Below are 224,931 nucleotides of genomic sequence, written 5' to 3'. Positions count from 1 at the left end.
GGCCTTCCAACCCGTCGGCGGAGCGGGTACCAGGCGCGCCCATCGGCGGTGTCCCTCCGCGCGTCAGCTCGGCCCAGGCCGGGCGGCCACGTCGCGCCGTGAGCCCATCGGCGCCCTCGGAATCTTCGTCTGCGGGCCGAGCCGCGGGGCCCGCTGGGGCATTCCGTGACCGCTCGTACGAGGAATACGCAGAGCGGCGTCGATCGAAGCGCGGCGGCGACGACGAACTGTGGTCGGTTGAAGAAGGCGTGCCGCCCGTGTTGGATGCCGCGCCGCAACAGCGTCACGAACCTGGACCGGGCGTGCTCGGGATCGACCGTTGATCACTGTGGTGCGTCGCCTGTGCGCCGGGGTGCTGGCGGCGGTCGTGGTGCTGTTGCTGACCGCCCGCCCCGCTGCCGCCGACAAGGTCCGGGATCAAGAGTGGCATCTCGCGGCGCTCGGGATCCGGCAGGCGCAGGGGATCAGCCAGGGTGACGGCGTTGTGGTCGCCGTGCTCGACACGGGGGTAGACGCCCAGCACGCAGAGCTGTCGGGCGCGGTCCTGCCGGGCAGAGGTTTCGGCGAGGGCAATACCACCGACGGCCGGACCGATTCCGTCGGTCACGGTACGGCGATGGCCGGTCTGATCGCCGGACGTGGACTGCCCAACGGCGGCGGTGTTCTCGGCGTGGCGCCGAAGGCCATGATCCTGCCCGGGCAGGTGCTGCGCGGCGAGTCGAAGTCTGCCGGAACAGGGATTTCTGACGGGATCGACTGGGCGGTCGAACACGGCGCGAAGGTCATCAACCTGTCCCTGGACGTCGGAGAGGATCCGCAGATTCGTCAGGCGGTCGAGCGGGCGCTGCAGGCCGACGTCGTGGTGGTGGCCGGGGTCGGCAACACCACGGATCGGAGCGGGGTTGCGTTCCCGGCCAGCGTTCCCGGCGTTGTGGCTGTCGGCGGTACGGACCGCAACGGTGACCACGCGTCGGTGTCGGTGACCGGCCCTGAGATGGTGATCGCCGCGCCTGCCGTGGATGTCGTGTCGACGCGACCACAAGGGAAGTACGGCGTCGGTTACGGCACGAGCGACGCGACGGCCATCGTGGCCGGGGTGGTGGCGCTGGTCCGGGCCAAGTATCCGAACCTGTCCGGGCCGGAGGTGGTACATCGGGTCACGGCCACGGCCACGGACAAGGGCAAGCCGGGGCGCGACGACGAGTACGGGTTCGGGATCGTGAATCCCGTGGCTGCGCTCACCGCCGATGTACCGCCAGCAACAGAGTCCTCGGCGGCACCGGCGGTAACTGCGGCGCCGTCCGGCGCGGCGGGCGGTGGAGGGTCCAGCGGAACGCCGGTGAAGGTGGGGGCGATCGCCGCGGGTGGTGCCGCGTTGGTGTTGGTTGTCGGGCTCGTGCTCTGGCGGACGGCGCGGGGGCGCCGGTGACGTCAACGCCGAATCGCGTTGACGATCGATCGATGCTTGGCCTGCGGTGGTTGCCGCCGATGGTGCACCGTTCCCGTCCAGCGTCGAGCCCTGGTTCGCTGAGGGCGCGGGCGGCGCAAACAGGGGCTTGCGGCCCTCGTGAGTGGGAGGCGTGGCGCTGGTGTTGCCTGCCGGGCTGGTGTTGTGGAGGGTGGCGCGGCGGCGGCGCGTACCGCTGGACTGATCACCTCCTCGCGGAGTGTGGCGATCACCCCATGCGGGTAACGCGCGCAGAATGCAGGAGACGGTCGTTGACACGCTGGCGCCGCTTGGGATTGCGCTCGGGGCGGCGCTGCTGGCGTTGCTGGTGGTGCAGCTCGTGCACGTCGTGCTGCTGCGGGCGGGGCGGCAGTCGCGGTTTCTCACCGATCTGGCCAACAGGGCGCATCGGCCCGTGCAGTGGGTGATCGTGCTCTGTGCGGTGTACTTCTCCGTGCGCGCGGCGGCCGACGGGGCCTCGTGGCGGCACACGTTCCTGCACGCCGATCAGCTGATCATCATTGCGGCGGCGGCGTGGCTGCTGGCGGCGCTGCTGGTGGTGGGCGAGGAGGCGGCGCTGTCGCGGTTTCGGACCGACGTGCCCGACAACCGTACGGCGCGGCGGGTGCACACGCAGGTCGTGATGGTCCGGCGGGTGACCGTGGCCGTGATGGCGGTGCTCGCGGCGGCCGTGATGCTCATGACGTTTCCCGAGGCGCGGCTCGTGGGGACCAGTGTGCTCGCCAGCGCCGGGTTCGCGGGGATCATCGCCGGTCTCGCGGCGCAGAGCGTGCTGCGCAACCTGTTCGCGGGACTGCAGCTGGCGTTCTCCGACGCGGTACGCCTCGGCGACGTGGTCATCGTCGAGAACGAGTGGGGGCGGGTGCAGGAGATCACCCTGTCGTACGTCGTCGTGCACGTCTGGGACGACCGGCGGCTCATCCTGCCCACGTCGCGGTTCACGGAGCGGCCGTTCGAGAACTGGACGCGGAGCGAGTCGGCGCTGCTCGGCGCGGTCTTGTTCGACGTCGACTGGTGGCTGCCGGTGCCGGAGATGCGCGAGGAGCTGCGCCGGGCGCTCGAGTCGACGGACCTGTGGGACGGGCGGGTGTCGGTGCTGCAGGTCATCGAGGCCACCGGGAGCGCGATGCGGCTGCGGGCGCTCGTCAGCGCCCTGGACGCGCCGCGGCTGTGGGATCTGCGCTGCTTCGTGCGCGAGCACATGGTGACGTGGCTGCGCGACTCGCACCCGGCGGCGCTGCCGCGCCTGCGGGGCGAGATGAGCTCGGCGACGCCGCTGCACGCGACGCTCACCGGGCAGACGCACACCACGGACGGCGACGCGCGGGTGTTCAGCCACAGCGTCGACGGGCGGGCCCGGGCGGAGGCGTTCACCGGGCGCGAATCATGATCCTCGCCGCCACCGCCGCGACGAGCAGGCCGGCCACGAGCGGCAGCGCCGGCCCGGCGAAGGCCGCGCAGATCACGAGCGCGGCGGCCAGGTACACCACGAACGCGGCGGCCGCCGGGCGGGACGGCAGGTGCAGCAGCTGCAGCGACACCAGCAGCACGGCGACCGGGATGCACACCGCCAGGTTGCCGCGCAGCGTCGGGCCGTCCGACGTCAGCGCCACCGCCAGGCCCGCGCCGAGCGCGGCCGCCGAGCCGAAGACGAAGAAGTGCCCGTACCCCCACACGAACGCGTGCCGGTTGTCCACCAGGCGGTCATGGACGGGCTGCTCGAAGTACAACCACCAGAATGCGAACACGATCAGCAGCCCGCTGCCGGCCACCCACCACAGGCGGCCCGTGCCGAAGCCGCCCTGCACGGCGAGGGTGGTCGACAGGACGATCTCGCCGAGCACGATGATGAACAGCAGGCCGTAGCGCTCGGCGATGTGGTGCGGGTGCCACGGCGTCGACCAGCCCCGCTCCGCCCACACCGGCACCGACAGCTCGGCCGCGGCCATCACCACGAACAGCGCCGTGTGCATCGTGCCGTGGGCGAACAGGATCAGGGCCCAGCCCACCATGCACGCCGAGACGCCGGCCGCCATCTTCAGCGCGGTGCGGCGGGCGTCGTCGCGCAGGCCGTGCGCGGCCCGCAGCCACTGCGCGGTGAGCCCGATCCGCATGATGACGTAACCGAGGGTGACGACGCCGAGCCGGCCGTCGAACGCGGCCGGCACCCCGGCGGCGAGCACCAGCACGCCGGCGATCTGCAGCAGCGCCGTCAGCCGGTAGGGGACGTCGTCGGCGTCGAACGCCGAGGCGAACCACGTGAAGTTCATCCACGCCCACCAGATGGCGAAGAACACCATGACGTACCCGGCCACGCCGTGCGCCACGTGGTGCTCCGCCACGGAGTGGTGCAGCAGCTGGCCGAGCTGTGCGATCGCGACCACGAAGCACAGGTCGAACAGCAGCTCGAGCGGCGTGGCGACCCGATGGGCCTCGCGGGTGTCGCGGGCGCGCATCGGCCGCCGCCACTGGGGCAGAGTGGACATCGGACCAGTATCGAGCAAAGCCAGGGTTTCCAACGTCTCAACTGATGGCGTGGGGCCGGGGCAGCGCATACGCGCGGTGGCCGAGGGGCTAGCCTCAGGGTGTGACTCGACGCGCCAAAATCGTCTGTACGCTCGGCCCCGCCACTTCGTCGGCCGAGCGGCTCCGTGGCCTCGTCGACGCCGGTATGGACGTCGCGCGGCTCAATTTCAGCCACGGAAGCCACGAGGACCACGCCTCGGTGTACAACCTCGTCCGGGAGGCCGCCATCGGCGCCGGTCGCCCCGTGGGCATCCTCGCGGACCTGCAGGGTCCCAAGATCCGACTCGGTCGTTTCGCCGACGGGCCGCACGAGTGGCGGACCGGCGACACCGCGGTCATCACCAGTGACGAGATCTCCGGCACCAAGGACCGGGTCTCGTGCACCTACAAGAAGCTCCCGCAGGAGGTCAAGCCCGGCGACCGGCTGCTCATCGACGACGGCAAGGTCGCCGTCGAGGTGACGAGCGTCACGGGCAACGACATCGCGGTCCTCGTCACCGAGGGCGGCATGGTCTCCAACAACAAGGGCGTCTCCCTGCCCAACGTGGCGGTCAGCGTGCCCGCGCTGTCGGAGAAGGACGCCGAGGACCTGCGCTTCGCGCTGCGCCTGGGCGCCGACTGGATCGCGCTGTCGTTCGTGCGCTCGCCCGACGACATCAAGCTCGTCCACGAGATCATGGCCGAGGAGGGCATTCACCGCCCGGTCCTGGCCAAGGTCGAGAAGCCGGAGGCGGTCGCCGCGCTCGAGGCGATCGTCAACGCGTTCGACGGCGTCATGGTCGCCCGCGGCGACCTCGGCGTCGAGATGCCGCTGGAGCAGGTGCCGCTGGTGCAGAAGCGCGCCGTGCAGCTGTGCCGCGAGCAGGCCAAGCCGGTCATCGTCGCCACGCAGATGCTCGACTCGATGATCGAGAACGCGCGCCCGACCCGGGCCGAGGCCTCCGACGTGGCCAACGCGGTGCTCGACGGCGCCGACGCGGTCATGCTGTCGGGGGAGACGAGCGTCGGGAAGTACCCCATCCTGACGGTCTCCACGATGGCCCGCATCGTCGCGACCACCGAGGGCGGCGCGCTGACCGTGCCCCGCCTGCAGCACGACCCCCGCACCAAGGGCGGCGCGCTGACCTCGGCGGCGTCCAACATCGCGCGCAACATCGGCGCGAAGGCCCTCGTCGCGTTCTCGCAGACCGGCGACACGGTGCGCCGCCTGGCCCGCCTGCACTGCGAGCTGCCGCTGCTGGCGTTCACCCCGGAGCCCACGGTCCGCAACCAGCTCACCCTCAGCTGGGGCGTGCAGACCTTCGACGTGCCGTTCGTGGAGCACACGGACGAGATGTTCAAGCAGGTCGACCTGGCCCTCGTCGGACTGCCGTGGCTCGCGCCCGGCGACGACGTGGTCATCGTCGCCGGCTCCCCGCCCGGCACCCCGGGCTCCACGAACACGCTGCGCGTCCACCAGCTGGGAGCACTGTCACAGGACTGAGCGGCCTGCACGGGCAGGTTCCTGCGTAGATTGTCCGTGTGACCGAACTGGCAAGCGGGCAGGCCGCGGTGGACGAGCTCGTGCGCCTGCTGGATCTCGAGCCGCTGGGGGACGACCGGTTCCGGGGCATCAGCCCACCGGTCGGCCCTCAGCGCGTCTTCGGCGGGCAGGTGGCCGGCCAGGCCCTCGTCGCCGCCGGCCGCACCGTCGAGCCGGCCCGGCACGTGCACTCGCTGCACGGCTACTTCGTGCGCCCCGGCGACCCGAGCGTCCCCATCACGTACACCGTGGAGAACATCCGCGACGGCGGCTCCTTCTCGGTGCGCCGCTCCGTCGCCGAGCAGCACGGCGAGGTCATCTTCTTCATGTCGGCGTCGTTCCACCGCTCCGAGGAGGGGCTGGACCACCATGAGCCGGCCCCGCCGGACGTGCCGCCGCCGGACGAGGTGCCGACGATGGCGGAGCGCCTGGCGAAGTACCCGGAGCGGGCCGGCATCTGGAGCACCGTCCCGCGCCCGATCGACGTGCGCTACGTCGGCGAGCCCGGCTGGGTCCGGCCCGGCAACCGCCCGGCCGAGGACCACCAGCGGGTGTGGATGCGGCTGGACGGCAAGCTCCCCGACGACCCGTTGCTGCACACGTGCGTGCTCACCTTCGCCTCCGACCTGACGCTGCTCGACTCGGTGCTGTCGGCCCACGGCGCGGTCTGGGGCCCCGGCGGCTTCGCCGGCGCCAGCCTCGACCACGCGATGTGGTTCCACCGCCCGTTCCGCGCCGACGAGTGGTTCCTCTACGACTGCGTGAGCCCGTCGGCCTCCGGGGCCCGCGGCCTGGCCACCGGCCGCATGTTCACCGCGGACGGCCGTCACATCGCCACGGCCGTGCAGGAGGGCCTGTTGCGACGCGTGGGAGGATGAGGACATGCGCCTTTCGGCCCGAGTTGACTACGCACTGCGCGCGGTGGCGGAGCTGGCGGCCAGCTCCGGCGACGCCAAGCTGGTGACCGCGGACCGCCTCGCCGCGGCCCAGCAGATCCCGCCGAAGTTCCTCGAGAGCATCCTGCTGCAGCTGCGCCGCGGCGGCATCGTCGTCGCCCAGCGCGGCCCCGAGGGCGGCTACCGCCTGGCCCGCCCGGCCGCCGACATCTCCCTGGCCGAGATCATCCGCGTCATCGACGGCCCCCTGGCCAACGTCCGCGGCCAGCGCCCCGAGGAGCTCGGCTACCACGGCGCCGCGTCCGCGCTGCAGGACGTGTGGATCGCGCTGCGCGCCAACGAGCGCCTCATCCTGGAGACCGTGACGATCGAGGACGTGGTGACGGGCGAGCTGCCGGAGCGCGTGCGCGACCTGGTGGCCGACCCTCGCGCCTGGGTGTGACGTTTTTTCTGGCCCTGGCTCGGGTCCGTGCAAGTTACGACCGTTCTTCCCACGAGACACCGGTCGACGCTGAAGCGTCTCCCTGCCAGCTCCGCGGTGCCAAGGGCGAAAAACCCGCTATTCCCCATCGGTTTGATAGGGGATAGGATCGGCGGGTGATCGTGGTCCTCTCCGGTAACCCGCGCCCCCACTCGCGCACGCTGCACCTGGCCGAGGAGGTCGGCGCCGCCCTCGCGGCCCGCCTGGCCCAGCCGGTGCCGCACACCATCGACGTCGCGGCGCTCGGCCCCCGCCTGCTGCAGCCGGCCGACCCCCAGGTCCAGGACGCGCTGGACCGCCTGCGCCGCGCCACCGTCCTGGTGGTGGCGACCCCCACCTACAAGGCGACGTACACGGGCGCCCTCAAGGTCCTGCTGGACCAGCTCCCGCCCCAGGCCCTGCGCGCCGCGGCGGCCGTGACGGCGGTCACGGCGGCGGCCCCGGCCCAGGCCGAGGCGACCCAGCGCCACCTGCGCGAGCTGCTCACCGAGCTGGCCGCGACCCCGGTGGACCCGCCGCTGTCGGTGCTCGAGCAGGACCTGGCCAACGCCGGGCGCACCGCCGCCGAGTACGTGACCACGATCGGCGACGCCTTCACCGCCGCCGGCGTGGCCTGACGCCGGTCAGCCGCGCAGCGAGGCGGCGGCGAGCAGCGCCGGCGCCTCGTCCCCCGCCGGGTGCTCGATAAGCTCGTTGAGCGACCGCGCGATGCTCACGAGCGCATAGGTCTGCGTCACCCGCAACGTACGATCCATCTCGAGATCGTCGGCCATGTCCAGCTCGGCGCGGATGCTGTGCAGGAACCCCTCGGCCGCCTGCAGGTACGGGTCGTGCGCTTTCGACATACCCCGAGCGTAGGGCCGCTCCCGCCCGCCGAAGGCGGTTCGCCGAGATCGGCGGGCCCTGTGCGCTCGCCGGCCTCCCGACAAGTCGGGCGCTCCGCGCCACGACTTGTCGGATTTATGCCCCGGCAGGCGATAAATCCGGCACAATGCCGCGGATCGGCTCGCGCCCGGTGCACGCCAAGCGCGGACGCGGCTGGGTCGGTCCGTGGGCACCGGGGCGGTCGCGTGCGCCCGGCACGCGGGGGAGCGTGGGAAGCGCGGACGCCGACGCGGGCCGGTGGTCCGCGGGCGCTGGGGGACGGTCATGAAGGGCGCCGGCGACGTCCGGGCTGTGCCAAGCCCGGACGCGTGCGGTCGCGGGCCGGCGGTGCGCCACGCGGGTTGCCGTCAGCTGCCCGCTCGCGTCGTCGATGAGCAGCGCCGACCCGCACCGGCCGGCGAATATTCGGGTGCCGGGCCCGACGCGAACAACGCACCAGCTCGTCGCTGGAGTGACGCCGTTGCGGGACAATGGGCCAGCACAGCTATCTGGGCTGCCAGGCCGCCGGGGGAGTTGTGAGGCGGCGGACGTGGGCGGGCATGCGGCCGCGTACGACGTCGGCGAGGCTCACCTCGTCCAGCACGTTGCGCACCGCCGCGCGCACCGCGACCCACAGCTGCTGCAGGTGCTCCGCCGTGCCCGAGTACATGGCCTCCTCCGGGCGCACGCCGCGGACCTCCGCCAGGGGGCCGTCGACGGCGCGCAGGATGTCGCCGACCATGATCTCCGACGGCTGGCGGGTCAGGACGTAGCCGCCGTCGACGCCGCGCTGGCCGCGCACCAGGCCGGCGCGGCGCAGGTCGCCGAGGACGGCCTCGAGAAACTTTCGCGGCATGTCCTGCTCGTCGGCCAGGCCGGCGGCCGACACCACGGCCGGATAGGCGGCGGCGAGCCCGAGCGAGGCCCGAACCGCATAATCCCCGCGCGCCGAGATGTGCATCGAAAGACTGCCTTTCCGGCCGGGCTGGTGGCGTACCTTGTCCGATACCAATGTAGGGTGCCCGCCCGCGGGTGATCGCCGGGGTAGCGTTGTCGGATTATGCGATCAGATGAGCCACGCCGCGGCGCCGACCACAACGTGATGCGGGAAGTGAACCGCTCGCTGGTGCTGGCCCTGGTCAAGGAGGGCGGGCCGGTGTCGCGCGCGAGCATCGCCCGGTCCACCACCCTGGCCAAACCTACGGTGTCCGCGATCGTCGACGAGCTCATCGCCGACGGGCTCGTGCGCGAGATCGGGCCCGGCTCGACCGCGGTCAGCGGGGGGCGGCCGCCGATCCTGCTCGAGTTCAACGCCCGCTCCCAGCTCGTCGTGGGCGTGCACATCGGCGCCCGGCGCACCACGATCGCGATCGGCGACGCGGCGGGGGAGGAGATCGCCCGGCGCGAGTTCCCGACGCCGCGGCCGCCGGGCGGGGCGGCGCCCGGCGGCGGGGCGCGGCCGGTGGCCGAGCCGGGGGCCGAGCCGGAGGTCGTGCTCGGCAAGGTCGCCGCCGAGGTGCGCGACGCGATCGCCGGGGCGGGGCTGCCGGGCGCGAAGATCGCCGCCGTCGGGGCGGTGCTGCCGGGGCTCACCGACTTCCACACCGGCGTGTGCCTGCTGGCGCCCAACCTCGGCTGGCGCGACGTGCCGGTGCGCGACATCCTCGCCGCCGAGCTCGGCGCGCCCGTCTACGTGCACAACGCCGGGCAGGCGGCGGCCGTCGCCGAGAACCTCGAAGGGGCGGGGGAGCGGGTCGGCGACCTGGCCCTGCTCTACGCCGGCACCGGGCTGTCCGCCGGCGTGCTCTCCGACGGGCGCGTCTTCCACGGCGTCGGCGGGACCGCCGGGGAGATCGGGCACAACGCCGTACCGGGCATCGAGGAGCCCTGCAACTGCGGCAACGTCGGCTGCCTGGAGACGGTGGCGTCGGGGCCGGCGATCGTCCGCGCCGCGCGCCGCGCGCTCGCCGCCGGGGAGCCGTCGGCCCTCGCCGGGCTCGACGGGTTCGACGCCCGGGACGTGGCCGCGGCCGCGCAGGCCGGCGACGCCCTCGCCGGGGCGGTCATCGCGGCCGCCGGCGAGCACCTGGGGCTGGCCGCCTCGTGGCTCATCAACGCGTACAACCCGGCGCTCGTCGTCGTCGGCGGCGGCCTGGCGGCGATCGGCGACCTGCTGCTCGACCCGCTGCGCGCGGCCGTCGAACGCCACGCGCTCGCCCCGGCGCTGCGCGGGGTGGAGATCCGGGCGTCGATGCTCGGCCCCGACGCCGAGGTCCGGGGCGCGGTACTGCTGGCGCTGCAGCACTCGGAGACGTACTACCGCGTGGTCTTCCGGGCCTAGAAAACCTTCGCCGCGAGGGCCGGGGGCTCAGTGCGAACGGGGTTAGTTCTTATCTTGAACTAACCCCGGCCCGCGGCGTAACCTGAGGCCCACATCCGCCAACCCCCCGCCCGCGAAGAGGTACCTCATGAACGATTACCAGCCCAGCCGCGAAGACAAGTTCTCCTTCGGGCTGTGGACCGTCGGCTGGCAGGCCCAGGACGTGTTCGGCGGGCCGACGCGCGCGCCGCTGGACTCCGTCGAGGCCGTCCACCGGCTGTCGGACCTCGGCGCCGCCGCGGTGACGTTCCACGACGACGACCTGTTCCCGTTCGGCAGCGACGACGCGACCCGGGACAAGCTCATCGGCCGCTTCAAGGACGCGCTCGGCGAGACCGGCGTGCGGGTGGAGATGGTCACCACCAACCTGTTCAGCCACCCGATCTTCAAGGACGGCGGGTTCACCTCCAACGACCGCGCGGTGCGCCGGTTCGCGATCAAGAAGGTGCTGCGCAACATCGACCTCGCCGCGGAGCTCGGGGCGGAGACCTACGTGCTGTGGGGCGGGCGCGAGGGGGCCGAGTCCGGCGGGGCGAAGGACGTCGCCGCCGCGCTCGACCGCTACCGCGAGGGCCTCAACCTGCTGTGCGCCTACGTGCGCGAGCAGGGGTACGACATCCGCTTCGCCCTTGAGCCGAAGCCCAACGAGCCGCGCGGCGACATCCTGCTGCCCACCATCGGCCACGCCCTCGCGCTCATCGCCACCCTCGAGGAACCCGACCGCGTCGGGCTCAACCCCGAGGTCGGCCACGAGGAGATGGCGGGGCTGAACTTCGCCCACGGCATCGCCCAGGCGCTGTGGCACGGCAAGCTGTTCCACATCGACCTCAACGGCCAGCACGGCCCGCGCTTCGACCAGGACCTGCGCTTCGGCGCCGGCAACCTGCGCGGCGCGTTCTGGACCGTCGACGTGCTCGAGAACGGCGGATACACCGGCTACCGCCACTTCGACTACAAGCCGCCGCGCACCGAGGACTACGACGGCGTGTGGGAGACCGCCCGCGCCTGCATGCGCAACTACCTCATCCTGCGCGAGCGGGTCCACTCCTTCCGCGCCGACCCGGACGTCGCCGCCGCCCTGGCCGCCGCCCGCGTCGAGGAGCTGCACGAGCCGACCCTCGGCGAGGGCGAGACGATCGAGTCGCTGCGCGCCGAGGAGTTCGACGTCGACAAGCTCGCCGCCCGCGGCGGGGCGTTCGAGGTCCTCGACCAGCTGGCGATGGAGCACCTGCTCGGGGTGCGCTCATGACCCTCGTCGCCGGGGTGGACACCTCCACCCAGTCGACGAAGGTGCTCGTGTGCGACGCGGACACGGGCGCGGTCGTGCGGGAGGGCCGCGCCGCCCACCCCGACGGCTCCGAGGTCGCGCCCGCCCGCTGGTGGGACGCGTGGCTGGAGGCGACCGCCGGCGGCCTGCTCGACGGGGTCGCGGCGATCGGCGTCGGCGGGCAGCAGCACGGCATGGTGCTGCTCGACGAGGCCGGCGAGGTGGTCCGCGACGCGCTGCTGTGGAACGACACCCGCTCCGCCGGCGCCGCCGAGGACCTCATCGCCGAGCTGCCCGGCGGCGCGGCCGGCTGGGCCGAGGCGGCCGGCTCCGTGCCGGTGGCCAGCTTCACCGTCACCAAGCTGCGCTGGGTGGCCCGGCACGAGCCGCAGGTCGCGGCCCGCGCCGCGGCCGTCGTCCTGCCGCACGACTGGATCACCCACCGGCTGCGCGCCGACCGGTCCGCGGCGCCGACGACGGACCGCGGCGACGCCTCGGGCACCGGCTACTGGTCGCCGGCCACCGGGGAGTACCGCACGGATCTGCTGCGGCTCGCGTTCGGCCGCGACCTCGCGCTGCCCCGGGTCGCCGGGCCGGCCGAGGTCGTCGGCGAGACCGCCGCCGGCGCGCTGCTGGCCGCCGGCACCGGGGACAACATGGCGGCGGCGCTCGGCCTCGGCCTGGGCCCCGGCGACGTCGTGGTGTCGCTGGGCACGTCCGGCACCGTGTTCGGGGTGAGCACGGCGCCGGTGGCCGACCCGAGCGGCACCGTGGCCGGCTTCGCCGACGCCACCGGCCGGCACCTGCCGCTGGTCTGCACCCTCAACGCGGCCCGGGTGCTCACCGCCGCCGCGGACCTGCTCGGCGTGTCACTGTCCACACTGGACGAGCTGGCGCGCTCGGCCGAGCCGGGCGCGGGCGGGCTGACGCTGCTGCCGTACCTCGACGGCGAGCGCACGCCCAACCTGCCGGCGGCCCGGGGCCTGCTCAACGGGCTCACCCGCGCCAACGCCGGCCCGGGCAACCTCGCCCGCGCCGCGTACGAGGGCATGCTGTGCGGCCTCGCCGACGGCCTCGACGCGGTCCGCGCGGCCGGGGTGCCGGTGCAGCGGGTGCTGCTCATCGGCGGCGCGGCGGCGTCGCAGGCGGTGCGGGCGATCGCGCCGGCGCTGCTCGGGATGCCGGTCAGCGTGCCGGAGCCGGGGGAGTACGTGGCGCTCGGCGCGGCCCGCCAGGCGGCCTGGGCGCTGCGCGGCACGGCCGAGGCCCCCGCGTGGCCGGTGTCCGCGGCCGAGGTCGCCGCCGTTCCCACCGAGGGGATCCGCAAGGTGTACGCCGACGTGCGCGACCGCGCGCAGGCCCTGCTGCGGTGACGGATGCCGGCGCCGGGCCGTCCGACGGCCCGGCGCCGGACCACCTCGCACCGGGGCCGCTCCCTCGCGCGGCCCGGTGCCGGATCACGTTCGCAGCACAGACTCTGGGCTCGCCCGGTTGCCGGGTCCGGTTGCGGCACGGAGCGACCCGGTTGCACCGCAACGAACAAGGGGCCTCCCGCGGCAAACGGGAAAGCCCCTTACGCATGCACCGGCCTGGCTCAGCCCGGCCAGTCGCCGGTCAGGCGGCGCACACCGGCCGCGCCGCCGCGGTCGATGGCCGCCCTCACCACGGCGAAGATGGCGCCCTGCAGCGCGGCGGCGGCCAGGACCTCGCCCCAGCCGTACTCCTGCGACGTCGCCTCGGGCGCCTCGTCCTGCCCGGCGAGGCGCCGCCACACCTGCTTGAACACGAAGCTCGCGGCGACGCCGCCGGCGATGCCGAACGCGATGCTGAACGGCTTGTACAGCAGCTTGTTCACCAGCGCTCCCGGTGATTGTTGCGGTACCCGATCAGCGCGGCCAGGACCAGCAGCGCCGAGCCGACGACCCACGGGGCCGGGCGCTCGCGCGCCGAGTCCAGCATGCGCCGCAGGCCCCGCTCGATGCTCTGCCGCGGGTTGGTGCGCAGCTCCCGGCCCGCGTACGCGGCGTTGACCGCGACCTGCTCCACGCCCTCGCGCATGCGCAGCTTCGCGGCGTTGACGGAGGAGTGCACGGCCTCCTGGGCGCGGGCCTTCACGTCGGCCTTGGCGGCGAGCGCCTCGACGGTCTGGCCGAGGTCGGCGCGGGTGCGGGCGATCTCCTCGCGCAGCAGGGCCGGGTCGGCGGACGGTTTGTGCCCGTCGCCGGCGTGGCGGTGGTGGCCGTTGGTGTGGTGCTCGTGGCCGTACATGTCGGCGGGCCCCCGGCTCGACTCGGTCGCGGTCATCGGTGGCCCCCGTGCTTCGCCGAGGTGGTGACGGTGTCGATGTCGGCCCGCACACTGGCGACCGACTCCTCCGGCAGCGGCGAACCGGCCTTGCGGACCTGCCCGCGGCCGAGCAGCGCCAGCACGCCGGCGATGGCGAACAGGACCACGCCGACGATGAGCGCCGCCAGCCACACGGGCATGACGACGGCCAGGGCGGCGATGACGGCGGCCATCAGCGCCCCGCCGCCGTAGAGGGCCACGACGCCGGCACCGCCGAACATGCCCATCCCGACGCCGGCCCGCTTGCCCTTCTGGGCCAGCTCGAGCTGGGCCAGCTTCAGCTCGTCGCGCACCAGCGTCGAGACCTGCTCGGCGGCGAGCCGGACGAGTTCGGCGGTGGATCGCTCGCCCACCGGCGCCGCCGCCTCCCTGACGGGGCCCGGCGCGATCGGGTGCTGCACGCGCGGCGCGGTCGCCGGGCGGTTGTTCAGGGTGTACGTCATGGCTTCTCCCCTCGCCGTACCCTCCTGATTCCCCGCCGCGGCCCCTGCTAACCGGCAACTGTGGCCGCGGGCGCCCCGTGCGCCTCATCCGTCGCACCGCCGGCCGCCGGTTCCTCCCGGGCGCGGGCCGGCAGCAGGAAGCTCAGGCCGCCGGCGAGGGCGAGCAGGCCGATCTCCAGCCACAGGACCCGCTCCAGCGAGACGGTGAAGCCCCCGGCGGTGCCCGTTGCATGCAGCCACGAGAAGAACGCCGTGCCGAGCACCGCCACGCCGATCGCGCCGCCGATCTGCTGGGCCGCGGTCAGGGTGCCGGACGCGGAGCCGACCTCGTGCTCGTCGACGGCGGCGAGGACGATGTCGAAGTACGGGGCCATCGACGCGCCCATCCCGATGCCGAGCACCAGCAGGGCCGGCGCCAGGGGCCACGGCGAGGCCGGGCCGCCGGTCGCGGCGAGCGTGCCGAGCAGCCCGGCGGCGCCGAGGCCGACGACGGCGGTGCCGGCGACGAGCAGCCGCCGCCCGCCGAAGCGGCCGCCGAGGGCCTGCGCGGCGACCGCGCCCAGGGCGGTGCCGAACGCCCACGGCGACTGGGCGAGGCCGGCGCGCAGCGGGGACCAGCCGAGGCCCGACTGGAGGTACACGCTGATGATGAGGGTCAGGCCCATGAGCCCGGCGAAGAAGATCAGCCCGACCAGCAGGCCCGCGTTGAAGCGCCGCTTCGCCAGCAGGGACGGCTCGACCAGGGGGCTGCGCCCGGCGCGCACCCGGCCGCGCTCGTAGCGGCCGAACGCCCACAGCGCGGGCACCGACGCCGCCATCGCGGCCCAGCACCACCACGGCCAGCCGAGCTCGCGGCCCTGCACGAGCGGGAAGACGAGCAGCAGCAGCGCCGCGCCGAGCAGGGCGGTACCGGGCAGGTCGAGGCGCAGGGAGCGGTCGCGCTCGGCGTTGCGGGGCAGCACGAGGACGGCGCCGGCCAGCGCGGCCAGCCCGACCGGCAGGTTGACCAGGAAGATCATCCGCCAGCCGGTGCCGAACAGGTCGGCGTCGACGAGCGCGCCGGCGAGGATCGGGCCGCAGACCGCGGACAGGCCCATGACCGGCCCGAACGCGCCGAAGGCGGCCCCGAGCTGCTCGGGCGGGAACGCGGCCTTGATGAGGCCGAGGCCCTGCGGGATGAGCACGGCGCCGAAGAGGCCCTGCAGGACCCGGCAGGCGACCAGCCAGGCGGGGCCGGGGGCCACCGCGCACAGCAGGGACATGAGGGTGAAGCCGGCGGCGCCGGCGAGGAACATGGCGCGGCGGCCGAAGACGTCGCCGAGCCGGCCGCCGGTGACGAGGCCGACGGCGAAGGCGAGGGTGTACCCGGCGGCGAGCCACTGCAGGAACGCGGTGCCGCCGCCGAGGTCGGCGCGCACGGAGGGGCCGGCGATGGCGATGATCGTGGCGTCGAGCAGGTCCATGACCTCGGCGGCGAGGACGACGGCGAGGACGGCCCAGCGCCAGCGGTACGGCGGCGGGGCCTGAAGCTCCCGCGGTTTCGAACGGTGTTCGTTGTTCACGAACAACGTTCTACTTTCGAACGGCGTTCGTGTCAAGTAACGCTGTTCGTCTCAAGTAGCATGTGTCGGGTGCCAGCAGCCGCCATCCCCGCCCCACCATGGCGGGCGCCGAAGAAGACCCCGGCCGCCCGCCAGCCCCTGAGCACGGAGGCGGTGCTGAGCACAGCCCTGCGCCTCGTCGACCGCGACGGCCTCGACGCGCTGAGCATGCGCCGCGTCGCCCAGGAACTCGGCACCGGCGCGGCGTCGCTGTACGCGTACTTCGCCAACAAGGACGAACTGCTCGAACAGCTCCTCGACCGGGTCATCGGCGACATCCCGCTGCCCTCGGCCGGCGCCCCCGACTGGGTCGCCGAGGTCAAACGCAGCTGCTACGCCAGCCGCGCCGTCTTCTGTGCCCACCGCGACCTCGTCAAGGTCGCCCGGGCCAGCATCCCGATCGGGCCCAACTCGCTGCGCTACACCGAGGCCCTCCTCGCCGTCCTGCGCGGCGCCGGCGTCCCCGACCGCATCGCCGCCTGGGGCATGGACCACCTGTCCCTCGTCATCGTCGCCGACGCCGTCGAGGCCGCCGTCCACGCCGAACGCGGCCGCGGCAGCGAGGCCGACGCCGCCCCCTACCTCGCCCAGGTCCGCGACTACATGTCCAGCCTGCCCGCCGACCAGTTCCCCAACCTCGTCGCCATGGCCCCCGCGATGATCGAAGGCAGCGGCGACGAGCGGTTCTCGTTCGTCATCGACCTGCTCGTCGACGGCCTCGCCCGGCACGCCGACCCGGCCCGCACGGCGAAGGACGGCACCGCATGACCGCCATCGTCGGCCTCGTCCACCGCGGCACCGTCTACATCGGCGGCGACAGCGCCGGCGCCTCCGGCTGGAGCCTCACCGTCCGCGCCGACACGAAGGTGTTCCACAACAACGGATACCTCTTCGGCTTCACCACCTCCTTCCGGATGGGCCAGCTCATCCGGTACTCCCTCAAACCCCCGAAGCCCGTCGGCGACATCGACCGGTTCATGGCCACCAAGTTCATCGACGCCGTCCGCGACTGCCTCAAGACCGGCGGCTGGGCCCGCCGCGACAGCGAACGCGAGGAAGGCGGCACCTTCCTCGTCGGCGTCAAGGGCCGCCTCTTCACCGTCCACGACGACTACCAGGTCGCCGAGGCCGCCGACGGGTACGCCGCCGTCGGCGTCGGCGACGAGATCGCCCTCGGCGCCCTCTTCGCCACCGCCCAGTCCCGCATGGCCCCCGAACGGCGCGTCGAGATCGCCCTGCGCGCCGCCGAACGCTTCAGCGCCGGCGTCCGCGGCCCCTTCGTCTGCTTGTCCCAGCCACCGGGAGTCCTTCCACAGTGAAGTAATGCCCTACGGTGAGGGCCATGACGTTCTCGATCGTCGGCCGCTCCGCCGACGGGCAGTCCCTCGGCGTCGCCGTGGCCAGCAAGTTCCTCGCCGTCGGGGCCGCCGTCCCGGCCGCCGAGGCCGGCGTCGGGGCCCTCGCCACGCAGGCGTTCGCCAACCTGGCGTACCGCGGCCAGGGCCTCGCCCTGCTGCGCACCGGCACCGCCGCCGCCGACACCGTCGCCGGCCTCGTCGCCGCCGACCCCGGCCGCGTCCAACGGCAGCTCGGCGTCGTCGGCCCGACCGGCGACGGCGCCACCTACACCGGCACCGGCTGCTTCGACTGGGCCGGCGGCACCGCCGGCGACGGCTACGCCATCCAGGGCAACATCCTCGCCGGCCCCGCCGTCGTGACCGAGATGGAACGCGCCTGGCTCGCCGCCCCCGACCTGCCCCTCGCCCGCCGCCTGCACGCCGCCCTCGCCGCCGGGGACGCCGCCGGCGGCGACCGCCGCGGCCGCCAGAGCGCCGCCCTGCTCGTCGTGCGCCCCGGCGCCGGCTACGGCGGCCTGAGCGACGTCGAGGTCGACCTGCGCGTCGACGACCACCCGGACCCCGTCACGCGGATGGGGGAGCTCATAAGCCTTTGGGAGCTGTACTTCGGCAAGCCCGACCCGGCGACCCTGCTCCCCCTGGAGGGTGAGCTGGCCGGCGAGGTCCGCGACCGGCTCGCCGCCCTCGGCCACGACGACCTCGCCGCGTGGGCCGGCATCGAGAACCTGGAGGAGCGGCTCGTCGACGGCGCCATCGACCCGCTCGTCCTGGCCCAGCTGCGCGCCGCCGGGCCGGCCTAGGCCGGGTCGGCACATGTCGGGGGAGCTCCGCTCCACCCCGAACCCCCTCATGACCCGCCGCGGTGGTGCAACCTCGGTTTCGTCAGGCGTTGTGGCCACGGGCGGCCGGGGCTCAGGGCTTCCCGGCGTCGGTCTTCCCGGTGGCGGTCTTCCTGGTGGCGGTTGTGGCGTTGGTCGCGGCGGCGGTCTCGGCCAGGGCGGCGAGCACCGCGGCGACCGACGGGCGGGCGGCCGCCGTCGAGCGCACCGCCGCGGTGATACGGCGCCGCAGGGGGTCGCGCAGAGGGCGGCCGATGACGCGGTACCGCGGGTCGACCGCCAGCTCCGGCAGCAGCGTCACGGACAGGCCCGCCTCGACGTGGGCCAGCAGCGGGCCGTAGGAGGCGAAGACGGCGGCCACGTCCGGTTCGAAGCCGGCGCGGCGGCAGGCGCGGGTGATGAGGTCGTGCGTCCAGCCGCCGGGCCGCTCCGCCGACCACCGGTGCCCCGCGTAGCCGGCCAGGTCCACCGGCGCCCGCGAGTCCGGCGCCGCCGGTTCCGTCGCCGGCAGGTCGGGCGCCCCCGGTTCCATTGCGTGCGGGTCGCGCGCCGTCGGCTCCGTCGCGTGCTGGCCCGGAGCCGCCGTTTCGCTCGCCGGCGGGTCGGGCGCCGCCGGTTCCGTTGCTCGCCGTTCCGGCGTCGTCGGTTGCGTTGCGTGCGGGGCCGGTGCGGCGGTCACCAGGACGATGCGGTCCGTGGCCAGCGGGGTGTGGACCACGTCCGGGTCGACCGGCGACGAGCCGTCGAACCGGTCGGCGGTCACCGCCACGTCGCAGTCGCCGCGGCGGAGGGCCTCGACGCTCTCGGCCGGGTCGAGCTCGCGGACGTCGACGCGCAGCCGCGGGTGGCGCCGCTGCAGCAGCACGACGGCCGACAGCACGAACGTGTTCACGGCGCTCGTGAACGCCCCGACCGTCACCCGGCCCGCCGGGCCAGGCGGGGTGCCGTCGGCCGGGCCGCGGGCGTCGTCCAGCGCGGCCGCCTCGGCCCGGGCCGCGTCCATCTGGTCCAGGATCGCCCGCGCGCGGCGGGCCAGGGCCGCGCCGGCCGGGGTCAGGCGCAGGCGGCGGCCGGCCCGCTCGAACAGGCGGGCGCCGGCCTCCCGCTCGAGGACCGCCAGCTGCTGCGACACCGTTGACGGGCTCAGGTGGGCGGCCTGCGCCACGGCACGGACCGTGCCGAGCGACGCCAGGTCGCCGAGCAGCTTCAGGCGCCACGGGTCGAGCACGGCTTCCATCCTGCCGCGAACGTTCGGTTCCGGCATACAACATGTGCGGAAACGTGCGCTGGAGGCGGACAGTGCCCGGTCGTACCGTCGGGGCATGACGGACTTCTGGAACGACGTCGACCGCCACGTGGTGCGCTACGGCGGCGCCTTCACGCCGGAGATCATCGTGCGGGCCGAGGGCAGCCACGTGTACACCGAGGACGGCCGGGCGATCCTCGACTTCACCTCGGGGCAGATGAGCGGCATCCTCGGGCACTCACATCCGGAGATCGTCGCCACCGTGCGGCGCTCGATCGGGGAGCTCGACCACCTGTTCAGCGGCATGCTGTCGCGGCCCGTCGTCGAGCTGTCCCGCCGCCTGGCCGAGTCGCTCAGCGCCGCCCAGGACACTGTTGCCCGGGACACTGTTGCCCGGGACCCACTCGCCCGTGACGTCGGCCCCAGTGTCACCGGCCCCAGTGTCACCGTCGCCCAGGGCACCGTCGCCTCCGGTGCGGTCCCGGCGGGGCGGCTCGAGAAGGTGCTGCTGCTCACCACCGGCGCCGAGTCCAACGAGGCGGCGCTGCGCATGGCGAAGCTCGTCACCGGTGGGCACGAGGTCATCTCCTTCGCCCGGTCGTGGCACGGCATGACGCTCGCCGCGGCCGGGGCCACCTACAGCGCGGGGCGGCGCGGATACGGGCCCGTCGCGCCCGGGAACTTCGCCATCGCGGTGCCGAACGCGTACCGGCCGGACGTCACCGACGCCGACGGCAACCTCGACTGGCGGCGCCAGCTCGACCTCGGCTTCGACCTGTTCGACGCGCAGAGCGTCGGCGCGCCGGCCGCCTGCCTCGTCGAGCCGATCCTCAGCTCCGGCGGGGTCATCGAGCCGCCGCCCGGGTACCTCGCCGCGCTGCACCAGAAATGCCGGGAGCGCGGCATGCTGCTCATCCTCGACGAGGCCCAGACCGGCCTGTGCCGGACCGGCACCTGGTACGCCTTCCAGCGCGACGGGGTCGTGCCGGACATCATCACGCTGTCGAAGACGCTCGGGGCCGGGCTGCCGCTCGCCGCCGTCGTCACCACCGCCGAGATCGAACAGGCCGCCCACGAGCGCGGGTTCCTGTTCTACACCACCCACGTGTCCGACCCGCTGCCCTGCGCCGTCGGCAACACCGTCCTGGACATCCTCGAGCGCGACGCCCTCGACCAGCGCGCCGCGAAGCTCGGCGAGCAGCTGCGCCGCGGGCTGCTCGAGCTGCGGGACCGGCACGCCGCCGTCGGCGACGTGCGCGGGCGCGGGCTGCTGCAGGGGCTGGAGCTGACCACCGGCGCCGACACCCCGTACGGCGCGGACCGGCTCGGCGCGGAGGTGACCCGGCGCTGCCTCGCCCTCGGGCTGCACATGAACGTCGTGCAGCTGCCGGGCATGGGCGGGACGTTCCGGATCGCGCCGCCGCTGACCAGCAGCGAGGAGGAGATCGCCCGCGGGGTGGCGATCCTGGACGAGGCCATTGCGGGGGCCACGGCCGGAAGCTGACCGCGGGGGTACTCCTCGCCGGGAGCGGTACCGACCGACGCTGTGCCGATCGCGTGCTGTCCCGATTGAGCGCTGTCCCGATCGCGTGCTGTCTGGATTGAGCGCTGTCCCGATTGAGTGCTGTCCCGATTGAGTGCTGTCGCGATCGCGTGCTGTCTCGATTGAGTGCGGGGTTGATTGCGTGCCGGTCGGTCAGGGGCTGGCGTCGAGGCCGGAGCGGACCGCGTACAGGGCGGCCTGCGTGCGGTCCTGGACGCCCAGCTTCGTCAGGATCGCGCTCACGTGGGTCTTGACCGTCTTCTCGGCCAGGCCGAGCGTGCGGGCGATCTCCCGGTTGGAGCGGCCGCGCGCGACCTCGGCGAGGACCTCCCGCTCGCGGGCCGTCAGGTGCGCCGCCTCCGCCGGGGGCGGGCCGTCGGCGAGCAGGCGGGCCACGTCGGGGTGCAGCAGGACGTGGCCGGCGTGCACGGCGCGGATCGCGGCCGCGAGGGCCGGCGGGTCGACGTCCTTGTAGACGTAGCCGGCCGCGCCGGCGCGGACCGCCGGGAGGACCGCGGACGGGTCGGTGAAGCTCGTGATGACCAGCACCCGTGGGGTTGCCAGCGGTGGCTCCGCGCGGTCGTTGCCGGGCCCGGGCCCGTGCAGGGCGTGCAGGGCCTCGACGCCGTCGCCGCCCGGCATGCGCAGGTCCAGCAGGATGACGTCGGGGGCGGTGCGGCGGGCCTCGGCCACGCACGAGGCGCTGTCGCTCGCCTCGCCGACCACCGCGATGTCGTCCTGCAGGTCGAGGAAGGTGCGCAGGCCCTGGCGTACCACCGGATGGTCGTCGACGACGAGGACGCGGATCGGGTCAGGCACCGGGCACCTCCAGCGTCACCGTCGTGCCCTCGCCGGGGCCGGAGCGGATCGAGAGGCGGGCGCCGGCGGCGCGGGCCCGCTCGCGCATCGACGCCAGGCCCAGGCGCGGGCGCGGCCCGGCGTCGGCGCCGTCAGTGCCGTCGGGGACGCGAGGTTCGGACATCCGGCCGTCGAAGCCCCCGCCGTCGTCGGACACGGTCAGGACCACGCCCGAGCCGGCGCGGCGCAGCCGCACCGCCACGTGGCCGGCCGAGGCGTGGCGCAGGGCGTTGTGCAGGGCCTCCTGGGCGATGCGGTACGCTGCCTCCTCCCGCGCGGCGGGCAGGCGCGGCACCGCGTCCGCGGCGAACGTCACCCGCGGGGCGTGCACCCGGTCCAGCAGCTCCGCCTGCCGCCCCAGCGCCGCCGCCAGGCCGTCGCCGGCTAGGTCCACCGGGTGCAGGCCGACCACGATCGACTTCAGCTCCGCCGTCGCCTCCGCGGCCAGGCGGCGCACCGTGTCCAGCTCCGCCTGCGCGCGGGCCGGATCCCGCGGTACCAGTGCGGCCGCCGCCTCCGCCGTGAGCCGCAGGCTGAAGAGCTTCTGCGTCACCGCGTCGTGCAGCTCGCGGGCGATGCGCTGCCGCTCCTCCACGATGGACAGCTCGCGGCTGCGCTCGTACAGGCGGGCGTTGACGATCGCGATCGCGGCGTGGGCGGCCAGGAGCTTCAGCAGCTCCTCGTCGTCGGCGTCGAAGCCGCTGCCCGTTCCGGCGTCCGGCTGCCGGCCCGCTTCTGGCTCCTGGCCGGCGGCGGGCTGCTCTCCGGCGGCGTGGTTGCCCGCGTCGGGCTTGTTGCCCGCGTCCGGCTTATTGTTTGCGTCGGGCTGGTTGCTTGCGTGGGGCCGGTTGCTTGCGGCGGGCGGGCTGCTTGCGGCGGGCGGGCTGCCTGCGGCGGGCGGGCTGCCTGCGGCGGGCCGGGTGCCGGTGGCGGGCAGCTTGTTGGCGAGGAAGAGCTCGCCGAGGATCTCCGCACCGTCCACAATGGGCATGCCGAGGAAGCCGACCATCTCCGGGTGGGCGGCCGGCCAGCCCTCGAAGCGCGGATGGCGGCGGATGTCCGGGGAGCGGACCGGGGACGGGTCGCGCAGCATCGCGCCCAGCAGGCCGTGCTGGCGCGGGATCGGGCCGATCGACCGCCACTGCTGCGCCGTCAGGCCGTCCGCCACGAACTCGCGGAACGAGCCGTTGCCGTCCGGGATGCCCAGCGCCGCGTACTGGGCGCCGACCAGCCGGCGCGCCGCCGAGACGATCGTCTGCAGGACCTCGCGCACCGAGAGGTGAGCGGTGACGGCCAGCACCGCCGCGCTCACCTCGCGCAGCTCCTCCCGATCGCAACCGGCCACGCACCAACCGTACCGATGCCGGCTCCTGCTCTTGAAGGACCTAGGACCAAGGACCTAGGCGCGGGCCGGTCCCGGGCCCGATGGCACGCGGCCGGGCGCTCCATAGCGTCGGGAGCATGAACGAACGCACCGCAACCGACCATGCCGGCCATGCCGGCCATGCCGGCCATCCCGGCCGCGCCGACGGGGACCGCGCGCGGACCGCCATCGTCACCGGCGGCTCCCGCGGCCTCGGACGGGCCCTCGCCGAGGCGCTCGCCGGCGACGGCTGGATCGTCGTCGTCGACGGCCGCACCCTGCACACCGGCACCGCCGCCGAGATCCCCGGCGTCATACCCGTGCCCGGCGACGTCACCGACTCGTGGCACCGCGGGCTGCTGCTCGAGACCGCGCTGGAGACCGGGCGGCTCGACCTGCTCGTCAACAACGCCGGCATCCTCGGGCCCAGCCCGCAGCCGGCCGTCGGCGACTACCCGCTCGACGCGCTGCGCGGCGTGCTCGAGGTCAACGTCGTCGCCCCGCTCGCCCTCACCCAGCTGGCGCTGCCCGCGCTGCGCGACCACGGCGGCGCCGTCGTCAACATCACCTCCGACGCCGCCGCCGGCGCCTACCCCGGATGGGGCGGCTACGGGGCCGCGAAGGCCGCCGTCGAACAGCTCAGCAACGTGCTCGCCGCCGAGGAGCCGAAGCTGCGGGTCTGGTGGGTGGACCCCGGCGACCTGCGCACCCAGATGCACGCCGAGGCGTTCCCCGGCGCGGACATCAGCGACCGGCCGCTGCCCTCGACGGTGACGCCGGCGTTCCTGGCGCTGCTGCGCCGGCGGCCCGAGTCGGGGCGGGTGCGGCTGTGAGCACCGCCGTCGACGACGGGGTCTCGGCGGCCGTGTTCGGCTCCGCCGGATTCGAGCTGCCGGCCGCGCTCGAGGCCCACGAGCCGCCCGAGGCGCGCGGGCTGGCGCGCGACGGGGTGCGGCTGCTCGCCGGCGGGCCGGACGGGGTGTCGCACCGGCGCTTCACCGACCTGCCGGAGCTGCTGCGGGCCGGGGACGTGCTCGTCGTCAACACCTCCGGGACGCTGGCGGCGTCGGTGGCGGTCGTGGGGGTACCGATGCGGCTGCACTTCTCGACGCGGCTGCCCGACGGGCGGTGGGCGGTCGAGGTGCGCGGCCGGGACCGGCGGCCGATGCCCGGGCGGGCCGGTCCGCTGCGGCTGCCCGGCGGCGCCACCGTCACGCTCGAGGAGCCCTACACCCGCGGGCGGCTGTGGGCGGCGACCGTCCGGGCCCCGCTGCCGGTGCCGGAGCTCCTGCAGCGGCACGGGGAGCCGATCCGGTACCCGTACGTGCGGCGGGCGTGGCCGCTGTCGTACTACCAGACGGTGTTCGCGACCGTGCCCGGCAGCGCCGAGATGCCCAGCGCGGCGCGGCCGTTCAGCGAGCGGGTCGTCACCCGGCTCGTCGCCGCCGGGGTGCAGTTCGCGCCGCTCGTCCTGCACACCGGGGTCGCGTCGCCGGAGGCGCACGAGCGGCCGTACGCGGAATGGTTCTCGGTGCCGGCCACGACGGCGCGGGTCGTCAACGACGCCCGGGCGGCCGGCGGGCGGATCATCGCGGTCGGCACGACGGCGGTGCGGGCCCTCGAGAGCGCCGCCGAGCCGGGCGGGCGGGTCGTCGCGCGGGAGGGATATACCGAATTGGTGGTGACGCGGTCACGGGGAGTACGGGTGGTGGACGGTCTGCTGACCGGATTCCACGAGCCGCGGGCGTCGCACCTGGATCTTCTGGCGGCCGTGGCGGACCCCGGCACGCTGCGGGAATGCTATGCGGAGGCGGTGCGGGGCGGGTACCTGTGGCACGAGTTCGGGGACGTGAACCTCCTGCTGCCCTGAGAACGTGTCGGTGGGGGTGGGTATGTTTCGAACGTGAGTTCGAATGAGGATCTGGGGCGGCTCGGCGACGCACTCGCCGGGCTCCTCGACGGTGACCCGGCCACGCTCGACGACGATGCACTCCGCGCCGCCATGCTCGCGCTGCTCCGCCACGCCAACCAGCTCGACGCCGTCATCGCCCGCTACGTCGGCGCGTTCGACGACCGCAAACTCGGCCGCGGCGACGGCTGGGGCACCACCAAACAATGGCTCCAGGCCTACGGGCGGCTCTCCGGGCCCGCCGCGGCCAGCCGGATGCGCGCCGCCGCCACCACCCGGCTCCTGCCCAGCCTCGAAGCCGCATTCGAGGCCGGCGAAGTCACCCGCGAACACGTCGACCGGATCGGCTCACCGCCCGCGAAGTCGGCGACGAAGTCGTCGAAGGCGCCGAAGAGCCCCTCGTCACCATCGCCCGCGAACACGAGCCCGAAGCCGTCCGCGAAATCTGCGAACGGCTCATCGACGAGGTCATCCGCGACCGGCGTGTCCCCGCCGAAGACCAGTACCGGCGGCGCGGCGTCACCGTCACCCGGGCCGGCGACATGTGGAAGCTGCGCGGCATCCTCGACGCCGAAACCGGGCTGCTGCTCACCACCGCGCTCGACGCCTTCACCAAAGCGCCCGGGCCCGACGACGAGCGCAGCCCCGACCAGCGGCGCCACGACGCACTCGCCGACCTGATCAACACCACGCTGCGCGAGGGGCGGGCACCCGTCGTCGCCGGCATCAGGCCCCACCTCGCCCTGCTCATGCCCGTGCGGCGGTACGCCGAACTCCACGACCACGGCGGCGACAACGGCAGCGACGGCGGCAACCCGCCGGCGCCGGTGGCCGCGACTGTCGACGACGGCGGGCCGGCGGTGCTCACCGGATACGGCGTCATACCCGACGCGTTCGCGGCGCGGCTCAGCTGCGACGCCCACCTGCAGCAGATCTGGCAGCATCCCGACAACGGGCTGCCGCTCAAGCTCGGGCGGGCCTACCGCAACACGCCGCCGGCGCTGCGGCGGGCGCTCGCCGCCCGCGACCCGCACTGCCGATGGCCGGGCTGCCGGATACCGGCGAACTGGTGCGACAGCCACCACCTGCGGACATGGATCCGCGACCACGGCAACACCGACGTCGACAATCTCGTCATCCTGTGCCGGTACCACCACGTCAGCGTCCACGAGCGGGGCTGGGGGCTGCGGTACGAGCCGGCGGACGGCTCGGTGACGATCATGCGGCCGGACGGGACGCCGTACGAGCTCGGGCCGAGCCTCCCGCGGACCGGACGGTCGGTGCGGTTCGCGCCGCCGGGAAGGGCGGCCTGAGCGGCTGGTGTACCGGTGCTGCGACGGGCTGAACGTGGTGCGAGGCCACGACTTCATGTGTGCGCTGTGCGATGCCGCGCTGGAATGCCGGCGGGCGGGCTGGCGGCTCCGGGCGGGCGCGATGCCGGAGCCGCGGGCGGCTGAGCCGGTAGGGTCCGGGGATGGCGTTGTCACCGCAGGAAGAGGTTGTCTCGGCGCTGCGGCAGTTCGCCGAGCGCATCGACGTGTTCGATCCAGCGCCCGGGCCGGCCGTCGTCGAGATCACGGTGGGGGACCGCACGGTGCCGATGCGCGCGCCGGTCGTGCGGGCGCTCGCCGAGGCGCTGCGGGCGTACCAGGATCCGCGCGACCGCGGCACCTGCGACCAGTGCGGCGGGCCGCGGCTCGACGACAACTTCGTGTGCGCGGACTGCGGCCAGCCCAGCGGCGTATTCGGGCAACTGCTGCGGGAGCGGGCGGCACGCTACGAAGGCCCGCCGCCGGAGCTGCCGGGCTGATGGGAAGGCGGCGCCGAATGCGCTTGGGCTGCATGCGGGCCGGGTTGCATGCGCCCGGAGTGAACGCCGCCAGGGGCGGTCCGCGGGCCGTCGCGACAGTACGGTGGCCGCATGGAGACCATCCCGCGCAACCCGACGGACGGCATCTACGCGGCGACCGACGACTACGTGCACGCGATGGAGGTGCGCGGGGCGGCCCGGCTGCTGTTCGTCGCCGGCACGATGGGGCTCGACGCGCAGGGCCGGCCCGGCGCGACGCTCGCCGAGCAGCTCGAGCTGATCTGGGACAACATCCGCGCGATCCTCGCCTCGGCCGGCATGACGGTCGGCAACATCGTGCGGCTGACCAGCTACCTGCGCGACGCCGCGTACGCGGAAGCCAACGCCGCCGCCCGGGTCGCGGCGCTGGGCGACCGGCGCGTGCCGACGACGGCGATCGTCGCGCAGACCCTCGACAGCGACTGGCTGGTCGAGATCGAGGTCATCGCCGCCGCCTGACCCCGGGAAGGCGGTCGGAACTGCCCGGCGGGCCGCGCCGTCAGGCGTGCCCGGTCGCCGCTCGCAGCCGGGCGAACTCCGCGGCGAGGTCGGCGAGCTGGTAGTGGGCGTTGAGCCCCGACGGGTTCGGCAGGATCCACAGCCGCGTCGCTCCGGCGTCCGGCCCGAGCGGCGTACCGTCCTGCGGCCCGACCTTCGCATCCTGGACGCCGAACGCGGTGCGAAACGCCGTGACGCCGAGGACGGCAAGCCACCGCGGCGCGTACCGGGCGACCTTGGCGCGCAGGATGTCGCCGCCGGCGGTGAGCTCGGCCCGGGTGAGCTCGTCGGCCCGGGCGGTGGCGCGGGCGGCGAGGTTGGTGATGCCGAGCCCGTACCCGGGCAGGAGCCCCTGCTCGTCGGGGCGCAGCTGCCGGGGCGTGAGCCCGCCGAGGTGCAGGGCCGGCCAGAACCGGTTGCCGGGCCGGGCGAAGTGGTGCCCGGTGGCCGCGGACCACAGCCCGGGGTTGATGCCGCACAGCAGCACGTCGAGGCCGGGCGCGATGACGTCGGGCAGGAGCCGGTCGGCGGCGGCGAGCAGCTCGTCGCGGCTGAGCCGCACGCGCGGCGGCCCGCCGCGGTTCAGTGTCGACGCCATGCGGACAAGCATGCCAGGGCGGCCGGGCCGGCCCGGCACAGTGGAGGGCATGGATTCCGTGTACCCGCCTGCCTCCTCGTTCGCCCCGGTCGATCTGGATGCCGTGCTCGCGCTGTGGGACCGCCCGCTGGCCGAGCGCGCCGACCCGGCCGCCGACTTCCGCCGGCACTACGCCGATCCGGTGCCGGTCAACGGCGTCCCGGTGGGGGCGGAGGGCCTGGTGGCGCGGGCCGCGGCGCTGCAGGCGGCGTTCGCGGAGCGCCGCACGGAGCTGGTGCACCGGGTCGAGACCGCCGATCGCCTGGTGATCGGCTTCTACATGCACGTGCGGCATGTGGGCCCGTACGACACGGCGCTCGGCCGGGTGGAGGCGACGGGTCGGCGGCTGCGGATCCGGGTGAACGACATCCTGACGATCCGCGACGGCCTGATCACCGACATCTGGGTGATGTCCGACGAGGTGGACCTGCTGCGCCAGCTTGGCCGTCTGCCGTCTAGCGTCTGATCCCATGGGCGATCGGCGGTTGATTTCGAGTGGTTCGACGTTCGAGCAGGAGATCGGGTACTCGCGGGCCGTCGTCGACGGCGACTGGGTGCACGTGTCGGGGACGACCGGGTTCGACTACGCCGCGATGACGATCTCCGATGACGTGGTCGAGCAGGCGGAGCAGTGCTGGCGCAACATCGACGCGGCGCTGCGGGAGGCGGGCGCGTCGGCCGCCGACGTGGTGCGGGTCCGGTACCTGTTGCCGCAGGCGGCGGACTTCGAGCCGTGTTTCCCGGTGCTGCGCCGCTGGATGGGCGACGTGCGCCCGGCGGCGACGATGCAGGTGTGCGGCCTGTCGGATCCGCGGATGCGTATCGAGATCGAGGTGACGGCCCGCCGGCGTGGCAGCCGGGTGGCGCCGGGCCTGGGCTGGCCGCGCTGATCGGTGCGGTTACCGCTGTTCGACGGTGAGCCCGAGGGCGGCGGCGAGGGCGCGGGCGACGGTGCCGGGGTCGTCGGTGGCGATGGTGGCGCCGGCGAGCCCGGCGATGCCGTCGACGCGGTCGAGGGTGCAGCCGTCGAGCCGGGCCCCGGCGGCGATGGCGCCGTCGAAGCGGGCGCCGGTGAGGTCGCAGCGGACGAACGCGGCCCCGGTGAGGTCGGCGTCGCCGAAGTCGGCGCCGCTGAGGTCGGTGCCGGTGAAGAGGACGGCCTGCAGCTGGGCGCCCCGGAAGACGGCGTCGGCGGCGTGGCAGTCGCGGACGGTGACGTGGTGCAGGGTGCCGTCGAGCCAGTGCAGGCCGGTGAGCCAGGTGTCGCGGATGGCGACGCGGTGCAGCACGGACTGCTCGGCGTGGACGTCGATGAGGCTGCTGCGTTCGATGAGGCAGTCGGTGAGGATCGCCCCGGCCAGTGCGGTGCCGCTGAGGTCGGCGCGGTTGAAGCGGCATTGGACGAACTCGGCGCCCTTGGCGATGCGGCCGGTGAGGGCGAGGTCGTAGAAGCCGAGGGCCCGGTAGGTGGCGTCGTCGCGCAGGTCGTTCTCGTCGAGGGTGGCGTATTCGAGGGTCCGGGGCGGCCGGGGCCGGGCGGGCGCGGGTCCGGAGGCGGGCGGGGCCGGGAGCGGGTCGGCGGCCGCCGTGGACTCCGACTGGGTGGGCATGGGGTGTGACGTTAGTGGCAGGTGTGACGGTGCGGGGAACCGGCCGCCGCCGGGCCGGGCAAAATCACCGGGCAATCGCGGCGACGCGTGCCTATCCTTGCGAGCGTTATGTCTGACGTGTCCCAGCCGACCAGCCTGGGCGAGCTGCGTGCTCGTCTCGCCGGGCTGATGCCGCAGGATCAGCATCGGCTGCGCCGGCGGATCGACGGGGCGAAGCGGTCCCGTAATGCGCAGGGGATCGCGGAGGCGATCCGGGCGGACGTGGAGCGCGCCGAGCAGCGTGTCGCCGCCCGCCGGGCGGCGGTGCCGCAGGTCACGTATCCGGAGCAGCTGCCGGTCAGTCAGCGCAAGGACGAGATCCTGGCGACGATCCGCGACCACCAGGTGGTGATCGTGGCGGGGGAGACGGGTTCGGGCAAGACGACGCAGCTGCCGAAGATCTGCCTGGAGCTGGGCCGGGGGGTGACGGGCCAGATCGGGCATACGCAGCCGCGGCGGATCGCGGCGCGGACGGTCGCGGAGCGGGTGGCGGAGGAGCTGGGTTCGGAGCTGGGTTCGACGGTCGGGTTCAAGGTCCGGTTCTCGGACCAGTCCGGCGAGCAGACGATGATCAAGGTGATGACGGACGGCATCCTGCTGGCCGAGATCCAGCAGGATCGGCTGCTGCGCCGCTACGACACCCTGATCATCGACGAGGCGCACGAGCGCAGCCTCAACATCGATTTCATTCTGGGGTACCTCAAACAGCTGCTGCCCCGCCGCCCCGACCTGAAGCTCATCATCACGTCGGCGACGATCGACCCGGAGCGGTTCTCACGGCATTTCGGCGACGCCCCGATCGTGGAGGTGTCGGGCCGCACCTATCCGGTGGAGGTCCGCTACCGCCCGATCGAGGCGGCGGACGAGGGCGCGGAGGAGGTCGACCAGTTCGACGCGATCTGCAACGCGGTCATCGAGCTGCAGGCCGAGGGGCCGGGCGATGTGCTGGTGTTTCTCAGCGGCGAGCGGGAGATCCGCGACGCCGCCGACGCGCTGACCCGGCTGGAGCTGAGGAACACGGAGATCCTGCCGCTGTATGCGCGGCTGTCGTTCGCCGAGCAGCATCGGGTGTTCCAGGCGCATTCGGGCCGGCGGGTGGTGCTGGCAACGAACGTGGCGGAGACATCGCTGACGGTGCCCGGCATCAAGTACGTGGTGGATCCGGGCACGGCGCGCATCTCGCGGTACAGCCACCGCCTGAAGGTGCAGCGCCTGCCGATCGAGCCGGTGTCGCAGGCGTCGGCGAACCAGCGTAAGGGCCGCTGCGGGCGTACGTCCGACGGCGTGTGTATCCGCCTGTACAGCGAGGACGACTTCAACGCCCGGCCGGAGTTCACGGATCCGGAGATTCTGCGCACGAACCTGGCGTCGGTCATCCTGCAGATGATCTCGCTGGGCCTGGGTGACCTGGGCGCGTTCCCGTTCATCGACCCGCCGGACCGGCGCAACGTGACGGCGGGTGTGCAGCTGCTGGAGGAGCTCGGCGCGCTCGAGCCGGGTCCGCGCCTGACGGATCTGGGCCGCCGCCTGGCGCAGCTGCCGGTGGATCCGCGGCTGGCCCGGATGGTGCTGGAGGCGGAGCGCAACGGCTGTGTCCGCGAGGTGATGGTGATCGCGGCGGCGCTGTCGATCCAGGACCCGCGGGAGCGCCCGGCGGACAAGCAGGCGCAGGCGCAGCAGCTGCATGCGCGCTTCGCCGACAAGGACTCCGACTTCACCGGTTTCCTGAATCTGTGGAACTACCTGCAGGAGAAGCAGAAGGAGCTGTCGAGCAACCAGTTCCGCAAGCTGTGCCGGGCGGAGTTCCTCAACTATCTGCGGGTGCGGGAGTGGCAGGACATTTTCAGCCAGCTGCGCCAGGTGCTGAAGTCGATGGATGTGACGCCGAACGAGGAGCCGGCGGCGCCGCTGCCGATCCACGTGTCGCTGCTGTCGGGTCTGCTGTCGCACATCGGGTTGAAGGATCCGGAGAAGAACGAGTATCTGGGGGCGCGCAACGCCCGGTTTGCGGTGTTCCCGGGTTCGGCACTGTTCCGCCGGACGCCGCGCTGGGTAATGGCGGCGGAGCTGGTGGAGACGTCGCGGCTGTGGGCGCGGGTGGCGGCGCGGATCGAGCCGGAGTGGGTGGAGCCGCTCGCCCAGCATCTGGTGAAGCGGCAGTACAGCGAGCCGCACTGGGAGCGTAAGCCGGCGGCGGTGATGGCGTCGGAGAAGGTGACGCTGTACGGGGTGCCGATCGTCGCCGCCCGGAAGGTCAACTACGGCCGGATCGATCCGGTGCTGGCGCGGGAGCTGTTCATCCGGCATGCGCTGGTCGAGGGCGACTGGGACACGACGCACGCGTTCTTCGAGGAGAACCGCCGCCTGCTGGGCGAGGTGGAGGAGCTGGAGAACCGGGCCCGCCGCCGGGATCTGCTTGTCGACGACGAGACGCTGTTCGAGTTTTATGACGGGCGCATCGGCGACGAGGTGGTGTCGGGCCGGCACTTCGACACGTGGTGGAAGCGGACCCGCCGGGAGCAGCCGGATCTGCTGACGTTCGACCCGGCGATGCTTGTCAACGCGGCCGCGGATGCGGTTCGCCAGGAGCAGTACCCGGACCTGTGGGAGCAGGACGGCCGGCGTTTCCCGTTGACGTACCAGTTCGAGCCGGGCGCGGACGCGGACGGCGTGACGGTCCACATCGGCCTGCCGCTGCTGGCCACGGTCCGCGACGCCGACTTCGTGTGGCAGGTTCCGGGCCTGCGCGAAGATCTGGTGACGGCGCTGATCAAGTCGCTGCCGAAGGCGTTGCGCCGCAACTTCGTGCCGGCCCCGGACACGGCCCGCGACGCGCTGGCGGAGCTGCCGGTCCGCGACGGCGACCTGCTCGACGCCCTGGAGCGGCAGCTGCGCCGGATGACGGGCGTGTCGGTGCCGCGCGAGGAGTGGGACCTGGCGAAGGTGCCGGAGCATCTGAAGATGACGTTCCGGGTCGTCGACGACGCCGGCAAGGTGCTGGGGGAGGGCAAGAGCCTGCCGGCGCTGCGGGCGGCGCTGGCGCCGAAGGTGCAGGCGACGGTCGCGGAGGCGGCCGTGGATGTGACCCGCAAGGGTGCGACGAGCTGGGTGTTCGGCACCCTGCCCCGCACCCTGTCACGGACGGTTGCCGGTCACACGCTGACCGTGTACCCGGCGCTGGTCGACGAGGGCGCGTCGGTGGCGGTGCAGGCGTTCGACCTGCCGGCCCGCCAGCAGCTGGAGATGTGGGCCGGCACGCGGCGCCTGCTGCTGCTGACGCTGCCGCAACCGGCCCGGTTCGTGCAGGGCCGGTTGTCGAACGAGGCGAAGCTGGCACTGAGCCGCAACCCGCACCGCAACGCCGTCGACCTGCTCGACGACTGCGCGGCGTGCGCGGTCGACCAGCTGATGGCGGATGCGGGCGGCCCGGCGTGGGACGAGGCCGGGTTCGCGGCGCTGCGGGACAAGGTCCGCGCCGACGTGGTGGATCTGACGCTGGATGTGGTCGGCAGCGTCCGGAAGATCCTGGCCGCCGCCTACGACGTGGAGCAGCGCCTGGCGCGTACGAAGAACCCGCTGCTGCTGCCGGCGTTGACGGACATGCGGGGGCAGTTGAGCCGCCTGGTGTACCGCGGGTTCGTCACCGACACGGGCTGGCAGCGCCTGCCGGATCTGGAGCGGTATCTGCGCGGCATCGAGCGGCGCCTGGAGAAGGTGCCGACGGATCCGGGCCGTGACCGGGACCGGATGCTGACGGTGCAGGAGGTTCAGCGCGAGTACGACCAGCTGGTGTCGACGATGACGATGTCGCCGCCGCTGCGCGAGATCCGCTGGATGATCGAGGAGCTGCGGGTGGGCCTGTTCGCGCAGGCGCTCGGCACCGCCTATCCGGTGTCGGACGTGCGCATCTACCGGGCGATGGACGCGCTGCCGTCCTGATCGGCGGCGCTCGCCGCGGCCGGCGGGGGGCGCAGCGCGGGGGCGAGCAGGGTCACGGCGGCGGCGAGGACGATGAGCCCGAGCAGTGCCCGCCCGAGCCCGGCGGCGTCGGCGACGGCGCCGATGAGCGGCGGCCCGACGAGGATGGACCCGTATCCGATGCTGGTGACGAGGGCGATCGCCTCGGCCGGCCGTGCGGTGTCGCCGGCGGCGCTGACCGCGGCCGGGAACACGAGGCAGATGCCGAGCCCCCACAGCAGCGCGCCCGCGTACGCGAGGGGCGTCCACGGGGCGAGGACGGTGGCGGCGACGCCGCCGATGCCGAGGAGCCCGGCGAAGCGGACGGCGCCGGCCCGCCCGAGCCGCGCGACGGCGGCGGTGCCGAGGAACCGCCCGCCGGTCATGGCGGCGGCGAACACGGTGTACCCGAGCGCCGCCGACGCCTGCGACAGTCCCCGCCCGGTGTTGAGGTAGAGGGCAAGCCAGTCCCCGGCGGCGCCTTCGGCGACGGTGGCGCAGAAGGTGAGCAGCCCGATGAGCAGCAGCCCGCGCGCCGGCCGCATCCGCCCGGATCGCTCGGCGCCGGGCGCGTCGGTGGTGTCGGCGCGCTCGTCGACGTACCAGCGAAGGCCGGTCCAGGTGACGGCGAGCGACGCGGCGGCGGCGAGGGCGAGGTGCGGCCCGGCCCCCGCCCCGGCGCGGGCGGCGAGGGAGCCGGCGGCGGCCCCGGCGATCGACCCGAGGCTCCAGCAGGCGTGGTAGCGCGGCATCCATTCGCGTCCGGCCCGCCGGTCGACGGCGCTGCCCTGCACGTTCATGGCGACGTCCCACGACCCGTAGGCGAGCCCGAGCACGAACAGTGCCCCGCCGAGGGTGGCGAGCCCCGGCGCGTATCCGGCGGCGCCGAGCGCGGCGGCGGACACGAGGGAGGTGCCGGCGACCCAGGCGCGGCTGCCGAACCGCCGGCACAGCCGCCCGGTCAGCGGCATGGACAGCAGCGAGCCGATCCCGAGCGCGAGCAGCGCCCGCCCGAGTTCGCCGGCGCTGATGTCGAGGTGCCGGACGACGGCGGGGATGCGCGACACCCAGCCGCCGACGAGGGCGCCGCTGGCGGTGAAGACGAGGCCGGTGCCGAACGCGGCGCGCCGGATGCCCATCCCGCGCGCCCGCTACGTTCAGTACTGCTCGGGCCGGCGGAACGTGACCGTCTGGTCGCCGGCGGCCGGCGGCTGCCCCGGCCCGCCCGGGTTGATGATCTGCGTCGGCCCGGACGGCGGCGCCGCGCCGAACCCGCCGGGCTGGACGATCTGGGTCGCCCCCGCCTGGTAGGGGTCCTGCGGCGGCGGGAACGACTGGTACGGCGGCGGCGCGGCCGGCGTCCCGTAGGTGCTCGGCTGGCCGGCCCCGAAGCCGCCGGCCGGTGCGGGCACCACGGGGTGCATGCCGGTGTCGGGCTCGTTGCGGTCCTTGCGCCGGAAGTAGAAGAGGCTGCCGACGAGCCCGAGCGCGCCGACGATGGCGACGATGCCGATCCAGAACCCCGCGGACATGCCCCCGCTGTCGGAGGTGGTGCGGGCGGGGGCGGCGTCGTTGCTCTGCGGGATCGCGCCGTTGCCGGCGACCGGCGGGGCGAGGGTCTCGTCGGGGAGGCTGGGCTCGTCGCTGACGGAGCCGCTGGGGCCCTTCGACGGCTTCTTCGTCGCGCTGGCGCTCGCGTTGGGCCCGGCGGCGCGGACGGCGAAGCCGGCGGTGTCCAGGGGCCGCACGCCGTCGCTGACGGTGAGCCGGCCGGAGCCGTTGCCGGGCGACTTGATCGTGAGTGAGACGGCGCCGTTGAGGGTCTTGCCGGGGCCGAGGTCACCCAGCGCGCAGCGCAGCCGGCCGCCCTGGACGACGTCGCAGCCGTTGCTGGCCTCGGCGACGGCGTTGGCGGGGGCCTGGACGGCGAGCAGGAGGTTGGACACCGCCGTCTTGTCGGAGACGTTGCGGATGCCGAACGAGACGGTGACGGTGTCGCCGACCTTGCCCGGCGGCGGCTGCTTCACGTCGACGATCTTGACGCCCTCGGCGGCCCAGGCGGGCCCGGCGAGCAGCGCCGCCCCGCCGAACGTGCCGACGCCGACGGCCGCGGCGGTCGCGATGATCGCCGCGCCGAAGCGCCGTCCACTCCGTTGCTCACCCATGCTTCGGCGGACACTAGCAGCATTCGTCAACGATCGCCCTCCGCGCCCTGCTGGGACGAACCGCGCACAGGGGTCTGAAACAGGCGGAACAACCACCAGAGCGAGGGTGTCAGAATGGCGGCACCGGCGAGGACGGCCCACAGCGTGGCGCGCGTCACGGCCGGGGTGGCGGCGACGCCGGACACGGTCGTCGCCGGCGGCAGCAGGTACGGGTACTGCGCGGCCGCCCATCCCCACAGCACCGCGGCGACGGCGAGCCCGCCGCTGACCCGCACGGCGGCGTAGCGGCCGGCGGCGAGCAGCCCGATCGAGGCCAGCCCGGCGAGCGCGGACACGGCGACGAGCGCGGCCGGGACGGGCCGCCACAGCCGCTCGGCGAGCCAGCCGGCGTCGGCGTGCACGGCGACGAGCCCGGCGGCGGCGAGGACCCCGGTGGCGGCGCCGGCCCACAGCGCCAGGCGGCGCAGCTGCGGTACCAGATCGGGGTCCTCGCGGCGGGCGTCGAGGGTGAGGAAGACCGCGGCCAGGTAGGCGCACACGGCCACGGCGAGCGCGCCGGTGACCACCGACGTCGGGTTCCACCAGGAGGTGAGCAGGTCGCCGCGGCCCGCCGTCCACGGGGGCACCCGGCCCGAGGCGATGCCGCCGGCGGCCGCGCCGAAGAAGAACGGCGTGACCACGGACGAGAACGCGAACAGCGCCCCGAAGACGCGCTGCCGGCCGACGGTGTCGCTGGTCTTGCGGAACGCGAACCCGGCGCCGCGCCCGATGATGCCCAGCGCCGCGCAGGTGAGCGGGATGTACAGCGTGGCGGCCACGCCGGCGAACACGGCCGGGAACCCGGTCCACAGCAGCACCACGGCGAAGATGAGCCACACGTGGTTGGCCTCCTACACCGGCCCGATGGCGTGCTCGATGAGCCTGCGCCGGCGCATGCCGGTGCGGGCGCCGCCGGCGAAGAGGTCCCAGAACCCGGCGCCGAAGTCGGCGCCGCCGAAGAGCGCGTAGGCGGTGACGGCGGCGAACAGCACCCCGAGCAGGGCGTCCGCGGAGGTGAGGGCGCCCATCACGGCACCGGGAACGTCTCGACGTCGGACTCCTGGGGCGCGACGGGGACGGGCTTGTCGCGGGCGAGCCGGCGCAGCACGTACACGGTGGCGACCGTCAGCAGCGTGTACACGGCCAGCAGCACGAACAGGCCGGTGCGCAGCCCGGGGGCGGTGTTGACGGCGTCGTGGGTGCGCAGGATCCCGTAGACGACCCACGGCTGGCGCCCGGTCTCGGTGGTGGTCCAGCCGGCCTCGAGGGCGAGCACGGCGGCCGGCCCGCACAGCGCCGCGGCCCGCAGGAACCAGCGGTTGGTGAGCCATCGGCGCCGGAACTTCCAGATGAACGCGAACGCGGCGGCCACGCCGAGCATCGCGAACCCGGCGCCGACCATGAGCTGGAACGAGGCGTGCACGACGTTGACCGGCGGGCGCTCGTCGGCGGGGACCGCGTCGAGGCCGGTGATCTCGGCGTCGGGGTCCCAGTGGGCCAGCAGCGACAGCGCGTTGGGGATCTCGATGGCGTAGCGCAGTTCCCCGTCGACGGCGACGCCGCCGAGGTGCAGCGGCGCGCCCCGCTCGGTCGGGTACAGGCCCTCCATCGCGGCGAGCTTCACCGGCTGGTTGTCGGCGACGTAGTGCGCGGCCCAGTCGCCGACGCCGACCTGCACCGGGGCCATGACGGCGGCGACGGTGAACGGCACGAGGAACCCGAGGCGGTGGTAGCGGTCCGTGCGCCCGCGCAGCATGCCGACCGCGTACACCGACGCCATGCAGAACCCGGTGACCATGAACGCGGCGACCAGCATGTGCACCGACTGCGGCCCGGTGGCCCGGTTGAACATGGCGCCGAGCGGGTCGACGCCGGTGATCCGGCCGTCGACGAGGTCGAAGCCCTTCGGCTGGTTCATCCACGCGTTGGCGCTCACCACGCAGAACGTGCCGACGATCCCGGCGAGCAGGATCGGCACCGCCGACCACAGGTGCACGCGGGCGGGCAGCCGGTCCCAGCCGTAGAGGTAGATGCCGAGGAACACGGCCTCGACGAAGAACGCGAAGCCCTCGAGGGTGAACGGCAGCCCGATCACCTGCCCGTAGGTGCCCATGAGGCCGGGCCACAGCAGCCCCATCTCGAAGCTGAGGATGGTGCCGGAGACGGCGCCGACGGCGAAGAGCACGCCCATGGCGCGGGCCCAGCGGCGGGCCAGGAGCCGGTAGGCGACGTCGCCGGTGCGGTGCCCGCGCCACTCCATGAACAGCGTGATGGCCGGCATGGCGACGCCGAAGCTGGCGATGATGATGTGCCAGCCGAGCGACAGTGCCATCTGGGTCCGGGCGGCGGCGAAGTCGCCCGGGGTGGCGGCCTCGGCAAGGATCGACAGGGATTCCACGACGCGTGCCCCCTATAAGCCTGCGTGGTGTTGCCTGCCCCCAGTTCTATCCCCGCCGTAGCGGCGCCGGCCCGGCGGTGCGCGCGAAAGCAATGTTGAACACGTTCGGGAACTTTTCCGGCAATCCACGAGTAGCATGGCTACACGTACCGTGCCTACATTCAGAAGTCCTGCGGGGGCGCCGCGAACTGGGCCAGGGCCAGCAGCAGCGCGATGACCACGAACCCGGCGTAGACGAGCCGCCGCCGCCGGATGTTCTCGTAGGCGTGCCACCACGCGATCGCCGCCTCCGACACCGGCCCGGCCACGAATGCGCTGCGCGCCCGCCGCGGCACCACCATCGGCGCCAGGCGCACCGCCGTGCTCACGTACACGCGCCGCTGCGGCGGCTCGGCCACCCGCTCCGGCGTCACCGTGATCTGCAGCCCGTCGTCGCCGGCCCCGTCCTCAAACGGCCGCTCGTCGAGCCAGAAGCGCTCCGAGCGGCGCCGGAACACCCGCCCCAGGAAGTCGTCGGCCGCCCCGGCCTGCCCCAGGCGCGTGCGCCGCAGCTCCAGCCACGGCCAGCGGGTCGCCACGTCGGTGAGCACGTCCACGTAGAGGTGGTCGGCGTCCTCCTCGCCGCCGACGACCCGGACCGAGTCGCGGCGCAGCGGCTCCAGGTGCTCGGTGACGAACGCGACGTAGCCGGCCGGCGGCTCCGACGTCATCCGCATCACACCAACGCGCATGACACCATCGTCGCCGCCGCCGCCGGCGAACGCCACCACCGGGATGTACAAGAACACAGAACAGGATCCGGGCTGCCGCGACGCCCGCCGTGGGCGCGGTCCGTGACTCCCGGGCCCGCGGCGTCCGCGCCCGGTCACCGGCACCGCGCACCCGGCCGCGCCCGATACCCTCCACCGGGGCCGTTTCGCGGGCCACCGGAGGGTTGCGCGCGGATGGCATGATCGGCCCCGTGGGCTCCGCGTTACCCGTCGGCCGGGAGATCCTCATCCCCGGCGAGCTGACGGTCGCCATCGACGAGGGTGGCATCCGCACGGCCGGCGGCATGCTGCCCGCGCTGATCTACACCACCGACGGCCTCGAGCGGCACGGCCAGCGCGAGATGGTCTTCGCCGTCGCCCGCACCGGGGCCCCCGCCCCCGGCTACCCGCTCACCATGGCCCGCACCGTGCACCGCTTCGCCGCCGAGGGCCGCATCGTCGACGCCGGCGACGTCAGCGTCTTCGGCCGCCCCGGCGTCGACGTCGACGAGCGCGTCACCGGCTTCGTCTACGCCGACCCGCCGGCCGCCCTGCCGTCCACAGTGGACCTGCCCCGGCCGCCGCTGGTCGCCCTGCCGCTGCTGGGCGGCGAGACCGCCGTCGTGCAGCGCTTCGGCCACGCCAGGGTCCTGGCGCTGCTCGGCGCCCAGGAGCGGTACTACCCGCACCCGTGGTGGTTCCGCCCCGGCCGCCCGCCCGTGCTCGACGACACCGAGTTCCGCGCGGCGACGATGCTGTCGCGCGCCCCGGCGTACAACCTGCCGTTCCTGCGCGTCGTGCACGACGGCGACCGGCTCGAGCTGTCGGTGAGCCCCGGCGACCTGCCCTCGCTGCGGGAGGCGATGCGCGAGGCGCCCGACGTGTGCGCGTACCTGCCCGGCCTCGCCGGCACCCCGAAGACCTACGTGTGGGCGCCCGGCCAGACCGGCCCCGCGGCGATCGTCGCCCCCGGCGGGGAGCGCGCCACCCGCCTGGCGTGCAACTTCGTGCTCATCGTCCGCGGCGCCGGGGCCGGCGGCCCGGACGCGCAGGCCCCGACGGCGCGGCAGGTCGAGGACGGCTTCGCGGTCCTGCTGACCGGCGCCATGCACGCCCGCCTGCTGCAGGCGGTGGAGGCGGGCCGCCCCGTGGAGATCGGCCTGCCCGGCGGCGCCGTGCGCGCGGTCGCGTTCCGGGTCGCCGACGGCGCCGCCCCGGCCGCCGCGGCGCCGGGCCCCGACGCGGTGAACGCGCTCCCGCCGGACCTGGTCAACGGCGTCCCGGCGGCCACGACGATGGCCGCCGGGGACCTGGTGGGCTCGGCCCGCCCCGCGGGCGGCGCCGGCGCACGGTCGCGGGACCCGGCCCGCGGCCGCATCGTGCTGCTCACCAGCGAGGAGCAGCTGCGCCAGGCGACCACCCCGGCCGAGCTCGGCGACTTCCTCGACCGCACCCGCCGCGTCGTCTACCAGCTCTTCGCCGGCGTGCGCCACCACACCGAGGAGCTCATGATCGAGTTCCGGCTGGCCCCGAACCGCCCGGTCGCCGTGCGCATCATGGCCCGCCCGATCGCCCCGCCCCGCGAGCTGCTCGTCGTCCTGGAGCGGCAGCTGCAGGCGCTGCCGCCCCCGGCGATCCACTACACGGAGGTCGCGTTCCAGCTGCACCTGCCGGTGCGCTGAGCAGCCGGCGCACCCTGGAGAAAAATGCCGCGACGGCCGGCGGATCAGCGCACGTCGGTCAGGCGCACGATCATCTTGCCGAGGTTGGCGCCGCGCAGCAGGCCCTGGAACGCCTCCACCGCGTGGTCGATGCCGTCGACGAACGTCTCCGCCACCGTCACCCGGTTCTCGCGCAGCCAGCCGGTCATCTCCTCCTGGAACGCCTCCCGCCGCGACCAGTGGTCCAGGACCAGGAACCCCTGCATCGTCAGCCGCTTGCTGATGAGCAGCGGCAGGTTGCGGATGCCCTGGGCGTCCGGGGTGTTGTACTGCGAGATCATCCCGCACACCGCGATCCGCCCGTGCACGTTCATCCGGAACAGCGCCGCCTCCAGCTGCTCCCCGCCGACGTTGTCGAAGTACACGTCGATGCCGTCCGGGGCGAGGCGCTTGAGCTGGCCGCGGATGTCGCCGTCGCGATAGTTGAAGGCGGCGTCGAAGCCGAGCTCGTCGATGAGGTACCGGACCTTCTCCGGCGAGCCGGCCGACCCGATCACGAGCCGGGCCCCGCGCAGCCGGGCGATCTGCCCGGCCAGGCTGCCGACCGCGCCGGCCGCGCCGGAGACGAACACCGTCTCGTCGGGCCGCATCCGGGCCACGTCGAGCAGCCCCGCGTAGGCGGTCAGGCCCGGCATGCCGAGCACGCCCAGGTACGCCGACGACGGCGCCGCCGCGGTGTCCACGACCCGCACCCGGGCGGCGTCGAGCACCGCGTACTCCCGCCAGCCGAGCCCGTGCAGCACGCTCTCGCCGACCTTGACGTCCGGGCTCTGCGAGGCCACGACCGTGCCGACCGCGCCGCCGTCGAGCGGGGCGCCGAGCTGGAACGGCGGCACGTACGACGGCACGTCGTTCATGCGCCCCCGCATCGCCGGGTCGACGGACATCACGTCGTTGCGGACCAGCACCTCGCCCGGCCCGGGCGACGGCACCGGCTCCTCGCGCAGCTCGAAGTCGGTGTCGGCCGGGAACCCGGTCGGGCGCGCGGCGAGATACCAGACCCGGTTGACGGCGCTCACTTGGCGACCTCGATGTGCACGTCGATGTTGCCGCGGGTGGCGTTGGAGTAGGGGCAGACCTGGTGGGCGGCGTCGGCGAGGCGCTGCGCGGCGTCCGGGTCGAGGGCCGGCAGCGTCACCGTCAGCCAGACCTCCAGGCCGTAGCCGCCGGCGCCGTTGGGCCCGATGCCGACCTTCGCGTGCACCTCGGAGCCGTCGACCGCGCCGGCCGCGCCGGCGCCGAGGGTGCGGCGGGCGACCGAGCGCAGCGCGCTGTGGTAGCACGCCGCGTAGCCGGCCGCGAACAGCTGCTCGGGGTTGGTCGCCCCGCCGGCGCCGCCCATCTCCTTCGGCGTGCGCACGTCGAAGTCGAGGATCCCGTCGGAGCTGGCGACGTGGCCGTTGCGCCCGTCGCCGCTGGCCGTCACCTCAGCCGTGTACAGCACCTGCATCGATCTCTCCCTGTCGCTGGAGTGCGGCGGTCAGCCGCACGAGGGTGTCGCGGAGCTCCGCGAGCTCGCCGGTGCCGAGCCCGCCGTCGCACACGAGCCGCGCCGGGATCGGCGCCGCCCGCTCCCGCAGCGCGGCGCCGGCCCCGGTCAGCCGGACCACCACGGACCGCTCGTCGTCGCTGCGCCGCTCCCGGGACACGAGCCCGGCCGCCTCGAGCCGCTTGAGCAGCGGCGACAACGTGCTGGAGTCGAGCCGCAGCGCCGTGCCGAGGTCCTTGACGGTCCGCTCGTCGCGCTCCCAGAGCGCGAGTAGCACGAGGTACTGCGGGTAGGTGACCCCCAGCTCGTCGAGCAGCGGCCGGTAACGCGCCGTGACCGCCCGGGTGGCGGTGTAGAGCGCGAAGCAGACCTGCCGGTCGAGCGGGAGGACATCCACGGGACAACCATAGCGCACGATTTAGTCGTGCGCGATTGAATGTGACCGGGGATGCCCGGCCGGCACCCGGCGGGCATACTCATCGGATGCGCCGCGACGCCGTCGCCCGGTACGCGTTCGTCTCCTCCGCCGCCGCCCCCGTGCTGCTCATCGGCGGCTGGACCCTGGCCGCGGCGGTCCAGCCCGGCCCCTCGCTGCAGCGCGACGGCTACGACTCGCTGCGCGACACCATCAGCGCCCTCGCCGGCTACGGCGCCGCCCACCGCTGGATCATGACCGCCGCCCTGCTCGGGGTCGGGATCTGCCACCTCGTCACTGCCCGCGGGCTGCGCCCCCTGGCGCTGCCGTCCCGGGTGATGCTCGGCGTCGGCGGCGCCGCGACCGTCGCCGTCGCCGCCCTGCCGCTGCCCGCCGCCGGGACGTCCGGCGCCCACCAGACGGCCGCCACCCTCGCGTTCGCCTGCCTCGCGCTGTGGCCGGCGCTGTGGCGCCACCCCGGCGGGGCGGTGCCGCGCCCGCCGGTCGCCGTCATGATCCCGGCGACGCTCGTCATGGTCGCGCTCGTGCTGCTGTTCACCGCGGCGCTGGGCAGCGGCGTCCTGGTCGGGCTGGCCGAGCGCCTCGCCGCCGGCGCGCAGGCCCTGTGGCCCCTGGCGACCGTGCTCCTGCTGCGCCGCCCGGCCGCCGTGACGGCCATCCTCGGCTGACCGGCCGCGGTCGTCGGGTGACGTCGTCCGCGGTCATTGGCCGCCCGGCCGCGGTCGTCGGGTGACGTCGTCCGCGGTCATTGGCCGCCCGGCCGCGGTCGTCGGGTGACCAGCCGCAATCGTCGGGTGGCGTCCGCGGTCAGCGGCTGACCGGCCGCGATCGTCGGGTGACCAGCCGCGGTCATCGGGTGGCGTCCGCGGTCATCCGGGGATCACGCCGGCGGCCCGCTCCGCTCAGCAGGCATAGCGGCGGCCCCTGGGCCCGGCCAATATGCCTGCCGTCAGCGCCCGTCGATGGCCGAAAGCTTGTCCGGGTTGGCGACCATGTAGAAGCCGGCGATGCGGCCACCGGACACGGCGACGGTGAGCGCGTAGCGGGCCCGGGGGCCGTCGACGAGCCGCCCCGGGCCGCCGTTGAGCTGCCGGGGCGCGGCGTGAAAGGGCCGGCCCAGGACGGCCGCGAAGAACCGCACCACCTTCGCGCGGCCCTCGATCGGGTTGCGGGCCGCCCGGGCCCGGCCGCCGCCGTCGCTCCACACGACCACGTCGTCGTGCAGCATCCGCTCCAGGCGCCCGGTGTCGCCGAGGCGGGCCGCCGCCACGAACCCATCGATGAGCCGCTCCAGCTCCGCCGGGTCGGTGCTGAACCGGGCCCGCCCGGACAGCGCCGCCTCGGCCCGGTGCCCCAGCTGGCGGCAGTCCTCGGGGGAGCGCTCCAGGATCGTGGCGATCTCGGTGTACGGCAGCCCGAACGCCGTGTGCAGCACGTACACGGCCCGCTGCGGCGGGGTGAGCCGCTCCATGAGGTGCAGCACCGCCATCGACAGGTCGGAGGTGTCGACCGCCCCGAACGGCGACGGCTCCGTCGACACCGGCTCCGGCAGCCACGTGCCGACGTACTCCTCGCGCCGCGCCTGCCGCCCCCGCAGCGCATCCACGGCGAGCCGCGCCACCACCCGGGTCAGGTAGGCGGCGCGGCTCGGCCACGCCCGAGCGGTCGGCGCCGGTCCACCGCAGGTACGCCTCCTGCAGCACGTCGTCGGCGTCGTGGACGCTGCCCAGCATCCGGTACGCCAGCCCGTACAGCATCGGCCGGTGCTCCTGATAGGCGGCGTCGGCCCGGTCCTTCAAGGCCGGTTCCGTCGCCGCCGGAGCCGTCCTGGCCGTCTCCGTCCCGGCCGTCTCCGTCCCGGCCGTCTCCGTCCCGGCCGTCTCCGTCCCGGCCGTCTCCGTCCTGGCCGGCTCTGTTCTGGCCGCGTCCGTGCTGGCCGGCTCTGTTCTGGCCGCGTCCGTGCTGGCCGGCTCTGTTCTGGCCGCGTCCGTGCTGGCCGGCTCTGTTCTGGCCGCGTCCGTGCCGGCCCGAGCTGTTCCGGCCGGATCTGCCGTCGCCGGGTCCGCCGTGGCGGGGACGGTCATTCCGTCGGCGGCTGGTTCCGGGTCGCGACCGAGAGGCGGTTCCACACGTTGATCGTCGCAATCGCCATGAGCAGGTTCGCCACCCCTTCCTCGCCGAACACTCGCACGGCCCGCTCCCACGCCTCGTCGGTCACCCCGTGCTCGTCCAGCCGGGTCACCTGGTCGGTGAGCTCGAGCGCCACCCGCTCCCGCTCGTCGAAGAACGGCGCCTCCCGCCACACCGACACCGCGAACAGCTTCCGGGTGTCCATCCCGTCGCCGATGCCCTCCTTGCTGTGCATGTCGACGCAGAACGCGCACCCGTTGAGCATCGACGCGCGCAGCTTGACGAGGTGGCGCAGGTCGGGGTCGACGTTGGCCCGGATGTACTTCTCCATCCCCAGCACCGCCTGGTACGCGCCCGGGCTCACCTGCTGGACGGTCATCCGCTGCACTGGCTTCACACTGGAATCGGTCATGCGATCACGACGGCCCAGCCCACCCCGAACGTGACAACCACGGCTGTGGCGCCCGCCACGCTGTGCTGCAGCTCGCTTCGCTGCTGTATTGCAGCTCGCTCCGCTCGCGCCGGGGGAGCTCCGCTCCACCCGGACCCCCTCAACCCCGCACCGTGCGGCCCGGCCGCGAACGAGCGCCCAGTCCCGTGGGGCCGGCGGTCGTTCCTGCGGTCGGGAGCGCCGATCGCCGCGGGGCTGGGCGTGCCACGGCGGAAATCTGCGGCCGCGAACGCCGCGGGCCGGGCGTGGCGCGGCGGAATCTGCGGGGCTGCGAGCGCGGCGGGCTGGGCGTGCCGCGGCGGAATCTGCGGGCTGCCGGCGCAGCGGGCGTTCCGGGACCGCCTAGGGTTCTGGGGGTGACCTCGACCTCCTGGCGCCACCTCCCGCCGGCCGCCCGCGCGATCGCCGTCGCCGCGACCGACGCCGTGGAGGCCGCCCGCGCCCAAGCCGCCGAACCGTACGCGGAGGCCGCCGAACGCCTGGCCGCCCTCGACGCCGAGCCCACCGGCCGCGTCCTCGGCGCGGTCGTGCGGATGCTGCTGGAGGAGCGCCACCCGGACGGCCTGGACGGCGACGACGTGCGCGCCGCCCTCGAGCACGCGGTCCGCTGGGCGGCTGCCTGGCGCGACGTGGACCCGCAGGTGATGGTGGTACTGCTGGTCGGCGCGCTGGGCATCCACGAGACCGGCGAGGAGGCTCCGCTGCCGCCGCGCGCCCTGGCCGAGCACGCGCCGCTGCTCATCTCCGACCTGCTGCAGGCCAGGACGTTCGCCACGTACCTGGAGGCCGCCTTCACCGAGATCCAGCGTGCCGAGATCCACGACGCCTGACGCTGCATCGCCCGCCCCGCACGGTCTCCGGCCGTCCCCGCGCTATCGGTGCTGCGTTGCCCGGCCTCACTCGCTCCGCGAACCGCGAGACTCCGGCGGATCTTGCCGAATCCAAATATGCGCATAACCGAAATATCGGATATGTCCGTCGCGGAGCGGCGGACATATCCGCGGCAAAGCCTCGCCTCCGATGAGTGCCGGGCGGTGCTTCAGTGAGCCGGGGGCGTCGCCAGGCGGAAGTCGGCGAAGTCGAAGCCGGGGGCCACGACGCAGCTCACCAGGACCGGCTCGCCCGACGCGGGGGCCGCCGCCTGCCAGACGCCGCCGGGGATCAGGACCTGCGGGCGCTGGCCGGCGGCCACGTCGGCGCCGAGCAGGACCTCCGGGCCCTCGCCGGGGCGCTCGCCGGAGCCGCCGAGGCGCAGCGCCAGCGGGCCGCCCGAGTGCCAGAACCACAGCTCGTCGGAGCGGACCACGTGCCAGGCCGACTCCTCGCCCGGGTTGAGCAGGAAGTAGATCGCGGTGGCGGCGCTGCGCGGGCCCTCGTAGCCCTCGGGGGTGAAGGTGGCCGCCGAGCGCCAGGTCTCGCGGTACCAGCCGCCCTCCGGGTGCGGCTGCATGTCGAGCTGCTCGGCCAGATGCGGTCTCATGGGGGTACCGTAACCGCCCTAACGCCCAATCCCGCGTACCCGGCCGGTTTGCGATGCTGGGCCGGTGAGACTGCATTCGCGCAACGGGGCCTTCGTCGAGCTGCGGGCCGCACCGACCAGGGAAGAGGTGACCAGGGAAGAGGTGACCGGGGGAGCGGGGGCCGGGGGAGCGGGGGCCGGGGGAGTGACGGTCACGAGGGAGACGGCCGGGGGAGAAGCGGCCGGGCAGGAAGCACCCGGGGACGCGACGGCGCTGCTCGTCGTCGAGGGCATCGTGGACGCGCTCGACGGGCGCGCGTGGACGTTTCGCTCGGCCTGCCTGACCCGCGACGAGGCGCGGCTGCTCGGCGACTGGCTGCTGCGGGCCGCCAAGGGGCGCGTGGATCTGCTGGAGCGGCTCACGTTCCCGGTGCTGTCGTTCACGCTCGACGAGCACGAGTACGGGCAGCCCCGGCTCGTCGTCGGGTTCTCCCGCGAGACCGCGCCCGCGTGGCTCGGCGACGAGCGCGAGCGCACGTTCGACTATCCGGTGACGCTCGACCTCACCCCGGAGTCACTCGAAGCCGCCGCGGTGGACTGGGAGAGAGAGGTCCGCGCGGGCTGAAGCGGCGTTACCATCGCCCGATGCGACGACGGCTCGGGTTCGTGTTGGTCACGGCGGTACTGGCGCTGGCCGGCTGCGGCGAGCCCGAACCGGTACCGATGGATCCGAACTACCACGTGCCCGACGCGAGCGTCTCCGCCGCCGACGCGGCCGGGGGCACCGACGGCACCGGCGGCAGCGGCGGGCTCGGCGCGGCGCCGTCGGGCGGGGCGCCCGCGGTGACCAACGGTAACCCGTCCGGGCACGCGGCCGTGCCGGACGAGGCCCGCGCCGTCGACACGTCCAAGCCCACCTGGGTCGTCGGCGACGGCACCGCCGCCAGCTGCACGTCGGAGAAGTTCGTCGCGGCGGTCGCGGCCGGCGGGCTCATCCGGTTCAGCTGCGGGCCCGACCCGGTGACGATCGTGGTGAAGGAGACGGCGAAGGTCCACAACCGCTCCTCCCGGGTCGTCATCGACGGCGGCGGCAAGGTCACGCTGAGCGGCGAGGGCAAGCGCCGCATCCTGTACCAGAACACGTGCGACGAGTCGCTGGAGTGGACGACGGAGCACTGCCAGGACCAGGAGACGCCGGCGCTGACGGTGCAGAACATCACCTTCGCCGACGGCAACTCCACCGGCGAGAAGGCCGAGGGCGGTGGCGGCGGGGCGATCTTCGTGCGGGGTGGGCGGTTCAAGGCGGTCAACGCGCGGTTCGTGCGCAACCGCTGCGACGAGACGGGACCCGACCTCGGCGGCGCCGCCGTGCGGGCGCTCAGCCAGTACCACAACCAGCCCGTCTACATCGTCTCCAGCACCTTCGGCGGGGCGTCCGGGCAGGGCGGGGTGTGCGCCAACGGCGGCGCGCTGAGCAGCATCGGCGTGTCGTGGGTCGTGCTCAACAGCGTGTTCTCGTACAACTCGGCGGTCGGGCACGGCGCCAACCCGGCCAAGTCCGGCAGCCCGGGCGGCGGCAGCGGCGGCGCGATCTACTGCGACGGCGACGCGTTCACGGTGCGCCTCGCCGGCACGCTCATCGAGCAGAACCGGGCCAACGAGGGCGGCGGTGCGGTGTTCTTCGTCAGCAACAACCGCACCGGCACCATGTCGATCGAGGGCTCGACGCTGCGCCGGAACCCGAGCGCGGGCTTCGAGACGAACGGCTTCCCCGGCATCTTCTTCCTCGGCGCGAAGCCGCCGTCCGTCTCGGACTCAACCCTCACGAAGTGACGCGTGACGCGTGACGCGTGACGCGTGACGCAGGACGCGTGACGCGTGACGCAGGACGCGTGACGCGTGAACGCAGGGCGCGTGACGCAGTGAGCTGCGTGCCTGCCTACGAGCGCAGGCAGGCGCAGAACGGGTGGCCGGCCGGGTCGAGCAGGACCGTGTAGCGCTCGCCGCCCGGCTGGAAGTCCGGCCGTGTGGCGCCGAGCTTGACGGCGCGCTCCTCGGCCTCGGCCAGGTCGTCGACGTAGAAGTCGAGGTGGAACTGCTTCGGCGTCGGGCCCTCCGGCCACGTCGGCGCCGCGTAGTGCTCGAGCTGCCCGAAGCCGATGGACGTCGTGCCGTCGCTGATCATCGCGTACTCGGCCTGGCTGTGCGTCACCTCCCAGCCCATGACCTCGGCGTAGAAGCTCGCGAGGACGGGCGGCTCGGCGCAGTCGATGTTCACCATGATGAGGCTTGCGAATCCGGTCATGCGCCCATCCTCGCCGCCATTCCTGCCATCTCATGTCAGGAATTTTTTGGCGGTACCGCATCAGCTTGCTCTTGGTTGTTCCGGCTCCCGGTCAGGAGGCGTGGGGGCGGACCAGTTGCGGCGGATGGCCACCATGCGCAGCACGAACGTGAGGGTGGCGGCGAGCGCGATGCCGAGCGGCCGGTGGGCGTGCAGCGCGTCGAGGGCGGCCACGGAGGCGCACCCGAGCAGCCCGGCGACGGCGTAGATCTCGCGGCGCAGCACCGACGGGATCTCGCCGGTCAGCAGGTCGCGGGCCAGCCCGCCGCCGATGCCGGTGATCATGCCGATGATGCAGGCCCCGATCGGCGGTACGCCGGCGTCGAGCGCCTTCAGCGTGCCCGTGACCACGAACAGCCCGAGCCCCGCGGCGTCGAGCACGAGCACCGTCCAGCGCAGCCGGCTCACCGCGGGATGCAGCCAGAACGTCGCCGCCGCGCACAGGACGGCCACGCCCGAGTAGCGCCAGTCGACGAACGCGAACGGCTGCACGTTGATGAACACGTCGCGCATGATCCCGCCGCCGAGCGCCGCGGTGAACCCGACGAAGATCACGCCGAACAGGTCGAGCTTCTTCGCCACCCCGGCGGTGGCCCCGGAGGCGGCGAACACGGCGATGCCGACGAGGTCGGCGACGAGCAGGGGGCTGAGCGGTGCCATCGGGATCATGTATACCGGCCGCCGGGCGGCGCGATCGCGACGCGCCCGGCGGCCGGTGATGCTGCTCCTACGATGCTCCTGCTACGACGATGCTGCTACGACGATGCTGGCTACGGCCCGTCAGATGTTGTTGATTACGGCCATCGAGGTCTCGTGCTGCATCGCCATCATGTCGGAGATCGCGCCGGCGTCCCAGTACCCGCCGTCGGGCGCCGCGGCCGCGGTGTCGCCGCTGTCGCCCGTGTCGGCGGTGGCGGAGATGTCGCCGTCGAGGTTGCCGCCCGAGCCGTCGTACTCGGCGCCGTAGTCCGGCTCGTCGGTCAGGTCGGTGGTGATGCCGGTCGCCGGGTCGTACGCCTGCTCGTAGACGCCGTCGCCGTCGCTGTCGATGGCGGCGATGTCGACGGTGCCGTCGTGGTCGAGGTCGCCGACGAGGATGTTGCTGCCGTCGTCGGTGGTGTAGATGGCGGCCGGGTCCTCCGTGCCGTTGCCGTCGAGGTCGGTGCTGAAGGGCGTGTAGTCGCTCATATCGGGTTGTGCTCCAGTTCGCTGATCGGTTCTGTCTCGCCGCGGGTTGCCTGCGGCCCGGCAATGAACGTATGGCCGCGCGGCGCTTCCGCACTCCCCCTTTGCTGCCAAGCCGACACCGGAAGCGACGTGCGTCACCCCGCCGCGTTTGCCGCGAGCCCGCCCGCGGGTATCAATCCGTCGATTCGGGAGAAGGAGGCACACCGTGGGCAGAGGGTCCTCGATCGGCGGGGTCATCATCGCCATCTGGCTGATCATCGGCGTCATCGCCGCCGGTCAGCGCGGCTACTTCAACAGCGATGAGGCGAACTGCGCCAAGGCCGGCACGATCGCCGTCACGATCATCGCCGGCCCGCTGAACTACATGGGCGTCAACCCGAAGATCAACTGCGCCCTCCCCGAGCCGTCGAAGTAACCGTTCAGCCGGCTCACAGCCGGCGGCGCTAACGTTCCGGGATGGACGAGTTCGAGGCGCGCAGGGTCGTCGACGCGCTGCGCGGGCGCGGCGTGCCGGCCCACCTGGAGATGGCGAAGGCCGGGCTGTCCCAGTTCGGCGTACGGGTCACCCTGTTCGACGGCCGCGTCGCCGTCTGGGACACGGACGGCACCGCGGGCCTCGAGGCCCAGGTGATGCGCGACGGCATCCTGGTCGGGTTCGTGCCGATGATCGAGGGCTCGGAGCACTTCACCGAGCCCGAGATCGTCGACGCGATCGCCAACACGGACTACGACCGCCCGATCGCCCGCCGCCGCACGACCCCGGCGCCCCCGGCCCCCGCACTCCCGCAGGAGGGCGGCTTCTTCCGCCGCTTCCGCGGCGGCTTCCGGTGAGCTGAGTTCCCGGCTCGCTCCGCTCGCGCCGGGGGAGCTCCGCTCCACCCGGACCCCCTCAAAACCTGCGGCGTGGCACTTGGGCGGGCGGCAGGTTCTCGGCACGCTCGCACGTCTCGCGCGGCGTCAGGGCGCCGTGCCCGCTCGGAGCTCCCGGTGCCCGCAGTCGCGCCTGTCCTTCCGGCTCCCGCGCGCCTGTCCTGTCCTTCCGGCTCCCGCGCGCCTGTACTTCCCGCTCCCGCGCGCCTGTACTTCCCGCTCCCGCGCGCCTGTCCTTCCGGCTCCAGTGGCCGCGCGCGTGTCGCTCCCGCTCCTGCGGCCGCGCGGCTGTCCTGTGCCGGCCTTTCCTCAACCTCGCAATACCGGCAAAGTGCAGCCACCTCACTGTGCGCACATATACGAAATGTCGGATATATCCGGACGCGTCAGCGTCTGGATATATCCGCTTTCGTGCCACTGTCAGCCGGTGATGCGGCGGGCGAACTGGAAGGCGTACACCGGTGAGAGCTTCACGCCGCCGCGCTCCGTCGAGGCGTGGACCATCCGGCCGTTGCCGACGTAGATGCCCACGTGGCCCGTGGACGGGAACACCAGGTCGCCCGGCTGCAGCTCCGATCGTTGCACCGGGCGGCCCCACCGGGCCAGGCCGTAGGTCGAGCGTGGCAGGTACAGGCCGATCATGCGGTACGCGGCGAACACCAGGCCCGAGCAGTCGAACGCGTCCGGGCCGACGTGGCCGAACGAGTATCGCTTGCCGACCTGGGCCAGGGCGAAGCCGACCACGCCCTGATCCGACGGCGACCATGCGCCGCCGGGCGGAGACGCGGTGCGCTGGCGGGTGGTGGGCGGGCGGCGCGCCGAGCGTGGGGCGCCGGGTGGCCGGGCGTCCCGGGCGGCGCCGGGGCCGGCCGGGGAGCGGGTTGCGTCCCGGCGGTCCGCCGCGCGCGACGAACGGGCCGAGCGGGGCGCCCGAGCGTCGAGGGCGTCCTCGGCGGGTGCGCTCTCCGGCTGGGCCGTAGCGGCCGCGGTGGCCGGCTCCGGCGGCACGTGGGCGGTGTGGGCGCCGCGCAGCTCCGCCAGGCGGTCGGCGAACTGGTCGGCGGATCGGTCGGATCGGCCGGCGAATCGGCCGGGCGGGCCGGAGCGCGGGTCGGGCGGCGGGACCGATGCGATCCCGCGGGCCCCGGGCGCCCCCGGGGCGGACCCGGCGGCGAAGGCGGGGACGGGCGCGGCGTGTGTGGTGTTGCCGCTGATGAGCGCGCCGCCGAGGACGGTGCAGACGATGGTGCAGGCGGTCGTGGCCGCCGCGAGGTTGCGGCGTAACGGACGTGTGGTGGTCAGGTGGGGCTCCCCGTTCGGCCCGGGGCACTCGTGCGCTCCCCGGCCGGTGGGCGCGCCGGGGAAGCTACGCCCGGCGCGCCCGGGCCCGGCCGGCGGGGGGAGCGGGAACTGCCCGCTCACCGCCGGCCCCGGGGACCCGGGCAATGATCGCTGTCGAGAGCCAAAGTAGACCGACGTACCCGACCATCCGGGCAAATCACATAAAATTCCTCAGATCGACGGAGGCGTCTACGCGGGGTCGGCGAAGGCCGGGTCGGGGTCGGACACGTCGGCCACCGTGGCGTCCAGGGCGGCCAGCGCGGCGTCGGCGGGGACGGCCACGGCCACGCCGTGGCGGCCGCCGCCCAGGGAGATCTCGCGGCCGCGGACGCGCTCGTCGGCGATCACCGGCCACGGCGTCGTGGAGCCGAACGGGGTGATGGTGCCGCGCTCGTACCCCGTCGCCGCCTTCGCCGTGGCGGCGTCCGGCATCGACATGCGGGGGATGCCGAGCAGTGCGCGCAGCTTCGGCCAGGAGATGACGCGGTCGCCGGGGACGAGCACGAAGCGGTAGTCGCCCTCGGCCAGGCGGACCACGATCGTCTTCACCACGTCGCGGGGCTCGACGCCCCGGACCCGGGCCGCCTCCGCGAGGCTGCGGACCGGGCCGTGCTCGACGACGCGGTACGCGATGCCGCTCGCCGCCACCGCCGCGACGGCCGGGTTGTCGGGGCTGCCGGCCATGCTCACGGCACCAGCGGCCGGACGCGCTCGGCCACGAAGCGCACGAAGCCCTCCGGGTCGGGGTCGTCCGCGGTCGGCTGCAGGATGACGCTGTCCGCGCCGGCGTCGGCCCAGCGGGCGATCGCGTCGGCGAACGCGTGCTCGTCGCCGGTGACGGAGACGTCGCGCGACGGGTCCGGGTAGCCCCACCGCTCGCGCTCCGCGGCCATGCGCTGCGGCGCGTCCGGGCCCGTGGCCGCGTGCAGGTAGACCACCACCGGGTGCAGGTCGGTGCGCCCGGCCGCCGAGCGGCCCTCGTCGATCAGGGCGCGGTTTCGCCGTACCGTTGCCGGATCGGTGCCGCCCGTGAGCACCGTGCCGTCGCTGACCTCGCCCGACAGCCGCAGCGTCCGGTCGCCGGTGGCGCCGAGCAGGATCGGGGCCGGTCCGGTCGGCGGCCAGTCCAGCGCGACGCCGTCGAGGCGCACGTAGCGGCCCTGCGCCGACACCCGCTCGCCGCGCAGCAGCGCCCGCAGCGCGACGGTGTACTCCCGCAGCAGCGTCAGCGGCGAACCCGCCCGCGCGCCGACCTGGCCCATCCAGTCCTGCACCCCGTGGCCGGCGGCGATGACCGCGCGGCCGGGGAAGAGGCGGAACAGGGTGGCGATCTCCATCGCGCTCACCGCGACGTTGCGCAGCGGCACGGGGAGCAGGCCGACGCCGACCCGCAGCCGCGAGGTCCAGGCGAGGGCCGCGGCGGCGGTGGTCAGGCCGCCCTCGAGGAAGCAGTCCTCCCACAGCCACAGCTCCTCGAGCCCGGCCCCGTCGGCGGCCTGCACGACGTCGCGCAGCCGCTCGGGCGGCAGTTGCGGCAGAAACACGGTACCCAGCGTCGTCATGCCCAGCAGTCTCGCACTGTCGCCAACCCGATCGGTTCCCCATAGCGGAACGCGGTGGAACGCCACAGGGGGCATGAACGAAACGGGTATGAGGGAACGTCACGCCGTGGTCCTGGGCGGCAGCATGGCCGGGCTGCTCGCCGCGCGCGTGCTCACCGAGCACTTCGGGCGCGTCACCATCGTCGAGCGCGACGAGACCAGCGGGGAGTGGGCCGGCGACCCGGAGGCGAACCCGCGGGAGCGGCAGGTGCGCCGCGGCGTGCCGCAGGGCCGCCACGCGCACGGGCTGCTCGCCGCCGGGCTCAACGTCGTGGAGGGGCTGTTCCCGGGCGCCACCGCCGAGCTCGTCGCGGCCGGCACGCCGAGCGGCGACGTGCTGGGCAACGTGCGGTTCGGCGTCAACGGGCACCGGCTGCGGCAGGCGCCGACCGGGATGACGGCGCTGTCCTTCAGCCGGCCGTACTTCGAGAACTACCTGCGCGCCAAGGTGTTCGCGCGGCCGGGCGTCGAGGTGCGCGGCGGGACCGACGTCGTCGGCATCGACGCGGACGCGAGCCGGGCGCGGGTGACCGGGGCGCTCGTGCAGCGCCGCGACGGCGGCGGCGACGGCGGTGTCAGCGGCGGTGTCGGCGGCGGTGTCGGCGGCGGCGGTGTCGGCGGCGGTGTCGAGACGATCGCCGCGGACCTCGTCGTCGACGCCACCGGGCGCGGGTCGCGGGCCCCGCGGTGGCTGGCTGGCCTCGGCTACGAGCGGCCCCGCGAGGAGCGGCTGCACGTCGACCTCGCGTACGTGTCGCGGCACTACAAGGTCGACCCGGCGCTGCTCGGCGGCGACGTCGCCATGATCATCGGACCGTCCGCGGCCGCGCCCCGCGGCGGGGCGGTCATGCTGCAGGAGGCCGGCCGGGCCGTCATCACGCTGTTCGGCATCCTCGGCGACCACGCCCCGCTGGACGACCAGGGGTGGCGCGCCTACGCCCGCCGGCTGCCGCTGCCGGACGTCGCCGACGTCATCGACGCCTCGGTGCCGCTCGACGAGCCGGTGAAGTTCCGCTACCCGGGCAGCGTCCGGCACCGCTACGACCGGCTGCGCCGCTTCCCGAAGGGCTTCGTCGTCGTCGGCGACGCGATGTGCTCCTTCAACCCGATGTACGGCCAGGGCATGTCCGTCGCCGCCGTCGAGGCGCTGCGCCTCGGCGAGGCCCTGGCCCGCGACGGCGCCGCCGGGCTCGACGCGCTGCGGTTCTTCCGCGCCGTACGCCCCGTCGTCGACATCCCGTGGCAGATCGCCACCGGCGGCGACGCGGCGCTGCCCGGCGTCGACGGGCCGCGCGACGCGCGCACCCGCCTGGTCAACCGCTACCTGCACCGCCTGTACGCCGCCGCCGAGCACGACGAGGTGGTCTCCCTCGCGTTCAGCCGGGTGACGAACCTGCTGGACCCGCCGGCGGCCCTGCTGCGGCCGGCGATCGCGGCCCGGGTGCTGGGGCGGCGACGCTTGGCGACCGCCTGAGCACGAATCGTGGCACGATCGGTGGGTGCCGTACCGCCGGATCGCCGACATCGACTTCGCCGCGCTCACCCGGGGCCCGTTCCACCCCTCGCCCGACGACTGGGCCGACGAGGTCCTGTACTTCCTGCTCGTCGACCGGTTCTCCGACGGCGCCGAGCGCGGCTACCGCGGCAACGACGGCGCCGTCGTCACCGAGGGCACCACGCCGCCGCTGAGCGCCGGGGACCACGGGAACGCGGTGGCGGACGAGGACGGCGCCGCCCGGTGGCGCGACGCCGGCCTGACCTGGAACGGCGGCACCCTCGCCGGGCTGCGCGCCAAGCTCGGCTACCTGCGCCGCCTCGGCGTCACCGCGATCTGGGTCAGCCCGGTGCTCAAGCAGGCCGCCGGGCAGCCCACCTACCACGGCTACGCCATCCAGGACTTCCTCGCCGTCGACCCGCACTTCGGCACCGCCGAGGACCTGCGCGCCCTCGCCGCCGAGGCGCACGCCCAGGGCCTGCGCGTCATCCTCGATGTCGTCGTCAACCACGCCGGCGACGTCTTCGGCTACGAGGGCGACGCGCAGCCGCTGTGGAGCGGGCAGCGGTACCCCGTGAAGGGCTTCCGCGACGCCGGCGGGCGCCCCGTGCTGCCCGTCGGGCCGGCCCCGGACGCCTACCCCGACGGCGCCGTCTGGCCCGAGGAGCTGCAGAGCACCGCGACGTTCACCGGCAAGGGGCGCATCACCGACTGGGACCACTACCCGGAGTACCTCGACGGGGACTTCGAAACCCTCAAGGACATCGCGCTGGGGGAGGGCCCCGCCGACGACTACCGGCCCTCCGCCGCGCTGCTGGCTCTCGTGCGCGCCTACCAGTACTGGATCGCCTACGCCGACCTCGACGGCTTCCGCGTCGACACGGTCAAGCACCTCGACCCCGGCGCCGCCCGCTTCTTCGCCTCGGCGATCCACGAGTTCGCGCAGTCGATCGGCAAGGAGCGCTTCTACCTCGTCGCCGAGATCACCGGCGACCGCGCGTTCGCGTACCGCACCCTCGACGAGGTCGGCATGGACGCCGCGCTCGGCCTCGCCGACGTCCAGGACCGCCTCGAGCGGGTCGCCAAGGGCGAGGCGGACCCGGGCGAGTACTTCGCCCTGTTCCGCAACTCGCTGCAGGTCGGCCGCGAGTCGCACACCTGGTTCCGGGACAAGGTCGTCACCGGCTACGACGACCACGACCAGGTGCGCAAGGGCTGGTGGAAGGCCCGCTTCGCCGCCGGCGAGCCCGGCCGGCGCCTCGCCCTCGTCGCGCTCGCCCTCAACGCCGCCACGCTCGGCATCCCGTGCGTGTACTACGGCAGCGAGCAGGACTTCGACGGCGAGGGCGGCCACGACCGGTACATCCGCGAGGCCATGTTCGGCGGCGAGTTCGGGCCGTTCCGCAGCCGCGGCGGGCACGCGTTCGACGAGGACCACCCGACGTACCGCGAGCTCCAGCAGATCCTGGCCGTGCGCCGCCGGCTGCCGGCGCTGCGCCGCGGCCGGCAGTACCTGCGCCCGGTCTCCGCCGACGGCGTCGTCTTCGCCCCGCCGGGCCCGCGCGGCCTGCTGCCGTGGTCGCGGATCTTCGCCGACCGCGAGGTCCTCGTCGCCGTCAACACCGACCCCGACCGCGTCCGCACCGCCTGGGTGACCGTCGATGCCGGCCTGCACGCCGAGGGCGCCATGCTGACCTGCGTGTACTCCAGCGAGCCGGCCCTCGCCGGCGGCCGCGTGTCGGTCTCGGCCCGCAACGGCCGGGCCGTGCAGCTGACGGTCCCGCCGGCCGGTGTGGTCATGTACCAGTAAGCGGACGTACTCGGCGGGCATGGAGCCGGTCGGCCGTGCTGCACCTGGCGATCGAGGACCGGGGCGTTTCGGCCGCGGATCGGCCCGGCAAAACTGTGGATGAACTTTGGGTGCCCACTCGTCGATGACGGAATGAAGCGGTAACATCACCCCTCGTCACATCGATTCGCGGGAGTGGATTTGCGAACGCGGGCGGTTCCTGACCACATCTTCGAGAAGCTGATCGGCGCGATGATCAGCGAGGCGGCCGGCGCGATGCTCGCGCAGCGGTCCCGCAGCTGCGCGCTGCACGCCGGCGAGGCGTTCGGGCGGGTCCTGGCCTGGCTGTGGGAGAACACGTCCGGCCCCGACGACGTCCTCGCCTACGTCGCCGACCTGATCGCCCAGATGCGCTACCACGCCCCCGGCGCGGACGCGTCGATCCCCCTCGACGACGTCCTCGCCGGTGTGCGCCGCGCGGTGGCGCCGATGGCCCCCGCGGAGGGCGCCGCGATGCTGGCCTGCCTGCGGGCCGGCCTGCCGTCCTACCTCTGACCCGAGCCTGACGACCCGCTACCGCCGGACCACTCCCGCAGCAGCTCGGCCTCGCGCCCGGCGCCGAGCCGCTGCGGTGCTTCGCGCGGGTTGGCCCGGCCGTCGGCGAGGCAGTCGCGGATCGTGTCCGCCAGCGGCCGCGGCGTCAGCCCCGCGGCGAACGCCGCCGACGGGTCGGCCGCGTTGACCGCCGCGTCCGGGTCGGGCGCCGGCCACAGCGGCAACTCCTCGCCGGTGAGCCCCCGCTCCAGCAGGAACTGCGGGTCGACCCAGGTCAGCGTGGTCCCCGGCGGCCCCACCGCGTCGCGCACCGCCTCGAGCAGGTCCCCGAACGAGAACGGCTTCGCGGGCCGCCAGGCGGGCGCCGCGGCGTGGAAGACGCCCGGCCGGCCCGCCTCGGCCATGGCGAGGATCCAGGCGGCCATGTCGCGGGCGTCGATGTACTGGATCGGCTCCTCGAACCGCCCCGGCGCGAGCACCTCGCCGCCGCGCGCGATCCGCTCCACCCACCACGTGAACCGGACGAGGTGGTCGTGGGGCCCGATGACGTACGTGGGCCGGACGATCAGCGTGCCCGGGCCGAAGACCTCGGCCGCGGCCCGCTCGCAGGCGACCTTGAGCGGCCCGTAGTCGGTGTCGTTCGGCTCGTACAGCGGCCCGTCCTCGGCGAACCCCGGCGGCGGCTGGTCGTAGGCGGAGACGCTGGAGATGAAGACGTACTGCCCCGGCTCGCCGAGGGCGGCCGCGAGCCGCCGGACCTGCTCCGGGCGGTACGCGCTGACGTCGATCGTCGCGTCGAAGCGCCGCCCGGCCAGCCCGGAGAGGTCACCGTCGCGGTCGGCCAGCACGTGCGCGGCCTCGGGGAACAGGTCCGCCCCCGTGCGGCCGCGGTGCAGCAGCGTGACGTCGTGCCCGTTGCGCAGCGCCGCCTCGGTGATGTGCCGCCCGACGAACTGCGTCCCGCCGACGATGAGGAGCCTCACCCCCGCACCCCCGAGAACAGCGCGTTGAGCTCGTCCTGCGGTACCTGCGCGCCGGCGTAGCCGAAGGTCCCCGCCTCGAACAGCTCCCGCGCCGCGGCCCGCAGGTGCCCGTACAGCGCCCGCGCGATGCTCCCGCCCACGGTCACCCGCCGGACCCCGAGCCGCGCGAGGTCCGCCATGCTCAGCGCGCCGCCGGTGAGCCCCATGACCACGTTGAGCGGCCCGTCGAGCCCCGCCACCAGCGCGCCGATCGTGTCGGCATCGGCGGCACCGGGCACGAAGGCGCAGTCGGCTCCCGCGGCCAGATAGGCGTTGCCCCGGGCGACGGCCTCCGCGACGGTACCGCCCGTGAGGAGCGCATCCGTCCGCCCGACGAGCACGAACGGCCGCGCGGCGGCCGCGCGGGCCGCCTGGACCCGCTCGACGGCGAGCCCCCGGTCGTAGAGCCCCCGCCCGTCGAAGTCCTCGATGTTGCCCCCGGCCGCGCCGGCCGCGACCGCGAGCGAGATCGTCTCGGCCACGTCGTGCGGCGCGGCGCCGTAGCCGTCCTCGAGATCGGCGCTGACCGGCCCGGCGACGGCCTCGACGACCTCGCGCACCCGCCCGATCATGACGTCACGCGGCACCCGGCCGGCGGCCGCGTGATCGGCCCGCGCCAGCGAGAACGCCACCCCCGCGCTGGTGGTGGCCAGCGCCGGGAACCCCGCCGCCGCGAGCATCCGCGCGCTGCCGGCGTCCCACGCGTTGGGCAGCAGAAAGCACCCGTCCTGGTGCAGCTCGAAGAACTCTTGAGCGTCCATGCGACGACGCTACTGCGCGCGAGGGGCGCGGGGGATCACCCCGCGCCCCTCGTCGGTCCGGTCGCCGGTCCGGGCCGGGCTAGCTCAGGGCGAACTTCTGGGCCGCCGAGCCGTTGCAGTCCCAGATCTGCAGGCGCGTGCCGTTGCCGGTGGCGCCGTTGGGGGAGTCGAGGCAGCGGCCCGACTGGGGGTTCTTCAGCGAGCCGTCGGCCTGCTGCTGCCAGACCTGGCCGCCGACGCCGTTGCAGTCCCACAGCTCGACCTGCGTGCCGTTGGCGGTGCCGTTGCCGATGATGTCCAGGCAGCGGCCCAGGGTGCGCAGGGCGCCGTTGGACTGGTGGAACCAGTGCTGGTCCACGGCGTACGACTGGCAGTCCCAGAGCTGGACGGCCGTGCCGTTGGTGCCCGAGTCGTCCGCGGCCACGTCGACGCACTTGCCGCCGGGGCCGACGCTGGCGCCGCCGCCGTTCACCGCGAACTTCTGCGCGGCCGAGCCGTTGCAGTCCCAGATCTGCAGCCGCGTGCCGTTGCCGGTGGCGCCGTTGGGGGAGTCCAGGCAGCGGCCCGACTGGGGGTTCTTCAGCGAGCCGTCGGCCTGCTGGACCCACTTCTGGCCGCCGACGCCGTTGCAGTCCCACAGCTCGACCTGCGTGCCGTTGGCGGTGCCGTTGCCGTTGATGTCGAGGCAGCGGTTCAGCGTGCGCAGCGAGTTGTCGGCGAAGTGCGACCAGTGCTGGTCCTCGGCGTACGTCTGGCAGTCCCACAGCTGCACCCCGGCGAGGTTGCCGCCGGTGTCGTCCGCCGCGACGTCCACGCACTTGCCGCCGGGGCCGGCGATCGTGCCCTGCGGGCCGTTCGGGACGTTCGTCTGGCCGCCGTAGCCGACGCTGACGACGTTGGCCTGCACGGCGTTCTCGGCGGCGTCGGTCGGGTAGCCGTACACCATCGCGCCCTCGAACCAGGTGCCCCGGTTGCGGTTGCTGTTGTCACCGCCGATGCCCAGGATGATGCCGCCCTCCTGGTGCATCGGGCGGTACCCGGACTTGTCCGTCGGCAGCCCGCCGTTCCACCAGGTGGTGAGGCCGCCGGACTGCGAGTTGCCGCCCTTGAGCGCGTAGGTGGTCTGGCCGTTGTTCTTCAGCGTCGCCGTCACGAACGCCGAGTTGTTGCCCGGGTTCGGGTTCGAGCCGTTGCCGCCCTGGAACATGCCGTTCTCCATGTCGGCCTCGATCCACGGGCCGGAGCCCTGGCACGGCGGGAAGAAGCACGTGGTGGCGATGCTGATCGCGTCCATGTGGCCGTTGCCGGTGTCGTACGGCGTCGCCTCGGCGTTGCCGTAGTCGAAGCAGCAGTCGGAGCCGACGTGCGTGCCGCTGGCGACCATGTAGACGCCCTCGGGCTGGCCGTTGACGGCCACGCCCGGCGCCCGGCCGTTGAAGCGGTAGCCGACGCCCGGCGACACCCACACGCCGTACACCTTGTGCCCGCCCGCGCTCACCGCGATCTCGCTCGCGTCCGCGCCGCGGTCGCCGGAGCCGGCGCCGCCGTCGGGGGCGACGGTCAGGTCGCTGTGGTTGCTGGTCTGGTCGTAGATCCGGACGATCCGGCAGGTGGAGCCGTTGCAGAACGCGTCCTGGTCGCCGGCGTTGGCGTACCCGCCCGCGGCCAGCAGGCCCACGTTGTGCAGCGCGCCGTCGGAGGCGCGCTGGACCTGGTAGAGCGGCCCGTTGTACGCCGAGAACAGCGCCCGGGTCGTGCTGTGCGCCGCGACGCAGGCGGTGCCGTTGGAGGCGTAGATGTCGCAGGGCAGGGTCCCCGCGGCCTGGGCCGGACTGTTCAGCCCGATGAGGGCGGCGGCGGTGAGGGCCAGGCTCGCCGCGGCGGATAGCAGTATCCGCCGGCGTCCCGGTCGTGATCGACTGACCACGTTGAGACCTCTTTCGATTCTGGGATGACTTCACGGACGGACCGTTGGCGGCGGCCCGGGGCGTCGTGGTGCCTCAGTATGCGCATTCGCGGTGGTCTTTGGTAGATCATGTTGGAAACTGTTCGCTCTGCGGTCGCACCTTGCGCGACTGTGGCGCGACCGTCCACCGCGGCGAAGGCGACCGACCTTCACCTCGGTGCGGCGCGCCGTCCGAGCAGGACAGGGATCGCGGACAGCAGCGCGACCAGGCGCACCCGGGCGGCGGCATCGCCGCACGGCAGCGGGATCTGCAGCCGTACCTCGGCGAACTGCCGCCCGTCCCGCCCGGCGACGCGGGTGAGCACCCCGCCGCCGGCGTGGGGCAGCGAGATCACGATCGGCTCGGAGCGGTGCTCGCGCAGCCCGCAGCGATGATCGCGGGCGCACCACGCGTTGTGCCCGGCGGCGCTCACGACGCCACCTCGTCCGGGCGGCCCGGGCGCATCATCGGCGGGTACAGCAGCTCCGCCCGCCCGCGCCGGTAGAGCGCGGCCGGCCGCCCCGTCGGCAGGCTGCGCCGCTCGCCCGTGGCGACGATGAAGTCGTCGACGCCGGTCACCTTGCGGTGGAAGTTGCGCGGGTCGACCCGCACGCCCCACACCACCTCGTACACCGAGCGCAGGTCGGCGATCGTGAACGGCTCCCGGCAGAACGCCGTCGCCAGCGGCGAATACTCGAGCTTCGCCCGCGCCCGCTCGACCGCATCGCCGAGGATGTCCCCGTGGTCGAAGGCCAGTTCGCCCTCCTCGCCCACCGGCACCCAGCGGGCGGCGGCCGCGTCGGTACCCGCGACCGGCACCGGCAGGTCCGGCGCGATCGCCAGGTACGCCACCGACGCCACCCGCCCGCGCGGGTCACGGCCGGGCGCCGCATAGGTGCGCAGCTGCTCCATGTGCAGGCCCTCGCCGATGCCGGTCTCCTCCCACAGCTCGCGGGCGGCGGCCCGGTCGAGGTCCTCGTCGTCGAGCACAAACCCGCCCGGCAGCGCCAGCCGCCCCGGGAACGGCGGCTTGCCGCGCTCGATGAGCAGCACGTTGAGCCGCTCGCCGCGGATGGTGAGGATCGCCAGGTCCACGGTCAGGCTGGCGTTGTACCGCAGGGATGACGGCTCGCGCATCAGCGGAGAGTAACCAACGGCCGCGGTCGGCCCGGCACAAACGGTCGCGCTCACGACGCGTCCCCGTCCACGCGCAGCAGCGGCAGGAGACGCTCCGTGACGGCCGCGGCGTTGCGGGCCGCCAGCCGGTGGCTGTCGTGGCGCTTGGCCTCGTCGGCGAGGTCCGAGATGCCGCGGATCGTCAGCCACCCGACGAGCCCGTCGCCGCCGTCGAGCTCCTCGTAGAACGCCTGGCCGACGCCGCCCGCCTCGGTCTCGACGGCGAGCATCTTCTCGTTGAAGCGGCGCAGGTACTCGAGGATGTCGCTGCCGGCGTCGGTGATCACGGCGTCGCCCGAGCCGATCGGGCCGCGCCAGACCCGGACGTCGACCCCGTCGACCGGCACCCGGCCGGGCCAGCGGCGGAAGAACTCGTTGAGGCGGTGCCGCAGCGCCGCCGCCATCGGCTGGCTCGAGCCCCGCCGGCGCGGACCGTCGCGGGTCTCGCGCCGGGCGTCGTAGTAGACGACCTCGTCGGCGACGACCACGTCGCCGATCGTCAGCCGGCGATCGGGGTCGCCGCCGATGCCGCCCGACACCCCGCCGGCGATGCCGACCAGCAGTACCACGGCCGGATCGAACTCGTGCCGCAGCCGCTGGTAGGCCAGCGCCGCCGAGCGCCCGCCGCGGTCGAGCGTCTGCATGGCGGTCACCGTGAGCGCGCCGCCCTCGGCCGGAATGCGGGCCGTGTGCGCCTGGGCGCCGCCGGCGAGGCGCACCGCACGGTACGCGTCGTGCCGCTGCAGCATCTCCACGACGGCAACGAGCTCCTCGGTGAGCACCGTGAGGATGCCGACGTCGGCCCGCCGCCCCGCCCGCACGGGCCCCGGGACCGGGTCCGGCCGCACCGTCTTGTGCATGGTGCCCGCGACGTCGCCGCCGACGTTGACCGTGCCGCCCGTGCTGTAGATGCCGTAGTTGCCGCCCATCACTGCTCTCCCGTCGTGGTGGTGGTGTTCTGCGTGCCGACGGCGTCTCCGGTGACGTTGACCGTCCCGCCCTCCATGGCCACGGCGCCGGCGCTGAGGATCGTGAGCGAGCGCTGGCGGTACTCGGTCACGTCGACCCCGCGCTGCTCGAGAAAGTCCAGGACCGCGGCGAGCACCCGCCGCTCGATGATCCGGCCGTACTTGATGACGTCCTGCGTCTGCATGTGATCCCGCATCTCGGCCGACTGGCCGAGCTCGCGCAGCGCGATTGCGGCCCCGTAGTCGAAGCCCTGGGCCACGCCGGTCGAGCGGCGTCGCCCGGACATCCGGATCGTGAGCAGGTCGCGCCCGGCCCGCGCGAGCGCGCCCGGCGCGGCGGCCACGGTGGCGGGGGTGGCGACCAGGGCATGCAGGCCGGCCCTGAACGTCGCCGTCCACGCCGTGCCGCCGACCTGGTCGACCACCCGGAACCGTTCGTCGCACGGCAGCAGGCCGGTGACCTGCAGCTCGAGGTAGAGCGACTTGCCCTGAACGGCGAAGTGCACGTACACGGTGGTGACGAGCTCGCCGTGCCAGGAGACGACCTGGCACACGAGGTAGTGCCGTTCGGGTGCGGTCGGGTTGCGGATGATCTCCCGGACGCGTTCGGGCGACGAGTGCGGGCGCAGGGTCGAGATCTCGGTGCCGGCGACGAAAATCCGGTCGTGCACCGTCAGCGCCGGCAGCCGGCGCTCCGGAAGCGCGTCGTTGGCGAGGGACCGGATGTGGTCGCGGACGTACTCGCTGATCTCGTTCGCGGTGAACGGCGGGCGGGCGAACTCCCGCTTCGACTCGGTCTCCCGCTCCGCCGCGCCCACCAGCGGCGGCGGCGCCACGACGAGGCGTTGCGTGAGATCCCACCGGCGCAGCACGCGACCCGAGCCGACGAAGGGCTGGTAGCCCGAGAACACGACCGTGTTGCCGCCGAGCTGCTCGCCGATCTGCTCCAGCCGGGCGTTGTGCACGGGCCGCCTCGTGGCCTTGCGCGGCTTGAGGTCTCGCAGCTGCCGGTGGCTCCAGGCCCGGCAGAGCGCCACCGCCAGGAACACCGCCGTCACCGGGCCGGCGAGGACGAACACCGAGAGGGAGCCGATCCAGGAGTCCCCGAGCAGCCCGAGGTGGGCGACGGCCGCGACGGCGATGAATGTCACGTACATCGTTGCCAAGCCGACGACGCGGGCTACTACCTGCGCGTACAGGTTCTCCAGCCAAAGGCGCCGGAAGGTGCGCGGATGCGTGCTGTCGCCCCGGGCCGCCTGGCCGTGGCCGCCGCCGAAGTGCAAGGAGTCGCGCAGGTACCGGATGGAGTCCCGCCCGACCACGGCGGTGGTGGCGACCACGTGGACGGCAAGGCACACCCCGAGCGTCGTGAGCAGCGCCGGAATCGACAGCCAGGCCGCGGTGACCAGCGCGCCGACGATGACGGTGTCCCGGGCGGTCATCGCCCGGCGCGACCGCAGGCAGTGGCCGAGCACGGCGAGGGTGTCGAACCCGTGCGAGGGCGCGACGATGCGCTTGGGGCGGTAATAGATCTCGCGCAGGGCCGACCGGCAGAACTCCTCGTCGAGGTAGGCGCCGGCGCTGAGATGGCGCGTCGCGTTGGTGTCCTCTTCCTCGACGGCCGGCCACGGCGCGGGTCTCGGCCGGCGGGCGGTCAGCCAACCGCGGAGCGTTGGTGCATACGAGTTCGAGATCACGGGCACCGTCCAGGGGGTAAACGTCAATCTGACGAGAAGTCAGCCTAGATAGGCGCTCATCTTTGCGTCAAGGTGACGAGAAGGGTCCGAATTCACGCAGTGTGTACATGGCGGCGGGAGAAGTGATGGTGGGGTACGACACCGGGGTTGCATGGTTATGCACTGCGTCGTATATGCTTTCCTCGTGTCCAAGGTTCTGAACTCCCTGCCTGTCGGTGAGCGCGTCGGGATCGCCTTCTCGGGCGGGCTCGACACGTCGGTGGCGGTCGCGTGGATGCGCGAAAAGGGCGCCACGCCGTGCACCTACACCGCCGACCTCGGTCAGTACGACGAGCCCGACATCGCCTCGGTGCCCTCGCGCGCGACGGCCTACGGGGCCGAGATCGCCCGCCTCGTCGACTGCCGGGCCAGCCTCGTCGAGGAGGGCCTGGCCGCGCTGGCCTGCGGCGCGTTCCACATCCGCTCCGGCGGGCGCGCGTACTTCAACACCACGCCGCTCGGGCGGGCCGTGGCCGGCACCCTGCTGGTGCGGGCCATGCTCGAGGACGACGTGCAGATCTGGGGCGACGGCTCCACGTTCAAGGGCAACGACATCGAGCGGTTCTACCGCTACGGGCTGCTGGCCAACCCCTCCCTGCGCATCTACAAGCCGTGGCTGGACGCCGCCTTCGTCGGCGAGCTCGGCGGGCGCAAGGAGATGTCGGAGTGGCTGGTCGACCACGGGCTGCCCTACCGCGACAGCACCGAGAAGGCGTACTCCACCGACGCCAACATCTGGGGTGCCACCCACGAGGCCAAGCTCCTCGAGCACCTCGACACCGGCATCGAGATCGTCGACCCGATCATGGGCGTGCGCTTCTGGGACCCCGGCGTGGAGATCCTCGCCGAGGACGTGACGATCGGCTTCGCGCAGGGGCGGCCGGTCAGCATCAACGGCAAGCAGTTCGCCAGCGCCGTCGACCTGGTGCTCGAGGCCAACGCGATCGGCGGCCGGCACGGGCTGGGCATGTCCGACCAGATCGAGAACCGCATCATCGAGGCCAAGAGCCGCGGCATCTACGAGGCGCCCGGCATGGCGCTGCTGCACGCCGCCTACGAGCGGCTCATCAACGCCATCCACAACGAGGACACGGTCGCGGCGTACCACAACGAAGGCCGCAAGCTGGGCCGGCTGCTGTACGAGGGGCGCTGGCTCGACCCGCAGGCCCTCATGCTGCGCGAGGCGCTGCAGCGCTGGGTCGGCAGCGCCGTCACCGGCGAGGTGACGCTGCGCCTGCGCCGGGGCGAGGACTACTCGGTGCTGGACACCCGCGGCCCCGCCCTGTCCTACCACCCGGACAAGCTGTCGATGGAGCGCAAGGAGGACGCCGCGTTCGGCCCGGTCGACCGCATCGGCCAGCTGACCATGCGCAACCTCGACATCGCCGACTCGCGGGCCAAGCTCGAGCAGTACGTCACGCTCAACGTCATCGGCAGCCCGCACCCGATGCTCATCGGCGCCAACCAGACCCCGTCGGCCGACCTGCTCGGCGCGATGCCGGCCGGCGGCGCGGCGGCGATCGCCGCCCGCGGCAACGGCCCGACCGACGACGACCTGCTCGACCAGGCCGCCATGGAGGCGGGCACCGACTAGAAACGGGTGGTGAGCCCCGCTTGTCATGAAGTCGTCAAAATCTCACGGCGTGTCGTTTGCTCTGAGGCGCGCGCGCCGCTGAGATGCGCGTCATGACCGATGCGCACGACCAGGGGCTCACACTCCACCTGATCACGCATGTGCCGGCCCACGAGCCGCGCGAGGAAGACCCCCACTACCACCTCTTCGAGCAGGTCAAGGCGCGGATGAAACGCCAGGGCCTGTGGCGCTGCGCGATCAGCGACAACTACTGCGGCGGCAACGTCGAGCTGCACCACTCGCACATCGAGTTCTCCCAGGCCGGCGGCATCGACCTGGACAAGATCAACCAGCAGCTCGGGCTGCACCTCGACGACGACGGCGACTTCCAGGAGTGGATCGAGTCGCCGGGCAACCTCGAGCCGCTGTGCGCGGTGCACCACCGCACGCACTTCGGCGTACACGTGATCCCCGGCCCGCTGTGGGAACCGCTGCGCTACCGGGCCGCCCACGTCCAGCCGGCCGCGGAGTTCATCCCGGCCGGCGAGCTCGACGACGACCGCGAGACGGTCGTGAAGACCACGAGGACCACGACCGTGCGCCGCCGGCCGACGAAGTCCGGCGAGGTCGAGGTCGACAAGGTCGAGGACGAGAAGACCAAGGTGAAGGTCGTGTCCGGCCACCACACGGTCGAGGAGCACGTCGAGCGGCACCACAACGTGGACAAGGTGGCCGTACCGCGGCCGCGGGCCCCGCACAAGGCGGAGCGCAAGGGCTTCTTCTCCCGCCTCTTCGGCCGCGACTGACCGGCCCCTAGACCCGCGCGCCGGCCTCCTCGGCGGGGGCCGGCGCTCCGGCCGCCGCCGGCCCGCCCGGCCCGTGCAGCGCGGTGACGGCCCAGGTGGCGGCGCTGGCGCAGGCGAGCACGACGATGAGGATCACGACCCGGTCCACCGACGTGCTCAGGTGCCACTCCAGCGGCATCGGCGTGATCATGTAGATGAGCGTGAGCGCGCACCAGTACAGCCCGGCGACCGCCCACAGCCAGAGGTCCTCGCCGACGCCGAGCGCGCGCCGGCGCCCGCGCAGGAAGAGCAGGCCCAGCAGGGCGGCGATCATGGCGTACCCCACGATCCAGTCGACCCGTCCGGCCATCGTCGCGAAGACGTGCGGGAACCGTCCCGCCGTGTCGGGGTCGCCGTGCAGCAGCGCCTCGAAGCGCCCGCCGGTGAGCACGTCGGTCCGCGCGCCGAGCGCCCGGGCCACCGCCGACCACACCGCGGCGACGCCGACCGGCAGCCAGACCCACCCGATGCGGCGGATGCTGCGGCGGTACTTGACCGTGCCCACGACGGCGAGGGCGAGCACCATGCTCAGCCCCTCGTTCTTCATCAGCGCCGCCGAGCTCAGCAGCAGCATCGCGAGGGGCAGCGTCGGGCCGAACGGCTCCCGGCCGAGCACGAGGAGTACCACTCCGGCGGCGAAGGCGGCGGCGCACATCGCGTCGCTGAAGCCCGCGGTCGGCACCATCCACAGAGGACTGAACGCCGACCAGCCGACCGCGACCGCCGCCGCCCACGACACCAGCGCGGGCCCGGCGGCGGTGACCAGCCGCAGGGCGTACACGGCGGCGGCGACCGCGGAGAACGTGAGCACCCCGGACACGATGGCCGCGGGGTAGAACTCGTGCGTGCCGAGCACCCGCCAGACGAGCGCGACCGGCGCCGAGGCCAGCGGCGGGTAGTCCTGGTGGCTGAACGACAGCGCGGGGTTGCCGATCGACTCGCGGGTGAAGGCGCTGCCCTGCTCGAAGTACCCGGCGTGCAGCCACCAGATCATGTGCGCGTCCCACAGCAGCGGCTGGCGCACGATCGGCAGGAACGGCGGCACGAGCGGCACGGTGAGCAGCAGCGCGTCCCGCCACCGGCCCAGCGGCACGGGCGCCGCCCGGCGTTTCCAGTAGGCGATCGCGCCGGTCAGCACGAACACGGGGACGATCCAGGGCAGCAGCGGCCCGCCGGCGACGATCATGAGCAGCACGCCCCCGGTCGCCACGGCGGCCCCCGCGATCGGCGCGAACACCAGGGCGAGCGGCACCGCCCGCGTGACCGAGTAGGCCAGCGGCAGCCCGAGCACGACGAGCAGCAGGATCCCGAGCACGCTGGTCATGCGCCGCCCGCCCGCCGCGTCACGACCCGCACCCCGTGCGGCGCCGCCGGGTCGAATTCGACCCTGACCACGAGATCCCCGCCGTCCCCGACGACGACGATCCCGCGCACGGTCGCCAGCTCGGTGATGCGCAGCTTCCAGTTCCCGTCGGCGCTGTCGACCACGACCCGCGCCCCGGCCGGCACCTGCCGGTCGAGCTCGTCGGCGATGTACTCCTGCTGCTCCCGGAACTGCCGCCCCGCCGGGTCCCCGTCGGCGATCAGGGCGGCCCCCGTCCGCGCCGAGTACACGCCGGGCCGCGCCGCCTGCAGCAGCGCCGCCGCGCACAGCAGCACGACGAGCAGCCGGACCGCGTACCGCCACCGGCTCTCCCCGGCCTCCAGCCGAAGTCGCACCACGTTCCCCGTCCCTGTCACGTGCTTCTTGGTGCTTCGTGCTTCTTGTGGCGAACACACTAGACGCCTTCCGGGTGATCCCGGGCGGTACTGTGGCGCGCGTGATGGCTAGCTCACCGCGCGTCGGCGTCGGCGTCTTCGCGGTCCGCGCCGGCCGCTTCCTGATGGGCCGGCGCCGGGGCGCCCACGGCGAGGGCACGTGGTCCCTGCCGGGCGGCCACCTGGAGTACGGCGAGTCGTTCGAGACGGCCGCCGCGCGCGAGGTCCTGGAGGAGACCGGGCTGACCGTGTCGTCCTTGCGCCCGGTGGCGGTGACGAACGACGTCTTCGCCGCCGAGTCCCGCCACTACGTGACGGTGTGGATGCTGTCCACCGAGGTGGAGGGCACCCCGGAGGTCCGCGAACCGGACAAGTTCGTCGCCCAGTCCTGGTTCGACCTGGACACCCTCCCGGTGCCGCTGTTCCTGCCGTGGGAGCAGCTCCTGCGCTCCCCGTTCATCGCCGGGATCCGGACCGCCCTCGCCGCCGGCCGTTCCTGACGATCGTTCCGGTCGCGCGGACCTGTCCGTCAGAAGAAGTCGGATGCGCCACCGGATGGGGAGGGGCTGGTCGCCATGCTGAGCGCGGATGAGCTGCGTTCGCTCTGTGTTGCCGTGCGGGCGAAGACCGCCGTCGTCGACGAGGAGCTCGTCGGGCGCGTCGAGCGCGAGGTGGAGCAGTACCGGCGGCGGCTGGCCGAGGCGCCGGCGCAGGAGCCGCCCGCGGACCTCGTCGACCGGCTGCCGCTGGCCGGATGGCTGATGTACGAGGCCTCGCTCATGCTGCTGTGGGACGTCAAGGCCGGGTTCGACTCGCTGCCGGGCGAGGAGGCCGCCACCTCGCTGCGCAACGCGATGCTCATCGAGCGGCTCGCCGACGCCGCCCGGGCGCTGCCGTGGCCGGAGTACGCGCCGCGCGGGCTCGGGACCATCCGGGCGCAGGCGCTCGTGGAATCCAAGCGCGACACCGTCAGCGGGTACGACGTGGCCTGGACGCTGCACGAGGAGGCCCGGGAGAAGCACCGGTCGTACCTCGACAGCCACGGCGACTCGGCGGCGGCGAAACGGTTCGTGCTCGACCTCGACGAGATGCTGCTGCAGCTCGCGCTCGCCGAGACCGGGACCGCCTGCCGCACGGCGGAGCAGGTCATCGGGCGCTGGCTCGACGACTGGGAGGGCGCCGACCCCGACGCGGAGCGGCGGGCCGCGGACACCTGGGTGCGGCGCATGTTCCGGCAGCTCTCCGACGGGGCCGCGGTCGGCGAGGAGGCGCTGGCCATCGGGGACCGCATCGACCGGGAGCACGGCTTCGTCGACGCGGTCACCGAGAAGCGGCTCATCATGAAGGCGGGGTTCCGCAACCCCGCGATCATGACCTGCCGGGCGCTGCTGCTCATGTACTCGTTCTGCCCCGAGATGCAGCGCCTCGGGATGCGCCCGCCCAAGCACGACACCTGGGCCGCGTTCATGGAGTCGCTGCTGGACCGGTTCCACGCGGCGTTCCAGTTCCTGCGCCGGCCGGTGCGCAGGGCCGACGGCACCGAGGTGCCGCTGCTCAAGGACCACGCCCGCACGATCGTGCAGTTCTGCCTGCACCTGGCGCTGCTCGCGGCCGAGCAGCGCCTCGCCGAGCCGCTGGTCGTCGACGAGACGCTGACCCTGGACCGGCTCGACGACGGCGGGGCCCTGGCCATGGCCCGGTGGCTGGCCGCGCCCGACGGGGCGGCCGGCGACGGCAAGGTGCGCGGGGACGCGAGCATCATCGGCAGCGCCTCCATGCCGCGGTTCGTGCAGTCCGTCGAGGCCTGCCGCAACGACGCCCACGCGACCGCCGACTACCGCCGGTGGCGCAGCGAGTGGACGGTCCTCGACCGGTACAACGCGCCCGAGCGCTGGGGCCGCATCGAGCGGGTGCTGGCGAAGGAGTCGCCGCAGAAGGCGCTGATCATCGGCTCCGACTACGGCGGGCTGCGCGGCGTGGCCCGCGACCTGGCGACCATGCGCCGGACCCTCGAGGGCCGCGGGTTCGCGGTCCGCGCGTGCCGCCCCGAGCAGGCGACCCGCGACGGCATCCTGCGGGCGTACGAGGAGCTCATCGAAGACGCGCGGCCGGGCGACGCGGTCGTCGTCTACTACTCCGGCCACGGCGGCTACGTCGAGGCGGCCGGCCACGGGCCGGGGCCGGCCGAGCTGCAGTACATCGTCCCGGTCGACTACCGGCCGGAGGTCGACGGCGACTTCCGCGGCATCGCCCAGGCCGAGCTGTCGGTGCTGCTGCTGCGCCTGACCGACGTGACGCGCAACGTCACGGTCATCCTCGACTGCTGCCACTCCGGGCGGATGTCGCGCGACCCGAGCCTGGAGCTTCGCACCGTGCCGCCGTCGCGCTACGAACAGGTCCGGGCCCACGTCGAGCGGCTGGAGCTGCCCACCGACCGGATCGGCGAGAGCAACCCGCACGCCGTGCGCGTCGTCGCCTGCGCGCCCGAGCAGCGCGCGTACTCCTACCCGGTCGCCGGCGGCGAGTACGCCGGCGTGCTGACCGAGTCGCTCGCGCTCACCCTCGAGGAGGCCGGCGAGGAGCCGGTGAGCTGGGCGACGGTGCTCGACCGGGTGCGCCACCGGGTCGTCGGGCTCGGCTACGGCCAGCGGCCCGAATCCGAGGGGCCGGCCGACCGCCTGCTGTTCGCGACGCAGACCCAGGACCGGCTGCACTCGCTGCCGGTGACGGCGCTGGACGGCACCGGCCGGGTCCGGCTGGACTGCGCGCCGCTGCTGCGGGTGCAGCACGGCGACGAGTTCATGATCATGCCGGCCGGGCGGGACCGGCCCGACCCGCTCCACAGCGTCGGCGACCTGACGATCGACGAGGTCTCGGCGATGGCGGCCGCGGGGCCGGTGACGTTCGCGCCGGGCCGCACGGCGGTGCCGATCGGGGCCCGGGCCTTCCCCACGTCGGTGACCGCGCCGCAGATCGCGGTGCGGGTGCCGCCGGGCGCGGACCGGGTGCTCGGCGCGCTGGAGACGGCCCTGCTGGCCCGCGTGGCCCGCGACGGCGAGGAGGACTGGGCGGCCGAGGTGCGCATCGAGCCCGACGGCGGCCTCACGCTGTGCGACCGGACCGGGCCGCTGCACCCGCCGTACCGGGACGACGAGCAGGGCATCCGGCACCTCGCGGCGGCGGTGAAGACCTACGCCCAGGCGACCCAGCTGCGCCGGCTCGTCGGCGACGACACGTACCCGCTGGACGCGACCGAGGTCACGGTCGAGTGGGGGCGGGTCGTCGACGGGACGGCGCACCCGCTGCCGCGCGACGGGGCCGTCCTGCGCCCGGGGGAGCGCATCTACGTGACGGTGCACAACAAGAGCACGGTGCCGGTGTACGTCTCGTTGCTGGACATCGGCGTCACCGGCCGCACCTCGGTGATCTACAGGGCGACGCCGGCCGGGCGGCTGCTGCCGGCCGGGCGGGAGCTGACCCTCGGGCGCCGCCACGACCAGGTGCTGGTCGGCGCCGGCATGTCGTGGGTGCCCGGCCTCGATCCGGCGCACGCGCGGCCGGAGACGATCCTCGTGGTGCTCACCTCGGCGCCGCAGAGCCTCGCCGCGCTGGAGCAGCCCGGCATCGCCCAGACCCGCAGTGACCGGCGCGGGGACCCCGGCTCGCGGCTGCGCGACGTCATCGACCAGCTCGGGGCCGGAGTCCGGCGCGAAGTCGACGGCGACTGGTCCAGCGGCCTGCGGTACGAGATCCGCGGGATTGATTTCAGGATGCACCCGGACGGTCCGGACGCAGAAGGAGACGCCCGATGATGAGCCCGGACGAACTGCGCGAGATCGCCACGCAGCTGCGCGCCAAGACCAGGCAGACCGACGACGAGCTCGTCGGACGGCTCGCCGCCGACGTCGAGGAGTACCGCGAGATCCTGCGGCACAACCCCACCCAGGAGCCGCCCGCGGAGCTCTACGAGCGGCTGCCGCTCATGGGCTGGGCGATCTACGAGACGACGTGGGACTGCGTCCAGCGGGTCACCGCGTCGTTCGACCGCGACGCCGCGGACCCGGCCACCCGGGCGCGCAGCGAGGCGGAGCTGACCCGGGTCGACCGCATCACCGAGTGCGCGCGGCAGCTGCCGTGGCCGGAGTTCGCGCCGCGGGCCCTCGGCGCGCTGCGGGCGCTCGCGCTGGCCGAGTCGAAGCGGGACACGGTGGCCGGCTACGACGCGGCCTGGACCCTGCACGACGAGGCCCGGCAGAAGTACGCCGAGTTCCGCGACAGCCACGGCGACGGCGCCGGCCGCGAGCGCTTCGTGCTCGCCCTCGACGAGGTGTTCCTCCAGCTGGCGCTGGCCGAGACCGGCACCGCCTGCCGCACCGCCGAGCGGGTCGTGGCCCGCTGGGCCGAGCAGTTCGAGGACCGGGAGCACCCCGAGCGCAGCCGCGCCGAGCAGGAGCAGTGGATCCAGCGCATCTTCCGGGAGCTTCTCGCCGGGCTCAGCGTCGGCGAGCGGGCGCTGGACACCGGCGAGCGGATCCGGCGCGATCCCGGCTTCGCCGCCGCGGTCGACGAGCACCGGCTCACGCGCCCCACCGCCCTGCAGAACCCCGGCATCATGACGGCCCGGGCGGCGTCGATGCTGCTGGCGCTGCGCCCGGCGATGCAGAGCCTGGGCCGGCGTCCGCCCGCGCCGTTCGACTTGTGGGACGACTGGGAGCGCGACACGCTGCGGCGCTTCGAGCGGGCCTACACGGCGATCGAGGCCGACGTGCCCGGGCCGGACGGCGCCCCGGCGAAGATGGACCCGGGCTTCCAGCGGCAGATGGTGCACGTCCGGCTCAACCTCGCGCTGCTCAAGCCCGGCTCGGTCCTGCCGTCGCGGCGGGGCGCCGACCTGCCGTTCCTCGCCTCCGACACCCTCGACGAGGCCGCCCTCGACGCCATGTCCGCGTGGCTCGGCCGGGGGCGGGAGCGGGGCCTCGGCGCGGCGACCATGCCGCTGTTCATCCGGTCCCTGATCGCCTGCCGGGGCCTCGGCCCCGACGACCGCGGCTACCAGGAGTGGCGGCTCAAGTGGTTCCAGCTGGACCAGCACTCCGACGAGCCCGGCCGGCTCGACCTGGTGCATTGGGCCCTGGCCGAGGCCGCCGGGATCGACCTCACTGGACGTACGCGCTGAGCAGCGCCCACCCGCTCGCCGGGGTCCCCGCGGCGATCTCGGCGAGCTGGGCGTTGCGCAGCGCGACGTCCAGCGGCAGGTGCAGCGACCGGGCGGAGCGCACCATCGCCGCGGCGACCCGCCCGGTCGAGGCGTCGTCGACGCTGTCGATGCCGGCCACCACGCACCGCGCCCCGCCGGTCAGCAGCGCCATGACGAGACTCAGCGGCTCCGACCCGTGGTCGTTGAGCACCAGCCCGACGTGGCAGGAGGCCATGAGCACCGACGCGGGCCAGCGCAGGCCGAGCGCCCGGGCCGCCGACAGCGGCTCACCGGGGATGCCGAGGAGCTGATCGAACCCCTTGCCGCCGCCGTGCGTGGCGATGTGCAGGAACTGCCAGCGGTCCCGCTCCCGCAGGGCGTCGTCGAACCGGCCCTCGTGCCGCTGCGGCACGGCATCCGCGCGCAGCCGGCCCGAGCTGAGCCGCACGCCGTCGTCGGACAGCCCCAGGCCCCAGGCGTCGCGCTCCTGGGCCACGTGCACGCCGCGCAGCTGCTCGCCGTAGACGCTCACCCGCTCGTCGCGGCCGACGAGCCGGATGAGGGCGTCGCCCTCCACCCGCGGCGGCAGGTCGCCCGACAGGCAGGTGAGCACGGGGCACTGGGAGATGACGGCCCGCTGCACCAGCCGGGTCGAGGCGTCGTCGACGCGCAGGGCGGCCCACGGCACCAGGCTCAGCCAGGAGTGCGCGGACACGAGCAGGCGCACGGGCGCGTCGGGGCCGGCCGCCGGCAGGATCTCCTCGGTCAGCCGCGCCGGCAGCACGTCGCGGGCCAGCCCGCGGAAGTCGACGCCGCCCTCGTCCGCCAGCCCTGGCATCGAGTCGAGGTCGATGTCGCGCAGCGCGCGGACGAGGTCGCCGATGCGGGTGCCCTGCTCGACCAGCGTGCGGAAGTCCTCGCCCGGGTCGAAGCGGTCGAACGCCATCCGGCCGCCGGGTTCGATGAGCGTGCGGAAGAACGCCGTGCGGTCGAGGCTGTCGCGCAGCTCGACGTAGTCGAGGGCGTAGCGGGGCCCGATCTTCGCGATGAGTTCGGCGACGTCCGCCGGCGGCGGGAAGACCGTGTCCGCGAGCATCGGCGACACCGCGTCGACGAGCTCCTCCCGCAGCGCCTCGAGCTGCTCGCGGCGGCTCTGCGGGGTGTCGGTCATCGGGCCGGGCTCCGGGTTCTCGATCTCGACGATCTGGGTCAGCAGGTTGTCGACGAGGGGGTTGCCGTCGAACGTCAGCCCGTCGCGGATCCGGGTGGCGAAGCCCGTCGACTTGGCCGACAGCGCCGCCCGCAGGCCCAGCCGCGCCGCCCGCTCGTCGCCGATGCGGTGCGCGAGGAGCGCGATGTCGCCGTACATCCGATGGAACACCTCGGCCAGCGGCGCCCGCGACCGGGCGATGACCCGCCACCGGGCCCGGACCTCGTCCGCCACCTCGAGCGCGCGCGCCGCCAGGTCCGTCGCCGTCGCCCGGTCCGCCCCGTCGCCGGTCGCGGCGAGGTACTCGGCCGCCGCGAGCAGCACCGACAGCTCCCGGACGCCGCGGTGGTCCTCGCCGTCGTGCGCGGTGACGTCCTCGCCGGCCGGGTCGATGCCCAGCAGCCGCATCGAGTCCTCGAAGTGCCGGCGCGCCCGCGGGTCGCCCGGCCGGGCCGCCCATGCGGCGAGCGCCCGGACGAACTCGTAGCGGTAGTGCGTGGAGAACCCCTTCGCGCGGGTGTCGTGCCAGTACCCCTCCAGCTCGTCGAGCTGCCCGCGGACCTGCCGCGCGCCGCCGCGCTCGATGAAGCCGGCCCCGACCTCGTAGAGGCAGTGCGCGATGTGCGGCTCGGCGCCCGTGCCGAACAGGTCCTGGGGCGAGCGCCGGGCCAGGTCGAGGGCCTCCTGGTGCCGGCCGTCGAGGCGCAGGTCGCGGGCCGCGTGGTAGCGGTTGAACACGCCGAGGGTGAGGTCCTTGTCGAGCCGGCGCACGCCGGGCGGCCCGCCGTGCTCCTCGAGCTCGCGCAGCGCCCGGGCGTGCATCTCGGCGGCGGTGTAGGTGCTCACGAGCTCGGTGCCGACCAGCGCGCAGTACCGCACCAGGACCGCCGCGTGGTCCCAGGCCTGCGCCCGGATCGCCCACCGGCGGTCGCCCTCGGCCAGCGCGACCTGCCGCTCGAGCGCCAGGTCGAACAGCGTGGCCCCGGCGGTGCCGCGGCGGGCCTCGAGGTCGCGCTGGCGCACGATGCCGACGGCCCGGTCGGCGGCCGCGGCCAGGGTCAGCAGGTCGTCGCGGCGCAGCACCCGGCGTACCGCATCCTCGTGGGTCTCGATCTCACGCATCGGTGATCGCCTCCGCCAGCTCACGGATCGCTTCGAAGTCGTGGCAGCCGGCCAGGACGGCGGCGTGGACCTGCGCCCGGGCGACGTGCTCGTCCAGTGCCCGATAGTCCCGGCCGCGCCGGGCCGGGTCGACCCAGATGAGCGTGCGGGCCAGCCCGGCGAGCCGGGCCACCTGCGCGACCAGCCGCTCCGGCTCGCGGAACTCGAAGCCGTCCGTGCCGAGCACGACGATCGCGGAGCGCACGGCGCTCGTGCCGGCCCAGCCGCGCAGAAAGTCGCGCAGCGCGATGCCGAGGGTCGTGCCGCCCGACCAGTCGGTCTTCACCCGGCCCGCGGCGGCGAGCGCGACCTCGGGGCGGCGGGCGCGCAGCGGCCCGGTGAGCCGGGTGTACCGCGTGCCGATCGCGAAGACCTCGGTGGTGCCCGGCCCGGCGTGCAGCGCGGCGTGGGCCAGGCGCAGCAGCATGTCGCTGTACGGCCGCATCGACGCGCTCACGTCGACGAGCAGCAGCAGGCGGCGCGGCCGCGCGGCGCCGGCGCGGCGGCGGATCCGCAGCAGCTCGCCGCCGTTGCGCAGCATCAGCCGCATCGTGCGGGCCGGGTCGATGCGGCCGCGGGCGGCCGGGCGCGGGCGCATCGTGCGCCGCCGCGGCACCGGGCGCAGCCGCCGGACCCACTCCGCCGCCTCCCGCCGCTCCTCGTCGGTCATCTCCTCGAAGTCGCGGGCGGCCAGCCGCGCCGCGTCGCCGGCCCCGCCCGAGCCGCCGTCGCCGTCGCCGGGCCCGTCGCCGGCCGCGCCGGCCGGCCCGGTCACCGCGACCACGGAGGTGCGGGCTTCGGCGACCTGGTCGAGCGACTCACCGTCCGGGGGTTCGAGGCCGAAGCGGCGGCGGTACACCATGTCGAAGGCCGCCAGATGCCCCTCCGCGCTGCAGAAGGCGATCCGCAGCGGCCAGTACGGCTCGGGGCCGCCCTCGGCCACGCCCCAGTGCGCGAGCGCCTCGGCCGCCGCCGCGACCCGCCCGGCGTCGACCGGGACGCCGGCCGCGCGCAGCGCCGCGGCGAACCCGAGCAGCGCGTCCTCACCGGTCATGCCCCCTCCGCTCCGCTCCGGACCGGTCATGGCCGGCGCTGCTGCGGCACCAGGACCGTGCGCACCGCCTCCTCGTCCTCGTGCTGCTTGACCAGCGTGCCGAGCGCGGCCTCGGCCACGTCGCCCATCCCGTCGGTGGCGCCGAGGTCGGTCACCGCCCGCGCGAAGTCGATCGCCTCGGCCAGGCTCGGCGGCTTGGCCAGCTCCAGCCGGCGCAGCTGCGCCATCGCCCCGGCGATCTCGCCGGCCAGCTCGGGCGAGAGCCCGAGCACGTGCCGGCGCAGGATCTCCGCCTCCCGCGCGGGCGCCGGGTGCCGGATCCAGTGGTAGAAGCAGCGCCGCTTGATGGCGTCGTGGGCCTCGCGGGTGCGGTTCGAGGTCAGCACCACGAACGGCGGGTGCTGCGCGGTGAACGTGCCGAGCTCCGGGACGGTGACCTCGAACGTGTCCAGGACCTGCAGCAGCAGCGCCTCGAACTCGTCCTCGGCCCGGTCGAACTCGTCGATGAGCAGCACGGCCGGGCCGTCGCGCACCGCGCTGAGGATGGGCCGCGCGATGAGGTACTTCTCGTCCCACAGCTGCGGCAGCCGGTCGGAGTGGTCGCCCTCCCCGGCCGCGCGCAGCGCCAGCATCTGGGCGGCGTAGTTCCAGTCGTAGAGGACCCGCTCGGCGTCGAGCCCCGCGTGGCACTGCACCCGCTCGACCCGGGTCCCCAGCACCTTGGCCATCGCCCCCGCGAACGCGGTCTTGCCGACGCCGGGAGCGCCCTCGAGCAGCAACGGGCGGCGGCCGCGGTACGCCAGGTAGGCCGCCGCCGCCAGCCCCGGCTCGGCCAGGTAGCCGGCCGCCTCGTCGAGCCGGTGGGCCAGGTCGGCAGCGCTCGTGAAGGTCATGTCTCCTTCTGACGGACAGCTTCGCCGGCGAACGGCTTTACCGGGAGAAGACCGGCCCGGGAAGATTGACCGGTCGTCACGTGTTGGAAAGCTTACTGATCACTGTTCGGGTCGGGGGTGTCCGCATGGTTGTCGGCGGGGCCGCGGGGCGCTGATGGTCATCACCTTGGTCATCGACACGTTCAACGTCGGCAACAACGGGACCACGATCTCGGCCACCCGGTTCGCCGACGCGCTCATCGCGCGGGGGCACACCGTCCGCGTGGTCGCGTGCGGCGAGCCGGCCGGTCAGGAGGCCCCCGGCGGCCCGCGGATGTACTGGGTGCCGGAGCTGGTCGTGCCGATCGCCAGCCGGTTCGCGCACCGGCAGAACACCGTGTTCGCCAAGCCGGTGCGCGACGTGCTCGCCGACGCGATCCGCGGGGCCGACGTCGTGCACATCTACCAGCCGTGGGCGCTCGGGCGGGCGGCGCAGCGCATCGCGCGCCGGCTCGGGGTGCCGGCCATCGCGGCCTTCCACATCCAGCCCGAGAACATCACGTACAACATCGGGCTGGGCTGGTTCCCGCCGGCCGCGCACCTGGTCTACCTCCTGCTGCGCATCGCCTTCTACGGGCGGTTCACCGACATCCACTGCCCGTCGACGTTCATCGCGGCGCAGCTGCGCCAGCACGGGTACCGCGCCCGCCTGCACGTCATCTCCAACGGCGTCGGCAGCGGCTTCCGGCCCGGCCCGCGACGGCGGCGCGAAGGGCCGTTCCGGATTCTCATGGTGGGGCGGCTGTCGCCGGAGAAGCGGCAGGACGTGCTGATCCGGGCCGTGCGGCGCTCGCGGCACGCGGCCGACATCCAGCTGTACTTCGCCGGGCACGGCCCACGGGAGCAGCGCCTGCGCCGGATGGCCGCGAAGCTGCCGAACCCGGCCGTGTTCGGCTGGCACTCGCAGGAGGAGCTGGCCGAGCTCATCCGGCGCTGCGACCTGTACGTCCACGCCTCCGACGTCGAGATCGAGGGCGTGTCGTGCATGGAGGCGTTCTCGTGCGGCCTCGTGCCGGTGATCTCCGACAGCCGGCGCAGCGCCACCGGCCAGTTCGCGCTCGGCCCGGGCAACCTGTTCCGGGCCGGCGACCCGGCCTCGCTCGCCGAGCGCATCGACGCCTGGATCGACGACCCGGCCGGCCTCGCGGCGGCGTCGGAGGCGTACGCGCGCTACGCCGAGCTGTACCGCGTGGAGCGCAGCGTGCCGGCGATCGAGCGGGTGTACGCGCGGGCCGGGCGCAAGCCGCAGCCCCCCGCCGGGTACTCCGGCCGCGTCTACCGCCTGCTGTCGAACGCCTTCTACTATGCGGTCGCGGTGCCGCTGCTGTTCCTGTGGACCCGCGTCATCCTCGGCGTGCGCACCGAGGGCGGCCGCCGCCTCCCGCGCTCCGGCGGCGTGCTCACCGTGTGCAACCACGTGCATCTGCTCGACAGCGTCCTCGTCGGCCTCGCGCTGTTCCCCCGCCGCCCCGTGTTCACGGCGGCCCCGATGAACCTCGACAACCGGCTGTACGGCGGCCTGGTGCGCCTGCTGGGCGGCGTCGCCGTGCCCCGCACGCCGGCCGGGCTGCCGGAGTTCTTCACGGAGATGGAGCTCTTCCTCGCGCAGGGCCGGGTCGTGCACTTCTTCCCGGAGGGGGAGCTGAAGCCGTACGACACCAGCCTGCGCGACTTCAAGCGCGGCGCCTTCCATCTGGCGGCCCAGGCGCGCGTGCCGGTGCTGCCGCTGTCGATCCGCTTCACCCCGCCGACCGGCCTGGGCCGCCTGTTCCGCCGCAAGCCCACGATGGTGATCGTCATCGGCGAGCCCATCGTGCCGACCATGACGGACCCGCGCAGCGACCGGCGCATCCGCATGGAGCTGGCCCGCCGCCGCATGCACGACGTGATCACCCGCGCCGCCTGAGCCGCTCGGCCGCCCGGTCTCAGGCGGCCAAGCGGCTCAGGCGACATCGTTCGAATTCGAAGCACTGTGGCGCGGGTCACGGGCCGGGCGGGATTGCTTCGAAGTCGCAGCATGTTGTGAGCGGTGTGCTTCAAATTTGAAGCATCTTGCCGATCGAAAGCAGGCTCACCATGAAGGCAGTGCGTTTCCACGAGTTCGGCGACGCCGGCGTCCTGCGGTACGAGGATGTGGAGCAGCCCGTCCCCGGTGCCGGGCAGGTGCGGATCCGGGTCGCCGCGACGGCGTTCAACCCCGTCGACGACGGCATCCGCGGAGGCCATCTACGCGAGGCGTTCCCGGTGGTGCTGCCGCACATCCCCGGCATCGACGTCGCCGGGACGGTCGACGCGCTGGGCGAGGGCGTGGACGGCATCAAGGTCGGCGACGAGGTCATCGGGTTCCTGCCGATGGTGGCGGACGGCGCGGCCGCCGAGTACGTCGTCGCGCCGGCCGAGGTCCTGACCCCGGCGCCCACGAGCGTCCCGCTGGCCGACGCCGCCGCGCTGCCGTCGGTGGCGCTCACCGCGGAGCAGGCGCTCTTCGACGACGGCGGGCTGGCGGCCGGGCAGCGCGTGCTGATCAACGGCGCGGGCGGGGCCGTCGGCGGCTACGCCGTGCAGCTGGCCAAGCTCGCCGGTGCGCACGTGATCGCCACGGCCGGCCCGCGCAGCGGCGAGCGCGTCCGGGCGGCGGGCGCCGACGAGGTCGTCGACCACACCACCACCGAGGTGGCCGCGGCGGTGACGGAGCCGGTCGACGTGCTGCTCAACCTCGCGCCGGTCGACCCGGCGAAGCTGGCCGCGCTGGCCGCCCTGGTCCGTCCGGGCGGTGTCGTGGTGAACACGACGGTGTGGATGCCCGCCCCCGCCGACGAGGCGCGCGGCGTGCGCGGCGTCAACGTCTACGTCCGCAGCGACGCCGGACGGTTGTCGCGGCTGGTGGCGCTGGTCGACCGCGGCGAGCTGCGCATCGACGTCGCGCAGCGGGTACCGCTGGCGCAGCTGCCGGCGGTCCACGCCGCGGCGGCCGTGGGCGCGCTGCCCGGCAAGGTCGTCGTCGTCGCGCCGACCGCCTGACCCAGGGCGCGCCGTCGCCGCCGCGTCAGCCTCGCCGGGCCGGGGGACGGGGCCGGGCCGAGCGCGGCGGTGCGGCGCGCATGTGTTCGCGGACGCGGCCGAGCACGTCGCCGAGCGTGGCGAGGTCGCCGTCGGACAGTGCGTCGAGCAGCAGGCGCCGGACGCTGTCCACGTGGCCCGGCAGCACCCGGGCGACCAGGTCACGGCCGGCGTCGGTGACGGCGACGATGACGCTGCGCTCGTCGTCGGGCGACGGCGAGCGGGTGATGAGGCCGCGCTTGTCCAGCAGGCCCGCCTGGTAGGTGAGCCCGCTGCGGCTGTACACCACGCCGTCGGCCAGATCGGTCATCCGGATCCTGCCCCCGGGCGCGTCCACCAGGCGGGCGAGGATCTGGAACTGTACGTAGCTGAGGTCGCCGTCGGCGCGCAGGTGCTCGTCGACGGCGTACTGCAGCAGGCTGCTGACCTCCATCAGGGCGAAGTAGGCCGCCAGCTCCTCGGTGTTCAGGCCTGGTTTCGGGTCGGTCACACTGCCCACGGTACGGACGCTGATGTTGCATCGTGCGGTGGCTTCGTCAGTGTCGCGGCATCGCCGGTGACCAACGCACCGGCAGGGCTCCGGTCGCCGTGAGGGCCGCGTTGATCCGGCTGAACGGCCGGCTGCCGATGAACCCGGCCGGGTTCATCGGGCTGGGGTGGCCCGCCCGCAGTACGACATGCCGGTCGTTCGTCACCAGCGGCGCCTTCGCCTTCGCCGCCGCGCCCCACAGCACGAACACCACCCGCTCCGCCTTCGCGTTCAGCGCCCGGATCGTGGCGTCGGTGACGTTCTCCCAGCCGCGCCCCTTGTGCGAGTTCGGGGTGCCGGCGCGGACGGTCAGCACCGCGTTGAGCAGCATGACTCCCTGCCGGCACCAGGCGGTCAGGTCGCCGGACGGCGGCGGGTCGACCCCCAGGTCGTCGCGCATCTCCCGGTACACGTTGCGCAGCGACGGCGGCACCGCGACGCCCGGCGGCACGCTGAAGCTCAGCCCGTGGGCCTGCCCCGGCCCCACGTAGGGGTCCTGCCCGAGGATCAGAACCCGGGTGGCGGCGAGCGGGCACAGCCGGTAGGCGGCGAAGATGTCCTGCTTGCGCGGATACACCGCACCGGACCGGTACTCCTCGACGACGAACGAGGACAGCGCCGCCACGACGTCGGCGTCGACGTACGGCGTGACCGCCTCGCGCCAGTCGTCGGGCAGAAAGTCCAGGAGGTACACGGGCTTCGCCGGCAGTGTCATGGCCTGCAATGTATCGGTCAGGCCCGCCCGGCGTACGCCGGCGGCTTTGACCTGCGGACGAGGGAGCGCCACAGTTAGGGGCGTGCATCGGGCCCTCGACGCGCTGACCGTGGCCGCGTTCCTGACGCTCGTCGTCGGTGTGTCCGGCGCCGAGCGGCCGGTCGCGGCGCTCATCGCCGGCCTGGTGTACCTCGCCCTCGCGACGATCGGCTTCGGATGGGTGCGGCGCCGCGGGCGGCGGTGGCCGGCTACCGCCTACGTCGCGCTCCAGCTGGCGCTCGGCTACGTCGTCTTCGTACTGTCCGCAGCGACGGTGGGCGCCGTACTGCTGCTGCTCGTGCTCGTGAGCCAGACGGTCCTGCTGCTCTCGCTGCGCGGCGCGGCGGTGGTCGTCTGCCTCGTCCCGCTCGCGCACCTGGGCATGGCGTGGCGCGACGGGCTGCGCGAAGGGCTGGGTATGCTCGCCGCGGCCGTGTTCGCCGCGGTGCTCACCCACCTGTTCGTCCGCGAGCAGGAAGCGCGCATGCGCCTGCGGGAGTACGCGCTGCAGGCCGAGCGGCTCGCCGCGGCGCAGGAGCGCAACCGCGTGGCGCGCGACATCCACGACGGGCTCGGGCACTCCCTCACCGTCGTGCAGATGCAGGTGAAGGCGGCCCGGGCGGTGCTGGAGCAGGACCCGGAGCGGGCCGACGCCGTACTGGAGAAGGCTGAGCGGCAGGCCGAGAAGGCGCTCGCCGAGGTCCGGCGGTCGGTCGGCGCGCTGCGCGAGCCCCGGCCGCCGGTGCCGCTGTCCGAGGCACTGCGCGCCCTGGCCGACGAGGCCTCGGCCGCCGGCGTACCGACCAGCCTGGGCGTGTCCGGGGCGGCGCGGCCCCTGCCCGCCGGCGCCGAGGAGTCGCTCTACCGGGCCGCGCAGGAAGGCCTCACGAACGTCCGCAAGCACGCGGACGCGACCCGGGCCGAGCTCCGGCTTGACTACACCCGCCCGGCCGCCGTCCGGCTCGAGGTCCGCGACGACGGCGTCGGTCTCGACCCGGCCGTGGGCGCGGCCGCGACGGCCGGTTACGGGCTTCTGGGGGTACGCGAGCGAGCGGCGCATGCGGGCGGCCGGATGAGCATCGAGTCGGAGCCCGGGCGGGGCTCGACCCTGAGCGTGGAGGTCCCCGGGTGAGCGCCGAGCCCGTACGCGTCCTGCTCGTCGACGACCAGTCGCTGTTCCGCGAGGCGCTCGCCGTGCTGCTCGGGGTACGCACCGACATCGTCGTGGTCGGCGAGGCCGGCAACGGCGACGAGGCGCTGACCCGCGCGGCCGAGCTGCGCCCCGACGTCGTCCTGATGGACCTGCGCATGCCGGTCCTCGACGGCATCGCGGCCACCCGCCGGCTGCGGGTGGAGCAGCCGGGCGTGCGGGTGATCGCGCTCACCACGTTCGACGACGACGAGGACGTGTTCGCCGCGCTTCGGGCGGGTGCGGTGGGCTACCTGCTCAAGGACGCGTCCTCGGCCCGGCTCGTCGAGGCCGTGCTGGGCGCGGCCCGCGACGAGTCGGTCCTGCAGCCGTCGGTGGCGGCCAAGGTCGTGGCCCGGTTCGCCCAGCTGCCAGAGGCCGACGCGCCCCCGCGGCCCCAGCCGCTCGTCGTGCCGCTGTCCGACCGCGAGCTGGACGTGCTCCGGCTCGTCGCCGACGGCCGGACCAACCGGGAGATCGCGGCCGAGCTCTTCCTCGCCGAAGGCACCGTCAAGAACCACGTGACGAACGTGCTGGCCAAGCTCAACGCGCGCGACCGCACCCAGGCGGCCCTGCGGGCCCGCGCGCTCGGCCTGTTCTGATCGCCATCGCCGTTGCGGATGGTCATGACCGCCGACCATGACCTCTGGCACGTGTGTCCGCCGCCGGCCCGCCGCACGATTTCGGGCATGACATCGACGCATGACTCGCACGCACCGGCCCGATCGGCCGCCCGGAAGAACCTCCGCTTCGCGCTGCACTACGTGGAGATGGTCGTCTCGATGCTGGCCGGCATGCTGCTGCTCGGCCCCCTCTGGTCCTGGGCCTGGCCCGGTCTTGACGACCACCCCGCGGCGGCCGCGCTCGTGATGGCCGCGGACATGACCATCGGCATGGGCGCCTGGATGCGCATCCGGCGCCACTCGTGGCGGCTGATCGCCGAGATGTCGGCCGCGATGGTACTGCCGTTCGTGGCGCTGCTCGTGCCGTACGCGATGGGCGCCATCTCCGGCGCGGCGCTCATGATGGGCGCTCACCTGCTGATGCTGCCGGCCATGCTCGCCACGATGCTCTGGCGGCACCGCGACTACCGCCACTGAGCCACCGCCGGCGGCGGTCGTGGTCACCGAGGCAGGAGCACCGGCCGACCAACAATGCTCAAAGATCGAGGAAGTACCGGATTATCTTGCGGATCTCGGTCAGGTCGTCGTTGCTGACGTTGCCCAGCCGGCGTTGGAGACGACTGGCGTCGATGGCTCGCATGTCCTCCGGCCGGGCGAAGCTCGCCTGGCGGAGGCCCGAGCCGCTGCCGCCGATCCTCGGCTGTGTGATCAAGCCGCGATCGTGGCTGGTGAGCGGAACCACGATCACCATGTTGATCGGCAATCCGTGCAGCCCGTTCGAGGAGACCACGACAACCGGGCGTCGACCACCTTGCTCGTGGCCGACCGTCGGATCGAGCTCGGCGAGCCAGATCTCGCCGGTGCGGACGTTGCTCACTCCCACCAGCCGGATTCGTCGTCGGCGCTCAGCGTGTCGCGGTCGGTCCCGGACTGCCAGGATCGTGACTCGGCCCGGTCCGTCGTCCAGGCCTCCGGGTCCTCTCGCTGGAGGTGTTCGAGCTGTTCCTGGGCACGCGCGAAGAACATCTGCCGTTCGAGGGTTTCCGTGGCCTCGGCCAGCAGGGCGCCCATGGTGGTGCCACGCTCTCGCGCCAGAACGGCCAGTCGGTCCCGCACGGCAGCGTCAACCTTGATCGTGGTCGTGCGCATACCATACAGTCTACCCTGCGGTATGCCGAAGCCGCCGACCTCCGACGGCGCTATGGTCCGGCTTGCCGGTATCAGCTCACCTGATAGCTGCGCAGCAGCAGGTCGCTCGCGCGGTCGAGATCCGAGCGGTTCCGAATCCGGATTTCGAGATCTCCCGTGCCGAAATGCCCGATTGAGCGGACGTCGCGGGTGAATCCATCCTCGAGATCAATCGACTCGGGGTTCAGCTTTGCGAACACGAGCAGCGTGTGATCCCGCGGGTGCACCTCCACGCAGGCGAAGTTCTTCAGCCGCTTGTAGGCGAAGTACAACTTCGTCGCCGTCTGCTGACCGTCGTCGCCGAAAGCATTGAGCGCCGCGTCGAGGTCCGCGAAGAGGTTCTTCAGCGACTCCGGCGACTGGGCGAGATACTGCGTCACCGTCTTCTGCTGCGCGGCGCCAGATCGCGCGCGGCCGGCGCCGGGGACGGGGCGGGCGTACCGGCCGTGGCGGTCGGTACGCCCGCATCGTTCGCGCTTCGCCGGCGCGGGCGCGCGTCGCGCCGCGTCAGTGCAGCAGTTGAAGCTGGTTGTTGGTGTCGTCGACGAAGTAGACGCCGAGGCCGAGCGGTGCGACGGCGAGACCGAACAGGGCGCCGGCGCCGAGGTCATCGAGGGTGCGGAACGCAACCTGCCGCCTGAGCAGCGGGTTGGTCTCGACGATGTTGCCGTCACCGCCGTTCACCGTGAGCACGTTGCCGTTCGGGGCGATCGCCAGCCCGAGCGGACCCGACAGGTGCCCGCCCTGCGTGATGGTCTTTCCGGTGCCCGCGCTGTTGTTGCGCAGGACCGCGTTCGGGATGGCCGCGATGCGGCTGTTGACGGTATCGGCCACGTACAGGGTGCCGTCCCAGCCCAGGCCGACGCCGGTCGGGCCGATGATCAGCGCGTTCGGGTCGGTCTGCTCCGTGAATCCGGAGCCGATGGTGGTGGTCGCGCGCCGCTCCGGCGGATTGTTCCGGTCGACCTTCAGCGACAGGCGCAGCACGGTTCCCTGGTTCGTCATCGGTGGCTGGCCGCCCACGATCCCGTTGAGGACGTTCGTGACGAAGAGGTCGACCGACGCGCCGTTGTCGCGTGCGGTCATGTCCCACGGGCCGTTGATGCCGTCCCCGGCGAACGTCTCGCGGACCGTGCCCTTGCTGTCGAGCACGATCAGGCAGCCGGCCTGGGCGGTCGCGGAGGTGCCGTCCGCGGTGGGCAGGCTGCCCACGATGACCCAGCCGGTACGGAGAACGACGAGCGCCGTGGTCAAGCCGACCCCGCCCGGGCAATCGCCGGGCAGCTTGCCGGCGTCGATCTGTGCGAAGAGACTGACGCGGCCCTCGCGGCTGATCTGCACGATCGTCGTGCCGGTGCCCTGCTTGTTGTCGGCGTTGTTGAAGTTGCTGACCAGCACCTCGCCCGCGCGCAACTTGTCCTTGCTGACGGGTACCACCGCCACGCCGTACGGGTTGACGTCACCGTTTGCCGGCACGGTCGATGCGACGACCTCGGTATTCTTGAACCTGTTGATGAACGCCAGGCCGGAGAACCAATCGTCCGTCGAATGGGCGTTGGCGCCCGGAGCGAACGCCCCGACGGCCAGTGCGGCCACCGCCACGCAGACGCCCGCCTTAACTGCGAACCTCACGACTTGTGCATACCTTCCTGTGTACGGATCGTCTGATTCGGACGTCCGGAATGCCGGACTCGAATGGACTCCCATGGCCGCAGGAAATGCGCGGCCGCCACCGCGGATCGTGTGCATCACGGTCGTGTACGCGGCGGATCTGGGAACTCGCGTCGTGGCCTTCCCGGGCGCGGGCAGGCGGAAACACCACCCCTCGTGTGGTGCGATACATGCGGATTGAGGGCTAATCAAGCTCCGAACTCGCGAAATAGCCACTCAGTCCGATTTGTCGAGGGCTCTCCTTGCCGCAGCGGCGAGCCGCCATGGGCGGCAATCAGACGGCACGCGGCGACCCGGGAGTCGCGAGGTGCGGACCGTCGAGTACGCGTACCCGCTGCGGCCATTGGTGCAGGGGGCTCGCATGACCGGAGGCGCCTGTCAGGTGATGGAGCCTGGAGGGGCGAGCCATGCGGCCGGCCGGCCGGTCACCTTGACGATCTCGTCGAAGTCGTGGTCGTAGTGCACGAGGGTCAGTCCGCTCAGTTCGGCCGTGGCGGCGAGGAGCAGGTCGACCGCGCCGGCCGAGCGGTGCGTGCCGCGGGCCGTCATGGCGGCCTGGACCTCGGTCGCGCGGCCGAAAACCCGGTCCGGCATGGCGACCCACGCGAACGTGGCTTGAACAGATCCTCCGGAAGGCTGGGGCGCTCGGCGCCGATGGTGGAGTTCTTGCCGTGTCCGGGTAGAACGTGATGCCGTCGCCGAGGCGGTCGAAGAGCTTCGTCGTCACGTCGGGTGGTCCACCAGGCGGGCGACCGCTTCGCCGTCGGTGATGCTCCAGGCGATCGCGAGGAGGTGCGCCCGTCGCTCGGTGCTCGCAAACGCGGAAGAAATTGTCTTGCAGATGCGGAAGAAAACTTGGCTCGATTGCGGAACTAGGGCATGCTTGATGTGTGGATGGTGCGCTTACGGGTCTGGCCCAGCGGCGCTTGGCGGCCGTGCTCGTCGATCGTTTGAGCGAGGAGCCGACCGTCGTCCTGAACGGGCCACGAACGGTCGGCAAGAGCACCCTGCTCGGCGAGTGCGCTCGGCGGCTAAGCCGAACCGTGATCGACTGCGACGATCCGGCCGTACGTGCTGCGGTCCGCAATGACCCCGGGCGCTTCGTGGAGGGACCCGGCCCGATCTTTCTTGACGAGTTCCAGCACGTTCCCGAGCTCCTCGATGCGATCAAGGCCGAGCTCAACCGTGATCTGAGCCCAGGGCGCTTCGTGCTCGCCGGATCGACGCGCTATTCGACGCTGCCGCAGGCCGGTCAGTCGTTGACGGGGCGAGTCGACATCATCGACGTATTGCCGCTCACGCAGATGGAGATCGACGGCAACGACGCGGAGCCATTCGTCCATCGGTTGCTCGCCGACCCGGGCGTCGCGAGCCCATTCGAGCGCTCGATGACGAGCCGGGAAGAGTACGCCCGGCGAGTGACGTCAGGGGGCATGCCTGTCGCGTTGCGGCGTCCTCCGGGGAGGTCGCGCTCGCGGTGGTACAGCAACTATCTCGATCTCGTCATCGAGCGCGACGTGATCGAGCTCAGTCGCGTCCGGCAACGCGAGATGCTTCCTCGCCTGCTGAGCCAGCTCGCCGCGCGGTCGGGGCAGGTGCTGAACATCGCGGCGACCGCGCAGGCGGTGGGGATGGAGAAGAGCAGCGCAGAGAACTACCTGCGGCTACTGGAAGCGGTGTTCTTGATGCAGCGCCTGCCCGCCTGGGGGACGACCTTGGGCTCCCGGGTGGCGCGTCAGCCCAAGGTGCATATGGTTGACGCCGGCGTGATGGCCTGGCTGCTCGGGCTGAATCCGGAGAAAATCTCACGGTCGGACCCGGCCGTTCTGACCGACTACGGGCACTTGATCGAGACGTTCGCGGTGGGCGAGATTCTCAAGCAGCTCAGTTGGTGGGACGCGCCGGTCGCTGCAGGTCATTTCCGGACTGCGACCGGCGACGAGGTCGACCTTGTCCTCGAGGGCGACGACGGCGCCGTCATTGCTTTCGAGATCAAGGCCGGCACTCGTATCCACGGCGAGGATCTGCGCGGGATCCGGGCATTACGGAGCAGGCTCGGCGATCGTCTTGCCGCCGCCGTGCTCCTGTACACCGGGGATCTTGCGTTTGCGCATGAGGAGGGCGCGTTGGTCGTACCCCTCGATGTCTTGTGGAGATGACCGGCTACCAGCCGCGGGCGCGCCACTCGGGCAGAGAGGGGCGCTCGGCGCGGATGGTGGAGTTCTTGCCGTGACCCGGACGAGCCGGTGACGGTCCGGTGCGCTGCACCGAGCGATGTCGGTGCACGTATGAGGCCGCGAAGCCGCGCGACATCAACGATCTCCGGATCGTCGTTCGCGGAAACGGCCGGGTCAGCCCGCTTGCCGGGCAATCGCTCGGACCCGGCGGGGATCGTTGGTCTACGGGTTGTTCGAGCTCGCATGACCATCGAAGAACTGCCTGTTGCGTTCGATGAAAGCCTCGACGGTGAGCGGATCGGCGCCGGTCAGGGTGCGGACGACGTCGTTGGTTCCGGCGAAGATCCCGTTGCGGTAGTCGACCGCGACACTCGTCAGGTGCTGGACGAAGTGCGGCGCCAGGCCGTGCCGTTCGAGCTCGGCGGCGAACTCGTCAATCCCGATCGGCACATAGGTAACCTGTCGCCCCAGGGTGCGGGTCATCGCCTCGGCGATCTGGTGGTGGTTGAGCTCGACGGGGCCGTACAGCGGGTAGATCTTTCCCGCGTGCGGCTGGGGATTCTCGAGAATGGCGGCGATTACCCGCCCCTCGTCTTCGGCGGCTATCGGGGCATGGCGTGCGTCAGCGAAGGGCAGCCGGAGCTCACTGGTCGATTCGTCCCAGAAACTGATCAGCCACTCAGCGAAGAAGGTGGGCCGGAGGTGGGTCACGGTGCCGCTGAAGTGGTCAAGAACGCGTTCGGCGATCCAGTGCTGCCGGGCGGCATCACTGGCGGCGTCGCGCCGGGCAGAGATCTGGGACATGTTGACGATGGCGCCGACGTTGTTCTCTTCGGCCGCCAGCATCAGCGTGGCGGCGGCCTCGATCAGGCCCGGAGAGATCGGATAGGTGAGGTAGGCCGCTTCGATGCCCTTGGTGGCCCGGGTCACGGCATCGAGGTCGTGGAGGTCTCCGATGACGACCTCGGCACCGGCCGCGGCGAGGCGGTCGGCGCGGCCATCGGTTCGGTGAACGAGTGCGCGAACGCGGTGGCCGTGGTCGAGGAGTGTGGCCGTGGCGGATGCGCCGGTCTTGCCGGTGGCGCCGGTGATGAGGACGTGGCGTGGCATGACGCGGTCCTTTCCGGCCCGCGGTGGCCGAAACCATCGGTTGGTGCCGCGCGCTCTCCGCTCAACGTCCAGATGCCGGCGGTTTGCGCAGCCGGCGTCCCTACCAGCCCCTGGCGCGCCACTCCGGCAGGGATGGGCGTTCGGCGCCGATGGTCGAGTTCTTGCCGTGGCCCGGATAGAAGGTGACCTCGTCCGGCAGGCGGTCGAAGAGCTTCGTGGTCACGTCGTGGAAGAGCGAGTCGAAGTCCGCCTTGCTGCCGTGGGTGTTGCCGACGCCGCCGGGGAACAGGGAGTCGCCGGTGAAGAGGTGGCCGCCCTCGCCGGCGTAGTACAGGGCGATCGAGCCCGGCGTGTGGCCGACCAGGTGGATGACCTCCAGCGTGCAGTCGCCGACCCGCACCGTGTCGGCCTCGGTCAGCGTGGACGTGACCACCGGGATCTCCGGGGCGTCCGCCGGGTGGGCCAGCGACTGGGCGCCGGTCGCGTCGACGACCTCCTGCAGCGCCATCCAGTGGTCGGCGTGGCGGTGGGTGGTCACGACCGCGAAGATGCCCTGCGGCTCGACGAGCTCCAGCAGCCGCGGCGCCTCGTTGGCGGCGTCGATGAGGAGGGCGTCGCCGGTGGTGCGGCAGCGTACGAGGTACGCGTTGTTGTCCATCGGGCCGACGGACAGCTTGGTGATCTCGAGTCCGGTCATTTCCACGCCTCCAGGCTGGGCAGGTCGCCGGTCAGGCCCGTGCCGTCGGCCCGGCCGGAGAGCCAGGCGGCCAGCAGGTGGGGCGGGCCGGTGACGATGGGTGCGGAGGGGACGGTGAGCAGCACGGCGCCGTCGGGGTCCACGAGGGTGGCGGCGCGCGGGGTGGCCGGGTCGTGCAGCAGGCGCAGGGCGAACGACTCGGGCCAGTCGGCCGGCGCGTAGCCGGCGTCGAGGTCCACGTGGTGCAGCTCGACCTCGCAGATGCGGGCCCAGACCAGGCGGGCGGCGAGGACCTCGGTGCCGGAGGGGAATGCGACGGTCGCGGACCAGGCCTCGGCGGGGGTGGCGTCGATCTTCGCGGCCAGGCGCGACGACGCCGCGTCGAGGTCGGCGAGCTGGTCGGCGGCGGGGCGCGGGGCGCCGGCCTCGATGTCGGCGTCGCGGGCCTGCGGGCTCGCGTAGGCGGGGGTGCGCACGCCGGTGCGGGCCCATTCGAGCAGGTTGACGTACGCGTCGGCGTTGCGGGCCAGGTGGCTCACCACGTGGCCGCGGGTCCAGCCGGGGCACCGGGACGGCGCGGAGAGGGCCTGGTCGTCGAGGGTGCGGACGGTGGCGAGCAGGCGGGCGGTTGCGCGCTCGAGCTCGGGCTGCAGGACCAGCGGGTCGGCGCTCACCCCGGAATGTTATCGCTGGCGGACCCCGACCGCGGGCGGCAGGTCGCCGACCGCCCAGTGCAGCTCGTCCTCCCAGTCGGCGACGCTCAGGTCGACGGTCTCGAAGCTCAGGCGGGCGCCGATGGGCTTCCCGAGGTACCCCGCGAAAAGATCATGAACCACGACGAGCCGCTGGCCGACCGCGAAGGCCGCGGGGTCACGGCCGGCGGCCGCTCTTACCTCGAGGCGGCCGTAGACGCCCATGTCCGCGTCGGTCCCGCGCTCCTCGACGATCACGTCCAGGATCTCGTCCTCGGCGCCGACGTGGAACCCGTACGACGTGCCGCCGAACGTCAGCCAGAACCGCATCAGCGAGTCGTCCTGGCCCGGCGAGACGTGCCACTGGACGTCGGCGCGGTCCAGGCGTTGCCCGACGGCGCCGGCCAGCACATGCGAGGGGAGCACGTCCCGACCATAGCCCCGATATTCGGTTTCGCGGCAAGGACGCGCTGCCTACCGTGGATTTCCGAACGCCCGTTCGGGCGGGCCGCCCTTCGGAAGGACCGGATGAACATCGACCTCTCGGCGCTGGGCTGGGACGCGGGCTGGGACGACGCCTTCCGGCGCGACTTCGCCGGGCCGGGGCAGCGCCCGGCGCGGGTGAGCCGCGTCGACCGGGGCGTCTGCACGGCGCTCACGGGCGGCGGACCGGTGCGCGCGAGTGTGGCCGGGAGCCTGCTGGCCCGGGCCGCCCAGGACCCGGGCGCGCTGCCGTGCGCGGGGGACTGGCTGGTCGTGCGGGCCTGGCCCGACGGGCGGATCACGGCCGAGGCGGTGCTGCCCAGACGCACCGCGATCGTCCGCGCGGTCGCCGGCGAGCAGTCGTTCGGGCAGGTCCTGGCGGCCAACATCGACGCCGTCGCGGTCGTGGAGCCGGTCGACCCCTCGCCCGACCTCGGGCGTATCGAGCGCCTGCTGGCCCTCGCGTGGGAGTCGGGCGCCCGGCCGCACCTCGTGCTCACCAAGGCCGACCTGGCCGCCGACCCCGAGGCGCTCGCCGCGCAGATGCCCGGGCGCGCCTCCGGGGTGCGGGTGCACGCCGTCAGTGCGCGCACCGGAATGGGCCTGGACGAGCTGCGCCCGCTGGTCGCCCACGGCCGCACCCTCGGGCTGCTCGGCCAGTCCGGCGCGGGCAAGTCGAGCCTGGTCAACGCGCTCGCCGGGGCCGCCGTCATGCAGACGCGGGCGCCGCGGGCCGACGGGCGCGGGCGGCACACCACGACATATCGGGCGTTGGTGGCGATGCCGGGCGGCGGCGCGGTGCTCGACACCCCCGGCGTCCGGCTGGTCGGTATGTTCGACACCGAGGCCGGCCTGGACCGCGCGTTCACGGATGTGACGCTGCTCGCGCAGGACTGCCGCTTCCAGGACTGCCGGCACGGCGAGGAGCCCGGCTGCGCCGTGCGGGCGGCCGTCGAGGAGGGCGAGCTGAGCCCGCGGCGCTATGCAAGCTGGCAGAAACTGCAGAAAGAGCAGATGCTTGCATCGGTACGGCGGGTGCGCCGCGAAAGTCGCGAACGCCGACGGCCGGCACGGCCCTAGCTGCGGGGCTTCCCCCGTTCGTGGAGATCTTCCGCGGACATCGGGTGGGCGGGCGCCGAAAAATGTCATACCCCCTGGCTAGAGTTGTCGGCTGGCACCGTACTGGTGTTCCAGTTGTCTCCGGTTGTCTCTGCCGGTTGTCTCTGCCAAGGGGAAGCATGTCCGACCGCTTGATCATCCGTGGCGCACGCGAGCACAACCTCCGCGACGTCAGCCTCGACCTGCCGCGCGAGGCGATGATCGTGTTCACGGGCCTGTCCGGCTCGGGCAAGTCGAGCCTGGCGTTCGACACGATCTTCGCCGAGGGTCAGCGGCGCTATGTCGAGTCCCTGTCGTCGTACGCCCGGCAGTTCCTCGGGCAGATGGACAAGCCGGACGTCGACTTCATCGAGGGCCTGTCCCCGGCCGTCTCGATCGACCAGAAGTCGACCTCGCGCAACCCGCGCTCGACGGTCGGCACGATCACCGAGGTCTACGACTACCTGCGGCTGCTCTTCGCCCGCATCGGCGAGCCGCACTGCCCGGTCTGCGGCGAGGCGATCACCAAGCAGACGCCCCAGCAGATCGTCGACCGCGTGCTCGCCATGGACGAGGGCACCCGCTTCCAGGTGCTGGCGCCGGTGGTGCGGGGGCGCAAGGGGGAGTACGTCGACCTGTTCAGCGAGCTGCAGTCCAAGGGCTACGCCCGGGCCCGCATCGACGGGGTCGTGCACCCGCTGACCGAGCCGCCGAAGCTGAAGAAGCAGGAGAAGCACACCATCGAGGTGGTCGTCGACCGGCTCGCGGTGAAGGCGTCGGCCAAGCAGCGGCTCACCGACTCGGTCGAGACCGCGCTGAAGCTCGCCGCCGGCATCGTGATCCTCGAGTTCGTCGACCTGCCCGAGGACGACGAGCACCGCGAGCGCCTCTTCTCCGAGCACCTCGCCTGCCCCAACGAGCACCCGCTGTCGATCGAGGACCTCGAGCCCCGCTCGTTCTCGTTCAACGCCCCTTACGGTGCCTGCCCCGACTGCACCGGCATCGGCACCAAGAAGGAGGTCGACCCGGAGCTCATCGTCCCCGACCAGGAGCGCACCCTGCGCGAGGGTGCGATCGCGCCGTGGGCGACCGGGCACACGCTGGAGTACTTCCTGCGGCTGCTCGAGGCGCTCGGCGACGACGAGGGCTTCAACCTCGACACTCCGTGGCGGGCGCTGTCGAGCCGGGCGCAGAAGGCGATCCTCTACGGCTCCGAGGACCAGGTCCATGTCCGGTATCGCAACAAGTACGGGCGGGAGCGTTCCTACTACACCGGCTTCGAGGGCGTGGTGCAGTGGATCGAGCGCCGCCACGCCGACACCGAGAGCGACTGGTCGCGGGACAAGTACGAGGGGTACATGCGCGATGTGCCCTGCGGCACCTGCGGCGGCACCCGGCTCAAGCCCGAGATCCTCGCCGTGACGATCGCCGGGCGCAGCATCGCCGACGTCTGCAACCTGTCCGTCGGCGAGTGCGCCGAGCTGCTGGGCAAGATGACGCTCACCGACCGGCAGAAGCTCATCGCCGAGCGGGTCCTCAAGGAGATCAACGCCCGGCTGCGCTTCCTCGTCGACGTCGGCCTCGACTACCTGTCCCTCGACCGGGCGGCCGGCACCCTGTCCGGCGGCGAGGCGCAGCGCATCCGGCTGGCCACGCAGATCGGCTCCGGCCTGGTCGGCGTGCTCTACGTCCTCGACGAGCCCAGCATCGGCCTGCACCAGCGCGACAACCACCGGCTCATCGAGACCCTGGTGCGGCTGAAGAAGCTCGGCAACACGCTGATCGTCGTCGAGCACGACGAGGACACCATCCGCACCGCCGACTGGATCGTCGACATCGGGCCCGGCGCCGGTGAGCACGGCGGGCGGGTCGTGCACAGCGGGCCGTACGAGCAGCTGGTGAAGACCGAGGAATCGGTCACCGGGGCGTATCTGGCCGGCCGGCGCAGCATCCCGACGCCCGGCATCCGGCGGCCGCGCACGCCCGGCCGCGAGCTGGTCGTCGTCGGCGCCCGCGAGCACAACCTGCACAACCTGACCGTGTCGTTCCCGCTCGGGCAGCTCGTCGCCGTCACCGGCGTCTCCGGCTCGGGCAAGTCCACGCTGGTCAACGACATCCTGCACGCCGTGCTGGCCAACACGGTCAACGGCGCCCGGCTGGTGCCCGGCCGGCACACCCGCATCACCGGCCTCGACCTCGTCGACAAGGTGGTCGGGGTCGACCAGTCGCCGATCGGCCGGACGCCGCGGTCCAACCCGGCGACCTACACCGGCGTGTTCGACAACATCCGCAAGCTCTTCGCCGAGACGACCGAGGCGAAGGTGCGCGGCTACGGCCCGGGCCGGTTCTCGTTCAACGTCAAGGGCGGGCGCTGCGAGGCCTGCGCCGGCGACGGCACGATCAAGATCGAGATGAACTTCCTCCCGGACGTGTACGTCCCGTGCGAGGTCTGCAAGGGCGCGCGCTACAACCGCGAGACCCTCGAGGTGCACTACAAGGGCCGCACGATCGCCGAGATTCTCGACATGCCGATCGAGGAGGCGGCGGGCTTCTTCGAGGCCATCCCGGCCATCCACCGGCACCTCAAGACGCTGGTCGACGTCGGCCTGGGGTACGTGCGGCTCGGCCAGCCCGCCCCGACCCTCTCCGGCGGCGAGGCCCAGCGCGTGAAGCTCGCCTCGGAGCTGCAGAAGCGCTCGACGGGCCGGACGGTGTACGTGCTGGACGAGCCCACCACGGGCCTGCACTTCGAGGACATCCGCAAGCTGCTGATCGTGCTGCAGGGCCTGGTCGACAAGGGCAACACGGTCATCGTCATCGAGCACAACCTCGACGTGATCAAGGCCGCCGACTGGCTCATCGACATGGGCCCGGAGGGCGGCAACAAGGGCGGCACCGTCGTCGCGGCCGGCACGCCGGAGGAGGTCGCCGAGCTGCCGGAGAGCTACACCGGGCAGTTCCTGCGCCACACGCTCGGCCTGTCCGGCGAGGCGAGCGGCGACCCGGCGGCGCGCGACCGGGCGGCGCAGGCCAACGGCACCAAGCCGGCTCCCGTCCCGCGCAAGACGGCGGTCAAGGCGGCGGCGAAGGCGGCGCCGGCCAAGAAGGCGGCCGCCCCGATCAAGGTGACCGGCTCCAAGGCGACCGCGCGCAAGGTCGCGAAGAAGGCGGCCACGAAGAAGACCTGACCCTCGCGCGCGCTCCGGCCGTTGTCGACGGCTGGCCCGTGGGCGGCTGCGGCGGTGGTCGGTGGCTGGTCGCGGGCGTTCCCGCGGTGGTTGATGGCTGGTCGCGGGCGGCTCCGGCTGTGGTCGGTGGCTGGTCGCGGGCGGCTGCGGCGGTGGTGGGTGGCTGGTCGCGGGCGTTCCCGCGGTGGTTGACGGCTGGTCGCGGGCGGCTCCGGCTGTGGTCGGTGGCTGCTCGCGGGCGGCTGCGGCGATGGTCGGTGGCTGGTCGCGGGCGTTCCGCCTGTGATCGGCGGGCTCGAAGGTGGCGCTGCTACGGTGGCCGCTGGCGAGGCTGACCTCAGGAGGAGACACGTGCCAGTCGAGGACCGCTTCAACCCCTGTGCCACCGCCGCGCGGCGCACGCTGCTGCTCGGCGCGGGCGCGATGGGCATCGCCGTGATCGCCGGCTGCGGCAGCGACGACGACGCCAAGCCGGGGGCCGGGGGAGCGCCGGGCGGTACCACCGCCCCGGCCGCGCCGGCGACGACCGGCGGCAACCCGTTCGACGACAGCACCGGCTCGGGCGGCAGCGGCGGGGAGGCACAGGTGCCCTCCAACGCGCTGGTCGCCACGGGCGAGGTGCCGGTCGGCGGCGGCATCATCGTCAAGGACACGGTGCTGGTGATCCAGCCGGCGAAGGGGTCGTTCAAGGCGTACGACGCCGCGTGCCCGCACGAGGGCGCGATCGTCGACCCGCCGTTCGACGGCAACCAGATCATTCAGTGCCCGCGGCACAACTCGAAGTTCAAGGTCTCCGACGGCAGCTACGTCTCGGGCCCGGCGCCGCGCGGCCTGAAGAACATCCGCGTCGAGGTCCGCAGCGGCTACGTCGTGCGGGCCTGACGGAGGGCGATTGTCACGCTGGGTAATCGCCCGGTTGCGGCTTTGGTGGCGAGTTCACAGACTTTGTTGAGCATTGAACCGTACCCTCCATGCTCTGTGTATCTCTGGCCGCAGCCTGCGGGCCTACGACCATTGGAGGAGCTTGATGAGTGACACGACCCGCCGCGCGGTGCTCGCCGGGGCGGTCGGCGTGACGGCCGCGTCCGTCCTGGCCGCCTGCGGCGACAACGACAGCGGATCGAACACCTCCGCCGGCTCCACCGCCGCGGGCGGCCCCGCGGCGAAGAAGTCCGAGATCCCGGTCGGCGGCGGCAAGGTCGTCCCCGACGCCGGCGGCACGGTGATCACCCAGCCGGAGTCGGGCACGTTCAAGGCCTTCACGGCGATCTGCACCCACCAGCAGTGCATCGTGAGCGAGGTGTCCAACAACTCGATCAACTGCCGGTGCCACGGGTCGACGTTCTCGGCGGTGGACGGCACGGCGACGAACCCGCCGGCCACGCAGAAGCTCGACGAGAAGAAGCTGCGCCTGGACGGCGACGACATCTACATCACGACCTGACGTTCGCGTCGCTCCGCCCCGCGCCGCCTTGGGTCTCGCCCGTCGGCCGCGCGGGGCGCCGTGTTGTCCGGCGCGCGCGGTTGATCGGTCTTTGATCGGGCTGTCCTGGACGGCGGTCGCGCGGCCCGGTGTTCTGCAAATTCTGTAGCGCTCGGCCTGCCGCCTGGGACTTTGCTGGCCTGGTGGCTGTCGTTGCCGGTCCTGCGGGCCGCGGTTTGGTTCCGGATTGATCGGGTCACGAAAAATCCCGATGCCTGGCGGCATCAGGATTTTTCGGACTTATCATCATTTTTTGGCACTGTGTTCGGGCGGGGCTGGGCGGACCGGGCGTCCCCGTTTTTGTCATACCTGCCGGATAGTCTCGGAACCGTGCCAGACCCGTCCACGTATCGACCCGCACCGGGGACCATTCCCGACACTCCCGGCGTCTACCGCTTCTACGACCCGAGCGGCCAGGTCATCTACGTGGGCAAGGCCAAGAGCCTCCGGCAGCGGCTGAGCAGCTACTTCGCCGACCTGTGGACGCTGCACTCACGCACGCAGCAGATGGTCACCACGGCGGCGCGGGTGGACTGGGTCACGGTCGGGACCGAGGTCGAGGCGCTCCAGCTCGAGTACAACTGGATCAAGGCCTACGACCCCCGCTTCAACGTCCGCTACCGCGACGACAAGAGCTACCCGTATCTCGCCGTCACGCTCGACGAGGCCTATCCGCGGCTGCAGGTCATGCGCGGGTCCAAGCGCAAGGGCGTGCGCTATTTCGGGCCGTATGCACACGCCTGGGCCATCCGCGAGGTCCTCGACCTGCTGCTGCGGGTGTTCCCGGCCCGCACGTGCTCGTCGGGCGTCTTCAAGCGGGCGGGGCAGATCGGGCGGCCGTGCCTGTTGGGGTACATCGGCAAGTGCTCGGCGCCGTGCGTCGACCGCGTCAGCGAGGCCGAGCACCGCGAGATCGTCGAGGCCTTCTGCGACTTCATGGCCGGGCGCACCGACACCATGATCAAGCAGCTCGAGCGGGAGATGTACCAGGCCTCGGACGAGCTGGACTTCGAGCGCGCGGCGCGGCTGCGCGACGACCTGGGCGCGCTGCGCCGGGCGATGGAGAAGCAGGCCGTCGTGCTCGGCGACGGCACCGACGCCGACGTGGTCGCGTTCGCCGACGACCCGCTCGAGGCGGCGGTGCAGGTGTTCCACGTGCGGGGCGGCCGGGTGCGCGGCCAGCGCGGCTGGATCGTGGAGAAGACCGAGGACCTGACCCCCGGCGATCTGGTCCATCACTTCTGCACCCAGATCTACGGCAGCGAGGCCGGCGCCGACGCCGCCGACCTGCCGCGCGAGCTGCTCGTGCCGGAGCTGCCGGCCGACGTCGACGCGCTCGCCGACTGGCTGAGCCGCCTGCGCGGGAGCCGGGTGTCGATCCGCGTGCCGCAGCGCGGCGACAAGAAGACCCTCGCCGAGACCGTCGCCCGCAACGCCGAGCAGGCGCTGCAGCAGCACAAGCTGCGCCGGGCCGGCGACCTGAGCACCCGCAGCAAGGCCCTCGAGGAGATCGCCGAGGCGCTGAGCATGCAGACCGCGCCGCTGCGCATCGAGTGCTACGACGTGTCGCAGATCCAGGGCACCGACGTGGTCGCCTCCATGGTGGTGTTCGAGGACGGGCTGGCGCGCAAGAGCGAGTACCGGCGCTTCGCGATCAACGGCGCCACCGACGACGTGTCCGCGATCTCCGAGGTGCTGCGGCGCCGGTTCGCGCGTTACCTCGACGCCAAGGTGGAGATCGACGAGGCCGCCGAGGTCGACCCGTCCCGCCCCGGCATCGACCCGACGACGGGCCGGCCGCGCAAGTTCGCGTACCCGCCGCAGCTCGTCGTCGTCGACGGCGGCCAGCCCCAGGTCCAGGCCGCCGCCCAGGTGCTGCTCGACCTCGGCATCGACGACATCGCCGTGTGCGGCCTCGCGAAGCGCCTGGAGGAGGTGTGGCTGCCGGACGACGAGTTCCCGGTGATCCTGCCGCGCGCCTCCGAGGGCCTCTACCTGCTGCAGCGGGTGCGGGACGAGGCGCACCGGTTCGCGATCACGTACCACCGGCAGAAGCGCTCGAAGCGCATGACCACCTCGACCCTCGACGACGTGCCCGGCCTCGGCGAGATCCGCCGCAAGGCCCTGCTGCGCCACTTCGGTTCACTCAAACGGCTGAAGGCGGCGAGCCCGGAAGAGGTCGCGGAGGTGCCCGGCATCGGCCGCCGCACCGCCGAGGCGATCATCGCGGCCCTCGGCGGCGAGACCCCGGCGCCCCGGGAGCGACCTTCGTCGGCATCGGAGCCGTCCTCGGCGGACCCGGCGCACCGGTCCTCGGCGGACCCGGCGCGGCCGTCCTCGGCGGATCCGGGGCCACCCTCGCCAGAGCCTGCGCCCTCCTCGCCGGCCGAGGAGCGTTCCTCGCCGGGCGCGGATCGGGCTTCGTCGGGCGGGCCGGGTTCCGCGCCGCCGGGCGGGGCTGCGGTGCAGGTCGAACGCATTGACGTCGAGGTTGAGGTCGAGATCGAGGCGGGGCATCGCAGCGACAGCGGGGGCGCCGGGCACGGCTCCGTCTCCGCCGCTGATCCGCGAGCCGCCGATTCTGTGCCGGGCGTTTCTGCGTCCGGTTCGGGCGGGCCGGCTGCCGGTCCGGGGGTGTCCGCCGCGGGTCCGGGTGCCTCCGCCCGGACGGCGGGCTCTGACTCGGGCGCGGCCGGACCGGCGCCCGGCGGGTCGCAGAGTTGGGGCGGCGAGCAGAATCGGACGGAGGCGGCGCAAGTCACGCATACCGCTAACTAGTGCAAACCGACCGACCGTCCGATGCGGCGAGCGGGACGACATAAACTCGTCGACGTGTCGAGAGAAGGCGACGTGCCGAGAGACGCCACCGCACCCGACAGCGGGGCCCAGCCGACGGGCGACGTGACCGCCCACGGCGGGGCCGTCACCACCGGCGGCGGGGCCGTCGCTACGGACCGGATTGAGCGCGTGGAGGGGATCGACCCCGCGCGCGGACCGGCGGCGCACCACTCGATCGGGCGACCGGAAGCGACCGGACCGGCCCGTCCGGCCGACGCGGTCGACCCGGCACCGCGGGTAGCAGCGGCCGACCCGGCTGATCCGGCTCGGCGGGCGGAAGGGGCCGACCCGGCTGACTCGGCTCGGCGGGCAGAAGGGGCCGACCCGGCTGATCCGGCTCGGCGGGCGGAAGGGGCCGACCCGGCTGACTCGGCTCGGCGGGCAGCAGCGGCCGACCCGGCTGATCCGGCTCGGCGGGCGGAAGGGGCCGACTCGGCTGACTCGGCTCGGCGGGCAGAAGGGGCCGACGCGGCCGAACCGGCCCGGCGGACGGAGGCGGCCGGGCTGGCCCGGGGGGCAGCAGCGGCCGACCCGGCTGGGCGACACGGTGGGCATGAATCGGCCGGCCGGAGTGATCGGCTCCGCGGGGAGCGCGGGCTTGGGCGCGGCCGCGAGGACGAGTTCGGGATCGGGATCGACGACGCAGAGGGCGAAGGGATGCTGCCCGAGCGCAACACCACCGACCTGGTCATCGTCACCGGGGTGTCCGGGGGCGGGCGCAGCACGGTGGCGCGGGCGCTTGAGAACGTCGGGTACTACGTCGTCGACAACCTGCCGCAGGCGCTCCTGCTCGACATGGCCGAGCTTGCGCACGCCGCGCGGGGGGCGGCCCGGCGTACCGCGATGGTGCTCGACGTGCGCAGCCACGCGTTCTCCACCGATCTGCCGGGGGCGGTCAAGTCGCTGCGGGAGCGCGGCTTCCATCCCCGGATGGTGTTCGTCGACGCCGATGACGAGGTGCTGATCCGGCGGTTCGAGAGCGTCCGGCGCTCGCACCCGCTGCAGGGGGCGGGGCGGCTGTCCGACGGGATCGCCGCCGAGCGCAAGCTGCTGCAGGAGGCGCGCGAGCAGGCCGACGTCCTCATCGACACGAGCCATCTCAACGTCAACCAGCTGCGCGGGCGCATCGAGGAGATGTTCGGCGAGGAGGACACGACCCAGATCCGGGTCACGGTGCTGTCCTTCGGGTTCAAGTACGGGTTGCCGCCCGACGCCGACTTCGTGCTCGACGCGCGCTTCCTGCCGAATCCGTACTGGGTGCCGGAGCTTCGCGAGCATACGGGCAAGGAGACGGACGTCAGCCGGTACGTGCTCGGGCAGCGCGGGGCGATCACGTTCGTGGAGACGTACGCGCGGCTGATCAACGCGACCGCGCCGGGGTTCGAGCGCGAGGGCAAGCGGTACCTCACGATCGCCGTCGGCTGCACCGGCGGCAAGCACCGCAGCGTGGCCATCGCCGAGGAGCTCGCCCGGCGCCTGCGCGACATGCGCCTGGCCGCGTCGCCCCAGCACCGCGACCTGGGACGCGAATGACGAGGCCGGCGAAGTGACGGGCCGCGACGTGGCGGGCCGGGACACGAACGACGGGACGGGCACAGCGATGGGCGCCCGCCCCGCCGCAGCTAAGGCGCGCCCTCCGGCGCCCTCAGCGCTCTCCACCGCGCCATCGGCGGGCTCCACCGCGCCCTCAACGCTCTCCACCGCACCATCGGCGCTCTCCACCGCGCCATCGGCGGGCTCCACGGCGCCGTCGGCATCGGGGTCGACGGCGGCGGCGGGGCCGGCGGTGCGCGTGGTTGCGTTCGGTGGCGGGCACGGGCTGTCCGCCTCGCTCCGGGCGCTGCGGATCGTGCAGCGGGCCACGCCGCTCGACATCACCGCCGTGGTCACGGTGGCCGACGACGGAGGGTCCAGCGGGCGGCTGCGGGCCACGCGCGACATCCTGCCGCCGGGCGACCTGCGGCAGGCCCTGGCGGCGCTGGCCGACGAGACCGATACCGCGGACCTGTTCCAGCACCGCTTCACGGGAGCCGACGAGATCGCCGGGCATCCCGTCGGCAACCTTGTGCTCTGCGCGCTCATGGAGCTTGCCGGGGACCCCGTCCTCGCGCTCGACCGGGCCGCTGAGATGCTGCGCTGCGGCGGCCGGGTGCTGCCGATGTCGCGGGACCCGCTGCACATCGAGGCGGACCTGTCCGAGGGTGGCGAGGTTGTCACCGTACGGGGTCAGCATGAGGTGGCGGTCACCGCGAAGACCATCGACCGGGTGCGGCTGACGCCGGCCGAGCCCGAGGCCTGCGCCGAGGCGGTGCGGGCGGTGCTGGACGCCGACTGGCTGCTGTTCGGTCCGGGGTCGTGGTTCACCAGCGTGATTCCGCACCTGCTCGTGCCGGGGCTCGCGGCCGCGATCCGGGACAGCGGGGCGCAACGGCTGGTCACGCTGAACCTCGCCGCCGACAGCGAGACGGCGGGGCTCACGCTGCCGGAGCACCTGGCGGCCCTGCGTCGTTACCTACCGGGGCTGCAGGTCGATGTAGTTCTTGCCGACGGGAAAGCCGTAGGCGACCCCGAACCGGTCCATCGTGCGGCAGAATCGCTGGGTGCGCGGCTGGTGCTCGCCCCGGTCGCCGTCGGCGACGGGGCGCCCCGGCACGACCCGCGGGGGCTTGCGGCCGCGCTGGAACCACTCCTGCGCGCCGGAGGGCGCCAGGCACCGGTAGCCGCCGCCCCGGCCGCCGGTGTGACGAGCACGGATGGAACGGGCAGTACCGCGACGGGGGACGCTGCGGCGCACAGCGGCACGGTCGGCGACGCTGTCGCGAGCGGTGACGGCGCGGCCGGCAGTGACGGCACGGGTACCGGTGACGGTGCCGCCAGTGGTGACGGCACGGGCACCGGGGACGGTGCGGCGGGCGGTGGCCGGGCGGCGAGCGGCAACGGTGCGGTGACCGGTGACGGTGCGTCGACCGGTCGGGGGGCGGCGAACGGCAACGGCGCCGCGCACGGTGGCAACGGCGGCGGCGCCGCGAACGGCGCGGCCGGGAACGGTGCGCGTACGGGCGCCGGACCGCACGACATGACCTTGAACACGAAAACCGCGAGGTGACGACAGAATGGCGATGACCGCTGCGGTCAAGGACGAGCTCAGCCGGGTGGACGTAGCGAAGCCCTGCTGCCGGCGCGCCGAGATGGCTGCGCTGCTGCGCTTCGCCGGCGGGTTGCACATCGTCTCCGGGCGGGTGGTCGTGGAGGCCGAGCTCGACACCAACGCCGCCGCGCGACGGCTGCGGCGTGAGGTGTCGGAGGTGTACGGGTACTCGAGCGAGATCCACGTCCTGGCCTCCGGCGGGCTGCGCAAGGCCAGCCACTTCATCGTGCGCGTGGTCAAGGACGGCGAGGCGCTCGCGCGCCAGACCGGGCTGCTCGACGTGCGCGGGCGGCCGGTCCGCGGGCTCCCGCCGCACGTCGTGTCGGCCAACATGTGCTGCGCGGTCGCCGCGTGGCGCGGGGCGTTCCTGGCCCACGGGTCGCTGACCGAGCCGGGGCGCAGCTGCGCGCTGGAGATCACCTGCCCGGGGCCCGAGGCGGCGCTGGCGCTGGTCGGGGCGGCCCGGCGGATCGGGATCACCGCCAAGGCGCGCGAGGTGCGCGGCGTGGACCGGGTCGTGGTCAAGGACGGCGACGCGATCGCCGCGCTGCTGACCCGGATCGGGGCCCACCAGAGCGTGCTGACCTGGGAGGAGCGCCGCGTGCGGCGCGAGGTGCGGGCCACCGCGAACCGGCTGGCCAACTTCGACGACGCCAACCTGCGCCGCTCGGCGCGGGCCGCGGTCGCCGCGGCGGCGCGGGTCGCGCGGGCGATGGAGATCCTCGCCGACACCGCGCCCGATCACCTGTCCAGCGCCGGTACGCTGCGGCTCGAGCACCGCCAGGCGTCCCTGGAGGAGCTGGGCGCGCTCGCCGACCCGCCGCTGACCAAGGACGCGATCGCCGGGCGGATCCGCCGGCTGCTGGCGCTGGCCGACAAGCGGGCCCGCGATCTGGGCATTCCGGACACTGAGTCCGCCGTCACGCCGGAGATGCTCGTCGGCTGAACACCGGGTGGAGCGCAGCTCCACCCGGCGCGAGCGGAGCGAGCGGAAGGGAACCGCGTTCTTGGCACCACGGACGTCGGGATTCCTGGCGGGAGCAACGGTCGTGCGTTGCACGGGCCCGAGCCATGGAAAGGATGAAACAAGCCGGTTGCAAACGTGTGCTCCGACACCCCGCCGGGGCCGTGACCGGTCCGAGACGATAGGGTTCCACTGTTCGGCGATGAAGCCGACTCGGGTCGCTCCTCGCTGTTCGATCGCCGCCGCACACGCGGCCGGGCCCCTGCTCAACAGGGTTGGGCCCGGACCGGCGGGACCAGGGTGGGCGAGCCAATAACACTCATCTGGCGCCCGGCATCGGCAAACAACGGCCGGGGCGCGACGTGACGAGGAGATGTGTCGAAGTGACCATCCGGGTTGGCATCAACGGCTTCGGCCGTATTGGCCGCAACTTCTTCCGTGCGGCCCTCGCCAAGGGCGCCGACATCGAGGTTGTGGGCGTCAACGACCTGACCGACAACGCGACGCTGGCGCACCTGCTGAAGTACGACAGCATCCTCGGCCGCCTGGGCGAGGAGGTCAAGGCGACTGCGGACGAGATCACCGTGGCGGGCAAGACCTTCAAGGCCCTCGCCGAGCGTGACCCGTCGAAGCTGCCGTGGGGCGACCTGGGTGCGGACGTCGTCATCGAGTCGACCGGCATCTTCACCGACGCCGAGAAGGCCAAGGTCCACGTGGCCGGCGGCGCCAAGAAGGTCATCATCTCGGCCCCGGCCAAGAACGAGGACCTGACGATCGTCTTCGGCGTGAACGAGAACCAGTACGACCCGGCGAAGCACACGATCATCTCCAACGCCTCGTGCACCACCAACTGCCTGGCCCCGATGGCGAAGGTCATCAACGACACGTTCGGCATCGAGCGTGGCCTCATGACCACGATCCACGCCTACACCCAGGACCAGAACCTGCAGGACGGCCCGCACAAGGACCTGCGCCGCGCCCGCGCCGCCGCGCTGAACATCGTGCCGACCTCGACCGGCGCCGCCAAGGCGATCGGCCTGGTCCTGCCGGAGCTCAAGGGCAAGCTGGACGGCTACGCGCTGCGCGTGCCGGTCCCGACCGGCTCGGCCACCGACCTCACGGTCACCGTCGGCCGCGACACCTCGGTCGACGAGGTCAACGCCGCGCTGAAGGCCGCGGCCGAGGGCCCGCTGGCCGGCATCCTCACCTACACCGAGGACCCGATCGTGTCGAGCGACATCGTCACCGACCCGGCGTCGTGCATCTTCGACTCGGGCCTGACCAAGGTCATCGGCAACCAGGTCAAGGTCGTCGGCTGGTACGACAACGAGTGGGGCTACAGCAACCGTCTCGTCGACGCCGTCACCCTGGTCGGCACCGGCCTGTGAAGACGCTCGACGACCTCCTGAGCGAGGGCGTCGCGGGTCGGCGCGTGCTGGTGCGCGCCGACCTCAACGTCCCGCTCGACGGAGACAAGATCACCGACGACGGGCGCATCCGCGCCGTGCTGCCGACCCTCAACGCCCTGCGTGAGGCCGGCGCGGCCAAGATCACCGTCATGTCGCACCTGGGCCGCCCGAAGGGCGCGCCCGACCCGAAGTACACCCTCGCGCCCGTCGCCGCCCGCCTGGGCGAGCTGCTCGGCGCGCCGGTGGCCTTCGGCGACGGGGCCGACGGTGACCTGGTGCTGCTGGAGAACCTGCGGTTCAACGCGGGGGAGACCAGCAAGGACGAGGGCGAGCGCAAGGCGTTCGCGCAGGAGCTGGCCGCGCACGGCGACGTGTACGTCGACGACGCGTTCGGCGCCGTGCACCGCAAGCACGCCAGCGTGTACGACGTGGCCGCGCTGCTGCCGCACTACGCGGGCTACCTGGTGGCCAAGGAGCTCGAGGTGCTCTCGAAGCTCACCGGCGAGGCCGACCGGCCGTACGTGGTCGTCCTCGGCGGCTCGAAGGTCTCCGACAAGCTCGCCGTCATCGAGGCGCTGCTGCCGAAGGTCGACAAGCTGCTCATCGGCGGCGGCATGTGCTTCACCTTCCTCAAGGCCCAGGGCCACGAGGTCGGCAAGAGCCTGCTGCAGGACGAGATGGTCGACACCTGCCGCGACCTGCTCGAGCGCGGCGCCGGCAAGATCGTGCTGCCGACCGACGTGGTGACCGCGGACAAGTTCGCGGCCGACGCGGCGGTGCAGACGGTCGGCGCCGGCGCCATCCCGGCCGACGAGCTCGGCCTGGACATCGGCCCGGAGTCGGTCGCGGCCTTCAGCGCCGCGCTCGAGGGCGCGAAGACGGTCTTCTGGAACGGCCCGATGGGCGTGTTCGAGCTGGCCCCGTTCGCCGCCGGCACCCGTGGCGTCGCCGAGGCGATCACCAAGGTCGACGGGTTCACCGTCGTCGGCGGCGGCGACTCGGCCGCGGCCGTGCGGGCGCTGGGCATCCCCGAGGACGGCTTCAGCCACATCTCCACCGGCGGCGGCGCCTCCCTTGAGTTCCTCGAGGGCAAGGCCCTGCCGGGCATCGTCGCGCTGGAGGGCTGAGCGATGGCGGAGCAGACCGGTCGCCGGCCGCTGATGGCCGGCAACTGGAAGATGAACCTGAACCACCTCGAGGCCATCAAGCTCGTGCAGCAGCTGGCCTTCACGCTCACCGAGCAGCAGCTCAACGACGTGGAGGCGGTGGTACTCCCGCCGTTCGTCGACATCCGCAGCGTCCAGACGCTGGTCGACGGCGACAAGCTGCTCATCGGCTACGGCGCGCAGGACGTCTCCGCGCACGCCGCGGGCGCCTACACCGGCGAGGTGTCCGGCGCCATGCTGGCCAAGCTCGGCTGCCAGTACGTGGTCGTCGGGCACTCGGAGCGCCGCCAGTACCACGGCGAGGACGACGCGCTCGTCAACGCCAAGGTGAAGGCGGCCCTGGTCAACGGCATCGCGCCGATCCTGTGCGTGGGCGAGGGCCTGGAGGTCCGCGAGGCCGGCGAGCACGTGGGCTACACGCTCGCGCAGCTCGACGCCGCGCTGGAGAAGGTCAAGACCGACGAGGTCGAGAAGATCGTCGTGGCGTACGAGCCGGTCTGGGCGATCGGCACCGGCAAGGTGGCCACGCCGCAGGACGCGCAGGAGGTCATCGGGGCGATCCGCACCCGCCTGGCCGAGAAGTACACCGGCGGCACCGCCGACCGGGTGCGCATCCTCTATGGCGGCTCGGTCAAGCACGACAACGTCGCGGCGATCATCGAGCAGCCCGACATCGACGGCGCGCTCGTCGGTGGCGCCAGCATCGACGCCGAGGGCTTCGCCCGGATTGTCCGCCTCGGCAAGTAGTCTCCATAACTCAGCGTCGCGCGGCCGTTCACGGTCCGCGCGACGCTGTGTTTTGGCCTGCCACCCCCTGTACCGCGGCCGGTGAACGCCGCCTAAAGTGGCTCCGTCCACCACCCCTTGACCTGGCGTCAAGCCGGCGGGCCACGGGCTCATCCGCCACGAACGGGTGACCGGGCGCGCGGGCCACGCCGTGAGGACGAGCATGCGTCGTGCCATTTTCGCGAGCCTGGCCGCACTGTCGCTGATCGGCTCCGTCGCCGGGTGCAGTACCGCAGACGCCAAGAACGGGCCGCAGCCGCCGAAGCGCGGCGGCACCCTCCACGTCGTGGTGAGCGCCAAGCCGGCCCACCTCGACCCCCAGCGGGTCTCCACGGCGACCGAGGCCAACGTCAGCCGCCTCATCTCCCGCACGCTCACCACGTTCCGGTCCGAGCCGGGCGCGGCCTCCAGCGAGATCGTGGGCGACCTCGCCACCGACGCCGGCCGCCCGAGCGAGGGCAACCGGGTCTGGGACTTCCAGCTCAAGGACGACGTGCGCTGGGAGGACGGCACCCCGATCACCTGCGCCGACGTCAAGTACGGCGTCGAGCGCAGCTTCTCGGGCCTGTTCTCCGTCGCCCAGCCGTACGCCAAGACCTACCTCGCCGACACCGACGGCTACGCCGGCCCGTTCGTCGGCGGCAACAACGGCGGCAAGGGCCTCTCGTCGGTGCAGTGCGTGGACAACCGCAACATCCGGTTCACGCTGAACCAGCCGATCGGCGACTTCGGGTACACGGTGGCCATGTCGCTGTTCGCCCCGGTCCCGGCGAAGCAGGACACCAAGAATGACTACGACAAGCACCCGTTCTCCTCGGGGCCGTACAAGCTGCAGGAGGTCACCGACCAGCAGCTCGTGTTCGTGCGCAACTCGTACTGGGACGAGAAGACCGACAGCGTCCGCAAGGCCTACCCGGAGAAGATCCTCATCGAGGCCAACGGCGACCTGCCGACCGTCACCTCGAACCTGATCACCAGCGACGGCGAGAACGCCGACGCGATCGACCTGGACAAGAACGTCGCGCCGAACTTCGTCCAGCAGGTCGTCAACGACCCGGACCTGTCGGCGCGGGCGGTGCAGGGCAGCTACGGCGGCATCCGGTACCTCGCCATCAACAGCAAGCGGATCCCGAACCTCGCCTGCCGGCAGGCGCTGGTGTACGCCTTCAACAAGCGCAAGTTCCGCGCGGCCGCCGGCGGCTCCGTCTACGGCGACTACGCGAACACGATGATCGCGCCGCAGCTCAAGGCCCACAAGGACTTCGACGTCTACGACAGCACGAACAACGTCGAGGGCAAGCCCGACGTAGCGCTGAAGCTGATGGACGAGCAGGCGAAGGCCAACAAGCCCTGCCCGGCCACGCTGACCCTGTCGATCCCGGACCAGAAGGACATCCGCCGCCTGGCCACCACGATCGTGGAGACGTACCAGCAGATCGGCATCCAGGTCAAGATCAACGGGATCGACCCGGAGACGTACTTCGACGTCATCGGCAACCCGGCGAACACCAACGACCTGCTGTGGTCCGGCTGGATCCCGGACTGGGCGAACGGCTCGGCGGTCATTCCGCCGCTGTTCGACGGCCGGCTCATCCCGACCAAGGCCAACGCCACGAACAACCAGGACTACTCGCTGCTCAACGAGCCCGAGATCAACGACATGATCTCCGCGGCGCTGGCCGAGTCGGTGCCGGACCGGCAGTACAGGCTGTGGGGCGAGCTGGACCAGAAGATCGCCGAGCAGGCCGTGACGATCCCGATCGTCTACATGAAGGCGCTGCGCATGGCCGGCAGCAACGTGCGCGGCGGGTTCATCCATCCGCAGTTCGGCCAGCCCGACCTGTGCGCTCTCGGTCTCGCCTAGTAAGCTCCATCCGTTACGACCGCCACTTCGAGAGGACGACCGCGCCATGACGGCGTTCGCCTACACCCTGATCGTGCTGCTGGTCATCACCAGCGTGCTGCTGACCCTGCTCGTGCTCCTGCACCGCGGCAAGGGCGGCGGCATGTCCAGCATGTTCGGCGGCGGCGTCTCGTCGAGCCTCGCGGGCTCCTCGGTCGCCGAGAAGAACCTCGACCGCTACACGCTGCTGGTCGGCATCATCTGGTTCGCGTGCATCGTGGGCCTCGGCCTCTGGCTGAAAATTGTCGAGAACGGTGGTGCCTAGCCACACCGGGTAGTTTTAGACTCGTGCGCGCGGTCCGTGTACTTTTCGGGCCGCGCGCACGAGTTTTACGCCCTTTGACGTCGTACCCCCCGACGAACAGGAGCGAGCAGCCGTGGCAGCTGGCAACGCCATCCGCGGAACACGAGTCGGCTCCGGCCCGATGCGCTGGGCCGAGCGAGGAGAACAGGCCCCTCGGCGGAGCGTCACCTACTGGTGCGCCAACGGCCATGCGACGCAGCCGGCGTTCGCGGCCGAGGTCACACCACCGATCCTCTGGGACTGCCCCCGGTGCGGCCTGCCGGCCGGGCAGGACGCCCAGCAGCCCCCGGAGCGGCCGCGGGCCGAGCCGTACAAGTCCCACCTGGCCTACGTGAAGGAACGGCGCACCGACGCCGACGGCGAGGCCATCCTGCAGGAGGCCCTGGCGAGACTCCGCCAGCGCCGCGGCTAGCCCACGGTCCGTGACGGCTTTTCACGGTCCGTGAGCGAGTTGGAGATCGGTTAGGTGGCGTGATGTACGGTCGGAGGTAGACCGGACGCGCCGCCGCCGATCATCCGTGTAACTTTCCGCGGCGCCGGTTCCGTCTGGACATCCCTGGCCACGGCGGTCGCACCAGCTCGCGCCTCCGACCGGCCTGCGCGCCTCGTTCGCGGTCCGCGCCTGGTCCGCGGTCCGCGCCTGGTCCGCGGTCCGCGCCTGGTCCGCGGTCCGCGCGCTTGGCACGCACGGATCGCCGCCGGGTCCAGGGGCAACCCGCCCGCGCAAAGCGCTCGGACCGCGGCGTGTCGCTCGGCAGATGCCGGCGTGTCGCGTGGGCATGGCATGCCGCTTCGTTTCGTTTCGTGCTGCCGGCCGCGCGCGGCGGCCTCGCAGGCCAGCAACGCAGAGCGGCGCCGCCCTCCGAAGGAGACCGGCGCCGCAGCGTGGTGCGATCAGACGAGGCTGCGGAACTTCGGCGGCAGCTCGTGGGCCGCCGCCGAGTCGAGCAGCCACAGCGTCAGGTCGCGGCCGTGCACGCCGGCCGCCGGGATCTGGCGCGGGCCCGCGTCCGCCAGGGCCAGGCCCACCGCCGCCGCCTTGCCCGTGCCGGACGCGATCAGCCACGCCTCGTCGGTCGTGTTGATCGCCGGGAGCGTGAGGGTCGTGCGGACCGGCGGGGGCTTCGGGCTGCCGCGCACCGCCGACACCGGGCGGTTCTCCAGCGTCACCGGGTGCTCCGGGAACACCGAGGCGACGTGGCCGTCCTCGCCGACGCCGAGCAGCACCACGTCGAAGTGGGGGAGCTCGGCGTGGCCGGGGCGGGCCGCCTCGGCCAGCTCCGCGGCGTAGCGGGCCGCGGCGGCCTCGGCGTCGTCGCCGTCGGGGCCGTCGGACGCGGGCATCGGGTGTACCCGGGTGGGGTCCAGCTTCAGCGCGTCGAGCAGGGCCGCGCGGGCCTGGGTCTCGTTGCGCTCCGCGTCGCCGGCGGGCAGGAAGCGCTCGTCGCCCCACCACAGGTTCACGCGCGACCAGTTGACCGCGTCGCGGGCCGGGCTGTCGCGGATCGCCTGGTAGATCTGGGCGGCGATCCGGCCGCCGGTCAGGACCAGGGTCGCCTCGCCGCGCTCGGCCTGGGCGTCGGTGAGCCGGACGATGAGGCGCGCCGCGGCGGCCTCGGCGAGCAGCTTGGGCTCGGTGTGTACGACAACCTTGCTCTGGGTCACGAAGCCGCCTCGGCGAAGTTGGTCGCCTCCGGGCGCTCGGCGAGGGCCGGGTCCTTCCAGATGTGCACGCGCGGCGCGGTGCGCTCGTCGAGGCGGCGCTTGCCGGTCGCCGAGGCCAGGGCGGCCGCGTACGGCTGGTCCGGGTCGAGGCGGCGCAGCTCCTCGGCCAGCTCGTCGCCGAGCGGGCGGCGGGTCAGCGGCAGGATGCGGTCCGGCTGGCCGGTGCGCTGCAGCGTGGCCACGCCCGCGTTGAGGTCGCGCACCAGGCTCATGCTGTTGCCGTCCTCGAGCTCCAGCTCGACCGACTCCATGATCTTGCCGGAGCCGTCGCGGCGGGCCGGGCGCACGCCCAGGCGGGCCTCGAGCCAGCCGCCGAGCAGCATCGCGGTCGGGTCGTGCTCCGGGGCGACGATCGTCGCCGCCTTCACGCCCACGCGGTTGGCGTCGAACGCGCCGGCCAGCAGCGTGCGCCACGGGGTGATGCGCGACCACGCCAGGTCGGTGTCGCCGGGCACGTAGTCGTCCGACCGGATCCGCAGCGCGGCCACCGGGTCGTCGGCCTGCGCGCTGTCGGTGATGCGGCGGTCGGCGACGACGCCCAGTGGGTCGTACGCGATGCGCTCCGGCGGGGTGCACTGCCACCACGTCACCACCGGCACGTCCGGTGCGAGCAGCGGCATGACCACCGACTCGGCGTGCAGCGCCAGGCGGCCCTGCATGCGCATCACGACCGCCTCGCACGGGCCGAGCCGGCCGCCGACGACGATCTCGGCGTCCAGGCGTGAGCGTTGCTGCGTCACGTCGGCGCGCACGATGATGAGCAGCCGGCACGGGTGCGCGGAGGCGGCGATCGTGGCCGCCGCCTCGGCCTCGCGGACCTGCCGCTCGTCGACCACGGCGATCAGCGTCAGCGCTAGGCCGCTGGTCAGCCCGCCGGCGCTGCGCCGCTCGTTGGCCAGGGCCTTGACGACCTCGATGCCGGTCGTGTCCCACAAACCGATCATGTCCATGTCTCCCTCTAGGCCCCGATGTCCTAGGCCCGGCGCCAGGTGCGGCCGTCGCGGGCCAGCATCTCGTCGGCGGCCCGCGGGCCCCACTCGCCCGCGCGGTACGGCTCCGGCGTCGAGCCGGCCCACGCCGCCTCCAGCGGGTCGACCACGTTCCAGCTCGCCTCGACCTCGGCGGAGTCCGGGAAGAGCGTCTTGTCGCCGACGAGCACGTCGAGGATCAGCCGCTCGTACGCCTCCGGGCTCGCGTCGGTGAAGGCCTCGCCGTACTGGAAGTCCATCGCGATGTCGCGGACCTCCATCGTCGTGCCGGGCACCTTCGAGCCGAACTTCAGCATCACGCCCTCGTCCGGCTGCACCCGGATGACCAGCTGGTTGTGGCCGAGCATCTCCACGTCCGCGTCGCTGAACGGCAGGTGCGGCGCCTTCTTGAACAGCACCGCCAGCTCGGTCACCCGCCGCGGCAGGCGCTTGCCGGCCCGGATGTAGAAGGGCACCCCGGCCCAGCGGCGGTTCTGGATGCCCAGCCGCACCGCCACATACGTCTCCGTCTTGGAGTCCGCCGGGACGTCCTTCTCCTCCAGGTACCCCGGGACGCGCTCGCCGGCGACCCAGCCGGTCAGGTACTGCCCGCGGACCGTCTGCGTGAACACGTCCGTCGGCACCTTGATCGCGTTGAGCACCTTGAGCTTCTCGGTGCGGATCGCGTCGGCGTCGAAGGCCGTCGGCTCCTCCATCGCCACCAGGGCGAGCAGCTGCAGCAGGTGATTCTGCAGTACGTCCCGTGCCGTGCCGACGGTGTCGTAGAACCCGGCGCGGGTGCCGATGCCGACGTCCTCGGCCATCGTGATCTGCACCGAGTCGACGTAGTTGGAGTTCCAGACCGGCTCGAACAAGTTGTTGGCGAACCGCAGCGCCATGATGTTCTGGACGGTCTCCTTGCCCAGGTAGTGGTCGATGCGGAACACGTCCTGGGCGGTGAAGGCGTCGTCGACGAGGTCGTTGAGCTGCATGGCCGAGCCGAGGTCGTACCCGAACGGCTTCTCCACCACGACCCGCCGCCAGCCGCCGGACTTCGCGTTGTCCGACATCCCGGTGCGCTCGAGCTGCTTGAGCACGACCGGGAACGCCGAGGGCGGGATCGACAGGTAGAAGGCGGCGTTGCCCTGGATGCCGGACTCCTCGCGCAGGTCGTCGAGCGTCTGCGCCAGGTGGTCGAAGGCCGCGTCGTCCTCGAACGAGCCCGGCACGAACTTGATGTTGCCGGCCAGCCGCGACCACACCTCCTCCCGCCACGTGGTGCGGGCGCCGTTCTGCGCGGCCCTGCGGGCGAGGTCCTCGAAGTCGCCGTCGCCCCAGTCGCGCCGGGCGAAGCCGAGCACGGCGAAGCTGGGCGGCAGCAGGCCCCGATTCGCCAGGTCGTAGACGGCCGGGATGAGCTTCTTGCGGGCCAGGTCACCGGTTACGCCGAAGATGACCAGCGCACACGGCTCGGGAATCCGAGGCAGTCGCCGGTCCTGCGGGTCCCGCAGCGGATTGGTCATCAGTCTCACCCTCCGAGGGCGGCCAACAGTTGGTCGATACCGGTTGCCCGGTCGGTCAGATGGAGCCGCAGCACCGGCCCCGCGCGCCGCTCGGCGGCGGCCCGGGCGGCCTGCAGCCCGCCGAACGTGTAGGGCCGGCCCGGCACCGGCACGTCGCCGGTCACCGCGCCGGTGATCTGCAGCGTGGCGCCGAGCCCCGGCCGGGCCGGGCGCCCGCCCCAGCCGAAGGTGACGGCCCGCGCGACGCGCCCGGCCAGGGCGTCGCGCATCCCGGCCGCGGCGGCGTCGCCGTCCCGGTCGAGATAGGCGGAGATGGCTACATACCCACCGGCGGCGACTCCACGCACGAGGTCGTCGATGGCGCCGATGAGCGTCGCCTGCGAAGTGTCGCCGTAGACCTCGACGGCCCCCTCGACAAGCGTCGGCACCTCCGCGGCGATGTCCGAAATTTCGGATAAATCCGGCGCGGTGGTCAGGGCGTCGCTGGCTGGGACGCCGGGGATGCCGGCACGAGCGCCGCCGGCCGAGCCGCCCGAGCCGGGGACAGCGCCGGCGAGAGCGCCGCCGGTGATTGCGCCGCCGGTGGGGGCGCCGCCGGTGGGGGCGCCGCCGGTGGGGGCGCCCACGGTGGGGGCGCCCACGGTGGGGGCGCCCACGGTGGGGGCGGTGCCGGCGGAGAGCATGCGTGCGGCCTGCTCCCAGGCGAGCAGCTGCGCGCCGAGCGGGCCGTTCACGCAGAGATCGGAGGCGATCCCGCCGCCGGGCATGATGCCGCGGCCCAGGACGCCGCCGACGGTCACGCTGAACACGTCGAGGCCTTCGTGGCCCCAGGACGACGGGTTCTCCAAGGCGACCGGGACCACGCCGGGGAACAGCTCGGAGATCCACTCGCCGAGGCCGTCGATGCCGGTGCCGTCGGGCGCGACCGCGAGCTTGTCGCGGCCCGCGCGCGTCGCCGCGGCGATGGCGGCCCCGAGGGCCGCGCCGGGCGAGGCCGACGGGGCGACCTCCATCGAGGGGCGGGGCGCGGGCGGGGCCAGGGTGAAACCGGCCGAGAGCCGCGCCGCCGGGGGAGGGGCCGGTGCGAGCAGGGCCGCCGCCTCATCGAGCAGCGCGGCCGTGTCGGCGCCGGCCAGGCCGGGTGCCACCAGGCCGTACGCGCTCAGGGCGGACAGCGGCGAGGCATCGGTCAGGAACAGTTCGCCGCCCAGGGCGGCGAGCGCGGAGCCGGGCGCGGTCACCACGACGAGCGGCGGCTCGGCGCGGTCGCGGAGCAGGCGCAGGTAGGCGTCGGTCTCCGGCGACGGGTCCGCGGGGGCGGCGGCGACGAGCACGGCCCGGTCGAGGCGGGTCAGGGCCGCGGCGGCGCGGTGCGGGTCGGCCGAGTCGAGGACCGTCAGCCGCAGGCCGAGCGTGGCCGCGATCGCCCGGGCGGCGGCGGCCGGGGCCCCGGTCGCCAGGAGCACCACATGGTCGAGGCCCCGCGCGCGCAGGTCGCCGCGCAGGGCCTCGATGCGGGCCGCAAGCTCCGGTCCGGGCAGGGGGAGCAGCGGGGCGGGATCGGCCGCCGGCGCGGCGCCGAAGACCGTCAGGCCGGCCGCCGCGACCACGTCGTCGAGCAGATCAGACACCCGCTACCCCCTGCATGCCCTCATCCTGGTGCCCGCGAGTGGCGGGCACGCCAAGAAACCATGAAACCTCAGGCCGGAGTACTTCAGGCTGGAGTACCTCAGGCGGATGCGGCGTCGAGCGCCTTCTGCACCGTCTCGATCATCTCCTTGCCGCTGACCGTGAACTTCTCCACGCCCTCGCGCTCGAGGACCTCGACGACGTCGTTGTAGTCGATGCCCACCGCGGCGAGGCGGTCCATGACCTGCTGCGCCTCGGCGTAGCCGCCGGTGACGGCGTCGAGGCGGACCTCGCCGTGGTCGGCGAAGGCGTGGATGACCGCCTCCGGCATGGTGTTGACCGTGCCGGGGGCCACGAGCTCCTCGACGTAGATCACGTCGCGGTACTCCGGGTTCTTGGTCGACGTCGAGGCCCACAGCGGCCGCTGCGGGTGGGCGCCCGCGTCGGCCAGGGCCTGCCAGCGCTCGGAGGAGAACTTCTCCTCGTACAGCTTGTAGGCCAGCTTCGCGTTGGCGATCGCCGCCTTGCCGAGCAGGGCCTTGGCCTCGTCGGTGCCGATCTTCTCGAGGCGCTTGTCGTACTCGGTGTCGACGCGCGACACGAAGAACGACGCCACCGAGCCGATCTTGGCCAGGTCGTGGCCGTTGGCCTTGGCCTGCTCGAGCCCGGCGAAGAAGGCGTCGATCACCGCGCCGTAGCGCTCGAGGGAGAAGATCAGGGTGACGTTGACGCTGATCCCGTTGGCCAGGGTCGCGGTGATCGCCGGGATGCCCTCGCGGGTCGCCGGGATCTTGATGAACAGGTTGTCGCGGTCGACGAGCCACCACAGCGCCTTCGCCTCGGCGACGGTGCGGTCGGTGTTGCCCGCGAGGGTCGGGTCGACCTCGATCGAGACCCGCCCGTCGACGCCCTTGCTGGCGTCGGCGGCCGGCTTCATCACGTCACACGCCCAGCGCACGTCGTAGCCCATGATCGAGCGCATGGCCTCGGCCACGGACGTCTCGCGCAGCGCCAGCTCCGTGTTCTGCTCGGCGTAGTCGTCGGCCGAGGTGACGGCCTTGGCGAAGATGGTTGGGTTGGTGGTCACGCCGACCACGTGCTGCTCGCGGCGCAGCTTGTCCAGCCCGCCGCTGGTCAGCCGTTGCCGGGAAAGGTCGTCGAGCCAGATCGCCACGCCAGCGGCGGCGAGCTCGGCCAGCCGATCGGAACTCATCGCGGGTCTCCTTTGACTTCAGTTGCCGGTGGTGCTGCCGGTGATCTCGCCGGCCTTGGCCAGCGAGGCGTGCGCGGCCGCGACGACCTTGTCGGCGGTGAAGCCGAACTGCTCGAACAGCACCGTGTAGGGGGCGCTCGCGCCGTAGTGCTCGATGCTCACGGGGACACCGCAGTCACCGAGCAGCTTCTGCCAGGACATCGCGATGCCGGCCTCCACGGTGACGCGGGCCTTCACGCCCGTCGGGATCACCTGCTGGCGGTACGCCGCGTCCTGCTCCTCGAACCACTCCTGGCAGGGCATCGACACGACCCGGGTCGGCGTGCCCTCGGCCTCGAGCCGCTCCTGCGCCTTGACCGCGAGCTGCACCTCGGAGCCGGTGGCGATGATGATCACCTTCGGCTGGCCGTTGGCGGCGTCCTTGAGGATGTAGCCGCCCTTGGCGACGTTCTCGGCCGGCGCGTACACCGTGCGGTCCAGCGTCGGCAGGTTCTGCCGGGTCAGGGCCAGGGCGATCGGCTGGTTCCTGCGCTCCAGCGCCACCTTCCACGCCTGCGCGGTCTCGTTGGCGTCGCCGGGGCGGACCACCGCGAGGCCGGGGATCGCCCGCAGCGCCGAGAGGTGCTCGATCGGCTGGTGCGTCGGGCCGTCCTCGCCGAGGCCGATCGAGTCGTGCGTCCACACGTAGATCACCGGCTGCTGCATGATCGCGGCCAGGCGCACCGCCGGGCGCATGTAGTCGGAGAAGACGAGGAACGTGCCGCCGTAGGGGCGGGTCGGGCCGTGCAGCTTGATCCCGTTGAGGATCGCGCCCATGCCGTGCTCGCGGATGCCGAAGTGCAGGGTGCGGCCGTACTCGTGGCCGGGGAACGCCTTCGTGGCGAACTCGGAGGGCAGGAACGACGGCTCGCCCTCCATCGTGGTGTTGTTGCTCTCGGCCAGGTCGGCCGAGCCGCCCCACAGCTCCGGCAGCACCGGCGCGAGCGCGTTGAGGGTGTCGCCGGACGCCTTGCGGGTGGCCACGCCCTTCTCGCTGGGCGGGAACTCCGGCAGCGCCTTCTCCCAGCCGTCGGGCAGCGCGCCCGCGAGCAGCCGGTCCAGCAGCTCGGCCCGCTCGCCGGCGCGCTCGCGCCAGTCGGCGAAGCCCTTGTCCCACTTCTCGTGCTCGGTCTTGCCGCGCTCGATCGCCTCGCGGGTGTGCGCGAGCACGTCCTCGGCGACCGCGAACGACTGCGCCGGGTCGAAGCCGAGGATCTCCTTGGTGGCGGCGATCTCGTCGCCGCCGAGGGCCGAGCCGTGGATCTTGCCGGTGTTCTGCTTCTTCGGGGCCGGCCAGCCGATGATGGTGCGCAGCGCGATGAACGACGGCCGGTCGGTCTCGGCCTTGGCGGCCTGGATGGCGTCCCACAGCGCGTGGACGTCCTCGGTGTACACCCCGTCGCCGGCGTCGTGCCCCTTGCGCCAGTCGACGACCTGGGTGTGGAAGCCGTAGGCGGCGTAGCGCGCGGCCACGTCCTCGCTCTTGGCGACCTTGGTGTCGTCCTCGATCGAGATCTCGTTGTCGTCGTAGATGACGACGAGGTTGCCCAGCTTCTGGTGCCCGGCCAGCGCGCTGACCTCGTGGCTGATGCCCTCCTCGATGTCACCGTCGGAGCACAGCACGTAGACGTGGTGGTCGAACAGGCTCTCCCCGACGCCCGGCTCCGGGTCGAACAGGCCGCGCTCGCGGCGGGCCGCCATCGCGAAGCCGACCGCGTTGCCGATGCCCTGGCCCAGCGGGCCGGTGGTGGTCTCGACGCCGGCGGTGTGGCCGTGCTCGGGGTGGCCCGGGGTCAGCGAGCCCCACTGGCGAAGCGACTTCAGGTCGTCCAGGCTCAGGCCGTAGCCGGCCAGGTACAGCTGGATGTACAGCGTCAGGCTCGAATGGCCGCAGGAGAGCACGAAGCGGTCGCGCCCGAGCCAGGTCGGGTCGGTCGGGTCGTGCTTCATGACCTTCTGGAAGAGAAGGTATGCGGCGGGGGCGAGGCTCATCGCCGTGCCGGGGTGGCCGTTGCCGGCCTTTTCGACGGCGTCCATCGCCAGCACCCGGACCGTGTCGACGGCGCGCCGGTCGACGTCTGACCAGGAAAGCTCGGGAACCTTGACCTCTTCATCGCTCACGGCGGTGCTGCTCCTGTCGAACGGCGAGGTTGCGTTTTTCCTCGAAGGGGTTATCAGGTCGACCCTACCCACGAATGGGTGGCCCCACGCTGAGTCGACCAGGTTTCGGACATCGGCGACGCTGCCGGCGGCCACGGTAGTCGATGCCCGCTCGCGCGCGGTGCGGCCCGGATGAGCCGCGACGCCGGCCGCACAGCGCGCAACGTCGATCGGTTCAGCCCTGCGCGAAATCGGTGCGGCGGGGCGTGCCGCGGGGGCGCCGTCCGACCAGCGACGATCCTGTTCTACGATGCGTGAGCCCGCCGATCTCGGTGGGACCCTCGCTCCGCCGACGGGCAGTTCCGCGGCGATGCCGGAAGGTGGCAATTCAGACGTGACGCAGCTCGTCGACCATGGAGTCGTTGATAAGCGCGCGTCCGAGCCGGTCCGTCCCACATCGGCGGCGACCCTGGCCCGGGCCCAGCAGGCGCAGGCGGCCGGCCGGCGCGCCGGCGCTCTCGCGGTGGTGAAGGCATACGTCTCGCTCACCAAGCCCCGCATCATCGAGCTGCTGCTCATCACCACCGTCCCGGTGATGTTCCTGGCCGACCACGGCCTGCCCAACCTGTGGCTGGTGCTGGTCGTGCTGGTCGGCGGCTCGCTCGCGGCCGGCGCGGCCAACGCGCTGAACTGCTACATCGACCGCGACATCGACCAGGTGATGAAGCGCACGTCGCGGCGGCCCCTGGCCACGCACACCGTGTCGCCGCGCAGCGCCCTGATCTTCGGCCTCACGCTCGCCGTCGTGTCGACGGTGCTCATGGCCACGTTCACCAACCTGCTCGCCACGCTGCTCACCGCGGGCGCCATCGCGTACTACGACCTCGTCTACACGATGTGGCTCAAGCGGACCACGCCGCAGAACACGGTGTGGGGCGGCGCCTGCGGCGCGGCCCCGGTGCTCATCGGCTGGGCCGCGGTCACCGGCGGGCTGTCGTGGCCGGCGTGGGTGCTCTTCGCCGTCGTGTTCCTCTGGCAGCCGCCGCACTTCTACGCCCTGGCCATCAAGTTCAAGGACGACTACGCGCGGGCCGGCATCCCGATGCTGCCCGTGGTGGCGAGCATGCGCCGGGTCGGGCTCGAGACGGTGGTGTACAGCTGGCTCACCGTCGGCGCCTCCGTCGCGCTCTGGCCGCTGGGGATGACGCCGCTGTACGGCGTCGTGGCGATCGTGACGGGCGCCATGCTGCTCGTGGAGGCCCACCGGCTGTACGGCCGGGCCCGGCGCGAGGAGCCGCTGAAGCCGATGCGGCTGTTCCACTGGTCGGTGACCTATCTGACGCTGCTGTTCGTCGCGATCGCCGTGGACGCGCTGCTGCAGTAGCCGCGCGGCGGGCTGCCCGGCGGCAACTACCGGGGGCCCGAACCCCGCACCAAAAGGTCGCCTAAGCGAGAGTTAACCCAGAAACGCCCGAATTTTTTGGCACGTCCACGCCGATGCGAGTGACGTGACAGATATCTCGCTTTGCGCGCCGAATGGGCGTGAAGAAAATACCGATATTTACGGACATTGCCGGGCGAATCGAGGAGCGTGTCCGCTAAACCTGTCCGTTATGACGATCACAACCGGACGTCAGTTCACCCACACGTGGTCTGACGTCCCTCTAATGTGGCGCTCATGGCAGATGGTTCCGATACGACGATGACCCTGAGCCGCCCGGTGCCGGGCAGCCTGATCACCGGCATCAAGTCCTTCGCGGACGACCACGGCGGCGCCAAGGCAGTCATCGAGTACGTCGGCCGGCGCGGTGCCCGCATCGTGCTCGTCGGGGAGGACGGCGTCTGGGGCGACCAGTTCGCCGAGGGCACCGACATCGCGCGCAACGCCTGCGCGCAGGCGGGCGTCACGATCGAGAACGCGTGGGAGCGCGAGCTGCTCGAGCAGATGCGGCCGAGCAACGACCTGTGGCGCTCGATGGGCCGCCGCACCCTGTCCCGCTAGGGCACCCCGCAGGCCCCGGTATCGTCGCCGGGTGAGCCAAGATCGTCAGTCCCGCACCGACCTGTCCGCCGCGACCCGGGCCGCCGCCCGGGTCGCTCTCGTTACCTGCGCCGACCTGCCCGACCTCGACGAGGACGACCGGGCGCTGATCCCGGCCCTCGCCGCACACGGCATCGCCGCCGAGCCGGTCGCCTGGAGCGACCCGAGCGCCGACTGGTCCGCCTACGACCTGGCCGTGATCCGCAACACCTGGGACTACGCCCGCCGCCGCGACGAGTTCGTCGCCTGGGCCCGCACCGTCCCCCGCCTGGCCAACCCGGCCGCGGTGATCGAGTGGAACACCGACAAGCGGTACCTGCGCGACCTCGCCTTCGCCGGCATCCCGATCGTGCCGACCACGTGGGTCGAGCCGGGCGAGGAGTGGGCGCCGCCGGCCGAGGGCGAGATCGTCGTCAAGCCGGCCGTCAGCGTCGGCAGCATCGACACCGGGCGGTACGACCTCGCGACCCAGGGCGACCGGGCCGCCGAGCTCGTGCGGCGGCTGCAGGGGGAGGGGCGGGTCGTCATGATCCAGCCGTACCTCGCCGCCGTCGACATCGGCGGCGAGACCGCGGTCATGAGCTTCCGCGGCGAGTTCAGCCACGCGATCCGCAAGGGCGCCATCCTGACCGGGCCCTACGAGGAGACCAAGGCGCTGTACCAGAACGAGGACATCTCGCCGCGCAACCCGTCGCCCGACGAGCGCGCGCTCGCCGCGCGGGTCCTCGCGGAGCTGCCGGTGCCGGCGGGCGACCTGCTGTACGCCCGGGTCGACCTGCTGCCCTCCCCGGACGGCCCGGTCGTCATCGAGGTCGAGCTGACCGAGCCGTCGCTGTTCCTCGGCCACGCGCCCGGCGCGGCCGAGCGGTTCGCGGCGGCCGTCGCGGGCCGCCTCACATAGCGCGCGGCCGTGCCGATGTGACGGGCGTGAAACGGCGCATCGGCACGGCCCTCGTGCTGACCTCGGCCATGGTGGCCGGGGTGGCGGGGTGCAGCATGCTGCCCGGCATGACCGGCAGCGGCGGCGGGGGCTCCGGCACCACCGCCACCCGGTCGGGGCCGCCGGTGGCCATGCCGGAGCGGCAGGTGTACCTGCGCGGGGACGCGGTGAGCCCGGCGGCGAGCACCGCCACCCCGGCGCGCGGCCCGATCGCGTCGATGTCGCTGTTCCCCACCCGCTCGGCCGGCACCGCGGCGGCGCCGAGCCCGCGCCCGAGCGACTGCACCGGCGTCGTCCATCCCGGCGTCGTCAACGGCGCCGACGTTGCGCCCGGCACCACGTCGGCCGTCGTCAGCTGGTGGAACATCGGCGACCCGTACATCGTGGAGTACCAGCTCGCACCGGTGCCGCAGGACCTGTACATGGGCGTGCAGCCGGCGTGGAAGTGGCAGAAGGTCGCGCCCGGCACCGGCTGCACCCGGGTCAGCGCCACCGTGACCGGGCTGAAGTCCGGCGGCCACTACGTCTTCGTGGTGCACGCGCTGCTGAAGAAGTACGGCTCGCGGGCCACCTCGGTGCCCGAGGTGGCCCGCAGCGACGCCGTCACCCTCCTGTAGGGGTTCTGGCTAGGCTGGCCGGCATGGCCGAGCTTCCCGTCCCGCGACCGGCCGGCGCCGCCGCGGGCGTCGACGTGCCCCTGATCACGTACCACGACGACGCCACCGGCGAGCGCGTCGAGCTGTCCGCGACCGCGCTCGGCGAGTGGGCGGCCCGCGCCGCCGGCCTGCTGCGTGAGGGCTGCGGCCTCGGCGCGGGGAGCCGGGCCGCGGTCCTGCTGCCCCCGCACTGGCTCACCGCGGTCGCGCTCATGGGCGCCTGGTCCGCCGGGATCACGGTCTCGCTGCGCGGCTGGGCGACCGCGGGGCTGCCGAGCCTCGAGCCGGGCGCGGGCGAGCCGTTCGGCGTCTCCTTCGTCGCGGCCGCGCGGATCGGCTCGTGGCTCGAGGACATCCCGGAGGCGACGCACCGGTTCTCGTGCTTTGCCGAGGAGCCGCCCGAGGGGTACCGCGACCTGCGCGCCGCCCTCGACGCGTACCCGGCGCACACGCCGGCGCCCGGGCGCACCCGCGGTACCGATGCCGCCACCGCCGACGGGTCCAGCTTCGGCCAGTGGGGCACGATCGCGGCCGGCGTCGCCGAGCGGATCGGCCTGCGGGGCGGCGACCGGCTGCTCGTCGACGCCGCGGGGGACGACCACCCGGTCAAGTGGCTGCTCGCGCCGCTGTCGGCGGGCGCCACCGTCGTGGTGTGCGCCAACGCGACCCCCGAGGCCCTCGACGCGCACGCCGAGCGCGAGGGAGCGACCCACCGCCTGTAGTTACAACCAACTGGTTGTTAAAACGCTCGGTTGTGGGTACCGTCGCGGGCATGGCGGTTGTCACCGACGAGCTGAGCCTCGTCTTCGCGGCCCTGGCCGACCCGACCAGGCGGGCCATCCTGGAGCGGCTCGCGGAGAGCGAGGCGACGGTCCACGAGCTGGCCGAGCCCTTCGCGATGACCCAGCAGGCGGTCTCGAAGCACCTCAAGGTCCTCGAGCACGCCCGGCTGATCTCGCGCACGCGCAGCGCCCAGTCGCGCCCGTGCGCCCTGGAGGCGCAGCGCCTGGCCGAGGCGGCCGGCTGGATCGAGCGGCACCGGCAGGTCTGGGCCGACCGGCACGACCGCCTCGCCGAGCACGTGCGCCGGATCCAGGGCGGTGCCCGATGAGCGGCACGCAGCGAAGCGCGGCGGCGGCGTGAGCGGGGTGGGGGAGCTCACGTTCAGCCGGGTGCACGACGCGCCGCCGGAGCTGCTGTTCGAGTGCATGACGACGCCCGAGCACCTGACCCGCTTCTGGGGGCCGGCCGGGACCACCACGCCGCTGGACGGCATCGTCGTCGACCTGCGCCCGGGCGGCGCCTTCGAGACCACGATGGTCGGCGCCGACGGCGGCACCTACACGATGCGCGCCGTCTACGCCGAGATCGACCGGCCCCGGCGGCTCGTCTGGATCGAGCCCGGGGTCGAGGGCGGGATGCGCACCGAGATCACGTTCACCGACCTCGGCGACGGGCGCACCGAGGTCGTCACCCACCAGACCAACGTCCCCGCCGCGTACCTGAGCGCGCGGGCCCGGGCCGGCTTCAACACCAGCCTGGACCGCTTCGACGCCTACCTGGCCGAGATCCACCGAGACCGCAGGGAGTCCTGATGCCCACCGTCACGTCCGCCGACGGCACCCCGATCGCCTACGACCGCGCCGGCGCCGGACCGGCCCTGGTCCTCGTCGATGGGGCCATGTGCTACCGCGCCGCCGGGCCGATGCCGCCCCTCGCCGCGCGCCTCCAGGAGCATTTCACGGTGTACACCTACGACCGGCGCGGCCGCGGCGAGAGCGGCGACACGCTGCCGTACGACCCGGCGCGCGAGACCGAGGACCTCCTGGCGCTCGTCGGGGCGGCCGGCGGTTCGGCCGCCGTCTACACGATGTCCTCGGGCGGGGCGATCGGCCTGGCCGCCGCGGCCGCGAGCCCGGCCGTCACCGCCCTGGCGCTCTACGAGCCGCCGTTCGTCGGCAACGACCCCGCCTACTCGGCGCGGCTGGCCGAGCTGCTCGCCGCCGGCCGCCGCGGCGACGCGGTCGCGCTGTTCATGGGCCGCGTCGGGATGCCCGCCGAGGCGATCGCCGGCTTCCGCGCCTCGCCCGGGTTCGCGACCCTGGAGGCGATCGCGCACACCCTGGCGTACGACGACGCGGTGCTCGGCGCGGGCCACGTCCGGCCCGAGGTCGCGGCGGCGATCCGCGTGCCATCGACGGTGATCGGCGGCGGCGCCAGCCCGGCGTTCCTGCTCGACGCCGCCCGCGCGACGGCCGCGGCCCTGCCCGGCGCCCGGTTCGAGGTCGTCGACGGGCAGACCCACGACCCCGACCCGGACGCCCTGGCGCCGGTGCTGGTCAAGCTGCTGAGCTGATCCCGGCCGACCGGAGCGGGCCCGGGCGACGGGCCTAGGTGAACAGCAGGTGACGGCGGCGGCGCAGGCGAAGGGTCGTCAGCGTCGCCGTCACGCCGACCAGCAGCAGCGTGCACAGCGCGGCGTGCAGCAGGCCCCGCTGCAGGTAGCCGGCGTCGGTGAGGTCGACCGTGTACGTCCCGATCTCCCGGTTCGACCACAGCGGCAGCAGCCGGGCCGAGCTCTTCGCCGGGTCCATCAGGAACTGCAGGGCCAGCAGCGTGATGAGCAGCAGCGCGCCCTCCAGGTCGCGCGGCACCAGCGCGCCGACGAGCAGCCCCATCGGCGCGGCCACGACCACCGACACCGCGATCAGCACCGCGAGGGCGCCCGGGCGCCGGAGGTCCTGGTCGGCGGCGATGATGCCCCAGTAGACGGCGCCCAGCGTCAGGCCGATGCCGAGCAGCGCGACGAGGCGGCCGGCGTAGAGCTGGCCCGGCCGGTAGCCGCCGATGCGCAGCCGCGGCTCGGCGGCCTTGGCCGCGGTGCCGGAGAACAGCGCCAGGGTGCTGACGGTCCAGGCCAGGCCGAGGGTGGCGAAGCGGATCGACTGGCCGACCTTGTCGTCGTGGCGGGCCAGGTAGAACACGAGGGGCACCAGCGCCAGCAGGGCGAGGGCGCCGCGGCGGCGCAGCAGGTCGCGGGCCACCATCTCGGCGACGATCAGGGTCTTGCGCACGTCACACTCCCACCGGCGTGAGGTCGAGCACCGTGTCGACGCGGTCGAGGACGTTGAGCATGTGGGTCACCACGACGACCGCGCGGCCCTCCGCCCGCCAGCGGAACACCCACTCCCAGAAGTCGGTGTACGAGCCGCGGTCGAAGCCCTGGTACGGCTCGTCGAGCAGGATCAGGTCCGGGTCGCCGAGCGCGGCCAGCACCAGGTTCAGCTTCTGCTGCGTGCCGCCCGACAGGTGCCGGGCCGCGACCGGCTCGCTCGCGTCCCACGACAGCCGGCGGGCCATGCGCCGCCCGGACCGGCGCGCCGCCGGCCGGCTCGCGCCCCGCGCGGCGCCGAAGAGCTCGAAGTGCTCGTCCGGGCGCAGGAACGGGAACAGGCCGGCCTGCTGCGGGCAGTACCCGACGGTGCCGGAGACGGTGACCGTGCCCGCGTCGGCGCCGACCAGCCCGGCGCAGATCTTCAGGAACGTCGACTTGCCGGCCCCGTTGGCCCCGACGATCGCCGCCACCTGCCCCGCGTGGACCGTGAGGCCGACGTCCTGCAGGACGTTGCGGCGCCCGTACCGCTTGCAGATGCCCTCGGCTCGAAGCCGCACCTTTCCGTACTCCATGCATGGATGAACGCATCACGGGCGCTTGCGGGTTGGCGGCAGGTCCCGCTCGATGCGGGCCGCGGCGGCCAGCAGCGGCGGCACCAGGTCGCGGCGGACCTCCTCGGCGGTGCGCCGGCTCGCCGCCGTGGACAGGTTCAGCGCGGCCACGACCCGCCCGGCCCGGTCCCGGATGGGCGCCGCCACCGAGCGCAGCCCCTCCTCGAGCTCCTGGTCGACGAGCGCCCAGCCCTGCGCGCGGGCCCGCTCGATCTCGGCGCGCAGGGCGGCGGCTTCGGGCACGGTGTGCGGGGTCAGCCGGCGGGGGCGGGCCGAGGCCAGGAACGCGTCGAGGTCCGCCGGGGGCAGTCCGGCCAGCAGCACGCGGCCCATCGAGGTGGCGTACGCCGGGAAGCGCGTCCCGACGCTGATCATCACGGTCATGATGCGCGCGGTCGGCACCCGGGCGACGTAGACGATGTCGGCGCCGTCGAGCACCGACACCGACGAGGACTCGTTGACCTCGGCGACGAGCGTCTCCAGGTGCGGCTCGGCGACCGCCGGCAGCGACAGCCCGGACAGGTACGCGTACCCGAGCTCGAGCACCCGCGGCGTGAGCGAGAACTGCCGCCCGTCGCTGCGCACGTACCCCAGCTCGCCCAGCGTCAGCAGGAACCGCCGGGCCGCGGCCCGGGTCACGCCGGTGAGCGCGGCCACCTCGCTGAGCGTGAGCTGCGGCCGGGTGGCGTCGAACGCGCGGATGACGGCCAGGCCCCGCTCCAGCGACTGCACGAAGTCGGGGCCGCGCGGCTCCTGCGTCACGCCCGATCCTCGCGCCGATCCAGCTCCTCGAGCACGCGGGCGGCGGTGGCGAACGCGGCGTTGCCGGCCGGCGCCCCGGCGTACACGGTGGCGTGCAGCAGCACCTCGGCGATCTCGTCGCGGGTCAGGCCGTTGCGCAGCGCGGCCTCGACGTGCATGGCGAGCTCGTCGTCGCAGCGCAGCGCGACCAGCGCGGCGAGGGTCACGGCGCTGCGGGTGCGCCGGTCCAGCCCCGGCCGGTCCCAGACGCTGCCCCAGGCCGCGTTGAGCACCCACTCGCGAAACGGCTCGGCGAACGGCTTCGGCGGCCGCTCGGCGAGGGGCCCGAGCACCTCGCGCCGCACCTCGGCACCCCGCCGGTGCACGTCGCCGGCGGGGTTCACCGCTTCGCCCCGAACGCGTCCAGGGCCCGGTCGACCAGGGGGCCGGTCGCGGTCAGGTCGCCGGTGAGGCCGCTGCGGGCCAGGTTGTCGCGCATCACGTCGGGGTGCACCAGCAGCCGCTCCAGGGCCGCGCGCAGCCAGGAGACGGCCGAGCCGGTCGCGACGAGCAGCTCCCGCATCGGGCGCCACTCGGCGTGCCAGGCGCCGGCGGCCCGCTCGTGCTCGTGGGCCATCGCGGCGAGGAGGTTGGCGACCAGGCCGGGCGCCGAGCCGGCGCAGCCCAGCGCGCAGACGGCGGCGATCGGGTTGCGCTTGTGGGCCATCGCCGACGAGCCGCCGGGGGAGCTGTCGGAGACCTCGTTCACCTCGTTCTGGGCCAGCAGCGTGAGGTCCCGGGCCACCTTTGCGACCGCGCCGGCCGCCGACCCGAGGGCGCCGGCGAGGTCGGCGATCCGGGTCCGCTCGGTGTGCCAGGGCACGGCCGGCTCGTTCAGCCCGAGCACGGTGGCCAGGCCCTCGACCACGTCGGGCCCGGCGTCGCCGAACGGGGCGAGGGTGCCGGCCGCCCCGCCGAACTGCACGGCGAGCCGCTCCCGCTGTACCTGCTCGAGGCGGCGCCGGGCGGCGTCGAGGCCGCCGAGCCAGCCCGCCGCCTTGAGCCCGAACGTGGTCGGCACCGCCTGCTGCAGCAGGGTGCGGCCGATCATCGGGGTGTCGCGGTGCTCGCGGGCCAGCCGGGCGGCGTGGTCGGCGCAGGCGCCGAGGTCGGCCAGCAGCGGCCGCAGCGCCCGCGAGGCGACCAGCATGCCGGCCGTGTCGAGGATGTCCTGGCTGGTGGCGCCGCGGTGCACGGCGCCGGACCAGGCCTCGGGCACGGCGGCGCGCAGGGCGGCGACCAGCGGTACCACCGGATTGCCGCTCGCCGCGGCGGCCGCGCCGATGGCGGCGACGCCGAACGCCTCGGGCCGGGCGCAGGCGGCGCCGATCGCGTCGGCCGCCTCCTGCTCCAGCAGCCCGGTGAACGCCTGCACCTCGGCGAGGGCGGCCTCGACCTGCAGCATGGCGGTCAGCCACGCATCGTCGCCGACGGCGGTGGCGACCTCGCCCCGCGCCAGCACCTCGCCGAAGAGGCTTGTCGTAGCACCCATGCGATCCCCGCGCTCTGTGTCGGCCGAATGACGAGCCTATCGGGGCCCTCACCCGGAAATCGGCAGCTTGGGCAACCTTGCGACGCTCGGGGCGCCACGCGAACTATTGTGCGCGATACGAACACGGTCGCAACGAAGCGAGGTGGGATCTGTGAGCTTTCTGGTGGAGACGCCGCTCGGCGCCGGCACAAGGGACGTGATCGAGCCGGCCACCAGCGCGGTCCTCGGCACGGTCGGGCTGGCCGCGCCCGGCGACGTCGGGCCGGCCTGCGCCGCGGCCGCTGAGGCGCAGCGGGCGTGGGCGGCGGCGCCGTTCGAGGAGCGGGCCGGGGTGCTGCGCCGCGCCGGGGCGCTGTTCGAGTCCCGGGCCAAGGAGGTCGAGGAGTGGCTGGTCCGCGAGGCCGGTTCCATCCCGCCGAAGGCCGGCGTCGAGACCTGCCCGACGCCGACCTCGACCGGGCCGTCTCGGCCGGGGCGTGGGGCTCGTACCTGCACTCGGGCCAGATCTGCATGACCGCCGGCCGGCACCTGGTGCACGAGTCGATCGCCGACGAGTACGTGGCCCGCCTGGCCGCGCACGCCGACGCGCTGCCCGTCGGCGACCCGCACACCCAGCCGGTCGCGCTCGGCCCGCTCATCGACGCCGGCCAGCGGGACAAGGTCCACGCGCTGGTCACCGCGACCGTGGACGGCGGCGCCCGGCTGGCCGCCGGCGGCCGCTACGAGGAGCTGTTCTACCGCCCGACGGTGCTGGACCGGGTCGCCACGACGGCGCCCGCCTACGCGAACGAGGTCTTCGGCCCGGTCGCGCCGGTGGTGCGCTTCGCCGACGAGGACGAGGCGGTCGCGCTCGCCGCCGCCTCCGAGCTCGGGCTGTCGCTGGGCATCCTCACCGGCGACGCGATGCGCGGCCTGGCGCTGGCCGAGCGGATCCCGACGGGGATCGTGCACATCAACGACCAGACGGTCAACGACGAGGCCGTGGCCCCGTTCGGCGGCGTGCGCGACTCGGGCACCGGGGCGCGGGCCGGTGGCTCCGGCAACATCGACGCATTCACCGACCTGCGCTGGATAACGATGCGGGGCACTATCGCGCAGTACCCCTTCTAGCCTTACAGGAAGTCCGTGAACCCGGGGCGGAAGCGATCATCGGGCTTGCCGAATGCCGTGAACGCCACCCCGCCCCGGGGCTCGACTCCTGGCAGGTGTTCGATCATCCGATCGTGTTCAATCACGCACGCCAATGCCTGTGTGAGATCCGACTCAAGCTGATGGACCGCCTCTTCGAGGTCCTCCTCCCGGCGCGACCAGTCGATGTCGGCCTCGCGCAGCTGCTGTCCGGCCAGTTTGGCCACGACCTCCGGATCGGTGACCGCGACTTCCAGGCGACAGTAGATCTGCATGACGAGCGGTTCGGTGTGACCCATTGCAAAAGCGTTGCACATCATTCATCGCGCGTACCAGAAAGTGCAGATGAATTTACAACCCGGCAATCCGCAGTTGTGAGAGCTTCGTGATGATCCGGTGCACGCGCCCGGATTTGCGGATCTTTGCGGCCAGAGTGGGTGCGTGCCTTCGACGCTGCCGACGCATCCGCTCGCCGTCCTGCCGCTGAAGCTGTGGCGCCCCCGCTGGTTCGACGGGGTCGCCCTGGCCACCGGCGCCTGCGCCCCCGACTTCGCCTACGCCCTCGACGGCATCGGCGTGCGCATCCCGACCCACACCGTCGCCGCGCTGCTGTGGTGGAGCCTGCCCGCCGCCGTCGCGGTCGCGTGGCTGGCCCGCCGCGGCGCGCCCGCCGTCGCCGCGCACCTGCCGGGGTTCCTGCGGGAGTACGGGGTGCTCGGGCGGGTGCGGCATCCGTGGTACGTCACCGCCGGCTCCGCCCTGCTCGGCGCGGTCAGCCACCTGCTGTGGGACCTCGTCACCCACCCGTACGGCCCGGTCGCCGCGTGGTGGCCGGTCCGCCAGGCCAGCGACGACTCGGCGCTGCTGCTGATGCCGCTGTTCATCTGGTACTGCGGGCGCCGCCACCTGCTGCGCCGGTGGCACGGCGAGCCGCCGGCGGTGCCCCGGCGCCCGCTGCGCTTCTGGGGCGTGGCGGGCGCGGTCGCCGCGGCCGGCGTCCTCGTCACCTACGGCGCCGGCGATCACCACCTGGCCTGGCCGTGGTTCGGCTACCCGATGCGGCCCCACGTGCTCGGCGTGCGGCTCATGGCGTCGGGCGCCCTGGGGCTGCTGGCCGGGGCGCTCGCCGTACAGTCGGCTGGTGTTGTTGCAGACCGACCGGCTGCTGCTGCGCCGCTTCCGCGCCGGTGACGCCCCCGCCCTGGCCGCCTACCGTTCGGACCCGGACGTGGCCCGGTACCAGGGCTGGGACGCGCCGTTCCCCCTCGATGCCGCCGAGCGCTTCGTCGCCGCCGTCGGGGAGCGGGACCCGCGGGCCGAGGGCTGGTTCCAGTACGCGATCGAGCGCCGCGGCGACGGCGCCCTCGTCGGCGACGTCGGCGTCAACCGCCACGACGAGGGCCGCCAGGCCGAGCTCGGCTTCACGCTCGCGCCCGGGTTCCAGCGGCAGGGGTACGCCGCCGAGGCCGTCCGCCGCGTCGTGGACCACCTGCTGCTCGAGGAGGGCCTGCACCGCGTGCACGCCTCGCTGGACGCGCGCAACGACCGCTCGGCCCGCCTGCTGGAGCGCCTGGCCTTCCGCCGCGAGGCGTACGAGATCCAGAGCCAGTTCTGGAAGGGCGAGTGGACCGACGACGTGCGCTACGCGGTGCTGGCCAGCGAGTGGTCGCGCTCCTGAGCCTTCTGGGACTTCGGCGGGGCCAGCGACACCAGCAGGTTGAGCGTCGCCGTCCAGACCAGGCAGGCGCCCAGCATGTGCAGGATGACCACGGGCCAGGGCAGGCCGGTGAAGTACTGCACGAAGCCCACCACGCCCTGCGACAGCTCGACGGCGACGAGGACCGCCGCGGCGCGGGTGACCCGCAGCGGCGCCCCGAGCGCGCGCAGCCCGAACCAGATCGCGACCGACAGCCCGACGAGCACGAACACGGCGTCGGCGTGCAGCTGCGACATGGCCTCGGGGTCGAACCCGGTGCGGCTGGCCCGGGTGTCGCCGGAGTGCGGCCCGCTGCCGGTCACCACGGTGCCGAGCACCAGCACGGCGGCGGAGACCGCGGTGATGACGATCCCGGCGGTGCGCATCGCGCGGGGCGCGGTCCAGCGCGGGGGTTCGTCCTTGCTGCGGTACCAGAACAGGAACGCGACCGCGATGAGCGCGATGGACAGCAGGAAGTGCGCCGCGACCGTCCACGGGTTGAGCGCCATCCGCACGGTGATCCCGCCCAGCACGCCCTGCGCCGCGATGCCGCCGAGCACCCACAAGGCCCCGCGGAACGTCCTGGGCCCCCGCCGCCGCTGCCGCCACGCCGCCGCGAGCGCCACAACGGCGAACACGCTGAGCACGAAGGTGAGCGTGCGGTTGCCGAACTCGATGACGCCGTGGTACCCCATCGCGGACGTGGTCACGTAGGACTCGTCGGTGCACCGCGGCCAGGTCGGGCAGCCGAGCCCGGAGCCGGTGAGCCGGACCAGCCCGCCGGTGCACACGATGCCGATGTTGGCGGCGAGCAACGCGAACGCCGCCCGGCGCAGCGCCGCGGGCCGCTCGAGCCACTCGTTCACCCAGCTCACGATTCGTCCCACGGCGGCGATACTACGCGCGGCTACATATCGGCCCGCCCACCGCCCGCCGGGGTCCGGCCGGGGCTCGGCTTCTTCCTGGCGACGCGCTCGTCTTGCCGGTGGTGCACTCGACCTTCCTGGCGATGCGCTTGCCCTTTCGGCCGCGCTGGGTTTTCCCGACAAGTCGGGCACTCCGTGCCACGACTTGTCGGATTTATACCCTGACAGGTCATAAATCGGGCATGCCGCTTTCGCTGGCCGGTCCGGGCGTGGCTTGTTCATGGAGGCGGCGAAGCGTGGCCCTGACTCGTGGTGTCGATCCGCGCCCTGGCTGGCGGATGTGGATCCGCCGGCTGACTCGCGGTAGCGATCCGCGGCGCGAAGCGGCCCGGCGGCGCGCGTCTCCGGGCGCGGCTGCGGGGTGTGATCGTGCGAGCGGTGCAGCGAAAACGTCGCCGGGGCGGGCTGGAAGGTACGAATCGGACCTCGCGGGTTCGGCCGGCGATGGCTGTCGCGGCGGGTGCTTCGGCCGGCGGGCGGTGGCCGACGGTCGTCGTCGCCGCAGGATGGGGGACTTCGGCGGCCGGTTTGGTGCGGGCCACGGACTCCGACAAAACGGATTTATGACCCGGCAGGCGAAAAATCCGAAAAGTCGTGGCGCGCCAGCGCCCGACTTTTCGCAGCTCCCCACCCCGGCCCGCGTGGCACGGTTGAGGTGCCGGCCGGGTGCAGGGTCGGTTTGGTTAGGGTTACCTTCCGTGCGGTGGATCACCCGAGCGGTGGTTTGCCCGGAGTTCGCGAATTACGTAACGTTGGTGTTGTGAAAAACGCTGACGCAGTGTCGCGTGCGCAGGTGCGGGTTGTCGCGCCTGTGCCGGACGACCCTGCCGAGGCGTGCCCTCCGTCGGCCGCGCTCGACGTCCGCACCCGCGACAGGGTGACCGAGCTGCTGCTGCAGGAGGGGTCCGCCACGGCCACCGAGCTGGGGCTCGCCCTCGGGCTGAGCCCGGCGGGCGTGCGCCGGCACCTCGACGCGATGCTCGCCGAAGGGCTCGTGGAGAGCCGCGAGCGGCCCGATCGCGGGCGACGCGGGCGGGGGCGGCCGGCGCGCGTGTTCACGCTGACCGCGGCCGCGCGCGAGGCGCTGCCGCACACGTACGACGGGCTCGCGGCCTCGGCGCTGCGGTGGATCGCCGAGCACGGCGGGCCGGCCGAGGTGGCCGCGTTCGCCGCCGCGCAGGTCGCGGGGCTCGAGGAGCGGTGCCGCGCGGCCATGGCCGAGGCGGGGGAGGACCCCGTAGCCCGGGCCGAGGCGCTCGCGCGGGCCCTGACCGCCGAGGGCTACGCTGCCGGCGCGACGACGATCGCCACCGGCGGGCAGCTGTGTCAGCACCACTGCCCGGTGGCCCACGTCGCCGCGGAATTCTCCCAGCTGTGCGAGGCCGAGACGCAGGTGATCTCGCGCCTTGTGGGTACGCACGTCCAGCGGCTCGCCACCATCGCCAACGGCGACGGTGTCTGCACCACCCATATTCCGGCCCGGGTTCCAGCCCGGCGCCCGTCCCGATAGGCAAAGGATCGTGAGATGACGACTGCCGATCAGCTTGCCGGTCTCGGCCGGTACGAGTACGGCTGGGCCGACTCCGACACCGCGGGGGCCTCGGCGCGCCGAGGGCTCAACGAGGACGTCGTGCGCGACATCTCGGCGAAGAAGTCCGAGCCGCAGTGGATGCTCGACCTGCGGCTGAAGGGCCTGCGCCTGTTCGACCGCAAGCCGATGCCGGCGTGGGGTGCGGATCTGTCGCACATCGACTTCGACAACATCAAGTACTTCGTGCGCTCCACCGAGAAGCAGGCGGCGAGCTGGGACGACCTGCCCGAGGACATCAAGAACACCTACGACAAGCTGGGCATCCCCGAGGCCGAGAAGCAGCGGCTGATCGCGGGCGTGGCCGCGCAGTACGAGTCCGAGGTGGTGTACCACAAGATCCGCGAGGACCTCGAGGAGCAGGGCGTCGTCTTCCTCGACACCGACACCGCGCTCAAGGAGCACGAGGAGCTCTTCAAGGAGTACTTCGGCACCGTGATCCCGGTCGGGGACAACAAGTTCGCCGCCCTCAACACCTCGGTCTGGTCCGGCGGCAGCTTCATCTACGTGCCGAAGGGCGTGCACGTGGAGATCCCGCTGCAGGCGTACTTCCGGATCAACACCGAGAACATGGGCCAGTTCGAGCGGACCCTGATCATCGTCGACGAGGGCGCGTACGTGCACTACGTCGAGGGCTGCACGGCTCCGATCTACTCGTCGGACTCGCTGCACTCCGCGGTCGTCGAGATCGTCGTGAAGAAGAACGCCCGCTGCCGGTACACCACCATCCAGAACTGGTCGACCAACGTCTACAACCTGGTCACCAAGCGCGCCGTGTGCCACGAGGGTGCGACGATGGAGTGGATCGACGGCAACCTCGGCTCCAAGGTCACGATGAAGTACCCGGCGGTCTTCATGACCGGCGAGCACGCCAAGGGCGAGGTCCTCAGCGTCGCGATGGCCGGCGAGGGCCAGCACCAGGACGCCGGCGCCAAGATGGTGCACGCCGCGCCGCACACCTCCTCGACCATCGTGTCGAAGTCGATCGCCCGCGGCGGCGGCCGCACGTCGTACCGCGGACTCGTGCAGGTGCTGGAGGGCTCGCACCACTCGAAGTCCACGGTGAAGTGCGACGCGCTGCTCGTGGACACGATCTCGCGCTCGGACACGTACCCGTACGTCGACATCCGCGAGGACGACGTCTCGATGGGGCACGAGGCGACCGTGTCGAAGATCAGCGACGACCAGCTGTTCTACCTGATGTCGCGCGGCCTCACCGAGGACGAGGCGATGGCCATGATCGTGCGCGGCTTCATCGAGCCGATCGCGAAGGAACTGCCCATGGAGTACGCGTTGGAGCTCAACCGGCTCATCGAGCTGCAGATGGAGGGCGCGGTCGGATGAGCGCACCCGCTCTGGTTCCCCCGAAGACACGGGCGCAGCAGGTGCGCTCGTTCTCCGTGTCGGACTTCCCGGCGCTCACCGGGCGCGAGGAGGAGTGGCGCTTCACGCCACTCAAGCGCCTGCGTGGCCTCGCCACCGCGGAGGTGGGCGCCGGCGCAACCGCGCCCAAGGTCGAGGTCGGCGACCTGCCGGCCGGGGTCACCGTGGCCACGATCGACCGCGGCGACGCCCGGGTCGGCTCGGCACTGACGCCGTTCGACCGGATCAGCGCGCTCGCCGCCGGCTCGGCGGCCGAGGCGCTGCTGATCGCCCTGGCCCCCGAGACCAGGCTCGGGGACGCGGCCTTCGTGCGGCTCGCCGGCACGACCACCGAGATCGCCTTCGGGCACACCGTCGTCGACGTCGGCCGGTTCGCCGAGGGCACGCTCGTGCTCGAGCAGACCGGATCGGTCACCCTCGCGGACAACGTCGAGGTGCTCGTCGGCGACGGCGCCCAGCTGACCCTCGTCACCGTCACCGACTGGGACGCCGACGCCGTACAGGCGCAGCACGTGCGCTTCCGGATCGGGCGCGACGCCAAGGTCACCCACGTGCAGGTGAGCCTCGGCGGCGACCTCGTCCGGCAGTACACCAGCGTCGACTACACCGGCCGCGGCGGCGAGATCGATGCCTACGGGCTGTACTTCGCCGACGCCGGCCAGCATTTCGAGCACCGGCTCCTCGTCGACCACTCGGTGCCGGACTGCCGCAGCTACGTCGCCTACCGCGGCGCGCTGCAGGGCGACGACGCGCACACCGTGTGGGTCGGCGACGTGCTGATCCGGGCCGAGGCGACGGGCACCGACACGTACGAGGTCAACCGGAACCTGGTGCTCACCGACGGCGCCCGCGCCGACTCGGTGCCCAACCTGGAGATCGAGACCGGCGAGGTCGCCGGCGCCGGGCACGCGAGCGCGACCGGCCGCTTCGACGACGAGCAGCTGTTCTACCTCATGTCCCGGGGCATCCCGGACGAGCAGGCCCGCCGGCTCGTCGTGCGCGGCTTCTTCCACGAGCTGCTGGCGAAGATCCCGGTCGAGGAGCTGCGCGACCGCCTCGGCACGGCGATCGAGGCGCGGCTGGAAGAGGCCGGCGCGTGAGCGGGCCGAGCGAAGCGGAGGCGGCGGCGTGATCCGGGTCTGTGCGGCCGCCGAGGTCGCGAAGGGCGAGGCCGTTCAGGTCACGGTCGAGGGGACCGAGATCGCGCTGGTCCACGCCGACGACGACAACTTCTACGCCGTCTACGACGAGTGCTCGCACGCCGCGGTCCCGCTGTCGGAGGGCGAGATTGAGGGCTGCACCCTGGAGTGCTGGCTGCACGGCTCGCGCTTCGACCTGCGCACCGGCGAGCCGACCGGGCTTCCCGCCACCGAGCCGGTTCCGGTGTACCCCGTCGAGGTCCGCGACGGCGACGTCTATATCGATCTGCATCCGAGCAACGGAGTCTTCAAGTGAGCGAACTTTCGATCAGCAACCTGCAGGTCTCGGTCAAGCTGCCCGACGGTGAGCTCAAGCCGATCCTCGCCGGGGTCGACCTGACCGTCCGGGCGGGGGAGACCCACGCCATCATGGGGCCCAACGGCTCCGGCAAGTCCACGCTGGCGTACTCGATCGCGGGCCACCCGCGGTACCAGGTCACCGGCGGCGCGGTGACCCTCGACGGCCAGGACGTCCTCGCGATGAGCGTCGACGAGCGCGCCCGCGCCGGGCTCTTCCTCGCCATGCAGTACCCCGTGGAGGTCCCCGGCGTCTCGGTGACCAACTTCCTGCGCACCGCGAAGACGGCCATCGACGGGGTGGCGCCGAAGGTGCGCACGTGGGGCGGCGAGCTGCGCGGCGCGATGGAGAAGCTGCAGATGGACCCGGAGTTCGCCCACCGCAACGTCAACGAGGGCTTCTCCGGCGGCGAGAAGAAGCGCCACGAGATCATGCAGCTGGAGCTGCTCCGGCCGAAGATCGCGGTGCTCGACGAGACCGACTCGGGCCTTGACATCGACGCGCTGCGCATCGTGAGCGAGGGCGTCAACCGGGTCCGCGAGCAGGGCGACACCGGGCTGCTGCTCATCACGCACTACACGCGCATCCTGCGGTACATCAAGCCCGACTACGTCCACGTGTTCGTCGGTGGCCGGATCGTGGAAGAGGGCGGGCCCGAGCTCGCCGAGTCGCTCGAGACCACCGGGTACGAGCGCTACCAGGCCGGCGCCGGCGCGGCCCACATCGCATAGGGGTTCAATGTTGAACGCATTCGACGTCGAGGCCGTCCGCAAGGACTTCCCCATCCTGGACCGGCAGATCAACGGCAACCCGCTGGTCTACCTGGACTCGGGGAACACCTCGCAGAAACCGCGCCAGGTGATCGACGCGGTGCGTGAGCACTACGAGCGGCACAACGCGAACGTCGCCCGTTCGGTGCACACCCTGGGTACCGAATCCACGGAGGCCTTCGAGGGGGCCCGCGAGAAGGTCGCGGGCTTCATCGGCGCGCCCACCGCGGCCGAGATCGTCTTCACGAAGAACTCGACCGAGGCGATCAACCTGGTCGCCCACGCGTTCACCGCCGTGGCCGACGACCCGCGCCTGCGCCTCGGCCCCGGCGACGAGATCGTCGTGACCGAGATGGAGCACCACTCCAACATCGTGCCGTGGCAGCTGCTCTGCCAGCGCACCGGCGCGACCCTGCGGTGGTTCGGCATGACCGACGAGGGCCGGCTCGACCTGTCGAACATCGACGAGCTGATCAACCCGCGCACGAAGCTCGTCGCGTTCGTGCACTACTCCAACATCCTCGGCACGATCAACCCGGTCGAGACGATCGTCGCGAAGGCCCGCGAGGCCGGCGCGCTCGTGCTGCTCGACGGCTCGCAGTCGGTGCCGCACGTGCCGGTCGACGTCGCCGCGCTCGGCGCCGACTTCGTCGCCTTCACCGGCCACAAGATGCTCGGCCCGACCGGCATCGGCGCGCTGTGGGGCCGCTTCGAGCTGCTCGACGCGATGCCCCCGTTCCTCGGCGGCGGCTCGATGATCGAGACGGTGTCGATGACCGGCACGACATTCATGCCGCCGCCGGCCCGCTTCGAGGCCGGCACCCCGCCGATCGCCCAGGCCGTCGGCCTCGGCGCGGCCGTCGACTACCTCGGCGCCCTGGGCATGGACAACGTCATGGCGCACGAGAAGGTCATCACCGCCTACGCGCTGGACGCCCTGCAGTCGGTGCCCGGCGTGCGCATCATCGGCCCGACGTCCACTGTGGACCGCGGCGCGACGATCTCGTTCACCGTCGAGGGTGTGCACCCGCACGACGTCGGCCAGATCCTGGACGACGAGGGCGTGCAGGTGCGCGTCGGCCACCACTGCGCCCGCCCGACCTGCGTGCGCTTCGGCGTGCCGGCGACGACCCGCGCGTCGTTCTACCTGTACACGACCACCGACGAGATCGACGCCCTGATCCGGGGCATCGAGCGGGTCCGGAAGGTCTTCGCCTGATGAAGCTCGATCAGCTGTACCAGGAGATCATCCTGGACCACTACAAGCGCCCGCACGGCCGCGGCCTGCGCGAGCCCTACGACGCCGAGGCCCACCACGTCAACCCGACGTGCGGCGACGAGGTGACGCTGCGCGTGTCGCTCAAGGCCGGCACCGTCGCCGACGTCTCGTACGAGGGCATGGGCTGCTCGATCAGCCAGGCGTCGGCGAGCGTGCTGTACGACCTGCTGAAGGGCGCCGCGATCGAGGACACCCTGCGCCGCCACGAGGCCTTCGCCGAGCTCATGGGCGGCCGCGGCGAGGTCGAGCCGGACGAGGCGGTGCTGGAGGACGCGGTCGCGTTCGCCGGCGTGGCGAAGTACCCGGCCCGCGTGAAGTGCGCGCTGCTGCCGTGGATGGCCTACAAGGACGCGCTGGCCCGGGCCGGCGCCGCTGTTGCACCTGTTGCTGAGGAGACCCCATGACCGCGGTTCTGGCCGACATCGAAGAGGCGATGAAGGACGTCGTCGACCCCGAGCTGGGCATCAACGTCGTCGACCTCGGCCTCGTGTACGGCATCCACGTCGACGAGGAGAACGTCGCCACGCTCGACATGACTCTGACGTCGGCCGCGTGCCCGCTCACGGACGTGATCGAGGACCAGGCCCGGCAGGCCCTGTGCACCGGCCCGGGCGGCGGCCTGGTGTCGGACATCCGCATCAACTGGGTCTGGCTGCCGCCGTGGGGCCCGGACAAGATCACCGACGAGGGGCGCGACCAGCTGCGCGCGCTGGGCTTCAACGTCTGACCTCGCGCTCGTCGCCTCGGGCCCGGCCCCGCGTGCGCGCGGGCGCCGGGCTTTCGGCTTGCCCGGGTCTTCGGCTTGCGCCGGGCCCTTGGCCTGCGCGGGTCTTCGGCTTGCGCGGGCTTCGGCTTGCGCGCCGGGCCCTTGGCTCGCGCGGGGCTTCGGGCAGCGCAGGCGGGTTCGGTCGGCGCCGGGACTTCGGGTTGCGCTGAACCCGCGCGCGGATGTCCGTGCAAACCCGCTTCGACCTGAGCGGCTGTCCGTGCAAACCCGCTTCGGCCCGAGCGGCTGCCGGTGCAAACCCGCTTCGGCTCGAGCGGCTGTCCGTGCAAACCCGCTTTGGCCCGAGCGGCTGCCGGTGCAAACCCGCTTCGGCTCGAGCGGCTGTCCGTGCAAACCGCCTAAACCCGATAAGTCGGGCACTCCGTGCCACGACTTATCGGACTTATCGCCCAGCGCGACATAAATGCGGATATGTCGTGGCGCGAAGCGCCCGACATATCAATGACCGGCGCACGCCGAAGGGCCGCGCAGCGGCGGCCCGCAGCAGCCAGAGCCGACGGCGTAAATCGTTGGCGCTGGCAGCGGCGCGGCGGGCATCATCGCCGGCATGAGTCGTCTCCGGATGTTGCCGCTGCCTGAATCCCTCGCCTCCGGCGAAGGGGTCAAGCGACAGGCCGGCATCCCGACGGAGGCGAGCCGCAAGCAGCAGGCGTGAGCGCCGGGTTCGGCGAGGTGGTCGTGAGCGGCCTCCTCGCCGGGTACGGGGTTGCCGTGCCCGTCGGCGCCATCGGCGCGCTCATCGCCACCCTCGCCGCGCGGACGTCCTGGAAGGTCGGGGCCGCGGCCGCGCTCGGCGTGGCCACCGCGGACGGGATCTACGCCGTCGTGGCCGTGCTCGGCGGGGCGGCGCTCGCCGGGGTCATCGCGCCGATCTCCGGGGTCCTGCGGTGGGTCGCCGCCGTCGTGCTGCTGGCCCTCGCGGTGAAGACCGGAGGGGACGCGCTGCGGCATCGACGGGAAGGGGCCACCGCGCGCAAGGCGGACGGGCGGATGGGGCGGCCGCTGGGCGCGTACCTGACGCTGCTCGGGCTCACGCTGCTCAATCCGGCCACCATCGTGTACTTCGGGGCGCTCGTCCTGGGCCGCCGGGCCGACGACGGGCTGTCCGCGGGCGGCGAGACGCTCTGGGTGCTGGCCGCGTTCGTCGCCTCGGCCAGCTGGCAGCTCGTGCTCGCGGGGAGCGGGTCGCTGCTCGGGCGGCTCCTGACAGGCCCGCGCGGGCGGCTGTGGACCGCGCTCGCATCCAGCGCCGTGATCGCGGTGCTGGCGATCCTGCTGGTGCTGCCGCGCTAGAGGTTCTTCAGGGCCTCGCGGACCGACAGCGGGGACAGGCCGGGGTGCGTGGCCACGAAGGCGCACCGCGGCCGGGTCGGTCTTCGCGTGCTCGCGCAGGGCCCAGCCGATCGCCTTGCGGATGAAGAAGTCGCGCTCGGCGGACCAGGCCTCGCAATAGCGGGCCAGACGAGCAAAATCGGTGCCGCCACGGTACCGCAACTGCTGCAGGATCGCCGTCCGCACCAGCCACAGGTCGGTGCCGGGGGCCGTCCACGCGTCCATTGTGGACACGACGGCCGGGTGGGCGGCGACCAGCGGGCCGACGGTGTGGGCGGCCAGGGTGTCGACCGTGTCCCACCACGGCTTCGTGGTGATGAGCGTGCGCAGCACCGGGATCGCCGCCGGTGTGAGCCGCTTGGCGTCGCGGCGCAGCAGGTCGCAGGCGAAGTACTGGTACTCGCGCTCCGGCAGCGCCCAGCACGCCAGCGCGATCTCGCACAGCGAGGACTCGGTGAACACCGGCGCGCCGCGCAGGACCTCGCGGTTCAGCGCGCGGCGCGGGGTGCTCGGGATGCCGAGGAACTCGAAGCGGTCCCGCATGTACGCGCGCATCGGCGCGGCCTGCCCGGGGTCGGCGGCCGCGCCGTACACGTCCTGCAGGCGTGCGACGACGTCCACGCCGTCCGAGACTAGAGGGTGCTCGCGTGGAAGGTGTCGCACTGGCGGGGGTCGCCGGTGTTGAAGCCCTGCAGGAACCACTTCTTGCGCTGGGCCGACGTGCCGTGGGTGAAGGCGTCGGGGTTGACGCGGCCGCCGGCCTTCTTCTGGATCGTGTCGTCGCCGATGGACTCGGCGGCCTGGACGGCCTCGGCCACGTCCTGCTCGGTGATCGACTTGAACAGCGCGTCGCCCTGCGGGTCCTTCGTCTCCGTGGCGTGGTTCGCCCACGTGCCGGCGTAGCAGTCGGCCTGCAGCTCCAGGCGCACCGAGGCCGAGTTCGCGCCCTGCTGCGCCTGGGCGTTGGTGCCGAGGAGGTTCTGGATGTGGTGGCCGTACTCGTGGGCGAGCACGTACGGCGCGGCGAACTCGCCCGTGGCGCCGAACCGGCTCGACAGCTCGTTGTAGAAGGTCAGGTCGATGTACACCTGGCTGTCCGCGGGGCAGTAGAAGGGGCCGACGCCGGAGTCGGCGGCGCCGCAGCCGGTGTTCACCCGGTTGCTGAAGAAGACGGTCTTGGCCGGCGTGTACTGCTTGCCGAACGCGGCCGGCATCTCGGTCTTCCAGTAGGCCTGCACCGAGTTGATGTACAGCACGTTGCGGCAGTCCGCGTTCTTGAAGCGGTCCTTGTTCGACTTGTCGCACTGCTGGTTGATGTTGGTGTTGTCGCCCTGGCCGCTGTTGCCCCCGCCGCCGCCCAGCATGCCGCGGCCGAAGTAGCCGCCGCACACCACGATGGCGAGGATGACGATCGTGATCAGGCAGCCGACCTTGCCGCCGCCGATGGGGATCGGGAGGCCGCCCAGGCCGCCGAAGCCGCCGCCACCGCCGCCGCCGAATCCGCCACCGCCGGACCCGCGCTGGTCACTGACCTGGCTGGTGTCGAGATCGGCATCGTCGTTGAACTCCATGGCACACCTCAAGGTCGGGGGTTGTATCGATCTGGCTGAACCTCAGGAGATATGGCGCCAGGTACCCATTGATCTTGTGACGTAATCGTGTGGCGGGGCGAGCGGGGTCGCACGGTAGAATAGCGGCCGTGATCACGCAGAGGGAGTGACCCGAGGCTGTGCGCCCGGAGTCTGTCCTTTTTCCGTCCCTTCTGCTTTCGAGAGCGAGTTCCTCCTGTGATCACGGCAAACGGCCTTGAGCTGCGCGCGGGCGCGCGCATCCTGCTCAGCGACATCAACCTGCGCGTGCAGCCCGGTGACCGCATCGGTCTCGTCGGGCGCAACGGCGCCGGCAAGACCACCACCCTCAAGGTGCTCGCCGGCGAGGGCACCCCGCACGCCGGGCAGGTCGACCGGCGCGGCCCGGTCGGGTACCTGCCGCAGGACCCGCGCACCGGCGACCTCGAGGTGACCGCCCGCGACCGTGTCCTGTCCGCGCGCGGCCTCGACACCATCTACGCCGAGATGAAGGCGCTCGAGCACCGCCTCGGCGACGACGAGAAGCTCATCCGCCGCTACGGGCAGCTCGAGGACCAGTTCGCCGGGCTGGGCGGCTACGCGGCCGAGGCCGAGGCCGCCCGCATCTGCGCCAACCTGGGCCTGCCCGACCGGGTGCTGGGCCAGACGATCGGCACCATGTCCGGCGGTCAGCGCCGGCGCATCGAGCTGGCCCGGATCCTGTTCCGCGACGCGAGCGCCACCGGCGGCGGCATCCTGCTGCTCGACGAGCCGACCAACCACCTCGACGCCGACTCGATCTCGTGGCTGCGCGGCTTCCTGTCCAGCCACAAGGGCGGGCTCGTGGTCATCTCCCACGACGTCGAGTTGCTCGACGCGATCGTCAACAAGGTGTGGTACCTCGACGCCAACCGTTCGACCATCGACTTCTACAACGTGGGCTGGAAGCTGTACCAGCAGCAGCGCGAGACCGACGAGAAGCGCCGGCGCCGCGAGCGGGCCAACGCCGAGAAGAAGGCCGGCGCGCTGATGGCGCAGGCCGACAAGATGCGGGCCAAGGCGACCAAGACCGTCGCCGCGCAGAACATGGCCCGCCGGGCCGAGCGCATGCTGGACGGCCTCGAGGAGGTCCGCGCCGCCGACAAGGTCGCCAAGGTGCGCTTCCCCGAGCCGCAGTCGTGCGGCAAGACGCCGCTGACGGCGCGCGGGCTGTCGAAGTCGTACGGTTCGCTCGAGATCTTCATGGACGTCAACGTCGCCGTCGACCGCGGCTCCCGGGTGGCCATCCTGGGCCTCAACGGCGCCGGCAAGACGACGCTGCTGCGGATGCTCGCGGGCGAGCTCGAGCCGGACACCGGCGAGGTGACGCCCGGCCACGGCCTTCGCCGGGGGTACTACGCCCAGGAGCACGAGCAGCTCGAAGTGGACCGCACGATCCTGCAGATCATGCGCTCGGCCGCGCCGGAGCAGAACGACACCGAGCTGCGCAAGATCCTCGGCGCGTTCCTGTTCACCGGCGACGACGTCGACAAGCCGGCCGGGGTGCTCTCCGGCGGCGAGAAGACCCGGCTGGCGCTGGCCACCCTGGTCTGCTCGGGCGCCAACGTGCTGCTGCTCGACGAGCCGACCAACAACCTCGACCCGGTGTCGCGGGAGCAGGTGCTGGACGCGATCGCGCGGTACCCCGGCGCCATCGTGCTCGTCACCCACGACCCGGGCGCGGTGCAGGCCCTCAAGCCGGATCGCGCGATCCTGCTCCCGGACGGCGTCGAGGACGCGTGGAGCGACGACCTGCTGGAGCTCGTCGAGCTGGCCTGAGCTGAAAGCGTTGCCTGGCGCTCGCTTCGCTCGGGCGCGGGCGGGGGGTTCCCACCCCGCGGCCCCCATGGCCGCTGCGCGGCCACTTTTGCTGCGCTTCAGGCCCCTGGCGTCCACTCGCGGTCTCTTGTCGCGCTCCGCGCAGGGGCTGGGGTTGCTTGTCGCGCTTCGCGGCCCTGGCGTCCGCTCGGGGGCGGGCGGGGGCGCCGCCCTCCATGGCGGCTGCGCGGCCGCGGTGTTCTTGTCACGACGGACGTCGGGATTCCTCGCGGGAGGAACGTTCCCCTGGTTGCACGGACCCGAGCCATGTGCTTCTACCAGGGTGTGATCAGCACGCCCTCGACGATCACCGCGACGACGGCACCCAGGCCGGCGAGCAGGAGCGGCGCGGGCGGCGGGTCGCCGGCCGGGCGTTCCGGCGCGACCGCGGCGACCGTGAGCCAGGGGAAGAACGGCAGCCAGGCGTGCTCGACGCCGCCCCGCGCGAGGCCGGCGGCGATCGAGAACACCACGGCGGCGCCGGCGCCGGCCAGGAACGGCCACATCGCCGTGTTGCGGACCTTGCGGGCGCTGGCGTAGAGCGGCGGGCCGGCCGCCAGGAACAGCACCACGACGCTGATCGCGCTCCACCACAGCACCGAGCGGTACGGCGCGACGCGGCTGGCGTAGTCCGTCTCCGCCGCAACCAGGCCGTCCGCCCAGCCGAAGCCGAGCAGCTGCGCGCCCAGGACCGGCAGGAGCGCGCCGAAGCCGCTCAGGACGTTGAGCGAGGCGCGGCGGCGGGCGAAGTACACGCAGACGAGGGACAGGCCCAGCCACGGCGCGGAGTAGGAGAACAGCGACGCCAGGCCGACCAGCAGGCCGGCCAGGACGCCCCAGCCGCTCGACGCCCAGCCGCGCACCCGGCGGCGGCTCGCGCGCAGGCCGGAGACGATCGCCGCGGCGCCCAGCACGGCCACCAGGCCGTCGAGGCTGACCGCCGTCCAGATGGCGTAAGGGGCCAGTACGAGCACCGGAAGGTACCGCCGGGCGGCCTCCTCGCCGACCGAGTCGCGCACCGCGGCAAGCACGAGCGGAATCGTCAGCACCGATACCGCGGTGATCAGGAAACCGAGGACAATGTGGTCGGTGACGCCGATTCGTTGCAGCGCCCACAAAAAGAGCACGGGGCCCGGCGGATGGCCGCGGGAGGCTACCGAGTGGTACGAAGGGTCGGCCGTGAAATGTCTGAGGTATGTCAGTGGTTCGGCACCCACCTGGCTTACGTCGCCCAGATATTCCTCGGGGGACCCGAGGGCTTTCGTAAGGCCCGACCAGCCATCGACAAGCGCCAAAGCAATAGCCCACGCGAGGCCGGCCGCGTACCCGAATAGCTGAATTTCGGGCCACCTCACCCGGGTGAACCGGCCCGCCGCGGCCAGCCAGAGCACCGCGGCGGCCACGGCGGGCGCCAGGATCGTGCCCGCGCCGATCCTGATCTTGTACCTGCCGAGGAAGGGGGCGCTGGCGGTGCCCAGACGGGCGTCCAGCTGCACCGCAACGGCGGCGAGCAGCAGGCCGCCGAGCGCGATCAGCAGCCAACAGAGCGCATCGCGGCGCTCACGGTGCGCACCTGAGGATGGGTCGGCGGGCGGTTCGCTCATCACGGCGCATCACGGTATCGGGTAGGCGACAATGCTCTGCGTGTCGGTTGGCGTCCCGTCGATATCTAGCGCATGATCGTTCGAGGCGGTCTAATAGGTGGGACCGCACCAACCGCTCTGTCTGGGACGTGAGGGATCAGCATGGCAGCCACCGCCACCACCAGCACCGAGAAGGGTCGCCGGATCGTCGGCGCCGAAAGGCAGACGCTGGCGAAGGACCTCGTGAAGCGGTACACCAACGGTGAGAGTATCCGCGCACTCGCCGCTTCCACCGGCCGTTCCTATGGATTCGTGCACCGGGTGCTGACCGAATCCGGCGTTCAGCTTCGTCAGCGTGGCGGCGCTCGGCGCCGCAAGAAGGCGTGAGCGCCAACTCCTCCTCGGCAAGCGCCGATCCCGATTCGGGAGAGGCGCGATTCGACCTCGACGGGCCGGTCGCGACGGTGACGTTGTGCCGGCCCCAGGTCCTCAACGCCATGACTCCCGCGCTCTGGGCCGACCTGCGCGACTTCGGGCGGACACTGCCGGGTGACGTGCGCGTCGTGATCGTGCGCGGCGAGGGCCGCGCGTTCTCGGCCGGCCTCGATCGCAACGCCGCCGCGCAGAACCTCGGCGCCCTGGTCGCGGCGCCGGACGGCGACGCGCAGATCGCCACGTTCCAGGAGGCCTTCGCCTGGCTGCGGCGGCCGTCGCTGATCTCCATCGCCGCCGTGCAGGGCCATGCCATCGGCGGCGGGTTCCAGCTCGCCCTGGCCTGCGACTTCCGCGTCGCCGCCGAGGACGTCTCGTTCAGCATGGCCGAGATCAAGCTCGGCCTCGTGCCCGACCTCGGCGGGACCAAGCGCCTCGTCGAGCTGGTCGGCTACGCCAAGGCCCTCGAGCTGTGCGTCACCGGGCGGCGCGTGCAGGCCGCCGAGGCGGCCCAGATCGGCCTGGCCAATGTGGTGGTACCGCGGGAGGAGCTCGACGCCGCCGCCCGCGACCTCGCCGCCGCCGTCCTCGAGGGCCCGCGCGACGCCGTGATCGAGATCAAGGCGCTCATCGCGCAGGCCGCGGGGCGCACGTTCGGCGAGCAGGAGGCCGCCGAGCGGGCCGCCCAGCTTCGCCGCATCGCCGATCTCGCCGGGCGCGGGGAGTAGGCGGGAAGCTCCGGAGCCCGCAAAAAGTTGTCGTACCTGCCGGGCACAATCAGGCTCGGCAGGTTCCTCTTGTTGCGGGGTGGTGGCATGTCTTCGCCGATGAGCGGCATGGCGGGCTGGGAGACGCTGCGCGCCCTGCGCAAGGCCGACGAGCTCGCCGGCAAACGGCTCGGGCGGGACACCACCCGGCGGATCATGCGCTTCGCCCGGCCCTACCGGCGCGACATCGCCGTCTTCCTCGTCACCGTCGTGCTCGGCGCGGCCATCGGCGTCGCCACCCCCTACCTCGCCGGCGACGTCGTCAACAAGATCAATGCCGGCGGGCCGGACGCCGGGACGGCCGTCGTGCGCATCGCGCTGCTCATCGGCGGCCTCGCCGTCGTCGACGCGCTGCTGTCGCTCGTTCAGCGGTGGTATTCCGCCCGCATCGGCGAGGGGATCATCCTGGCGCTGCGCCGGCTGGTGTACGACCACGTGCAGCGCATGCCGCTGCAGTTCTTCACCCGCACGCAGACCGGCGCGCTGGTCAGCCGGCTCAACAACGACGTGCAGGGCGCCCAGCGGGCGTTCACGTCGACGCTGTCGGGCGTCGTGAGCAACGTCATCCAGCTGGTGCTCACGGCCGCCGTCATGCTCACCCTGTCCTGGCAGATCACGCTGCTGTCGCTGGTCATGCTGCCGCTGTTCATCCTGCCGGCCCGCCGGGTCGGGCGGCGGCTGGCGGCGATCACGCGGGAGGCCTACCAGCTCGACGCGAAGATGAACGCCACCATGACCGAGCGCTTCGGCGTCGCCGGCGCGCTGCTCGTCAAGCTGTTCGGCCGGCCCGACGACGAGGCCGCCCGCTTCGCCGAGCGCGCCGGCCGGGTGCGCGACATCGGCATCCAGACCGCGATGTTCAGCCGCGTCTTCTTCGTGAGCATGCTGCTCGTGGCGTCGCTGGCGCAGGCCCTGACCTACGGGCTGGGCGGCTGGCTCGCCGTGCACGGCCAAATCACGGCCGGCACGGTGGTGACGCTGGCGCTGCTGCTCACCCGGCTGTACGGGCCGCTGACCGCCCTGTCCAACGTCCGCGTCGACGTGATGAGCGCCCTCGTCAGCTTCGAGCGCGTCTTCGAGGTGCTCGACCTCGCCCCGTCGATCGCCGAGCGCCCCGACGCCCGCGAGCTGCCGCCCGGCGCCGCGCGGGTCGAGTTCCGCGACGTGCACTTCCGCTACCCGAGCGCCGCCGAGGTCTCCCTGGCCTCGCTCGAGGACGTCGCCGGCCTGGACCGCACGGTCACCGAGGAGGTCCTGCGCGGCGTCACGTTCACGGTCGAGCCCGGCCAGATGGTCGCCCTCGTCGGCCCGTCCGGCGCCGGCAAGTCCACGACCGCGATGCTGCTCCCGCGCGTCTACGACGCGACGTCGGGCGCCGTCCTCGTCGACGGCGTCGACGTGCGCGACGCGACCCTGCAGTCGCTGCGCGACACCATCGGCGTCGTCACGCAGGACTCCCACCTGTTCCACGAGACCATTGCCGAAAACCTGCGGTACGCCAGGCCCGGCGCCACCGACGAGGAGCTCTGGACGGCCCTGCGCCGCGCCCAGGTCGGCGAGCTGGTCGAGTCGCTGCCCGACGGCCTCGACACCGTCGTCGGCGAGCGCGGCTACCGCTTCTCGGGCGGCGAGAAGCAGCGCATCGCCATCGCCCGCCTGCTGCTCAAGGCTCCGTCGATCGTCATCCTGGACGAGGCCACCGCCCACCTGGACTCGGAGTCCGAGGCCGCCGTGCAGCGCGCGCTGTCCGAGGCCCTGTCCGGCCGGACGGCCCTGGTCATCGCCCACCGCCTGTCGACCATCCGCGACGCCGACCAGATCCTGGTCGTCGACGCCGGCCGCATCGTCGAGCGCGGCACCCACGAGACCCTGGTCGCCGCGGCCGGCCTGTACGCGGAGCTGTACCGGACCCAGTTCGCCGTGGTCGACTCACCCCTGCCCGGCTCCCCACTGCCCGACTCACCCCTGCCCGACTCACCGCTGCCCCACTCGACGATCCCCCCGGTCCCGACGCCCTAGCCCCCGCCCACGCGGCTCACCCTGCGGCGCTCCTCCGCCCGCGCGCGCTTCACGCTGCCGCGCTCCTCCGCCCGCGCGCGCTTCACGCTGCCGCGCTTCTCCGCTCGCGCGGCTCACGGGTCCGCGCTTCTCCGCCCGCGTGGCTCGCGGGCGGCGCCTGTCCGGCCCGCGCGGCTCACGGGTCCGCGGTCCTTCGCCCGCGTGGCTCGCGGGCGGCGCTTGTCCGCCCGCGCGGCTCACGGGTCCGCGGTCCTTCGCCCGCGCGGCTCGCGGGCGGCGCTTGTCCGCCCGCGCGGCTCACGGGTCCGCGGTCCTTCGCCCGCGTGGCTCGCGGGCGGCGCTTGTCCGGCCCGCGCGGCTCACGGGTCCGCGGTCCTTCGCCCGCGTGGCTCGCGGGCGGCGCTTGTCCGCCCGCGCGGCTCACGGGTCCGCGGTCCTTCGCCCGCGTGGCTCGCGGGCGGCGCTTGTCCGCCCGCGCGGCTCACGGGTCCACGGTCCTTCGCCCGCGTGGCTCGCGGGCGGCGCTTGTCCGCCCGCGCGGCTCACGGGTCCACGGTCCTTCGCCCGCGCGGCTCACGGGCGGCGCTTGTCCGCCCGCGCGGCTCACGCGGCCGTGCTCCTCCGCGCTCCGCTCAAGGCGCGGCCGGTCGCCGTGCCGGACGCGGTGGCCTGGCCTTGGGTGGGAGGCGGCTGTGTGGGGCGTCATGTCCGCGGTGCCGCGCGCCGCTTACGTGGCCGCGCTCCCGGCGCGCTCCGCTCAAGGCCGGGCCGATCGCCGTCCCGGACGAGGTGACCTGGCCTTGGGCGGGAGACGGCCGGCGCCGCCGGCCGGAATCGGGCCGCGTTCCCGTTGCGGCGCGGGCCGCGCGGTGTCCCGTGCGCTGTGCTCACGAGCCAGCTGTTCGCCGTCCAAGTCGCTGGCCGGCGGGCGCGCCGATCACCGCTTTTCTGCCGCTCGACCATCCGCGGCGCCGACCCGACCTCGGCGGTCGACGCCGACCACATCGTCGAGCGCGGCACCCATGTCGCATGAGCGATCTGGCCGATCCCGACGACGGGACGCCGCCCGCGGCGCGGGCGACGCTCCGACGGCGTGCTCCCCGTCGCCGCCGGACCGCCCCGCGATGCCCCTCGCGCTGCCGGTAGCCGTCGGCCGTGGACTGTGCCGCGGCCGCGTTTCGGGCAACTGCGTCGCGCCCGGCGCTGTGCCGTGCCGCGAGAGCCGCCGCGGCACACTGGGCCGCCCCGCGCTGCCGGTAGCCGTCGGCCGTGGACTGTGCCGCGGCCGCGTCTCGGGCAACTGCGTCGCGCCCGGCGCTGTGCCGTGCCGCGAGAGCCGCCGCGGCAGACCAGACCGCCCCGCGCTACCGGTCACGTCGGCCGTGGCACGGCACTCCTGCCCTCCGGGCGCGCCGCTGCAGGTTTTGAGGGGGTCCGGGTGGAGCGGAGCTCCACCGGCGCGAGCGTAGCGAGCTAGAAACTCAGCACAAGACGGGCCAGGAGCGCTGGGGGGTTGTGGCCTGCAGGGACGGGGTCTGCGGGTAGTCCTGGCTCGGGAGGTGGGTGCGAATGGCGTGGAGCCAGTCGCGGTACGTGGACTCCGGCGGGAGCGACGCGAGCGACGTCAGGGCCACGTACGTGAAGGCGCCGTTGGGGCGGCCGTCGAACTCGGCGTCGAAGGAGTACTCCGTGTCGCGGCAGCCGGACAGGAGCAGGGCCGTCGAGCGTGGGGTGCGCGGGGAACGCGGGGACGCGGTCAAGGCGGCGCGCAGGCGCTGGGGCGGGGTCAGGAACGTCGAGGGCGGCAGGAAGCGGGTCCGGGCGGGGTGGTTCAGGCGGGTCAGGGTGCCCGAGTGGCAGGAGTCCGAGATCAGGATCGTGCGGACGCCGGGGGCGGCCTGGGCGAACAGCTCGTGCAGCTCGTCGTCGAGCAGGGGGCCGTTCTCGGCGATGTCGTGCGGGCACAGGGCCTCGTCGCGGTGGTCGGGCTCGTCGCCGTCGGTGTCGGGGACCCAGGTGCCGTGGCCGGAGTACGTGATGACGACCGTGTCGCCCGCGGTGGCGCGGGTCAGCAGGTCCTGGATGCCGGCCCGGATGGCGGCGCCCGTCGCGGCGTCGTCCAGCAGGCGGGTGGTGTCGAAGCCGCGGGCCATCAGGGCGGCGGCCCAGTCGTCGGCGTCGTTGCGGCAGCCGGCGAGGTCGTTCTCGGTGCCGGGATAGTCGTTGATCCCGATGCACAGTGCGAGTTTCATCGTTCCCCCGTGGGATCGAAATGGACCTTACGCATCCATGGCGTCACCGACGGTGGGAGCGGTTCGGGCGGTGGGCGCCGGCGATCGGCGCTCACCGCTCAAACGCACAAATCGGACCGGTCAGGGGGCGGGCTGGGCCGGCGGGGCCGGCGACGGGGTGGCCGGGCCGGGGGCGCAGCGCTTGCACGGGGGTACGGGGTCGACGAGCTTCGCCACGCGGCGCAACTCGGCGAGGAGGGTCTCGTCGTCGGGTTCCATGTCGCTCACGGTCTCCCGCGCCGGGCGCGGCATGGGCGTGGAAGAACAGTGGAATCTGCTGGCATCGAAGTCTCCGTCCCCGCGTGGGCGCTGCGGCGCCGTTGCTTCAGAAGAGGGCGGAGCGGAAGTTCCTGATACGACGAGTGCAAGATCGTTCGGATGCTGTCGTTCGGGGCCGGTCGGATAGCGCGCGTCGTGCCGCCGCCGATGGGGGCATCGGCGCCGGTCACGGGCGCCCCGGCAGGGGAGAGCGGGAACGCCGCCCCGCGGCCGGACCCCCGCCGGTCAGCCATCCGACGCAGCGGCGGCGCGGCGCGGGCGACCGGGCGACGGCGAGCGCGCGGCCGGCCACGCGCCGCGGAGGCCGTCGCCGAGCGCGCGCGGCGGCGCTGCGGGGCCGGGCGGCGGCCCGGCACGAGGAACCGGGCGGCGTCCGTGCAGGGCGCGCGACGCTGCCGTGCGGGCACACCGCGCGGGCCGGGCTGCCAGTGCCGTGTCCACGAACCTTCGCCGGGTCCGCGACACGACGGGGTCAGCGCTGACCGCGGCCCGCAACCCGGTCAACGTCGGCGGTCACCGCGCTAGCGGCGGAAGCGGGACAGCAGGCCGCGGCGCTTCGGGGCGGGTGCGGAGCGGCCGTCGTACGTGAAGTCGCGCTCGCGGTCGGCCAGCTCCTCCCGGGCCAGGGGCGGGAGCGTGTCGCCGGCGCAGCGGGCGAAGTCCCAGCCGTCGCGCAGGGAGCCGTTCGGCGGGCGGCCGGCGGCCCACGCGGAGAACGTCGGGACCCAGGCGTCGCCGTAGGAGGCGGCCAGGAACGGCCAGCGGTGGGCCACCTCGCCCGCGCGTTTGCGGCGCAGGGCGGAGATTGTCGCGAGTACCGCGGCGGAGTTGAAACCCTCGGGAACGTCCGCGCCGGCGACGAGCGCGGCGACCAGGGCCTCCTGCTGGGCGGCCAGGTCGCTCACGTGATCGCCGGCCAGCCCGCCGCGGCGGCGATCGCGTCCAGCTCCGTGGTCAGGGCGGCGGCCGGCGGGTAGTCGCCGTCGCGCTCGAGCATCAGGGCGGGCGGGGTGGTGCGGGCGCAGAGCTCCTTGACCAGGGCCAGGACCTCCGGCGGGGTCGGGTCGGTGTGCGTGTCGTGGTAGAAGCCGCCGGCCTCGTTGCCGCCGGCGACGTGCACGTACGCGATGCGTTCGAGGGGCAGCTCGTCGAGCAGGGCCGTGGGGGACTCGCCGCGGTTGCGGGCGTTGGCGTACACGTTGGCGATGTCGAGCAGCAGCCCGCACCCGGTGCGGTCGAGGATCTCCGTGAGGAACTGCGCCTCGGTGAGCTGCGCGCCGGGCCAGTCGAACAGCGCGGCGATCGGCTCGAGCGCCAGGGGGACGCCGCCCAGCGCGGCCTGCGTACGCCGGACGTTGGCCACGATCGCGTCGACGGCCTCGCCGGTGCGGGGGACCGGCAGCAGGTGCCCGGCCTCCATCCCGCCCGCCCGCACGAACGCGATGTGCTCGCTGACCAGCGGGGCGCCGAGCAGCTCGGCGCACCGGGCCAGGTGGGCGGCGCGGGCGTCGTCGACCGGCTCGGCGCCGCCGAGGGAGAGCTTGACGCCGTGCGGCACCACGCAGACCCCGCGCCCGACGAGCTCGGCGAGCCCGTCGGGCAGGGGCGCGTGGGTGTGCAGCGACTCGGCGACGACCTCGGTGAAGCGCAGGCCGGGCAGGCCGGCCACGTAGCCGGCGATCTCGGGGCGCCAGCCGATGCCGACGCCGTACGCCGGGGCGGTCATCCGCCGCACCCGCCTCCGCCGCAGCTGGAGCCGCCGCCGCACGAGGAACTGCTGGAGCAGCTCGAGCTGCTCGAGCAGCTGCTGGAGGAGGACGAGCAGCCGCTCGACGACGATCCGCTGCTGCTGTCGTAGGAGCTGCCGCCGGTGGTGGCCAGGTTGCGGCTCAGCGCGGCCTGCTGCGCGAACGCCGGGTCGGCGCTCCACAGCGCGCCGACGCCGAACAGCCCGACGCTCAGCGCCGCGCCCTGCGGGCCGTAGGTGGACCAGGACGGCTTCTGGCTCGGGGCCAGGTGGCGCGCCTCGCGCCGCATCTTGCTCAGGACGCGGACGCCGGCGCGCGACACCCGCCGCGTGGACAGCAGCGAGAACGCGATGACGGTGACCGGGACGAGCAGCAGGATCAGGTAGGCGACCGGCTTGCCGGCGGAGACGCCGGCGACCAGGCGGGCGACGCCGATGGCGACGACCGCGAAGACCACCAGCGCGCCCATCCGCATCCCGCGGCGGGCGCCGGCGTCGAGGATCCAGCCGTCGCGGGCCAGTTCGGCCTCCGTGCGGTCGAGCACCTCCCGCACGCTGTGGTGGGTCAGCACGCCGGTGGTGCTGATGCCGTTGCGGGTGACCGCGTGGACGGCCCGGTCAAGCTCGGAGGCGCCCGTCGGCGGCGGCGCGGCCTGGCGCAGCTTGCCGCCCTTGTCGGACTCGACGGAGCCGGCGGCGCGCAGCGCGGCGAGGGAGCTGTAGACGGCGAGGCGGCGATCCCCGTTGATCAGCGCGGCCTGGGTGGCGGTGAGGTCGCGAGCGGTGCGCAGGGACGGGCCGGCCGTGTAGGCGCGGCGCCAGATGAGCACACCGACGATCGCTACGGCGGCGAGGCCGGCGTACAGCCACAGGAACTGCGGGCCCGGGATGCCCCAGGTGTCGCCCGGTCCCGCCACGATCGATGTCGTCATGCGCTCAGTGTGGGTGCGGGGGTCCAGCGCGGCGTGTCACCGGTCGGACACTTGAGAAAACCTTGCCGGCCGTTATTTCCGGCGTACGGCCGCCTCGACGAGGTCCAGCACGGCCGCGAGATCCTTCTGGGGCCGCCCCTCGGCCAGGTGCAGGACCAGGCCGTCGTACGCCAGCTCGAGGAACTGCGCCAGGATGCCGATCGGCACGTCGGCGCGCAGCACGCCCGCCTCGAGCTGGCGCTGGAGGCGCTCGCGGGTGGCCTCGGCGACCGCCTCGGAGCGGGCCGCCCAGCGGGTGGCGAACTCGGGGTCGGTGCGCAGCCGCCGGGAGACCTCGAGCTGGCTGCCGAGCCAGCCGGTGACGACGGGCTCGCCGCGGCCGGGCCCGGCGTCGGAGGCGGCGCTGAGCAGGTCGCGCATGACCTGCACGAGGCCGTGCTGGGCGACGGTCGCTACCATGGTCGCGGCGTCGTCCTCGGCGACGGCCAGGAAGAGCGAGTCCTTGTCGCGGAAGTGGTGGAAGATCGCGCCCCGGGACAGGCCGATCTCCTCCTCGAGGCGGCGGACCGTGGCGCCCTCGTAGCCGTGGCGGGCGAAACAGGTCCGGGCGCCGGTGAGGATCTCCTTCCGGCGCGCGTCGAGCTGGTCCTGGCTCACCCTGGGCACACCTCGATTATGCAAGCCGTACATACGGTTTGCATACGGGGGCGTTTCAGGCAGGTTTCTTGCCGGTCTTTGGCCCCGGTTTGCGGGGGTTTGCCGAGTCCTCATCGAACATGAGGATCTGTTCGATATCAATCTGGTCACCTATCCTGCCCGCGTGCCCCTGTTGTTGCTCAGCCTGGACGACACCCTGCTGGACAGGGCCGGGGCGTTCCGCGCGTGGGCGAGCGAGTTTCTCGAGCGCATCGGCGCGCCCGAGTACGACCTCGAGTGGCTGCTGTCGGTCGACGCCGACGGCATGGGCTCGGCCTGGGACGTCGCCGACGGGCTGCGCGAGCGCTACGGGCTGCGGTCCAGCTCGCTGGACCTGGTGGAGGAGATCCGCCGGGCGATCATGGAGCGGATGCGGCTGGATCCGCTGACCGCGTGCGCCCTCGCCATCGCCGAGGACTCCGGCTGGGTGCCGGTGGTCGTGACCAACGGCGAGTCGCGGCTGCAGGAGGAGAAGCTTCGCAAGACCGGGCTGGACCGGTACCTCGCCGACTGGGTCATCTCGGAGGAGGCCGGGGTCCGCAAGCCCAACCCGCGCATCTTCGCCATCGCCGCGGAGCGCGCGCGGATGCGGCTGGGCGGCGCGTGGCTCATCGGCGACAGCCCGGAGGCCGACATCGGCGGCGCGGACGCGGCCGGGGTGCGCAGCGTCTGGCTGCACCGGGGCCGCCGCTGGAGCGAGCGGCGCTACGCGCCGACGAGGACCGCCGACGGCGTGATCGCCGCGATCGCCGAGGTCATGGCCTCGCGCTGGTAATTGGGTTGCGTCTTTCCCGCCGGTACTGCATGGTGGCGGGAACTTCGAGTCGAAAGGGGGCTGGTTCGCATGGCTGCCGTCACGGCGCGCTTCCGCATGCTCACGTTCCTTCCCTTTCTGACTCAGGAGACCTCGCGTTGCGCGACCACAACTTCGTACCATCCGGAAAACTCGGAACATCACGCCGTCGCTTCGACGACGACGACCCGACCTTTCTGAAGCGCCTCTCCCACGACTTCGACACGCCGTGGGACGTGGCCGACGACGACTCGGCCGAGGCGGACTGGAGCAGCTGGGATGCGCCCGGCGTGCTGCACGGGCCCGAGCCGCGGCCCGACTGGGTGATCACCGAGGCCGCCGCCCGCGACCTCGACCGCGGCGTGCTCAAGACCGGCAAGGAGGCCGACGTCCACCTCGTGGAGCGCTCGGTCCCGGACACCGGGCGGCGGGCGCTGCTCGCGGCCAAGCGGTACCGGGCGGCCGAGCACCGGCTGTTCCACCGCGACGCCGGCTATCTCGAGGGGCGCCGCGTCCGGGCGTCCCGCGTCACCCGGGCGATGGAGAGCCGCACCGCCTTCGGGCGGGAGGCGATCGCCGGCCAGTGGGCGGCGGCGGAGTTCGGCGCGCTCGGGCAGCTGTGGGCGCTCGGGGTGGCCGTGCCGTACCCGGTGCAGCTGCTCGGCACCGAACTGATGCTCGAGTTCATCGGCGACCCGGACGGCACCGCGGCGCCGCGCCTGGCCCAGACCCGCCCGGACCGGGCCGGGCTCGAGCACCTGTGGTGGCAGCTCGTCGACGCGCTGCGCATCCTGGCCCGCTCGGGCCTGGCGCACGGGGACCTGTCGCCGTACAACCTGCTGGTCCACGGCGATCGGCTGGTCCTCATCGACCTGCCGCAGGTCGTCGACGTGGTGATCAACCCGGGCGGCGCGGACTTCCTGGCCCGCGACGTCACGAACGTGGCCCGGTGGTTCACCGGCAAGGGCCTGGCCGTCGACCCGGAACCCCTCATCGTCGAGCTGCTGCACGACGCCGGGGTGCGCTGATCGAAGGTGCCGCGGCCCGCCCGGTTTCGTGGCCGGGCGGGCCGCGGCGCTGCCGCCGGGGAGGGTGTGCCGGCGGCCGCAACCAGGGGTGGAACGTCAGATCATGGAGACCGTCAGCCCATGTGGACGGTCAGCCCATGTGGACCGTCAGCCCATGTGGACGGTCAGCCCATGTGGACGGCGGCGCCGTCGGCCGGTACGTCCCGCTTCGACGCGCGGACGAACACGAACACGACCACCGCGGCCACCGCCAGCAGCGCCGAACCCCACCAGAACGCCGTCACGTAGCCGTGGACCATCGACTCGGCGCGCAGCAGGTCCATGGCCTTCGGGTCGGGGGTGCGGGGCAGGTGGTCGCGGCCGTACGCCGTCGCCGCCGTGATGGCCACCGTGTTCAGCAGGGCGGTGCCGAGGGAGCCGCCGACCTGCTGGCTCGCGTTCACCACCGCGCTCGCCGCGCCCGCGTCGTGCTCGTCCACGCCGACCAGGGCGATGTTGCCCAGCGGCACGAACGTGCAGCCCAGGCCGAAGCCGAGGATGAGCAGGGCGGGCAGGACGGTGGTGGCGTAGGAGGTGTCGACGCCGATGCGGGTCATCAGGATCATGCCGATCGCCGCGACCACGCCGCCGAAGGCCATGATCGGCTTCGGGCCCAGGCGGGGGAGCAGGGCGCTGGCGATGCCGGCCGCGGTCACCACGCCGACGCTGACCGGCAGGGAGTGCACGCCGGACTTGATCGGGGAGTAGCCGAGGACCAGCTGGAAGTACAGGCTCACGAAGAAGATCGCGCCGATGAAGCCGGCGCCGATCAGGGTCGAGGCCAGGTAGGCGCCGCCGCGGGTGCGCTGCAGCAGGATGCGCATCGGCAGCAGCGGGTTGCGGATGCGCGCCTCGACGACGACGAACAGCGCGAGCAGGACCAGCGCCACGCCGACGAAGCCGAGCGTGACGGGGGAGGTCCAGCCGTACTTGAGCTGCATCTGCGCGTCGGTCTCGCCGGCCTTGGTGAAGCCGTAGACGAGCAGGCTGAGGCCCAGGGTGGCCAGGATCGCCCCGGGGATGTCGTACTTCGTGTTGCCGTGCGCCCGGCTCTCCGGCACGACCGGCAGCGCCAGGGCGATGGCGATCACGGCCACCGGAATGTTGACCAGCAGGCACCAGCGCCAGTTCGCGTACTCGGTGAGCACGCCGCCCAGCACCAGGCCGAGGGCCGCGCCGCCGCCGGCGATGGCGCCGTAGACGCCGAAGGCCCGGGCGCGCTCCTTCGGGTCGACGAACAGCACGCTGAGCAGCGCCAGGGAGGCCGGGGCGAGCAGCGCGCCGAAGACGCCCTGCAGGCCGCGGGCCAGGAACAGCGAGGTGTCGTCCCAGGCGCCGCCGCCCAGCGCCGAGGCGAGGGCGAAGCCGATGATGCCGACGACGAACGTGCGCTTGCGGCCCCAGTAGTCGGCGATGCGGCCGCCGAGTAGCAGCAGGCCGCCGAACGTCAGCGTGTAGGCGGTGACCACCCACTGCTGGTTGGCGTCGCTGATGCCGAGGTCGGCCTTGGCGTGCGGCAGCGCCACGTTGACCACGGTCGCGTCCAGCACGACCATGAGCTGGGCGGCCGCGATGATGGCCAGCGCGAACCAGCGCCGGGGGTAGGCGTGCAGGGGCGTGGAGACGGCGCTGGGCGCGCCGGCCTCGTGGGCGCCGCGGGCCCCCGCCTCGTGCCTGCCCCCGGTGGAGACGTGACTCATGGTGGCTCCCTCCGTGAGACGGACCCGTCAGGTCCATTGAAGGTGTAGCCCCGCTACGTCTCGCGGATTCGGCCAGGTTCCTTTCTTGAGATCGTGATCACGGAATAATGAGCAGCTTTCCGGTGCTCCGGCGGCTCTCCAACGTCTCGTATGCCGAGACGACCTCGTCCAGCGGATAACGACCCGTGATTGTGGCGTCCACCACACTCTCGGCGACCCATCCGAAGAGGGTTTCCGCCCGTTCCAGCAATTCGCGGCGGGTGGCGATGAAATGGCCGAGCGTCGGGCGGGTGAGGAAATACGAACCAGCCATCAGGCGCAGCGGGTCGAATGGGGGCACCTTTCCACTGGCGGCGCCGAACAGCACGAGCGTGCCGCGCGGGCGCAGCACCCGCAGGCTCGTGTCGAACGTGTCGGCGCCGACGCCGTCGTAGACCGCGTCGGCCCCGGCGCCCCCGGTCAGCTCGTCGACGGTGTCCGCGGCGGCGTCGTAGGGCACGGCGCGTACCGCACCCGCCGCCTCGGCCAGGTCCCGCTTCTCGGGGGTCGACGCGGTCGCGATCACCCGCCCGCCGAGGTGCGTCGCGATCCGGGTGAGGAGCTGGCCCATGCCCCCGGCGGCGGCGTGGACGAGCACCGTCGAGCCGGGGCGGACCGCGAACGAGTCGTGGGTCAGGTAGTGCGCCGTGAGGCCCTGCAGCAGTACCGCGGCGGCCTGCTCGGTGGTGATGCCGTCCGGCACGGGCACGAGCCGCTCCGCCGGGACCAGCGCCTGCTCGGCGTGGCTGCCCGGGACGGCCGTCCAGGCGACCCGGTCGCCGGGCGCCAGGCCGCGCACGCCGTCGCCCAGCTGCAGGACGGTGCCCGCGCCCTCGCTGCCCAGGGTCGCCGGCAGCGGCACCTGGTAGGTGCCGGTGCGCTGGTACACGTCCATGTAGTTCACCCCGCTGGCGCCGACCAGCACCAGGGCCTCGCCGGGACCGGGGGAGAGGTCGGGGCGGTCCTGTACCCGCAACACCGATCGATCGCCGAACTCCTCGAACACCACCGCGCGCATCGAGCTGCCTCCTTGAAATGTCAGGTTCTTGTCTACCCCAAACCGCCGATCGGAAATGTCGTACCGCTGCCGTAGCATCCGGGCAGTCTTTGGAGGTGAGCGCGTGGGGCCGACCCCGACCCATCGTCTCGCGATCGACCTGGGCACCTGTCACACCGTCGCGGTCGTGCACCGCGGCGACGAGGCGCCCCGGGCCCTGCTGTTCGACGGCTCGCCGGTCATGCCGTCCGGCATCTACGCCGACGAGCAGGGCCGGATCACGGTCGGCCGCGATGCCGAGCGGCCCTCCGGGCTGGCCCCGGAGCGGTTCGAGCCCTATCCGAAGCGCAGCGTCGACGCGGGCTCGGTCCTGCTGGGCTCGGTCGAGGTCACCGTCGTGGAGATGCTCGCCTCCCTGCTGCGCCGCGCCGCGGAGGAGTCGCTGCAGGCCGGCGTCAACCCGGTCGGCTCGACCGTGCTCACCTGCCCGGCCGACTGGGGCGGGCAGCGCCGCGGGGTGCTGCTGGAGGCCGCCCGCGCCGCCAACCTCGGCCCGGTCGTGCTCGTCGACGAGCCGATCGCCGCCGCCACCTACTGCCTGCGCGTCCTCGGCCAGCAGGTCGCCCCGCTGCAGTCCCTCGCCGTGTTCGACTTCGGCGGCGGCACCCTGGACGTCTCGGTGGTGCGCCGGGAGTTCGACGGGCTGCGCGTGCTCGGCCTCGGCGGCCTGGACGACCTCGGCGGCGTCGACATCGACGCGGCCCTCGTCGGGCACCTCGGCCAGCTCATCAACCTGCGCCACCCGCAGCTGTGGCAGCGGCTGTCCAACCCGGACAGCGTCGGCGCGCACCGCGACCGCCGCGAGCTGTGGACCGAGGTGCGCGCGGCCAAGGAGATGCTGTCGCGGGCCGCGTCCGCGCCGGTGCACGTGCCCGGCGCCGAGGAGGCGCTGCACCTCACGCGCGAGGAGCTCGAGCGGGTCGCCGGGCCGCTCATCGACCGGGCCGTGGACGAGACCCGCCGGGTGCTCGAGCGGGCCGGGGTCGACGTGCGCCAGCTCGCCGGCATCTTCCTCGTCGGCGGCTCCAGCCGCATCCCCCTCGTGGCCAGCCGCCTGCACGCCCGCTTCGGCATCGCCCCGGTGGTGCCCGAGCAGCCGGAGCTGCCCGTCGCCTACGGCGGCATGCTCGCCGTCGGCACCCCGGCGCAGCAGCAGTTCGACGCGCCGCCGGCGCAGCGCCCGCGGCCCGTTGCCGGGACCCCGGTGTCGCCGGGCCAGTCGCCGTCCTACCCGGTGTCCGCCGGGTTCCCCGTGTCGTCGCCGGGCGCGCCGACGTCGCCGGGCGGGTTCGCCTCGCAGTCGTTCCCGGCGGCCGCTCCGGTGTCCACCCCGCCGGTCGGCCAGCCGTCGTTCGCGCCGCAGATGCCGATGGGCCGCCCGATGCAGCCGCCCGCGGCCCCGCCCATGACCGCGCCGCCCATGACTACGCCGCCCATGACTGCGCCGCCCATGGCGCCGCCGTCCTACGGTGCGCCGATGCCCGTGGCGCGGCCGCGGCGGCGGACCGGGCCGTGGATCGCCCTCGTCATCGTGCTGGCGATCATCGGCGGCTGCATCTACGGCGGCAGCCGGATGTTCAGCTGGATCGGCGACCAGTACGACGCGGTGCGCAGCGGGCTGCCTGGCGGCAGCGGCGACGGCGGCACCGGTGAGGCCTCCGGGCTCACCGTCGGCGAGCCGATCAGCCTGGCCACCGGCGGCAAGCTCACCGCGGTGGCCGGCGCCGGCACCGTCTTCACCGGCGTGGTCAGCTCCGGCAAGGTCGACGTCGTGGCCTATGCCACGACCGGCAGCCAGCGCTGGACGGCCAACGTGCCGATGGAGCCCGAGGGTCTCGCCCTGCGGGTCGTCGGCGACCTGCTCATCGTGGACGGCGAGCGCGACACGCAGCGCGGCGGCAAGAACTCGCGCAGCGTCATCGGCATCGGCAACGGCCAGATCAAGTGGACCGACCAGTGGGCCGACAAGCTCGACCTGTTCTACCTGGGCACCGACGCGATCACCGAGGTCCGCGACGGCGACACCGCGGTGCAGCGCACCGACCTGCTCACCGGCAAGGCGCGCTGGTCGCACAAGGGCAAGGGCGGGTTCATCACCGACGGCGACCGGCTCGTGCACCCGTCGCTGGTGTGGCCGGGGGAGAAGCCCAGCGGCGCGCTGGTGCCGAGCTACCGGATCACCTTCCAGGAGCCGATCCCGTTCCAGGAGTCGCTCGACGTCGACCCGGGCGTGGTCGTGCAGATGCAGTCGGAGGGCAAGGCCGGCGTCATCGACCTGTCCAACGGCTCGCTCAAGGCCAACGGCAGCGTCGCCTCGGCCGGGGACCTGCCCTGGCTGGCCTACGCGGGGCTGGCGATCTTCAAGAAGAAGGACGCCGACAACGAGGTCGTGGCCTACAAGTTGTCGGACTTCTCCCTCGCCTGGGACTTCAAGACGCCGGCCGGCGTGGACGTCGAGGACATCCGCCCCTGCGGCGACAAGCTGGTGTGCGTCAAGGCCAGGCAGTCCACCTACACGCTGTTCGCGGTCGCCACCGACACGGGCCAGACCAGGTGGCAGAAGCCGATGAAGGACGAGCCCAACTGGTATGTGCTCGACGGCCGGCTCGTGCTGGGCGGCGGCGCCTTCACGTCGCTGCAGGACCCGAAGGTCAGCGACCCGGCCAACGGCAACGACAAGGTCACGCTGGGCGGCGCCCTGTCGTCGAAGAACGCCTACGCGGGCGCGGCCGGGCGGGTGGCGATGGTGACGGTCCGGGTGAGCGGGTTCAGCTCCGTGTGGCAGGTCGCGGTGGTGAGCACCGCCGACGGGAAGGTGGTCGGGTCCGCCGACTACGACAAGGAGAACATCGTCACCGACGTGTCGATGAGCTCGGACACCGTGGTGCTGATCGACCAGGACAACCGCAAGGTGTACCGCTTCGGGATCCCCGCGGCGAAGTAGCAGGAGCGGCGGGCGTCCACAGTGGACGCCCGCCGCTCGCGCGCGGTCGTGCGGATCAGATCATCTTGCGCAGCACGTACTGCAGGATGCCGCCGTGGCGGTAGTAGTCCGCCTCGCCGGGCGTGTCGATGCGCAGCACCGCGTCGAACTCGACGCCGGTGTCGGTGCTCACCTTGACCGTGCGCGGGGTGCTGCTCTCGTTGAGCTGCTCGACGCCGGTGACGGTGAACGTCTCCGTGCCGGACAGGCCCAGCGAGTCGGCCGACTCGCCCTGCGGGAACTGCAGCGGCAGCACGCCCATGCCGATGAGGTTGGAGCGGTGGATGCGCTCGTACGACTCGGCGATGACGGCCCGCACGCCCAGCAGCGCGGTGCCCTTGGCCGCCCAGTCGCGGGACGAGCCGGAGCCGTACTCCTTGCCGGCCAGGATCACCAGCGGCACCCCGGCCTCGGCGTAGGCGACCGAGGCGTCGTAGATGGTGGTCTGCTCGCCGGTGAGGTGGTTGACCGTCACGCCGCCCTCGGTGCCCGGCGCGAGCTGGTTGCGCAGCCGGATGTTGGCGAACGTGCCGCGGATCATCACCTCGTGGTTGCCGCGGCGCGAGCCGTAGGAGTTGAAGTCCCTGCGCTCCACGCCGTGCTCGGCGAGGTACTTCCCGGCGGGTGAGTCCGCCTTGATCGAGCCGGCCGGCGAGATGTGGTCGGTGGTGACCGAGTCGCCGAGCTTGGCCAGGACCCGGGCGCCGGCGATGTCGCTGACCGGCGCGGGCTCGGTGGCCATGCCCTCGAAGTACGGGGGCTTGCGCACGTAGGTGGAGTCGCCGGCCCAGTCGAACGTGTCGCCGGTCGGCGTCGGCAGCGAGCGCCACTGCTCGTCGCCGGCGAACACGTCGGCGTAGCGGCTCGAGAACAGGTCGGCGCCGAGCGCGGCGGCGATGGTGTCCTCGATCTCCTTCGGGCTGGGCCAGATGTCGCGCAGGTACACCGGCTGCCCGTCCGATCCGGTGCCCAGCGCGTCCTGGGTGAGGTCGATGTCCATCGTGCCGGCCAGCGCGTAGGCGACCACCAGCGGCGGCGAGGCCAGGTAGTTCATCTTCACGTCCGGGTTGATCCGGCCCTCGAAGTTGCGGTTGCCGGACAGCACCGACACGACGGTGAGGTCGTGCTCGTTGACGGCGGCGCTGATCGGCTCGGGCAGCGGGCCCGAGTTGCCGATGCAGGTGGTGCAGCCGTAGCCGACGAGGTTGAAGCCGAGCTTGTCGAGGTACGGGGTCAGGCCGGCCCGCTCGTAGTAGTCGGTGACCACCTTCGAGCCCGGGGCCAGGGTGGTCTTCACCCACGGCTTGCGGGCCAGGCCCTTCTCCACGGCGTTGCGGGCCAGCAGGGCCGCGCCGATCATGACCTGCGGGTTGGACGTGTTGGTGCAGGACGTGATCGCGGCGATGACGACGGCGCCGTGGTCGAGCTCGTAGTCCTCGACCTTGACCGGCTTCGACGGCCGGCCGTTGGCGCCGGCCGCGGCCGAGACCAGCTCGTGCGGGCGGTCGCCGTTGGCGGTGATCGAGTTGGCCGGGGAGTCGCTGGCCGGGAACGACTCGGCGCTGGCCTCGTCGGCCGGGCCCTCGACGCCGTCGCCGACGTAGTCCTTGAGCGCCGAACGGAACAGCGGCTTGGCGCTGCTCAGCGGCACCCGGTCCTGCGGGCGCTTCGGCCCGGCCAGGGACGGCTCGATGGTGCTCAGGTCCAGCTCGAGGCGCTCGGAGTAGTCCGGCTCGGCGGCCGGGTCGTGCCAGAGGCCCTGCTCCTTGGCGTAGGCCTCGACCAGGGCCACCTGGGCCTCGTCGCGGCCGGTGAGCCGCAGGTACTTGATGGTCTCGTCGTCGATCGGGAAGATCGCGCAGGTCGAGCCGTACTCCGGGCTCATGTTGCCGATCGTGGCCCGGTTGGCCAGCGGCACGGCGCTCACGCCCGGGCCGTAGAACTCGACGAACTTGCCGACCACGCCGTGCTTGCGCAGCATCTCGGTGATGACGAGCACCAGGTCGGTGGCGGTGGTGCCCTCCGGCAGCTCACCCGAGAGCTTGAAGCCGACCACCCGCGGGATGAGCATCGACACCGGCTGGCCGAGCATGGCCGCCTCGGCCTCGATGCCGCCGACGCCCCAGCCGAGCACGCCCAGGCCGTTGACCATCGTGGTGTGCGAGTCGGTGCCGACGACCGTGTCCGGGTACGCCTGCCCGTTGCGCGGCATGATCACGCGGGCCAGGTACTCGATGTTGACCTGGTGCACGATGCCGGTGCCCGGCGGGACGACCTTGAACTCGTTGAACGCGGTCTGGCCCCAGCGCAGGAACTGGTAGCGCTCCCGGTTGCGCCCGTACTCCAGCTCGACGTTGCGCTCGAAGGCGTCCGGGCGGCCGAAGAGGTCGGCGATGACGGAGTGGTCGATGACGAGCTCGGCCGGGGCGAGCGGGTTCACCCGCTTCGGGTCGCCCCCGAGCTCGACGACGGCCTCGCGCATGGTGGCGAGGTCGACCACGCACGGCACGCCGGTGAAGTCCTGCATCAGCACGCGGGCCGGCGTGAACTGGATCTCGACGCTGGGCTCCGCCGCGGCGTCCCACCCGCCGAGCGCGCGGATGTGCTCGGCGGTGATGTTCGCGCCGTCCTCGGTGCGCAGCAGGTTCTCGAGGAGGATCTTCAGGCTGTACGGCAGCCGCCCGGCGCCCTCGACCTGGCCGATCCGGTAAATCTCGTAGCCGGCGTCACCGACGCTCAGCTGGCTTTTGGCTCCGAAGGAGTCGAGGCTCGCCACGGCGTGTGCTCCTCTTCCGTCAACAAATTGGTTCAGGGCCCAGTCTTCCCCAGCGCATGGCCCCGCAACGCGCCGGGTGCGGAACTCTCAAGAAAACCGTACGTCCGTCTTGTTAAATAGGCAAGGCGTGTTCCAAGCTGTGAAACATGATTCATCACGTCCAGATCGCCTGCCCGGCCGGTTCGGAGGCGGTGTGCCGCGCGTTCTACGGCGGCGTGCTGGGCCTGCCGAAGATCCCGAAGCCGCCCGTGCTGGCCGCGCGGGGCGGCTGCTGGTTCCGCGGGCACGGCATCGAGCTGCACCTCGGCGTGCAGGAGCCGTTCGCGCCGGCCCGCAAGGCGCACCCCGGCCTGCTGTGGCCCGACCTCGACGGGCTCGCCGCCCGCCTGGCCGCCGCCGGTTACGAGCCGGTGTGGAGCGACGAGCTGCCGGGGTACCGCCGGTTCCACGCCTTCGACCCGCACGGTAACCGCCTGGAGTTCCTAGCCCCCGTCTCGTTCCGAAACGCTGTCTCGTTCCGAAACGCTGTCTAGCGCCGCGGCGGCGCGACGGGCGGCCGGGACGTAGCCGAGCTCGGTGGCCAGCCGCAGCGCGCGCTCGAGCTCGGCCCGGTCGCCGGTGGCAGTGCCGAGCACCCGGCGCAGGTCCGGCTCGGCGAACCGGTTCAGCCCGTCGAGGGGCGTGACGAGGCGCTCCCGGGCCAGCGCCGCCGCCTGCTCGGGCCGGCCCCGCCGCAGCAGCAGGTCCGGGTGCAGGGGCAGCAGCCGCGGGTAGCGCCACAGGACGGAGCCGAGCGCGGCCTCGCCGGCCGTGAGCGTCTCGCGGTCGTCGGCCGCCCAGCCGAGGAGGATCTGGGCCATGGCGCGGTACTCCGGATGCCCGCCCCGCTCGGCGAGGTCCAGGGTCCGGCGGGCGGCCGCCTCGACCGCCGGGGCGTCGTGCCGGTCGGCGGCGACGGCGGCGCGGTAGTACCCGATGTACATCTCCTGGAACAGCTCGCCCCGCCGCCCGTCGACCGCGGCCAGGTGCGCCTCGGCCGCCGCCGTGTCCCCGGCCAGGCTCGCCGCCGCGGCGGCCGGGCCCAGGATGCCGGCGATCGGGTCCCAGCCGATGACGGGGAACACCGGCAGGTCGGTGTCGGGCAGGGCGGCCAGCGCCCGGTCGAGCAGCCGCCGCGCGCCGGGCAGGTCGCCCCGGCTGAGCGCCCAGTAGCCGGCGTGCACGTCGGCCACGATGCGCGCCCAGGGCTCGCCGGCGCCGTCCGGCGGGGCCATCTCCGCGACCCGGTCCGGGTTGCCGGCGACGGTGTGGAACGACGCGTACCCCCACAGCGCCGGCACGATCCGCGGCGCCGGTTCGGCGCGGCGCAGCACCGGCTCCATGAGCGCGAACTGCTCGGCGACGGGCTCGGCGAGGTACCCGTCGGTGGCCTGGTGCATGAACGCGAGCCGGACCCGCAGGTCGAGCTCGAGCAGGTCGCGCTCGCCGGACGCGGGCGCCGTCAGCAGGACCGCGACCGCCTCCCGCAGCAGCGCCGCCGCCTCGGCGTGCGCCGTGCGGTCGTAGGCCTCGCCGCCGGCCGCGGCCAGCACCGGCGCCACCTCCAGGGCCGCGACCACCGGCAGCGCGAGCCGCAGGTGGGCCGCGACCGCGGTGGCCGACCCGCCGCCGTCGCGCACCGCCCGGGCCGCCCGCGCGTGCAGCCGGGCCCGGCGCAGCGGCCCCTGCTCGAGGTACGCGGCCTGGCGCAGCAGGTCGTGCGTGAACCGCAGCCGCGCCGGCTCCTCGGCCGCGGTGAGCACGCCGGCGACGACGGCGAGGTCGAGCGTGTCGTACAGGTCGAGCTCGTCGATCTGCGTCATCTCGTGCAGCACCGGGACGTCGAACTCGCGCCCGAGCACGGCGGCGACGGCGAGCACGGCCCGCAGCTGCTCCGGCAGCCGCCCGAGCCGCCGGCGCAGCACCTCCTGGACGCGGGCCGGGATGGACCGCCGCGCGGCCTCGGCGTCGAGGGCGTGCTCGGCCGCGAGGACCTGCAGCAGCTCCCCGACGAAGAACGGGTTCCCGCCGGTCCGGTCGACCAGGACCCGGACCGTCTCCTCGGGCAGGGTCCGCTGGGTCACCCGGGCGCCCAGCGCCGCGACGTCCTCGGTCGACAGTCCTTCAAGCCGCAGGTGTACCGCATGAGCCGACCCCGCCAGCGCGGTCATCGCGTCGGCGACCGGCGCCTCGGCCGGCAGGTCCCCGGGCCGGTACGCGACCACGAGCGTGATCCGCGTCCCGGGCAGGGCGCGGTTGCACAGCGTCAGCAGCGTGGTCGAGGGGTTGTCGAGCAGGTGGGCGTCGTCGAGCACGAGCAGCACGGGCGTGCCGGCCGACAGCCGCCGCAGCCCGTCGACGATGCCCTGGTACAGCCGCGACCGCGCGAGCTCGGCGTCGGCGAGCCGCTCGGGCGCGGGCAGCGGCAGCACCTCGGCGAGGGCCGGGTCGAGCACGGCCGGCAGGTTCCCGTACGGCTGGAACGCCGCCACCACGTCCCGCTCCTGCGCGCTGCCGGCGATGCCCCGCAGCGCCTGCGCCCACGGCAGGAACACCGGCGGCTGCCCGCCGTCGACGCCGCCGCCCGCCCCGACCGCGAACCCGCGCGCGGCGGCCCGCCCGGCGATCTCGCGCAGCAGGGCCGACTTGCCGATGCCGGCGCCGCCGTAAACGAGCAGCAGCCGGCCGCCGCCGTCGGCGAGCACCCGGTCCACGGCCGCGAGCTCGGCGTCGCGCCCGATGAGCCGGGTGCGCTCGTCCTGGGGCTCGCCGGCCGGCTCCGGTACCGCGATCCGCGGCGGCTCGGAGCTGTCGAGGCCGGGGGACACGCCGGGGGCCAGGCCGGGGGCCAGGCCGGGGGAGTGGCGCAGGATGTCGGCCTCCAGGCGCTGCAGCGCCGGGCCGGGCTCGATGCCCAGGTCCTCGACGAGCGCGGCGCGGGCCCGGGCGTAGGCGGCGAGCGCGTCCGCCTGGCGGCCGCTGCGGTACAGCGCGAGCATGAGCTGGGCCCAGAAGCGCTCCCGGTAGGGGGACTCGGACAGGGCGGCCTCGCTGGCGTAGACCACCTCGGCCGACCGGCCCATCGCCAGCAGCGCCTCCGAGCGGTGCTCGATCGCCGTGAACCGCAGCTCCTGCAGCCGCGCGCGCTCCGCCTGCGCGAGGGGCGAGTCGCCCAGCTCCGGCAGCGGGTCGCCGCGCCACAGCGACAGCGCGGCGGTCAGCACCGCCGGGTCGTCGCCGGGGCGGAAGCGCTCCACGACGGCGGCGAAGCGGCTCGCGTCGACGTCGTCCGGTGACAGCGCGAGGCAATAGCCGGGGGCGCGGCTGACCAGCAGCGTGGAGCGGTCGCGCGAGGACCGGCCGGGCTCGAGGGCGCGGCGCAGCCGGGAGACGTAGGCCTGCAGCGAGGCCAGGGCGCGCTCCGGCGGCTCGTCCGACCAGAGCTCGTCGATCAGCCGCTGGACGGCCACCACGCGGCCGGGCTGGGCGGCGAGCATCGCCAGGACGGCGCGCTGCTTCGGGGTGCCCAGGTCGACGTGGCCGCCGTCGCCGGTGCTCGCCTCGAGCGGGCCGAGGATGCGCAGCTCCAACCCGGCGTACCAACCTTCACAGCTCTACGACCTCCCGCCCGTCCGGTCCCGGCCGGAAGCCCGCGTCCCGGAGGATCGTGAGCAGGTCGGCGGACGGCGCCGCCTCGAGGGTACGGGCCGAGGTGGCCCGGAGGGCATCCACCAGGGCCATCAGCACCTGAACGGCGCGGTCGCGCCGACCGGGTGGCGTGGCAAGTCCGGCCAGTCGGACGACGGCGTCGTCGTTGCGAACGGCGGCGAGCGCGGCGGCGGGGTGGGCGTCGTCGGCGGCCGGGTCCACCAGCTCCCACCACTGCAGCGTGGCGTCGCGGGCGAGGCCGTCGTTCCACTGCTGCGCCGTCGCACGGGTGAGGTCGAGCCGGCCCGGAGGCACCCGGCGCACCAACAGCAAAGCGGTCACGACACCGAGCATCTCCCGGCCCGCTTGCAAACGGCTTGCCCCGCCCCTGGACGACGGCTTGCCGGCTACGCCGCGACGCCGGTCAGCCGGGTGTACTCCTCGGGGGTGCCGATCGCCGGGCGGCGCTCCGGGTTCTCGACGTAGTGCTCGACCACCGTGCCGAGGAACACCGGCTCGACGGCCAGCAGGTCCAGGGGGACGAGCAGCCAGCCGGGGTCGGCGCGGCCGGGCCGGCGGATGCTCAGGGCCAGCTTCGGGCCGCGGACGGTCAGCGGCAGCGGCTCGGCCGGCACGCGGACCAGGTCGTCCCAGCGCAGGACCCGGCGCCCGCCGGCGCGGATGGTGAGGCCGGCCGGGGTCATGGCCAGGCGGGGGCCGCGCAGCAGGGGCCAGGCGGCGCCGGCGATGACCAGCGCGGCGCCGGCGTTGACGCCCGCGCGGGTCGTCGGGGACAGCGACGGGTCGCTGTCGAGGAAGACGGTGCCGAGCAGCGCCCAGCCCATCGCCATGCGGCCCATCAGGACCGGGGAGCCGGGGGCGACGAACGCGCCGCCGCGGATGCGCAGCGCGGCCGGCGGGGGGCGGTGGATCGGGCGGAAGACGACGCCGAAGACGAGGAACGCGGCGCTCAGGACGAAGATCGGGGCCAGGCGGGCGGCCACCGCGAGCACCACCGGCGTGGAGGGTGTGACGCCGAACTCGTCCAGCACGCGCAGCGCGACCAGGAGCAGGGCGACCCCGGCGGCCGTCGCCTTGCTCGCCAGCACGTAGCGGTCGAACCGGGCGGGCGTCACACGGCCAAGTCTACGAACCGGGCGCGCAGGTCCGCGACGGTCGGCATCGACACGGCGCCGCCCGGCGACTCGCAGACCAGGCCGGCCACGTGCACCGCCACGCGGGTGAGCGTGGCCCAGGCGCCCAGGTCGGCGGGGCGGCCGTGGGCCAGGATGCCCCAGCTGAGGCCGGCCATGGTGGCGTCGCCGGCGCCCGTGGCGTCGACCGGGGCGATGCGGGGGGCCGGCACGAGTACCGTCGACGCGCCCTGCGCCACCAGGGCACCCTGGGCGCCGAGGGTGACGACCACCGCGTCCGCGCCGGCCGACAGCAGCCGCCGGGCGGCGGCCTCCGGGGTCTCGTCCCACAGGGCGAGCGCGTCGGCCGAGCTGAGCTTCACCAGGTCGGCGGTGGCGGCGAACTCCTCGACCACGTCCGGGTTCAGGCCGACGACCGGGCGGACGTTGGGGTCGAAGACGCGGACCGGGCCGGGCACCGCCCAGGCGCGGCGGGCGGCCGCGAGCACGGGCGGGGCGAGCAGGCACATCGAGCCGCAGTACAGCAGCCGGGCGCCGGCGACGAGGTCCTCGTCGACGTCGGGGGCGTCGAGCAGCCCGTACGACGGGGGCGAGCCGTAGAAGCGGAACGTCGGCTCGTGGCCCTGGAACGTGGTGACGGCCAGGGTCGTGGCCACGCCGGGGACGGTGACGCTGCCCGCGGTACCGACGCCGGTCTTGTCCAGGTAGTCCAGCAGGCGGGCGCCGAACGGGTCGTCGCCGAACGAGCCGAGGAAGTGCACGTCGGCGCCCAGCCGGGCGATGCCGACGGCGACGTTGAACGGGGCGCCGCCCACGGCGGGGCGGTAGACGAGCTCACCGCCCGCCGTCGACTCGAGCAGATCGATCAGTGCCTCGCCGATGACCACGCCGTAACCCGTCACCCGGCCAGTATCACGGGGGCGGCGGGCGCTTCGCCAGCCACAACTCGTGGGCCAGCTCGCCGGGGCTGAGGCCGGGGCCCGACGGTTCGCGGGCCAGGCGGGTGGCGCCCTCGGACTTCACGGCGTACCAGCGCTGGGACTCGGCGATCGTGGGGGGCACGGCGCGGGCGGTGAAGACCAGCTGCGCGCGGCCGGGGTTGAGCCGGGGGTCGCCCAGCAGGCGCAGTGCCTCGGCGGCCAGGCTCGGGTGGAGGATGGCGTCGAGGTCGTCGACGAGGAGCAGGCCGCCGCGGTCCAGGGCCGGTAGCAGCGCGGCCAGCAGGTCGAGCCAGGCGATGGTGCCGTCGGACTCGCCGTAGGCGCCCAGCGGCTGGGCGCCGAGGCGGGCGTCGTGGACCAGGCGCATGCCCTCGCCGCCGGACTCGACGCCGGCGATGCCGAGGCCGGCCCGGGACAGCAGCAGGGTCAGCTCGTCGCTCCAGCGGGGGGCGAGGTGCTCGAGGTCGTTCACCATGCGGGTGCCGGGGGCGACCCGGACCGGGGTGATGGCGGCGAGGGCCTTGGCCACCGGGGCCAGGAACGTGTGGCCCGCGTCGGAGCCGAGGGCCAGCAGCGTGGTCGACGGGTCGGCGGCGACCGCGATGGCGAGGGCCTCCAGGCGCACCTGCGGCAGGGTGCGCACGCCGGCCCGGTCCCGCTCGTACCACACCTGGCGCCGGTCCCGCCCGTAGGCGTGCAGCCACTCGGCGACGACCTCGCCCTGCTTGTAGGCGCAGCCCCACACGTGGCGCACGCCGCCGGCGAGGAACTCGGCCTCGAAGCGGGTCGGCAGCAGCCGCGCGGCCGGGTCGAGGCGGAACGGCTCGAAGCGGCGGGCGGCGTCGCGGGCGTCGCTGCTGGTCGCGGCCAGGGAGCGCAGCGTGCCCAGGGCCCGCAGGATCGTGGACTTGCCGGAGGCGTTGGCGCCGAACACCCCGGCCAGCGGCGACACGTACAGGGAGGCGCCGTGCGACAGCGGCGCGGCGAGGCCCGCGTCGGGCGGCGTGGCCAGCAGCGTCAGCTCCTGGATGTCGCGGACGGAGCGGAAGTTCTGGACCCGGAACGTGAGCAGCATCGCCGCTCACGCTAGATGTGCGTCTCCTGGTGCCGGCGCAGGTCGGCGTGGTCGTCACCACGGTTTTCATCACGATGCGAAGCATCACCACGGAAATAGCCCGGCCTCATGGTGCCGGTGACGAAGACCGCGTGCCAGACGCAGAAGACGAGCACCGTCCAGATTTTGCGGGAGTGGTCGGCCTCCTTCTTGCGGTGCGCGCGCAGCAGGCCGCGCACCACGTCGAGGTCGAGCAGGTCGCCGGCGTCGGAGGTGTCGAGCAGGCCCTGCGCCCAGTCGTACATCTCCCCGCGCAGCCACGGCTTGATCGGCACCGGGAAGCCGAGCTTCTTGCGGTGCACGATCGGCTCCGGCACCACGCCGACGAGGGCGCGGCGCAGCGCGGCCTTCGTCTCCTGGGAGCGCGGCGGCACCTTGAGCTCGCTGGGCAGGGTCGCGGCGACGTCGAACACGGCCCGGTCCAGGAACGGGGTGCGCAGCTGCAGCGAGTGGGCCATCGTCATGCGGTCGGCCTTGACCAGGATGTCGCCGCGCAGCCAGGTGTAGAGGTCGATGTACTGCATGGTGGTGACGTCGTCCAGCGCCCCCGCCTCCTTGAACACCGGGGCGGTGACGTCGGTGTGGCGCACGTCGGGCTCGAAGCGGCGCAGCAGCGCGGCCTTCTCCTCGTCGGTGAAGATCCGGGCGTTGCCGTAGTAGCGCTCCTCGATCGGCGTGGTGCCGCGCTCGAGGAAGCTCTTGCCCTTCACGCCCTGCGGGATGACCCGGGACACGGCCCGCAGGCCGCGCTGCATCGGGTCGGGCAGGTGGCTCACGCTCGACAGCGACAGCGGCTCGCGGTAGATCGGGTAGCCGCCGAACAGCTCGTCGGCGCCGTCGCCGCCGAGCACGACGGTGACGTCGCGGGCGGCCCGCTCGGCGAGGAAGAACAGCGGCACCAGGGCCGGGTCGGCGACCGGGTCGTCGAGGTGCCACACGATGCGGGGCAGCGCGCGCATGAAGTCGGCGGCGGTGACGACGGTCGCGTCGAGCGGCACGCCGAGCGCGCGGGCGGACTGCTCGGCGACGTCGATCTCGGAGTACTGCGCCTGCGGGCCGACCGCGTCGTAGCCGACGGTGTAGGTGCGCAGGCCCGGGTCGCGCTCGGCGGCCAGGGCGACGATGGCGGTCGAGTCGATGCCGCTGGACAGGAACGCCCCGACCGGCACGTCGGCGCGCAGGTGGGCGTGGACGCTGTCGCGCAGCGCCTCGGTGATGCGGCGGATGACGGCGTCCTCATCGCTGACCGCCGCCGGGCGGAACGTCAGCTGGCCGTAGCGCCGGTTGGCCAGGGGGCCGCCCGGCGTGTAGACGAACGACTCGCCCGCACCCAGCCGCCGCACGTCGGGGTGCATGGTGGCGGGCTCGGGGACGTACTGCATCGTGAGGTAGTGCTGCAGCCGCACCGCGTCGACGGCGGACGGGTCGGTGACGAACGGCAGCAGCGCCTTCTTCTCGCTGGCCAGGTACACGCCGGCGGGCGTCTGCAGCTGGTACAGCGGCTTCACGCCGAAGGGGTCCCGCGCCCCGAACGCGCGGCGGGCGGAGGAGTCCCAGATCACGAACGCGAACGCGCCCCGCAGCCGGCTCACCGCGCTCGGGCCCCAGTGGTGGTAGGCGGCGAGGACGACCTCCGCCTCACTCAGCGTGGCGAACTCGGCGTTGCGCTCCTCGACGAGCTCGGTGCGCAGCTCGTCGGCGTTGTGCACGGCGCCGTCCAGGGCGATGAGGTACCGCCCGGCGGTCACGCCGGACGGCGGGTAGGACAGCGGCTGCCGCCCGCCGTCGCGGTCGGTGATCGCGAGCCGCTCGGCGCCGAACACGACGTCGTCCGTCGCGACGACCCGCTCCTCGTCGGGGCCGCGGTGGCGCATCAGCCCGAGCGCGTCGGCGATCGCATCCCGGTGCGCCGCCGCGCCGCCCCGCGCGCTGACGAACGTGAGAAGACCCGCCATGGCTTGCATCCTCGCACGGGGTACCGTGCCAGGTGGAGCACGAATTCGCGGCGAAGGAGCGGCGTCAGCATGGATGCAACGGGTCAGGCGTCAGCCGGTAGCCAGTCGCACGACCCGGAGTTCCCCGAACGGTTCCGCGAGTTCATGCGCGCGGGCTGGCGGGACGCGCCCCTGGAGGTCTCCCCGCGGGTCGAGGCGCCCGACCACGCCAAGCGCCGGGCCGAGCTGTCCCACGCCTTCCCGGGTGAGACGTTGGTCATCCCGGCGGGTGTGGAGCGGGTCCGCTCCAACGACACCTACCACCGCTTCCGGCCCGGCACCGAGCACGTGTGGCTGACCGGCGAGCACGGGCCCGAGTCGGTCCTCGTGCTGCGCCCGACCGAGGGCGGCCACGACGCGACCCTGTACGTGCGCCCCCGCTCGCCGCGCGACACCGACGAGTTCTTCACGGACCGCAACCACGGCGAGCTGTGGATCGGCCGCCGCGCGACGCTGCCCGAGCGGGCCCTCGAGCTGCAGGTGCAGACCGCGCACCTCGACGAGCTCGCCGCGGCGCTCGACGACGCCGCCCCGGGGCGCACCCGGGTGCTGCGCGGCTACGACCCGGCCGTCGACGAGCGGGTGCGGGCCACGGCGCCGGAGCGCGACCAGGAGCTGGCCCGGGTCCTGTCGGAGCTGCGGCTGGTCAAGGACGCGTGGGAGCTCGAGCAGCTGCAGGACGCGATCGACGTCACCGTGCGCGGCTTCGAGGACGCGGCCCGGGCGCTGCCGGCCGACCGGCCCGTCAGCGAGCGGCTCGTCGAGGGCGTCTTCGGGCTGCGGGCCCGCCACGACGGCAACGACGTCGGCTACGGCTCGATCGTCGGCGCCGGCGCGCACGCGGCGATCCTGCACTGGACGCGCAACGACGGGACGACCCGCCCGGGCGAGCTGCTGCTCATGGACATGGGCGTGGAGAACCGCAACCTCTACACCGCCGACGTGACCCGGACCGTGCCCGTGTCGGGGACGTTCACGCCGCTGCAGCGGGAGGTGTACGACCTCGTCTTCCGGTCCCAGCAGGCCGGCATCGACGCCATCCGGCCCGGCGTCGCCTTCGACGACGTGCACCAGGCCTGCATGCGAGTGCTGGCCGAGGGCCTGATCGGCCTGGGCGTGCTCAAGGCCGGCCTCGAGGAGGCGCTGGACCCCGAGAGCATCCTGTACCGCCGGTGGACCCTGCACGGCTTCGGGCACATGCTCGGCCTCGACGTGCACGACTGCGCCCACGCCCGCAAGGAGCGCTACCGCGAGGGCCACCTGGACGCCGGCTACGTGCTGACGGTGGAGCCCGGGCTGTACTTCCAGCCGGAGGACGACCTGGTCCCGACCGAGCTGCACGGCCTGGCCGTGCGCATCGAGGACGACGTGCTGGTGACCCCGACCGGCGCCCGCAACCTGTCCGACGGCCTGCCCCGAAGCGCCGACGACGTCGAGTCCTGGCTCGCGGCGCGGCGCGCGGAGCCGTACCAGCTGCCGTAGATACCGCGAAAGCTGTCGGATCGGCGACTGTTCATCGTCCCCGTCATATGCGGCGGCCACCATGCGGCCATGACTGGACTGATCGTGCTCGGCGCCGCCGTCCTGGTCGTCGTCGTCCTGCTGTGGTGGGCCGCGGCGACCTACAACGCGCTGGTCAAGGCCCGCACCCAGGTCGACGCCTCGTGGGCGCAGATCGACGTGCAGCTCAAGCGCCGCCACTCGCTGATCCCCAACCTGGTGGAGACCGTGAAGGGGTACGCCGCCCACGAGCGCGGCACCCTGGAGTCGGTCGTCGCCGCCCGCAACGCCGCCGCGGGCGCCACCGCCGCCGGCCCGGCCGCCCAGGCCCAGGCCGAGGGGCAGCTGACCCAGGCGCTGGGCCGGCTGTTCGCCCTCGCCGAGGCCTACCCGCAGCTCAAGGCGAACCAGAACTTCCTGCAGCTGCAGGGCGAGCTGGGCAACACCGAGGAGAAGATCGCGTACGCGCGGCAGTTCTACAACAGCGCCGTGCAGACCTACAACCAGCGGACGCAGACGCTGCCCTCGAACCTGATCGCGGGCATCGGCGGCTTCCGCGCGCGGCCGTACTTCGAGGCCGCCGCCGGCGAGCGCGCCGACGTGAACGTCCGGTTCTGACGGGCCGATCATGGATATCGACCCGGCGCTCGTCGTCGAGGCGGGCATCGTCGCGGCCGGCCTCGGCGTGTGGCTGCTCGCCTTCTGGGGCGCGCTGCTGTTCACCCGGCCCCGGCCGGTCGCCGCGCCGGCGCCGACGCAGGAGTTCGGCGGCCCCGAGTCGCCGGCCGTGGTCAGCCTGATCACCGGCCGGTGGGAGCTGACCGTGGACGCCGCCGAGTCGACGCTGATTGACCTCGCCGCCCGCAAGATCCTCGAGTTCCGCCAGCCGGGCAACGACCCGCTGCAGACCACGGTGCACGTCCGGCAGGATCGGCCGTCGGGGCTCAACGCGTACGAGAGCATGATCTTGGAACGGGTCCGGAGCCTGGCGGTGGGCGGCATGGTGCCGCTGACCGCGCTCACGTTCCGCGACGCCGAGCAGGCCAAGGGCTGGACGCGGCGCCTCGACGCCGCCATCGTCGCCGACGCCCGCTCGCGGGGCCTGTCGCGGCGCCGCTTCTCCCCCGCCGTCGTCGCCGCGCTCGTGCTGGTCGCCGCCCTGCCGTCGCTCGCCCTGGGCCTGGCCATCGCGCTGTACACCGCCCGCAACGGCGTCCCCAGCGACAGCGGCGACTCCGACAGCAGCGGCGGCTACGTGTTCGCCGTCATCGCGACCATCATCATGTGGTGCGCGCTCGGCGGCGTCGCCGGGAAGGCCCGCGGCGAGCGCGACACGCCCGAGGGCCGCGCCGCCGCCGCGCGCTGGCTCGGGCTCAAGGCGTTCCTGCGGGCCCACGAGAGCTTCGCCGACCTGCCGCCGGCCGCGGTGGCCGTCTGGGACCGCTACCTGTCCTACGGCGACGCCGTCGGGGCGACCCGCGTCTGCGCCGCCGTGATCGACCTCGGCATGGGCAACCGCCGCAAGGTGTGGTCGTCCTTCGGCGGCACTGGGCCCAGTCATTGGCACCGCGTCCGGGTCACCTACCCCAGCCTGTTCCCCCGGTACGGGCAGAAGCCCGCCCGGCTGATCGTCAAGGCGCTCGCCGCCGTCGCCCTGACCGTGCTGCTCGTGCGCGCGAACGACATCGCGGTGAGCCTCGGCCGCACGGACGTGCTGCGCGCGCTGGTGATGCTGACGCTGCTCTACGGGGGGTACACCCTCATCGGCACCGTCGTGGACCTGCTCACCCCGGTCACGCTGACCGGCGAGGTGCTCTGGACGCAGACGTGGAAGACCCGCAGCCAGGGCGAGGACTCGCCCGCCATTCCGGTGCTGGACTACCTCGCCGTCGACGACGGCACCGCCGACCGGACGACCGCCTGGGCGTGCCCGACCGACCTCGCCCGCGGCGCCCCGCCCGGCGCCGTGGTGACGATCACCGCGCGGCGCTGGACTAGGCGGGTGCTGAGCCTGCGGGTCGAGTCCACCGCGCGGTCGCGCTCGCAGTCGTACGGCGACGAGAACACCGACCAGCTCATCCAGAAGGCGATGAGCGCGGGCGCGCCGGCCCTGGCCACCGCGGTGCGCCCGGCCCGGGTCGCGGTCGGCGACCTCGTCAGCGCCGACGAGGCGGGCCGGGTGCTGGGCCGGCCGGTGACGCTGGTGCCCGCCCCCGCGGTCGCGGTCGGCCCGATGAGCATGGCGGAGTTCCGGGCGGCCGACGGCGCCACGCTCGTCGTCGCGGTGGCCGTCGGCGAGGCGGCGGAGCTGGCGATCCGCGCCCACCGCGGCGGCCGGCCGGTCCCGGGCGCCGGGGACGAGGCGTTCGCCTCCGGCCAGTGGGCGGTCGGGCGGCGCGGGAGCACGGTCGTGAGCATCGAACAGCGCACTACGGCCCCCGTGCACCAGCCCCATCTGGTGTGGCTGCTCGGGCTTGCCCTGGACCGCCTCACTTGAGTGTCCCGGTCGTTGGGTAAGAGGATGCCCGTAGGAGCGCCTCGACTCGTCACTAGGAGATTGCGCATGACCGACCGTCCGCGCTCGCCGTCGCCGTACGACTTCCTGCCCGCGGTGCCGGCGTTCAGCTTGACCAGTGAGGACCTGACCGACGGCGGCACGCTGCCCGACGCCCAGGTCTACGAGCGCGGCAACACCTCGCCCCACCTGGCCTGGTCCGGGTTCCCGGCGGAGACCAAGAGCTTCGCGGTGACCTGCTACGACCCCGACGCCCCGACCGGCGGCGGGTTCTGGCACTGGATCGTCTACGACGTGCCGGTCGAGGCGACGGAGCTGCCCACCGGCGCCGGCACCGGCGACAAGGACGGGATGCCGGACGAGGCCATCCACGCCCGCAACGACTACGGCACCCGCGACTTCGGCGGCGCCGCGCCGCCGAAGCAGGACGCCCCGCACCGGTACTTCTTCGTCGTCCACGCCCTGGACGTCGAGTCCCTCGGCGTCGACGCCGACGCGTCGGCCAACGTGGTCGGCTTCAACGTGACCGCACACACCCTGGCCCGCGCGATCCTCGTGTCGTCGTTCGGCTTCTGAGCCTCGTTTCTTACTTTTTTCTCTTTACGTCCAGGTCTGGTCCTCGTCATCGAAGAGCTCGATGGCGAGGACCAGGTCGCCGAAGGTCGGCGGCCCGGTCTCGGCGTGGTTGCAGCGGTACACCCGCCGCCGCGGCGAGACGATCTCCGGCGCCATCGCCGCGTTGCCCTCCCAGCGCCCGACCCGCTCCCGCCCGGCGACGACCTCGGTGTAGACGTTGGTGAGCTGCAGGAGCCCGTCGGCCGCCTCGTACTCGAGCATGTGCTCCTCGCCGTCCTCACGCGGCCACAGCTGCACGCTCGGCGCCCCGTCGACGCGCCCCCGCGGCGCGCGGATCTCGAGCCCGTGCCCGTGGCGCCGGTCGCGGGCCACCACCCGCACCACCATCCGCCCGCGGGCCGGCGCCCCCGTCCACGTGTCGCCGCCGACCACGGCGCGGCCGTGCCACTGGACGTACATCGGCAGCACCCCCGGCCGCGGCTGCTTCCTCGCCGCGTCGAGGAACGCGCGGGCCAGCGTCAGCCCCGTCCCGGCGTAGTCCTCCGGCACGACCCGGCACGCGGGCGAGGCCAGCGCCGCCTCCCAGTCGCCGCCGGCGCGCAGGCAGTGCCGGACGAGCTGGTGGGCGGCGAGGATGTCGAGCCCGTCGACCCCGTGCTCGCAGTGGCGCACCGAGTACGACCGGTCGGCCGCGGCCACGATCTGCATGACCCGCCGCCGCCCGCCCACCTCCTCGACGGTCGCCGTCCGGCTGTGCGACGAGGCCAGGGCGTCCATGAGGATGTACAGCAGGTCGTCGTCCGGCTGCTCGTCCTCGTCGTAGTCGGTGGTGATCCGGAACACGGCCGCCCGCCTACACCAGCGACGGCCGGGCGGGGTCCAGCAGCTCGGTCACCCGGCCCCGGTCCATGACCTCGATGAGCGCGTCCGTGCCCCGCTGGACCTTGAGCGCCACCTCGGCCGGGTGCAGGGGTACGAGCGCGAGCAGGTCGATCGTGGTCCCGCCCCCGGCGTCGATCGTGCGCGCCTCGGCCGGCACCCGCAGCATCGGCGTGACCACGACGCCGGCGAACGGCACCCCCTGCGCGTACGGCTCGGCCGGGTCGCCGTTGGGCACCGAGTGCCACTCGCCGATCCACGTGCCGTACTGGAACGGCAGCCGGGCCACCTCCTTGAGCACGCGCACCGGCCACCCGTACCGTTCGTCCCGAATCGACGCGTCGCTCAGCGGCCAGTCGGCCGGCAGGGCGATCATGAGCTCCGCGAACGGCGAGACCTCGTGCCCGTCGGGCACCCGCATCGGCAGCGCACTCATGCCGACCGTCATCAGCGTGCGGTACGGCCGCCGCTCGGTCGGCTCGACGACGTACACGTGCGCCTGGATGAGATGCGACGCGATCTCGTGCCACACGAACTCGACCGGCCCGAAGAACTCCTCGACGTGCCGATCGATCGCGGCGGCGACCTCGTCCCGCAGCGGCTCGGCGGCCACGAACCCGTCGTGTTGTGATTGGTGGTACAGGTACCCGCTGCCCTCGGTCACGCTCGGGAGCCTAGCGCGCTCCGCTCGGCGCGGCCGTCCGCAGCCGCCGTCGCCACACAGCCCCGGCACGCTGCCTCTTTCTCCGGTTTCTTCGGTTTCTCCGGGGGCGCTGCCTTGCCGTTGCCGCCTCCGCGCGCCCGTCGCGGCGTTCGGCGGCGCTCGCGGCCGGTCGCCGCCTTTGTTCGGGCGCGGCTCGCGGGCGGTCCGCCCGCGTCATCCGGCGACGGCGGCGGGTGTTTCGGCCGTCCGCAGCCGCCGTCGCCACACAGCCCCGGCACGCTGCCTCTTTCTCCGGTTTCTTCGGTTTCTCCGGGGGCGCTGCCTTGCCGTTGCCGCCTCCGCGCGCCCGTCGCGGCGTTCGGCGGCGCTCGCGGCCGGTCGCCGCCTTCGTTCGGGCGCGGCTCGCGGGCGGTCCGCCCGCGTCATCCGGCGACGGCGGCGGGTGCTTCGTCGGCTCGTTCGGAGCCTGGCCGGTTCTGGGCCGCGGCGATCCTTGCCTGGTCGGCGGGCGTTTCGTCGGCTCGTTCGGAGTCCGGCCGCGGTGATTCTTGCCTGGTCGGCGGGTGTTTCGTCGGCTCGTTCGGAGTCCGCCCGCGCCTGGGCTGCGGTGATTCTTGCCTGGTCGGCGGGTGTTTCGTCGGCTCGTCGGAGGCCGCCGCTGGGCCGCGGACGACCCCTCGCCTGGCCGGTCCCCGCGGCCTGCTGCCAGGCTGCGGTCGACGAGCCCCCGACGTGCTCGGGGACGAATGCCGGATCGGCCGCGGGGACCGCCCGCCCGGAGGCCTCCGACACCGCACCCCATGACGTCCGCGCGGCTGGCTGCCGCGCGTGCCGGCTGCCCCCGCCGCCGGGGGAGCGCGCCGCCTGCCACGCGCCGGGCGGGGCGGTCCGGTAGCGCGCCGCGTGCGACTCGCCCGGCGCGCCCAGGCACGCGCGCCGCTCGACTCGCCACGCGGGTCCGGGAGCGCGCCGCCCTTTGATCGCCGGCCATGGCCGGCCGCCAGGTGCGCCGGCGCCGACGAAGCACGCCGCCTGCCCCTCGCAGTGCGCGCCACGCGCCTCGCCGTCGCGCCACGCGGCACTCGCCGCGCGCCTCGCCTTCGCGCCGTGCGCCTCGCCACGGGCCTCCGGGAGCGCGTCGCCCGCCGCCGCCCTTGAGCGCCCGCCTGGGCCGGCGCCGACGAAGCACGCCGCCTGCCCCTCGCGGTGCGCGCGACCAGGCACTCGCTGCGCGCCTCGCCTTCGCGCTGCGCGCCTCGCCTTCGCGCCGCGCGCCTCGCCACGGGCCTCCGGGAGCGCGTCGCCCGCCGCCGCCCTTGAGCGCCCGCCTGGGCCGGCGCCGACGAAGCACGCCGCCTGCCCCTCGCGGTGCGCGCGACCAGGCACTCGCCACGCCATGGTCCTCCGGGAGCGCGCCGCCCTTGAACGGCCGCAGCGAGCCCCGATTCCAAGCCTTACCGAACACAAACCGGAGCGTCACGCGGCTGGTGCGCGCGCGTGGCTCAGGGCTTGATCACGCCGTCGTCGTCTCCGGGCTGCCGGCCGTCGTCGTGACCCCGCTGGACCGAGCAAAGGACACCCCGGGCGGCGGCGGCACCGGTCTCACCTACGCTACCCGACCCGGAAAAATCGGCCGCCGATCCGGCGACGCAGCGTAGTTTCCCGTCACCGGCCGTCACCGGCGATCCAGAACGTGTCGTGCTCCAGCATGAACGCGGCGCGTTCGTCGTCGGGCATGTCCTTCAAGCGTGGCAGGCCCTCGAAGTACGCCTCCCGCGGGGCGCCCGGCGCGAAGTGCAGCAGCATCTCCGCGGGGGCGCCGGACTCGTTGCGGAACGCGTGCACGCCGCCCTCCGGGACGTGGACGAAGTCGCCGGGCTCGGTGTCGATCCAGCGCCGGCCGTCGTAGATGCGCACCGAGCCGCTCAGGATGAAGAACGACTCGGAGATCGAGCGGTGGAAGTGGGGGTCCGGGCCGCTCGGCTGCGGGCCCATCACCCAGCGGTACAGGCCGAACTGGCCGTTGGTGCTCGCGCCGGTCGCCAGGTAGTGCACCGTGTTGCCGCTGGCGTACGTGAACTCCGCGGGGGTGCCGGCGGGGCGGTACGTCGCGTTGAGCTCGCCGCCCTCGCCGTGGTACCTCGGTGGTGGATACGACATTCCCTCACTTTACGGACCGGCGCACCGCCACCGCCGCCCCGACGACGTTCGTCAGGGCCGCGCGCACCTCCTCGTACGTGCGCGTCTTCAGGCCGCAGTCCGGATTCACCCACAGTCGTGAGGGCGGTACCGCCGCCAGGGCCTGCCGCAGCCGCGCCGCCACCTCGGCCTCGTCCGGGATCCGCGGGGAATGGATGTCGTACACCCCGGGGCCGATGCCCCGCTCGAACGCCGGCACCGCGAACCCGGAGCGGGCGGCCTCGATGCTCGTCACGTCCGCGTCCAGCGCGTCGATGGCCGACAGCACCTCGGCCGCGTCGCTGTAGCACAGGTGCGTGTGGATCTGCGTCGCGTCCGCGGCGCCCGACGTCGCGCGGCGGTACGCGGCGACCGCCCACGCCAGGTACTCCGCCCGGTCCTCCCGGCGCAGCGGCAGCAGCTCGCGCAGCGCCGGCTCGTCGACCTGGATGACGCGGATGCCGGCCGCCTCCAGGTCGCGCACCTCTTCGCGCACCGCGTCGGCCACCTGCAGCGTCACGTCCCGCAGCGGTACGTCAGGACGCACGAACGACCACGCCACGATCGTCACCGGGCCGGTCAGCATCCCCTTCACCGGGCGCGCGGTGAGCGACTGCGCGTAGGTCGCCCAGCGCACCGTGATCGGGGCCGGCCGGCGCACGTCGCCGTGCAGGATCGGCGGCCGGGTGCACCGTGAGCCGTACGACTGCACCCACCCGTTGCGCGTGACCGCGAACCCGTCGAGGTGCTCGGCGAAGTACTGCACCATGTCGTTGCGCTCCGGCTCCCCGTGCACGAGCACGTCCAGCCCCAGCGCCTCCTGCTCGCCGATCACGCGGGCGATCTCGGCGGCGATGCGCTCCTCGTACTGCGCGACCGGCAGCGTGCCAGCGGCGACCGCCGAGCGGGCCGCGCGCAGCTCGCCGGTCTGCGGGAACGAGCCGATCGTCGTCGTCGGCAGGTCCGGCAGCCCGAGGTCGCGCTGGGCGGCGGCCCGCGCCTCGTACGGCCCGCGCGACTCGGCCCGCACCTCACCGGCCGGGCGCGGCCGCACCGGCAGCGGACCGGCCTTCGGGCCCAGGCCGGCCAGCGCGACGACCTCGGCGACCTTCTCCTCCGCGAAGGCGAGGCCGGCCGGCAGGCCCGACTCGCCCCGCAGCGTGTACGGCACGTGCAGCAGCGAGCAGCTCGTCGACACCGACGTCGCCCCGGCCGCGGCCAGCAGCGCCCGCGCCCCGTCCGGGTCGGTCCGCCACACCGAGCGACCCGACACGACGCCACCGACCACGACCCGCTCCTCGAACAGGGCGAGATTTGGCGGTACACCATGTGTCAGGTCAACCGCCACCCCGTCCACGGGCGCCACGGCGAGCGCGGGCAGCGCGTCCCCGGCATCGCCGAAGTAGGACGCGACGAGCAGCCGCGGGCGCCGCGACAGCCCGGCGAGGCGGCGGTAGGCGTGGCGCACCGCGGGGGAGCCGCCGTCCACGACGAGGACCGGCTCGTCCAGCTGCACCCACTCGGCGTGCGGGGCCAGGTCCGACAGCAGCTCGCAGTACACGTCGAGGAGGTCGTCGAGGCGGTCCAGGGGTGCGAATCCCGACGGGGCGCCCGGCGCGGCCTGGGCCAGGCGCAGGAACGTCACCGGCCCGAGGAGCACCGGCCGGGTCGCGAAGCCGAGCGCCCGCGCCTCCGCGAGCTCGCCGAGGGGCTTGCCGGCATCGGCGCGAAATGCCGTGCGCGGCCCGATCTCGGGGACGATGTAGTGGTAGTTCGTGTCGAACCACTTCGTCATCCGCAGCGGCGGCAGGCCGTCGGCGCCGCGGGCCATCGCGAAGTACGGGTCGGCCGCGCCGCGGTAGCGCTCCGGCACCGCGCCGAGCATGACGGCGGCGTCGAGCACGTGGTCGTACAGCGAAAAGGTGTTGGACGGCAGCGCACCCGGCCCGCGCAGCCCCAGCTCGTGCAGGCGCCGCCACGTCTGCGCGCGCAGCCGGCGCCCGGTCTCGTCGAGCGCGGCCCGGTCGGTGCGGCCCGCCCAGTAGGCCTCGAGGGCGCGCTTGAGCTCGCGGTCGGGCCCGATGCGCGGGTACCCCAGGACGGTCGCGGAGGGAAACTCGGTGGTCACCAGCGGATCGTGGCCGCCCACGGGCCGGTTTTCGCGATCGATAAGCCCGGCGAATGCCCGATACTGGTCGCCATGGCGGCGCTGCGGGACATCGAGTGCTTCGCGCTGGTGGCGCGGCACCGCTCGTTCTCGCGCGCCGCCGCCGCGGCCGGCCTGTCGCAGCCGGCAGTCAGCCAGGCCGTCGCCCGCCTCGAGCGCGAGCTGGGCCTTCGCCTGTTCGAGCGCACCAGCCGCGAGGTCGCCCCGACCCCGGCGGGCGCCGCCCTGCTGCCGCACGCCGAGGCCGTACTGGAGCAGGCGACCGCCTTCGCGGCCGAGGCCGCGCGGCTCGCCGTGCCCGCCCCCGCCGCGATTCGCCTCGCTTATGCACCGGTCGCCGGCGGCTTCGCGGCCCGGGTCGCGCGCCGCCTCGCCGGCCGCAAGCCGGGCCTCGACCTCGAGCTGGTCCCGGCCGGCTGGCGCGCCGCGACCGACGAGCTGACCCGCGGCCGGGCCGCGGCGGCGCTCATGAGCGCGCCGTTCCCGCCGGGCTTCGCCAGCGCCGCCCGCTTCCACGTGCCGCTGACCCACCTGGCCCTGCCGGCCGCCGACCCGCTGTCCACGGCGTCGGCGCTCACCCTCGACCGCGCCGGCCGCCTGCTGCTGCCCCGCGGCGTCGCCGTCCCGGACGGCGCCCGCCTCGCCCCGGACGCGGTCGACGACCCGGCCGCCGCCCTGGACCTCGTCGCCGCCGGCCGGGGCGCCCTGCCGGTGCCGCAGCTGCTGGTCGACACCGTGCGCCGCCCGGACGTGCGGTTCGTTCCCCTCGCCGGCCCGCCGCCCCGCCTGACCTTCGCCCTGGTGTGGTCGGCCGCCACGGCCGGCGAGGACGTGATGGACCTGGTCCAGGCCGCCCAGGACGCGCTGCGCCGGTAGGCGCCGAAGGGGCCTTATGGGGATAATCGGGTGATCGGGTAACCTTGGGGTCCCATGTTTACCGTCGACCGGCCGCCGCGCATCGTGCGGACCTATCATCCGCGCCGCGGGCGGCTCAGCGGTCGGCACCACGACGCCCTCGACCGGCTGGCCGAGCGCTACTCGTTCGTCCCCGGCGACGCCGTCGACGTGCTGGAGATCGGGTCCGGCATGGGGGAGGCCACCGCGCGGATGGCCGCCGCCGACCCGGGTCGGCGCTACCTGGCCGTCGAGGTCCACACCCCCGGCGTGGCCAACCTGCTGCACCTCATCGACGAGGGCGGGCTGAGCAACCTGCGGGTCGCCGCCGTCGACGCGTTCGACCTGCTGCGGGCCGACATCCCGGCCGGGAGCCTGGCCGCGGTGCACGTGTTCTTCCCCGACCCGTGGCCCAAGGCGCGCCACCACAAGCGGCGGCTCATCGTGCCCGAGCGGGTCGCCCTGCTGCGCGAGCGGCTGCGGCCCGGCGGCGTGCTGCACTGCGCCACCGACGACGCCGGCTACGCGCAGGCGATGCTCGAGACCCTCGCCGCCGACCCCGGCCTCGTCAACCGCTACCAGGGCTTCGCGCCGCGGCCGGAGCACCGGCCGGTGACGAAGTTCGAGCGGCGGGCGATGAGCGCCGGGCGGCCCGCCTTCGACCTGATGTTTGAGAAGCGATGACGAACCTTGCTGCGCGCGTGCCCCGCGGCGGAGACCCCGACGCGGTCTTCGAGGCGTTCTCCGAGTGGGCGGGGGAGCAGGGGCTCACCCTGTACCCGCACCAGGAGGAGTCGCTCATCGAGATCGTCTCCGGGGCGAACGTCATCCTGAACACGCCGACCGGGTCCGGCAAGAGCCTCGTCGCCGCCGGGGCGCACTTCGCCGCCCTCGCGACCGACCGCACGACGTTCTACACGGCGCCGATCAAGGCGCTGGTGTCGGAGAAGTTCTTCGCGCTGGTGGACATGTTCGGCGCCGAGAACGTGGGCATGCTCACCGGCGACGCGAGCGTCAACGCGGATGCGCCCATCATCTGCTGTACCGCGGAAATCCTGGCCAACATCGCACTGCGCGACGGCGACCGGGCCGACGTCGGCATCGTCGTCATGGACGAGTTCCACTTCTATGCCGACCCCGACCGCGGCTGGGCCTGGCAGGTGCCGCTGATCGAGCTGCCGCAGGCCCAGTTCGTGCTCATGTCGGCCACGCTCGGCGACGTCACGCGGTTCACCGACGACCTGACGCGGCGCACCGGGCGCTCGACGGCGGTGGTGAAGAACGCCGAGCGGCCGGTACCGCTGATGTTCACCTACTCCATGGACCCGCTGCACGAGACGATCGAGGAGCTGCTGAGCACCCGGCAGGCCCCCGTCTACATCGTGCACTTCACGCAGGCCGCCGCCCTGGAGCGGGCGCAGGCGCTCATGAGCGTCAACGTGTCGACCCGCGCCGAGAAGGACATGATCGCCGAGACGATCGGCAACTTCCGCTTCACCGCCGGCTTCGGCAAGACGCTGTCGCGGCTCGTGCGCCACGGGATCGGGGTGCACCACGCGGGGATGCTGCCGAAGTACCGCCGCCTCGTCGAGACCCTCGCCCAGGCCGGCCTGCTGAAGGTCATCTGCGGCACCGACACCCTGGGCGTCGGCATCAACGTGCCGATCCGCACGGTGCTGTTCACGGCGCTGTCGAAGTACGACGGGCAGAAGACCCGGCTGCTGTACGCCCGGGAGTTCCACCAGATCGCCGGCCGGGCGGGCCGGGCCGGGTTCGACACCATCGGCACCGTCGTCGTGCAGGCGCCCGAGCACGTCATCGACAACGAGCGCGCCCTGGCCAAGGCCGGCGACGACCCGAAGAAGCGGCGCAAGGTGGTGCGCAAGAAGCCGCCGGAGGGCTCGATCGGCTGGGGCAAGCCGACGTTCGAGCGGCTCGTCGAGGCCGAGCCGGAGCCGCTGAAGTCGAGCTTCCAGGTCTCGCACGCGATGCTGCTCAACGTCATCAGCCGCCCCGGCGACGCGTTCGCCGCGATGCGCCACCTGCTGACCCAGAACCACGAGGACGTCCACGCCCAGCGCCGCCTCATCCGCCGCGCGATCGCCATCTACCGCGCGCTGCTGGCCGGCGGCGTCGTCGAGCAGCTCGACGAGCCCGACGAGGAGGGCCGCCGCGTGCGCCTCACCGTCGACCTGCAGATGGACTTCGCGCTCAACCAGCCGCTGTCGCCGTTCGCCCTCGCCGCGATCGAGCTGCTCGACCGCGAGGCCCCCGCCTACGCCCTCGACGTGCTGTCCGTCATCGAGTCCACATTGGACGACCCGCGGCAGGTGTTGTCGGCGCAGCAGTTCAAGGCCCGCGGCGAGGCGGTCGCGGCGATGAAGTCGGAGGGCATCGAGTACGAGCAGCGCCTCGAGCTGCTCGAGGACGTCACCCACCCGAAGCCCCTCGTCGACCTGCTCGACAACGCGTACCACCTGTACAAGCAGGGCCACCCGTGGGTCGCCGACTACGCCCTGTCGCCGAAGTCCGTGGTCCGCGACATGTACGAGCGCGCGATGACGTTCGTCGAGTACGTCGGGTTCTACCAGCTGTCGCGCTCGGAGGGGCTCGTCCTGCGGTACCTCGCCGACGCCTACAAGGCCGTGCGCCAGACGGTCCCCGAGGACGCGCGCACCGAGGAGCTCACGGACCTCATCGAGTGGCTCGGCGAGCTCGTGCGCCAGGTCGACTCCAGCCTCATCGACGAGTGGGAGCGGCTGCGCAACCCCACCGACGAGCCGGTGGCGGTCCGCGACGAGCGCCCGCCGGCGGTCACCCGCAACGTGCGCGCGTTCCGCGTCCTGGTGCGCAACGCGCTGTTCCGCCGCGTCGAGCTGGCCGCGCTGCGCCGCTTCGACGAGCTCGGCGAGCTCGACGGCGAGCACGGCTTCACCGCCGACGCCTGGCAGGACGCGATCGAGGGGTACTTCGAGGAGTACGACTCGCTGGGCGTCGGCCCCGACGCCCGGGGCCCGGCCCTGCTCGTCATCGAGCAGAAGCCGGACCGCTGGCACGTGCGCCAGATCTTCGACGACCCGGAGGGCGACCGCGACTGGGGAATCGTCGCGGAGGTCGACCTCGCCGAGTCCGACGCCCAGGGCGCCGCGGCCGTCCGCGTGCTCTCCGTCGGCCCCGCCTAGCTGACCCGTCCGTCAGCAGGGTGTGCGCCGCCAGTTCGGTGGCGCACCGCCTCGCTGCCGGCTCCCCGCGGTGTGCGTCGCGGTGACGCGGGCAGAGAGGAGCAGGTCGATGGTCGGTTCCGCCGAACCGCGGCGAGCGCCGGAGCACCTGGACCTGACCGAGTCGGCCGACGTGCGCGAGCGCACGCCGACCCCGAGAGCCGAAGTCGACGGCGTCCTGGTCGTGCCGGCCCGGCAACGAAGCCGCCGGCGCACCCGCGTCGCCGGCATCGCCGCCGCCATCGCGCGGATCATCCGGCGGGCCGCCGCCCGCTGAGCTGCGTATCGAAGCCGCCGTCGCCGAGCGCGGACAGGAACGCCCGCCAACCGGGGCCGCAGAAGGCGACCACCGCGCCGTCCGGGTCCTTCGAATCGCGGACGAGTACGCCCTCGGCGAGCCGGGCCACCTCCACGCAGTTGTCCCATGCGCTGCGCGAGCTCTTGCGCCAGCGGATCTCGGCCCCGTTGGTTCGTGACACGATGCCTCCAGCCCCACCCCGTTAAGATCGGCAATCGCCAATCTTATCCCCATGTTCAGGATAGGGGAGAAATCGATGTATGACACTCGATGAATTCGGTTAGCCCATTCGCACAGGCATGCTGGACGATCGGTTATTGCATTCCGGGTCGTCAGGCCGGCGCGATGCGTCCGATCGCGGCATCGAGAAACGCGTCGAGCGACTCCGGCGGCGCGGCCAGCGCCTTCATGTCCTCGAACGCATCGCGGGCGGTGCTCACCTCCACCGAGTCCTCCCGAATCATCTCGCTCTCCGGCAGCGTCTCGCGCAGCATCAGTAGTTCGCCGTCGTCGAATTCCAACACCACGAACGGCGAGAGCATGAGCGGGCTGAACAGCCCCGCGGATTCCGGCATCACGTGGATGTCGATGTTGTCGTAATCGCGGTTGAGGGCGCGCAGGTGTTCCAATTGCTCGACCATCAGCTCACGGTTGCCGCGTTCGTTGCCGACCCACAGCCGCAGGGCGGCCTCGGTGACGACGAAGACGCCGTTGAGCCCGCGCCGCTCGGTCAGGAGCCGCTGGCGCAGCTGGCGCACCTCGACGCGCCGGTCGATCGCCTCGGCCGGGATGTGCGCCGCGTCCCCGTCGCCGCGCCCCGCACCGGCGGCCGCGGCGGCGGCGAGCGGCGCGAAGCGCAGCAGGGCGGCGCGGGCATACGCCGGCGTCTGGAGCGGGCCCGGAATCAGCATCGGCTCATATGCGCGGATCGTCGCGGCCGCCTCTTCCTCGTCGAGGTAGTCCGCGAAGGTCTTCGACAGCACCTCGCGGTAGCTGGCGGTGTGCGACGCTGGGCCGCGCCCCAGGCGCTGCCACCCGAGCAGCTCGGCGGCGAGCGGGTCGTGCTCGACGCCGTACAGGCGCAGCAACGCCTCGAGGTCGGTCTGGCGGACGCGCACGTGGCCCTTCTCGATGCGCATCAGCTTGGACGGCGACCAGCCGAGGCGCTCGCCGACCGAGCGCTGGGTCAAGGCCGGGCCCAGGCGCTCGCGCAGCCGGCGCAGTTCGACGCGCAGGCGCCGGCGCGCGTACGCCGGGCTGCGCTCAACGGGCGTCAGTGCGTCTTGTGGCAGCGACATCAGGGCATTCCCGGTGGGGTGAGCGTCGATTGGAACCATCTTCGCATCGGCCGTCGGCGATCAGTGACGCCGCGGGCCGTCGTGGCCCTGCCCCGGCCCGCCCGGCCGGCGCCGCTTCGGCGACCCGGGCCTGCGCGGGCGGCGGGGCTTGTCCCGGCCGGCGGCGCCTCGGGCCCGGCGCGCGTTCGCCGCCCTCCGGCGCCCCTGCTCGATGTGGTGTGCGGTGCGGGCCTCGCGGTACACGTGCCACGTGAACGCCCCGGAGACGAGCATGGTCGGCAGGCACAGGGCGAGCGTGACCGTCGTGCTGGCGCCGGCCGCCAGGCAGATCAGCAGCGCGGCGAACGGCGGCACCATCGCGCCGACCATGAAGACGAGGTGGCTGAGCGACGAGGCGCTCGCGCCGGCGAGTCGCACCTGGAACCGGTTGCCCAGCAGGCGCCAGGCGAGTGAGAAGGTGCCGACCGGCCGGACATCGGCGGCGTCGGCCCGGGGACCGGGCGACTCCGCCGACAGATCGTCGACCTTCGTGGCGCGACGTGGACGAGGCATGGGGGCGGTCCCTTCGGGCCAGGCCTGCAAATTGCGAGGTCGCAAAACATAGCATCGCTGTCTGGTGGCCACCACACCCTACTCCAGCGCCGCGTACGTGCATCGTTCAGCCCTGGTGTGTGCCAGTGTCGTACGCCACGCGCATCATGGCGCGATCATGATCCGGTTCGATCGCGACGTACGCTGCTCGGGCTGTCGGCCGTCCGTCTGGTGATCTCGAGACGTCGGACGCGGCGCTCAACCCATCGGACGATGCTCTTCCGGCTATCGAAGCGGTGCTATGTTCCCAGGCAAGCGGTACGGAAAGTTGATCGAGTCCGCCCGGAATCAGCACAAGGTATGTATGATGAATGAATGCGTGAGGCGCCCACTTCCGGGGAAACCTCGGGCGATGTGGCGCACATGAGGCATGCGAATGGCATACGTTGTGTGTCACCATCGCTTCAAGGAGTCACCGGCCGCCCGGTGGCCCGTCGACCCGGCCATCCGGGGGCTACGGTCGGGCCGCGCAGTGACTCCGCAGCTGCCACGCCGGGCGGTCCGGCCCGGCGTGCGATGTCCTCGCGGGAGAGGAGAGCCATGTGAAGCCGGCAGAGACGGCCGACCTACTCGACCCGGTGCAGCCGGAGGACGCGACGGCGACCGCCGCGCGCGGCCGCTCGGCGGCCACGGCCCGGCGGCGCCCGCCGGCCGCGGATCCGCAGCCGCCAGACACCGAGATGGCGGGTGGTGGCGGCGGGCTGGTCCGGGTCACGGTCAACCTGACGCCGAAGGCGTATGAGGCGCTACAGCGCACGTGCGAGGCGACCCGGGACACGAAGACCGATGCCATCAACCGGGCTCTGCTCGTCTACGAGCTCGTGCAGAAGCTCGCCGACCAGGGCGGCGGCAGTATCACGATGGTCAACAACGACGGGGAGAAGGAGCGCATCCATATCCTCTGACCGGGATGTCCGTGGAATGCGCGCGACCCGCGGATTCCGGATGTAGGCAAGACATCCGGAATCCGCATCCATATGGCCGTGACGTGGCGGTCAGATGAAGTTGATCCATAGCTCGTCGTCGCCCCGGACCACTTTGAGGCTCGCGTCGCCGGGCACCGTCATCCGCTGCAGCGCGGCGTACATCAGCAGCGCCCGGTTGACGACATCGGCATGGTTGAGCGCGCCGAAGCGACTCGCCTGCTGTAGTGCCCGGGCGCCGTAGCTGTTGAGCCCGAAGCGAACCTCCTGCACGGGTGCGATGGCCGCGGTACGCGGCGCCGAGGCCTTCCTGAACGGGTTCCACATGATCCCAACCTCCCGGCTGCACACACGAAGGAACCTTCGCGTGCCGTCAGCGTATTCGTATGACTGATGACTGAGCAATAGCTGTATGTCAGCATCACGCATATACGCTATGCGGCCGGTCGGGGCGGCAATTCAGGCAGCCAGTGTCACCGTGTGTAGGGCTCGCGTCACCATTGCGGCCATCTCGTTCCGGGCTTCGCGCAGGTACTTGCGCGGGTCGACGAGCCCCGCGTTCGCGGAGATCGCGGTGCGAATCGCCCCCGTGAACGCCACGTTGAGCGCCGTCCCGATATTGATCTTCACCAGCCCGCCCCGCACGGCGGCGCGCAGCTCGTCGTCGGGCACGCCGGAGGACCCATGCAGCACCAGCGGCACCGCGACCGCCGCCCGCAGCCGGGCGATGAGCTCGTGGTCCAGCCGCGCCACCCGGCTCGTCATCGCGTGCGACGACCCCACGGCCACGGCCAGGGCGTCGACCCCGGTCGCCGCGACGTACGCCGCCGCCTCCCCCGGATCGGTCCGCACCCCGGCGGCGTGCGCCCCGTCCTTGCCCCCGACCTCGCCGAGCTCGCTCTCCACCCACAGCCCGCACGCGTGCCCGCGCCGCGCGGCCTGCGCCGTCGCCGCGACGTTGTCGTCGTACGCGAGCCGCGACGCGTCGTACATCGCCGACCCGAACCCGTTGCCGGCCGCCTGGTCGAACAGCTCGTCGCTCTCGACGTGGTCCAGGTGCAGCCCGACGGGCACCCCGGCGAGCTGCGCGACCGACCGCGCCGCCGCCGCGATCGGCCCGAGCCGCCCGTGGTGGAAGCGGACCGCGTTCTCGCTGATCTGCAGCACCACCGCGCACCCGGCCGCCTCCGCGCCGGTCACGATCGCCTCCGCGTGCTCGACGGTGATCACGTTGAACGCGCCCACCCCGACCCCGCGGCGGCGGGCTTCGGCGACGATCTCACCGGTCGGCGTCAGCATGGTCGTGCTCCTCTTCCTCGGATTGCGCTGTCAACGTCGGGCAATGCGCCGGGCCGGCGCCGCGAGGCCCGGGCGGCGGCTTCGGCGGTCGCCGCCCTCGCCGCGGACCGGCAACGGCCCGCCGCCCGGGCGGCCGATTCAGCGGCCGGCGGCGGCATCGTCGTGCTCCTCGACGCCGACGGCATCGCGCGCAAGATCGGCGGTGGGATCAAGTGCCGCGGGATCGTGCTGCTCCACCGCGATCAGCGGCCGTAGCCGGCGGTACACGGCCTCGTCGACGGCGCCGGCGACCGGGGCGGCCACCGCGGCCGCCGACAGGGCGACGGCGTCCGCGAGCAGCTCCGGCCACGGTGTGCGGTCGCGCAGGCCCCGGGCCAGGGCCGCGACGCACGCATCGCCCGCCCCGGTCGGGTTGCCGGCCAGCGCCGCCGGGGGCGCCGCCCGCCACGAGCCCGCCGGCGTCACCGCGAGCAGCCCAAGCGCGCCGCGCGACACGACGACCGCGCCCGATGTGAGCGTTTTAAGCGCATTTATCCGAACATGTCCGATCTCGGCCAGCTCGGCGGCGTTGGGCTTGATCACGTCGGGGTGGGCGGGCAGGGCCAGGCGCAGGGCGTCGCCGCTGGTGTCCAGCACCGTCGGGATGCCGCGGGCGCGAGCGAGGCGGATCAGGGTCGCGTACGACGACGGGGGCAGGCCCCGCGGCAGCGAGCCCGACAGGGCAACCACCGAGGCGTCCGCGAGCAGGGCGCCGTAACGGGACAGGAACGCCGACCACTCGGGGGCGGTGACCACCGGGCCGGGCTCCCACAGGCCGGTGGCGTCCGCGGCGTCGGCGACCGTGACCGTCCGGCGGGTCGAGGACGCGATCGGCACGAACGCCGACGGCAGGCCGGCCGCGTCGACCAGGGCCTGCACCGACGCGCCGACCGGGCCGCCGAGGAAGCCGGTGGCGAGGACGGGCGAGCCCTGGGCGTGCAGCACGCGAGCGACGTTCAGGCCCTTGCCGCCCGGGCGCTCGTGCACCGCCCGCACGCGATGGGTCGCGTGCGGGCGGAGCTCGTCGACGTCGTACGTCAGGTCGAGGGCCGGGTTCAGCGTGACGGTCAGGATCACCCGGCACCTCCGCGGGCGGGAACTAGCAGGCGTCGTACTTGTAGGAGCCGCTGCCCGGCGCCGTCACGTTGAGGTCCCGCAGGACGATGGACAGCGACGCGCCGAAGCCGTTGCAGGCCTTCGTGAATGCGCTCTTCGTGTACTCGATGACGATGACGTTGTTGCCGTACACCGCCGTGTAGTCGGGGCACTCGTTGTACCGGCCGCACTCCTCGGCGATCGCGAAGTCCAGGCCGGCGCTCTTGCCGGCGCTGCCGAGGTCGGTCGTGTTCTTCTGGGCGATCGCGAGGCCCTTGTCGTGCGCGTGCGGCGCGATCAGCTTCAGCAGCGCGACCGCGTTGGCCTTCGTGAGCCGGCCCTGCGAGCGCTCGTACGAGTCGATGTTGTCCGGCTCGACCGCCTTGAAGCCCTTGCTCGCGCAGCCGTCGATCCAGCCGTTGACGATCGCGGCCACCGCCGTGCGCTTCGCCGAGGTCGAGACGTCGATGAGGTTCTCGCCCCAGTCGCCGTCGACCACGTAGTTGCCCGCGGAGTCGCGCAGCAGCAGGTCGTCGTGGTTCGCCTGCCACCAGGCGATCTCGTCGGGCTGCGTCTGGAACACGTTGACGTAGCAGATGTTGTAGAGGCCGGCCGCCGGGCTGGCGGTCCGGTCGCGGCTGACCACCGTGACCCCCGAGGGCGGCGTGTACGCGGCGCCGATCTGGTAGTCGAACTTCGCGTTGGCCGGGGGCAGGGTGTACGTGGCGGCGTCGGCGGTGCCGGCGCGGGTGATGGTGCCGAGGCCGATGACGGCAAGCGCCGTCGCGACCGGGACGCCGATGCGGCGCAGGACGGGAATCACAGGGAGAACTCCGAGGGGTATCGGGATCTGCCCCGCCTCGGGCGCGTAGCGCCCTGGCGACCTGTGTGCCGGACTTGGGAGAGGCTCCGCTACCGGCTGGGCTCGACCGTTGCGAGGGATTCAACTGCGCGAAGAGACGGCTGTCAATAGTCGTTTGTGCGCGAAAACTCGCAACCCGCGCACGAACGCGCGACTGATACTGTCCACTCGAACAATCAAGACCGGGAGGACGCATGCGGTACGACGTGCTCGTGATCGGCGACGCCAACCCCGACCTGGTCCTGCGCGGCGACGTGCGGCCCCGCTTCGGGCAGGAGGAGCAGCTGCTCGACGCCGCCGACCTGGTCCTCGGCGGCTCCGCGGCCATCACCGCGGCCGGCTGCGCCCGCCTGGGGCTGCGCACGGCCCTGCTGGCCGCCGTCGGCCCGGACGTCTTCGGCGCCTTCACCCGCGAGCGCCTGGCCGAGCGCGGCGTCGAGCTGCTCGACAGGGCCGGTGACGGCACGCCGACGGGCCTGAGCGTCATCCTCTCCGCCCCCGGCGACCGCGCGATCCTGACGCTGCCCGGCACCATCCCGGCGCTGCGCCCCGAGGACGTGACCGGCGAGCTGCTCGGCGCCGCCCGGCACGTGCACGTGGCGTCGCTGTTCCTGCAGCCCGCCCTGCGGGCCGGACTGGCCGGCGTGTTCGCGCGGGCGAGGAGCGAGGGCCTGACCACGTCGCTGGACACCAACTGGGACCCGTCCGGGCGCTGGACGGGCCTGGAGGAGATCCTCGCCGTGACCGACGTGTTCCTGCCCAACGCCGCCGAGCTGCTCGCGGTCACCGGCGCCGCCGGCGTGGACGAGGCCGCCAAGGGGCTCGTCGCCCTCGGCACGACGGTCGTGCTCAAGGACGGCGCCCGCGGTGGCCGCGCGTGGTGGCCGGGCGGCGAGACCGCCGCGCCCGGGCTCGCCGTCGACGTGGTGGACACGACCGGCGCCGGGGACAGCTTCAACGCCGGGTTCCTGGCCGCCCGGCTCGGCGGCCGGGACGTGCCGGCCGCGGTGGCCTGGGCCGCGGCGGCCGGCTCGCTCAGCACGCGCGCGGCCGGCGGCACCGCCGCCCAGGCGAGCGCCGCGGAGGTCGAGGCGGTCATCCCTTCAGCCCGCTGAGGCTCATTGTGGCGATGAACCGCTTCTGGGCGACCAGGAACGCGATGACGAGCGGCAGCGTCGCGACCACGTTGCCGGCCATGAGCTGCGACCAGTGGGTGCGCCGCATGCCCTGGAACGTGGCCAGGCCGACCTGCAGGGTGTACCGGCGGTCGTCGCTGATGGCGACCAGCGGCCACAGCAGGTCGTTCCAGCTCGACAGCAGCGTGAACACGGCCAGGGTGGCCAGGGCCGGGCGGGCCAGCGGCAGCACGATGCTCACGAACGTGCGCCACGTGCCGGCGCCGTCGATGCGGGCCGCCTCCTCCAGCTCCGCCGGCAGCGTCAGGAAGAACTGGCGCATCAGGAAGATGCCGAAGGCCGACGCGAGCCACGGCACGAACGCCGCCGCCAGGGTGTCGACGATGCCGAGGCGGGCGAACATGAGGTACGTCGGAATCATCAGCAGCTGGATCGGGATCATGACCGTGGCCAGCACCGCCGCGAACGCCAGGCCCCGCCCGGCGAAGCGCAGCCGGGCGAAGCCGTAGCCGGCCGCCGAGCACAGCACCAGGTGCGACACGACCGACACGGCCGACACGACGACGGTGTTGCCCAGCCACAGCAGGATGTGCGACTCGTCGAAGAGCTTGCGGTACCCCTCCAGGTGCAGGCCGCTGGGCAGGAACCGCGGCGGGAACCGGTTGATCTCCTGTTCGGTCATGAACGAGGTGAGCACCATGTGCACCAGCGGCAGGACGAACAGCAGCGCCGTGGGCATGAGCAGCAGGTGCCAGGGGCTGAACGGCAGCATTCGCCGGCGCATCAGAAGGCCTCCTCGCCGCCGCGCCGGCCCCGCCAGATCGCGAACGCGGTGAGGACCAGCGTCACCGCGAACAGCACGTAGGCCACGGCCGCGCCGTAGCCGAGCCGCCGCGTCTGGAAGGCCAGCTCGTACACGTAGTAGACGACGGTCTGCGTGCTGTTCATCGGGCCGCCGCGGGTCGTGGTGTAGATGAGGTCGAACAGCTGCAGCGCGGTGATGCTCTGCCACACCGTGGCGAACAGCGTCACCGGGCGCAGGTGCGGCCACGTGACGCTGCGCAGGATGCGCCACCGCCCGGCCCCGTCGACGGTGGCCGCCTCGATGAGCTCCTTCGGCACGTCCTGCAGCGCGGCGAGGTACACCACCGAGGTGAACCCCACCTCGCCCCACAGCGCGATGAGCACCACGACCAGCAGCGCCTGCCGCGGGTTCTCCAGGAACTGCTGCGCGGGCAGCCCGAGCCGGCGCAGCGCGTCGTTCGCCGCGCCGAACTGCGGGTTGAACACGTAGCCGGCGAGGATGCCGGTGGCCGCCGCCGAGGCGACGTACGGCACGAAGATGCACGTGCGGTAGAAGCCCAGGAGCCGGATCCGCTGGTTCAGCGCGATCGCGATGAGCAGGCCCAGCGCGATCGAGCCGGGCACGAACAGCACCGTGAGCAGCAGCGTGTGCTGCGCGGCGGCGGCCAGGTCCGGGTCGTCGGCCAGCCGCCGGTAGTTGTCCCAGCCGATGTCCCTCGGCTCGGCGATGCCGTTCCACTTCGTGCGCGAGATGAAGAACGCCCATACGGCCGGGAAGAGCGACAGCCCGACCACGACCAGCGTCGCCGGCCCGGCGAAGGCCCACCCGGTGAGCGTGCGCCGCAGCCCGCGCCCGCGCGGCCGGCGGGCCGGCGGCGTCGCGGTGCGGGCCGGCGCCGCGAACGTGAGCGTCACTCCAGCGCCCCGGCCGACTTCTTGGCCGCCTCGTCCAGCGCCTCCTTCGGCTTGGCCGCCCCCTGCATCACCTTGGAGATGGCGTCGCCGACATTGCGCGACATCTCCTCGTAGCCGGCGAGGGTGGGGCGCGCCTGCTTGGCGTTGGCGAGGTTCTCGAAGAACTTCTGGCCGCCGGGGTACTCCTTGACGTACTCGGCGAACTCGGGCGTGCCCTGCTCGCTGGAGCGCAGCGGGAGGTTACCGATCGCGAGGTTCCACTTGGCGTCGATCTCCTTGCTGGTCAGCCACTTGATGAAGTCGCGCGAGGCGCCGGCGCGGTTGGCGTCGCCGTGGTCGAACAGCACCCACAGGTCGGGCCCGGAGACCGTCTGGTGGTCGCCGTTGTACCCGGGCAGCTGCGCGACGCCGTAGTCGAGCCCGGCCTCCTTGATCTCCAGCAGGGCCCACGGGCCGGACATCATCATGCCCACGTGGCCGTCGTTGAACAGCGGGGCGTACTTCTCGTCGGTCTGGTCGAGGTACAGCGACTTGTCGTCGACCGCCATGGCCCGCAGCAGCTCGAGGGCGGCGACCCCGGCGTCGGAGTTGAACGCCGGTTTTTTGCCGTCCAGGATCTTCCCGCCGCGCTGCCACAGCATCGGCCACAGGTGCCAGGTGGTGTCCTCGCTGCCGGAGACCGAGTACGCGGAGCCGTACACGTTCCGGCCCGGGTTCGTCAGCTTCTTGGCCGCGGCCCGGAAGTCGTCCCACGACCACTGGTCCGTCGGGTACGCCAGGCCCGCGTCGTCGAAGAGCTTCTTGTTGTAGATGAGGGCGAGGTTGTCGACCAGCGCCGGAACGCCGATGACCTTGCCCTCGTACGTCGCCGTGTCGCGGGCCGCCGCCGGGATCTCGTTCCACCCGAACGACGGGTCGGCGACCCACTTGGCCAGGTCCTGGGTCTTGCCGCTGGTGGCCAGCTCGCCGGCCCAGCTGCCGTACGCGTACGACACGTCGGGGTAGCTGCCGCCGGTGAACCCGGCGGAGAGCTTGGTGAGCAGGTCGTCGGTGGTCGACGCGCCGGTCGAGGTCTTGATGGTGACGTTGGGGTGGGCCTTGGTGTACTGCGCGGCGAGGTCCTCCGCGGTCTTCTCGGCCTCGGTGGTCTGCCCGGTCCACCAGGTGATGGTGACCGGGGCGGCCGGGTCGTAGCCCTCGGCCGCGTCCTTGCCGGCGGGGGTCTTCGAACCGCCGCCGCCGCACGCGCCGAGCAGCAGGGCGGCAGTCGTCAGGGTCGCGAGCAACCGGATCTTCATCTTCGCTGCACCTCTTCACTGGGGGATGTGGAGGGGCTCCGGGGATCTGCGGGGTTGTTACGCGACCGGGTCGGCGAGGATGACCGAGCGCGTGAGGAGGCGGGGGTTGTCGGGGTCGAGGCCGCGGTGGGCGGCCAGGGCGACGGCGAAGCGCTGGGCCAGGACCAGCTGCGCCAGGGGGTCGAGGGTGTCGCGGTAGGGGAGGGCGCCGGCGGCGCGGGCGGCGTCGTCGAGCGCCTCGGGGACCGCGCCGAAGGACCAGACGAGGCTGCGCGGGCCGGCGACGGCGACCGGGCCGTGCCGGTAGTCCATGGCGGGGTACGACTCGGACCACGCCTGCGCGGCCTCGCGGGCCTTGAGCGCGGCCTCGTGGGCGAGGCCGACGGTCCAGCCGGTGCCGAGGAACACGAGGTGGTCCACGGCGGCCGGGTCGGCCGGCAGCGCCGCGGCGAGGGCCGCGTCGCCGTCGGCGGCCAGCCCCGCGAGGTCCTCGCCGAACGCGGCCCGGGCCATGGCCAGGACGGTGGTCGGGAAGCGGGTCTGCACGACGCTGCGCTCGTCGGCGAAGTCGAGCAGGAGCCGGGTGTCGACGAGGTCCTCGACGGCCTCGCCGGGGGTGGCGGTGACCGCGACGCGGGCCGGCCCGGCGGGCAGGCGGCGCAGCGCTTCGAGGACCTCGGTCGACGTGCCCGAGCGGGTGATCGCCACGACGCGGTCGTAGCGGCGGCGCGGCACGAACTCGGAGGCGCAGGCGGCGTCGGTCTCGCCGAAGCCGGCGGCCTCCCGCAGCTCGGCCAGGCTCTGGGCCACGAACCACGAGGTGCCGCAGCCCAGCAGCAGCGTGCGTTGCCCGGGGGCGGCGAGGGCGGCGCGGGCCTCGGCGGCCAGCGCGATCCCGCGTTGCCACACGGCCGGCTGGCTGGCGATCTCGTGCGCGGTGTCGTTCATGCACGAACGTTATGCGCGTTTGCTTTCAGTACACAAGGATCACTGCGCAAGTGAACATTCTCGACTGCGCGTTTGCCTAGATCTTCACCGGCCCGCGCAGTGCGTCCGGCAGCAGGTCGCCGTGCGCGGCGGTCAGCTCGTCGCACAGCGCCCAGATCTGCTCGACGGTGAGCGTGGCCGCCGTGTTCGGGTCGACCATCGCCGCCTGGCGGACCAGCCGCGGGTCGCCGTCGAGCGCGGCCCGCACGGTCAGCTCGCCGGCGCTGACGAACCCGCGGTTGACCGCCGCGCACTGCGGCGGCAGCGCGCCGACCCGCTCGGGGCGCACGCCGAGCCGGTCGACCACGCACGGCACCTCGACCGCGAAGCCCTCGGGCAGGTTGCTGACCAGGCCGCGGTTGGCCACGTTGGCGTGGATGCGGCGCATGACGCCGGTCTCCATGCTGTGGATGACCTGCGGCGCGTACTCGGTCGCCTCCCGGTGCAGGTCCAGCGGCTCGCCGGCGAGGACCGCGGCGCGGGTGGCGGCGTAGTCGGCGAGGTTGGCCTCGCTGATGCGCACGTACTCGCCGACCGGGATGCGCAGCCGCTCGACCTCGCTGTCGTGGTGGAGGTACCACGGCACGTACTCGGCGGAGTGCTCGCTGGTCTCGGTCGGGAAGAAGCCCAGCCGGCGGTACATGTCCATGCGCACGCGCCGGCGCAGCTCAGGGTCGGCCGCGATGCGCTCGTCCAGGCGCGGGTAGAGGCTCTCGCCGCCGTGCTCCCAGCGCAGCAGCCACGACTGGTGGTTGACGCCGGCGGCGCTGTAGTCGACCTCGGCGAGGGGCACGCCGACGAGCTTGCACAGGTCGTGCACGGTCCAGAAGACGGAGTGGCACAGCCCGACGGCGTTGAGGCCGGGCGCGATCGCCGCCAGGTAGGCCACGTTCATCGCCATCGGGTTGGTGTAGTTGAGCAGCCACGCGTCCGGGCACACCGCGCGCATGTCGGCCGCGATGCCGTCCAGCACCGGGAAGGTGCGCAGGGCCCGGAAGATGCCGCCGACGCCGACGGTGTCGCCGATCGTCTGGCGCAGCCCGTACTTCGCCGGGACCGCGAAGTCGCGCACGGTCGCCGCGTGCATGCCGACCTGGATGGCGTTGATGACGTAGCCGGCGCCCTCCAGGGCGGCCCGCCGCTCGAGGCTGGTGGTGATCTTCGGTGCCGCGCCGAGCTGCTCGGCCGTGCGGCGGGCGATCGCCTCGGCGGTCTCCAGCCGCTCCGGGTCGATGTCGTGCAGCGCGAGCGTGACGTCGCGCAGCTCGTCGAAGGACAGCAGGTCGGCGAGCAGCTCGCGGGTGAACACGACGCTTCCGGCGCCGAGGAACGTGATCACAGTCATGCCACGGATTGTCGGCAGGCGGCGCAGAAGCGCACAAGGTTCTTTGACCTTTCGCGCGGAAACGAACTATCATCACTGCGCGTTTGATCATTGACCCCACATTGGCGACGGGACCTGCATGGCTGAGAGCACCTTGCGCCGGGCCGACCGGATGTCGGCGATCCTCGAGCGGGTGTCGCGGACCGGGTCCGTCGACGCCGGGGTCCTGGCCGAGGAGTTCGACGTGTCGGCCGCCACGATCCGCCGCGACCTGCAGGCGCTCGAGGAGCAGCGGCTGCTCTCGCGCACCCACGGCGGGGCCGTCGCGGTCGACGTCGCCTACGAGCTGCCCGTGCGGTACCGCGCCGGCCAGCACCGCGAGGAGAAGGTCCTCGTCGCCAAGCGCGCCGCGGCGCTGCTCCCGCGGGGCCCGCTCACGCTCGGCCTCACCGGCGGCACGACGACGCTGATCCTCGCGCGCCTGCTCGCCGAGCGGGTCGACCTCACCGTGGTGACCAACGCGCTCAACATCGCCGGCGAGCTCGCCCTGCGCCCCCGCATGAAGCTCATCATGACCGGCGGCGTGTCGCGCACCCAGTCGTACGAGCTCGTCGGCCCGATCGCCGACCAGGCCCTCGCCGGGCTCAACATGGAGGTCGCCGTCGTCGGCGTCGACGGCATCAGCGCCCGCGGCGGCCTCACCACCCACGACGACATCGAGGCACACACCAACGCGGCGATGATCCGCCGGGCCGACCGGGTGATGGTCGTCGCCGACGGCTCGAAGGTCGGCCGCAGCTGCCTGGCCGGCATCTGCGCCATCACCGACGTGGCCGTGCTCGTCACCGACGCCACCGCCGACCCGGCCGCCGTCGAGGCGATCCGCGCCGCCGGCACCGAGGTCGTGGTGGCGTCATGAGCGGTACGGAGCGCAGCGGAGTGGCCGCTCATCATGGACGTCTCAAGTCATGCGGGCGCCGGAGCGCAGCGGAGGTGTCCGCATGACCGCTCCCGTGCGCCTGCTCGTCGTCGGGGCCGGCGACCGCGGCACCCGCTACGCCCGCTTCGCCCAGCAGTCCGGTCGCGCGCGGGTGGTGGCCGTCGCCGAGGCCGATCCGGCCCGCCGGGCGTCGTTCGCCGAGGAGTTCGGCATCGCGCCCGCCCTGGTCTTCGACGACTGGGCGCGGCTGGAGGGGGCCGGCGAGCGCGTCGCCGACGCCGCGATCGTCGCCACGCAGGACTCGCTGCACGCCGGCCCCGCCGTGCTGCTGGCCGGCCGGGGGTACCACCTGCTGCTCGAGAAGCCGATGGCGCCGGACGAGCCGTCGGCGACCCGCATCGCGGACGCGGTACTGCGGGCCGGGGTCATCGCGGCGGTGTGCCACGTCCTGCGGTACACCCCCTACACCACGCTGCTCAAGCGGCTCCTCGACGAGGGCCGGATCGGCCGGCTGGTGAGCGTGCAGCACCTGGAGCCGGTCGGCTGGTGGCACCAGGCGCACTCGTTCGTGCGGGGCAACTGGCGCCGCGCGGCGGACTCCTCGCCGATGCTGCTCGCGAAGTCCTGCCACGACGTGGACTGGCTGCTGTACCTGGCCGGCCGCCCGGTGCGCCGGGTCAGCTCGTTCGGCGGCCTGGCGCACTTCCGGGCCGAGGAGCGCCCGCCCGGCGCCGCGAGCCGGTGCCTGGACTGCTCGCTCGAGCCCGGCTGCGCCTATTCGGCCCCGCGGTTGTACCTCGGGGAGATCGCCGGCCGCGCGCCCACCGACCCGGCGCCGTGGCCGGTGTCGGTGCTCACCCGGCACGCCGATCCCGCCGCGGTGGTCGAGGCGCTGCGCACCGGCCCCTACGGCCGCTGCGTCTACGACTGCGACAACGACGTCGTCGACCACCAGGTGGTGTCGATGGAGCTGGCCGACGGCGCGACGATCTCGTTCACCATGACGGCGTTCACCCCGGCGGAGCAGCGCAAGACGCGCCTGTTCGGCACGCACGGCTACATCGACGGCGACGGCGCCCGGGTGCGCCTGGTCGACTTCCGCACCGGCGAGGACACGACCACCGACGTGGCCGCGTCCCCGTCGGCGGATCACTCCGACGGGGACGCGGCCCTGGTCGACGCCTTCGTCTCGGCGGTGGCGACCGGCGATCCGGCGTGGCTGCGCTCGGACGTCACGACCAGCCTGGACGGTCACCGGGTGGTGTGGGCGGCGGAGGAGGCCCGCCGCACCGGCACCGTCGTGTCGCTGCCGTAGCGGCGGACCCGGCACCGTCGTGCCGCGGCCCTAGCGGCGGGCCCGCCACCGTCGTGCCGCGGCCCTAGCAGCGGGCCCGCCACCGTCGTGCCGCGGCCCTAGCAGCGGGCCCGCCACCGTCGTGCCGCGGTCCTAGCAGCGGACCCGGCGCAGCGCGTCGAGGAACGCCGCCGGCTGGCTGAACGCGCAGAAGTGGCTGGCGTCCTCGATGAGGACGAGCTCCTTCGCCGGCGCCCGCACCTCGCCGAAGAACTCGACGGCCGGCCCGGTCAGCGTCACGACGTCGGCGGCCCCCTGGAACAGGTAGAACGGGACCTCGTAGGTCAGCCCGAGGGCCCGCGCGTCGAACTGCATGAACTGCTCGAACATCGTGTCGCGGGTCTTGTTGAACCCCTTGAGCCAGGCGCTGACATCGCCGAGCGAGTAGTCGGGCTTGGTCAGCAGCAGCGAGAACAGCCGCTTGAGCGCGGTGTTGCCGGTCGTCGGGTCGGTGCTCATCGACCACTGCATGCGGGTGCCCCAGGCCTTGACGTCCCAGGTGCGCGGGTCGGCGTCGAGGGCCTCGAGCGCGGCGACGCCCTTGCGGTTGCCGGCCGCCCGCAGCCGCTCGATGGTGTCGAGCCGGCCGCGGCGCTCGTTCTCGGCCATGTTCACGTAGAAGTCGGTGCCGACGTAGGCGCAGAACAGGTCGGGCCGGCGCCGCACCATGGGCAGCCCGACCATCGTGCCCATCGAGCCGGCCATCAGCAGGATCCGGTCCTGGCCGAAGTGGGCGCGCAGGTGCTCGGCGACCTCGATGCCGTCCTCGGCCATCCGCTCGAACGTCATCTCCTCCGGGCGGAACCCGTTGCGCCGCAACGTCCGCCCGGCCCCGCGCCGGTCCCAGTGCACGACGGTGAAGTGCCGCTCCCACTCCCGCAGGACGGGGGTGAACACCGAGTAGGGCGAGCCGGGGCCGCCGTGCACCACCAGTAGTACCGGGTTGTCGCGGTCCTCACCGCGGATCTGCAGCCACTGCTCGACGCCGCCGATGGTGACGTAGCGCCCCTCGACGACGCCGTTGGGCGAGTCGATGCGGGCCTCGGCGGCCCGGCGGCGCTGCCGCGCGGCCCGGTAGGCCGGCGGCGCACCCCCCACGGCGGCGACGGCGGCGGCGGTGACGGCGGTAGCGATGAGCGCGGACATGTGGGCCTCCCCGGCAACTGCTTCGGTGGTCGGCCCGTCCGGCCCGACGCAGCTCACGGTACACAAGTCTGAGACATTTGTACAAGACGGAATTTCAAGACTTGCGTCTTAGACGGACGGATGTCTCAGACGCTAGGATCGGGCCATGGGTAACCGGGAGAAGCTCCTCGACGGCGCGCTGCAGTGCCTGCTGGAGAAGGGCTACGCGGCCACGACCGCGCGCGACATCGCCGCCGCGGCCGGCGTGAGCCTGGCCGCGATCAACTACCACTTCAGGACGACGGACGCGCTGCTCGACGAGGCGCTGCGCCGGGCGCTGGACGAGTGGGGCGCCGAGCTGGAGCGGGCGCTGACCGGCGGCCCGGACGTGGCGGACCCGCAGGAGCGCTTCGTCGCGATCTGGGACCGGGTCATCGCGTCGGTCGCCGCCAACCGCTCGCTGTGGACGACACAGTTCGAGCTCGTCACGGTCCTCGGCCGGCAGGCGAGTCCCCAGTCCCCGTGGGCGGCCGCCCAGGGGGAGGCCGAGGCCGCGCTGGCCACGCTGTTCCACGGGATCGACCCGGCGGCCGAGCCGAAGGTGGCCCGGACGGTCGGCGGCCTCTACCAGGCCCTGCTGGCCGGCGTCGTGGTCCAGCATCTGGTGGCCCCCGAGCGCGCCATGAGCGGCCGCGACCTCGCGTTCGCGCTGCACACGCTGAGCCGCCGCATGTGGGGCGAACAAGTCGCTCGCCAGGTGTAAGTCGCCTCGCCAGTGGTAGCCAACCGGGTATGACGTCCAAGGACCGGCAGATCGCCGCGAGCAGGCGCCCGTTCGGTGACGGGGCGCTGACCACCGACCAGGGGATCCCGGTCGACGACACCGACAACTCGCTGCGGGCGGGCGCACGCGGGCCGACCTTGCTCGAGGACTTCCACCTGCGCGAGAAGCTCATGCGCTTCGACCACGAGCGGATCCCGGAGCGGGTCGTGCACGCGCGGGGGGCCGGGGCGCACGGGTACTTCCAGGTGTACGAACCCCTGGACGACTACACGACCGCGGACTTCCTCACCGATCCGGACGCGCGCACGCCCGTGTTCGTGCGGTTCTCGACCGTGCAGGGGTCCCGCGGGTCGACCGACACGCCCCGGGACGTGCGCGGCTTCGCCGTGAAGTTCTACACGCGGCAGGGCAACTTCGACCTCGTCGGCAACAACATGCCGGTCTTCTTCATCCAGGACGGGATCAAGTTCCCGGACCTCGTGCACGCGCTCAAGCCCGAGCCGCACCACGAGATGCCGCAGGCCGCCTCCGCGCACGACGCGTTCTGGGACTTCGTCACGCTGCAGCCCGAGACCATGCACCACCTCATCTGGCTCATGTCCGACCGGGCGCTGCCGCGCAGCTACCGGATGATGCAGGGCTTCGGGGTGCACACGTTCCGGCTCGTCGACAGGCGCGGGCACGGCACGTTCGTGAAGTTCCACTGGACGCCCGCGCTCGGCACGCACTCGCTGGTGTTCGACGAGGCGCAGCTGATCTCCGGGCGCGACCCGGACTTCAACCGCCGCGACCTGTGGGAGGCGATCGAGGCCGGCGAAAACCCCTCCTGGGAGCTCGGCCTGCAGCTCATCCCGCAGGAGCGCGTCTTCGACCTCGAGGACGTCGACATCCTCGACCCGACGAAGCTCATCCCCGAGGAGGTCGTCCCCATCACCCCGGTCGGGCGGCTCACGCTGGACCGCAACCCCGACAACTTCTTCGCCGAGACGGAGCAGGTCGCCTTCTGCGTCGGCAACACCGTTCCCGGGATCGACTTCACCGACGACCCGCTGCTGCAGGCGCGCCTGTTCTCGTACCTCGACACCCAGCTCACCCGCCTCGGCGGCCCCAACTTCGCGCAGCTGCCGATCAACCGGCCGCTCACCCCGGTGCGCAACCACCAGCAGGACGGCCTGCACCAGGACGTCGTGCCGACCGGCCGGGCCAACTACTCGCCGAACTCGACGGCGGCCCTGCACCCGGGCGGCGGCTTCGTGACGTACCCGGAGCGCGTCGAGGGCCCGAAGGAGCGCAAGCGCAGCGAGACCTTCGCCGAGCACTACTGGCAGGCGACCCTGTTCTGGAACAGCATGGCGCCCTGGGAGCAGGAGCACATCATCGCCGCGTACCGCTTCGAGCTCGGCAAGGTCACCCAGATGGCGATCCGGGTCCGCGCCGTCGAGCACCTCAACCGCATCGACCACGACCTCGCCGTGTCCGTCGCGCGCGGCATCGGCGTCGAGGAGCCGGTCAAGTCGGCGGACAACCACGGCCGCCGCTCCGAGGCGCTGTCGCAGGCGCCGCGCGACGGCGCCGGGTCGCCGCGCACCCGCCGGGTCGCGGTGCTCCTCGCCGACGGGGCCGACGCCCGCGTGGTGGCGCTGCTGCGCGACGAGTGCACCGCGGCGGGCGCGACCGTGGACCTGCTCGCCGTCGTGGACGGGACCGTGACGACCTCGGACGGGGTACCGATGGAGGTCGACCGCGCCATGAGCACCACCGCGTCGGTCCTCTACGACGCCGTCGTCGTCCCGAGCGCCCGGGCCGACCTGTCCGCCGACGGGGTCGCCGTCCACTTCGCCGCCGAGGCGTACAAGCACGGCAAGCCGGTCGGCGCGTTCGGCACCGGCCTCGGCGTGCTGCAGCGCGCCCAGATCCCGCTCACGACCGCGGACGCCGATCCGGCGCTCATCGTCGAGGACGAGTTCACGCCCGGCTTCCCGCGCACGCTGCTGACGGCCCTGGCCGCCCACCGCAACTTCGACCGGGACGTGGCCGGCATCCCCGCCTAGGTCGTGCCTTGGTCGATCGGTCCTAGATCGAGTTGAGCTGGCGGTAGCCGCGCCGCACGGCCGGCAGCGAGATGTCCGACGGGAACGGCGACTTCTCGGCCACCCGCTCGGCCGGGGCGCCGTCCTGGTCGCCCTCGCGGATCAGCCACGCCAGGGCGGCCAGCTGGGCATGCTGGGAGGCCACGAAACGGGCGTCCACCACGGCGCCGTGGCCCGGAACGACCTGCGACTGCGGCGACAGCAGCGTCATCAGCGCGGCCACCGTGTCGGGCCACTCGAGCGGGTACGCGTCCTCGAACTGCGGCGGGCCGCCCTGCTCGACCAGGTCGCCGGCCACGATCACGTCGGCGTCCGGCACGACGGCGACGAGGTCGCCGATGGAGTGCCCGCGGCCGAAGTGCCGCAGCTGCACGACCCGGTCGCCGAGCTCCGCCGTCGCGACGGTCCGCACGAGCCGGTCGGGCGGCGTCGGGATGACGCCCTCGAAGTCGAGGTCCGGCCACTCGGCGGCCGCCCGGTCGCGCAGCGCCGGGACGATCAGGGCCGCCGCCTCCTCGTGGCCCCAGATCGGCGCGCCGCCGGCGGCGAAGACGGCGTTGCCGAAGACGTGGTCGAAGTGGTGATGGGTGTTGACGACGGCGAGGGGCAGCGGCGTCACCCGGCGTACCGCGGCCAGGAGCTCCTGGGCCTGGCCGACGGTGGACAGCGTGTCGACGACCAGCGCCGCCTCCCCGCCGACGACGAGGGTGGCGTTGACGTCGAGGACGGGCTGGCGCAGCACGTGCACCCCGGCGGCGATCTCGCGCAGGTGTGTCATGAGCGGTCCTCCATGGCCTTGGCCAGGAACCGGGCCCGCTCGACGATCACCCGCTCGACGCGGCCCTCGGCGACCACCCGGCCGCCCTCCTTGACCAGGATCTCGAACACCAGCTTGCGCCCGTCGGTCTTGGCCAGGCGGGCCTCGGCGACGACCCGGCCGCCGATCGGCGTCGCGCCGCGGTGCTCGAGCTCGATGCGGGTGCCGACGGTGGTGAAACCGGGCGGCAGCCGGCTCGCGGTCGCGCCGACCGTCGCGGCCTCGGCCAGGGCGAGCACGCGCGGCGTGGCCAGCACGGGCACGTCGCCCGAGCCGAGCGCCTGGGCGGTATCGGCGTCGGTGACCGTCAGCTCGACGCGGGTGACGGCCCCGACCCAGGGTGCCGCATCGACCGTTGGGCGCTCGCTCGGCTGCATACCCCCAAGCCTAGTGACCCTAGGCTGTCGGCATGCATGACGCCGCCGCATGGATCGCCGAGGGTTCCGTCGTCGCACTGACCGGGGCGGGCATCTCCACCGACTCGGGGATCCCGGACTTCCGCGGGCCGCAGGGCGTGTGGACCCGCGACCCGGAGGCGATGAAGCTGTCCTCGATCGAGCACTACGTCGCCGACCCCGAGGTGCGGCGCCGCGCGTGGCAGGAGCGCCTGCACCACCCGGCCTGGACGGCGGTGCCGAACGCCGCGCACCGGGCGCTCGCCGACCTCGCCGCGGGCGGGTGGCTCACCACCGTGGTGACGCAGAACATCGACGGGCTGCACCAGCGGGCCGGCCTCGACCCGGCCCGGGTGATCGAGATCCACGGGACGATCCACGAGACCGAGTGCCTGTCGTGCGGCGCGCGCGGGCCGATGCGCGAGACCCTCGACCGCGTCGAGGCGGGGGAGGCGGACCCGGACTGCCGCGGCTGCGGCGGGCTGCTCAAGTCGGCGACGATCTCGTTCGGCCAGCGGATGAACATGGCGACCCTCGAAGCGGCCGCGGAGGCCGCCATGGCCTGCCGCACGATGGTGGCCGTCGGCACGTCGCTGACCGTCAACCCGGCCGCCGGCCTGGTCGGCGTCGCGGCGACGCACGGCGCCAAGATCGTGATCATCAACGACGCCGAGACCCCGTTCGACGTGATCGCCGACGAGATCATCCGCGAGCCTATCGGGACGGTGCTGCCGGCCTTGTGCGCGAGCGCTGCCGCGCGGTGAACGCGTGCCGGGCGGACCGGGAGCGGGTGGCCAGCTCGCCGGCGAGGGCGTAGGCGTCGGCGGCGTCGCGCAGCCGGGCGACGGCCTGCAGGCCGCCGGCCGTGTCGACGGTGACGGTGGCCAGCCGCAGCAGGCGCTGCAGCGGGCCCTGGGTGACGCGGACGCTCTGCACGCGGGCGAGGGGCACGGCGACGAGCTCGCGGGTGAGCACGCCGTCGGTGACGGCGACGATGTCGCCGGTGACGGCGACGCCGATGCGCGACCAGGCCAGCGGGGCGAGCCAGCGGGCGCGCCGGGGCGGGCCGCTGACGGCCAGCGCGGCGGCGTCGATCGGCGGCGGGGCCTCGCGGGGGTCGACGGCGGCCCCGAGGACCACGGCCGCCACCGCGACGGTCTGCCCGGTGCCGGCGACCGGGACGAGCGTGCCGGCGCGCAGCTGCTCCTCGCCGTCGCCGCCGTATCCGGCCACGTCGATGCGGGCCCGGGCCCAGCCGGTGAGGCGCCACAGCAGCGGCCAGGTGAGCTTCACGCCCTGGACGCGGCGGGGCGGTATCGACTGGCTGCGCTTGTTGAGCAGGCCCTGGCGCAGCCGCAGCGCGGTGGCGTCGGCGGCGATGCGGAAGTCCCACTCGTCGAGCATCCGCCGGACCGGCACCTGGAACACGCCGAGGAACGCGGTGATGGTGCTGGCCGCGCCGATGAGGGTCCAGTCGGGATGGACGAGGGCGGGCCAGATGACGAACGCGGCCCCGACGGGCACGGCGACGACCTGCGGGGTGAGCAGCTGGGCGAGGACCAGCCGGCGGTTGTCGACCATGAAGAGCGGGCGCTCGGCGGGCGGCGCGCCGGTGCTGGCGAGGCCGAGCAGGGAGGCGCGCAGCGCGGTGGCGCCGGCCACGGTGAGGTAGGCCAGCGGCGCCTCCGCCTTCCCGCCCCCGATGACCTCCAGGCGCAGCTCGGCCAGGCCGAAGACGCGGGCCAGGGCGGGCCGCACGACGTCGATGGCCTGCACGCGGTCCAGCGGGATGGCCCGCACGCGCCGCGACACCAGCCCCTCGTGGACGCGCAGCTCGCGCCCGACCACCTCGTAGCCGGTGACCGCCCACAGCACGGCCGACACGACGACGGCCAGGATGAGGATCGCCGCCATCGCCATGAGCCAGTGCCCGAGGCCGAGGTCGGACAGGCCGCGCCAGGAGACGGCGACGGCGGCCAGCGCCACGAGCTTGGCCCCGCGCACCAGCGGCGTCAGCGGGTGCAGACGCCGCCGGGGCAGGCTCAGCGGCCCGGTCACAGTCCCTCTTCGCGGATCTCGCCCAGGGCGGAGAGCCGGTCGCGCAGCCGGGTCGCCTCGGCCGCCTCGAGGCCGGGGACGGTGGCGTCGCTGGCCGCGGCGGCGGTGTGCAGGGTGACCGTGGCGAGGCCGGCGGCGCGCTCGATCGGGCCGGCGGTGACGTCGACGAACTGCATCCGGGCGTACGGCACGATGGACAGCCGCCGGATCAGCAGCCCGTGGCGGACCAGCAGGTCCTCGGCCCGCTCGGCGTAGCCCCAGGCGCGGATGGACCGGCGCATGAACACCGCCCGCACGGCCCCGGCGGCCAGCACGGCGGCCGCGGCGGCCAGGAACCAGGCGGACCACAGCACGCCGGTGACGATGCAGCCGATCGCGACGACGAGGACCCAGGCGGCGAGGACGACGAGGCGGACGATGAAGTACCGCGGCGACACGGGCCGCCATTCGACGGTGTCCGGCCAGGGGCGCAACGGGTCGGGTGCGACCGGAGCGTTCACTCGTCGAGCCTATCCCGATCATCGATCGGCACGGTGTCCCGCAGGAACCCGCGCGCGTCCAGGAACCGCGACAGCGACTCGCGGTGGTCGTCGCAGGCCAGCCACGTCTTGCGGCGGTCCGGCGTGTGGATCTTCGGGTTGTTCCACAGCAGCTGCCAGACGGCCGGAGCTCGGCACCCCTTGGCGGAGCAGATGAGCGCGTCCACGCCAACAGTGTGCAAGAGAGTGAGCGCCGGGCGGCCACGGGGGAAGCCGCCCGGCGACGGGTGAATCGTACCCGCCGAACCACGGGTGATGTCCAGTCGTGAAGGTGACCTGGTGACGGAAATCCCCCCAGAATCGATAGCCACATATCCGAAATGTCAGTCCAAGGTCGCCGTGTGCGAACTCCCAGTAGGCTCTCAGCAGCGTCGGATGCGGCCGCTCGCCGCAACGTGCGACGCTAGGTTGCAACTGTCGGCGATTTGCGTGGAGGACCGGTGACCCAGCCGAGCAACCCTGTCTCGACCCCCGCTCAGGACGCGACCGTCCTGGAACGGGCGCTCTTCGAGGTCAAGCGGGTCATCGTCGGCCAGGACCGCATGATCGAGCGGATGTTCGTGTCGCTGCTGTGCCGCGGGCACGTGCTGCTCGAGGGCGTGCCCGGCGTCGCGAAGACGCTGGCCGTGGAGACCCTGGCCCGGGTCGTCGGCGGCACGTTCTCCCGCATCCAGTTCACCCCGGACCTGGTCCCGGCCGACATCGTCGGCACCCGCATCTACCGGCAGTCCAGCGAGAAGTTCGACGTCGAGCTCGGCCCGGTGTTCGTCAACTTCCTGCTCGCCGACGAGATCAACCGCGCGCCGGCGAAGGTGCAGTCGGCGCTGCTGGAGGTCATGGCCGAGCAGCAGGTGTCCATCGGCGGCGAGACCTACGAGGTGCCGCGGCCGTTCCTGGTCATGGCGACGCAGAACCCGATCGAGCAGGAGGGCGTCTACCCGCTGCCCGAGGCCCAGCGCGACCGGTTCCTCATGAAGATCCAGGTGGGGTACCCCACCGACGCCGAGGAGCGCGAGATCGTCTACCGGGTCAGCGTCAAGACGCCGGAGCCGGTCGCCGTGCTCACCACGGCGGAGCTCATGGCGCTGCAGGACAAGGCCGACGACGTCTTCGTGCACAACGCGCTCGTGGACTACGCGGTGCGGCTGGTGGTCGCCACCCGCGCCCCGGCCGAGCACGGCCTGTCCGACATGGCGCACCTCATCCAGTACGGTGCCAGCCCCCGCGCCTCGCTGGGCATCGTGCGGGCCTCGCGCGCCCTGGCGCTGCTGCGCGGCCGGGACTACGCGCTGCCGCAGGACGTGCAGGACATCGCGCCCGACATCCTGCGCCATCGCCTGGTGCTGTCCTACGACGCGCTCGCCGACGACATCCCGGCCGACGACGTGGTGCGCCGGGTCCTCGCCGCGGTGCCGCCGCCCACGGTCGCGCCCCGCCAGCAGGCCACGACCGCGCCGGCCGGGCCCCCGCCCGGGGGCACCACCACCATCACCACGTGGCCGGGGCGGTGAAGATCCAGAGCGGCACCGGGCTGGACGACGCGCGCGCCGAGGTCGTCCTCAACCGCATGCAGCTGCTCGTCACCCGCAAGCTCGACGGGCTGCTGCAGGGCGACTACCTGGGCCTGCTGCCGGGGCCGGGGACCGAGGCGGGCGAGTCGCGGGAGTACCGGCCGGGCGACGACGTGCGCCGCATGGACTGGCCGGTGACGGCCCGCACGACCCTGCCGCACGTGCGCCAGACCGTCGCCGACCGCGAGCTGGAGACGTGGCTGGCCGTCGACCTCAGCGCCAGCCTGGACTTCGGCACGGCCCGCTACCTCAAGCGCGACCTGGCGATCGCCGCCGCGGCCGCCGTGGCGCACCTCACCGTGCGCGGCGGCAACCGCATCGGAGCCGTCGTCGGTACGGCGGACAGCACCACCCGCCACCCGGCGCGCCCGGGCCGCAAGGACGCCCAGGGCCTGCTGCGGGCGATCGCGCTCACCCGGGGCCGGCCCGGCCGCGCCGACCTCGGCGCGCTCATCGACATGCTCAACCGGCCCCCGCGCCGGCGCGGCCTGGCCGTGGTCATCTCCGACTTCATGACGCCGCCGCAGCAGTGGGCCCGCCCGCTGCGCAAGCTCGGCGTGCGCCACGACCTGCTCGCCGTCGAGATCGTCGACCCCCGCGAGCTCGAGTTGCCCGACGTCGGCGTGATCGCGCTCGTGGACCCGGAGACGGGCCGCATGCACGAGGTGCAGACCGCCGACCCGAAGCTGCGCCACCGCTACGCCCACGCGGCCGCGGCCCAGCGCGCCGAGATAGCCTCGGCACTGCGCGGCGCCAACGCGGCCCATCTGCGGCTGCGCACCGACTCCGACTGGCTCCTGGACATCGTCCGGTTCGTCGCGGCCCAGCGACACGCCCGAACTCGAGGTACGACCCGATGATCCGTCTGCTCCAACCGTGGTGGCTGCTCGCGCTCCTGCCGGTCGCCGCGGTCATCGGCATCTACGTGTGGCGGCAGATGCACCGGCGAGCGTTCGCGGTGCGCTTCACCAACGTCGACCTGCTCTCCAGCCTGGTGCCCAAGGGGATCGGCCTGCGCAAGCACGTCGGCGCGGTCGCGTTCATGCTCAGCCTGCTCGTGCTGGCCTTCGGCCTGACCCGCCCGTCGGTGGACACGAAGGAGCCGCTCGAGCGGGCCACGATCATGCTGGCGATCGACGTGTCGCTGTCGATGCAGGCCACCGATGTGGCGCCGACGCGCATCGACGCGGCGAAGTCGGCCGCCGAGGACTTCGTGCGCCAGCTGCCGGCGAGCTTCAACGTGGGCCTGGTCTCGTTCGCCAAGACCGCGAGCGTGCTGGTGTCGCCGACGAAGGAGCGCACCTCGATCATGCAGGCCATCGAGGGCCTGACGCTGCAGGAGTCGACGGCGACCGGCGAGGCGGTGTTCACCAGTCTCGACGCGATCCGCACGGTGCCCGCCGACGGCGCCGCCGGGCCGCCGCCGGCCCGGATCGTGCTGCTGTCCGACGGGTTCCGCACCGCGGGCCGCTCGCTGGAGGACGCGTCGGCGGCCGCCACGGCGGCCAACGTGCCGGTCTCGACGATCGCGTTCGGCACCGACGAGGGCGTGGTGCGCATCGGCAACACGCCGCAGCGGGTGCCGGTCGACCGCCAGTCGCTGCAGAAGGTGGCGGAGGTCACCAAGGGGTACTTCTACGAGGCCGCCAGCAAGGAAGAGCTGAAGCGGGTCTACTCGGACATGGGCAGCTCGATCGGCTACCGCACGAAGCCGCGCGAGATCACCCAGTGGTACCTGGGCTTCGGCTTCCTGCTCGCCCTGTGCGCGGGCGCGCTGAGCCTGCTGTGGGGCTCGCGGCTGCCCTAGGCGGGATGCTGCCGGTCGGCGCGCGCGAACGCTAGTGCGCGCCGACCAGGAAGAAGAGCGTGGCGACCCACATGGCGGCCAGGAAAAAGCCAATGGGCGCGAGGTATCGGCTCACGACGTGCTCCCAACGGGTGTTGTCTCAACGGGAAGAGAGAACAGACACGCGAGAAGCCGTGGCGGGTGATCTTCTGGAACTACCGGCCACGACTGGAGGGATCGCTACTTCGCACAGCGACTCACCTCCAGGGAGCGACTGCCGTGCCGGCCGGCAGCGAGACGGGCCCGGCCTCTCGTGCGGCCGGACTTCCAAACCTCAATATCGTACTGCCCCGTACCCCGCCCGGCATCAGCCGCCCGGCCCACCGGGCCCTACCATGCTTGTTGTTTTCCCGACATTCACGAGAGGCGGCACCCGTGGCGAGGACCGTGCTGGTCACCGGCGGCAACCGGGGCATCGGACTGGCGATCGCGCAGGCGTTCGCCAAGCAGGGCGACCGGGTGGCGGTGACGCACCGCGGCTCCGGCGCCCCCGAAGGGCTGTTCGGCGTGCAGTGTGACATCACCGACAGTGCCGCCGTGGACGCCGCCTTCACCGAGGTCGAAAACGCGCTCGGCCCCGTCGAGGTGCTCGTCGCCAACGCCGGCATCACCCAGGACACGCTGCTGCTGCGCATGAGCGAGGAGCAGTTCACCGAGGTGCTGGACACCAACCTCACGGGCTCGTTCCGCTGCGCCAAGCGCGCCGCGAGCAAGATGCTGCGGGCCCGCTGGGGCCGGATCATCTTCATCTCGTCGGTCGTGGGCCTCTACGGCAGCCCCGGCCAGGTCAACTACGCCGCCAGCAAGGCCGGCCTGGTCGGCATGGCCCGCTCGATCACGCGCGAGCTGGGCAGCCGCAACATCACCGCCAACGTCGTCGCGCCCGGGTTCATCGAGACCGACATGACGGCGGTGCTTCCGGAGGCGACCCAGGCGGAGTACAAGAAGAACATCCCGCTCGGCCGGATGGCCAAGCCCGAGGAGGTCGCCGACGTGGTCACGTTCCTCGCCGGCGACGCCGCGGCCTACATCACCGGCGCCGTCATCCCCGTCGACGGCGGCCTCGGCATGGGCCACTAAGAATTGGCCACGAAGAATGAGGAGACGCACGATTCCCATGGCTGGACTTCTCGAGGGCAAGCGGCTGCTGATCACCGGGATCATCACCGACCAGTCGATCGCCTTCGCCGCGGCGAAGCTCGCCCAGGAGCAGGGCGCCCAGGTCGTGCTCACCGGCTTCGGCCGCCTGTCGCTGGTGGAGCGCATCGCTAAGCGCCTGCCGCAGGAGGCCCCGGTCATCGAGCTCGACGTCACCAACAACGAGCACCTCGAATCGCTCGCCGACAAGGTGCGCGAGCACGTCGACGGCATCGACGGCGTGCTGCACTCGATCGCCTTCGCCCCGGCGACCTGCCTCGGCGGCGACTTCCTGGCCGCGCCGTGGGAGGACGTGGCGACCGCGGTGCACGTGTCGACCTTCTCGTTCAAGTCCCTCGCGGTGGCCTGCCTGCCGCTGATGGGGGCCGGCGGCTCGATCGTGGGCATGGACTTCGACGCGTCGCGGGCCTACCCGGTGTACGACTGGATGGGCGTGGCCAAGGCCGGCCTCGAGTCGACGTCGCGCTACCTGGCCCGCGAGCTCGGCCCGCGCGGCATCCGGGTCAACCTCGTCGCCGCCGGCCCGCTGCGCACGATGGCGGCCAAGTCGATCCCCGGCTTCGCGGTGTTCGAGGACTCGTGGGCCAAGATCGCGCCGCTCGGCTGGGACCTCTACGACCAGGCGGCGGCGGCCAAGGCCTGCTGCGCGCTCATGTCGGACTGGTTCCCGGCCACCACCGGCGAGATCGTCCACGTCGACGGCGGGTACCACGCCGTGGGCGCGTCGCAGTAGGCAGGCGCAGAATGAGGGACGTGGCTTATGACGCGTTCCTCCTGCTTTCGTTCGGCGGCCCGGAGGGGCAGGACGACGTCCTGCCCTTCCTGGAGAACGTGACCCGCGGCCGGGGCATCCCCCGCGAGCGCCTGGAGGCCGTCGCCGGGCACTACCGGCACTTCGGCGGCGTGTCGCCGATCAACGCCCAGTGCCGGGCCCTGATCGAGGCGCTGCGACCCCAGCTGGACCTGCCGATCTACTGGGGCAACCGCAACTGGCACCCGATGCTCGCCGACACCGTCCGGCAGATGCGCGACGACGGTGTACAGCGGGCGCTCGCCTTCGTGACGAGCCCGTTCGGGTCGTACTCCTCCTGCCGGCAGTACCTCGACGACATCGAGCGCGCCCGCGCCGAGGTCCCCGGCGCGCCCCCCATCGACAAGATCCGCCACTACCACGACCACCCCGGCTACATCGCGCCCCACGCCGACGCCGTGCACACCGCGCTGGGCGCCCTGCCGTCGCGGATGAAGGCCCGCCTGGTCTTCACCGCCCACTCGATCCCCACCGCGATGAACGCGGCCAGCGGCCCCGGCGGTGCCGGCTCGCAGGGTGGGCCAGGCCGCTACGAGGCCCAGCTGCGCGAGACGGCCGCCCTGGTCGCCGCCGAGGCCGCCCCGGAGCTCGAGTGGGACCTGGTGTGGCAGAGCCGCTCCGGCCCGCCGCAGGTGCCGTGGCTGGAGCCCGACATCAACGACCACCTCGAGGCCCTCGCGGCCGCGGGCGTGACCGAGGTGGTGGTGAGCCCGATCGGCTTCATCTCCGACCACCTCGAGGTGATCTGGGACCTCGACGAGGAGGCCCGCGCCACCGCCGCCCGCCTCGGCCTGGCCTACGTCCGGGCCGCCACCCCGGGCACCGACCCGCGCTTCGTGGACATGATCCGACAGCTGGTCGGGGAGCGCGTTCTCGCTCACAGTAATGTGCGTCACGCGCTCGGCACCGTCCCGACCTGGGATTCCTGCCCCGCCGACTGCTGCGCGTCACCAAAACGCGCATAGGCTCGAAACGTTTCTGAGGGAGTATGTTGCGCGTGAGAGAACGCAAGCCCATCGAGTCCTGGCTCACCGACATGGACGGGGTCCTCGTGCACGAGGGCGAGCCCGTGCCCGGCGCACCGGAGTTCGTCAACCGGCTGCGCTCGTCCGGCAAGCCGTTCCTGATCCTGACCAACAACTCCATCTACACGGCGCGCGACCTGCAGGCCCGGCTGCGCCGCATCGGCTTCGACGTGCCCGAGTCCGCGATCTGGACCTCGGCGCTGGCGACGGCCGAGTTCCTCAACACCCAGCGCCCCGGCGGCACCGCCTACGTCATCGGCGAGGCCGGCCTGACCACGGCGATGCACGAGGTCGGGTACATCCTCACCGACACCGAGCCCGACTACGTCGTGCTGGGGGAGACCCGCACGTACAGCTTCGAGGCCATCACCGCGGCGATCCGCCTGATCAACGACGGCGCCCGGTTCATCTGCACCAACCCGGACGCGACCGGCCCGTCCAACGAGGGCGCCCTGCCGGCCTGCGGCGCCGTGGCCGCGCTCATCTCGAAGGCGACGGGCATCGAGCCGTACTTCATCGGCAAGCCGAACCCGATGATGATGCGCTCGGCGCTGAACAGCATCGACGCCCACTCGGAGACCACGGCGATGATAGGCGACCGCATGGACACCGACGTCCTGTGCGGCCTGGAGGCCGGCCTGGAGACGATCCTGGTGCTCAGCGGCATCAGCACGGCCGCCGACGTGGAGCGCTACCCCTATCGCCCGTCCCGCATCATCCCGTCGGTGGCCCACCTCATCGACGAGGTGTAAGACCCCTGGGGCCGCGCACGTCGGGGCTTGGTGTCAGCGCCAGTTGCGTTTTACAGCATCGGGGCGTTGCAGGCGGCCACGAGTGCCCGGCGGCAGGCGGTCGTCAGTGGCCTCAGGGCCGCGTCGCGCTGCTGGACCTCGTAGCCGTTGACCGCCCCGCCGGGCGCCGCGTGCTCGGCGAGGGCGAGGACCCGGTCCAGGACGCTGGCCCGCGCGTACAGCCGGCGGGCCCGCGGGTCGTACCCGGGCGGGAGGTCGGTCGCCCCGTCGGGCTTGCGGATCGCCTCGATCGCCCCCGCCAGCTCCGGCCGCCACTGGGCGATGTCGAGCTTGGCCAGGGTCCGCGTGGCCGTGGCCAGCTCCGCCGACAGCTCGGCCTCGGCCTCGGCCGTGCTCGGCTCGTGCCCCTGCGGCCGGTCCTCGGGCAGCGCGAACACCTGCCAGCGCACCGTCTCGAACTCGTCGCCCGACCCGGACGTGTGCAGCCGCACCTCCGGCACGAACCCGAGGTTGCCCGCGATGACCCCCTCGCCGGCCAAAAGCGCGGCGCCGGTGAACGGCCCCGGCCCCGGCAGGCCGCGGGGGTCACCCGGGGCGGGCAGCACCAGGCGTACCTCGTCGGGGTGCAGCTTCGACAGCGACGGCAGGGCGTCGGCGAGCGACACGTCGGTCCACGTGCCGGGGACGTCGGAGACCATGTGCTCCTCGTCGCCGGAGATCTCGGCGGCGGCGTCGTCGCACGGCACCAGGCCGGCGCGCCACGCCCGGACCCATGCCACGAAACGCGCCGAGCGGCGCGCCTGGAGGGTCGCCGCGCGTGCTGCGGGGGACATGGGAGCAAGGGTACGTGCTGACGTGCCGGTATGTCTCGCAGGCGATGAGGCCGTCAGCCGATACGCTTGCCGCCCATGGACGTCCTGGCGAACAACGACTGGCGGCGCCGGCGCGCCGTGCCGGTGGTCGAGGCCGAGATCGACCTGGTGGTCGAGGACGCCGACTCGGGCTTCTGCGGGGCCGTGGTCGGCTTCGAGTTCGGCGCCGTGATCCTGGAGGACCGCCACGGCAAGCGCCGCAACTTCCCTCTGGAGCCGGCCGCGTTCCTCCTCGACGGCGCCCCGGTCACCCTGGTCCGCCCGGCGCCACAACGCGTACCACAGCGGAAAATGACGGCGTCCGGCTCGGTCGCGGTGCCGGGCGTGCCCGCCCGCGTGGCCCGCCGCAGCCGGATCTGGGTCGAGGGCATCCACGACGCCGCCCTGGTCGAGCGCATCTGGGGCGACGACCTGCGCGTCGAGGGCGTGGTGGTGGAGCCGCTGGACGGCATCGACGAGCTGCGGGCCGCGGTCGCCGAGTTCTCGCCGGGCCCGGTCGCGCGCCTCGGCGTGCTGGTCGACCACCTCGTTGCGGGGTCGAAGGAGAGCCGGATCGTGTCCTCGATCCAGTCGCCGTACGTGCTCGTGACCGGCCACCCGTACGTCGACGTGTGGCAGGCGGTGAAGCCGGCCGCGGTGGGCATCGCGGCCTGGCCGGTGGTGCCGCCGGGCCGGCCGTGGAAGGAAGGGGTGTGCGCCGCCCTGGGCGTGCCGGACCCGTCGGACATGTGGCGGCGGATCCTGTCGTCGGTGTCGTCCTTCCGTGACGTGGAGACGCCCCTGATCAACTCGATGGAACGCCTGATCGACTTCGTGACGGAGCCGGACGACGACGTGTGATCGGCCCGTCTTCGCCGGCGGCCCGGCGTTTTCCCGACAAGTCGGGCACTCCGTGCCACGACTTGTCGGATTTTTCGCCTGACAGGCGAAAAATCCGGCAACGGGTGATTAGGGAGGTCTGGACCGCTGATCTTGGCCGCAATTCGATCCAGTGCCGCCGGCGTCTCGGTCGGCTTGCCGCGGACCGGCGCCTGCGGCCAAATGGCCCATCGCGTGCCAGGTCGGCCGTCGCCGCGGGGGAGTGTGCTCAGCCGGCCTGTTGTCGGACCGGCCTGTTGTCGGATCGGTGCGGGTCTGTCGGGCCCGGCCATCGCGCGGGCCTGGCCATCGCGCAGGCCCGGCCATCGCGCGGGAGCGCTCGAGGCGCGCTTCAGGTCGAGTGCACCCATGCCGCCCTCGCCGCCGGGTGCCGTGCGGATCTCGAGGACGTCTTCTCTCCGCGATCATGCGATTCCGCGTGGACAAATCGGGCATCGCCATGATCGTGGAGCGAACGTGCTGGACCTCGATTTATCGCCTGCCGGGGCATAAATCCGACAAGTCGTGGCGCGCCAGCGCCCGACTTGTCGGAAAAGCGCAAGTGGGCGGCGAGCGCTACAGCGATGGCCACGGGTCCCGGGTGAAGACGAACGTGGCGATGTCCAGCGCGACCACCTCGCCCGCCGGCGAGCGGCGCACCTGCAGGATCTCGCCGTCGTTCTCGCCCGAGCGGCCCCGCCACCGGTCCGGAGCCGGGCCGTCCGGCTCGAAGCGCCACGGCGTGTCGCCCTTCGACAGCGGGGTGACGACCAGGGCGTCGTCGGTCCAGCTCGCCTCGTACTCGCGGCCCATCCACCACCAGCGGCCGGTCAGCGGGGCGACCGACGCCGGCGGCGGGGTGCCGGGGCGCCACGGGGCCGGGCGGGCCGGCTCGCGCTCCAGGACCGACTCCAGCAGGTCCAGGCCGAAACCGCTCAGGCCGCCGGGGTACTGCATCGTGTACGCGTTCGCGTAGGCCACGACGGCCGTGCCGGACGCCCGGTGCACGGCCAGGACGGCCAGGTAGCCGGGCATGGAGCCCGAGTGGCCGACGAACACGCGCTCGCCGCGGCGCCACAGCTGCAGGCCCAGCCCGTGGCCCGAGCGCCAGCTCTCCAGGTCGCTGAGCACGACGGGGGCGCACATCTCCCCGACGGTGGCGGGGGCGAGTACCGCCGGGTCCGGGTCGGCCAGGAACGCCGCCCAGCGCGACAGGTCCTCCACCGTCGACCAGAGCTGGCCGGCGGGGGCCATGGCGCCGGCGTCCAGGCGGGGCTCCTCGCGCATCTCGTCGAGCCACGGGTGCATGACGTAGCCGCGCGCGAAGGGCTCCGTCGCGTCGTACGTGGTGCGGTCCAGGCCGAGGGGGCGCAGCAGGCGCTTGGCGGCCAGCTCGCGCCAGTCCTCGCCGCCGATGCGGGCCACGACGGCGCCCAGCAGGCCGTAGGCGAGGTTGGAGTAGTGGAAGCCGTGCAGGGGCGGGTACGCCACCTTGTCCGCGGTCAGGGTGGACAGGAACGTCTCCACGTCCGGGCCGGCGCTGCGCTCCCACCAGTCGCCGTCCGGCTCGCGCTGGACGCCGCCGGCGTGGCCGAGCAGCTGGCGAAGGGTCACGGCGCCGACCGGGGTGCCGGGCAGGTGGCGGTACAGCAGGTCGTCGAGCGCCAGTCGGCCCTCGTCGCGCAGGGCGAGTACGAGGGCGGCGGTCATGGTCTTGGTGATCGAGCCGATCCGGAACTGCTGTCCGGCCAGGTACGGCCCGGCCGCGGCGACGTGGGCCGGCGCGCCGTCGCGGACCACGCCCGCCACCAGCGTCGGCACCCGGGCGCCGGCGTGGGCGGTGGCCACCAGCTCGTCGATGCGGGAGACGGTTTCGGGGAGGAGGGGCACGGGGGATCGCCTTCCGACGTCGCGGCACTCTGGATGGCCCAACTGTGCACCACCGGCGACGGTGGCGGGGAAACAAGAAGATCCTGCGACAACGCTCGCCGGGGGCGGCAGTACGTGCATCGGCGTGACACGATCGAAGCGTGGATGTCTGGCTGATCGTCTGGTTGATCGTCGGCGCCGCTCTCGTCGCGGCGGAGGTCTTTACGACCACCTTCGTGCTGCTGATGTTCGCGATCGGCGCGTTCGCCGCCGCCGGGGCCGCCGCCCTGGGCGCCAACGAGCCGATCCAGGCCGCGGTCTTCGCCGTCGTGAGCGCGCTGTCGTTCGTGGCGGTCCGCCCGACGCTGCG

214 protein-coding genes and 4 pseudogenes (2 of these 218 running past the window's edge) are annotated in these 224,931 nt (G+C 73.2%); 110 read left to right on the top strand and 108 right to left on the bottom strand.

Features of this window, described 5'->3' with window-relative positions:
* The 3 genes from ACQEVU_RS41060 to ACQEVU_RS41050 all read left to right on the top strand — a co-directional run.
* A protein-coding gene (locus tag ACQEVU_RS41060; protein ID WP_433333521.1) for a hypothetical protein crosses the window boundary here: on the top strand, positions 1–323 show its 3' end. It extends 922 nt beyond the left edge of the window; 323 of the gene's 1,245 nt are visible here — the last part of the coding sequence; its start codon lies off the left edge, out of view; the stop codon is at positions 321–323.
* 5 nt (positions 324–328) lie between these two features.
* A complete protein-coding gene (locus ACQEVU_RS41055; RefSeq protein ID WP_433335274.1) occupies positions 329–1,429 on the top strand; it encodes a S8 family serine peptidase in 1,101 nt (366 codons plus the stop codon).
* 274 nt (positions 1,430–1,703) lie between these two features.
* Positions 1,704–2,858, top strand: a complete 1,155-nt coding sequence (locus ACQEVU_RS41050; RefSeq protein WP_433333519.1) for a mechanosensitive ion channel family protein — start codon at positions 1,704–1,706, stop codon at positions 2,856–2,858.
* Here the strand turns inward: ACQEVU_RS41050 and ACQEVU_RS41045 are convergent.
* Complete coding sequence (locus ACQEVU_RS41045) at positions 2,839–3,954, bottom strand: low temperature requirement protein A (RefSeq protein WP_433333517.1); 1,116 nt, start codon at positions 3,952–3,954, stop codon at positions 2,839–2,841. The two genes, ACQEVU_RS41050 and ACQEVU_RS41045, sit on opposite strands and share 20 nt — an antisense overlap.
* A gap of 101 nt (positions 3,955–4,055) precedes the next feature.
* On the opposite strand from ACQEVU_RS41045, the gene pyk reads away from it, so the two are divergent.
* The 4 genes from pyk to ACQEVU_RS41025 all read left to right on the top strand — a co-directional run bounded on the left by pyk (position 4,056) and on the right by ACQEVU_RS41025 (position 7,510).
* Complete coding sequence (gene pyk, locus ACQEVU_RS41040) at positions 4,056–5,477, top strand: pyruvate kinase (RefSeq protein WP_433333515.1); 1,422 nt, start codon at positions 4,056–4,058, stop codon at positions 5,475–5,477.
* A 47-nt stretch (positions 5,478–5,524) separates the two neighbouring features.
* Positions 5,525–6,394, top strand: a complete 870-nt coding sequence (locus ACQEVU_RS41035) for an acyl-CoA thioesterase (RefSeq protein ID WP_433335272.1) — start codon at positions 5,525–5,527, stop codon at positions 6,392–6,394.
* 4 nt (positions 6,395–6,398) lie between these two features.
* Positions 6,399–6,854 (top strand): RrF2 family transcriptional regulator, encoded by a 456-nt coding sequence (locus ACQEVU_RS41030; RefSeq protein WP_433333513.1) that lies wholly within the window; start codon positions 6,399–6,401, stop codon positions 6,852–6,854.
* Positions 6,855–7,009: 155 nt separating this feature from the next.
* Positions 7,010–7,510: an NADPH-dependent FMN reductase gene (locus ACQEVU_RS41025; protein ID WP_433333511.1), complete on the top strand. Its 501-nt coding sequence runs from the start codon at positions 7,010–7,012 to the stop codon at positions 7,508–7,510.
* A gap of 6 nt (positions 7,511–7,516) precedes the next feature.
* Here ACQEVU_RS41025 and ACQEVU_RS41020 read toward each other — a convergent pair whose 3' ends face one another.
* The gene (locus tag ACQEVU_RS41020; RefSeq protein WP_433333509.1) at positions 7,517–7,738 is read right to left on the bottom strand and encodes a hypothetical protein; all 222 of its coding nucleotides are present in this window, start codon (positions 7,736–7,738) and stop codon (positions 7,517–7,519) included.
* 524 nt (positions 7,739–8,262) lie between these two features.
* Positions 8,263–8,718 (bottom strand): RrF2 family transcriptional regulator, encoded by a 456-nt coding sequence (locus ACQEVU_RS41015; RefSeq protein WP_433333507.1) that lies wholly within the window; start codon positions 8,716–8,718, stop codon positions 8,263–8,265.
* Positions 8,719–8,868: 150 nt separating this feature from the next.
* On the opposite strand from ACQEVU_RS41015, the gene ACQEVU_RS41010 reads away from it, so the two are divergent.
* The 3 genes from ACQEVU_RS41010 to xylB all read left to right on the top strand — a co-directional run bounded on the left by ACQEVU_RS41010 (position 8,869) and on the right by xylB (position 12,777).
* A complete protein-coding gene (locus tag ACQEVU_RS41010) occupies positions 8,869–10,098 on the top strand; it encodes an ROK family protein (RefSeq protein WP_433333505.1) in 1,230 nt (409 codons plus the stop codon).
* Between the two features lie 127 nt (positions 10,099–10,225).
* Entirely contained in the window at positions 10,226–11,386 is a 1,161-nt protein-coding gene (xylA, locus tag ACQEVU_RS41005; protein WP_433333503.1) for a xylose isomerase, read from the top strand.
* Positions 11,383–12,777 (top strand): xylulokinase, encoded by a 1,395-nt coding sequence (gene xylB / locus ACQEVU_RS41000; RefSeq protein WP_433333501.1) that lies wholly within the window; start codon positions 11,383–11,385, stop codon positions 12,775–12,777. The genes xylA and xylB overlap by 4 nt, the downstream gene beginning before the upstream one ends.
* A gap of 221 nt (positions 12,778–12,998) precedes the next feature.
* On the opposite strand, the gene ACQEVU_RS40995 is transcribed toward xylB, so the two are convergent.
* Genes ACQEVU_RS40995 through ACQEVU_RS40980 form a run of 4 tightly spaced genes read right to left on the bottom strand, consistent with a single transcriptional unit; the run spans position 12,999 to position 15,755 of the window.
* Positions 12,999–13,259 carry a DUF4235 domain-containing protein gene (locus ACQEVU_RS40995; RefSeq protein ID WP_433333499.1) on the bottom strand — a complete coding sequence of 87 codons (261 nt, stop codon included), beginning with the start codon at positions 13,257–13,259 and terminating at the stop codon, positions 12,999–13,001.
* The gene (locus ACQEVU_RS40990) at positions 13,256–13,708 is read right to left on the bottom strand and encodes a DUF3618 domain-containing protein (RefSeq protein WP_433333497.1); all 453 of its coding nucleotides are present in this window, start codon (positions 13,706–13,708) and stop codon (positions 13,256–13,258) included. Before ACQEVU_RS40990 ends, ACQEVU_RS40995 begins: the two co-directional genes overlap by 4 nt.
* Complete coding sequence (locus tag ACQEVU_RS40985) at positions 13,705–14,193, bottom strand: phage holin family protein (RefSeq protein ID WP_433333495.1); 489 nt, start codon at positions 14,191–14,193, stop codon at positions 13,705–13,707. The genes ACQEVU_RS40990 and ACQEVU_RS40985 overlap by 4 nt, the downstream gene beginning before the upstream one ends.
* A 47-nt stretch (positions 14,194–14,240) precedes the next feature.
* A complete protein-coding gene (locus ACQEVU_RS40980; protein WP_433333493.1) occupies positions 14,241–15,755 on the bottom strand; it encodes an MFS transporter in 1,515 nt (504 codons plus the stop codon).
* Between the two features lie 69 nt (positions 15,756–15,824).
* Between ACQEVU_RS40980 and ACQEVU_RS40975 the strand changes: the two genes are divergently transcribed.
* The 3 genes from ACQEVU_RS40975 to ACQEVU_RS40965 are packed head-to-tail and all read left to right on the top strand — an operon-like array spanning position 15,825 to position 17,952.
* Positions 15,825–16,562, top strand: a complete 738-nt coding sequence (locus ACQEVU_RS40975) for a TetR/AcrR family transcriptional regulator (RefSeq protein WP_433333491.1) — start codon at positions 15,825–15,827, stop codon at positions 16,560–16,562.
* Entirely contained in the window at positions 16,559–17,113 is a 555-nt protein-coding gene (locus ACQEVU_RS40970) for a hypothetical protein (protein ID WP_433333489.1), read from the top strand. Before ACQEVU_RS40975 ends, ACQEVU_RS40970 begins: the two co-directional genes overlap by 4 nt.
* A gap of 23 nt (positions 17,114–17,136) precedes the next feature.
* The gene (locus ACQEVU_RS40965) at positions 17,137–17,952 is read left to right on the top strand and encodes a DUF1028 domain-containing protein (RefSeq protein WP_433333487.1); all 816 of its coding nucleotides are present in this window, start codon (positions 17,137–17,139) and stop codon (positions 17,950–17,952) included.
* A gap of 112 nt (positions 17,953–18,064) precedes the next feature.
* Here the strand turns inward: ACQEVU_RS40965 and ACQEVU_RS40960 are convergent, their stop codons facing one another.
* On the bottom strand, positions 18,065–19,228 hold the full coding sequence (locus ACQEVU_RS40960) for a LysR substrate-binding domain-containing protein (RefSeq protein ID WP_433333485.1): 1,164 nt from the start codon (positions 19,226–19,228) through the stop codon (positions 18,065–18,067).
* A gap of 85 nt (positions 19,229–19,313) precedes the next feature.
* On the opposite strand from ACQEVU_RS40960, the gene ACQEVU_RS40955 reads away from it, so the two are divergent.
* The gene (locus ACQEVU_RS40955) at positions 19,314–20,741 is read left to right on the top strand and encodes an aspartate aminotransferase family protein (protein ID WP_433333483.1); all 1,428 of its coding nucleotides are present in this window, start codon (positions 19,314–19,316) and stop codon (positions 20,739–20,741) included.
* 192 nt (positions 20,742–20,933) lie between these two features.
* On the opposite strand, the gene ACQEVU_RS40950 is transcribed toward ACQEVU_RS40955, so the two are convergent.
* Both ACQEVU_RS40950 and ACQEVU_RS40945 read right to left on the bottom strand, forming a co-directional pair.
* Positions 20,934–21,599 (bottom strand): response regulator, encoded by a 666-nt coding sequence (locus ACQEVU_RS40950; protein WP_433333481.1) that lies wholly within the window; start codon positions 21,597–21,599, stop codon positions 20,934–20,936.
* On the bottom strand, positions 21,592–22,983 hold the full coding sequence (locus ACQEVU_RS40945; protein ID WP_433333479.1) for a GAF domain-containing sensor histidine kinase: 1,392 nt from the start codon (positions 22,981–22,983) through the stop codon (positions 21,592–21,594). The genes ACQEVU_RS40950 and ACQEVU_RS40945 overlap by 8 nt, the downstream gene beginning before the upstream one ends.
* Before the next feature lie 116 nt (positions 22,984–23,099).
* On the opposite strand from ACQEVU_RS40945, the gene ACQEVU_RS40940 reads away from it, so the two are divergent.
* From ACQEVU_RS40940 to ACQEVU_RS40920, 5 genes are all read left to right on the top strand, one after another.
* Positions 23,100–23,834 (top strand): SDR family oxidoreductase, encoded by a 735-nt coding sequence (locus tag ACQEVU_RS40940; protein WP_433333476.1) that lies wholly within the window; start codon positions 23,100–23,102, stop codon positions 23,832–23,834.
* Positions 23,831–24,871, top strand: a complete 1,041-nt coding sequence (locus ACQEVU_RS40935; protein WP_433333474.1) for an S-adenosylmethionine:tRNA ribosyltransferase-isomerase — start codon at positions 23,831–23,833, stop codon at positions 24,869–24,871. Before ACQEVU_RS40940 ends, ACQEVU_RS40935 begins: the two co-directional genes overlap by 4 nt.
* Before the next feature lie 245 nt (positions 24,872–25,116).
* Positions 25,117–26,223, top strand: coding sequence for a DUF222 domain-containing protein (locus ACQEVU_RS40930; RefSeq protein WP_433333472.1), 1,107 nt, complete (start codon positions 25,117–25,119; stop codon positions 26,221–26,223).
* 161 nt (positions 26,224–26,384) lie between these two features.
* Positions 26,385–26,720: a hypothetical protein gene (locus ACQEVU_RS40925; RefSeq protein ID WP_433333470.1), complete on the top strand. Its 336-nt coding sequence runs from the start codon at positions 26,385–26,387 to the stop codon at positions 26,718–26,720.
* 111 nt (positions 26,721–26,831) lie between these two features.
* On the top strand, positions 26,832–27,218 hold the full coding sequence (locus ACQEVU_RS40920) for a RidA family protein (RefSeq protein ID WP_433333468.1): 387 nt from the start codon (positions 26,832–26,834) through the stop codon (positions 27,216–27,218).
* A gap of 40 nt (positions 27,219–27,258) precedes the next feature.
* Here the strand turns inward: ACQEVU_RS40920 and mug are convergent, their stop codons facing one another.
* Entirely contained in the window at positions 27,259–27,855 is a 597-nt protein-coding gene (gene mug / locus ACQEVU_RS40915; protein WP_433333466.1) for a G/U mismatch-specific DNA glycosylase, read from the bottom strand.
* Positions 27,856–27,904: 49 nt separating this feature from the next.
* Here mug and ACQEVU_RS40910 point away from each other — a divergent pair, with 49 nt between their 5' ends.
* On the top strand, positions 27,905–28,360 hold the full coding sequence (locus tag ACQEVU_RS40910; RefSeq protein ID WP_433333464.1) for an ester cyclase: 456 nt from the start codon (positions 27,905–27,907) through the stop codon (positions 28,358–28,360).
* Between the two features lie 4 nt (positions 28,361–28,364).
* Entirely contained in the window at positions 28,365–28,784 is a 420-nt protein-coding gene (locus ACQEVU_RS40905) for a RidA family protein (protein WP_433333462.1), read from the top strand.
* A 9-nt stretch (positions 28,785–28,793) separates the two neighbouring features.
* Here ACQEVU_RS40905 and ACQEVU_RS40900 read toward each other — a convergent pair whose 3' ends face one another.
* On the bottom strand, positions 28,794–29,504 hold the full coding sequence (locus ACQEVU_RS40900) for a pentapeptide repeat-containing protein (protein ID WP_433333460.1): 711 nt from the start codon (positions 29,502–29,504) through the stop codon (positions 28,794–28,796).
* A 108-nt stretch (positions 29,505–29,612) separates the two neighbouring features.
* Here ACQEVU_RS40900 and hrpA point away from each other — a divergent pair, with 108 nt between their 5' ends.
* Positions 29,613–33,482, top strand: coding sequence for an ATP-dependent RNA helicase HrpA (gene hrpA, locus ACQEVU_RS40895; protein ID WP_433333458.1), 3,870 nt, complete (start codon positions 29,613–29,615; stop codon positions 33,480–33,482).
* On the opposite strand, the gene ACQEVU_RS40890 is transcribed toward hrpA, so the two are convergent.
* The 6 genes from ACQEVU_RS40890 to ACQEVU_RS40865 all read right to left on the bottom strand — a co-directional run bounded on the left by ACQEVU_RS40890 (position 33,452) and on the right by ACQEVU_RS40865 (position 38,833).
* The gene (locus ACQEVU_RS40890; protein ID WP_433333456.1) at positions 33,452–34,639 is read right to left on the bottom strand and encodes an MFS transporter; all 1,188 of its coding nucleotides are present in this window, start codon (positions 34,637–34,639) and stop codon (positions 33,452–33,454) included. The genes hrpA and ACQEVU_RS40890 overlap by 31 nt on opposite strands.
* 18 nt (positions 34,640–34,657) lie before the next feature.
* Complete coding sequence (locus ACQEVU_RS40885) at positions 34,658–35,665, bottom strand: hypothetical protein (protein ID WP_433333454.1); 1,008 nt, start codon at positions 35,663–35,665, stop codon at positions 34,658–34,660.
* 26 nt (positions 35,666–35,691) lie between these two features.
* Positions 35,692–36,543 (bottom strand): cytochrome d ubiquinol oxidase subunit II, encoded by an 852-nt coding sequence (locus ACQEVU_RS40880; RefSeq protein ID WP_433333452.1) that lies wholly within the window; start codon positions 36,541–36,543, stop codon positions 35,692–35,694.
* 12 nt (positions 36,544–36,555) lie between these two features.
* Positions 36,556–36,732 carry a hypothetical protein gene (locus ACQEVU_RS40875; RefSeq protein WP_433333450.1) on the bottom strand — a complete coding sequence of 59 codons (177 nt, stop codon included), beginning with the start codon at positions 36,730–36,732 and terminating at the stop codon, positions 36,556–36,558.
* Positions 36,732–38,102 carry a cytochrome ubiquinol oxidase subunit I gene (locus ACQEVU_RS40870; RefSeq protein ID WP_433333448.1) on the bottom strand — a complete coding sequence of 457 codons (1,371 nt, stop codon included), beginning with the start codon at positions 38,100–38,102 and terminating at the stop codon, positions 36,732–36,734. The genes ACQEVU_RS40875 and ACQEVU_RS40870 overlap by 1 nt, the downstream gene beginning before the upstream one ends.
* A 161-nt stretch (positions 38,103–38,263) precedes the next feature.
* Positions 38,264–38,833 (bottom strand): hypothetical protein, encoded by a 570-nt coding sequence (locus tag ACQEVU_RS40865; RefSeq protein WP_433333446.1) that lies wholly within the window; start codon positions 38,831–38,833, stop codon positions 38,264–38,266.
* Between the two features lie 230 nt (positions 38,834–39,063).
* Here ACQEVU_RS40865 and ACQEVU_RS40860 point away from each other — a divergent pair, with 230 nt between their 5' ends.
* The gene (locus ACQEVU_RS40860; RefSeq protein ID WP_433333444.1) at positions 39,064–40,533 is read left to right on the top strand and encodes a hypothetical protein; all 1,470 of its coding nucleotides are present in this window, start codon (positions 39,064–39,066) and stop codon (positions 40,531–40,533) included.
* A gap of 44 nt (positions 40,534–40,577) precedes the next feature.
* On the opposite strand, the gene ACQEVU_RS40855 is transcribed toward ACQEVU_RS40860, so the two are convergent.
* From ACQEVU_RS40855 to ACQEVU_RS40845, 3 genes are read right to left on the bottom strand one after another with little or no spacing between them, the layout of a single operon-like run.
* Positions 40,578–41,591: an NADP-dependent oxidoreductase gene (locus ACQEVU_RS40855; protein ID WP_433333442.1), complete on the bottom strand. Its 1,014-nt coding sequence runs from the start codon at positions 41,589–41,591 to the stop codon at positions 40,578–40,580.
* Positions 41,588–42,022 (bottom strand): organic hydroperoxide resistance protein, encoded by a 435-nt coding sequence (locus ACQEVU_RS40850; RefSeq protein WP_433333440.1) that lies wholly within the window; start codon positions 42,020–42,022, stop codon positions 41,588–41,590. Before ACQEVU_RS40850 ends, ACQEVU_RS40855 begins: the two co-directional genes overlap by 4 nt.
* The gene (locus tag ACQEVU_RS40845) at positions 42,000–42,458 is read right to left on the bottom strand and encodes a MarR family winged helix-turn-helix transcriptional regulator (protein WP_433333438.1); all 459 of its coding nucleotides are present in this window, start codon (positions 42,456–42,458) and stop codon (positions 42,000–42,002) included. The genes ACQEVU_RS40850 and ACQEVU_RS40845 overlap by 23 nt, the downstream gene beginning before the upstream one ends.
* 86 nt (positions 42,459–42,544) lie before the next feature.
* Here ACQEVU_RS40845 and ACQEVU_RS40840 point away from each other — a divergent pair, with 86 nt between their 5' ends.
* Complete coding sequence (locus tag ACQEVU_RS40840; RefSeq protein ID WP_433333436.1) at positions 42,545–43,165, top strand: DUF998 domain-containing protein; 621 nt, start codon at positions 42,545–42,547, stop codon at positions 43,163–43,165.
* Between the two features lie 281 nt (positions 43,166–43,446).
* On the opposite strand, the gene ACQEVU_RS40835 is transcribed toward ACQEVU_RS40840, so the two are convergent.
* A complete protein-coding gene (locus tag ACQEVU_RS40835) occupies positions 43,447–44,121 on the bottom strand; it encodes a sigma factor-like helix-turn-helix DNA-binding protein (RefSeq protein WP_433333434.1) in 675 nt (224 codons plus the stop codon).
* A 456-nt stretch (positions 44,122–44,577) separates the two neighbouring features.
* Complete coding sequence (locus tag ACQEVU_RS40830) at positions 44,578–45,039, bottom strand: carboxymuconolactone decarboxylase family protein (protein ID WP_433333432.1); 462 nt, start codon at positions 45,037–45,039, stop codon at positions 44,578–44,580.
* A gap of 395 nt (positions 45,040–45,434) precedes the next feature.
* Here ACQEVU_RS40830 and ACQEVU_RS40825 point away from each other — a divergent pair, with 395 nt between their 5' ends.
* Positions 45,435–45,908, top strand: coding sequence for a hypothetical protein (locus tag ACQEVU_RS40825; RefSeq protein WP_433333430.1), 474 nt, complete (start codon positions 45,435–45,437; stop codon positions 45,906–45,908).
* A 209-nt stretch (positions 45,909–46,117) separates the two neighbouring features.
* On the opposite strand, the gene ACQEVU_RS40820 is transcribed toward ACQEVU_RS40825, so the two are convergent.
* Positions 46,118–46,558, bottom strand: coding sequence for a cupin domain-containing protein (locus tag ACQEVU_RS40820; RefSeq protein ID WP_433333428.1), 441 nt, complete (start codon positions 46,556–46,558; stop codon positions 46,118–46,120).
* A gap of 64 nt (positions 46,559–46,622) precedes the next feature.
* Here ACQEVU_RS40820 and ACQEVU_RS40815 point away from each other — a divergent pair, with 64 nt between their 5' ends.
* On the top strand, positions 46,623–47,162 hold the full coding sequence (locus ACQEVU_RS40815; protein ID WP_433333426.1) for a WapI family immunity protein: 540 nt from the start codon (positions 46,623–46,625) through the stop codon (positions 47,160–47,162).
* Positions 47,163–47,182: 20 nt separating this feature from the next.
* Positions 47,183–48,370 carry a hypothetical protein gene (locus ACQEVU_RS40810; RefSeq protein ID WP_433333424.1) on the top strand — a complete coding sequence of 396 codons (1,188 nt, stop codon included), beginning with the start codon at positions 47,183–47,185 and terminating at the stop codon, positions 48,368–48,370.
* Positions 48,371–48,476: 106 nt separating this feature from the next.
* Here the strand turns inward: ACQEVU_RS40810 and ACQEVU_RS40805 are convergent, their stop codons facing one another.
* The 3 genes from ACQEVU_RS40805 to ACQEVU_RS40795 form a co-directional block, all read right to left on the bottom strand.
* Positions 48,477–48,842: a VOC family protein gene (locus tag ACQEVU_RS40805; RefSeq protein WP_433333422.1), complete on the bottom strand. Its 366-nt coding sequence runs from the start codon at positions 48,840–48,842 to the stop codon at positions 48,477–48,479.
* 60 nt (positions 48,843–48,902) lie between these two features.
* On the bottom strand, positions 48,903–49,541 hold the full coding sequence (locus ACQEVU_RS40800; RefSeq protein ID WP_433333420.1) for a trimeric intracellular cation channel family protein: 639 nt from the start codon (positions 49,539–49,541) through the stop codon (positions 48,903–48,905).
* Between the two features lie 120 nt (positions 49,542–49,661).
* Positions 49,662–50,069 (bottom strand): hypothetical protein, encoded by a 408-nt coding sequence (locus ACQEVU_RS40795; protein WP_433333418.1) that lies wholly within the window; start codon positions 50,067–50,069, stop codon positions 49,662–49,664.
* A gap of 205 nt (positions 50,070–50,274) precedes the next feature.
* Between ACQEVU_RS40795 and ACQEVU_RS40790 the strand changes: the two genes are divergently transcribed.
* Complete coding sequence (locus ACQEVU_RS40790; protein WP_433333416.1) at positions 50,275–50,484, top strand: hypothetical protein; 210 nt, start codon at positions 50,275–50,277, stop codon at positions 50,482–50,484.
* Positions 50,485–50,525: 41 nt separating this feature from the next.
* A complete protein-coding gene (locus tag ACQEVU_RS40785) occupies positions 50,526–50,900 on the top strand; it encodes a hypothetical protein (RefSeq protein WP_433333414.1) in 375 nt (124 codons plus the stop codon).
* A 459-nt stretch (positions 50,901–51,359) separates the two neighbouring features.
* On the opposite strand, the gene ACQEVU_RS40780 is transcribed toward ACQEVU_RS40785, so the two are convergent.
* The 3 genes from ACQEVU_RS40780 to ACQEVU_RS40770 all read right to left on the bottom strand — a co-directional run bounded on the left by ACQEVU_RS40780 (position 51,360) and on the right by ACQEVU_RS40770 (position 53,842).
* A complete protein-coding gene (locus ACQEVU_RS40780) occupies positions 51,360–52,361 on the bottom strand; it encodes an NlpC/P60 family protein (RefSeq protein WP_433333412.1) in 1,002 nt (333 codons plus the stop codon).
* A 108-nt stretch (positions 52,362–52,469) separates the two neighbouring features.
* Positions 52,470–52,964, bottom strand: a complete 495-nt coding sequence (locus tag ACQEVU_RS40775) for an aminoacyl-tRNA deacylase (protein ID WP_433333410.1) — start codon at positions 52,962–52,964, stop codon at positions 52,470–52,472.
* A gap of 2 nt (positions 52,965–52,966) precedes the next feature.
* Positions 52,967–53,842, bottom strand: a complete 876-nt coding sequence (locus ACQEVU_RS40770; RefSeq protein ID WP_433333408.1) for an LLM class flavin-dependent oxidoreductase — start codon at positions 53,840–53,842, stop codon at positions 52,967–52,969.
* Positions 53,843–53,930: 88 nt separating this feature from the next.
* Between ACQEVU_RS40770 and ACQEVU_RS40765 the strand changes: the two genes are divergently transcribed.
* The 3 genes from ACQEVU_RS40765 to ACQEVU_RS40755 all read left to right on the top strand — a co-directional run bounded on the left by ACQEVU_RS40765 (position 53,931) and on the right by ACQEVU_RS40755 (position 57,720).
* Positions 53,931–55,355, top strand: a complete 1,425-nt coding sequence (locus tag ACQEVU_RS40765; RefSeq protein WP_433333406.1) for an FAD-dependent oxidoreductase — start codon at positions 53,931–53,933, stop codon at positions 55,353–55,355.
* A 25-nt stretch (positions 55,356–55,380) separates the two neighbouring features.
* A complete protein-coding gene (locus ACQEVU_RS40760) occupies positions 55,381–57,186 on the top strand; it encodes an alpha-amylase family glycosyl hydrolase (RefSeq protein ID WP_433333404.1) in 1,806 nt (601 codons plus the stop codon).
* A gap of 180 nt (positions 57,187–57,366) precedes the next feature.
* Positions 57,367–57,720, top strand: a complete 354-nt coding sequence (locus ACQEVU_RS40755) for a hypothetical protein (RefSeq protein ID WP_433333402.1) — start codon at positions 57,367–57,369, stop codon at positions 57,718–57,720.
* Here ACQEVU_RS40755 and ACQEVU_RS40750 read toward each other — a convergent pair.
* From ACQEVU_RS40750 to ACQEVU_RS40720, 7 genes are all read right to left on the bottom strand, one after another.
* The gene (locus ACQEVU_RS40750; protein ID WP_433333400.1) at positions 57,711–58,703 is read right to left on the bottom strand and encodes an NAD-dependent epimerase/dehydratase family protein; all 993 of its coding nucleotides are present in this window, start codon (positions 58,701–58,703) and stop codon (positions 57,711–57,713) included. The genes ACQEVU_RS40755 and ACQEVU_RS40750 overlap by 10 nt on opposite strands.
* Complete coding sequence (locus ACQEVU_RS40745) at positions 58,700–59,503, bottom strand: isocitrate lyase/PEP mutase family protein (RefSeq protein ID WP_433333398.1); 804 nt, start codon at positions 59,501–59,503, stop codon at positions 58,700–58,702. The genes ACQEVU_RS40750 and ACQEVU_RS40745 overlap by 4 nt, the downstream gene beginning before the upstream one ends.
* Positions 59,504–59,582: 79 nt before the next feature.
* On the bottom strand, positions 59,583–61,430 hold the full coding sequence (locus tag ACQEVU_RS40740) for an arabinofuranosidase catalytic domain-containing protein (protein WP_433333396.1): 1,848 nt from the start codon (positions 61,428–61,430) through the stop codon (positions 59,583–59,585).
* A 188-nt stretch (positions 61,431–61,618) separates the two neighbouring features.
* Positions 61,619–61,882, bottom strand: a complete 264-nt coding sequence (locus tag ACQEVU_RS40735; RefSeq protein WP_433333394.1) for a hypothetical protein — start codon at positions 61,880–61,882, stop codon at positions 61,619–61,621.
* Positions 61,879–62,586, bottom strand: a complete 708-nt coding sequence (locus tag ACQEVU_RS40730) for an NUDIX hydrolase (RefSeq protein WP_433333392.1) — start codon at positions 62,584–62,586, stop codon at positions 61,879–61,881. Before ACQEVU_RS40730 ends, ACQEVU_RS40735 begins: the two co-directional genes overlap by 4 nt.
* 50 nt (positions 62,587–62,636) lie before the next feature.
* On the bottom strand, positions 62,637–63,554 hold the full coding sequence (locus ACQEVU_RS40725; protein WP_433333390.1) for a hypothetical protein: 918 nt from the start codon (positions 63,552–63,554) through the stop codon (positions 62,637–62,639).
* Positions 63,554–65,296, bottom strand: coding sequence for a hypothetical protein (locus ACQEVU_RS40720; RefSeq protein ID WP_433333388.1), 1,743 nt, complete (start codon positions 65,294–65,296; stop codon positions 63,554–63,556). The genes ACQEVU_RS40725 and ACQEVU_RS40720 overlap by 1 nt, the downstream gene beginning before the upstream one ends.
* A gap of 178 nt (positions 65,297–65,474) precedes the next feature.
* On the opposite strand from ACQEVU_RS40720, the gene argG reads away from it, so the two are divergent.
* Both argG and ACQEVU_RS40710 read left to right on the top strand, forming a co-directional pair.
* Positions 65,475–66,923 carry an argininosuccinate synthase gene (gene argG / locus ACQEVU_RS40715; protein ID WP_433333386.1) on the top strand — a complete coding sequence of 483 codons (1,449 nt, stop codon included), beginning with the start codon at positions 65,475–65,477 and terminating at the stop codon, positions 66,921–66,923.
* A 92-nt stretch (positions 66,924–67,015) separates the two neighbouring features.
* The gene (locus tag ACQEVU_RS40710; RefSeq protein ID WP_433333384.1) at positions 67,016–67,708 is read left to right on the top strand and encodes a hypothetical protein; all 693 of its coding nucleotides are present in this window, start codon (positions 67,016–67,018) and stop codon (positions 67,706–67,708) included.
* Between the two features lie 7 nt (positions 67,709–67,715).
* Here ACQEVU_RS40710 and ACQEVU_RS40705 read toward each other — a convergent pair whose 3' ends face one another.
* Positions 67,716–69,071 (bottom strand): hypothetical protein, encoded by a 1,356-nt coding sequence (locus ACQEVU_RS40705; protein ID WP_433333382.1) that lies wholly within the window; start codon positions 69,069–69,071, stop codon positions 67,716–67,718.
* On the bottom strand, positions 69,068–69,469 hold the full coding sequence (locus tag ACQEVU_RS40700; protein WP_433333380.1) for a hypothetical protein: 402 nt from the start codon (positions 69,467–69,469) through the stop codon (positions 69,068–69,070). The genes ACQEVU_RS40705 and ACQEVU_RS40700 overlap by 4 nt, the downstream gene beginning before the upstream one ends.
* Before the next feature lie 101 nt (positions 69,470–69,570).
* On the opposite strand from ACQEVU_RS40700, the gene ACQEVU_RS40695 reads away from it, so the two are divergent.
* From ACQEVU_RS40695 to ACQEVU_RS40685, 3 genes are all read left to right on the top strand, one after another.
* Positions 69,571–70,005, top strand: coding sequence for a nucleotide triphosphate diphosphatase NUDT15 (locus ACQEVU_RS40695; protein WP_433335270.1), 435 nt, complete (start codon positions 69,571–69,573; stop codon positions 70,003–70,005).
* A gap of 75 nt (positions 70,006–70,080) precedes the next feature.
* Positions 70,081–73,317, top strand: coding sequence for a caspase family protein (locus ACQEVU_RS40690; RefSeq protein WP_433333378.1), 3,237 nt, complete (start codon positions 70,081–70,083; stop codon positions 73,315–73,317).
* Complete coding sequence (locus ACQEVU_RS40685; RefSeq protein ID WP_433333376.1) at positions 73,314–74,681, top strand: hypothetical protein; 1,368 nt, start codon at positions 73,314–73,316, stop codon at positions 74,679–74,681. Before ACQEVU_RS40690 ends, ACQEVU_RS40685 begins: the two co-directional genes overlap by 4 nt.
* Here ACQEVU_RS40685 and ACQEVU_RS40680 read toward each other — a convergent pair.
* From ACQEVU_RS40680 to ACQEVU_RS40670, 3 genes are read right to left on the bottom strand one after another with little or no spacing between them, the layout of a single operon-like run.
* Positions 74,662–77,034 (bottom strand): CHAT domain-containing protein, encoded by a 2,373-nt coding sequence (locus tag ACQEVU_RS40680; RefSeq protein WP_433333374.1) that lies wholly within the window; start codon positions 77,032–77,034, stop codon positions 74,662–74,664. The two genes, ACQEVU_RS40685 and ACQEVU_RS40680, sit on opposite strands and share 20 nt — an antisense overlap.
* The gene (locus ACQEVU_RS40675) at positions 77,027–78,127 is read right to left on the bottom strand and encodes a VWA domain-containing protein (RefSeq protein ID WP_433333372.1); all 1,101 of its coding nucleotides are present in this window, start codon (positions 78,125–78,127) and stop codon (positions 77,027–77,029) included. The genes ACQEVU_RS40680 and ACQEVU_RS40675 overlap by 8 nt, the downstream gene beginning before the upstream one ends.
* 26 nt (positions 78,128–78,153) lie before the next feature.
* Positions 78,154–79,020: an AAA family ATPase gene (locus tag ACQEVU_RS40670; protein WP_433333370.1), complete on the bottom strand. Its 867-nt coding sequence runs from the start codon at positions 79,018–79,020 to the stop codon at positions 78,154–78,156.
* Between the two features lie 154 nt (positions 79,021–79,174).
* Between ACQEVU_RS40670 and ACQEVU_RS40665 the strand changes: the two genes are divergently transcribed.
* Together ACQEVU_RS40665 and ACQEVU_RS40660 are read left to right on the top strand one after the other, a co-directional pair.
* The gene (locus tag ACQEVU_RS40665; protein ID WP_433333368.1) at positions 79,175–80,965 is read left to right on the top strand and encodes a glycosyltransferase; all 1,791 of its coding nucleotides are present in this window, start codon (positions 79,175–79,177) and stop codon (positions 80,963–80,965) included.
* A 170-nt stretch (positions 80,966–81,135) separates the two neighbouring features.
* Positions 81,136–82,080: an NADP-dependent oxidoreductase gene (locus tag ACQEVU_RS40660; RefSeq protein WP_433333366.1), complete on the top strand. Its 945-nt coding sequence runs from the start codon at positions 81,136–81,138 to the stop codon at positions 82,078–82,080.
* Between the two features lie 25 nt (positions 82,081–82,105).
* Here the strand turns inward: ACQEVU_RS40660 and ACQEVU_RS40655 are convergent, their stop codons facing one another.
* A complete protein-coding gene (locus ACQEVU_RS40655; RefSeq protein WP_433333364.1) occupies positions 82,106–82,609 on the bottom strand; it encodes a MarR family winged helix-turn-helix transcriptional regulator in 504 nt (167 codons plus the stop codon).
* 46 nt (positions 82,610–82,655) lie between these two features.
* Positions 82,656–83,363, bottom strand: coding sequence for a uracil-DNA glycosylase (locus ACQEVU_RS40650; RefSeq protein ID WP_433333362.1), 708 nt, complete (start codon positions 83,361–83,363; stop codon positions 82,656–82,658).
* 82 nt (positions 83,364–83,445) lie between these two features.
* Between ACQEVU_RS40650 and ACQEVU_RS40645 the strand changes: the two genes are divergently transcribed.
* From ACQEVU_RS40645 to ACQEVU_RS40635, 3 genes are all read left to right on the top strand, one after another.
* Entirely contained in the window at positions 83,446–84,534 is a 1,089-nt protein-coding gene (locus ACQEVU_RS40645) for a sensor histidine kinase (protein ID WP_433333360.1), read from the top strand.
* The gene (locus ACQEVU_RS40640) at positions 84,531–85,193 is read left to right on the top strand and encodes a response regulator (protein WP_433333358.1); all 663 of its coding nucleotides are present in this window, start codon (positions 84,531–84,533) and stop codon (positions 85,191–85,193) included. Before ACQEVU_RS40645 ends, ACQEVU_RS40640 begins: the two co-directional genes overlap by 4 nt.
* A gap of 87 nt (positions 85,194–85,280) precedes the next feature.
* Positions 85,281–85,691: a hypothetical protein gene (locus ACQEVU_RS40635; protein ID WP_433333356.1), complete on the top strand. Its 411-nt coding sequence runs from the start codon at positions 85,281–85,283 to the stop codon at positions 85,689–85,691.
* A 58-nt stretch (positions 85,692–85,749) separates the two neighbouring features.
* Here the strand turns inward: ACQEVU_RS40635 and ACQEVU_RS40630 are convergent, their stop codons facing one another.
* The 5 genes from ACQEVU_RS40630 to ACQEVU_RS40610 all read right to left on the bottom strand — a co-directional run bounded on the left by ACQEVU_RS40630 (position 85,750) and on the right by ACQEVU_RS40610 (position 88,667).
* Entirely contained in the window at positions 85,750–86,091 is a 342-nt protein-coding gene (locus ACQEVU_RS40630) for a type II toxin-antitoxin system PemK/MazF family toxin (protein WP_433333354.1), read from the bottom strand.
* The gene (locus ACQEVU_RS40625; RefSeq protein WP_433333352.1) at positions 86,088–86,363 is read right to left on the bottom strand and encodes a hypothetical protein; all 276 of its coding nucleotides are present in this window, start codon (positions 86,361–86,363) and stop codon (positions 86,088–86,090) included. The genes ACQEVU_RS40630 and ACQEVU_RS40625 overlap by 4 nt, the downstream gene beginning before the upstream one ends.
* A 71-nt stretch (positions 86,364–86,434) precedes the next feature.
* Positions 86,435–86,782: a DUF5655 domain-containing protein gene (locus tag ACQEVU_RS40620; RefSeq protein WP_433333350.1), complete on the bottom strand. Its 348-nt coding sequence runs from the start codon at positions 86,780–86,782 to the stop codon at positions 86,435–86,437.
* A 127-nt stretch (positions 86,783–86,909) separates the two neighbouring features.
* A complete protein-coding gene (locus ACQEVU_RS40615; RefSeq protein ID WP_433333348.1) occupies positions 86,910–88,151 on the bottom strand; it encodes a hypothetical protein in 1,242 nt (413 codons plus the stop codon).
* A 300-nt stretch (positions 88,152–88,451) separates the two neighbouring features.
* Positions 88,452–88,667 carry a PIN domain-containing protein gene (locus ACQEVU_RS40610; protein WP_433333346.1) on the bottom strand — a complete coding sequence of 72 codons (216 nt, stop codon included), beginning with the start codon at positions 88,665–88,667 and terminating at the stop codon, positions 88,452–88,454.
* Positions 88,668–88,963: 296 nt separating this feature from the next.
* Here ACQEVU_RS40610 and ACQEVU_RS40605 point away from each other — a divergent pair, with 296 nt between their 5' ends.
* Positions 88,964–90,232: an ATP-binding protein gene (locus tag ACQEVU_RS40605; RefSeq protein ID WP_433333344.1), complete on the top strand. Its 1,269-nt coding sequence runs from the start codon at positions 88,964–88,966 to the stop codon at positions 90,230–90,232.
* A 240-nt stretch (positions 90,233–90,472) separates the two neighbouring features.
* Here the strand turns inward: ACQEVU_RS40605 and ACQEVU_RS40600 are convergent, their stop codons facing one another.
* The 4 genes from ACQEVU_RS40600 to ACQEVU_RS40585 all read right to left on the bottom strand — a co-directional run bounded on the left by ACQEVU_RS40600 (position 90,473) and on the right by ACQEVU_RS40585 (position 93,175).
* Complete coding sequence (locus ACQEVU_RS40600; protein WP_433333342.1) at positions 90,473–91,360, bottom strand: NmrA family NAD(P)-binding protein; 888 nt, start codon at positions 91,358–91,360, stop codon at positions 90,473–90,475.
* A 100-nt stretch (positions 91,361–91,460) separates the two neighbouring features.
* Positions 91,461–92,057 (bottom strand): MBL fold metallo-hydrolase, encoded by a 597-nt coding sequence (locus tag ACQEVU_RS40595; RefSeq protein ID WP_433333340.1) that lies wholly within the window; start codon positions 92,055–92,057, stop codon positions 91,461–91,463.
* Positions 92,054–92,731, bottom strand: coding sequence for a maleylpyruvate isomerase N-terminal domain-containing protein (locus ACQEVU_RS40590; RefSeq protein ID WP_433333338.1), 678 nt, complete (start codon positions 92,729–92,731; stop codon positions 92,054–92,056). The genes ACQEVU_RS40595 and ACQEVU_RS40590 overlap by 4 nt, the downstream gene beginning before the upstream one ends.
* A gap of 9 nt (positions 92,732–92,740) precedes the next feature.
* Positions 92,741–93,175, bottom strand: a complete 435-nt coding sequence (locus tag ACQEVU_RS40585) for a hypothetical protein (RefSeq protein ID WP_433333336.1) — start codon at positions 93,173–93,175, stop codon at positions 92,741–92,743.
* 102 nt (positions 93,176–93,277) lie between these two features.
* On the opposite strand from ACQEVU_RS40585, the gene rsgA reads away from it, so the two are divergent.
* The 14 genes and pseudogenes from rsgA to ACQEVU_RS40515 all read left to right on the top strand — a co-directional run bounded on the left by rsgA (position 93,278) and on the right by ACQEVU_RS40515 (position 111,931).
* Positions 93,278–94,312 (top strand): ribosome small subunit-dependent GTPase A, encoded by a 1,035-nt coding sequence (gene rsgA, locus ACQEVU_RS40580; RefSeq protein WP_433333334.1) that lies wholly within the window; start codon positions 93,278–93,280, stop codon positions 94,310–94,312.
* A 158-nt stretch (positions 94,313–94,470) separates the two neighbouring features.
* Positions 94,471–97,518 (top strand): excinuclease ABC subunit UvrA, encoded by a 3,048-nt coding sequence (gene uvrA, locus ACQEVU_RS40575; RefSeq protein ID WP_433333332.1) that lies wholly within the window; start codon positions 94,471–94,473, stop codon positions 97,516–97,518.
* A gap of 351 nt (positions 97,519–97,869) precedes the next feature.
* Entirely contained in the window at positions 97,870–98,400 is a 531-nt protein-coding gene (locus ACQEVU_RS40570; protein ID WP_433333330.1) for a Rieske (2Fe-2S) protein, read from the top strand.
* 145 nt (positions 98,401–98,545) lie between these two features.
* Positions 98,546–98,962, top strand: coding sequence for a Rieske (2Fe-2S) protein (locus tag ACQEVU_RS40565; RefSeq protein WP_433333328.1), 417 nt, complete (start codon positions 98,546–98,548; stop codon positions 98,960–98,962).
* Between the two features lie 369 nt (positions 98,963–99,331).
* A pseudogene (gene uvrC, locus ACQEVU_RS40560) lies at positions 99,332–101,269 on the top strand (excinuclease ABC subunit UvrC); the annotation flags it as partial.
* Positions 101,270–102,496: 1,227 nt separating this feature from the next.
* Entirely contained in the window at positions 102,497–103,372 is an 876-nt protein-coding gene (rapZ, locus tag ACQEVU_RS40555) for an RNase adapter RapZ (protein ID WP_433333326.1), read from the top strand.
* A gap of 253 nt (positions 103,373–103,625) precedes the next feature.
* Positions 103,626–104,537 (top strand): annotated as a pseudogene (locus ACQEVU_RS40550) (gluconeogenesis factor YvcK family protein); the annotation flags it as partial.
* Between the two features lie 415 nt (positions 104,538–104,952).
* Positions 104,953–105,933 carry a DNA-binding protein WhiA gene (gene whiA / locus ACQEVU_RS40545; protein ID WP_433333324.1) on the top strand — a complete coding sequence of 327 codons (981 nt, stop codon included), beginning with the start codon at positions 104,953–104,955 and terminating at the stop codon, positions 105,931–105,933.
* 401 nt (positions 105,934–106,334) lie between these two features.
* On the top strand, positions 106,335–107,339 hold the full coding sequence (gene gap, locus ACQEVU_RS40540) for a type I glyceraldehyde-3-phosphate dehydrogenase (protein WP_433333322.1): 1,005 nt from the start codon (positions 106,335–106,337) through the stop codon (positions 107,337–107,339).
* A complete protein-coding gene (locus ACQEVU_RS40535; protein ID WP_433333320.1) occupies positions 107,336–108,487 on the top strand; it encodes a phosphoglycerate kinase in 1,152 nt (383 codons plus the stop codon). Before gap ends, ACQEVU_RS40535 begins: the two co-directional genes overlap by 4 nt.
* Before the next feature lie 3 nt (positions 108,488–108,490).
* The gene (tpiA, locus tag ACQEVU_RS40530; RefSeq protein WP_433333318.1) at positions 108,491–109,273 is read left to right on the top strand and encodes a triose-phosphate isomerase; all 783 of its coding nucleotides are present in this window, start codon (positions 108,491–108,493) and stop codon (positions 109,271–109,273) included.
* A gap of 202 nt (positions 109,274–109,475) precedes the next feature.
* Positions 109,476–111,176 carry an ABC transporter substrate-binding protein gene (locus tag ACQEVU_RS40525; protein WP_433333316.1) on the top strand — a complete coding sequence of 567 codons (1,701 nt, stop codon included), beginning with the start codon at positions 109,476–109,478 and terminating at the stop codon, positions 111,174–111,176.
* Between the two features lie 46 nt (positions 111,177–111,222).
* Complete coding sequence (gene secG / locus ACQEVU_RS40520; RefSeq protein WP_392799317.1) at positions 111,223–111,480, top strand: preprotein translocase subunit SecG; 258 nt, start codon at positions 111,223–111,225, stop codon at positions 111,478–111,480.
* A 112-nt stretch (positions 111,481–111,592) separates the two neighbouring features.
* A complete protein-coding gene (locus tag ACQEVU_RS40515) occupies positions 111,593–111,931 on the top strand; it encodes an RNA polymerase-binding protein RbpA (RefSeq protein WP_433333314.1) in 339 nt (112 codons plus the stop codon).
* A gap of 482 nt (positions 111,932–112,413) precedes the next feature.
* Here ACQEVU_RS40515 and pgl read toward each other — a convergent pair whose 3' ends face one another.
* The 6 genes from pgl to tkt all read right to left on the bottom strand — a co-directional run bounded on the left by pgl (position 112,414) and on the right by tkt (position 120,737).
* The gene (gene pgl, locus ACQEVU_RS40510) at positions 112,414–113,184 is read right to left on the bottom strand and encodes a 6-phosphogluconolactonase (RefSeq protein WP_433333312.1); all 771 of its coding nucleotides are present in this window, start codon (positions 113,182–113,184) and stop codon (positions 112,414–112,416) included.
* On the bottom strand, positions 113,181–114,188 hold the full coding sequence (locus ACQEVU_RS40505) for a glucose-6-phosphate dehydrogenase assembly protein OpcA (protein ID WP_433333310.1): 1,008 nt from the start codon (positions 114,186–114,188) through the stop codon (positions 113,181–113,183). The genes pgl and ACQEVU_RS40505 overlap by 4 nt, the downstream gene beginning before the upstream one ends.
* 29 nt (positions 114,189–114,217) lie before the next feature.
* Positions 114,218–115,735: a glucose-6-phosphate dehydrogenase gene (gene zwf / locus ACQEVU_RS40500; protein ID WP_433333308.1), complete on the bottom strand. Its 1,518-nt coding sequence runs from the start codon at positions 115,733–115,735 to the stop codon at positions 114,218–114,220.
* 5 nt (positions 115,736–115,740) lie between these two features.
* Positions 115,741–117,366 carry a hypothetical protein gene (locus ACQEVU_RS40495; RefSeq protein WP_433333306.1) on the bottom strand — a complete coding sequence of 542 codons (1,626 nt, stop codon included), beginning with the start codon at positions 117,364–117,366 and terminating at the stop codon, positions 115,741–115,743.
* Between the two features lie 98 nt (positions 117,367–117,464).
* On the bottom strand, positions 117,465–118,577 hold the full coding sequence (gene tal / locus ACQEVU_RS40490) for a transaldolase (protein WP_433333304.1): 1,113 nt from the start codon (positions 118,575–118,577) through the stop codon (positions 117,465–117,467).
* Between the two features lie 18 nt (positions 118,578–118,595).
* Positions 118,596–120,737 (bottom strand): transketolase, encoded by a 2,142-nt coding sequence (tkt, locus tag ACQEVU_RS40485; protein ID WP_433333302.1) that lies wholly within the window; start codon positions 120,735–120,737, stop codon positions 118,596–118,598.
* 373 nt (positions 120,738–121,110) lie between these two features.
* Between tkt and ACQEVU_RS40480 the strand changes: the two genes are divergently transcribed.
* The 8 genes from ACQEVU_RS40480 (at position 121,111) to ACQEVU_RS40445 (ending at position 126,709) form a co-directional block, all read left to right on the top strand.
* Positions 121,111–122,100, top strand: a complete 990-nt coding sequence (locus ACQEVU_RS40480) for a heme o synthase (protein ID WP_433333300.1) — start codon at positions 121,111–121,113, stop codon at positions 122,098–122,100.
* A 294-nt stretch (positions 122,101–122,394) separates the two neighbouring features.
* Positions 122,395–122,718, top strand: a complete 324-nt coding sequence (locus tag ACQEVU_RS40475) for a hypothetical protein (RefSeq protein WP_433333298.1) — start codon at positions 122,395–122,397, stop codon at positions 122,716–122,718.
* A gap of 31 nt (positions 122,719–122,749) precedes the next feature.
* Entirely contained in the window at positions 122,750–123,658 is a 909-nt protein-coding gene (locus ACQEVU_RS40470) for an ATP-grasp domain-containing protein (protein ID WP_433333296.1), read from the top strand.
* A gap of 26 nt (positions 123,659–123,684) precedes the next feature.
* Complete coding sequence (locus tag ACQEVU_RS40465) at positions 123,685–124,314, top strand: fibronectin type III domain-containing protein (protein WP_433333294.1); 630 nt, start codon at positions 123,685–123,687, stop codon at positions 124,312–124,314.
* A gap of 23 nt (positions 124,315–124,337) precedes the next feature.
* A complete protein-coding gene (locus ACQEVU_RS40460) occupies positions 124,338–125,075 on the top strand; it encodes a TIGR03089 family protein (RefSeq protein WP_433333292.1) in 738 nt (245 codons plus the stop codon).
* A gap of 50 nt (positions 125,076–125,125) precedes the next feature.
* On the top strand, positions 125,126–125,464 hold the full coding sequence (locus ACQEVU_RS40455) for an ArsR/SmtB family transcription factor (RefSeq protein ID WP_433333290.1): 339 nt from the start codon (positions 125,126–125,128) through the stop codon (positions 125,462–125,464).
* A gap of 28 nt (positions 125,465–125,492) precedes the next feature.
* A complete protein-coding gene (locus ACQEVU_RS40450) occupies positions 125,493–125,948 on the top strand; it encodes an SRPBCC family protein (RefSeq protein ID WP_433333288.1) in 456 nt (151 codons plus the stop codon).
* Entirely contained in the window at positions 125,948–126,709 is a 762-nt protein-coding gene (locus ACQEVU_RS40445; RefSeq protein WP_433333286.1) for an alpha/beta fold hydrolase, read from the top strand. Before ACQEVU_RS40450 ends, ACQEVU_RS40445 begins: the two co-directional genes overlap by 1 nt.
* Before the next feature lie 34 nt (positions 126,710–126,743).
* Here the strand turns inward: ACQEVU_RS40445 and ACQEVU_RS40440 are convergent, their stop codons facing one another.
* The 5 genes from ACQEVU_RS40440 to pcaB are packed head-to-tail and all read right to left on the bottom strand — an operon-like array spanning position 126,744 to position 130,372.
* Positions 126,744–127,427: a hypothetical protein gene (locus ACQEVU_RS40440; RefSeq protein ID WP_433333284.1), complete on the bottom strand. Its 684-nt coding sequence runs from the start codon at positions 127,425–127,427 to the stop codon at positions 126,744–126,746.
* 1 nt (position 127,428) lies between these two features.
* Entirely contained in the window at positions 127,429–128,040 is a 612-nt protein-coding gene (locus ACQEVU_RS40435) for an ATP-binding cassette domain-containing protein (RefSeq protein WP_433333282.1), read from the bottom strand.
* Between the two features lie 15 nt (positions 128,041–128,055).
* A complete protein-coding gene (locus tag ACQEVU_RS40430; RefSeq protein ID WP_433333280.1) occupies positions 128,056–128,841 on the bottom strand; it encodes an IclR family transcriptional regulator in 786 nt (261 codons plus the stop codon).
* The gene (locus ACQEVU_RS40425) at positions 128,838–129,224 is read right to left on the bottom strand and encodes a carboxymuconolactone decarboxylase family protein (protein ID WP_433333278.1); all 387 of its coding nucleotides are present in this window, start codon (positions 129,222–129,224) and stop codon (positions 128,838–128,840) included. Before ACQEVU_RS40425 ends, ACQEVU_RS40430 begins: the two co-directional genes overlap by 4 nt.
* The gene (gene pcaB / locus ACQEVU_RS40420; protein ID WP_433333276.1) at positions 129,221–130,372 is read right to left on the bottom strand and encodes a 3-carboxy-cis,cis-muconate cycloisomerase; all 1,152 of its coding nucleotides are present in this window, start codon (positions 130,370–130,372) and stop codon (positions 129,221–129,223) included. Before pcaB ends, ACQEVU_RS40425 begins: the two co-directional genes overlap by 4 nt.
* A 151-nt stretch (positions 130,373–130,523) precedes the next feature.
* On the opposite strand from pcaB, the gene ACQEVU_RS40415 reads away from it, so the two are divergent.
* Together ACQEVU_RS40415 and ACQEVU_RS40410 are read left to right on the top strand one after the other, a co-directional pair.
* Complete coding sequence (locus ACQEVU_RS40415) at positions 130,524–130,886, top strand: aldehyde dehydrogenase family protein (RefSeq protein WP_433333274.1); 363 nt, start codon at positions 130,524–130,526, stop codon at positions 130,884–130,886.
* Complete coding sequence (locus tag ACQEVU_RS40410; RefSeq protein WP_433335268.1) at positions 130,808–131,482, top strand: aldehyde dehydrogenase family protein; 675 nt, start codon at positions 130,808–130,810, stop codon at positions 131,480–131,482. The genes ACQEVU_RS40415 and ACQEVU_RS40410 overlap by 79 nt, the downstream gene beginning before the upstream one ends.
* A gap of 2 nt (positions 131,483–131,484) precedes the next feature.
* Here ACQEVU_RS40410 and ACQEVU_RS40405 read toward each other — a convergent pair whose 3' ends face one another.
* Positions 131,485–131,799: a hypothetical protein gene (locus tag ACQEVU_RS40405; RefSeq protein WP_433333272.1), complete on the bottom strand. Its 315-nt coding sequence runs from the start codon at positions 131,797–131,799 to the stop codon at positions 131,485–131,487.
* Positions 131,800–131,941: 142 nt separating this feature from the next.
* Here ACQEVU_RS40405 and ACQEVU_RS40400 point away from each other — a divergent pair, with 142 nt between their 5' ends.
* Both ACQEVU_RS40400 and ACQEVU_RS40395 read left to right on the top strand, forming a co-directional pair.
* Positions 131,942–132,691 (top strand): DUF4184 family protein, encoded by a 750-nt coding sequence (locus ACQEVU_RS40400; RefSeq protein WP_433333270.1) that lies wholly within the window; start codon positions 131,942–131,944, stop codon positions 132,689–132,691.
* Complete coding sequence (locus tag ACQEVU_RS40395) at positions 132,642–133,178, top strand: GNAT family N-acetyltransferase (RefSeq protein WP_433333268.1); 537 nt, start codon at positions 132,642–132,644, stop codon at positions 133,176–133,178. The genes ACQEVU_RS40400 and ACQEVU_RS40395 overlap by 50 nt, the downstream gene beginning before the upstream one ends.
* On the opposite strand, the gene ACQEVU_RS40390 is transcribed toward ACQEVU_RS40395, so the two are convergent.
* A complete protein-coding gene (locus tag ACQEVU_RS40390; RefSeq protein WP_433333266.1) occupies positions 133,142–134,083 on the bottom strand; it encodes a COX15/CtaA family protein in 942 nt (313 codons plus the stop codon). The two genes, ACQEVU_RS40395 and ACQEVU_RS40390, sit on opposite strands and share 37 nt — an antisense overlap.
* 799 nt (positions 134,084–134,882) lie before the next feature.
* On the opposite strand from ACQEVU_RS40390, the gene ACQEVU_RS40385 reads away from it, so the two are divergent.
* The 9 genes from ACQEVU_RS40385 (at position 134,883) to ACQEVU_RS40345 (ending at position 142,719) form a co-directional block, all read left to right on the top strand.
* Complete coding sequence (locus tag ACQEVU_RS40385) at positions 134,883–135,632, top strand: helix-turn-helix transcriptional regulator (RefSeq protein ID WP_433333264.1); 750 nt, start codon at positions 134,883–134,885, stop codon at positions 135,630–135,632.
* A gap of 15 nt (positions 135,633–135,647) precedes the next feature.
* Complete coding sequence (gene sufB, locus ACQEVU_RS40380; protein ID WP_433333262.1) at positions 135,648–137,054, top strand: Fe-S cluster assembly protein SufB; 1,407 nt, start codon at positions 135,648–135,650, stop codon at positions 137,052–137,054.
* Complete coding sequence (gene sufD, locus ACQEVU_RS40375) at positions 137,051–138,193, top strand: Fe-S cluster assembly protein SufD (RefSeq protein WP_433333260.1); 1,143 nt, start codon at positions 137,051–137,053, stop codon at positions 138,191–138,193. Before sufB ends, sufD begins: the two co-directional genes overlap by 4 nt.
* Before the next feature lie 28 nt (positions 138,194–138,221).
* Positions 138,222–138,548, top strand: coding sequence for a bifunctional 3-phenylpropionate/cinnamic acid dioxygenase ferredoxin subunit (locus ACQEVU_RS40370; protein WP_433333258.1), 327 nt, complete (start codon positions 138,222–138,224; stop codon positions 138,546–138,548).
* Complete coding sequence (gene sufC, locus ACQEVU_RS40365; RefSeq protein WP_433333256.1) at positions 138,545–139,321, top strand: Fe-S cluster assembly ATPase SufC; 777 nt, start codon at positions 138,545–138,547, stop codon at positions 139,319–139,321. The genes ACQEVU_RS40370 and sufC overlap by 4 nt, the downstream gene beginning before the upstream one ends.
* A 7-nt stretch (positions 139,322–139,328) precedes the next feature.
* Positions 139,329–140,579, top strand: coding sequence for a cysteine desulfurase (locus ACQEVU_RS40360; RefSeq protein WP_433333254.1), 1,251 nt, complete (start codon positions 139,329–139,331; stop codon positions 140,577–140,579).
* Entirely contained in the window at positions 140,579–141,043 is a 465-nt protein-coding gene (gene sufU / locus ACQEVU_RS40355; protein WP_433333252.1) for a Fe-S cluster assembly sulfur transfer protein SufU, read from the top strand. The genes ACQEVU_RS40360 and sufU overlap by 1 nt, the downstream gene beginning before the upstream one ends.
* Positions 141,040–141,366, top strand: coding sequence for a metal-sulfur cluster assembly factor (locus tag ACQEVU_RS40350; RefSeq protein WP_238011286.1), 327 nt, complete (start codon positions 141,040–141,042; stop codon positions 141,364–141,366). Before sufU ends, ACQEVU_RS40350 begins: the two co-directional genes overlap by 4 nt.
* Positions 141,367–142,077: 711 nt before the next feature.
* Positions 142,078–142,719: a LysE family transporter gene (locus ACQEVU_RS40345; RefSeq protein ID WP_433333250.1), complete on the top strand. Its 642-nt coding sequence runs from the start codon at positions 142,078–142,080 to the stop codon at positions 142,717–142,719.
* Between the two features lie 120 nt (positions 142,720–142,839).
* Here the strand turns inward: ACQEVU_RS40345 and ACQEVU_RS40340 are convergent.
* Together ACQEVU_RS40340 and ypfJ are read right to left on the bottom strand one after the other, a co-directional pair.
* Positions 142,840–143,301, bottom strand: a pseudogene (locus ACQEVU_RS40340) (DNA alkylation repair protein); the annotation flags it as partial.
* Between the two features lie 89 nt (positions 143,302–143,390).
* A complete protein-coding gene (gene ypfJ / locus ACQEVU_RS40335; RefSeq protein ID WP_433333248.1) occupies positions 143,391–144,329 on the bottom strand; it encodes a KPN_02809 family neutral zinc metallopeptidase in 939 nt (312 codons plus the stop codon).
* Positions 144,330–144,545: 216 nt separating this feature from the next.
* Here ypfJ and ACQEVU_RS40330 point away from each other — a divergent pair, with 216 nt between their 5' ends.
* Positions 144,546–146,144, top strand: coding sequence for an ABC-F family ATP-binding cassette domain-containing protein (locus tag ACQEVU_RS40330; RefSeq protein WP_433333246.1), 1,599 nt, complete (start codon positions 144,546–144,548; stop codon positions 146,142–146,144).
* A 314-nt stretch (positions 146,145–146,458) separates the two neighbouring features.
* Here ACQEVU_RS40330 and ACQEVU_RS40325 read toward each other — a convergent pair whose 3' ends face one another.
* Complete coding sequence (locus tag ACQEVU_RS40325) at positions 146,459–147,787, bottom strand: hypothetical protein (RefSeq protein ID WP_433333244.1); 1,329 nt, start codon at positions 147,785–147,787, stop codon at positions 146,459–146,461.
* Positions 147,788–147,928: 141 nt separating this feature from the next.
* Here ACQEVU_RS40325 and ACQEVU_RS40320 point away from each other — a divergent pair, with 141 nt between their 5' ends.
* The 3 genes and pseudogenes from ACQEVU_RS40320 to ACQEVU_RS40310 all read left to right on the top strand — a co-directional run bounded on the left by ACQEVU_RS40320 (position 147,929) and on the right by ACQEVU_RS40310 (position 150,984).
* On the top strand, positions 147,929–148,153 hold the full coding sequence (locus tag ACQEVU_RS40320; protein ID WP_033359767.1) for a helix-turn-helix domain-containing protein: 225 nt from the start codon (positions 147,929–147,931) through the stop codon (positions 148,151–148,153).
* 65 nt (positions 148,154–148,218) lie between these two features.
* A pseudogene (locus ACQEVU_RS40315) lies at positions 148,219–148,926 on the top strand (enoyl-CoA hydratase/isomerase family protein); the annotation flags it as partial.
* A gap of 87 nt (positions 148,927–149,013) precedes the next feature.
* Positions 149,014–150,984 carry an ABC transporter ATP-binding protein gene (locus ACQEVU_RS40310; RefSeq protein ID WP_433333241.1) on the top strand — a complete coding sequence of 657 codons (1,971 nt, stop codon included), beginning with the start codon at positions 149,014–149,016 and terminating at the stop codon, positions 150,982–150,984.
* Between the two features lie 1,481 nt (positions 150,985–152,465).
* Here the strand turns inward: ACQEVU_RS40310 and ACQEVU_RS40305 are convergent.
* The 6 genes from ACQEVU_RS40305 to ACQEVU_RS40280 all read right to left on the bottom strand — a co-directional run bounded on the left by ACQEVU_RS40305 (position 152,466) and on the right by ACQEVU_RS40280 (position 156,899).
* The gene (locus ACQEVU_RS40305) at positions 152,466–153,236 is read right to left on the bottom strand and encodes a caspase family protein (protein ID WP_433333239.1); all 771 of its coding nucleotides are present in this window, start codon (positions 153,234–153,236) and stop codon (positions 152,466–152,468) included.
* A 120-nt stretch (positions 153,237–153,356) separates the two neighbouring features.
* Entirely contained in the window at positions 153,357–153,494 is a 138-nt protein-coding gene (locus tag ACQEVU_RS40300) for a hypothetical protein (RefSeq protein WP_433333237.1), read from the bottom strand.
* 581 nt (positions 153,495–154,075) lie between these two features.
* Complete coding sequence (locus ACQEVU_RS40295) at positions 154,076–154,459, bottom strand: hypothetical protein (protein ID WP_433333235.1); 384 nt, start codon at positions 154,457–154,459, stop codon at positions 154,076–154,078.
* The gene (locus ACQEVU_RS40290) at positions 154,456–155,280 is read right to left on the bottom strand and encodes a DUF692 domain-containing protein (RefSeq protein WP_433333233.1); all 825 of its coding nucleotides are present in this window, start codon (positions 155,278–155,280) and stop codon (positions 154,456–154,458) included. Before ACQEVU_RS40290 ends, ACQEVU_RS40295 begins: the two co-directional genes overlap by 4 nt.
* Positions 155,277–156,233: a TIGR04222 domain-containing membrane protein gene (locus tag ACQEVU_RS40285; protein ID WP_433333231.1), complete on the bottom strand. Its 957-nt coding sequence runs from the start codon at positions 156,231–156,233 to the stop codon at positions 155,277–155,279. The genes ACQEVU_RS40290 and ACQEVU_RS40285 overlap by 4 nt, the downstream gene beginning before the upstream one ends.
* Positions 156,234–156,305: 72 nt before the next feature.
* Positions 156,306–156,899, bottom strand: a complete 594-nt coding sequence (locus ACQEVU_RS40280) for a TetR/AcrR family transcriptional regulator (RefSeq protein ID WP_433333229.1) — start codon at positions 156,897–156,899, stop codon at positions 156,306–156,308.
* A 154-nt stretch (positions 156,900–157,053) separates the two neighbouring features.
* On the opposite strand from ACQEVU_RS40280, the gene ACQEVU_RS40275 reads away from it, so the two are divergent.
* Together ACQEVU_RS40275 and ACQEVU_RS40270 are read left to right on the top strand one after the other, a co-directional pair.
* Positions 157,054–157,704: an HAD family hydrolase gene (locus tag ACQEVU_RS40275; protein ID WP_433333227.1), complete on the top strand. Its 651-nt coding sequence runs from the start codon at positions 157,054–157,056 to the stop codon at positions 157,702–157,704.
* Positions 157,705–157,841: 137 nt separating this feature from the next.
* Positions 157,842–158,750: a serine protein kinase RIO gene (locus ACQEVU_RS40270; protein WP_433333225.1), complete on the top strand. Its 909-nt coding sequence runs from the start codon at positions 157,842–157,844 to the stop codon at positions 158,748–158,750.
* A 164-nt stretch (positions 158,751–158,914) separates the two neighbouring features.
* Here ACQEVU_RS40270 and ACQEVU_RS40265 read toward each other — a convergent pair whose 3' ends face one another.
* Together ACQEVU_RS40265 and ACQEVU_RS40260 are read right to left on the bottom strand one after the other, a co-directional pair.
* Entirely contained in the window at positions 158,915–160,489 is a 1,575-nt protein-coding gene (locus tag ACQEVU_RS40265) for an MFS transporter (RefSeq protein ID WP_433333223.1), read from the bottom strand.
* Between the two features lie 97 nt (positions 160,490–160,586).
* Positions 160,587–161,546, bottom strand: a complete 960-nt coding sequence (locus tag ACQEVU_RS40260; RefSeq protein WP_433333221.1) for a quinone oxidoreductase family protein — start codon at positions 161,544–161,546, stop codon at positions 160,587–160,589.
* Positions 161,547–161,649: 103 nt separating this feature from the next.
* Between ACQEVU_RS40260 and ACQEVU_RS40255 the strand changes: the two genes are divergently transcribed.
* Positions 161,650–164,529, top strand: a complete 2,880-nt coding sequence (locus ACQEVU_RS40255) for an Hsp70 family protein (RefSeq protein ID WP_433333219.1) — start codon at positions 161,650–161,652, stop codon at positions 164,527–164,529.
* Positions 164,530–164,584: 55 nt separating this feature from the next.
* On the opposite strand, the gene ACQEVU_RS40250 is transcribed toward ACQEVU_RS40255, so the two are convergent.
* Positions 164,585–167,344, bottom strand: a complete 2,760-nt coding sequence (locus ACQEVU_RS40250) for an aconitate hydratase (protein ID WP_433333217.1) — start codon at positions 167,342–167,344, stop codon at positions 164,585–164,587.
* Between the two features lie 146 nt (positions 167,345–167,490).
* Between ACQEVU_RS40250 and ACQEVU_RS40245 the strand changes: the two genes are divergently transcribed.
* Positions 167,491–167,877, top strand: a complete 387-nt coding sequence (locus ACQEVU_RS40245) for a glyoxalase (RefSeq protein WP_433333215.1) — start codon at positions 167,491–167,493, stop codon at positions 167,875–167,877.
* On the opposite strand, the gene ACQEVU_RS40240 is transcribed toward ACQEVU_RS40245, so the two are convergent.
* From ACQEVU_RS40240 to asnB, 6 genes are all read right to left on the bottom strand, one after another.
* Positions 167,827–170,973 carry a BTAD domain-containing putative transcriptional regulator gene (locus ACQEVU_RS40240; protein WP_433333213.1) on the bottom strand — a complete coding sequence of 1,049 codons (3,147 nt, stop codon included), beginning with the start codon at positions 170,971–170,973 and terminating at the stop codon, positions 167,827–167,829. The genes ACQEVU_RS40245 and ACQEVU_RS40240 overlap by 51 nt on opposite strands.
* A 16-nt stretch (positions 170,974–170,989) precedes the next feature.
* Positions 170,990–171,373, bottom strand: coding sequence for a hypothetical protein (locus ACQEVU_RS40235; protein WP_433333211.1), 384 nt, complete (start codon positions 171,371–171,373; stop codon positions 170,990–170,992).
* Positions 171,374–171,438: 65 nt separating this feature from the next.
* On the bottom strand, positions 171,439–172,167 hold the full coding sequence (locus tag ACQEVU_RS40230; RefSeq protein ID WP_433333209.1) for a hypothetical protein: 729 nt from the start codon (positions 172,165–172,167) through the stop codon (positions 171,439–171,441).
* The gene (locus ACQEVU_RS40225) at positions 172,164–173,087 is read right to left on the bottom strand and encodes a carbohydrate kinase family protein (RefSeq protein ID WP_433333207.1); all 924 of its coding nucleotides are present in this window, start codon (positions 173,085–173,087) and stop codon (positions 172,164–172,166) included. Before ACQEVU_RS40225 ends, ACQEVU_RS40230 begins: the two co-directional genes overlap by 4 nt.
* Before the next feature lie 10 nt (positions 173,088–173,097).
* Complete coding sequence (locus ACQEVU_RS40220) at positions 173,098–174,201, bottom strand: AAA family ATPase (protein WP_433333205.1); 1,104 nt, start codon at positions 174,199–174,201, stop codon at positions 173,098–173,100.
* Between the two features lie 11 nt (positions 174,202–174,212).
* The gene (asnB, locus tag ACQEVU_RS40215; RefSeq protein WP_433333203.1) at positions 174,213–176,195 is read right to left on the bottom strand and encodes an asparagine synthase (glutamine-hydrolyzing); all 1,983 of its coding nucleotides are present in this window, start codon (positions 176,193–176,195) and stop codon (positions 174,213–174,215) included.
* Positions 176,196–176,264: 69 nt separating this feature from the next.
* Here asnB and ACQEVU_RS40210 point away from each other — a divergent pair, with 69 nt between their 5' ends.
* From ACQEVU_RS40210 to ACQEVU_RS40195, 4 genes are all read left to right on the top strand, one after another.
* Positions 176,265–177,716, top strand: a complete 1,452-nt coding sequence (locus ACQEVU_RS40210) for an aminopeptidase P family protein (protein WP_433333201.1) — start codon at positions 176,265–176,267, stop codon at positions 177,714–177,716.
* 69 nt (positions 177,717–177,785) lie between these two features.
* Positions 177,786–178,352 carry a LemA family protein gene (locus ACQEVU_RS40205; RefSeq protein ID WP_433333199.1) on the top strand — a complete coding sequence of 189 codons (567 nt, stop codon included), beginning with the start codon at positions 177,786–177,788 and terminating at the stop codon, positions 178,350–178,352.
* A gap of 10 nt (positions 178,353–178,362) precedes the next feature.
* Positions 178,363–180,231, top strand: a complete 1,869-nt coding sequence (locus tag ACQEVU_RS40200; protein WP_433333197.1) for a DUF2207 family protein — start codon at positions 178,363–178,365, stop codon at positions 180,229–180,231.
* A 66-nt stretch (positions 180,232–180,297) separates the two neighbouring features.
* Complete coding sequence (locus ACQEVU_RS40195; protein WP_433333195.1) at positions 180,298–180,825, top strand: YbhB/YbcL family Raf kinase inhibitor-like protein; 528 nt, start codon at positions 180,298–180,300, stop codon at positions 180,823–180,825.
* 24 nt (positions 180,826–180,849) lie between these two features.
* Here the strand turns inward: ACQEVU_RS40195 and ACQEVU_RS40190 are convergent, their stop codons facing one another.
* From ACQEVU_RS40190 to metE, 4 genes are all read right to left on the bottom strand, one after another.
* Entirely contained in the window at positions 180,850–181,668 is an 819-nt protein-coding gene (locus ACQEVU_RS40190; protein ID WP_433333193.1) for a hypothetical protein, read from the bottom strand.
* Between the two features lie 10 nt (positions 181,669–181,678).
* The gene (locus ACQEVU_RS40185; protein ID WP_433333191.1) at positions 181,679–182,368 is read right to left on the bottom strand and encodes a suppressor of fused domain protein; all 690 of its coding nucleotides are present in this window, start codon (positions 182,366–182,368) and stop codon (positions 181,679–181,681) included.
* Between the two features lie 1,665 nt (positions 182,369–184,033).
* Positions 184,034–184,528, bottom strand: coding sequence for a cupin domain-containing protein (locus ACQEVU_RS40180; protein WP_433333189.1), 495 nt, complete (start codon positions 184,526–184,528; stop codon positions 184,034–184,036).
* Positions 184,529–184,532: 4 nt separating this feature from the next.
* Positions 184,533–186,674, bottom strand: a complete 2,142-nt coding sequence (gene metE / locus ACQEVU_RS40175; protein ID WP_433333187.1) for a 5-methyltetrahydropteroyltriglutamate--homocysteine S-methyltransferase — start codon at positions 186,672–186,674, stop codon at positions 184,533–184,535.
* 72 nt (positions 186,675–186,746) lie between these two features.
* On the opposite strand from metE, the gene ACQEVU_RS40170 reads away from it, so the two are divergent.
* The 4 genes from ACQEVU_RS40170 to ACQEVU_RS40155 all read left to right on the top strand — a co-directional run bounded on the left by ACQEVU_RS40170 (position 186,747) and on the right by ACQEVU_RS40155 (position 191,105).
* The gene (locus ACQEVU_RS40170) at positions 186,747–187,589 is read left to right on the top strand and encodes a LysR family transcriptional regulator (protein ID WP_433333185.1); all 843 of its coding nucleotides are present in this window, start codon (positions 186,747–186,749) and stop codon (positions 187,587–187,589) included.
* A gap of 54 nt (positions 187,590–187,643) precedes the next feature.
* Entirely contained in the window at positions 187,644–188,291 is a 648-nt protein-coding gene (gene trmB, locus ACQEVU_RS40165; protein WP_433333183.1) for a tRNA (guanosine(46)-N7)-methyltransferase TrmB, read from the top strand.
* Entirely contained in the window at positions 188,288–190,789 is a 2,502-nt protein-coding gene (locus tag ACQEVU_RS40160) for a DEAD/DEAH box helicase (RefSeq protein ID WP_433333181.1), read from the top strand. The genes trmB and ACQEVU_RS40160 overlap by 4 nt, the downstream gene beginning before the upstream one ends.
* Before the next feature lie 109 nt (positions 190,790–190,898).
* A complete protein-coding gene (locus ACQEVU_RS40155; protein WP_433333179.1) occupies positions 190,899–191,105 on the top strand; it encodes a hypothetical protein in 207 nt (68 codons plus the stop codon).
* On the opposite strand, the gene ACQEVU_RS40150 is transcribed toward ACQEVU_RS40155, so the two are convergent.
* From ACQEVU_RS40150 to ACQEVU_RS40140, 3 genes are all read right to left on the bottom strand, one after another.
* Complete coding sequence (locus ACQEVU_RS40150) at positions 191,080–191,307, bottom strand: DUF397 domain-containing protein (protein ID WP_433333177.1); 228 nt, start codon at positions 191,305–191,307, stop codon at positions 191,080–191,082. The two genes, ACQEVU_RS40155 and ACQEVU_RS40150, sit on opposite strands and share 26 nt — an antisense overlap.
* A gap of 151 nt (positions 191,308–191,458) precedes the next feature.
* Positions 191,459–192,424 carry a helix-turn-helix domain-containing protein gene (locus tag ACQEVU_RS40145; RefSeq protein ID WP_433333175.1) on the bottom strand — a complete coding sequence of 322 codons (966 nt, stop codon included), beginning with the start codon at positions 192,422–192,424 and terminating at the stop codon, positions 191,459–191,461.
* 60 nt (positions 192,425–192,484) lie between these two features.
* The gene (locus tag ACQEVU_RS40140; protein WP_433333173.1) at positions 192,485–192,976 is read right to left on the bottom strand and encodes a hypothetical protein; all 492 of its coding nucleotides are present in this window, start codon (positions 192,974–192,976) and stop codon (positions 192,485–192,487) included.
* A 581-nt stretch (positions 192,977–193,557) separates the two neighbouring features.
* On the opposite strand from ACQEVU_RS40140, the gene ACQEVU_RS40135 reads away from it, so the two are divergent.
* Entirely contained in the window at positions 193,558–193,920 is a 363-nt protein-coding gene (locus tag ACQEVU_RS40135; protein WP_433333171.1) for a hypothetical protein, read from the top strand.
* Between the two features lie 90 nt (positions 193,921–194,010).
* Here ACQEVU_RS40135 and ACQEVU_RS40130 read toward each other — a convergent pair whose 3' ends face one another.
* From ACQEVU_RS40130 to ACQEVU_RS40115, 4 genes are all read right to left on the bottom strand, one after another.
* On the bottom strand, positions 194,011–194,265 hold the full coding sequence (locus ACQEVU_RS40130; protein WP_433333169.1) for a hypothetical protein: 255 nt from the start codon (positions 194,263–194,265) through the stop codon (positions 194,011–194,013).
* A gap of 132 nt (positions 194,266–194,397) precedes the next feature.
* On the bottom strand, positions 194,398–195,237 hold the full coding sequence (locus ACQEVU_RS40125) for a class II fructose-bisphosphate aldolase (protein WP_433333167.1): 840 nt from the start codon (positions 195,235–195,237) through the stop codon (positions 194,398–194,400).
* 138 nt (positions 195,238–195,375) lie between these two features.
* Positions 195,376–196,353 (bottom strand): 1-phosphofructokinase family hexose kinase, encoded by a 978-nt coding sequence (locus tag ACQEVU_RS40120; RefSeq protein ID WP_433333165.1) that lies wholly within the window; start codon positions 196,351–196,353, stop codon positions 195,376–195,378.
* Positions 196,354–196,375: 22 nt separating this feature from the next.
* Positions 196,376–197,194: an endo alpha-1,4 polygalactosaminidase gene (locus ACQEVU_RS40115; protein WP_433333163.1), complete on the bottom strand. Its 819-nt coding sequence runs from the start codon at positions 197,192–197,194 to the stop codon at positions 196,376–196,378.
* Between the two features lie 233 nt (positions 197,195–197,427).
* Between ACQEVU_RS40115 and ACQEVU_RS40110 the strand changes: the two genes are divergently transcribed.
* Entirely contained in the window at positions 197,428–198,348 is a 921-nt protein-coding gene (locus ACQEVU_RS40110) for a carbohydrate kinase family protein (RefSeq protein ID WP_433333161.1), read from the top strand.
* Here ACQEVU_RS40110 and ACQEVU_RS40105 read toward each other — a convergent pair.
* From ACQEVU_RS40105 to ACQEVU_RS40085, 5 genes are all read right to left on the bottom strand, one after another.
* A complete protein-coding gene (locus ACQEVU_RS40105) occupies positions 198,329–199,153 on the bottom strand; it encodes a carbohydrate ABC transporter permease (protein WP_433333159.1) in 825 nt (274 codons plus the stop codon). The two genes, ACQEVU_RS40110 and ACQEVU_RS40105, sit on opposite strands and share 20 nt — an antisense overlap.
* Positions 199,153–200,088 (bottom strand): carbohydrate ABC transporter permease, encoded by a 936-nt coding sequence (locus ACQEVU_RS40100; protein WP_433333157.1) that lies wholly within the window; start codon positions 200,086–200,088, stop codon positions 199,153–199,155. Before ACQEVU_RS40100 ends, ACQEVU_RS40105 begins: the two co-directional genes overlap by 1 nt.
* Positions 200,085–201,386 (bottom strand): ABC transporter substrate-binding protein, encoded by a 1,302-nt coding sequence (locus tag ACQEVU_RS40095; RefSeq protein WP_433333155.1) that lies wholly within the window; start codon positions 201,384–201,386, stop codon positions 200,085–200,087. Before ACQEVU_RS40095 ends, ACQEVU_RS40100 begins: the two co-directional genes overlap by 4 nt.
* A gap of 57 nt (positions 201,387–201,443) precedes the next feature.
* Complete coding sequence (locus ACQEVU_RS40090; protein ID WP_433333153.1) at positions 201,444–202,334, bottom strand: SIS domain-containing protein; 891 nt, start codon at positions 202,332–202,334, stop codon at positions 201,444–201,446.
* 76 nt (positions 202,335–202,410) lie between these two features.
* The gene (locus tag ACQEVU_RS40085; protein ID WP_433333151.1) at positions 202,411–203,718 is read right to left on the bottom strand and encodes an alpha-glucosidase/alpha-galactosidase; all 1,308 of its coding nucleotides are present in this window, start codon (positions 203,716–203,718) and stop codon (positions 202,411–202,413) included.
* Between the two features lie 118 nt (positions 203,719–203,836).
* Between ACQEVU_RS40085 and ACQEVU_RS40080 the strand changes: the two genes are divergently transcribed.
* Together ACQEVU_RS40080 and ACQEVU_RS40075 are read left to right on the top strand one after the other, a co-directional pair.
* Positions 203,837–204,616, top strand: a complete 780-nt coding sequence (locus ACQEVU_RS40080; RefSeq protein WP_433333149.1) for a DeoR/GlpR family DNA-binding transcription regulator — start codon at positions 203,837–203,839, stop codon at positions 204,614–204,616.
* Positions 204,617–204,698: 82 nt separating this feature from the next.
* A complete protein-coding gene (locus ACQEVU_RS40075) occupies positions 204,699–205,952 on the top strand; it encodes a Gfo/Idh/MocA family protein (protein WP_433333147.1) in 1,254 nt (417 codons plus the stop codon).
* A 132-nt stretch (positions 205,953–206,084) separates the two neighbouring features.
* Here the strand turns inward: ACQEVU_RS40075 and ACQEVU_RS40070 are convergent, their stop codons facing one another.
* A complete protein-coding gene (locus tag ACQEVU_RS40070; protein WP_433333145.1) occupies positions 206,085–207,137 on the bottom strand; it encodes an alpha/beta fold hydrolase in 1,053 nt (350 codons plus the stop codon).
* Between the two features lie 145 nt (positions 207,138–207,282).
* Here ACQEVU_RS40070 and ACQEVU_RS40065 point away from each other — a divergent pair, with 145 nt between their 5' ends.
* Positions 207,283–207,879, top strand: a complete 597-nt coding sequence (locus tag ACQEVU_RS40065; RefSeq protein WP_433333143.1) for a TetR/AcrR family transcriptional regulator — start codon at positions 207,283–207,285, stop codon at positions 207,877–207,879.
* 29 nt (positions 207,880–207,908) lie between these two features.
* Positions 207,909–209,951, top strand: a complete 2,043-nt coding sequence (locus ACQEVU_RS40060) for a catalase (protein ID WP_433333141.1) — start codon at positions 207,909–207,911, stop codon at positions 209,949–209,951.
* Positions 209,952–209,973: 22 nt separating this feature from the next.
* Here the strand turns inward: ACQEVU_RS40060 and ACQEVU_RS40055 are convergent, their stop codons facing one another.
* A complete protein-coding gene (locus ACQEVU_RS40055) occupies positions 209,974–210,768 on the bottom strand; it encodes an MBL fold metallo-hydrolase (RefSeq protein ID WP_433333139.1) in 795 nt (264 codons plus the stop codon).
* Positions 210,765–211,184, bottom strand: a complete 420-nt coding sequence (locus ACQEVU_RS40050) for a thioesterase family protein (protein ID WP_433333137.1) — start codon at positions 211,182–211,184, stop codon at positions 210,765–210,767. Before ACQEVU_RS40050 ends, ACQEVU_RS40055 begins: the two co-directional genes overlap by 4 nt.
* Before the next feature lie 32 nt (positions 211,185–211,216).
* Here ACQEVU_RS40050 and ACQEVU_RS40045 point away from each other — a divergent pair, with 32 nt between their 5' ends.
* On the top strand, positions 211,217–211,966 hold the full coding sequence (locus tag ACQEVU_RS40045; RefSeq protein WP_433333135.1) for an SIR2 family NAD-dependent protein deacylase: 750 nt from the start codon (positions 211,217–211,219) through the stop codon (positions 211,964–211,966).
* Here ACQEVU_RS40045 and ACQEVU_RS40040 read toward each other — a convergent pair.
* The 3 genes from ACQEVU_RS40040 to ACQEVU_RS40030 are packed head-to-tail and all read right to left on the bottom strand — an operon-like array spanning position 211,917 to position 213,966.
* On the bottom strand, positions 211,917–213,260 hold the full coding sequence (locus ACQEVU_RS40040; RefSeq protein WP_433333133.1) for a PH domain-containing protein: 1,344 nt from the start codon (positions 213,258–213,260) through the stop codon (positions 211,917–211,919). The genes ACQEVU_RS40045 and ACQEVU_RS40040 overlap by 50 nt on opposite strands.
* On the bottom strand, positions 213,257–213,760 hold the full coding sequence (locus tag ACQEVU_RS40035) for a PH domain-containing protein (protein WP_433333131.1): 504 nt from the start codon (positions 213,758–213,760) through the stop codon (positions 213,257–213,259). Before ACQEVU_RS40035 ends, ACQEVU_RS40040 begins: the two co-directional genes overlap by 4 nt.
* Positions 213,757–213,966 carry a hypothetical protein gene (locus ACQEVU_RS40030; RefSeq protein ID WP_433333129.1) on the bottom strand — a complete coding sequence of 70 codons (210 nt, stop codon included), beginning with the start codon at positions 213,964–213,966 and terminating at the stop codon, positions 213,757–213,759. The genes ACQEVU_RS40035 and ACQEVU_RS40030 overlap by 4 nt, the downstream gene beginning before the upstream one ends.
* Positions 213,967–214,224: 258 nt before the next feature.
* Here ACQEVU_RS40030 and ACQEVU_RS40025 point away from each other — a divergent pair, with 258 nt between their 5' ends.
* From ACQEVU_RS40025 to ACQEVU_RS39995, 7 genes are all read left to right on the top strand, one after another.
* The gene (locus ACQEVU_RS40025; protein ID WP_433333127.1) at positions 214,225–215,310 is read left to right on the top strand and encodes an AAA family ATPase; all 1,086 of its coding nucleotides are present in this window, start codon (positions 214,225–214,227) and stop codon (positions 215,308–215,310) included.
* A gap of 56 nt (positions 215,311–215,366) precedes the next feature.
* Entirely contained in the window at positions 215,367–216,230 is an 864-nt protein-coding gene (locus tag ACQEVU_RS40020; RefSeq protein ID WP_433335266.1) for a DUF58 domain-containing protein, read from the top strand.
* Positions 216,227–217,177 carry a VWA domain-containing protein gene (locus ACQEVU_RS40015; RefSeq protein WP_433333125.1) on the top strand — a complete coding sequence of 317 codons (951 nt, stop codon included), beginning with the start codon at positions 216,227–216,229 and terminating at the stop codon, positions 217,175–217,177. The genes ACQEVU_RS40020 and ACQEVU_RS40015 overlap by 4 nt, the downstream gene beginning before the upstream one ends.
* Before the next feature lie 414 nt (positions 217,178–217,591).
* The gene (gene fabG, locus ACQEVU_RS40010; RefSeq protein WP_433333123.1) at positions 217,592–218,296 is read left to right on the top strand and encodes a 3-oxoacyl-[acyl-carrier-protein] reductase; all 705 of its coding nucleotides are present in this window, start codon (positions 217,592–217,594) and stop codon (positions 218,294–218,296) included.
* A gap of 37 nt (positions 218,297–218,333) precedes the next feature.
* Positions 218,334–219,107 (top strand): enoyl-ACP reductase FabI, encoded by a 774-nt coding sequence (gene fabI, locus ACQEVU_RS40005; RefSeq protein ID WP_433333121.1) that lies wholly within the window; start codon positions 218,334–218,336, stop codon positions 219,105–219,107.
* A gap of 20 nt (positions 219,108–219,127) precedes the next feature.
* Positions 219,128–220,150, top strand: coding sequence for a ferrochelatase (locus tag ACQEVU_RS40000; RefSeq protein WP_433333119.1), 1,023 nt, complete (start codon positions 219,128–219,130; stop codon positions 220,148–220,150).
* A gap of 32 nt (positions 220,151–220,182) precedes the next feature.
* Complete coding sequence (locus ACQEVU_RS39995) at positions 220,183–220,962, top strand: HAD-IIA family hydrolase (protein WP_433333117.1); 780 nt, start codon at positions 220,183–220,185, stop codon at positions 220,960–220,962.
* Positions 220,963–221,012: 50 nt separating this feature from the next.
* On the opposite strand, the gene ACQEVU_RS39990 is transcribed toward ACQEVU_RS39995, so the two are convergent.
* The gene (locus ACQEVU_RS39990; RefSeq protein ID WP_433333115.1) at positions 221,013–221,795 is read right to left on the bottom strand and encodes a hypothetical protein; all 783 of its coding nucleotides are present in this window, start codon (positions 221,793–221,795) and stop codon (positions 221,013–221,015) included.
* Between the two features lie 75 nt (positions 221,796–221,870).
* Between ACQEVU_RS39990 and ACQEVU_RS39985 the strand changes: the two genes are divergently transcribed.
* Positions 221,871–222,674, top strand: a complete 804-nt coding sequence (locus ACQEVU_RS39985; RefSeq protein WP_433333113.1) for a DUF3097 domain-containing protein — start codon at positions 221,871–221,873, stop codon at positions 222,672–222,674.
* Between the two features lie 594 nt (positions 222,675–223,268).
* Here ACQEVU_RS39985 and ACQEVU_RS39980 read toward each other — a convergent pair.
* The gene (locus tag ACQEVU_RS39980) at positions 223,269–224,582 is read right to left on the bottom strand and encodes a serine hydrolase domain-containing protein (protein WP_433333111.1); all 1,314 of its coding nucleotides are present in this window, start codon (positions 224,580–224,582) and stop codon (positions 223,269–223,271) included.
* A 140-nt stretch (positions 224,583–224,722) separates the two neighbouring features.
* Here ACQEVU_RS39980 and ACQEVU_RS39975 point away from each other — a divergent pair, with 140 nt between their 5' ends.
* On the top strand, positions 224,723–224,931 hold the start of the coding sequence (locus ACQEVU_RS39975) for an NfeD family protein (RefSeq protein WP_433333109.1). 226 nt of this gene lie beyond the right edge of the window; the window shows 209 of its 435 coding nt (coding positions 1–209); it begins with the start codon at positions 224,723–224,725; its stop codon lies off the right edge, out of view.

The sequence above is a fragment of the Dactylosporangium sp. CA-139066 genome (genome assembly GCF_050936175.1).
Classification (GTDB): Bacteria; Actinomycetota; Actinomycetes; order Mycobacteriales; family Micromonosporaceae; genus Dactylosporangium.
The sequence above is the reverse complement of the archived record's forward strand: the minus strand, read 5'-3'. Positions and strand labels throughout refer to the sequence as shown.

Excerpts from the sequence above, each read along its gene's own strand:
- ACQEVU_RS41050 (WP_433333519.1), top strand. The coding sequence starts at position 1,704 with ATGCAGGAGACGGTCGTTGACACGCTGGCGCCGCTTGGGATTGCGCTC.
- ACQEVU_RS41045 (WP_433333517.1), bottom strand. The coding sequence starts at position 3,954 with ATGTCCACTCTGCCCCAGTGGCGGCGGCCGATGCGCGCCCGCGACACC.
- ACQEVU_RS41030 (WP_433333513.1), top strand. The coding sequence starts at position 6,399 with ATGCGCCTTTCGGCCCGAGTTGACTACGCACTGCGCGCGGTGGCGGAG.
- ACQEVU_RS41020 (WP_433333509.1), bottom strand. The coding sequence starts at position 7,738 with ATGTCGAAAGCGCACGACCCGTACCTGCAGGCGGCCGAGGGGTTCCTG.
- ACQEVU_RS41015 (WP_433333507.1), bottom strand. The coding sequence starts at position 8,718 with ATGCACATCTCGGCGCGCGGGGATTATGCGGTTCGGGCCTCGCTCGGG.
- xylA (WP_433333503.1), top strand. The coding sequence starts at position 10,226 with ATGAACGATTACCAGCCCAGCCGCGAAGACAAGTTCTCCTTCGGGCTG.
- xylB (WP_433333501.1), top strand. The coding sequence starts at position 11,383 with ATGACCCTCGTCGCCGGGGTGGACACCTCCACCCAGTCGACGAAGGTG.
- ACQEVU_RS40990 (WP_433333497.1), bottom strand. The coding sequence starts at position 13,708 with ATGACCGCGACCGAGTCGAGCCGGGGGCCCGCCGACATGTACGGCCAC.
- ACQEVU_RS40985 (WP_433333495.1), bottom strand. The coding sequence starts at position 14,193 with ATGACGTACACCCTGAACAACCGCCCGGCGACCGCGCCGCGCGTGCAG.
- ACQEVU_RS40970 (WP_433333489.1), top strand. The coding sequence starts at position 16,559 with ATGACCGCCATCGTCGGCCTCGTCCACCGCGGCACCGTCTACATCGGC.
- ACQEVU_RS40965 (WP_433333487.1), top strand. The coding sequence starts at position 17,137 with ATGACGTTCTCGATCGTCGGCCGCTCCGCCGACGGGCAGTCCCTCGGC.
- ACQEVU_RS40960 (WP_433333485.1), bottom strand. The coding sequence starts at position 19,228 with ATGGAAGCCGTGCTCGACCCGTGGCGCCTGAAGCTGCTCGGCGACCTG.
- ACQEVU_RS40955 (WP_433333483.1), top strand. The coding sequence starts at position 19,314 with ATGACGGACTTCTGGAACGACGTCGACCGCCACGTGGTGCGCTACGGC.
- ACQEVU_RS40940 (WP_433333476.1), top strand. The coding sequence starts at position 23,100 with ATGAACGAACGCACCGCAACCGACCATGCCGGCCATGCCGGCCATGCC.
- ACQEVU_RS40930 (WP_433333472.1), top strand. The coding sequence starts at position 25,117 with ATGGCTCCAGGCCTACGGGCGGCTCTCCGGGCCCGCCGCGGCCAGCCG.
- ACQEVU_RS40925 (WP_433333470.1), top strand. The coding sequence starts at position 26,385 with ATGGCGTTGTCACCGCAGGAAGAGGTTGTCTCGGCGCTGCGGCAGTTC.
- ACQEVU_RS40920 (WP_433333468.1), top strand. The coding sequence starts at position 26,832 with ATGGAGACCATCCCGCGCAACCCGACGGACGGCATCTACGCGGCGACC.
- mug (WP_433333466.1), bottom strand. The coding sequence starts at position 27,855 with ATGGCGTCGACACTGAACCGCGGCGGGCCGCCGCGCGTGCGGCTCAGC.
- ACQEVU_RS40910 (WP_433333464.1), top strand. The coding sequence starts at position 27,905 with ATGGATTCCGTGTACCCGCCTGCCTCCTCGTTCGCCCCGGTCGATCTG.
- ACQEVU_RS40905 (WP_433333462.1), top strand. The coding sequence starts at position 28,365 with ATGGGCGATCGGCGGTTGATTTCGAGTGGTTCGACGTTCGAGCAGGAG.
- ACQEVU_RS40900 (WP_433333460.1), bottom strand. The coding sequence starts at position 29,504 with ATGCCCACCCAGTCGGAGTCCACGGCGGCCGCCGACCCGCTCCCGGCC.
- hrpA (WP_433333458.1), top strand. The coding sequence starts at position 29,613 with ATGTCTGACGTGTCCCAGCCGACCAGCCTGGGCGAGCTGCGTGCTCGT.
- ACQEVU_RS40890 (WP_433333456.1), bottom strand. The coding sequence starts at position 34,639 with ATGGGCATCCGGCGCGCCGCGTTCGGCACCGGCCTCGTCTTCACCGCC.
- ACQEVU_RS40885 (WP_433333454.1), bottom strand. The coding sequence starts at position 35,665 with ATGGGTGAGCAACGGAGTGGACGGCGCTTCGGCGCGGCGATCATCGCG.
- ACQEVU_RS40875 (WP_433333450.1), bottom strand. The coding sequence starts at position 36,732 with ATGGGCGCCCTCACCTCCGCGGACGCCCTGCTCGGGGTGCTGTTCGCC.
- ACQEVU_RS40865 (WP_433333446.1), bottom strand. The coding sequence starts at position 38,833 with ATGCGCGTTGGTGTGATGCGGATGACGTCGGAGCCGCCGGCCGGCTAC.
- ACQEVU_RS40850 (WP_433333440.1), bottom strand. The coding sequence starts at position 42,022 with ATGCAGGTGCTGTACACGGCTGAGGTGACGGCCAGCGGCGACGGGCGC.
- ACQEVU_RS40840 (WP_433333436.1), top strand. The coding sequence starts at position 42,545 with ATGCGCCGCGACGCCGTCGCCCGGTACGCGTTCGTCTCCTCCGCCGCC.
- ACQEVU_RS40830 (WP_433333432.1), bottom strand. The coding sequence starts at position 45,039 with ATGACCGATTCCAGTGTGAAGCCAGTGCAGCGGATGACCGTCCAGCAG.
- ACQEVU_RS40820 (WP_433333428.1), bottom strand. The coding sequence starts at position 46,558 with ATGAGACCGCATCTGGCCGAGCAGCTCGACATGCAGCCGCACCCGGAG.
- ACQEVU_RS40810 (WP_433333424.1), top strand. The coding sequence starts at position 47,183 with ATGCGACGACGGCTCGGGTTCGTGTTGGTCACGGCGGTACTGGCGCTG.
- ACQEVU_RS40805 (WP_433333422.1), bottom strand. The coding sequence starts at position 48,842 with ATGACCGGATTCGCAAGCCTCATCATGGTGAACATCGACTGCGCCGAG.
- ACQEVU_RS40800 (WP_433333420.1), bottom strand. The coding sequence starts at position 49,541 with ATGGCACCGCTCAGCCCCCTGCTCGTCGCCGACCTCGTCGGCATCGCC.
- ACQEVU_RS40795 (WP_433333418.1), bottom strand. The coding sequence starts at position 50,069 with ATGAGCGACTACACGCCCTTCAGCACCGACCTCGACGGCAACGGCACG.
- ACQEVU_RS40785 (WP_433333414.1), top strand. The coding sequence starts at position 50,526 with ATGGACGAGTTCGAGGCGCGCAGGGTCGTCGACGCGCTGCGCGGGCGC.
- ACQEVU_RS40775 (WP_433333410.1), bottom strand. The coding sequence starts at position 52,964 with ATGGCCGGCAGCCCCGACAACCCGGCCGTCGCGGCGGTGGCGGCGAGC.
- ACQEVU_RS40770 (WP_433333408.1), bottom strand. The coding sequence starts at position 53,842 with ATGACGACGCTGGGTACCGTGTTTCTGCCGCAACTGCCGCCCGAGCGG.
- ACQEVU_RS40765 (WP_433333406.1), top strand. The coding sequence starts at position 53,931 with ATGAGGGAACGTCACGCCGTGGTCCTGGGCGGCAGCATGGCCGGGCTG.
- ACQEVU_RS40745 (WP_433333398.1), bottom strand. The coding sequence starts at position 59,503 with ATGGACGCTCAAGAGTTCTTCGAGCTGCACCAGGACGGGTGCTTTCTG.
- ACQEVU_RS40730 (WP_433333392.1), bottom strand. The coding sequence starts at position 62,586 with ATGCGCGAGCCGTCATCCCTGCGGTACAACGCCAGCCTGACCGTGGAC.
- ACQEVU_RS40725 (WP_433333390.1), bottom strand. The coding sequence starts at position 63,554 with ATGGGCGGCAACTACGGCATCTACAGCACGGGCGGCACGGTCAACGTC.
- ACQEVU_RS40710 (WP_433333384.1), top strand. The coding sequence starts at position 67,016 with ATGACCGATGCGCACGACCAGGGGCTCACACTCCACCTGATCACGCAT.
- ACQEVU_RS40705 (WP_433333382.1), bottom strand. The coding sequence starts at position 69,071 with ATGACCAGCGTGCTCGGGATCCTGCTGCTCGTCGTGCTCGGGCTGCCG.
- ACQEVU_RS40695 (WP_433335270.1), top strand. The coding sequence starts at position 69,571 with ATGGCTAGCTCACCGCGCGTCGGCGTCGGCGTCTTCGCGGTCCGCGCC.
- ACQEVU_RS40690 (WP_433333378.1), top strand. The coding sequence starts at position 70,081 with ATGCTGAGCGCGGATGAGCTGCGTTCGCTCTGTGTTGCCGTGCGGGCG.
- ACQEVU_RS40685 (WP_433333376.1), top strand. The coding sequence starts at position 73,314 with ATGATGAGCCCGGACGAACTGCGCGAGATCGCCACGCAGCTGCGCGCC.
- ACQEVU_RS40680 (WP_433333374.1), bottom strand. The coding sequence starts at position 77,034 with ATGCGTGAGATCGAGACCCACGAGGATGCGGTACGCCGGGTGCTGCGC.
- ACQEVU_RS40675 (WP_433333372.1), bottom strand. The coding sequence starts at position 78,127 with ATGACCGGTGAGGACGCGCTGCTCGGGTTCGCCGCGGCGCTGCGCGCG.
- ACQEVU_RS40670 (WP_433333370.1), bottom strand. The coding sequence starts at position 79,020 with ATGACCTTCACGAGCGCTGCCGACCTGGCCCACCGGCTCGACGAGGCG.
- ACQEVU_RS40665 (WP_433333368.1), top strand. The coding sequence starts at position 79,175 with ATGGTCATCACCTTGGTCATCGACACGTTCAACGTCGGCAACAACGGG.
- ACQEVU_RS40660 (WP_433333366.1), top strand. The coding sequence starts at position 81,136 with ATGAAGGCAGTGCGTTTCCACGAGTTCGGCGACGCCGGCGTCCTGCGG.
- ACQEVU_RS40650 (WP_433333362.1), bottom strand. The coding sequence starts at position 83,363 with ATGACACTGCCGGCGAAGCCCGTGTACCTCCTGGACTTTCTGCCCGAC.
- ACQEVU_RS40635 (WP_433333356.1), top strand. The coding sequence starts at position 85,281 with ATGACATCGACGCATGACTCGCACGCACCGGCCCGATCGGCCGCCCGG.
- ACQEVU_RS40625 (WP_433333352.1), bottom strand. The coding sequence starts at position 86,363 with ATGCGCACGACCACGATCAAGGTTGACGCTGCCGTGCGGGACCGACTG.
- ACQEVU_RS40615 (WP_433333348.1), bottom strand. The coding sequence starts at position 88,151 with ATGCACACGATCCGCGGTGGCGGCCGCGCATTTCCTGCGGCCATGGGA.
- ACQEVU_RS40610 (WP_433333346.1), bottom strand. The coding sequence starts at position 88,667 with ATGCCGGACCGGGTTTTCGGCCGCGCGACCGAGGTCCAGGCCGCCATG.
- ACQEVU_RS40600 (WP_433333342.1), bottom strand. The coding sequence starts at position 91,360 with ATGCCACGCCACGTCCTCATCACCGGCGCCACCGGCAAGACCGGCGCA.
- ACQEVU_RS40595 (WP_433333340.1), bottom strand. The coding sequence starts at position 92,057 with ATGACCGGACTCGAGATCACCAAGCTGTCCGTCGGCCCGATGGACAAC.
- rsgA (WP_433333334.1), top strand. The coding sequence starts at position 93,278 with ATGAACATCGACCTCTCGGCGCTGGGCTGGGACGCGGGCTGGGACGAC.
- uvrA (WP_433333332.1), top strand. The coding sequence starts at position 94,471 with ATGTCCGACCGCTTGATCATCCGTGGCGCACGCGAGCACAACCTCCGC.
- ACQEVU_RS40565 (WP_433333328.1), top strand. The coding sequence starts at position 98,546 with ATGAGTGACACGACCCGCCGCGCGGTGCTCGCCGGGGCGGTCGGCGTG.
- rapZ (WP_433333326.1), top strand. The coding sequence starts at position 102,497 with ATGCTGCCCGAGCGCAACACCACCGACCTGGTCATCGTCACCGGGGTG.
- whiA (WP_433333324.1), top strand. The coding sequence starts at position 104,953 with ATGGCGATGACCGCTGCGGTCAAGGACGAGCTCAGCCGGGTGGACGTA.
- tpiA (WP_433333318.1), top strand. The coding sequence starts at position 108,491 with ATGGCGGAGCAGACCGGTCGCCGGCCGCTGATGGCCGGCAACTGGAAG.
- ACQEVU_RS40525 (WP_433333316.1), top strand. The coding sequence starts at position 109,476 with ATGCGTCGTGCCATTTTCGCGAGCCTGGCCGCACTGTCGCTGATCGGC.
- secG (WP_392799317.1), top strand. The coding sequence starts at position 111,223 with ATGACGGCGTTCGCCTACACCCTGATCGTGCTGCTGGTCATCACCAGC.
- ACQEVU_RS40505 (WP_433333310.1), bottom strand. The coding sequence starts at position 114,188 with ATGATCGGTTTGTGGGACACGACCGGCATCGAGGTCGTCAAGGCCCTG.
- zwf (WP_433333308.1), bottom strand. The coding sequence starts at position 115,735 with ATGACCAATCCGCTGCGGGACCCGCAGGACCGGCGACTGCCTCGGATT.
- tal (WP_433333304.1), bottom strand. The coding sequence starts at position 118,577 with ATGAGTTCCGATCGGCTGGCCGAGCTCGCCGCCGCTGGCGTGGCGATC.
- ACQEVU_RS40475 (WP_433333298.1), top strand. The coding sequence starts at position 122,395 with ATGGCAGATGGTTCCGATACGACGATGACCCTGAGCCGCCCGGTGCCG.
- ACQEVU_RS40460 (WP_433333292.1), top strand. The coding sequence starts at position 124,338 with ATGGCCGAGCTTCCCGTCCCGCGACCGGCCGGCGCCGCCGCGGGCGTC.
- ACQEVU_RS40455 (WP_433333290.1), top strand. The coding sequence starts at position 125,126 with ATGGCGGTTGTCACCGACGAGCTGAGCCTCGTCTTCGCGGCCCTGGCC.
- ACQEVU_RS40445 (WP_433333286.1), top strand. The coding sequence starts at position 125,948 with ATGCCCACCGTCACGTCCGCCGACGGCACCCCGATCGCCTACGACCGC.
- ACQEVU_RS40435 (WP_433333282.1), bottom strand. The coding sequence starts at position 128,040 with ATGGAGTACGGAAAGGTGCGGCTTCGAGCCGAGGGCATCTGCAAGCGG.
- pcaB (WP_433333276.1), bottom strand. The coding sequence starts at position 130,372 with ATGGGTGCTACGACAAGCCTCTTCGGCGAGGTGCTGGCGCGGGGCGAG.
- ACQEVU_RS40405 (WP_433333272.1), bottom strand. The coding sequence starts at position 131,799 with ATGGGTCACACCGAACCGCTCGTCATGCAGATCTACTGTCGCCTGGAA.
- sufB (WP_433333262.1), top strand. The coding sequence starts at position 135,648 with ATGACGACTGCCGATCAGCTTGCCGGTCTCGGCCGGTACGAGTACGGC.
- sufD (WP_433333260.1), top strand. The coding sequence starts at position 137,051 with ATGAGCGCACCCGCTCTGGTTCCCCCGAAGACACGGGCGCAGCAGGTG.
- ACQEVU_RS40360 (WP_433333254.1), top strand. The coding sequence starts at position 139,329 with ATGTTGAACGCATTCGACGTCGAGGCCGTCCGCAAGGACTTCCCCATC.
- sufU (WP_433333252.1), top strand. The coding sequence starts at position 140,579 with ATGAAGCTCGATCAGCTGTACCAGGAGATCATCCTGGACCACTACAAG.
- ACQEVU_RS40350 (WP_238011286.1), top strand. The coding sequence starts at position 141,040 with ATGACCGCGGTTCTGGCCGACATCGAAGAGGCGATGAAGGACGTCGTC.
- ypfJ (WP_433333248.1), bottom strand. The coding sequence starts at position 144,329 with ATGGAGTTCAACGACGATGCCGATCTCGACACCAGCCAGGTCAGTGAC.
- ACQEVU_RS40325 (WP_433333244.1), bottom strand. The coding sequence starts at position 147,787 with ATGAGCGAACCGCCCGCCGACCCATCCTCAGGTGCGCACCGTGAGCGC.
- ACQEVU_RS40320 (WP_033359767.1), top strand. The coding sequence starts at position 147,929 with ATGGCAGCCACCGCCACCACCAGCACCGAGAAGGGTCGCCGGATCGTC.
- ACQEVU_RS40310 (WP_433333241.1), top strand. The coding sequence starts at position 149,014 with ATGTCTTCGCCGATGAGCGGCATGGCGGGCTGGGAGACGCTGCGCGCC.
- ACQEVU_RS40305 (WP_433333239.1), bottom strand. The coding sequence starts at position 153,236 with ATGAAACTCGCACTGTGCATCGGGATCAACGACTATCCCGGCACCGAG.
- ACQEVU_RS40300 (WP_433333237.1), bottom strand. The coding sequence starts at position 153,494 with ATGGAACCCGACGACGAGACCCTCCTCGCCGAGTTGCGCCGCGTGGCG.
- ACQEVU_RS40290 (WP_433333233.1), bottom strand. The coding sequence starts at position 155,280 with ATGACCGCCCCGGCGTACGGCGTCGGCATCGGCTGGCGCCCCGAGATC.
- ACQEVU_RS40285 (WP_433333231.1), bottom strand. The coding sequence starts at position 156,233 with ATGACGACATCGATCGTGGCGGGACCGGGCGACACCTGGGGCATCCCG.
- ACQEVU_RS40265 (WP_433333223.1), bottom strand. The coding sequence starts at position 160,489 with ATGAGTCACGTCTCCACCGGGGGCAGGCACGAGGCGGGGGCCCGCGGC.
- ACQEVU_RS40260 (WP_433333221.1), bottom strand. The coding sequence starts at position 161,546 with ATGCGCGCGGTGGTGTTCGAGGAGTTCGGCGATCGATCGGTGTTGCGG.
- ACQEVU_RS40245 (WP_433333215.1), top strand. The coding sequence starts at position 167,491 with ATGATTCATCACGTCCAGATCGCCTGCCCGGCCGGTTCGGAGGCGGTG.
- ACQEVU_RS40220 (WP_433333205.1), bottom strand. The coding sequence starts at position 174,201 with ATGCTGCTCACGTTCCGGGTCCAGAACTTCCGCTCCGTCCGCGACATC.
- asnB (WP_433333203.1), bottom strand. The coding sequence starts at position 176,195 with ATGGCGGGTCTTCTCACGTTCGTCAGCGCGCGGGGCGGCGCGGCGGCG.
- ACQEVU_RS40210 (WP_433333201.1), top strand. The coding sequence starts at position 176,265 with ATGGATGCAACGGGTCAGGCGTCAGCCGGTAGCCAGTCGCACGACCCG.
- ACQEVU_RS40205 (WP_433333199.1), top strand. The coding sequence starts at position 177,786 with ATGACTGGACTGATCGTGCTCGGCGCCGCCGTCCTGGTCGTCGTCGTC.
- ACQEVU_RS40200 (WP_433333197.1), top strand. The coding sequence starts at position 178,363 with ATGGATATCGACCCGGCGCTCGTCGTCGAGGCGGGCATCGTCGCGGCC.
- ACQEVU_RS40195 (WP_433333195.1), top strand. The coding sequence starts at position 180,298 with ATGACCGACCGTCCGCGCTCGCCGTCGCCGTACGACTTCCTGCCCGCG.
- ACQEVU_RS40180 (WP_433333189.1), bottom strand. The coding sequence starts at position 184,528 with ATGTCGTATCCACCACCGAGGTACCACGGCGAGGGCGGCGAGCTCAAC.
- ACQEVU_RS40170 (WP_433333185.1), top strand. The coding sequence starts at position 186,747 with ATGGCGGCGCTGCGGGACATCGAGTGCTTCGCGCTGGTGGCGCGGCAC.
- trmB (WP_433333183.1), top strand. The coding sequence starts at position 187,644 with ATGTTTACCGTCGACCGGCCGCCGCGCATCGTGCGGACCTATCATCCG.
- ACQEVU_RS40160 (WP_433333181.1), top strand. The coding sequence starts at position 188,288 with ATGACGAACCTTGCTGCGCGCGTGCCCCGCGGCGGAGACCCCGACGCG.
- ACQEVU_RS40155 (WP_433333179.1), top strand. The coding sequence starts at position 190,899 with ATGGTCGGTTCCGCCGAACCGCGGCGAGCGCCGGAGCACCTGGACCTG.
- ACQEVU_RS40145 (WP_433333175.1), bottom strand. The coding sequence starts at position 192,424 with ATGTCGCTGCCACAAGACGCACTGACGCCCGTTGAGCGCAGCCCGGCG.
- ACQEVU_RS40140 (WP_433333173.1), bottom strand. The coding sequence starts at position 192,976 with ATGCCTCGTCCACGTCGCGCCACGAAGGTCGACGATCTGTCGGCGGAG.
- ACQEVU_RS40130 (WP_433333169.1), bottom strand. The coding sequence starts at position 194,265 with ATGTGGAACCCGTTCAGGAAGGCCTCGGCGCCGCGTACCGCGGCCATC.
- ACQEVU_RS40125 (WP_433333167.1), bottom strand. The coding sequence starts at position 195,237 with ATGCTGACGCCGACCGGTGAGATCGTCGCCGAAGCCCGCCGCCGCGGG.
- ACQEVU_RS40110 (WP_433333161.1), top strand. The coding sequence starts at position 197,428 with ATGCGGTACGACGTGCTCGTGATCGGCGACGCCAACCCCGACCTGGTC.
- ACQEVU_RS40105 (WP_433333159.1), bottom strand. The coding sequence starts at position 199,153 with ATGCGCCGGCGAATGCTGCCGTTCAGCCCCTGGCACCTGCTGCTCATG.
- ACQEVU_RS40095 (WP_433333155.1), bottom strand. The coding sequence starts at position 201,386 with ATGAAGATCCGGTTGCTCGCGACCCTGACGACTGCCGCCCTGCTGCTC.
- ACQEVU_RS40090 (WP_433333153.1), bottom strand. The coding sequence starts at position 202,334 with ATGAACGACACCGCGCACGAGATCGCCAGCCAGCCGGCCGTGTGGCAA.
- ACQEVU_RS40085 (WP_433333151.1), bottom strand. The coding sequence starts at position 203,718 with ATGACTGTGATCACGTTCCTCGGCGCCGGAAGCGTCGTGTTCACCCGC.
- ACQEVU_RS40080 (WP_433333149.1), top strand. The coding sequence starts at position 203,837 with ATGGCTGAGAGCACCTTGCGCCGGGCCGACCGGATGTCGGCGATCCTC.
- ACQEVU_RS40075 (WP_433333147.1), top strand. The coding sequence starts at position 204,699 with ATGACCGCTCCCGTGCGCCTGCTCGTCGTCGGGGCCGGCGACCGCGGC.
- ACQEVU_RS40070 (WP_433333145.1), bottom strand. The coding sequence starts at position 207,137 with ATGTCCGCGCTCATCGCTACCGCCGTCACCGCCGCCGCCGTCGCCGCC.
- ACQEVU_RS40065 (WP_433333143.1), top strand. The coding sequence starts at position 207,283 with ATGGGTAACCGGGAGAAGCTCCTCGACGGCGCGCTGCAGTGCCTGCTG.
- ACQEVU_RS40060 (WP_433333141.1), top strand. The coding sequence starts at position 207,909 with ATGACGTCCAAGGACCGGCAGATCGCCGCGAGCAGGCGCCCGTTCGGT.
- ACQEVU_RS40055 (WP_433333139.1), bottom strand. The coding sequence starts at position 210,768 with ATGACACACCTGCGCGAGATCGCCGCCGGGGTGCACGTGCTGCGCCAG.
- ACQEVU_RS40050 (WP_433333137.1), bottom strand. The coding sequence starts at position 211,184 with ATGCAGCCGAGCGAGCGCCCAACGGTCGATGCGGCACCCTGGGTCGGG.
- ACQEVU_RS40045 (WP_433333135.1), top strand. The coding sequence starts at position 211,217 with ATGCATGACGCCGCCGCATGGATCGCCGAGGGTTCCGTCGTCGCACTG.
- ACQEVU_RS40020 (WP_433335266.1), top strand. The coding sequence starts at position 215,367 with ATGCAGCTGCTCGTCACCCGCAAGCTCGACGGGCTGCTGCAGGGCGAC.
- ACQEVU_RS40015 (WP_433333125.1), top strand. The coding sequence starts at position 216,227 with ATGATCCGTCTGCTCCAACCGTGGTGGCTGCTCGCGCTCCTGCCGGTC.
- fabI (WP_433333121.1), top strand. The coding sequence starts at position 218,334 with ATGGCTGGACTTCTCGAGGGCAAGCGGCTGCTGATCACCGGGATCATC.
- ACQEVU_RS39990 (WP_433333115.1), bottom strand. The coding sequence starts at position 221,795 with ATGTCCCCCGCAGCACGCGCGGCGACCCTCCAGGCGCGCCGCTCGGCG.
- ACQEVU_RS39985 (WP_433333113.1), top strand. The coding sequence starts at position 221,871 with ATGGACGTCCTGGCGAACAACGACTGGCGGCGCCGGCGCGCCGTGCCG.